152 protein-coding genes, 5 tRNA genes, 1 rRNA gene, 1 riboswitch and 2 other annotated features are annotated in these 165,673 nt (G+C 60.3%); of the genes, 87 read left to right on the top strand and 71 right to left on the bottom strand.

Annotated features, from left to right (window positions below; translation table 11 throughout):
* The first annotated feature begins 179 nt into the window (after window positions 1-179).
* Window positions 180-296, top strand: a 5S ribosomal RNA gene (rrf, locus tag F3G95_RS07540).
* 152 nt (window positions 297-448) lie between these two features.
* Here the strand turns inward: rrf and fba are convergent.
* On the bottom strand, window positions 449-1,312 hold the full coding sequence (fba, locus tag F3G95_RS07535; protein ID WP_149794468.1) for a class II fructose-1,6-bisphosphate aldolase: 864 nt from the start codon (window positions 1,310-1,312) through the stop codon (window positions 449-451).
* Between the two features lie 844 nt (window positions 1,313-2,156).
* On the opposite strand from fba, the gene rlmB reads away from it, so the two are divergent.
* The 4 genes from rlmB (at window position 2,157) to F3G95_RS07515 (ending at window position 7,700) form a co-directional block, all read left to right on the top strand.
* Complete coding sequence (gene rlmB / locus F3G95_RS07530) at window positions 2,157-2,963, top strand: 23S rRNA (guanosine(2251)-2'-O)-methyltransferase RlmB (protein ID WP_149794467.1); 807 nt, start codon at window positions 2,157-2,159, stop codon at window positions 2,961-2,963.
* Window positions 2,964-3,003: 40 nt separating this feature from the next.
* A complete protein-coding gene (locus F3G95_RS07525) occupies window positions 3,004-5,718 on the top strand; it encodes a cell envelope biogenesis protein OmpA (protein WP_149794466.1) in 2,715 nt (904 codons plus the stop codon).
* Window positions 5,719-5,914: 196 nt separating this feature from the next.
* A complete protein-coding gene (gene rbr / locus F3G95_RS07520; RefSeq protein WP_149794465.1) occupies window positions 5,915-6,454 on the top strand; it encodes a rubrerythrin in 540 nt (179 codons plus the stop codon).
* Window positions 6,455-6,740: 286 nt separating this feature from the next.
* A complete protein-coding gene (locus tag F3G95_RS07515) occupies window positions 6,741-7,700 on the top strand; it encodes an Ig-like domain-containing protein (protein WP_149794464.1) in 960 nt (319 codons plus the stop codon).
* 60 nt (window positions 7,701-7,760) lie between these two features.
* Here F3G95_RS07515 and F3G95_RS07510 read toward each other — a convergent pair whose 3' ends face one another.
* From F3G95_RS07510 to F3G95_RS07500, 3 genes are read right to left on the bottom strand one after another with little or no spacing between them, the layout of a single operon-like run.
* Window positions 7,761-8,636 (bottom strand): LysR family transcriptional regulator, encoded by an 876-nt coding sequence (locus F3G95_RS07510; RefSeq protein ID WP_149794463.1) that lies wholly within the window; start codon window positions 8,634-8,636, stop codon window positions 7,761-7,763.
* A 16-nt stretch (window positions 8,637-8,652) separates the two neighbouring features.
* A complete protein-coding gene (gene tsaA / locus F3G95_RS07505) occupies window positions 8,653-9,348 on the bottom strand; it encodes a tRNA (N6-threonylcarbamoyladenosine(37)-N6)-methyltransferase TrmO (RefSeq protein ID WP_149794462.1) in 696 nt (231 codons plus the stop codon).
* Window positions 9,349-9,363: 15 nt separating this feature from the next.
* Window positions 9,364-9,990, bottom strand: coding sequence for an XRE family transcriptional regulator (locus tag F3G95_RS07500; protein ID WP_015565491.1), 627 nt, complete (start codon window positions 9,988-9,990; stop codon window positions 9,364-9,366).
* A gap of 192 nt (window positions 9,991-10,182) precedes the next feature.
* Between F3G95_RS07500 and F3G95_RS07495 the strand changes: the two genes are divergently transcribed.
* Both F3G95_RS07495 and F3G95_RS07490 read left to right on the top strand, forming a co-directional pair.
* Window positions 10,183-10,395: a helix-turn-helix transcriptional regulator gene (locus tag F3G95_RS07495; RefSeq protein WP_015565492.1), complete on the top strand. Its 213-nt coding sequence runs from the start codon at window positions 10,183-10,185 to the stop codon at window positions 10,393-10,395.
* 13 nt (window positions 10,396-10,408) lie between these two features.
* Window positions 10,409-10,714, top strand: a complete 306-nt coding sequence (locus F3G95_RS07490) for a SqdX protein (RefSeq protein ID WP_149794461.1) — start codon at window positions 10,409-10,411, stop codon at window positions 10,712-10,714.
* Between the two features lie 45 nt (window positions 10,715-10,759).
* Here F3G95_RS07490 and F3G95_RS07485 read toward each other — a convergent pair whose 3' ends face one another.
* Window positions 10,760-10,921 (bottom strand): FeoB-associated Cys-rich membrane protein, encoded by a 162-nt coding sequence (locus F3G95_RS07485; RefSeq protein ID WP_149794460.1) that lies wholly within the window; start codon window positions 10,919-10,921, stop codon window positions 10,760-10,762.
* Window positions 10,922-11,080: 159 nt separating this feature from the next.
* On the opposite strand from F3G95_RS07485, the gene F3G95_RS07480 reads away from it, so the two are divergent.
* Together F3G95_RS07480 and F3G95_RS07475 are read left to right on the top strand one after the other, a co-directional pair.
* Window positions 11,081-11,157: transfer RNA gene (locus tag F3G95_RS07480), tRNA-Val, on the top strand.
* A 462-nt stretch (window positions 11,158-11,619) separates the two neighbouring features.
* Entirely contained in the window at window positions 11,620-12,318 is a 699-nt protein-coding gene (locus F3G95_RS07475) for a hypothetical protein (RefSeq protein ID WP_149794459.1), read from the top strand.
* A gap of 14 nt (window positions 12,319-12,332) precedes the next feature.
* On the opposite strand, the gene F3G95_RS07470 is transcribed toward F3G95_RS07475, so the two are convergent.
* Window positions 12,333-13,538: an ATP-binding protein gene (locus tag F3G95_RS07470; protein ID WP_149794458.1), complete on the bottom strand. Its 1,206-nt coding sequence runs from the start codon at window positions 13,536-13,538 to the stop codon at window positions 12,333-12,335.
* 724 nt (window positions 13,539-14,262) lie between these two features.
* On the opposite strand from F3G95_RS07470, the gene ilvB reads away from it, so the two are divergent.
* From ilvB to ilvD, 4 genes are all read left to right on the top strand, one after another.
* Window positions 14,263-15,927 carry a biosynthetic-type acetolactate synthase large subunit gene (gene ilvB / locus F3G95_RS07465; protein ID WP_149794457.1) on the top strand — a complete coding sequence of 555 codons (1,665 nt, stop codon included), beginning with the start codon at window positions 14,263-14,265 and terminating at the stop codon, window positions 15,925-15,927.
* 15 nt (window positions 15,928-15,942) lie between these two features.
* Complete coding sequence (gene ilvN / locus F3G95_RS07460) at window positions 15,943-16,506, top strand: acetolactate synthase small subunit (protein WP_149794456.1); 564 nt, start codon at window positions 15,943-15,945, stop codon at window positions 16,504-16,506.
* A 94-nt stretch (window positions 16,507-16,600) separates the two neighbouring features.
* Window positions 16,601-17,620 carry a ketol-acid reductoisomerase gene (gene ilvC / locus F3G95_RS07455; RefSeq protein WP_149794455.1) on the top strand — a complete coding sequence of 340 codons (1,020 nt, stop codon included), beginning with the start codon at window positions 16,601-16,603 and terminating at the stop codon, window positions 17,618-17,620.
* Window positions 17,621-17,938: 318 nt separating this feature from the next.
* Window positions 17,939-19,597, top strand: coding sequence for a dihydroxy-acid dehydratase (ilvD, locus tag F3G95_RS07450; protein WP_149794454.1), 1,659 nt, complete (start codon window positions 17,939-17,941; stop codon window positions 19,595-19,597).
* 137 nt (window positions 19,598-19,734) lie between these two features.
* Here ilvD and F3G95_RS07445 read toward each other — a convergent pair whose 3' ends face one another.
* The 3 genes from F3G95_RS07445 to F3G95_RS07435 form a co-directional block, all read right to left on the bottom strand.
* A complete protein-coding gene (locus F3G95_RS07445; RefSeq protein WP_149794453.1) occupies window positions 19,735-20,256 on the bottom strand; it encodes a hypothetical protein in 522 nt (173 codons plus the stop codon).
* Between the two features lie 316 nt (window positions 20,257-20,572).
* Window positions 20,573-21,772 (bottom strand): C45 family peptidase, encoded by a 1,200-nt coding sequence (locus F3G95_RS07440; RefSeq protein WP_149794452.1) that lies wholly within the window; start codon window positions 21,770-21,772, stop codon window positions 20,573-20,575.
* Between the two features lie 142 nt (window positions 21,773-21,914).
* The gene (locus F3G95_RS07435; protein WP_243130314.1) at window positions 21,915-23,132 is read right to left on the bottom strand and encodes an FtsW/RodA/SpoVE family cell cycle protein; all 1,218 of its coding nucleotides are present in this window, start codon (window positions 23,130-23,132) and stop codon (window positions 21,915-21,917) included.
* A 277-nt stretch (window positions 23,133-23,409) separates the two neighbouring features.
* Here F3G95_RS07435 and F3G95_RS07430 point away from each other — a divergent pair, with 277 nt between their 5' ends.
* The 5 genes from F3G95_RS07430 (at window position 23,410) to upp (ending at window position 27,121) form a co-directional block, all read left to right on the top strand.
* Complete coding sequence (locus F3G95_RS07430; protein WP_149794451.1) at window positions 23,410-24,732, top strand: C25 family cysteine peptidase; 1,323 nt, start codon at window positions 23,410-23,412, stop codon at window positions 24,730-24,732.
* Window positions 24,733-24,837: 105 nt separating this feature from the next.
* Window positions 24,838-25,263, top strand: coding sequence for a tRNA (adenosine(37)-N6)-threonylcarbamoyltransferase complex ATPase subunit type 1 TsaE (gene tsaE / locus F3G95_RS07425; protein WP_149794450.1), 426 nt, complete (start codon window positions 24,838-24,840; stop codon window positions 25,261-25,263).
* A complete protein-coding gene (gene tsaB / locus F3G95_RS07420) occupies window positions 25,260-26,006 on the top strand; it encodes a tRNA (adenosine(37)-N6)-threonylcarbamoyltransferase complex dimerization subunit type 1 TsaB (protein WP_149794449.1) in 747 nt (248 codons plus the stop codon). Before tsaE ends, tsaB begins: the two co-directional genes overlap by 4 nt.
* The gene (rpiB, locus tag F3G95_RS07415) at window positions 26,003-26,449 is read left to right on the top strand and encodes a ribose 5-phosphate isomerase B (RefSeq protein WP_149794448.1); all 447 of its coding nucleotides are present in this window, start codon (window positions 26,003-26,005) and stop codon (window positions 26,447-26,449) included. Before tsaB ends, rpiB begins: the two co-directional genes overlap by 4 nt.
* Window positions 26,450-26,494: 45 nt before the next feature.
* Window positions 26,495-27,121 carry a uracil phosphoribosyltransferase gene (gene upp / locus F3G95_RS07410; RefSeq protein WP_015565513.1) on the top strand — a complete coding sequence of 209 codons (627 nt, stop codon included), beginning with the start codon at window positions 26,495-26,497 and terminating at the stop codon, window positions 27,119-27,121.
* A 418-nt stretch (window positions 27,122-27,539) separates the two neighbouring features.
* Here the strand turns inward: upp and coaBC are convergent, their stop codons facing one another.
* The gene (gene coaBC / locus F3G95_RS07405; protein WP_149794447.1) at window positions 27,540-28,736 is read right to left on the bottom strand and encodes a bifunctional phosphopantothenoylcysteine decarboxylase/phosphopantothenate--cysteine ligase CoaBC; all 1,197 of its coding nucleotides are present in this window, start codon (window positions 28,734-28,736) and stop codon (window positions 27,540-27,542) included.
* Between the two features lie 381 nt (window positions 28,737-29,117).
* Here coaBC and F3G95_RS07400 point away from each other — a divergent pair, with 381 nt between their 5' ends.
* The 5 genes from F3G95_RS07400 (at window position 29,118) to F3G95_RS07380 (ending at window position 35,057) form a co-directional block, all read left to right on the top strand.
* The gene (locus F3G95_RS07400; protein WP_149794446.1) at window positions 29,118-30,041 is read left to right on the top strand and encodes a type III pantothenate kinase; all 924 of its coding nucleotides are present in this window, start codon (window positions 29,118-29,120) and stop codon (window positions 30,039-30,041) included.
* A 20-nt stretch (window positions 30,042-30,061) separates the two neighbouring features.
* Complete coding sequence (locus F3G95_RS07395) at window positions 30,062-31,048, top strand: Gfo/Idh/MocA family oxidoreductase (protein WP_227623725.1); 987 nt, start codon at window positions 30,062-30,064, stop codon at window positions 31,046-31,048.
* Window positions 31,049-31,189: 141 nt separating this feature from the next.
* Window positions 31,190-31,789: an ECF transporter S component gene (locus F3G95_RS07390; protein ID WP_149794445.1), complete on the top strand. Its 600-nt coding sequence runs from the start codon at window positions 31,190-31,192 to the stop codon at window positions 31,787-31,789.
* A 150-nt stretch (window positions 31,790-31,939) separates the two neighbouring features.
* Complete coding sequence (locus tag F3G95_RS07385; RefSeq protein WP_015565520.1) at window positions 31,940-32,629, top strand: vitamin B12-dependent methionine synthase; 690 nt, start codon at window positions 31,940-31,942, stop codon at window positions 32,627-32,629.
* Window positions 32,616-35,057 carry a homocysteine S-methyltransferase family protein gene (locus F3G95_RS07380; protein WP_279240232.1) on the top strand — a complete coding sequence of 814 codons (2,442 nt, stop codon included), beginning with the start codon at window positions 32,616-32,618 and terminating at the stop codon, window positions 35,055-35,057. The genes F3G95_RS07385 and F3G95_RS07380 overlap by 14 nt, the downstream gene beginning before the upstream one ends.
* 45 nt (window positions 35,058-35,102) lie before the next feature.
* Here F3G95_RS07380 and F3G95_RS07375 read toward each other — a convergent pair whose 3' ends face one another.
* From F3G95_RS07375 to F3G95_RS07305, 15 genes are all read right to left on the bottom strand, one after another.
* Window positions 35,103-36,158, bottom strand: a complete 1,056-nt coding sequence (locus tag F3G95_RS07375) for an ATP-binding cassette domain-containing protein (protein ID WP_149794444.1) — start codon at window positions 36,156-36,158, stop codon at window positions 35,103-35,105.
* Entirely contained in the window at window positions 36,155-36,826 is a 672-nt protein-coding gene (modB, locus tag F3G95_RS07370) for a molybdate ABC transporter permease subunit (RefSeq protein WP_149794443.1), read from the bottom strand. The genes F3G95_RS07375 and modB overlap by 4 nt, the downstream gene beginning before the upstream one ends.
* Window positions 36,827-37,065: 239 nt before the next feature.
* Window positions 37,066-37,956 carry a molybdate ABC transporter substrate-binding protein gene (modA, locus tag F3G95_RS07365; RefSeq protein WP_149794442.1) on the bottom strand — a complete coding sequence of 297 codons (891 nt, stop codon included), beginning with the start codon at window positions 37,954-37,956 and terminating at the stop codon, window positions 37,066-37,068.
* A gap of 205 nt (window positions 37,957-38,161) precedes the next feature.
* Window positions 38,162-39,094, bottom strand: a complete 933-nt coding sequence (locus tag F3G95_RS07360) for an MOSC domain-containing protein (RefSeq protein WP_015565524.1) — start codon at window positions 39,092-39,094, stop codon at window positions 38,162-38,164.
* 6 nt (window positions 39,095-39,100) lie between these two features.
* The gene (moaA, locus tag F3G95_RS07355; RefSeq protein WP_149794441.1) at window positions 39,101-40,078 is read right to left on the bottom strand and encodes a GTP 3',8-cyclase MoaA; all 978 of its coding nucleotides are present in this window, start codon (window positions 40,076-40,078) and stop codon (window positions 39,101-39,103) included.
* Window positions 40,071-40,568, bottom strand: coding sequence for a cyclic pyranopterin monophosphate synthase MoaC (moaC, locus tag F3G95_RS07350; protein WP_149794440.1), 498 nt, complete (start codon window positions 40,566-40,568; stop codon window positions 40,071-40,073). The genes moaA and moaC overlap by 8 nt, the downstream gene beginning before the upstream one ends.
* 442 nt (window positions 40,569-41,010) lie before the next feature.
* Window positions 41,011-42,030, bottom strand: a complete 1,020-nt coding sequence (locus tag F3G95_RS07345) for a molybdopterin-binding protein (protein ID WP_149794439.1) — start codon at window positions 42,028-42,030, stop codon at window positions 41,011-41,013.
* Between the two features lie 13 nt (window positions 42,031-42,043).
* Complete coding sequence (gene mobB / locus F3G95_RS07340; protein ID WP_149794438.1) at window positions 42,044-42,562, bottom strand: molybdopterin-guanine dinucleotide biosynthesis protein B; 519 nt, start codon at window positions 42,560-42,562, stop codon at window positions 42,044-42,046.
* On the bottom strand, window positions 42,552-43,790 hold the full coding sequence (glp, locus tag F3G95_RS07335) for a gephyrin-like molybdotransferase Glp (protein ID WP_149794437.1): 1,239 nt from the start codon (window positions 43,788-43,790) through the stop codon (window positions 42,552-42,554). Before glp ends, mobB begins: the two co-directional genes overlap by 11 nt.
* A 253-nt stretch (window positions 43,791-44,043) precedes the next feature.
* A riboswitch (molybdenum cofactor riboswitch) is annotated at window positions 44,044-44,192 on the bottom strand.
* A 23-nt stretch (window positions 44,193-44,215) separates the two neighbouring features.
* Window positions 44,216-45,133, bottom strand: a complete 918-nt coding sequence (locus F3G95_RS07330; RefSeq protein WP_149794436.1) for a hypothetical protein — start codon at window positions 45,131-45,133, stop codon at window positions 44,216-44,218.
* Between the two features lie 105 nt (window positions 45,134-45,238).
* Window positions 45,239-47,404 (bottom strand): aldehyde ferredoxin oxidoreductase N-terminal domain-containing protein, encoded by a 2,166-nt coding sequence (locus F3G95_RS07325; protein ID WP_149794435.1) that lies wholly within the window; start codon window positions 47,402-47,404, stop codon window positions 45,239-45,241.
* 12 nt (window positions 47,405-47,416) lie between these two features.
* A complete protein-coding gene (locus F3G95_RS07320; RefSeq protein ID WP_015565531.1) occupies window positions 47,417-48,061 on the bottom strand; it encodes a ferredoxin-like protein in 645 nt (214 codons plus the stop codon).
* A gap of 22 nt (window positions 48,062-48,083) precedes the next feature.
* Window positions 48,084-49,001, bottom strand: coding sequence for an FMN-binding protein (locus tag F3G95_RS07315; RefSeq protein WP_149794434.1), 918 nt, complete (start codon window positions 48,999-49,001; stop codon window positions 48,084-48,086).
* A gap of 161 nt (window positions 49,002-49,162) precedes the next feature.
* A complete protein-coding gene (locus F3G95_RS07310; protein ID WP_149794433.1) occupies window positions 49,163-49,927 on the bottom strand; it encodes a formate dehydrogenase accessory sulfurtransferase FdhD in 765 nt (254 codons plus the stop codon).
* 420 nt (window positions 49,928-50,347) lie between these two features.
* Window positions 50,348-50,431 (bottom strand) — tRNA-Leu (locus F3G95_RS07305).
* Between the two features lie 231 nt (window positions 50,432-50,662).
* Between F3G95_RS07305 and F3G95_RS07300 the strand changes: the two genes are divergently transcribed.
* Together F3G95_RS07300 and F3G95_RS07295 are read left to right on the top strand one after the other, a co-directional pair.
* On the top strand, window positions 50,663-51,037 hold the full coding sequence (locus tag F3G95_RS07300) for a DUF3592 domain-containing protein (protein ID WP_149794432.1): 375 nt from the start codon (window positions 50,663-50,665) through the stop codon (window positions 51,035-51,037).
* Window positions 51,038-51,052: 15 nt separating this feature from the next.
* The gene (locus tag F3G95_RS07295; RefSeq protein ID WP_149794431.1) at window positions 51,053-52,006 is read left to right on the top strand and encodes an FKBP-type peptidylprolyl isomerase; all 954 of its coding nucleotides are present in this window, start codon (window positions 51,053-51,055) and stop codon (window positions 52,004-52,006) included.
* 274 nt (window positions 52,007-52,280) lie between these two features.
* Here F3G95_RS07295 and F3G95_RS07290 read toward each other — a convergent pair whose 3' ends face one another.
* From F3G95_RS07290 to F3G95_RS07280, 3 genes are all read right to left on the bottom strand, one after another.
* A complete protein-coding gene (locus F3G95_RS07290; protein ID WP_149794430.1) occupies window positions 52,281-53,624 on the bottom strand; it encodes an MATE family efflux transporter in 1,344 nt (447 codons plus the stop codon).
* Window positions 53,625-53,856: 232 nt separating this feature from the next.
* Window positions 53,857-55,632, bottom strand: coding sequence for an ABC transporter ATP-binding protein (locus F3G95_RS07285; protein ID WP_149794429.1), 1,776 nt, complete (start codon window positions 55,630-55,632; stop codon window positions 53,857-53,859).
* Window positions 55,629-57,368 (bottom strand): ABC transporter ATP-binding protein, encoded by a 1,740-nt coding sequence (locus F3G95_RS07280; RefSeq protein WP_347562905.1) that lies wholly within the window; start codon window positions 57,366-57,368, stop codon window positions 55,629-55,631. The genes F3G95_RS07285 and F3G95_RS07280 overlap by 4 nt, the downstream gene beginning before the upstream one ends.
* Before the next feature lie 190 nt (window positions 57,369-57,558).
* Here F3G95_RS07280 and F3G95_RS07275 point away from each other — a divergent pair, with 190 nt between their 5' ends.
* Together F3G95_RS07275 and dnaK are read left to right on the top strand one after the other, a co-directional pair.
* A complete protein-coding gene (locus tag F3G95_RS07275) occupies window positions 57,559-58,614 on the top strand; it encodes an SseB family protein (protein ID WP_243130312.1) in 1,056 nt (351 codons plus the stop codon).
* Window positions 58,615-58,720: 106 nt separating this feature from the next.
* A complete protein-coding gene (gene dnaK, locus F3G95_RS07270) occupies window positions 58,721-60,535 on the top strand; it encodes a molecular chaperone DnaK (protein ID WP_149794426.1) in 1,815 nt (604 codons plus the stop codon).
* 93 nt (window positions 60,536-60,628) lie between these two features.
* On the opposite strand, the gene F3G95_RS07265 is transcribed toward dnaK, so the two are convergent.
* A complete protein-coding gene (locus tag F3G95_RS07265) occupies window positions 60,629-61,258 on the bottom strand; it encodes a transcriptional regulator, IclR family protein (RefSeq protein ID WP_149794425.1) in 630 nt (209 codons plus the stop codon).
* Window positions 61,259-61,424: 166 nt separating this feature from the next.
* Window positions 61,425-63,260: an ATP-dependent zinc metalloprotease FtsH gene (ftsH, locus tag F3G95_RS07260; protein WP_149794424.1), complete on the bottom strand. Its 1,836-nt coding sequence runs from the start codon at window positions 63,258-63,260 to the stop codon at window positions 61,425-61,427.
* 655 nt (window positions 63,261-63,915) lie between these two features.
* Window positions 63,916-64,179 (top strand) — a binding site (T-box leader).
* 68 nt (window positions 64,180-64,247) lie between these two features.
* Here ftsH and F3G95_RS07255 point away from each other — a divergent pair.
* From F3G95_RS07255 to leuD, 3 genes are all read left to right on the top strand, one after another.
* The gene (locus F3G95_RS07255) at window positions 64,248-65,900 is read left to right on the top strand and encodes a 2-isopropylmalate synthase (protein WP_149794423.1); all 1,653 of its coding nucleotides are present in this window, start codon (window positions 64,248-64,250) and stop codon (window positions 65,898-65,900) included.
* 322 nt (window positions 65,901-66,222) lie between these two features.
* Window positions 66,223-67,482, top strand: coding sequence for a 3-isopropylmalate dehydratase large subunit (gene leuC, locus F3G95_RS07250; protein WP_149794422.1), 1,260 nt, complete (start codon window positions 66,223-66,225; stop codon window positions 67,480-67,482).
* Window positions 67,483-67,499: 17 nt separating this feature from the next.
* The gene (leuD, locus tag F3G95_RS07245; protein ID WP_149794421.1) at window positions 67,500-67,988 is read left to right on the top strand and encodes a 3-isopropylmalate dehydratase small subunit; all 489 of its coding nucleotides are present in this window, start codon (window positions 67,500-67,502) and stop codon (window positions 67,986-67,988) included.
* Window positions 67,989-68,122: 134 nt separating this feature from the next.
* Here leuD and F3G95_RS07240 read toward each other — a convergent pair whose 3' ends face one another.
* A complete protein-coding gene (locus F3G95_RS07240) occupies window positions 68,123-68,437 on the bottom strand; it encodes a hypothetical protein (protein WP_149794420.1) in 315 nt (104 codons plus the stop codon).
* 376 nt (window positions 68,438-68,813) lie between these two features.
* On the opposite strand from F3G95_RS07240, the gene leuB reads away from it, so the two are divergent.
* A complete protein-coding gene (gene leuB / locus F3G95_RS07235; RefSeq protein WP_149794419.1) occupies window positions 68,814-69,887 on the top strand; it encodes a 3-isopropylmalate dehydrogenase in 1,074 nt (357 codons plus the stop codon).
* Window positions 69,888-70,122: 235 nt separating this feature from the next.
* The gene (ilvA, locus tag F3G95_RS07230) at window positions 70,123-71,328 is read left to right on the top strand and encodes a threonine ammonia-lyase (protein WP_149794418.1); all 1,206 of its coding nucleotides are present in this window, start codon (window positions 70,123-70,125) and stop codon (window positions 71,326-71,328) included.
* Window positions 71,329-71,379: 51 nt separating this feature from the next.
* Here the strand turns inward: ilvA and F3G95_RS07225 are convergent, their stop codons facing one another.
* From F3G95_RS07225 to F3G95_RS13890, 5 genes are all read right to left on the bottom strand, one after another.
* Window positions 71,380-71,553: a hypothetical protein gene (locus F3G95_RS07225; protein WP_015565547.1), complete on the bottom strand. Its 174-nt coding sequence runs from the start codon at window positions 71,551-71,553 to the stop codon at window positions 71,380-71,382.
* A gap of 18 nt (window positions 71,554-71,571) precedes the next feature.
* Window positions 71,572-71,877, bottom strand: coding sequence for a hypothetical protein (locus tag F3G95_RS07220; protein ID WP_149794417.1), 306 nt, complete (start codon window positions 71,875-71,877; stop codon window positions 71,572-71,574).
* A gap of 141 nt (window positions 71,878-72,018) precedes the next feature.
* Window positions 72,019-72,630 carry an Ltp family lipoprotein gene (locus F3G95_RS07215; RefSeq protein WP_149794416.1) on the bottom strand — a complete coding sequence of 204 codons (612 nt, stop codon included), beginning with the start codon at window positions 72,628-72,630 and terminating at the stop codon, window positions 72,019-72,021.
* Window positions 72,631-72,646: 16 nt separating this feature from the next.
* Entirely contained in the window at window positions 72,647-73,213 is a 567-nt protein-coding gene (locus tag F3G95_RS07210; protein WP_149794415.1) for a zinc ribbon domain-containing protein, read from the bottom strand.
* Window positions 73,214-73,642 (bottom strand): hypothetical protein, encoded by a 429-nt coding sequence (locus tag F3G95_RS13890; protein WP_207706441.1) that lies wholly within the window; start codon window positions 73,640-73,642, stop codon window positions 73,214-73,216. It abuts the gene before it with no gap.
* 182 nt (window positions 73,643-73,824) lie between these two features.
* Here F3G95_RS13890 and F3G95_RS07200 point away from each other — a divergent pair, with 182 nt between their 5' ends.
* A complete protein-coding gene (locus tag F3G95_RS07200; protein WP_149794414.1) occupies window positions 73,825-74,028 on the top strand; it encodes a ribbon-helix-helix protein, CopG family in 204 nt (67 codons plus the stop codon).
* A gap of 260 nt (window positions 74,029-74,288) precedes the next feature.
* A tRNA-Gln gene (locus F3G95_RS07195) sits at window positions 74,289-74,359 on the top strand.
* Between the two features lie 353 nt (window positions 74,360-74,712).
* Here F3G95_RS07195 and thiC read toward each other — a convergent pair.
* Genes thiC through thiW form a run of 5 tightly spaced genes read right to left on the bottom strand, consistent with a single transcriptional unit; the run spans window position 74,713 to window position 78,869 of the window.
* Window positions 74,713-76,023, bottom strand: coding sequence for a phosphomethylpyrimidine synthase ThiC (gene thiC, locus F3G95_RS07190; RefSeq protein ID WP_015565549.1), 1,311 nt, complete (start codon window positions 76,021-76,023; stop codon window positions 74,713-74,715).
* Between the two features lie 28 nt (window positions 76,024-76,051).
* Window positions 76,052-76,882 (bottom strand): bifunctional hydroxymethylpyrimidine kinase/phosphomethylpyrimidine kinase, encoded by an 831-nt coding sequence (gene thiD / locus F3G95_RS07185; RefSeq protein WP_149794413.1) that lies wholly within the window; start codon window positions 76,880-76,882, stop codon window positions 76,052-76,054.
* A gap of 12 nt (window positions 76,883-76,894) precedes the next feature.
* The gene (thiE, locus tag F3G95_RS07180) at window positions 76,895-77,530 is read right to left on the bottom strand and encodes a thiamine phosphate synthase (RefSeq protein ID WP_149794412.1); all 636 of its coding nucleotides are present in this window, start codon (window positions 77,528-77,530) and stop codon (window positions 76,895-76,897) included.
* The gene (thiM, locus tag F3G95_RS07175; RefSeq protein ID WP_149794411.1) at window positions 77,517-78,338 is read right to left on the bottom strand and encodes a hydroxyethylthiazole kinase; all 822 of its coding nucleotides are present in this window, start codon (window positions 78,336-78,338) and stop codon (window positions 77,517-77,519) included. Before thiM ends, thiE begins: the two co-directional genes overlap by 14 nt.
* A gap of 15 nt (window positions 78,339-78,353) precedes the next feature.
* Window positions 78,354-78,869, bottom strand: a complete 516-nt coding sequence (thiW, locus tag F3G95_RS07170) for an energy coupling factor transporter S component ThiW (RefSeq protein ID WP_015565553.1) — start codon at window positions 78,867-78,869, stop codon at window positions 78,354-78,356.
* 504 nt (window positions 78,870-79,373) lie between these two features.
* On the opposite strand from thiW, the gene F3G95_RS07165 reads away from it, so the two are divergent.
* From F3G95_RS07165 to F3G95_RS07155, 3 genes are read left to right on the top strand one after another with little or no spacing between them, the layout of a single operon-like run.
* Window positions 79,374-80,672 (top strand): SPFH domain-containing protein, encoded by a 1,299-nt coding sequence (locus F3G95_RS07165; RefSeq protein WP_149794410.1) that lies wholly within the window; start codon window positions 79,374-79,376, stop codon window positions 80,670-80,672.
* A gap of 15 nt (window positions 80,673-80,687) precedes the next feature.
* The gene (locus tag F3G95_RS07160; RefSeq protein ID WP_243130310.1) at window positions 80,688-81,773 is read left to right on the top strand and encodes a hypothetical protein; all 1,086 of its coding nucleotides are present in this window, start codon (window positions 80,688-80,690) and stop codon (window positions 81,771-81,773) included.
* 17 nt (window positions 81,774-81,790) lie between these two features.
* A complete protein-coding gene (locus F3G95_RS07155; RefSeq protein WP_149794409.1) occupies window positions 81,791-82,573 on the top strand; it encodes a TPM domain-containing protein in 783 nt (260 codons plus the stop codon).
* Between the two features lie 60 nt (window positions 82,574-82,633).
* On the opposite strand, the gene F3G95_RS07150 is transcribed toward F3G95_RS07155, so the two are convergent.
* Entirely contained in the window at window positions 82,634-83,713 is a 1,080-nt protein-coding gene (locus F3G95_RS07150; RefSeq protein ID WP_015565557.1) for an ATP-dependent 6-phosphofructokinase, read from the bottom strand.
* A gap of 243 nt (window positions 83,714-83,956) precedes the next feature.
* Here F3G95_RS07150 and F3G95_RS07145 point away from each other — a divergent pair.
* From F3G95_RS07145 to F3G95_RS07135, 3 genes are all read left to right on the top strand, one after another.
* Window positions 83,957-84,030 (top strand) — tRNA-Gln (locus F3G95_RS07145).
* A gap of 29 nt (window positions 84,031-84,059) precedes the next feature.
* A tRNA-Pro gene (locus F3G95_RS07140) sits at window positions 84,060-84,132 on the top strand.
* Between the two features lie 261 nt (window positions 84,133-84,393).
* The gene (locus F3G95_RS07135) at window positions 84,394-85,227 is read left to right on the top strand and encodes a CPBP family intramembrane glutamic endopeptidase (protein WP_149794408.1); all 834 of its coding nucleotides are present in this window, start codon (window positions 84,394-84,396) and stop codon (window positions 85,225-85,227) included.
* Between the two features lie 50 nt (window positions 85,228-85,277).
* Here F3G95_RS07135 and tsaD read toward each other — a convergent pair whose 3' ends face one another.
* From tsaD to F3G95_RS07120, 3 genes are all read right to left on the bottom strand, one after another.
* Window positions 85,278-86,285 carry a tRNA (adenosine(37)-N6)-threonylcarbamoyltransferase complex transferase subunit TsaD gene (tsaD, locus tag F3G95_RS07130; RefSeq protein WP_149794407.1) on the bottom strand — a complete coding sequence of 336 codons (1,008 nt, stop codon included), beginning with the start codon at window positions 86,283-86,285 and terminating at the stop codon, window positions 85,278-85,280.
* A 4-nt stretch (window positions 86,286-86,289) separates the two neighbouring features.
* A complete protein-coding gene (gene polA, locus F3G95_RS07125; protein WP_149794406.1) occupies window positions 86,290-88,875 on the bottom strand; it encodes a DNA polymerase I in 2,586 nt (861 codons plus the stop codon).
* A gap of 616 nt (window positions 88,876-89,491) precedes the next feature.
* Window positions 89,492-89,677 (bottom strand): ferredoxin, encoded by a 186-nt coding sequence (locus F3G95_RS07120; RefSeq protein ID WP_149794405.1) that lies wholly within the window; start codon window positions 89,675-89,677, stop codon window positions 89,492-89,494.
* 132 nt (window positions 89,678-89,809) lie between these two features.
* On the opposite strand from F3G95_RS07120, the gene F3G95_RS07115 reads away from it, so the two are divergent.
* Window positions 89,810-90,151, top strand: a complete 342-nt coding sequence (locus tag F3G95_RS07115) for an arsenate reductase family protein (RefSeq protein WP_149794404.1) — start codon at window positions 89,810-89,812, stop codon at window positions 90,149-90,151.
* A gap of 269 nt (window positions 90,152-90,420) precedes the next feature.
* On the top strand, window positions 90,421-91,338 hold the full coding sequence (locus tag F3G95_RS07110) for an Ice-structuring protein (protein WP_149794403.1): 918 nt from the start codon (window positions 90,421-90,423) through the stop codon (window positions 91,336-91,338).
* 61 nt (window positions 91,339-91,399) lie between these two features.
* Here F3G95_RS07110 and F3G95_RS07105 read toward each other — a convergent pair whose 3' ends face one another.
* Window positions 91,400-92,398 (bottom strand): glycosyltransferase family 2 protein, encoded by a 999-nt coding sequence (locus F3G95_RS07105; RefSeq protein ID WP_149794402.1) that lies wholly within the window; start codon window positions 92,396-92,398, stop codon window positions 91,400-91,402.
* A 148-nt stretch (window positions 92,399-92,546) separates the two neighbouring features.
* On the opposite strand from F3G95_RS07105, the gene F3G95_RS07100 reads away from it, so the two are divergent.
* The 6 genes from F3G95_RS07100 to F3G95_RS07075 all read left to right on the top strand — a co-directional run bounded on the left by F3G95_RS07100 (window position 92,547) and on the right by F3G95_RS07075 (window position 97,778).
* A complete protein-coding gene (locus tag F3G95_RS07100) occupies window positions 92,547-92,927 on the top strand; it encodes a GntR family transcriptional regulator (protein ID WP_015565565.1) in 381 nt (126 codons plus the stop codon).
* Entirely contained in the window at window positions 92,920-93,621 is a 702-nt protein-coding gene (locus F3G95_RS07095) for an ABC transporter ATP-binding protein (RefSeq protein ID WP_149794401.1), read from the top strand. The genes F3G95_RS07100 and F3G95_RS07095 overlap by 8 nt, the downstream gene beginning before the upstream one ends.
* Complete coding sequence (locus F3G95_RS07090) at window positions 93,615-94,448, top strand: hypothetical protein (RefSeq protein ID WP_149794400.1); 834 nt, start codon at window positions 93,615-93,617, stop codon at window positions 94,446-94,448. The genes F3G95_RS07095 and F3G95_RS07090 overlap by 7 nt, the downstream gene beginning before the upstream one ends.
* Before the next feature lie 452 nt (window positions 94,449-94,900).
* Window positions 94,901-95,998, top strand: coding sequence for an ABC transporter substrate-binding protein (locus F3G95_RS07085; RefSeq protein WP_149794399.1), 1,098 nt, complete (start codon window positions 94,901-94,903; stop codon window positions 95,996-95,998).
* Window positions 95,999-96,019: 21 nt separating this feature from the next.
* Window positions 96,020-96,952: an ABC transporter permease gene (locus F3G95_RS07080; protein ID WP_149794398.1), complete on the top strand. Its 933-nt coding sequence runs from the start codon at window positions 96,020-96,022 to the stop codon at window positions 96,950-96,952.
* 7 nt (window positions 96,953-96,959) lie between these two features.
* Window positions 96,960-97,778 (top strand): ATP-binding cassette domain-containing protein, encoded by an 819-nt coding sequence (locus F3G95_RS07075; protein ID WP_347562906.1) that lies wholly within the window; start codon window positions 96,960-96,962, stop codon window positions 97,776-97,778.
* Window positions 97,779-97,900: 122 nt separating this feature from the next.
* On the opposite strand, the gene F3G95_RS07070 is transcribed toward F3G95_RS07075, so the two are convergent.
* From F3G95_RS07070 to F3G95_RS07045, 6 genes are all read right to left on the bottom strand, one after another.
* Window positions 97,901-98,665 carry an amino acid ABC transporter ATP-binding protein gene (locus tag F3G95_RS07070; RefSeq protein ID WP_149794396.1) on the bottom strand — a complete coding sequence of 255 codons (765 nt, stop codon included), beginning with the start codon at window positions 98,663-98,665 and terminating at the stop codon, window positions 97,901-97,903.
* Window positions 98,655-99,419: an amino acid ABC transporter permease gene (locus F3G95_RS07065; RefSeq protein ID WP_149794395.1), complete on the bottom strand. Its 765-nt coding sequence runs from the start codon at window positions 99,417-99,419 to the stop codon at window positions 98,655-98,657. The genes F3G95_RS07070 and F3G95_RS07065 overlap by 11 nt, the downstream gene beginning before the upstream one ends.
* Before the next feature lie 110 nt (window positions 99,420-99,529).
* Complete coding sequence (locus tag F3G95_RS07060; RefSeq protein ID WP_149794394.1) at window positions 99,530-100,375, bottom strand: ABC transporter substrate-binding protein; 846 nt, start codon at window positions 100,373-100,375, stop codon at window positions 99,530-99,532.
* Between the two features lie 484 nt (window positions 100,376-100,859).
* Complete coding sequence (locus F3G95_RS07055) at window positions 100,860-101,435, bottom strand: nitroreductase family protein (protein ID WP_149794393.1); 576 nt, start codon at window positions 101,433-101,435, stop codon at window positions 100,860-100,862.
* 75 nt (window positions 101,436-101,510) lie between these two features.
* On the bottom strand, window positions 101,511-101,972 hold the full coding sequence (locus tag F3G95_RS07050; protein ID WP_149794471.1) for a threonine/serine exporter family protein: 462 nt from the start codon (window positions 101,970-101,972) through the stop codon (window positions 101,511-101,513).
* Window positions 101,972-102,763 carry a threonine/serine exporter family protein gene (locus tag F3G95_RS07045; RefSeq protein WP_149794392.1) on the bottom strand — a complete coding sequence of 264 codons (792 nt, stop codon included), beginning with the start codon at window positions 102,761-102,763 and terminating at the stop codon, window positions 101,972-101,974. Before F3G95_RS07045 ends, F3G95_RS07050 begins: the two co-directional genes overlap by 1 nt.
* Before the next feature lie 182 nt (window positions 102,764-102,945).
* Between F3G95_RS07045 and F3G95_RS07040 the strand changes: the two genes are divergently transcribed.
* The 7 genes from F3G95_RS07040 (at window position 102,946) to rfbB (ending at window position 111,175) form a co-directional block, all read left to right on the top strand.
* Window positions 102,946-104,025 carry a SpoIID/LytB domain-containing protein gene (locus tag F3G95_RS07040; RefSeq protein ID WP_149794391.1) on the top strand — a complete coding sequence of 360 codons (1,080 nt, stop codon included), beginning with the start codon at window positions 102,946-102,948 and terminating at the stop codon, window positions 104,023-104,025.
* A gap of 148 nt (window positions 104,026-104,173) precedes the next feature.
* Window positions 104,174-106,600: a glycosyltransferase family 2 protein gene (locus F3G95_RS07035; protein WP_149794390.1), complete on the top strand. Its 2,427-nt coding sequence runs from the start codon at window positions 104,174-104,176 to the stop codon at window positions 106,598-106,600.
* A gap of 214 nt (window positions 106,601-106,814) precedes the next feature.
* Complete coding sequence (locus F3G95_RS07030) at window positions 106,815-107,606, top strand: glycosyltransferase (protein WP_149794389.1); 792 nt, start codon at window positions 106,815-106,817, stop codon at window positions 107,604-107,606.
* Window positions 107,607-107,915: 309 nt separating this feature from the next.
* Entirely contained in the window at window positions 107,916-108,803 is an 888-nt protein-coding gene (gene rfbA, locus F3G95_RS07025; RefSeq protein ID WP_149794388.1) for a glucose-1-phosphate thymidylyltransferase RfbA, read from the top strand.
* 16 nt (window positions 108,804-108,819) lie between these two features.
* Window positions 108,820-109,737 (top strand): dTDP-4-dehydrorhamnose reductase, encoded by a 918-nt coding sequence (rfbD, locus tag F3G95_RS07020; protein ID WP_149794387.1) that lies wholly within the window; start codon window positions 108,820-108,822, stop codon window positions 109,735-109,737.
* Between the two features lie 24 nt (window positions 109,738-109,761).
* A complete protein-coding gene (locus F3G95_RS07015) occupies window positions 109,762-110,085 on the top strand; it encodes a hypothetical protein (protein WP_188117525.1) in 324 nt (107 codons plus the stop codon).
* 25 nt (window positions 110,086-110,110) lie between these two features.
* A complete protein-coding gene (rfbB, locus tag F3G95_RS07010) occupies window positions 110,111-111,175 on the top strand; it encodes a dTDP-glucose 4,6-dehydratase (protein WP_149794385.1) in 1,065 nt (354 codons plus the stop codon).
* A gap of 81 nt (window positions 111,176-111,256) precedes the next feature.
* On the opposite strand, the gene F3G95_RS07005 is transcribed toward rfbB, so the two are convergent.
* A complete protein-coding gene (locus F3G95_RS07005; protein WP_149794384.1) occupies window positions 111,257-112,585 on the bottom strand; it encodes an MATE family efflux transporter in 1,329 nt (442 codons plus the stop codon).
* Between the two features lie 21 nt (window positions 112,586-112,606).
* Window positions 112,607-113,515: a pyridoxal-phosphate dependent enzyme gene (locus F3G95_RS07000; RefSeq protein WP_149794383.1), complete on the bottom strand. Its 909-nt coding sequence runs from the start codon at window positions 113,513-113,515 to the stop codon at window positions 112,607-112,609.
* 218 nt (window positions 113,516-113,733) lie between these two features.
* Here F3G95_RS07000 and F3G95_RS06995 point away from each other — a divergent pair, with 218 nt between their 5' ends.
* From F3G95_RS06995 to F3G95_RS06920, 16 genes are all read left to right on the top strand, one after another.
* Window positions 113,734-114,117 carry a sigma factor-like helix-turn-helix DNA-binding protein gene (locus F3G95_RS06995; protein WP_149794382.1) on the top strand — a complete coding sequence of 128 codons (384 nt, stop codon included), beginning with the start codon at window positions 113,734-113,736 and terminating at the stop codon, window positions 114,115-114,117.
* 27 nt (window positions 114,118-114,144) lie between these two features.
* Window positions 114,145-115,500, top strand: coding sequence for a signal recognition particle protein (gene ffh, locus F3G95_RS06990; protein ID WP_149794381.1), 1,356 nt, complete (start codon window positions 114,145-114,147; stop codon window positions 115,498-115,500).
* An 86-nt stretch (window positions 115,501-115,586) separates the two neighbouring features.
* Window positions 115,587-115,829 (top strand): 30S ribosomal protein S16, encoded by a 243-nt coding sequence (rpsP, locus tag F3G95_RS06985; RefSeq protein ID WP_015565585.1) that lies wholly within the window; start codon window positions 115,587-115,589, stop codon window positions 115,827-115,829.
* A 16-nt stretch (window positions 115,830-115,845) separates the two neighbouring features.
* On the top strand, window positions 115,846-116,079 hold the full coding sequence (locus F3G95_RS06980) for a KH domain-containing protein (RefSeq protein ID WP_015565586.1): 234 nt from the start codon (window positions 115,846-115,848) through the stop codon (window positions 116,077-116,079).
* A 241-nt stretch (window positions 116,080-116,320) separates the two neighbouring features.
* Window positions 116,321-116,857: a ribosome maturation factor RimM gene (rimM, locus tag F3G95_RS06975; protein WP_149794380.1), complete on the top strand. Its 537-nt coding sequence runs from the start codon at window positions 116,321-116,323 to the stop codon at window positions 116,855-116,857.
* Between the two features lie 3 nt (window positions 116,858-116,860).
* On the top strand, window positions 116,861-118,096 hold the full coding sequence (gene trmD / locus F3G95_RS06970) for a tRNA (guanosine(37)-N1)-methyltransferase TrmD (RefSeq protein ID WP_149794379.1): 1,236 nt from the start codon (window positions 116,861-116,863) through the stop codon (window positions 118,094-118,096).
* 293 nt (window positions 118,097-118,389) lie between these two features.
* On the top strand, window positions 118,390-118,653 hold the full coding sequence (locus F3G95_RS06965; protein WP_005920365.1) for an HPr family phosphocarrier protein: 264 nt from the start codon (window positions 118,390-118,392) through the stop codon (window positions 118,651-118,653).
* 85 nt (window positions 118,654-118,738) lie between these two features.
* Window positions 118,739-118,981 carry a hypothetical protein gene (locus tag F3G95_RS06960; protein WP_149794378.1) on the top strand — a complete coding sequence of 81 codons (243 nt, stop codon included), beginning with the start codon at window positions 118,739-118,741 and terminating at the stop codon, window positions 118,979-118,981.
* Window positions 118,978-120,831, top strand: a complete 1,854-nt coding sequence (gene uvrC, locus F3G95_RS06955; protein WP_149794377.1) for an excinuclease ABC subunit UvrC — start codon at window positions 118,978-118,980, stop codon at window positions 120,829-120,831. The genes F3G95_RS06960 and uvrC overlap by 4 nt, the downstream gene beginning before the upstream one ends.
* A gap of 60 nt (window positions 120,832-120,891) precedes the next feature.
* Window positions 120,892-121,122, top strand: coding sequence for a DUF1653 domain-containing protein (locus F3G95_RS06950; protein WP_015565591.1), 231 nt, complete (start codon window positions 120,892-120,894; stop codon window positions 121,120-121,122).
* Between the two features lie 117 nt (window positions 121,123-121,239).
* Window positions 121,240-122,721, top strand: coding sequence for a C69 family dipeptidase (locus F3G95_RS06945; protein ID WP_149794376.1), 1,482 nt, complete (start codon window positions 121,240-121,242; stop codon window positions 122,719-122,721).
* A 286-nt stretch (window positions 122,722-123,007) separates the two neighbouring features.
* Complete coding sequence (locus tag F3G95_RS06940; RefSeq protein ID WP_243130309.1) at window positions 123,008-123,769, top strand: DeoR/GlpR family DNA-binding transcription regulator; 762 nt, start codon at window positions 123,008-123,010, stop codon at window positions 123,767-123,769.
* The gene (gene pfkB / locus F3G95_RS06935) at window positions 123,766-124,671 is read left to right on the top strand and encodes a 1-phosphofructokinase (protein WP_149794375.1); all 906 of its coding nucleotides are present in this window, start codon (window positions 123,766-123,768) and stop codon (window positions 124,669-124,671) included. Before F3G95_RS06940 ends, pfkB begins: the two co-directional genes overlap by 4 nt.
* Before the next feature lie 33 nt (window positions 124,672-124,704).
* Complete coding sequence (locus F3G95_RS06930; RefSeq protein WP_149794374.1) at window positions 124,705-126,627, top strand: fructose-specific PTS transporter subunit EIIC; 1,923 nt, start codon at window positions 124,705-124,707, stop codon at window positions 126,625-126,627.
* A 518-nt stretch (window positions 126,628-127,145) separates the two neighbouring features.
* Complete coding sequence (locus F3G95_RS06925; protein WP_015565596.1) at window positions 127,146-127,586, top strand: Lrp/AsnC family transcriptional regulator; 441 nt, start codon at window positions 127,146-127,148, stop codon at window positions 127,584-127,586.
* Window positions 127,587-127,723: 137 nt separating this feature from the next.
* Window positions 127,724-128,290: a DUF4358 domain-containing protein gene (locus tag F3G95_RS06920; RefSeq protein WP_149794373.1), complete on the top strand. Its 567-nt coding sequence runs from the start codon at window positions 127,724-127,726 to the stop codon at window positions 128,288-128,290.
* Between the two features lie 61 nt (window positions 128,291-128,351).
* Here the strand turns inward: F3G95_RS06920 and F3G95_RS06915 are convergent, their stop codons facing one another.
* The 11 genes from F3G95_RS06915 to glgB form a co-directional block, all read right to left on the bottom strand.
* Window positions 128,352-129,488 (bottom strand): GDSL-type esterase/lipase family protein, encoded by a 1,137-nt coding sequence (locus F3G95_RS06915; protein WP_149794372.1) that lies wholly within the window; start codon window positions 129,486-129,488, stop codon window positions 128,352-128,354.
* Between the two features lie 24 nt (window positions 129,489-129,512).
* Entirely contained in the window at window positions 129,513-131,240 is a 1,728-nt protein-coding gene (locus F3G95_RS06910; RefSeq protein WP_149794371.1) for a class I adenylate-forming enzyme family protein, read from the bottom strand.
* A 149-nt stretch (window positions 131,241-131,389) separates the two neighbouring features.
* Complete coding sequence (locus F3G95_RS06905; RefSeq protein WP_149794370.1) at window positions 131,390-132,322, bottom strand: ATP-binding cassette domain-containing protein; 933 nt, start codon at window positions 132,320-132,322, stop codon at window positions 131,390-131,392.
* A 1-nt stretch (window position 132,323) separates the two neighbouring features.
* Window positions 132,324-133,376 carry an ABC transporter ATP-binding protein gene (locus F3G95_RS06900; RefSeq protein WP_149794369.1) on the bottom strand — a complete coding sequence of 351 codons (1,053 nt, stop codon included), beginning with the start codon at window positions 133,374-133,376 and terminating at the stop codon, window positions 132,324-132,326.
* A 12-nt stretch (window positions 133,377-133,388) separates the two neighbouring features.
* Window positions 133,389-134,420, bottom strand: a complete 1,032-nt coding sequence (locus F3G95_RS06895) for an ABC transporter permease (RefSeq protein WP_015565602.1) — start codon at window positions 134,418-134,420, stop codon at window positions 133,389-133,391.
* Window positions 134,420-135,361, bottom strand: coding sequence for an ABC transporter permease (locus F3G95_RS06890; protein ID WP_149794368.1), 942 nt, complete (start codon window positions 135,359-135,361; stop codon window positions 134,420-134,422). Before F3G95_RS06890 ends, F3G95_RS06895 begins: the two co-directional genes overlap by 1 nt.
* A gap of 189 nt (window positions 135,362-135,550) precedes the next feature.
* Window positions 135,551-137,587, bottom strand: coding sequence for an ABC transporter substrate-binding protein (locus F3G95_RS06885; protein ID WP_242699569.1), 2,037 nt, complete (start codon window positions 137,585-137,587; stop codon window positions 135,551-135,553).
* Between the two features lie 197 nt (window positions 137,588-137,784).
* Window positions 137,785-139,089 (bottom strand): 4Fe-4S dicluster domain-containing protein, encoded by a 1,305-nt coding sequence (locus tag F3G95_RS14050; RefSeq protein ID WP_149794367.1) that lies wholly within the window; start codon window positions 139,087-139,089, stop codon window positions 137,785-137,787.
* A gap of 7 nt (window positions 139,090-139,096) precedes the next feature.
* Complete coding sequence (tig, locus tag F3G95_RS06875) at window positions 139,097-140,074, bottom strand: trigger factor (protein ID WP_149794366.1); 978 nt, start codon at window positions 140,072-140,074, stop codon at window positions 139,097-139,099.
* A 99-nt stretch (window positions 140,075-140,173) separates the two neighbouring features.
* Entirely contained in the window at window positions 140,174-142,096 is a 1,923-nt protein-coding gene (locus F3G95_RS06870; RefSeq protein WP_149794365.1) for a hypothetical protein, read from the bottom strand.
* Window positions 142,097-142,255: 159 nt separating this feature from the next.
* Window positions 142,256-144,220 (bottom strand): 1,4-alpha-glucan branching protein GlgB, encoded by a 1,965-nt coding sequence (glgB, locus tag F3G95_RS06865; RefSeq protein ID WP_149794364.1) that lies wholly within the window; start codon window positions 144,218-144,220, stop codon window positions 142,256-142,258.
* 183 nt (window positions 144,221-144,403) lie between these two features.
* Here glgB and F3G95_RS06860 point away from each other — a divergent pair, with 183 nt between their 5' ends.
* From F3G95_RS06860 to F3G95_RS06850, 3 genes are all read left to right on the top strand, one after another.
* The gene (locus F3G95_RS06860; RefSeq protein ID WP_149794363.1) at window positions 144,404-145,762 is read left to right on the top strand and encodes an alpha-amylase family glycosyl hydrolase; all 1,359 of its coding nucleotides are present in this window, start codon (window positions 144,404-144,406) and stop codon (window positions 145,760-145,762) included.
* A 17-nt stretch (window positions 145,763-145,779) separates the two neighbouring features.
* Window positions 145,780-146,301, top strand: a complete 522-nt coding sequence (locus tag F3G95_RS06855; protein ID WP_149794362.1) for a transcription repressor NadR — start codon at window positions 145,780-145,782, stop codon at window positions 146,299-146,301.
* Window positions 146,302-146,400: 99 nt separating this feature from the next.
* Window positions 146,401-146,943 (top strand): TetR/AcrR family transcriptional regulator, encoded by a 543-nt coding sequence (locus tag F3G95_RS06850; protein ID WP_149794361.1) that lies wholly within the window; start codon window positions 146,401-146,403, stop codon window positions 146,941-146,943.
* A gap of 52 nt (window positions 146,944-146,995) precedes the next feature.
* Here the strand turns inward: F3G95_RS06850 and pepT are convergent, their stop codons facing one another.
* Entirely contained in the window at window positions 146,996-148,213 is a 1,218-nt protein-coding gene (gene pepT, locus F3G95_RS06845) for a peptidase T (RefSeq protein WP_149794360.1), read from the bottom strand.
* Between the two features lie 657 nt (window positions 148,214-148,870).
* The gene (locus F3G95_RS06840) at window positions 148,871-149,446 is read right to left on the bottom strand and encodes an AAA family ATPase (RefSeq protein WP_149794359.1); all 576 of its coding nucleotides are present in this window, start codon (window positions 149,444-149,446) and stop codon (window positions 148,871-148,873) included.
* A gap of 273 nt (window positions 149,447-149,719) precedes the next feature.
* Between F3G95_RS06840 and F3G95_RS06835 the strand changes: the two genes are divergently transcribed.
* The 6 genes from F3G95_RS06835 (at window position 149,720) to F3G95_RS06810 (ending at window position 154,234) form a co-directional block, all read left to right on the top strand.
* The gene (locus F3G95_RS06835) at window positions 149,720-150,298 is read left to right on the top strand and encodes a DUF3793 family protein (protein WP_149794358.1); all 579 of its coding nucleotides are present in this window, start codon (window positions 149,720-149,722) and stop codon (window positions 150,296-150,298) included.
* 483 nt (window positions 150,299-150,781) lie between these two features.
* Window positions 150,782-150,997, top strand: a complete 216-nt coding sequence (locus tag F3G95_RS06830) for a FeoA family protein (protein ID WP_149794357.1) — start codon at window positions 150,782-150,784, stop codon at window positions 150,995-150,997.
* 81 nt (window positions 150,998-151,078) lie between these two features.
* Window positions 151,079-151,300: a FeoA family protein gene (locus F3G95_RS06825; protein WP_015565615.1), complete on the top strand. Its 222-nt coding sequence runs from the start codon at window positions 151,079-151,081 to the stop codon at window positions 151,298-151,300.
* Between the two features lie 25 nt (window positions 151,301-151,325).
* Window positions 151,326-153,518 carry a ferrous iron transport protein B gene (gene feoB, locus F3G95_RS06820; protein WP_149794356.1) on the top strand — a complete coding sequence of 731 codons (2,193 nt, stop codon included), beginning with the start codon at window positions 151,326-151,328 and terminating at the stop codon, window positions 153,516-153,518.
* Between the two features lie 37 nt (window positions 153,519-153,555).
* Complete coding sequence (locus tag F3G95_RS06815) at window positions 153,556-153,738, top strand: FeoB-associated Cys-rich membrane protein (RefSeq protein ID WP_149794355.1); 183 nt, start codon at window positions 153,556-153,558, stop codon at window positions 153,736-153,738.
* Window positions 153,739-153,838: 100 nt separating this feature from the next.
* Window positions 153,839-154,234, top strand: a complete 396-nt coding sequence (locus F3G95_RS06810) for a MarR family transcriptional regulator (protein ID WP_149794354.1) — start codon at window positions 153,839-153,841, stop codon at window positions 154,232-154,234.
* A gap of 60 nt (window positions 154,235-154,294) precedes the next feature.
* On the opposite strand, the gene hflX is transcribed toward F3G95_RS06810, so the two are convergent.
* The 4 genes from hflX to F3G95_RS06790 all read right to left on the bottom strand — a co-directional run bounded on the left by hflX (window position 154,295) and on the right by F3G95_RS06790 (window position 156,952).
* Complete coding sequence (gene hflX, locus F3G95_RS06805) at window positions 154,295-155,560, bottom strand: GTPase HflX (protein ID WP_149794353.1); 1,266 nt, start codon at window positions 155,558-155,560, stop codon at window positions 154,295-154,297.
* 15 nt (window positions 155,561-155,575) lie between these two features.
* Complete coding sequence (locus F3G95_RS06800) at window positions 155,576-156,187, bottom strand: GNAT family N-acetyltransferase (protein ID WP_149794352.1); 612 nt, start codon at window positions 156,185-156,187, stop codon at window positions 155,576-155,578.
* Between the two features lie 169 nt (window positions 156,188-156,356).
* Window positions 156,357-156,689 (bottom strand): type II toxin-antitoxin system RelE/ParE family toxin, encoded by a 333-nt coding sequence (locus tag F3G95_RS06795; protein WP_149794351.1) that lies wholly within the window; start codon window positions 156,687-156,689, stop codon window positions 156,357-156,359.
* Entirely contained in the window at window positions 156,686-156,952 is a 267-nt protein-coding gene (locus F3G95_RS06790; RefSeq protein ID WP_149794350.1) for a type II toxin-antitoxin system Phd/YefM family antitoxin, read from the bottom strand. Before F3G95_RS06790 ends, F3G95_RS06795 begins: the two co-directional genes overlap by 4 nt.
* An 82-nt stretch (window positions 156,953-157,034) precedes the next feature.
* On the opposite strand from F3G95_RS06790, the gene F3G95_RS06785 reads away from it, so the two are divergent.
* From F3G95_RS06785 to F3G95_RS06755, 7 genes are all read left to right on the top strand, one after another.
* Window positions 157,035-158,828 (top strand): bifunctional homocysteine S-methyltransferase/methylenetetrahydrofolate reductase, encoded by a 1,794-nt coding sequence (locus F3G95_RS06785; RefSeq protein ID WP_149794349.1) that lies wholly within the window; start codon window positions 157,035-157,037, stop codon window positions 158,826-158,828.
* 112 nt (window positions 158,829-158,940) lie between these two features.
* Window positions 158,941-159,167: a binding site (T-box leader), on the top strand.
* A 58-nt stretch (window positions 159,168-159,225) separates the two neighbouring features.
* Window positions 159,226-161,931, top strand: a complete 2,706-nt coding sequence (locus F3G95_RS06780; RefSeq protein ID WP_149794348.1) for a valine--tRNA ligase — start codon at window positions 159,226-159,228, stop codon at window positions 161,929-161,931.
* 20 nt (window positions 161,932-161,951) lie between these two features.
* Window positions 161,952-162,449 (top strand): VanZ family protein, encoded by a 498-nt coding sequence (locus F3G95_RS06775; protein ID WP_149794347.1) that lies wholly within the window; start codon window positions 161,952-161,954, stop codon window positions 162,447-162,449.
* Between the two features lie 4 nt (window positions 162,450-162,453).
* Window positions 162,454-163,725, top strand: coding sequence for a folylpolyglutamate synthase (locus F3G95_RS06770; protein ID WP_149794346.1), 1,272 nt, complete (start codon window positions 162,454-162,456; stop codon window positions 163,723-163,725).
* Between the two features lie 77 nt (window positions 163,726-163,802).
* The gene (locus tag F3G95_RS06765) at window positions 163,803-164,129 is read left to right on the top strand and encodes an anti-sigma factor antagonist (protein ID WP_015565628.1); all 327 of its coding nucleotides are present in this window, start codon (window positions 163,803-163,805) and stop codon (window positions 164,127-164,129) included.
* Window positions 164,130-164,567: an anti-sigma F factor gene (spoIIAB, locus tag F3G95_RS06760; protein ID WP_015565629.1), complete on the top strand. Its 438-nt coding sequence runs from the start codon at window positions 164,130-164,132 to the stop codon at window positions 164,565-164,567.
* A gap of 22 nt (window positions 164,568-164,589) precedes the next feature.
* Entirely contained in the window at window positions 164,590-165,264 is a 675-nt protein-coding gene (locus tag F3G95_RS06755; protein ID WP_149794345.1) for a sigma-70 family RNA polymerase sigma factor, read from the top strand.
* The last annotated feature ends 409 nt before the right edge of the window (window positions 165,265-165,673 follow it).

Genomic DNA, 165,673 nt, shown 5'->3' with positions numbered 1-165,673 from the left:
GTGTAAGTGGAGTGATCCATTCAGCAAGCGTGTACTAATAGGTCGAGGGCTTGACCACAATTCGCTTGAGTATCTCAAGTCAACGAGAAGTAGCAGTGATTATTCAGTTTTGAAGGCACGTCCTTCTAAAAAATACTGGACAAACAGTAGACCTTATGGTATACTGAGCCAGTCATATGGTCGGTGACGATGACGGTGAGGTTCCACCTGTTCCCATTCCGAACACAGCAGTTAAGCTCACTCGTGCCCAAGATAGTTAGCTGGAAACGGCTTGTGAAAATAGGTAGTCGCCGACTTGATCAAAACGCTCTAAGAGAAATCTTAGGGCGTTTTCTTTTGTGCGAAAGCATTTATATAACCCCAAAACGGCCCCGCCGCGTTGGAGTTTTCCACGCAGCGGGGCCGATGATTTATTGGGTGGTATATCCTTTAAGAAGGAAGCTTCCGCTTAGCCCTTGCCGGCGCAGCCGAACAGCTCGATCTTTTCCTTGCACTTGGCCTCGATGGCCTTTGCGCCGGGAGCCAGCAGCTTGCGGGGGTCGAAGCCCTTGCCCTGCTGATCCTTGCCCTCTTCGATGTACTTGCGGGTAGCCTCAGCGAAGACCAGCTGGCACTCGGTGTTGATGTTGATCTTGGAGACGCCCAGGCTGATGGCCTTTGCGATCATGTCGTCGGGGATGCCGGTGCCGCCGTGCAGGACCAGAGGAATGTTATTGGTAGCCTTATGGATGCGGTCCAGAGCCTCGAAGTCCAGACCCTTCCAGTTGGCGGGGTAGACGCCGTGGATGTTGCCGATGCCGGCGGCCAGGAAGTCGATGCCCAGATCAGTGATCTTTGCGCACTCTGCGGGGTCAGCGATCTCGCCATTACCCACGACGCCGTCCTCGACGCCGCCGATGGAGCCGACCTCGGCCTCGATGCTCATGCCCTTGGAGTGTGCCAGAGCGACCAGCTCCTTGGTCTTCTCCACATTCTCCTCGATGGAGTAGTGGCTGCCGTCGAACATGATGGAGGAGAAACCGGCCTCAACGCAGGCCTTGCAGCCCTCGTAGGTGCCGTGATCCAGATGCAGAGCGACGGGAACGGTGATGCCCATGGAATCGACCATTGCATCGACCATAGCAGCGACGGTCTTGAAGCCGGTCATGTACTTGCCGGCACCCTCGGAGACACCCAGGATGACAGGACTCTTCATCTCCTCGCAGGCGGTCAGAACAGCCTTGGTCCACTCCAGGTTGTTGATGTTGAACTGAGGCACACCGTAGTGGCCGTCACGAGCTTTGATGAGCATTTCGGTTGCATTTACCAACATTATTATTACCTCCAAAAATTATCGGGGTCTGTTCGTACCCACACACCGCTTTGTGCATGGTTTAACGAAGTTGCACCCTAAGTATACCCCAAACAGCGGGTAAAATCAATCCACCGGAGAGTTTTTGTAACCAAACCGAAGCTTTCTTGGCCAGCAGTGTGCTCGAAAGACAGAGAAATAAGTGTGATGCAACATTTTATACAGGCTTCGACAACATCCGGCCAGACCGGCGGCGGAGGCACCAAAGCAGACGATTTTCAACAGGGATCCACATTCGTCAAAATGATGTTGGATAAAAAGGCAAAACAAGTGCCGCTCTGCTTCAAAATTTTGTCATAATTCTGACTTGAAAATTACAAAATGTATGAAGGGTTCTGAGCTTGTCGAGATGAGATTGTGGAAAACCTTGTGGAAAGTGTGGAATTCCACCCGGAAAACAGGCTTGAACGCTTGAGTTTTGAACTTTCTCCACAGAGTTTTCAACTTGTGGAAAAAACAGGGCGGGTATACGGATGGTAAAGCGGCCTGCCTGTGGAAAACTTTTACCACAGGCAAAAAGACGGATAACCGGCGCACAAAAGGCAACACTTCTCCCATGAGGCGCTGCCCGGGCGGGCGGCACAGAAATTTCACGGGAAGAAAAAGCGCAATTCTATGGCAAACCCCTGCCGCTTATGTTATACTTCAAGATGAGTTATAAGCGCTGTACGTCTGAAATGCGTCAGTGCCTGCCGCAAAATGCAGCTTTGCAGCGCTGCGGCCCTGAAAACTCGTTTGAAGCGATACGATGACGCCGGGCCGGAAGGGCTTTGGCGTCCTGCGATAGAAACGGAAGGAGAACTTCATGGAAGAACGCAATATGCCCCGCCGTCCCCGCCGCGAAAAGGCCGACGACCAGCCCCGGAACGAGAGCCTCGTCTACGGCAAGAACCCGGTCACAGAGCTGCTGAAGAGCGGCTCCGGCGTGGATACGGTGCTGCTGGCCGAGGGCATGGCCCCGGCTGTGGCCGCTTACTATACCGCAATGGCGAAGGAAGCCGGTGCCACCGTCAAGCGGGTACACCCCAACAAGCTGCGCCTCATGACCGGCACCGAGAGCCATCAGGGCGTGGCCGCCTTTGCCAGTGAGATCGAATACGCAACGGTGGAGGACCTGCTGGCCGCTGCCAAAGAGAAGGGCGAACCGCCCTTCCTTGTGCTGAGCGACGGCATCGAAGACCCCCACAATCTGGGCGCTGTCATGCGCTCGGCTCTGCTGTGCGGCGCTCACGGCATCGTCATCCCCAAGCGGGGCGGCGCATCCGTGACCCCCACCGTCATCAAGTCCAGCGCCGGTGCGGCTGAGCGCCTGCCCGTGGCCCGTGTGGCCAACATCGGCGAGACCATCCGCCGCCTCAAGGAGCAGGGTGTTTTCGTCTACTGCGCCGACATGGACGGCGTGTCCCTGCGCAAGAATAACCTCACCGGCCCCATTGCGCTGGTGCTGGGCAGCGAGGGCAGCGGTGTGTCGCAGCTGGTCAAGAAGCTCTGCGACGGCGTTGTGAGCCTCGATATGACCGCACAGGGTACCGGCGTGGACAGCTTCAATGTCTCGGTGGCCGCAGGCATCATCCTGTATGAGATCCAGAGCCAGCGCGCCGCACAGGGCTGAGCTGGCCCGTGCCGAACGAAACAAGGGAGGGAAGATCAGGATGCCAAAGGATGACGAGCGGAAGGAAATGACGCAGGAAGAGCTCGACGCCCGCGAAGAAAAATTCCGCACCTTTTTTACCACCAGTGTAGCCCAGGTCCCGGAGGAGATGACCCGGCGGGACGATGAGAATGAAGAAAAGCCCAAGAGCCTGCTGGGCCGGCTGTTCCGCCGTGAAAAGGGCGAACAGCAGGAAGGCGGCACACCCGAAGAGAGCCGTACCGGCGAGATACAGCTGGGCGGCGAGGAGCCGGAGGAACCCTCCGACCTGGAGCTGGTCCTGGCGCTGGAAGAGGAAGTCGCAGAGCCGAAGCCCGAGCAGCCGAAGCCAGTCGAGCCGGTCAGCGCCCCCCAGCCTGAGCCGGAAAAGCCCCAAAAGCCTGCAGGACCCCTCAAAGCGCCGGAGCCGCCTGCTCCCAAGCCGGAGAAAAAGCCGGCAGAAAAGCAGGCCGCGCCCCGGAAAAAGGCGGTCCAGTACGAGCTGCGCACCCCGCAGGAGCAGTATGAGGACCGGGAGATGCAGGCGCTCAAAGCCATGCTGTTTGGTGCAAAGCTTCCGCCGCAGGAGGAAGAGCCTCCCCAGCCGGTGAAGCACGCAGAACCGGAAAAGAGCACCCCGGAAGTTCCGGTCGTTGCAGCGAAACCGGACGCAGAAAAAGAGCCGGATGCAGTGCCGGAGAAGCCTGCCGTGCCGATGCCCGAGATGGTGTTTGCAGAAGACAAGGTGTCGAAGCCCCATGCGGCCCCGGCGATGCAGTTCTTCGGCAAGGGCGACGACGAGAAAGCGCCCGCAGCCCCGGCCCGCGCGACGCCGCCGGACAATGACGACAGCATGAGCCTGCCGCTCATGTTCCTGAACGACGGCGACGAGGCGGCTCCGGTGGAGCCGCCGCAGGAGGAAGCGCCTGCACAGTCGGCCGAAGAGGCCGGTACTGCCCCGGCTGCTCCGGAGGCTGCACCCGTCGAGGAAGCGCCTGTCGAAGAGGAAAAAACGCCCGAGACGCCGGAACAGGTGGGGGAACGGCTGCACCAGATGGGCGCGGCCCTTACATTGCGCTGTGCGCTGGGCGGCATCCTTGCACTGGTGCTGCTCCACTTCGGCCTCGCCGCAGAGGGCCTTGTCGGTCCGCTGGGCGGCCTTGACCCCGTAACTGCCCCGGCGGCCTTCTATGCCGCTGATCTGCTCTTCCTGGCGCTGGCGCTGGCGGTGGGCTGGCCCGTCGTGAGGGATGGCCTGAAGGGTCTGCGGGGCGAACGCCCCAGCATGGAGACCATGCCCGCGATGGCAGCCTGCGCTGCGCTTTTGCAGGCCGCTGTGGCTTTGCTGAACGCGCAGAACTATCAGGCGTCCAGCTTCACCCTTCTGTCCGGCATTGCGGCGCTGGGGCTGTTCCTTGCACTGCTGGGCGACCGTGTCCTTCTGGCCTCGGTCCAGGGCGGCTTCAAACTGGCGCAGGCCGGTCCGGAGCATCGCGGTGCGTTCCGTGCCAAGGACAAAGACCTTATCCGCATCCTCTCCAGGGACATGGACGAAAAAGACCCCTGGGTGCTGCTCAGCCGACCCGCTGAGTGGGACGACGCGATGGTGGAGCAGGGCTTCGGCCCCCGCGCCTGTGAGCGCCGCGCCCGTAAGACGAATTACATCCTGCTGGGTGCGGCTGTGTTGGCCGGTCTGGTCTTCTGCGTCTTTGGCGGCGGCCTCAACGGCGGTGCTGCGGCGCTGACCGCTGTGCTCTGCATGGGTTCGCCTCTGTCCTCCACCCTTATCGCAGGTTTTGCATCCCTGCGGCTGCAGCAGACTGCCGCTGCCTCGGGTGCGGTGATCCCCGGCTGGGCGGCCATCGAGGAACTGGGCGGTGTGGATACCGTTCAGGCTGACGCCGATGAGCTGTTCACCCCGGACAGTGCCATGCTCGAGGACATCCGCATCTTCAAGGGCGGACGCATCGACCGGGCTATCCTCTATTCGGCCAGCGTTCTGAGCAAGTGCTGCAACACCCTGAGCGGCCTGTTCCGCCAGATCATCGAGGACCGCACCGACATCCTCTACCCGGTCAAGGACCTGGAGGTCCATCGCGGCCTCGGTTTCTCTGCATGGTGCGACAACAACCGCATCCTCATCGGCACCCGTGCGTACATGGAAAAAGAAGAAGTTCCCCTGCCCGACGAGGAATATGAGGCCAAGCACTCCAAGAACGGCGAGCTGCAGATCCTCTATCTGGCCGTGTCCGGCAGTCTGCACGCCATGTTCGTGCTCCACTATGTGGGGGGACGGAACGCCGCCCGCGGTCTGGAACAGCTGCAAAAAGAGAATATCCAGCTGCTGGTGTCCTGTCAGGATCCCACCCTGACCGCACGACACATCACCGACGCCTACCATCTGCCCGAGGGCATGGTCGTCCTGCTGGATCAGGAGCAGTGTGCCGCACTGGGCGCTGCCACCGCCGAAGACACCGGCTCCGAAGGCTGCTGCATCCTTTGCACCAACGGCTTTGCCAGCCTGACCGGCGGTCTGCGGGCCGCAGAGCAGGCCCAGAACGCCGAGACGACCGCTACCACGGTGCAGCTGGTGTCGGTGTGGTTCTCGGTGGCCATCGCCGTCCTGCTGACCTATGCGGGCAGCGTGGGGATGCTGAGCGTGGCTGCGGTGCTGATGTATCAGGCGGCATGGAGCGCTCTCAGCATCGCCGTGTGCGCACTCAAGCAGCATAGTTGAAAAATAAATAGGAAATATTCTCAAAATAAATAGGAATAATTCTTGATTTATGCCCGAAATTCTGGTATAATACCCTCAGAGACAAGGAAGACCGATCGCACACCCGGTACCGAACAAAGCGGGCTGCGCGTAGAATAAACCAAACCGGACACAGCCCATACTGGCAGTGTCAGACTATCTGAGAGGAGAACAGATTATGGAACTCAAGGGAACCAAGACCGAGAAGAACCTGATGGAAGCTTTTGCAGGCGAGAGCATGGCCCGCAACAAGTACACCTACTTTGCAAGCGTCGCAAAGAAGGAAGGCTACGAGCAGCTGGCCGCTATCTTCGAAGAGACCGCCGGCAACGAGAAGGAACACGCCAAGCTGTGGTTCAAGGCCCTCTGCGGCGGCTCCATCCCCGACACCCTGACCTGCCTCGACATGGCAGCCAGCGGCGAGAACGAAGAGTGGACTGATATGTACCCCCGCATGGCAGCGGAGGCCAAGGAGGAGGGCTTCACCCAGCTGGCCGCTCTCTTCACGCTGGTGGGCCAGATCGAAAAGGAGCACGAGGCACGCTACCGCGCCCTTGCCGCCAACCTCAAGGAGGGCAAGGTCTTTGCCCGTGAGGAACAGCAGGTGTGGGTCTGCCGGAACTGCGGCTACACCTATATCGGCAAGTCTGCTCCCCTCAAGTGCCCGGTCTGCGCACATCCCCAGAGCTACTTTGAGCTGAAGGCCAAAAATTACTGAGTTTTTTCAGATATTCCGTCCGATGAGAGCCGCCGCACCTGTATAAAGTGCGGCGGCTCTTTTGCTGTCTGGTGAAATACAGTCTGCACGATTTGTATAAATTTGGCGGGGGTGTTTTAGTGCCTTTCACGAAAAGGTGCGCGAAATTGTGACACTTCTGGCGAAGAACTTGACCCTTCTTTTGGGTGCGTGTACAATAAACTAATAGTGAGAGGCTAATAGTGAGAGGGATTTTGTGCAGAGCACATTGCGATAAACCTTATCCAAAGGAGGGAAGTGCTACCCTATGAATAAGATCACACGGCTGGCAGCGGCGGTTGTGCTGAGCGGGCTGCTTCTGGCAGCTCCTGCTGCACAGGCGGCCCCCGCATTGCTGGGAGCATCGGCGAACTTTGAGCTGGAAGTGAACGAGATGGAGCTGGAGATCACGGCAGACGACCCCCGCCCCAAAGCCTATCTTTACACCGGCGGGCAGAGCGACTACTACTTCATCGTCTGGATGAGCAGCAACCCCACCGTGGCTTCCGTGGACGGCGATGGCCGTGTCACCGGCCGCAGCGCCGGTGAGGCCACGATCACCGCCATCACTGACCGGGGCGAGTGCGCTGCCTGCAAGGTGACTGTCCGCAAGGAGAGTGGCAATGCGGCCAGCAAAAAGCCTGCCCTCGACCACACCACCCTCAACCTCGTTATCCAGTACAACAACGCCCACCCCAGCCAGAAACTGCAGCTCATCAACACGAGCGGCTCCTTTGTCTATGCCTACCAGTGGATGAGCAGCAACCCCGAGGTGGCAACGGTGGATCCGGAGGGCCTTGTCACGGCCCAGAAGCCCGGCACCACCACCATCACGGCGCTGGCCACCAACGGTCAGGCGCTGCGCTGCGCCGTTACCGTCAACAGCGATGTCGGCAAGGTGACTCTGAATAAGCACGACCTGCTGCTCCGCACGGTGGGCAGCAAAGAGGCACTCACAGCGTCTGTCGCTGTGGAGGACGGCACGAATGTACCCATCACATGGGTCAGCAGCAATCCCGGCGTCGCTACTGTGGACGCTTCTGGTGTCGTGACTGCCGTCGCCGACGGCGAGGCAAAGATAACGGCTCTCTCGCCGGATGGACGCTTCGACAGCTGCAGCGTTTTCGTGGGCCTTGCGGCAGACAAGTACGACACGGAAGAGGACCTGGCCGAGGAACTCAAGCTTCCGGACCCCTATGTGGCGGTCCGGATGAACCGGCTGAGCTGAACCGAAAATACAAAGAGGAAGCCCCGCACTGCATCGTTCGATGTGGTGCGGGGCTTTTGCTTATTGATTTACCAGCTCAATAAAGGCTTTCATCTGGGGCGTGAGCCATTTGTCCTTGTGATAGAACAGCTGCCGGTGCATGGTGACAGTGCAGTCGGGGACATTGAGGCGGGCGATACGCCCGGCGGAGAGGGCAGGACGGACGATGTACTCGGGCAGGAAGGAGAACCCCATCCCACGCTCCACCATCTGGCAGAGCAGCGAGGCGCTGCCCAGCTCGATGTAGGGGTGGATAGACAGCCCGCGGGCGGCGAGGCGCTGGTCGAGGGCGTCACGGTAGCTCATGCCCCGCTCTGTGAGAAGAAATTCCTGTTGAGCCAGAACATCCAGCGGTACTTCGGCCTTGTCGGCCAGCGGATGCCCGGCGGGGGCCACGAAGCAGACCGGCTCCGGCACATTGACGGCCAGCGTCAGGCTGGGCAGGAGCAGAGGCTGGTCGAGGGTGTAGGCCAGGTCGATCTGGTTCGCGCTCAGCAGCCGCAGCATCTCGTCGGCGGTGGCGGTGCGGAGCACCAGCTCCACCTGCGGGCAGAGGGCGTGGAACTGCTGCAGCAGGTCGGGCAGGAAGGTGCTGCATACGGAATCGGCCAGTGCCACCCGCAGGGTGCCGCTGACGGCCCGGGCAGGCAGCAGCGCGGCCTTGGCCTGCTGGGCCGTGATGAGAAGGGTGCGGGCATAGCTCTGGAAAGTCTGGCCCGCATCGGTGAGGCGGACGGTCTTGCCCACCCGGTCAAAGAGAGGCGTACCCAGCTCTGCTTCCAGCTGGGAGATCTGGGCCGATACCGCCGACTGAGAGTAGCCCAGCTCCCGCGCAGCGCTGGAAAAGCTGTGCAGCTCGGCGATATGAAGGAAGGTGTTGATGTTTCGGAGTTCCATAACTGTCCCTCCGGCGTCAGCGGCGGTCGATGCCGGTGACGGTCAGGACCTCGCCGTCCACTTTGAAGTGGACTTCCAGCCCGCCAAACTCCATGCCGTAGACCCGCTCCGGGTCGTGCTGGTAGGAGGGACGGGGGTCGTTTTCCAGCACACCCTGCAGCGCGGCCTGCTGGACGGCAGGCACTCTGGCCCAGAGGCCGGCGTCGCAGACCATGGTCAGGTGGTGGAACTGGGTCTGTGCCGTGAAGCCTGCGGCGGCGTCCGGGTGGCAGTCGGCGTAGGGGATGTAGGGCTTGATGTCGTAGATGGGGGTGCCGTCCATCAGGTCGGCGCCCCCCACGATGAGGACGGGGCCGACGTCAGGCCGGTGCTCGATGGCTTCCAGCTGGACGCTGGACAGTCCCAGCGGATTGGGCCGGAAGGGCGAGCGGGTGGCAAATACGCCCATCCGGGTGTTGCCGCCGAGGCGGGGCGGCCGGACGGTGGGGGACCAGCTGTCCCGCACCGCGCCGGAAAACTGCCACACCAGCCAGATGTGGCTGAAATCCTCGAGGCCGCGCACGGCGTCGGCGTTGCGGTATTCGGGGGTAAAAATGACCTCGCCCCGCAGGCTGTCCACCAGCCCGCTCTGGCGCGGGATGCCGAACTTGGTGGGGAAGGCGGTGCGGATATGGGCGATGACCTTGAGGGTCATTTCTTCGGGTGCAGACATGTGGAGTCCTCCTTATTATAAGCCACGGCAGAAGCCCACGGCACGGCCCTCGATCTGAATTTCTTCCAGCTGGGGGCCTGCGAATACCATGGGCGGGCAGACGGCGGTGTTGTCGGCCAGCAGCATGACGGTCTCGCCCTGGCGGTGGAAGTGCTTGAGGGTGGCTTCCTCGCCGATGCGGACAGCGGCGATCTCGCCCTGCTCCACCTCGGGCTGGCGGCGGATGCAGACGATGTCGCCGTCGCAGATGGTGGGGGCCATGCTGCTGCCGTGGCAGGTGAGGGCGAAGTCGGCGTGCCATGCGGCGGGGACGCCGATGTAGCACTCGATGTTCTGCTCAGCGGTGATGGGGGTGCCGCAGGCGATGGAGCCTACGAGAGGCACCCGCGCCATCTCAGGCAGAGGCTCGAAACCCGGCGGAGGGCAGGGCAGGTCTGCGAGACCCATGAGCCACGCGGGTGTGGTGTCCAGAGCGGCGGCCAGCTCCTCGAGCTTGGCCCGGGGCAGGTCGTTGATGCCCTTTTCCAGCTTGGTGATGGAGGATTTGGAGCGGTAGCCCATCCGGGCGGCCAGCTCTTCCTGCGACAGGCTCAGCTGCTCCCGGCGCTGCCGGATGCGGCTGGATAAATCGGTATCGGACATATAGGGCCTCGCTTTCTCTGCGGTTTGCACGATTTTCGGTGTTCTGAGGACAGTATAGCAAAAAATTTACTATAAATCAACTTTTTAGGGACTATTTTGCGAATAATGTTGACAAATAATCAACTGAAAGATATAATACAACCAATGATTGTACTGAACACTTTGAACGCAAAACTGAAAGGAGAAACGCCTATGACCGATACCATGATGATCCGCGACTGCATCCGCAGCCAGGGCATGAAACTGGGCCATGTGGCCCATGTTCTGGGCATCACCAACAACACCCTCCGCTGTAAGCTGGAAAATGAGAGTGAATTCAAGGTGAGTGAGGCCGAAAAACTCTCGAAGATGCTGGGGATGACCGTCGAGCAGCGCGACCGCTGCTTCTTTGGCCCGGCGGGCTGAGGGGAAAAAGGGGATGGAAGCCATGACACAGGAACAGCGCCAGAAGACGAAGGAGGCCCTCAGCCGCTACGGGCAGAAAAACTGGGTCTACGGCCCCTGCAACTGGGGCTGGAAGCGGGCCATCCAGCTGGCCGAGGAGTATTACCGCGAGGCAGACCCGGGCCTGCGGGGCAGCATCCTGCAGCTGCGCTACATGGAAAGGCGGAGGCGGGAAGAGGTGATGGACAAGCTGAACATCAGTTACAGCACCTATCAGAAAGCCCACGACGACCTGCTGAGCACCATCGCGGTCTTTGCCGCCCATTACGGTGAGCTGTGACGCAAAAATGCCCCCTGACCGTCCGGTCAGGGGGCATTCGTGTGCTCAGTGTTTCTTCTCGGGGGTGTCGCAGTGCTGGTGGCAGGAAGAGCAGTTGCCTCCGCAGCCCTCGCCTTTCCAGCCGCCCTGCCGGGAGATCCACACCACCGCCAGTGCAAACAGGACAGCCAGCACCAGCAAGGTGATGATACCGCGTACAGTTATCATAAAAAAGACCTCTCTTTCGAAAGAATTCCAGCCCCAGTATACACCATCTGCCCCCGGAGAGCAACCGAAAAGCGCTGCCGGCTCAAACTTTTTTCGAAAAACGAAAATTTGGGCTTGCATTTGGGCCAACGGAGTGGTATAATAAGCACGTTCCGATTCGGAGGATTAGCTCAGCTGGTTAGAGCACCTGCATCACACGCAGGGGGTCTGGGGTTCGAGTCCCTAATTCTCCACCAAATGCAAGCCACTAACGAAAGTTAGTGGCTTTTCTTTTTATGTAATGCAGCTGATGCTAGAGTATGGAGAATTAGGGACTCGAACAGCAGCGGAGCCGACTGCAACGACGACGAGCGCCGCCAGCGGCGGAAGCAGCGAGGAGTTGTTGGGGCCGCGGCCAGCGATACGCAAGCAAGGCGCAGCGGATGCTGGGTGCCGCAACCCGTCTGCCTGCGGCGGAAACAGGGAGGCGAGGCTGGGGCCGCGTTCTGATTTTTCAAGGCCCCGCCAAGGGGCTGTGGAAAAATCAGTAAACGCAACCCGTCAAGGCGGCACACCTCAGATTCAGCTTCTGGGGGAATGTCTACCGGGGAAGCTGGATCCGGATTCTTTACAAAGAGGACTCGTATATTTTATCTGCATCTTGCCTCCCGGCAGAAAAGACGGTACAATAAAACAAAGCACAGCAGGGGGCGGGCGAGATGGAGAAACTGGAAGCGAAGCTGAAAGCAGTGGACTGGGCCGTGCGGGATGTACTGGTGGGTACCATGCGCAGCCTGCAGCAGCTGGATATTTGCCGGAAGGACTGCTTTTATTACATCCCCGCAGAGCGCCTGCAGGACAGTGATTTTCCTATCCGCTATGTGGCCCTTTACCAGTCACAGTATGTGTTCGGCGCACAGGCAGGTGTCCGGTACTACGGCGAAGTCACGAAATGCAACGCCGTCCGCCGGAGCGCGATCACAGAGGTCAGCCCCCGGAGAGGGACGGAAGGAAACCTTTATTACCGCTTCGACATCCGGGAATGGAAGCAGCTGAACCGGCCCATCGAGGCCAAAGAAACGGGCTTTGTAAGGGATTTTACCAACCTGTTCCTGCTGGAGCACAGTGTCCAGACGCCGGAACTCTGGCTCCGCACGGAAGAGGAATACCGCCTTTGTTCGGCCCTGAAGCGGGCCGTCTGGGGCGACACCATCAATGAACCGGACAACGGCCTTGCATTTGAATTCCGGGGGTTCACCGTGAGCTTTGCGGAGGGGAAAATCTTCGTCTCGGATAAGGGCCGTGCTTTTGCGCAGTATGAGATCTCGCATTTTTTGCAGGATCCCGGCGCTGTGGTCCGGGGCATCCGAAGAGAATGCCTCCGGAGGGATTCCATGAGGGAACTCTCGAAGATTTGAATCGTTCCTTTTATTTACTTCTGCACTCCTGCGGCGCACTGCTCGATGAACTGCTTGGCGACGCGGGGGCTGCGGCCTCCGGCACGGATGGCGAAGGCTTCAGCCTTGGTCAGCAGCTCGTCGTGGGGCATCTCGATGCCGTGCTGTTTGGCCAGCTCGGTGAGGATGACCTCGAACCGGGCTTTCTCGGGCCGCTGGAAGGTGACGGTGAGGCCGAACCGGGCCGAAAGGCTCATCAGCTCCTGACGGGTGTCGGCCTCGTGGATGTCGTCGCCGGTGCGGTCGGAGAGGGTCTCCTTGATGAGGTGGCGGCGGTTGGAGGTAGCGTAAACGGCGATGTTCCGGGCTCTGCCGCCCACGCTGCCCTCGAGGATGGCTTTCAGGGCCGCAAAGTTGTCGTCGTTGGCCGTGAAGCTCAAATCGTCGATGAAGAGGATGAACTTCAGTGGGTTCGCGGCCAGCTTGTCCATCAAATCGGGGATCTGATAGAGCTGGTTCTTCTTGACTTCCACGAGGCGCAGGCCGTCGGCGGCGAACTCGTTGGCGATGGCCTTGACGGTGCTGGACTTGCCCGTACCGGCGTCGCCGTAGAGCAGAACATTGTTGGCGGGCATCCCGGCCAGCAGGGCGCGGGTGTTGGCGATGACCTTCTCCCGCTCCTGCTCGTAGCCCGGCAGCTCGTCGAGGCGCTGGGGGTCGGGGTAGCGCACCGGCACCAGCTGGCCGTTCTCGACCGTGAAGACGTGGTGCTTGGCGAACATTCCGTAGCCCTTTTTGCCCACCTCGCTCATCCGCTGGGCGTAGGCGGCGTGGAGGTCGATGGCCTTCGTCTCCCACCGGGGCAGGAAAGGCAGCTTGTCGGCGGCACCGGCGGCGTCCAGAAGCTCGTCCAGCGTCAGGCTGCATAGCTGCCGCAGGAAGTCCAGCTCATTGTCCAGTGCAGTCTGCAAGACGGGCGGCACTTCGCTGACAGCCGCCTGCCGGACACAGACCGTCTCGGCTTCGAGGACGGCAGCGGAAAGGTATTCGCCAAAGTTGGTGGTGTGCTCGAAGAGAGCTGCTTCGAAGGAAGCGGCAGCGTTGCACACGGCTCCCGTGCTCTGGGGGGCAGCGGCCATCCGGTCGGTGAGGTCAACCAATTTTGCAATGACGTCATCGTCCAGCAGGGCGCGGAAGATGACCAGCCCGTGGAGCCGGGCGTTCCATTCTGTGAGGTTCATAATATCCCTTTCTATTATATAACTGGCTCTCCCTTTGGGAGAGCTGGCGCGGGAGCGCCTGAGAGGGCAAGCACTGTGCGATAAAGCTGACCGCACAGCGATAGGCAGGCTCTTTGTCAGAGTGATACGATCGCTGAGCTTGTGTGGCTTTGCCAGTGGCCTTGCCCTCTCCGTCATCGCAAGCGATGACACCTCTCCCAAAGGGAGAGGCTATGCTTTAAGTAAAGTCGGTTACTCAGAATTATACAGCGATGTAAGGCCCTGCGCAAGATGGTGTTTAATTATCTTCATGTTTGCCATGATTCACGTTACAAATCGTCGATTGACAACGGCCCGATTTATAGTATAATTGACCCAACAAATGCACAGATGGGAAAAAGTAACGCAGGATACCTGCTTTTCAGAGAGCTGCCGGACGATGCAAGGCAGCAGGCGGCCCGGCGCGGAATCCTCCCGGAGCAGCCTGCTGAAGGACGATATATGGGACGTCTGCTAAGCAGCGCCGGTGGCGGCCGTTAGAGCGCAGGGCTTTGTTGGAAGCCCGTGAGAGGGCGCGGAAAGCGTCAACGAGAGTGGTACCGCAGAGAGTTTTGGATTGATTCCAGGTCTTTGTCTCTTGGATAAGGAGACAGAGACCTTTTGTTTATCAGGTGCTGCTCCCTGAAAGCGTTGGGAAAAAAGTGTGTAAAGTGGAAATTGGAAACGGAAACAGGAGAAACTCGCCATGCAGTTGAACGGTTCTCAAATCTTTGTGGAGGTGCTCTGTGAGCAGGGGGTGGATACCCTCTTTGGCTACCCCGGCGGCGCAGTGCTGAACCTCTACGACGAGCTGTACAAAAACGCCGACCGCATCACCCATGTGCTGACCGCCCACGAGCAGGGCGCATCCCACGCGGCGGACGGCTACGCCCGTGCAACGGGCCGTACCGGCGTGGTGCTGGCCACCAGCGGCCCGGGCGCAACGAACCTCGTCACCGGCATCGCCACCGCCTATATGGACTCTGTGCCGATGGTGGCCTTCACCGGCAACGTGACCACGGCAGGTCTGGGCAAGGACGGCTTCCAGGAAGCCTACATCGAGGGCATCACGATGCCCATCACCAAGCACAACTTCACGGTGCGCCGGGTCGAAGACCTGGCCGACACCATGCGTGCGGCTTTCCGTATCGCCCAGAGCGGCCGCAAAGGGCCGGTGCTGGTGGACATCCCGAAGGATGTCACCGCTGCGGTGTGTGAGTTCACCCCGAAAAAGCCGGAGCCCATCCGCACCGTGACCACCTTCAACGAAGAGCAGGTCAAGTGGGCGGCAGACATCATCAACGGCGCACAGCGCCCGCTGGTCTACTTCGGCGGCGGCGTCCGCTCGGCGGCCAGCTGCCAGCCCCTGCGTGACCTTCTGAAAAAGGCTGAGATCCCGGCCACTTATACCCTGATGGCCGCAGGCGTCGTGCCTTACGGCGACCCGATGAACATCGGCATGGTGGGTATGCACGGCTGCTACACCTCGAACCGGGCGGTGGCCGACTGCGATGTCCTTATCGCGGTGGGTGCCCGCTTCTCCGACCGTGTGGCCCTGAACCCCAAGACCTTCGCCAAGAATGCGACCATCATCCAGATCGACATCGACGCCAGCGAGCTGGGCAAAAACGTGGATGTTGACCTTGCCATCGTGGGTGACGCCGCCTATGTGCTGAACGCCATGCTCCCGATGATCGAGGACAAGAAGCATCCCGACTGGATGAAGATGATCCACGAGTGGCAGGCACAGGATTACCACCCGGTGTCCGACGCCTCCCGCCTGATGCCTCATCAGGTCATTGGCGAGGTCTGCAACCAGTGCGGCCCCGAGGCGGTCTACGTTACCGATGTGGGCCAGCACCAGATGTGGGCGGCACAGTACATCCGCCACACCAAGAGCCGCGGCTTCATCACCAGCGGCGGCCTCGGCACCATGGGCTTCGGCTACGGCGCAGCCATCGGCGCACAGATGGCGCTGGGCCGCGACCAGCGGGTGGTCATGTTCACCGGCGACGGCTCCTTCCACATGAACCTCAACGAAGCCTGCACTGCTGTCAGCTACGAGCTGCCCATCATCACCGTCATCTTCAACAATCAGGTGCTTGGCATGGTGCGCCAGTGGCAGACCGCTTTCTATGGCAAGCGCTTCTCCCAGACCGACCCCCACCGCAAGACCAACTTCGTCAAGCTGGCCGAGGGCTTCGGCCTCAAGGGCTACCACTGCGAGAACCTGGCTCAGTTCCAGGAGGCATTCGCCGACGCTCTGAAGCAGAAAGGCCCCACCTGGATCGAATGCATGATCGACAAGGACGAAAAGGTCCTGCCCATGATCCCCGGCGGCGGCGACATCAACGACATCATCATGAAATAAGGAGGACACAGCGACATGGAATCCAATCAGCGCAGGGTCATCAGCCTGCTGGTGGACAACCAGAGCGGCGTTCTGGCCCGGGTGTCCAACCTGTTCTGCCGCAGAGGCTTCAATATCGACAGCCTGACCGTTTCGGCCACCAACGACCCCACAGTCAGCCGCATCACCGTTTCCGTCTCGGGTACCGAAAAGGAGCTCCAGCAGCTCATCCTCCAGACCGAGCGTCTGGAAGTCACCCGTCAGGTCTTCGTACTCAACGAGTCCACCGCTCTCGAGCGGGAACTGCTCCTGCTCAAGGTGGCGGCAAATGTCACCAACCGCGCAGAGCTGCGGGAGATCGCCGGCATCTATAAGGCAAAGATCATTGACCTGTCGCCCGACAGCATGGTCTTTGAGCTGACGGGCCGTCCCGAAAAAATTGACGCCTTCTTGAAGCTCATGTCGGACTATCAGATCCTGGAGCAGTGCCGCACCGGCGTCACCGCCCTCGAGCGCGGCGGGATGCATCAGCATATACAGAAGCCCGCGCAGGAGGTAAGAGAGGCACAGTTCCCGCTGCCCGGCACGAGATGCCACTGATTTACTTTTCCGCTCCCCAGTGAGCGAAAAATATACGATGCTTATCATTCATCTTATACTGAAATAAGTAAAAAACAAAAGGAGAACAACTACCATGGCGATCAAGAAATACTACGATTCCGACTGCAACCTCGGCGTGCTGGACGGCAAGACCGTCGCTGTCATCGGCTTCGGCAGCCAGGGCCACGCACATTCCGAGAACCTCGCTGAGAGCGGCGTCAATGTCGTCGTCGGCCTGCGCAAGGGTTCTGCTCACTGGGAAAAGGCTTCTGAGTTCGCTGCAACTCATCCCAACTTCAAGGTCATGGAGGTCGAGGAGGCTGCCAAGGCCGGCGACGTCGTCATGATGCTGGTCCCCGATGAGCTGTGCGCTGACATCTACAACAAGCAGGTCGCTCCCTACATGACCGAGGGCAAGGCTCTGGCTTTCGCACACGGCTTCAACATCCACTTCAAGACCATCACCGCCCCCAAGAATGTTGACGTTATCATGATCGCTCCCAAGGGTCCCGGCCACATCGTCCGCCGCCTGTACACCGAGGGCGAGGGCTGCCCCTCTCTGATCTGTGTCGAGCAGGACTTCACCGGCAAGGCGAAGGACATCGCTCTGGCATACGCTTCCGGCATCGGTGCCGGCCGTGCCGGCATCCTCGAGACCACCTTCAAGGAGGAGACCGAGACCGACCTGTTCGGCGAGCAGGCTGTTCTGTGCGGCGGCGTCTGCGAGCTCATCCACGCTGGTTTCGACACTCTGGTCGAGGCTGGCTACGAGCCCGAGATGGCCTACTTCGAGACCTGCCACGAGATGAAGCTCATCGTTGACCTCATCAACGAGGGCGGCTTCTCCAAGATGCGTTACTCCATCTCCAACACCGCTGAGTACGGCGACTACCGCACCGGCAAGCGCCTCATCACCGCTGAGACCCGCAAGGAGATGAAGAAGGTCCTGACCGAGATCCAGGACGGCACCTTCGCTTCCGAGTTCCTGACCGAGATGAGCCCCAACGGCGGCCGCAAGGTCCACTTCCTCGCTCAGCGCCGCATGGAGGCCGAGCACCCCATCGAAAAGGTGGGCGCAGAGCTGCGCAGCATGATGAGCTGGCTGAAGAAGTAAGAAAATCAGAAAAACCTCTCCGTCAGCGCTGACGCGCTGCCACCTCCCCTAACGAGGGGAGGCCTTGGCATATCGTAAAGCCTCGTCTCTTCGCCAGAGGCTCCCCTCGGTAGGGGCAACAATGGCGACCGCCGCCAGTGGCGGAAACAGGGAGCCATTGTTGGGGCCGCGGCCAGCAATACGCAAGCAAAGAGCTGCGGATGCTGGGTGCCGCAACCCGGCCTTGTCTGCGAAGCAGACTGAGAGGTTGAATACCAGAGCGTCGGTTTTAGCAGAAAAACTGCTGATTCCGGTGCTTTTTTGTATCAGGAGGATAAAATGAGAAGTGACAACGTGACCAAAGGCTCGGAGCGCGCGCCCAACCGAAGCCTGTTTTACGCCCTGGGCTACACCCCGGAAGAGCTGGACCGCCCCCTCATCGGTGTGGTGAGCGCCTACAGCGAGATCGTCCCCGGCCACATGAATCTGGATAAGATCGCCGACGCCGTCAAGGCAGGCGTCCAGATGGCAGGAGGCACCCCCATCCTCATCCCGGCCATCGGCGTCTGCGACGGCATCGCCATGGGCCATGTGGGCATGAAGTACAGCCTCGCCTCCCGCGAGCTGATCTGCGACAGCGTGGAGACCATGCTGATGGCTCATCAGCTGGACGGTCTGGTGCTGGTGCCGAACTGCGATAAGATCGTTCCCGGCATGGTCATGGCCGCTGTCCGCATGGATGTGCCTGCCGTGGTCTGCTCCGGCGGCCCCATGCTGGCCGGTACCTACGGCGGCGAGGAAGTCAGCCTTTCCAAGATGTTCGAGGCCGTGGGCGCCTATAAGGCCGGTATGATCACCGACGAGCAGCTGGAAGACTGCACCTGCAACTGCTGCCCCAGCTGCGGCAGCTGCTCCGGCATGTACACTGCCAACAGCATGAACTGCCTGTGCGAGGCCATCGGCATCGCGCTGCCCGGCAACGGCACCATCCCCGCCGTCTACTCCAAGCGGCTGCAGCTGGCAAAACACGCCGGTATGGCCGTCATGGATATGGTGAAGAAGGGCATCACCGCCCGCCAGATCATCAACGAGCGCTCCATCCGCAACGCTCTGACCTGCGATATGGCACTGGGCTGCTCCACCAATACCGTTCTGCACCTGCTGGCCATCGCCTACGAGGCCGGTGTGCCCATCGACCTGAAGCTCTTCAATGAGATAAGCGCCAAGACCCCGAACCTCTGCCATCTGGCCCCCGCAGGCCCCACCCATATGCCCGACCTCTACGCCGCCGGCGGCATCCCTGCCGTGCAGGCAGAGCTGGCCAAGAAGGGCCTGCTGGACCTGGATGTCCCCACCGTCACCGGCAAGACCCTCGGCGAGAACATCAAGGGCGCTCACATCCTGAACGACAAGGCCATCCGTCCTATCGATGATCCCTATTCTCAGACCGGCGGCCTGCAGATCTTGTGGGGCAACATCGCCCCCGATGGCTGCGTCGTCAAGCGCAGCGCCGTGGCCCCCGAGATGCAGGAGCACTCCGGCCCGGCCCGCGTCTTCAACAGCGAGGAAACGGCCATCGCCGCCATCTATGCGGGCAAGATCGTCCCGGGCGACGTGGTGGTCATCCGCTACGAAGGCCCCAAAGGCGGCCCCGGTATGCGTGAGATGCTCAACCCCACCTCCGCTCTGGCCGGCATGAAGCTGGACAAGACCGTGGCCCTCATCACCGATGGCCGCTTCTCCGGCGCTTCCCGCGGCGCTGCCATTGGCCACGTCAGCCCGGAGGCCGCTTCCGGCGGCCCCATTGGCCTTGTTGAGGAAGGCGATACCATCCACATCGACATCCCCAACGCCAGCATCACGCTGGAAGTGCCCGATGAGGTGCTGGCCCGGCGCAAGGCAAAGTATGTCGCTCCCGAGCCCAACATCAAGACCGGCTGGCTGAGCCGCTACGCCCGCATGGTCACCAGCGCAAACCTCGGCGCAGTGCTGAAGTAAGGCGCATTTTCTGCAACACCAAAGCATCCCCTGCAGGGCCCGGCCGGGCAATGGCCGGAAAGGCTGCAGGGGATGCTTTTTTGTTCGCTCCGGGGCGCAAAAAAGCCCCGGGCCGCAGGGCTCCGGGGCAGGGGGGATCAAGCCTCAAAAATAACCACAGTGAGGGCGTAGGTGCGGCCATTGACGGTTTTGTGAGTGACTGCGATTTTCATGCTGGTGATGGAGGCGGCGTCAAAAGGGGGATTACTGGCGACGAACCCTATCGTCGAGTCGATCAAATTTACGCCTTCCATGAACGGGGTTTTGACATCCGTGACATCCGCCGCATGGAAGGCGACGTAGGAATCGGACATGTAGGGGCTCAGGATGCCCTTCAGGGTCTCTTTGGCGGCTTCGGTAAGGACATCATCACCACTGTTATCTTTGGTGATCCAGGTTTCATCAAACAGGGGGGCGATATCACGGCGGAGCTCGGGAACCTGGTAGCTGACGGAGATATTATTTTTATTTCCCACTTGAACGCATGACGACTTGAAGTAATCTGCTATACCTTCAGCCATAGTACGGTTCAGAGATGTTGACTTGCCGCATCCGGTGAGCAGGGCCAGAGCCATGACGCCTGCAAGGATGAGCGCAAGGATCTTTTTGACGGGTTTCATATAGAAGTCCTCCTTATCCAGTGTTGAACAAAATGTTCCGCCGCCCGCAGGCAGAGGTTTGAAATATTATACCCCCCCCCCCTACTATTATTTCAAGGGCTTTTTACAAAATCATCGTTTTGCCTAAGATAATTGGATAAAACCGGGGAATTTGACGGGGTTATACGCCGGAAGTCGGGAAAAGCACACCAAAAATCCCCCTCCCGGAGAACACCGGGAGGGGGATTTTTGGTGAGTCCAAATGGAATCTTTGCATTTCCGCTTTCAGTATATGCGAAATTCAAAAAAGTCAAGCTTACCGCAGGAAAATTACATTTTACGCCCCAAGCTGAAACTCAAATGTATACCCATCCTCGCCGTAGTGCTCATTGCCGACCCAGAGAACAGACCGATCGGTCAAATCGTAGACCACGCTGTGGATGGTGTTGGTGTTGGAGTCGTCGTTGTTCCAGGTGCGGCGGCCCACCGAGGCCAGCAGGTCCATGGCAGCGTTCTTGTCAGCCACGACGCCGTTGGTCTGGCGCAGGGCAGCCGCAAGGTGCTCGTAGCGGTCGAGGCCCTTCATCTCGACGGCAGTGCCGTCGTAGTAGCCGGGGGCCTTGATAAAGTTGGTCACCACCTGCCAGTCGGAGGAATCGGAGAGGGCGTCGGTGTCGTTCCAGAGGACCTTCAGCTGACGCTGAGAGCCGTCGGCGTCGTGGTCGGCATCAGCACCCACCCACTCGAGGATGGCGCTGCGGCCGGTGGAGTCGGCCACCATGTAGTGGAAGCAGCTGCTTGCCGAGTCGTGAAGGTCGTACTGCTCAGCCAGCGCCACAGCGTCCTCCACCGAGTCGGCGTAGTCGAGGATGAGCCGGAGCAGGGTGGTGGAGGTGAGGTCGGGTTTGTCGGTCTGGGTGTCGGTGGGGGTGCCTTTGCCCTCGCCCTGATAGGACATGAAGATGCCGCAGGCCACACCGGCGTCGTTGACGCCGTCCAGCGGCACATAGGGGGCCGCGAGGGTCAGGATCTTCTGGCCGAGGCTCTCTACGTCCTTGTCTTTGTCGAGGCCGAGGAAGCTCAGGTCGATGGTGGAGTAGGAGGCGTGACGACCCTTACCGGGGTTCGTGTAGACGATGGCGGTGTTGGTGGCCGAGAAGTCGTAGTTGCGGCCAAAGACCCGGTCGCCGCTCTGGGTGTCTGCGGTAAAGGCCGAGCAGGCGATGGTGCTGGTCTTGATGTTCATGGGGATGATGCCCTTGGTGATGCTCTGGGTGATGAAGGAGATGAGCTCAGAGTCAGTGGATGCGCCGCCCTGAGCCAGGAAATCGTCGAAGTAGTAGCCGCCCGAGACGTTGAGCTGGTAAACTGCACCGTCGCGGTGGGCTTCGTCGCGGTCGGAGAGCTTTTTGAGGGACGAGAGGGTGGCCAGCTCATTGTGCCAGAGGGCGAACACGGCGACAGCCAGTGCGATGACCAGCGCCGCCAGCACGCAGGCGAGGCGCTTGAGGACTTTGGAGAGAGAATGATGCTTCATGGGACCTCCTGAAAAAGTCAAAATAATATAGATAAAATACTTGAATATTCTATCACGACTTCTGTCGTGTTACAAGACTTTTGGAGATTTGGCCGGAAAATAAAAACAGGCGCTGAACGACAGCGCCTGTTCTGAGAAAGACTTAACCAAACAGTTTTTTCGTATTGTGCATATACACCGACAGCACCAGCCCCACGCAGATATACAGCATGAGCACCGAGCTGCCGCCTGCCGAGTAGAAGGGCAGGGTGACGCCGATGACCGGCAGGAGGCGAAGGTTCATGCCGACGTTGACGAATATCTGGGCCATGAACGCGCCGCCGATGCCTGCGCAGATGAAGGAGCCCAGCATATCCTCACTGCACGCTCCGGTGGCGAAGGTCTTGATGATGATGGCCAGCAGCACGCCCAGCACCACGCAGCAGCCCACGAAGCCTGCCGCGTTGCCGATCCAGCTGAAGATGAAGTCATTGTGGGCGTTGGGGACGCTGTAGTAGCGGCCGCCGAAGAAGCCGTTGCCGAAGATGCCGCCCGAGCCGATGGCGATCTCGCCCCGCTGCTGCTGGTAGACAATGTTCTTCCAGATCGTCTCGCTGGGCGCCCAGCCCGTCTCGTTGTTGGGGTCGATGACCGCAAGGATGCGGTACCACTGGTAGCCCTTGCCGATCTTGTCGCTGAAGAAGGCAAAGGCCACTGCTGCCGCCGCTGCGAGGGCAGAGAAGGCCCCGATGATATACTTCCAGCTCAGCCCGGCGGCAAAGAGCATACAGCAGCCGATGATGCCGTAGATGATGGCCGTACCGTCGTCACCCTGGATGTGGATGATGCCGATCGGCACGAAGAGATGGAGCAGCAGCTTGCCCAGCTCTTTCGGCTCGTTGAGGCGGCTGCGGACATTGTTCAGATGCATGGCGAAGGTGAGGATGAAGCTTATCTTTGCCAGCTCGGTAGGCTGGAAGGTGAAGCCGCCCAGCTTGTACCAGGAATAGTTGTCGGTGTCGCCCGCGTTGTAGCCGATGGTCAGCGGGCCGAGGGTCACGTTGCGGATGACCAGCGTGGGCAGCACGAGGCCCCATGTGAGCACCACATGGACGGGCCAGACATTGACGAGGCTGCGGTAGTCGATGTTGGACAGAAGGATGGCCACCAGGATGCCGATGGCCGCTGCGCCCGCCTGCACCACGGCCCGGCGGTAGTCGCCGATGCCGGTGAGCTGGCCGGTGAGCTCATCCACGGCAAAGCCGCTTCCCTGCTTCGCCGCCCACGACGACAGCGCCAGCACCGCCATCGCGCTGCTGAACAGGCAGAGCAGCAGGTACATCTTGTCTGTCCGTTTCCAATATCGCTGAATGCTTTCCAAAAAAGCACCACCTTTCTGTATCCTTGAAAAGCCGTTTTCTGAGCATTGCACTCCGCTTACGAAAACAGCTTCCTCGAAACCCCGCCTCACAGCCGGGCATGATCCCTCAATATACCTTATTATACAGCAGGGGAGAGAGGCGCGCAAGATGGTCGGTTGTGACAGCTTTGCAAAATCGGCGCAGAACGCTTGACAAAGGCCGATATGCCCTCTAAAATGAAACGTACCGGGGCGGTAAATGGCCGGTCCCCGGCGTTCTTGGAGGAACAGTTTTTACATGAAGGAACAACGCCATCGAATTTTGTGCGCGGTCTGCGCACTGGCACTGGTGCTGACGGCTGTGCTGGCTCCCGCCGCATGGGCGGCAGACGGAGCGGGCGTGGTGCAGGATACGGCAAAGCCCACCCTCACCACGGGCGATGCCGCCGAGATGCAGCAGGCAGACGCCGCTGTGACGGCCCTGACCGGCAGCGACGAATACGAGCAGATGTCCCGGGAAGAACGGCTCACCGCGGCCCTTGCGGAGCTGGATGAGCTGACCCGGAAGGGGCTGGTGCGCCGGGACTCCATCCGCACCGACGAGGAGAACGGGATGGTCAGCTTTACCTACCGCTGCGGCGTGCTGGGCGGCATCCTGCTCACTCTGCCCGACGAGCTGGACGAGATGACCTTTGACGCCGGAGACAACGGCCTGCGCGCCCCGAGGGACATTGCTCAACGCACTCCCCGCACCGAGATGCCCCTGACCGACGATGTCCGGCAGGCCGCGGAGGCCCGGCAGTACCGGGAGAACGCTCTGCCTGAGACGATCGGCCGTGCCGCTATTTATTATGCCTTCGATAATACGGTGAACAGCTCCCGCTTTCCGTATTATTCCTATATGCAGGGCTTCTGGGAAGGCATGGGCCTGCGCACGACGATGAACACCCGGGTGACCCTGTCGGACCTGCGCCGGATGAACAAATACGATCTGTGCATCCTGAGCGCCCACGGTGCCTACTATACTTACAGCTACGGTACGTTCTGGAAGCACACCCGGACCGAGCCCATCATCCTGCTGACAGAAGCGTCCACGCTGTATAAAGACATCATCTACGGCTTTGACCTGCTGGCTCACCGCATCATCAAGCTCAACGGCCTTTACTGTGTCACAGCGGATTTCTTCCGCAATGCGTACCGCTCGGGCCAGCTCAGCAATACCATCATCTACTCCGAGACCTGTGAGTTCCTGGGCGTCACGAACAGCGTGGATGAGTCGATGGCCGAAGCGCTGCTGGCGGGCGGCGCACGGACTGTGCTGGGCTATGTGAACAACGTCTACACGGTCTACTCCCGCAGTATGCTTTGGGATACCGTCAACCATCTTGCGATGGGACAGACCATCGGCAGGGCGCTGGCCCATGCGAAGGACACCTACGGCGAGAACGACATCATCTGGTATACGGAGCAGGGCGGACGCCGCCCCCACGCCGCAGCAGCGTATCTGGTGCTCTACGGAGACGAGAACGCCCGGCTGAATGTGCCGGAAAACTTCTCGCTCGAGGAACGCGCGGAGGCTGCGGAAGATATGCTGGCCGATGTGCTCGAAAGCGCGGCCTGAGCGTTGCACTTTTGACAGAAATAGTTTATACTAAGGGACGGCAGAACAGGACGGCAGGACTCTGCCGTCCCTTTTTTATAGAAACGCATATGAGGTAGGATACCCATGTCTGAATTTATCACCCACTCCCGCGAGGAGACGGTGGCACTGGGGACGCAGGTGGCGCAGCATCTTGCGCCCGGGGCGCTCATCGCCTTTACCGGCGGGCTTGGCGCGGGCAAGACGGCCTTCTGCGAGGGCATTGCCAGAGGTCTCGGCTGCACCGACCCGGTCAGCAGCCCGACCTTCGCCATCGTGAACTATTACCGCGGGCCGCGGCCCTTCGCGCACTTTGATTTGTACCGCATCTCCACGGAGAACGATTTGTGCGCGGCAGGGTTCTACGACTATCTGGATGAGGGCGCTGTGGTGGCGGCAGAGTGGAGCGAGAACTTCGCCGACCTGCTGGCGCTGGAAGACCCCATCCACATCAACATCGAGCGGGTGGACGACACCACCCGCCGCATCACCATCGAGGGGGTGGAAGTATGAACATCTTAGCCGTGGATACGGCGGGCAAGACCGTGGGCGTGGCCCTGCTGCAGGACGACCGCCTGCTCTACGAGTGCTATCTCGATGCGGGCATGACCCACAGCGAGACCCTGATGCCCCTCATCGACAACTGTCTCAAGTTCTGCGGCATGGGCTGCAAGGACATCAATCTATACGGCGTCAATGCCGGCCCCGGCAGCTTTACCGGCCTGCGCATCGGGCTGGCGGCGGTGAAGGGTCTGGCCTTCCCCCGGGAGACGCTCTGCGCCCCGGTGTCCACACTGGAAGCGCTGGCGGCGGCCCACACCGGCTGCGGCACCGTGCTCTGTGCGCTGGATGCCCGCCGTGCGCAGGTGTACAGCGCGGCTTTCGACCTTGAGACCCACGAGCGTCTGATGGACGACGATGCCCGTGCCGTGGCCGACCTGGCCGAGTTTGTAGAAAATTGCAAAAAGCCTCTGTTTTTTGTTGGTGATGGCGCAGCTCTGTGCTATAATAAATATGGCAATGTCCCGGGCGTGCTCTGTGTACCGCCGGCTCTCCGCAATGGCCGTGCCGCTGCGGTGGCCTATGTCGCAGAGCAGATGGCCCAGCGGGGCGAAGCCGTCCTGCCCGAGGCTCTGCTGCCGGATTATCACCGGCTGAGCCAGGCCGAGCGGGAGCGGGCCGAGCGTCTGGCCGCAGAAGCTGCCCGTACCGAAATACCGGAAGATACTGCAAAGGGAAAGGATCAACACCAATGACGAAACCCATCGCACTTGCCGCCGACCACGGCGGATTTGAACTGAAAGAGGCCGTCAAGGCCCATCTGGACGAGCTGGGGTTGGAGTACATCGACTTCGGCACCCACAGCACCGCCAGCGTGGACTACCCTGACATGGCTCTGCCTGCCTGCGACGCCGTGGTGAGCGGCCAGTGCAGCAAGGCGCTGCTGTTCTGCGGCACCGGTGTGGGCATCAGCATGGCCGCAAACAAGGTCAAGGGCATCCGTGCCTGCTGCTGCTCTGACAGCTTCAGCTGCGAGTATACCCGCCGCCACAACGACGCCAACGCCCTGTGCATGGGCGGCCGCGTCGTCGGCCCCGGCCTCGCCTGCCAGCTGGTGGACATCTTCCTCAACACCGAGTTCGAGGGCGGCCGCCACGAGAAGCGCATCGCAAAGCTGATGGCGATCGAGAATCGGTAAACCTTAGTATTCCAATATCTATTCACAATATAAGGAGAGTGTATTATGACCCCTATGATCGTTGAGCATCCGCTGCTGCAGCACAAACTGAGCATTCTGCGCAACAAGCAGACCGGCACCAAGGAGTTCCGTGACCTCGTGGGCGAGATCGCCACTCTGCTGTGCTATGAGGCGACCCGTGACCTGCCTCTGGAAGAGGTGGAGATCGAGACTCCCATCACCATGGCAAAGACCAAGGTGCTGGCAGGCCGCAAGCTGGCTCTGGTGCCGATCCTCCGCGCCGGCATGGGTATGCTGGATGGTATGCTGACCCTGCTGCCCGCCGCTAAGGTCGGCTTCATCGGCCTGTACCGCGACGAGACCACCCTGCAGCCCGTGGAGTACTTCTGCAAGCTGCCGCAGGACATCGCCGAGCGCGACGTTCTGGTGCTTGACCCGATGCTGGCTACCGGCGGCAGCGCCATCGACGCCATCACCCAGATCAAGAAGCACGGCGCAAAGCGCATCAAGTTCATCGGCCTCATCGCTGCTCCGGAAGGCATCAAGGCCCTGCACGAGGCACATCCCGATGTGGACATCTACCTCGGCGCACAGGACGACCACCTGAACGAGAACGGCTACATCGTCCCCGGTCTGGGTGACGCCGGCGACCGTATCTACGGCACCAAGTAAATCTCTGTATAACGGAAAAGTGCTCTGCCGGCCGGCAGAGCACTTTTTGCGTGGTACAGTAATATTTACAGCATTGTAAATTTTCTGCGAGGCGCTTGACTTTTTTAGAAAACTGCGTATACTTACAGATGAGAAAACCAAATGCTGTTCATCTGGAATCACAAATAATAAGACCCCTTCCCGGAGCTTGCTCCTCCGAGAAGGGGTCTTATTATTTAGTGCTTACAGTCCTTGTTGAACCATCTGCCAAGCCACTTGTAGATGTAGTTTGCAACCACACCTGCTGCGACAGACAGCATAAATGAGAAAACGCCATTCATCCGGAATCACCTCCCTTCCAAACGGAATGGAGTGGTAAGGACGGCGATTCGATTATATCATAGTTTTCGACAGAAGAACAGAACTTCTTTCAGCACGATCACTTACTCTTTCGTGCTAAAATCTCATCCAGAATGGCGTCCGCCACATCATCCTTGCTCATCAGGGGCAGCTCGCGGGCGCCGTCCGGCGTGATGAAGGTGACAACATTGGTATCCACGCCAAACCCGGCACCGGCGACCTTCAGATTGTTGGCCACCACCATGTCGAGGTTCTTTTTCTCGAGCTTGGCCGAGGAGTTGGCCAGCATGTCCCGCGTCTCCATCGAGAAGCCGCAGAGGAACTGGCCCTTCTTTTTGGGGCCGATGGTGCCGAGGATGTCGGGCGTCCGCTCCACGGCGATGGAGAGGTCGCCGTCCTTCTTCTTGATCTTGTCGTCGGCCACGGCGGCGGGGCGGTAATCGGCCACGGCAGCGGCCATGACCAGAACGTCCATCTCGTCGAAGCGGCTGGTCACGGCCTCGTACATCTGCTGGGCTGTCGTGATGGGGACATCCTCGGTGAACCGCACCGGCTGCAGGGCCGTCGGGCCGTGGATGAGGGTGACTTCGGCACCCCGCATCGCGGCGGCACGGGCCACGGCATAGCCCATCTTGCCGGTGGAGTGGTTGGTCAGGTAGCGCACAGGGTCCAGCGGCTCCTGAGTGGGGCCGGCCGTGACGGCAATGCGCAGACCGGCGAGGTCCTTCGGCTTTGCGATGGCGCGGAAGATGTAGTCCAGCAGGACATCCTCTTTCGGCAGGCGTCCGCTGCCCACGTCCTTGCAGGCCAGTACGCCGCTCTCGGAGGGGATGACCGTGAAGCCGTACTTTTCCAGTGTGGCGATGTTGTCCTGGGTGATGGGGTTCTCCAGCATCCCGGTGTTCATGGCAGGGGAGACGAGCTTGGGACACTTGGCTGCGAGAACGACGGTGGTAAGCATATCGTCGGCGATGCCGTGGGCCATCTTGGCGATGACATTGGCGGTGGCCGGGGCCACGAGGATGACGTCGGCCTTCTTTGCCAGCGAGATATGGGTGACTTCGAACTTGAAATCCCGGTCGAAGGTGTCCACCATGCACTTGTGGCCCGTCAGGGTCTCGAACGTGATAGGGGTGATGAACTGGGTGGCGTTTTTGGTCATGATGACCTCCACGTCGGCCCCCAGCTTGCGCAGTGCGCTGGCCACGTTGGCCATTTTATAGGCGGCAATGCCGCCGCTGACGCCCAGAAGGACGCATTTTCCCTTCAGATCCATCCAAAATACCTCCTATAAATAGGGATAATATAACTACAGTATAATGCAAAACGGCCCAGAGCACAACAAAATCTTTGATGGGGGTTGTATCTTGGCCCAAAATGCGGTAAAATACAGCTTGACTTATACAAAAAAGCTCTCCGTCAGCGCTGACGCACACAAGCCTCTCTCTTTGGGAGAGGTGTCACCGAAGGTGACGGAGAGGGCAAGGACGCTGACAGGAAACCGCAGACACGGCGACAGCATCGCTCTGACAAAAAGTCTGCTTATCGCTGTGTATGAGTTCTGTCGTACTGGCCTTGCCCTCTCAGGCGCTTTGCGCCAGCTCCCCCAGAGGGGGAGCCTTTTGCGGAGAGGTTCGACCCTGCGAGGAACTGAATTATGATTTTAGCCATTGACATAGGCAACACCACCGTCGCCCTCGGGGGCATCCGGGACGGACGTGTATGCTTTGTGGCCCACATGGACACGGTGCGCACCCGCACAGCGGCGGAGTACCGTGCCGAGATGGAAAAGGTGTTCTCTCATCGGAGACACCCGGAAAAGCCCATCCGCTTCGAGGGCGCTGTCCTCACCAGCGTCGTCCCCCAGATCACGGGGGCGCTGGCCGAGTGCGCCCGCCACTACACCGGCAAAAAGCCGGTCATCGTCTCGCCCGACATCCGCACCGGCCTCACGATGGGGGTGCCTGACCCTCACGCTGTCGGCAAAGACCGCCTTGTGGATGCGGCCTACGCGGCGGCGAACTTCCCCCTGCCGGTGGTCACGGTAGACCTCGGCACCGCCACCACGTTCAACGTGATAGATGAGAATAAGGTCTTCCGGGGCGGCGTCATCTGCCCCGGACTTTCCACCGGTCTGCGGGCGCTGGGGGAGCGGTGCGCCCAGCTGCCGCAGGTACATCTTTCTTCGCCCAAAAGCGCGATTGGCGTCGATACCGAGAAGTGTATGCTCTCCGGCTCTGTGCTGGGGACGGCTGTCCTGCTGGACGGCATCACGCAGCGCATCGAGGAAGAACTGGGCCGTCCGGCCACGCTGGTGGTCACGGGCGGTCTGGCAAAGTATGTCATCCCGCTCTGCCGTCACCCGCTCACCTATGACCCCGAGCTGCTGCTGAAGGGGCTGGCTCTCCTTTACCAGCTCAATGCGCCGCAGCATGAGCGTCACCACGAGCCGCGCAGCGACGGTGAGCGCCGCCGTCCCCGCCCGGCAGGCAGACGCCCTTACAACAACGGCAGCAGCCCCCGCCGCCGCAGCCACAATAACCGCCGTCCCCGCCGGGACGATGAGGCCAAAGCGGGCTGAGCCCTGAAAGGAGAGACCTTATGATGAAATTAGGCATTCTCGGCGCAGGCATGATCGTCCGGGAGTTCCTGCCCTGGCTCACCGGGCCGGAAAGCCCCTTCAAGGTCGAGGCTCTTTGCAGCACGGAGCGGAGCGCCGGTGCAGCACAGGCCCTCTGCGACCAGTATGGTGTGCCGCGCCACACCACCAGCTACGACGAACTGCTGAGCTGGGTGGACGTTGTGTATATCGCCGTACCGAATATCCTGCACGTAAAATATACCCGTGCCGCTCTGGAAGCGGGCCGCCACGTCATCGTCGAAAAGCCGATGGCCCCCACGGCGGCGCTGGCCGAAGAGCTGGCCGAGCTGGCCCGGAGCAAAAAGCTCTTTCTCTTTGAGGCTGTCACCACGCAGTATCAGGACAACTACGCCAAGATCCGTGAGGTGCTGCCCAAGGTAGGCGCCGTCACGATGGTGCAGTGTAATTTCAGCCAGTATTCCAGCCGGTATCATGATTTCTGCGCCGGCAAGGTCTGGCCGTCCTTTGACCCGGCCTGCGCCGGCGGCGCGCTGATGGACCTGGGCGTCTACAATGTCAGCTATGTGGTGGGCCTCTTCGGCTCGCCCAACAAGGTCCACTATGCGGCCAACATCACCCGGGGCATCGACACCAGCGGCGTGCTGACGATGGAGTATCGCAGCTTCAAGGCCGTGAGCATCAATGCCAAGGACAGCAGTTCCCCGGCCCGGTACATCATTCAGGGTACCAAGGGGTATCTGCTCCAGAAATCCACCGCCAACTTCTGCGGCGGCGTCACCTTCCACCCCTATAAGGGCAAGGAAGAGCACTTCAACCTCAGCGCAGGCCGTCCCCGGCAGGCGGCAGAGTTCCACGCCTTTGCCCGCGCCATCGAGAGCGAGGATATGGAGCTTTGCAGCCGGATGCTGGACACCTCGGTGGCCGTCAGCCGTGTGCTGGAAACGGCCCGCCGCGATGCGGGCATCCGCTTCACTACGGATCTATAATGCTATCCCCGGGAGTTCCCTGACAAAACATCCCGTATATTTCAGACCGTATTCTACAAAAGACCCCGTGTATTTCACGGGCAGGTTTGCGCCGTATCCGACGATTCAGGGCGGAACGGCAGCAAGGAGGAAAACTGAATTATGAAAAAGAATGACATTCGCACCCTCACCCGGCTGGCACTGCTGGTCGCCATTGAGCTGGTCATGAAGGCCGTCGGCCTGGGCAGTGTCCCTGTAGGCCCGCTTTACATGAGCTTTTTGACCCTGCCGATCGCCGTGGGTGCCATTACCATGGGTCCCGCTGCAGGCGCTATCCTCGGCGGCGTGTTCGGCGCCGTGAGCTTCTATGACGCCGTCACCGGCGCTTCCGCCATGACCGGTGCGCTGTTCCAGGTCAGCCCCGTCAACACCTTCATCCTCTGTGTGGGTATGCGTGTGCTGATGGGCGTGTGCGTCGGCCTTATCTTCAACGCTGTCAAGAATTTCGATAAGCCCGGTACCTGGAGCTACCTTGTCAGCGCCATGTGCGCCCCGGCCCTCAACACCCTGTTCTTCATGGGCTACATCGTGCTGGCCTTCTACGGCTGCGATTACGTCCAGAACCTCGTGTCCGTCAAGGGCGCAGCCAACCCCCTGATGTTCGTCGTCCTGCTGGTCGGCGTGCAGGGCGTGGCCGAGTTCCTTGTCTCCGGCATCCTGGGCGGCATCGTCGCCCGCGCTGTCCACAAGTTTTTGAAGTAACAGGCGGTGTCGGTCAGGGACATCCGCTGATATAAAGTTTACAAGCCCCTCCCACGGCAAAAATGCTGAGGGAGGGGCTTTTGTGTTGATTTTAGCCTACCGGTGCGGTATACTTATCATACTTTATTCAAAAGAAGGAGGCGGCAGAAAATGCCCATCGGCCCCAGCAGACCCCTGAATTTAGCAAAGCCGGAGTCCATCGACATCCGGCAGGCCGCGCGGTATTTCGGTGCGCGGGGAGAGGCTGACAGCGCTACCCTCACCCTTCTGGAAAAGTGCGCTGCGCCCCTTCTCGCCGCCGCCACGCCCCGGGCTGTCTGGCTCGAGGCCGACGTGGAGAGCCTCACGCAGGCCGGTATTTTGAAGGGGGAGGACATCTTCCGGCATCTGGAAGGGTGCAGCGAGGCCCTGCTTCTGGCTGTGACGGTCGGCCCCGGCGTGGACGGACAGATACGCCGGGCCGGTGTGGGCGACATCGCCGCCGGTGTGGCGTCGGACGCCATCGGCTCTGTGCTGGCCGAACAGGCCGCGGACGCCGCCGAGGCCGAGCTGCGGCAGTGGGCCGCAGAGCAGGACAAGTACCTCACAGGCCGTTTCTCGCCGGGCTACGGCGACTGGCCCATCGGGGTGCAGCCGCTGGTGGCGGCGGCACTGGACACCGCCCGCCGGGCCGGGCTCTGCGTGACCGAAAATGACCTGATGACGCCCCGCAAGAGCGTGACCGCTCTGCTGGGCCTGAGCGACCACCCGGTGAAAGGACGCCTTGCCGGGTGCGGACACTGCGTGCTGAACACGCGGTGCGAATATAGAAAGAGGGGCAAGACCTGTGCAAGCGAATGAACTGTTTACCCAGCCGAATACCATCCTTCTCGACGGCGGCATGGGTACCATGCTGCAGGCGGCGGGCCTGAAGCTCGGCGCACGGCCTGAGGAACTGAACATCACCGACCCGCAGCTCATCGAGAGCATCCACAGCCGGTACGCCGCCGCAGGCAGCCGCATCATCAATGCCAACACCTTCGGCGCGTCGGCACATAAGCTGGCGGGCAGCGAATACACGCTGGAAGAGATCATTGCGGCGGGCATCGCCAACTGCAAGCGGGCCTGCGCCCCCTACGGCGCACTGGCCGCGCTGGACGTCGGCCCGCTGGGCGAACTGCTGGAGCCCAACGGCACGCTGGCCTTTGAAGACGCCGTGGCCGAGTATGGCCGCATCGTCCGGGCGGGTGTCGCCGCCGGGGCCGATCTCGTCTTCTTTGAGACTTTCACCGACCTGTACGAGCTGAAAGCTGCCCTGCTGGCCGCGAAAGAGAACTGTGATCTGCCCATCCTCGCCAGCATGAGCTTTGAGGCAGGCGGGCGCACCTTCACCGGCTGCACCGTCGAGAGCTTCGCCGTCACGGCCCGGGGCCTCGGGGCCAACGCCGTGGGCATCAACTGCTCCCTCGGCCCGAAAGAAATTTTCCCCATGGCGAAGCGGCTGGCCAAGGCTCTGCCCGGCGATTTCCCGGTCTTTGTCAAGCCGAATGCGGGCCTGCCCCGCGCCGACGGCAGCGGCTACGACATCACGCCCCAGCTCTTTGCCATGGAGATGAAGCCCTACCGCGATTTGAAGCTCTTTGCGGCGGGCGGCTGCTGCGGCACCACCCCCGATTTCATCAAGCTGCTGAACGGCGTCTTCGCCGACTGCAAGCCGGGCCGCCCCGCCCACGCCATGCCATCGGTGCTCTGCTCGCCGATGGACTTCGTCACCGTGGACGGCATCACCGTGGTGGGCGAGCGCATCAACCCCACCGGCAAAAAGCGGTTCCAGCAGGCCCTGCGCGAGGGCGACATGAACTACATCCTCGAGCAGGCCGTCAGCCAGTCCGAGGCTGGAGCGCAGGTGCTGGACGTCAATGTGGGCGCGCCCGGCGTGGACGAGCCCGCCGTCATGGAGCAGGTGGTGAAGGCTTTACAAAGCGTCGTCAGCCTGCCCTTGCAGCTGGATTCCTCCCACGCAGACGCCCTCGAGCGGGGCCTGCGGGTCTACAACGGCAAGCCCATCGTCAACTCGGTGAACGGCGAGACCGAAGTGCTGGAGCGCATCCTGCCCCTCTGCAAAAAGTACGGCGCGGCCGTCGTCGGCCTTGCCATCGACGAGCGGGGCATCCAGCCCAGCGCCGACGCCAGGTTTGAGATCGCAAAGCGGGTGGTGGACGCGGCGCTGGCCCACGGCATCCCCCGGGAAGATATTTATATCGACTGCCTGACCCTCACCGCCAGCGCCCAGCAGCAGGACGTTCTGGCCACCGTGGAGGCGCTGGCCCGCTGCAAGAGGGAGCTGGGCGTCCGCACCATCCTCGGCGTGTCCAACATCAGCTTCGGCCTGCCCTGCCGCCCCTACCTGAACACTACCTTCCTCACCATGGCCATGTACGCGGGCCTCGACCTCGCCATCATGAATCCTTCCAGCGAAGAGATGATGGCGGCGGTCTACTCTTACAACGTCCTCACCAACCGTGATAAGCAGAGCATGGCCTACATCGCCCGCTATGCCGATAAAGTCCCTGCCAGCGCCGCGTTGAAGCAGGCCCGGACGGCCCAGGCGTCTCAGACGTCAAACACCCCGGCGGAGGCGGATGCAGCTCACAGCGGCCCTTTTGCCGCGCTGATGCAGGCGGTGGAAAAGGGCCTCAAGGGTGAAGCTGCCGCCCGCACCCACACCCTGCTGGACGAAAACGAGCCCCTGACGCTGGTGGACGAGGCCCTCATCCCGGCGCTGGACGTCGTGGGTGAAAAGTACGAGAAGGGCAAGCTCTTCCTGCCCCAGCTGTTACAGGCCGCCAGCGCCGCACAGGCCGCCTTTGAAGAGATCAAGACCGCCATCGCCAAGCGGGGCGGGGCCGGGGCCAGCAAGGGCCGCATCGTCCTCGCCACCGTCAAGGGCGATGTCCACGACATCGGCAAGAACATCGTCCGCGTCATCCTCGAGAACTACGGCTTCGAGGTCATCGACCTTGGCCGCGATGTGCCGGTGGAGACGGTGGTGGACACTGTCCGGGAGAAGGATGTCCACCTCGTGGGGCTCTCGGCCCTGATGACCACCACCCTCAAGAGCATGGAGGAGACCATTGCGGCCCTCCATGCGGCAAAGCTCGACTGCAAGGTGATGGTGGGAGGCGCTGTCCTGACGCCCGAGTACGCCGAGAAGATCGGCGCGGACTGGTACGCCAAGGACGCCAAGCAGAGCGCCGATATTGCCAAGAAATTCTTCGGTGAGTCATAAAAACAGAGCAAGAGCCGGTGCAGGATGCACCGGCTCTTTTGGCGTTTACTTATGATCCGCCAGCGCCATGATGCGCTCCGGCGGGGCGGAGAGGCAGGCCGGGGCGTCGGGTTCGGCCACGGAGAGGGTCGTCTTGCTCACCTTCCACCACAGACGAGTGGTGCCGTCCGGCAGCTGGAAGATGAGGTTCCAGTCGAAGGGGTTCTCGCTGGCCGAGAGCAGCTCCACCGGCAGGGCATTCTCTGCGCCCGGGGCGGAGGGGGCGAAGTCGTGGGCGCGGATGCCCACGGCGGTGCAGCCCTCCGGCACCTCAGCGGCGAGGTGCAGCAGACTCTCACAGCCTGCGAGGCGGACGCTGTGGGCGTCCACCCGGGTGCAGGGCAGGATGTTCTTGCAGCCGGTCAGCCGGGCCGCAGCGGTGCTGCCCGGGTCGGCAAAGACCTCTTTCGTGGTGCCGGTGCGGAGCACCTGCCCGCCGTCCATGACGATCATCTCCCGGCACAGGCGGTAAGCCTCGTCCCGGTTGTGGGTGACGAGGAGAGCCGTGCCGTCAAAACCGGCCAGCAGGCTGCCTACTTCGCCCTCCACCTCCTCGCGGAGGTAGCTGTCCAGTGCGCTGAACGGCTCGTCCAGCATCAAGATCTTCGGCCTGCCCACCAGAATACGGGCCAGCGCGGTGCGCTGCTGCTGTCCGCCGGAAAGCTCTGCCGGGCGGCGGCTGGCCAGTTCTTCCAGTCGCAAGGCCCGCAGCATCCCGGCGCAGCGGGCCTTGCGGGCGGCTTTGTCCCTTTCGGCTTTCAGGCCGCAGAGGATGTTCTGCTCCACGGTCATATTCGGGAAGAGGGCGTAGTTCTGGAAGAGCAGGCCCACGCCCCGCTGCTGGGGCGGCAGGTCGATGTGCTGCCCGCTGTCGAACAGCACCCGCCCGTCCAGCACGATGCGGCCCTTGTCGGGCTTCACGATGCCCGCGATGCAGCGCAGTGTCATGCTTTTGCCGCAGCCCGACGCGCCCAGAATGGCCGTGGCAGTGTTCCCGGCGGTGAAGTCGGAGCGGAGGGTGAAGCCGTTCAGCTTTTTCTCGATATGTACTTCCAGGCTCATGCGCGGCCACCTGCTTTCTGCTTTTTCTCCAAGAGGTTCACAGCCAGCAGCACCACGGCAGAGATGACGATGTCCACCAGCACCCACCGCATGGCACCGGCCTCGTCGTTGGTGCGCCAGAGCTGGTAGACGGTGGTGGCGATGGTGGCCGTCCTGCCCGGGGTGTAGCCCGCGATCATGCTGGTAGCACCGTACTCGCCCAAGGCCCGGGCAAAGGCCAGCACCGTACCGGCCAGAATGCCCTGTCGGCAGCAGGGCATCCGCACCCGCCAGAATATCCATGCGTTGGACTGTCCCAGCGTCTGGGCCGACCAGGCCAGCGTCTCGTCAAAGCTCTCGAAGGCGCCCCGGGCGGTGCGGTACATCAGCGGGAAGGCCACTACGATGGACGCAAAGATGGCGCTGTACCAGTTCATGACCAGCTTGACGCCGAAATGCTCCATGAAGAAGATGCCCAGCGGCCGCTTTGCGCCGAAGAGCAGCAGCAGAAAATAGCCCACCACCGTGGGCGGCAGCACCATGGGCAGGGTGAGCACCACGTCCAGCACGCCCTTGACGGTGCGGGGCAGCTTTGCGATATAATAAGCGGCAAAAATGCCGAGGAAGAACACCGCTGTGCAGCTGATGAGCGCGATGCGCAGGCTGTTCCATAAGGGATACCAATCCATAAATGATACCTCGAATGTTGGGGGCCTTAAGGCTCTCCCTTTGGGAGAGCTGGCGAGCGAAGCGAGACTGAGAGGGCAAGCCCGTTGAGACAGTTCCGGTGCACAGCGATAGGTAGACTCTTTATCAGAGCGATACTATCGCCGTGCCTGAGCTTCTCCGTCAGCGTCCTTGCCCTCTCCGTCACCTGCGGTGACACCTCTCCCAAAGGGAGAGGCTTTTGCTCACGGTCAGGCTGACCTTACATTGCCGTGAAGCCCACGCCCTCGAACACGGTGGCGGCACGGTCAGTCTGCAGATAGGCCAGGAACTCCCTGGCGGCCTCGGCGTTGGGAGCGGCCTTCAGCACAGCGGCGGGGTAGATGACCTGACCGCACATCTCGGCGGTGGCCTCGTCCACGGGGGTCAGACCGGCGCTGTAAGCGTCGGTGCAGTAGACGACACCGGCGTCCACACTGCCCTCGCTGATCTGGGTGGTGACTTCTTTGACGTTGGAGCCGTAGGTGATGACACCGGCAGCGGCCAGAGCCTCTTCGTCGAGGTCATAGTAGGCGAGGATCTTCTGGGTGTACTGGCCCACAGGCACATCGCTGTTGCCCATGCAGAACAGGATGTCCTGAGCCTTCAGGTGCTCGGCCAGAGCATCAAAGCTGTCGATGCCCTTGTCGCTGCCCTCGGGCACACAGAGGACGACCTTGTTTTCCAGCAGGTCCACACGGGTGGAGGGGTCCACGAAGTCCAGACCGTCGGTGTTTACGTCGGCAGAAGCGGTGATGTCCAGCTGGTTCATCTGCTTCTGACCGGCAGAGAGGAAGAGGTCGCAGTCAGCGCCCTCCTGGATCTGGGTCTTCAGGGTGCCGGAGGAATCAAAGTTGAAGCGGAAGGTGACGCCCGGGTTCTCGGCAGAGTAGTCTTGGGCGATGGCGTTCAGGGTCTCGGTCAGGGAGGCAGCGGCGAAGACGATGAGCTCGACGCTCTCGCCGGCAGCCTCAGAAGAAGCGGCCTCAGAGGAAGCAGCTGCGGAAGAGGCAGTGCTGGAAACCGCGCCGCCGCAGGCGGTCAGGGCAGCGGCAATACCGGCGGCACCGGCCGCAGCCAGAAAGTTACGGCGGGAAATGAGATCGGGTTTCATGAATTTTCTCCTTCTATCATTGGTTTATACTTTCGTCCCACAGCAGGGCGCTGCTGTTTCCGAAACATCGTGCTTTTCTTGTCCAGCGTAGGCTTTGCCGACACGCCAGAGCCTCTCCCTTTGGGAGAGGTGGCTGCGAAGCAGACGGAGAGGGCTTAACGGGCCGCCGCTCTACAGGAGGGATGCTGCGGAGCGGGACAGCAATTTACCTGCGGGCGCACTCGCCGTCCAGACCGGCGGCGATGCGGACACCGTGCCCGAGGCTGGGCAGGATGTACTCGAGGTTTTCCTTCACGGCTTTCGGACTGCCCGGCAGGTTGACGATGAGCGTCTTGCCGCGCAATACACTGGCGGCGCGGCTCAGCATCCCGCGGGGGGTGATGGAAAGGCTGTGGTACCGCATGGCCTCGGCGATGCCGGGGGCGTTGCGGTCGGCTACGGCATAGGTGGCCTCGGGGGTAATATCCCGGGGCGAGAAGCCGGTGCCGCCGGTGGTCAGGATAAGGTTCACCTGACGGCCATCGGCCAGACGGATGAGCTGTGCTTTCAGCGCCTTGGCCTCGTCGGGCAGGAGCATCGTCTCTTCCACCACATAGCCTGCGGCGGTGAGCATCTCCACGATGAGGGGGCCGCTCTTGTCCTCCCGCTCGCCCCGGCTGCCCTTGTCGGACAGGGTGATGACCGCAGCGCGCAGCGGCGGATCTTCCGGCGGGGGCAGAAGGGTCACTTCGTCGCCGACATGAATCTCGCCGCCCTTCAGCACCCGGGCAAATACGCCCTCCCGGGGCATGATGCACTCGCCGGTCTGCTGCTTGATGACGCAGTCGTTGTGGCACTCCTTGCCGATCTGGGTCATCTCCAGCACCACGTCGCCGATGGCGAAGCGGCTGGTGACGGGCAGGCTGCGGAAGTCGAAGCCCTCGATGACGAGGTTTTCGCCAAAGGCACCATAGTCCACCCAGATCTTCTTGCGGAACGCCTCGATTTTTTCGGCGCTGAGCAGGCTCACCTGCCGGTGCCAGTTTCCGCCGTGGGCGTCGCTCACGATGCCCCATTCCGGGGTCAGGACAGCACTTGGTACCTCGGTCTTGACGGTGCCGCGCTTGGGGCTGGTGCAAATCGCCAGAATTTTTCCCATAGTAATTTATCCTCCGATACGGTACATCCCGCGGGTGGCGGGCATGGAATTGTCTCCGAAATGATGTTCCCGGGGTTTCGACCAGATGGTCTCCCGGATGGCCTGTAAAAGCTCCTCGTCGGCTGCGCCGCCGCGCAGCAGGGTGCGCAGGTCGCAGCCCGTCTCGCTGGCAAGGCAGGGGCGCAGAAAGCCCTGACTGGTCAGCCGCACCCGGTTGCAGGAAGCACAGAACTTGCCGTGGACCGCCGCGATGAAGCCCACGTCGCCTTTCCAGCCCGGGACGGTGTAGTAGACGGCAGGTCCGTCGCCGAACCCGGCGCTCTGGGCGGCGGGCAGGGGCGAAAACTCCGGCCAGCGGCGGGCAAACCGCTCCCGCAGCTCCGGCCCCGAGATGCAGGGCATGGCCGCGCCGTAGCCGATGGGCATCATCTCGATGAACCGCACCTGTAACGGGCGGCTCTCGGCGAGGGCGGCCAGGTCTTCCAATTCACCCTCGTTCACGCCCACCTGCGGCACACAGTTCAGTTTGACAGGGATGCCGCTGTCGAGGGCGGCGCGGATGCCCTCCATGACGTGCTCGAACTCGTCCCGGGCCGTGATGCTTTGGAACACCTCGGGGCGCAGAGTGTCGAGGCTGATGTTCACGCTGTCAAGACCGGCGTCCAGCAGGGCGGGCAGCTGCTGCGCCAGCAGGATGCCGTTTGTGGTCATGGTGACTTTGCGGATGCCGGGGATGGCTTTCAGCCCCGCCACCAGCTGGTCTACGCCCTTGCGCACCAGCGGCTCTCCGCCGGTGACGCGGACGGTATCGACGCCGCACCGGGCGAACAGGGCCGCCAGACGCAGGAACTCTTCGTAGGTGAGCACGGCTTCCCGCTCCAGCTTTTCCACGCCGTCGGGCATACAGTAGCGGCAGCGCAGGTTGCACAGATCGGTGACGGACAGGCGCAGATAGTGGATATTGCGCTGGGCAGAATCAAACATAGCCGCCCTCCGCCCGGATGTAGTGGCCGCTCTTGCCGCCGGTCTTCTCGACGAGATGGATCTCGCCCAGCTCCATGCCCTTATCGACGGCCTTACACATATCGTAGATGGTGAGCAGGGCGGTGGAAACGCCCGTCAGGGCCTCCATCTCCACGCCGGTGACGCCCGCCGTCTTGACGGTGCAGAGCGCCTCCACAGCCTGCCGCTCGGGCAGAAGCCTGAAGTCCACGCTCACTTTCGTCAGGGGCAGCGGATGGCAGAGCGGGATGAGCTCGCTGGTGCGCTTGGTGGCCATGATGCCGGCAATGCGGGCCACGCCCAGCACATCGCCTTTCTTCACGGTGCCGCTCTCCACGGCGGCGAATGCCTCGGCGTTCATGGTGATGATGCCGTGGGCGGTGGCCTCCCGGAAGGTGACGGCCTTCTCGCTCACATCCACCATCACCGCGTTGCCGGAGGCATCAAAGTGGGTCAGATTAGTTTCAGTCATGATCGTATCTTTCTGCTTAACAAAAATAAATCGTATGGGGAGCCGGGCTTGCCCTCTCAGTCTCGCTTCGCTCGCCAGCTCCCCCAAAGGGGGAGCCGTTGGCAGGCCGGGCAGCTCTGAGCGGGACGCCTGAGGCCCGATATAGCGCAAAAGGGCGGGCCTTGCTACAGAGGCCGGCAGCTTCTGGACAAGCGTTCCTTGTCAAGCTGCTGTAAATCTCTGTCGCAGGGCACTATCGTTCCCGACAGGAAGAGCTTTTCTCGCCCAGCGCGGGCCTTACCGACACGCCAGTGGCTCTCCCTTTGGGAGCAACGGCGACGACCGCCGCCAGCGGCGGAAACAGGGAGGAGCTGTTGGGACAGCGGCCAGCAGGATGCAAGCGGCAGCGAAGCAGACGCTGGGTGCCGCAACCCGGCCTTGGCGCGAAGCGCCTGAGAGGGCATCAGCAATGCCCAAATCCGCAGTTGGGCCAGTGGCACTCGGCGCAGCCAAGGCAGAGACCGCCCTCGCCCAGACGGGCAATATCCTCGGCGGTGATGGCATCGTCGGCCAGCAGACGGGGCAGCAGCAGGTCAAAGATGGTGCGCTTGGCGTACATGACGCAGCCGGGCAGACCGCAGACCGGCACACCGTCCAGATAGCTCACGAGGAACATGGCACCCGGCAGCACCGGTGCGCCGTAGGTGACGATGTCCGCGCCGGTATTTCGGATGGCCAGCGGGGTGCGGTCGTCGGGGTCCACGCTCATGCCGCCGGTGGTGAAGATGAGCTCACAGCCCACCTCTTTCGCTTCCAGAATGGCGGCGGTGATGCCCGCCGGGTCGTCGTCGCAGACCTTGTGGAAGGTCATCTCACAGCCGTATTCGGCCAGCTTGCCCACGAGGATGGGGGTGAACTTATCCTCGATGCGGCCCTTGAACACCTCGCTGCCGGTGGTGATGACGGCAAACTTCTTGGCCTGCATGGGCAGCACGTTCAGGATAGGCTCACTGCCTGCGGCAGCCTGCATGGCGTCCATCTTCTCCTGTTCGATGACCAGCGGGATGATGCGGGTGCCGGCCAGTTTCTGGCCCTTTTTCACGGGCAGGTCGCCGTGGATGGTGGCGATCATCATCTGGGGCGTGCGGTTCACGGCCAGCAGGGCTTCGCGGTTGATCTTCAGCAGGCCGTCGCAGTCGGCGATGAGCTCGATTTTTCCCTCCTTCGGCTCGGTGCCGTGGATGTTCCTGCCCGCAGCGGCCTTGTACAGCAGCGCGGCGGCTTCGTCCTCGTGGAGGATGCCGGGCTTCTTCTCCCAGACGTAGAGGTTTTCTTTGCCGATGGAGAGCAGCACGGGGATGTCCTCGGGCTGGATGATATGGCCCTTGCGGAAACGTGCGCCCTTGAACTCGCCGGGAATGATTTGGGTAATGTCGTGGCAGAGCACCTGGCCTGCCGCGTCTTCGGTACGAATCAGTTTCATATCTGTCTTCTCCTTACAGGCCCGGCATCTGGGCAACGAGCCAGTCGGCCAGAGCCTGCGCATCTTCCAATCCAAAATCTGCCCCCGGAATGTCTCCCACCACCGCCAGCGGCTGGAAAGACACCGGTGTGTCCGAAATTTCTTTGCGGACAACTTCGATTTTCGGCCAGCCGCTGTCCTTGAAGCCTTCCAGCAGCACCAGATCATAGCCGTGGCGCTCGAAGAGCGCCAGCAAGTCCTGCTCCGTCAGGCGGAACATCTCGGTCAGCAGATAGCGCTGGCCGGAGTAGACCGCCACCCCCTCGGCCCCCGCTTCCCGCAGACGGTAGCTGTCGGTGCCGGGGACATCGGGCGTAAAATCGTGGCCGTCGTGCTTGATAATGCCCACTTTCAGCCCCCGGCTGCGCAGGGCAGGCAGAAGCTTTTCCAGCAGCGTCGTCTTGCCGCTGTTGTGCAGGCCGCTGACGGCCAGCACCGCCGGGCGCTTGAGTTCGATCTCCTGGGCCAGAGCCTCTTTCTGTTCACTGTACAAAACTGAGCACCTCCACTTCTTCGCCCGGAGTCACCGGGCCGCTGCCCGCGGGCAGTTCAACGAGACAGTTGCAGCCGATCATGGCAGAAAGGCTGCCGGACGAGTGGGCTTCGGCGTTGCCCTCGCCGGGGATGGTCACGCTGCCGCCCATGGCCTTTGCCCGCAGATAGCGGTTCCCCTTGCTGGACTTCGAGAAGCCCGTGGTCAGGGTGCGGGTGGTGCGGGGAAGGATGCAGCTTTCCTCGCAGCGCCCCGCCGCCCGCAAAAGAGCCGGGATGGCGTATTGTTCCAGCGTGGCGGCGGCGGCAAAGGGGTTGCCGGAGAGACAGAACACCAGCTTGCCGTCAATTTTTCCGGCCAGCATGGGGCTTCCGGGCTTCTGGGCCACGCCTGCAAAGAGGATGTCCGCATTCAGCTGTTCCAGCACAGCGGGCAGATAGTCTTTCTGCCCCACCGAGACGCCGCCGCTGGTGATGACGGCATCGAACTCCGCCAGCAGTTCCCGCATCTCACGGGCGATCTCCTCCGGGTCGTCAGAGCAGTGCCGACGGTTTACCGCAAAGCCCAGCTGCCGCAGGCGGGCGGCGTTCTGGACGCCGTTGGCGTCGTAAATTTTGCCGGGCGTCCAAGCCTCGCCCGGAGCTAAAAGCTCGCTTCCGGTGGCCAGAACGCCCACGGTCAGCGTCTTGTAAACGGGGACTTCAGCGTATCCCTGCCCGGCCAGCACGCCGAGATGGGCGGGGGAGAGTACCGTACCGGCCTCAGCGATGACAGCACCGGCGGCGATGTCTCCGCCCCGGAATACCACGTTCTGCTGGGGCTTCATGGCGGCATAGAGCTGTACCGTCTCCTCGCCGCTGTCGGTCAGCTCCTGCATCAGCACACAGTCTGCGCCCTCGGGCAGGGGTGCGCCGGTCATGATGCGGGCCGCACAGCCCACAGGCAGGGGCGAAGCGGGGGCATCTCCGGCGTAGAGCTTCATGGTCACGGGCAGGGTGACGGGTGTTTCGCGGCTGGCACCGGCGGCGTCGACACTGTGCAGGGCGTAGCCGTCGAAGGGGCTGCGGTCAAAGGGCGGCTGGTCCATCCGGGCCGAAAGCGTCCCGGCGGCAATGCGGCCGCCCGCTTCGTCCAGCGGGACGGTCTCCGTCTCCGGCCTCGGCAGAGCCGCAGCGGCATCCAGCACGCGGCGCAGCGCCTCAGAGGGCGCGCAGAAAGGCTGTTTCATAAAAAATCCTCCAAATGCCCGGCCACACCCGGTCTGCTATGGCTCAGGCAGGGCGCAGCGGGGATCCATATAAAAAGGCAGGTTAAAAAGAAGCGGAGACGTCTTGATGAAAAATCAAAACGCCTCCGCAGAATATCCGCACATTCCGGCAAAGGGCAGCTTGCAGACTGCCCTGCCGATGGCGGCTCTCCGCTCCCTGCCGCTCTTGCAGTGGCGGCAGAGCATGAAAAGCCCCTGTGTGGATGGGAGGAGTTCTTTTTTTCAAATTGCAGCGTTTCTTCTGCGGGAAGGCGGCGGGGTTTCCCCCTCCACCCTTGAATGCCGGCTTATATAGCCCTTAGCATTGCGGCGCGGTGTCATGCCCGACGGTTTAGACACCTTTGCTCAAAGAAGCTCGTATACCCTATTTGATTGTGTGAGATGCTTTAGTCGGTCCACTCGTCCACGTCGCTGATGGCTTTTGCGTAGCGGCGGGTGAGGTGCTGGGTGGAGAAGAGGAACCGCTCGTTCTGGTTGTTGGTCAGCTCCTCGATGTCGGCGTACTCCGGCTTGCCCTGCATGGACTGCCACGTCTGCTCGATGGCTTCCTCTGTCAGATCGTAGGGCGAGCGGCGGAAGTACCGCAGCGGGGTGGCGCTGGGGTAGACGCGGGCGTTGAACCGCACCATCTCGGCCACCATGGCGCAGAGGTCCTTGTCCTCGATGAGCTGCGCGATCATGGCGTAGTTGTCGCTCATGTTGGCGCTGGAGTAGTAGTAGGCATCCTTTGCGCCGGCGCGGGACACGATATCTGCGCACTGGGGGTCTTCCGGCATCTGGGCCAGAAGCTCATCGGCGTTTTCCACCTCGCTCACCAGCAGGGCGTGGGATGTGACCAGCGCCGCCGCCGAGCGGGAGCGGATGTAACCCGCCAGCTCCTGTGCCGGGGTCAACTTGGGCAGCTCCGGCGCGGTGACGGTGGGCTGGTCGGCGTAGGGGTCGCCCTCTGCCTCCGGCGCAGCGGCCAGAAAATCCAGCAGCTGTTTTTTTTCGGCGGCGTCCGGTGCAGCCGTCTCTTCGGGAGCGGGCTGTGCCTCGGCCTGCTTTGCGGCCAGAGCATCCGTCTCCTTCTGCACGGCGGCAATGACGTCCTCGCCGAGCTTTGCGGCGCTGCCGTCGAACATACTGCCCGTTTCCTTCAGGCGGCGGGCAGTCTCGCTGGCCGCGTCGATGTCAAAGACCTCGGCCTTCGGCTTCTTTTTCGCGGCCATCTCTGCCTTCTGCAGGTCGAGGATGACCTGCTCAGGGTCGGAGGCGGCGTCCACCGTGGTGGTATAACCGGGTTTGCGTCTGCCAAACAGCATGATAGTTCCTCTCGTTTCTGTGAAGTTGTTTTTGTAAGCAGAGTGCATCGAACGGCAAAAAGACCGTTCGGGCGGTGTGCAATGCTTATGAAAACGGCTTCTTAATTACTGGGCAGCAGTCTCCTCAGCGGGAGTCTGGGCGTAGATGCCGCGTGCTTCCAGATCGTCGGCCATATCGCCGAGGTCGAACTTCTCCAGCGTCTCGCGGGTCGGCACACCGGTGGTCTTGTCCCAGCCGAAGATGTCATAGAACAGGTCTTTTGCCTTCTCCATGTCGGCGCGGTCCAGCTTGGTGGTGCCTTCCTCGAATGCCTTGAAGTCGGGTTCCTTGTCGAAGACCCAGTCGCAGATGGCGTCGTGCTCCTGACGGAGGTTTGCGCTGCCGCAGTTCTTCTGGAAGCTGATGGCGGTCATGGCGCGCAGCATCTGGGTGATGCGCTCGCCTGCCTCCTGCAGACCGGCCTGGGTGTAGGTCTCGCCGGTGACGGCGGTCATGAAATCTGCCTGCAGGTCCAGATCGCCGTGGTAGGCCCGCTCCTTGGAGGGAGACTGGGTCATGGGCCACATCCAGTTGCAGAGGGTGGCAGAGTCGTGGAAGTTCTTATCGTTGACGCAGTAAGCGGCCAGCTTTGCCTTGTTTTCGTTGATGGGCGTGTAGGCCTTGGCCTTGTCGTAGCAGCCCTCGCCGAAGAAGTCCTCCATGACCTTTTTGGTCACCTCGTAGGGTGCGCCGGAGCCGGTCTCGCAGACGATCTCGTGGATCATGCAGTCTCTATTATACACCAGATTGTACAGCATGCCAACCTGCCATGCCTCTGCGGGGCCGTGGTGGTTGGGGAAGCCGTTGTAGATCAGGTTGGAGTTGGTGGCACCGTCGGTGCGGTCCAGCCAGCTCTTGGGCAGGCCGAACTTTTCCATCATGGCCAGCGTACCCTTTGCGATGACGGACAGGTCGCCCTCGCCGTAAGCCATGCGGCGGATGAGCTCCACCTCCCAGCGGGGGTCACCGGCCTTTTCCCATGCCCAGGGCAGAGAGTCGTACTCTTCCTCGCTGATGTACTTGGTGGCTTCCTCACGGGGCATCCGCAGGATCCACAGCAGGTCACGGTTCAGGTTGCCGTAGTTGTCCCACAGGCCCATGTCATCGACGGCATGAGACCATGCCAGGTTGATGACCATGGTGCCGTCGCCCTCGTACTTGAAGTCGTGGACGCCGTCCGGGTAGACGCGGGTGCCGTACAGCACGGGCATACAGGTGTTGGAGTTGTGGGTGGGCAGGTCGTAATCGGCCAGCGGGTCCACATCATACTCGGTGTAGCAGCGGATGGGGCAGGAGGAGCAGCCGCCGTTCTTCACGGTGTACTCCGCAGCCGGTGCGCCGAAGTCGAAGTAGCCCTTGAAGCAGCGCAGCGCAATCTTGTTGATGTCGTTGTAGGGCTGCTCGCCGGTATCCACGGGGCCGCCGGGAGCCTTTTTCCACATACGGCCCGGTGCGCCGGACCAGCGGTTCTTGCCGGAGGTGGCGCTGTACTCGGCCCAGCTCTGGGGCTGTGCGGGGACGTTGTGGTTGTTGTTGCCGCCGATGAGGTTGCCCATCATGTAGTTGGACAGCTCCAGCACCTTCTTGGGGTCGGCCACCTTGACGCTGCCGGTGCCGCGGATGGCCAGGCCCTTCAGCTTCTTGTTGCCCATGGCAGCGCCCAGACCGGCGCCGCCGGAGTTGCCAAAGCTGGTGTTCAGGGTGGAGTAGTCCACCAGATTCTCACCGGCAGGGCCGATGGAAGCGGTCTCGAACTCACGGCCGTTCTGCTCCACCATCCACTTGTTGGACGCGAACGTACCCTTGCCCCAGATGTCAGAAGCATCCTCGAGGGAGACCTGGTCGTCCTCGATGCGCAGGTAGACGGGCTTTGTGGAGATGCCGGTGATGACGATGCCGTCCCAGCCCGCATACTTCAGCATGGGGCCGATGTGGCCGCCCATGTGGGCGTCGATGATGGAGCTGCCCTTGGACCAGGTGGAGCGGAAGGTGACGTTCATGCGGCCGGAGCAGGGCACGCCGGCACCGGTCAGGGGGCCGACGCCGAAGATGACCTGTGCCTTCTCGTCGTAGGGGTCGAGGTCCATGGGAGCTTCCTCATACATGATGCGGTAGGCCATGCCCATACCGCCGATATACTTATGGTACTTTGCGTCATCCTGCGTGGTGATCTCGCCAGTGGTCAGGTCAACGCGCAGGATCTTGCCTGCCCAGCCATAACTTTCAGCCATTGTTGTTCCTCCTTACAGGTCCATGTAGGCAGCCTGTGCTGCGCTGGTGACGGCATCCCAGTCCACGATGGACAGAGCGCCGGACGGGCAGCCTGCCACGCAGGCACCGCAGGCGATGCACTTGGACGACTTGCCGGTCTCGGGGTTGACGGTGGGCATATGCCAGGGGCAGGCCTCGTGGCAGGCGCCGCAGCCGATGCACTTGTCGGTGTCCACCACACGGATGCCCTGCTCGTTGGTCGTAATGGCCTTCTGGGGGCAGGCGTTGCCGCAGGCGGGGTCCTCGCACTGGCGGCAGGTATCCGGGAAGTAGACAAAGCAGTTGTCATTGCCGGACAGCAGGCCGTTGCCGGCACCGTCCAGATTCAGACGGCGCTGGATCTTCACGCGGCTGATGTAAGAGGAGCACACACCATCGTTGGTGAGGGTGCAGTTGATCTCGCAGCGCTGGCAGCCGGTACACAGGTCGGCGTTGACCACCAGCAGGCCCTGAGGCAGCGCCCAGGTAGCCACTGCGCCGCTGTCCACCTGCTTCTGCGAGCAGCCGAAGAGGGACAGCATGGATGCGGAGAGGGTGAGCCCTGCAAGGCTCTTGCCCGAGATCTTCATAAATTGACGGCGGGTCATGTCAGCCGTCAGAAAATCAGTTTTTGCCATAGGTTCCATTCCTCCGTTGAGGTCACTCTGCGCGGAGCACCTCAGTTACATAGAAATACGAGTTGTTGACGATGTTGGTGACGGCGGTCGAGGTGATGGTCGCGCCGGAAAGGGCGTCCACCTCGGTCAGGTCTGCGCTGACAGCGCCGGCACTGGTCTGCCCGGTGGTCAGTTCGGCCTGTGCCAGCTGATAAGCGGCCTGCTTTTCTGCGGACCAGTCCGCATAGGGCAGAGCCTGCTCCTCACCGTCCTGCGCACTCTTGCTCAGACCGGCAGCGTAGAGCTTGCGGCGTGCCACAGCCTCGGCGCTGGTATCCATCGGAGGGATCAGCTCGTCGGCCAGAGGCTCGCCGTTCAGTGCCGAGAGGGTCAGACCTGCTGCGTACATCCTGCGGGTGGCCTCGGCCTCGGGAGAGGTGTCGGACACGTTCCACTGCGCGGGGTCAAGATCCTCCGCAGCAGCGGGCTGCTCCTCCGCCGCACCGGCAGCGGCATAGGCGGCACCGGTAAGGGGGTCGGTCACAGTATAGCTTTTGCCTGCCAGCGTAAAGGGAGCTGCGCCCTGATACTGGGACGTGAACTCCGGGTTGACACACTGGCCGCCGAGGCTGTCCGTCTCTGCCTGCGAGAGGATCTCGACAGCGGAAACATTGCCCTCGGCGTCAAGGGTCACGGCAGCCTGCACATCGCTCTGGAAGCCCTTCTGAGAGCCCTCCACGCGATAGCTGCCGTTGTCGAGCTGGTACACTGCGCTGATGCCGTAGGCGGCTGCATCCGCCTCCGACACTGGCAGCAGGGTACCTGCAACCGTGGTGCGCGCGTGCTGCATTGCGATAAGACCTACCGCCATTGCGACTGTCGCAGCGCCCATGGCTGCGTAGCCCGGCAGCCGCTTGCGCCACAGCGGAACGGGCGCAAACGGGTTGGTTGCCTGCTTCATGTTATCACCTGCCTGTTTTTGGTCGTCCGGGAAAACTCCCAAACACGAAAATGACCGCTCTGCCTGCTGCAACAAGCGGAGCGGTCTCTTCGTTAATATATTATCACTCGGGCCGAAAGTAAGTCAACGCGAACCGTAAGCTTCCTTTGTTTTGTAACTTTTTATTTTGCACGTTCTTTCAAAGTTAAGGGGTGTTTCCGGCCGCACACGAATTGCAGGCCGTATTCTGCGGCCAGCTCCAGCGACTGGACGGTAGGCATGGTCTTGCTCACCAGTGCCGGAACGCCGGCCCGGATGGCTTTGCGCACCATATCCATCGGTACGCGGCCGCTGGTGTAGAGCACGCATTCGCTGAGGGGGACACCGGCCAGAAGCATGCTGCCCACGGCCTTGTCCAGCGCATTGTGGCGCCCGATGTCCTCGCAGGCGCAGAGGATGCGGCCCTCGTGCAGCACAAAGCAGCTGTGGACCGCATGGGTGGCCTGATAAAGCGGCAGGCCCGCGCTCATGGCGGCGGCGAGGGCGTCCACCCACTCCGGCTGCACGTCCAGATGCGGCACCGCGCGCAGCGGCTGCACTTCCACCGGACTGCCCAGCGCGACATTGTCGGTGCAGCAGCTGGAAACCTCCTGTGCCGCCGCGCGGCGGGCCGTCAGCGGGTGGTTCAGGTAGATGTTGACTTTCAAGCCTTCCGCACAGACGGCAATTTGTTCCACTTCCTCTGCGGAGGTGATCCATCCTTCGGTCAGCAGCCGCCCCAGCGCCAGCTGCGGCAGAAGCTGGGGTGTGCATACCACCCGGAAGGCCGGCTGTTCATTTACATAGATAACTGCGGCGTGTTCTGCTGGAATGGCCGCTTCCGTGCCGTCCGGCATCCGTACGTTTTCAAAGGTGGCTGCTGCGCCGAAGAGGTCGTTTATCTGCATGGGGGTCCTTTCTTTGTAAAAGCCGATGTTCAAGCCCTCTTATCCGCTGAGGATGTTTCCAGAAAGGCTTTATGTGAATATCGCTTCAACCAACGCGGTACAGGAGATTCTCCGGCAGCGGTAGTCCTCTTGTTAGACATTCCTAGGGGTTGGAAACCGCGGGCTAAGCAACAGCCCACTGGGCTGATTGCTTGCGGTGCTGCGCACCGCCTGACGGGTTGCGTTTACTGATTTTTCCGCAGCCCCTTGGCAGGGCTTTGAAAAATCAGAACGCGGCCCCAACAGCTCCTCCCTGTTTCAGCCGCAGGCTGCGGTCGTCGCTGTTGCTGTTCAAGTCCTCTTATCCGCTGATAGAAAGTTTCCAAAAGGACTACGGGTAAAAGAAAAACGACAGCCTTTTTGAAAGCTGTCGTTCAAGAGTGCGGATAAGAGGACTTGAACCTCCACCGAGTTGCCCCGATTAGAACCTGAATCTAACGCGTCTGCCAATTCCGCCATATCCGCATATTCTGTTTTGTTCGCTGCCGTTCGGCTCGGAACGATGTTTATTATACCACAGGTGCAAAGAAAGTCAAGCGTTTTCTGCAAAAATAGTACGACAAATTTTTTTGCGAAAATTGTTGCATTCCGTATAGGCCGAATGGGGCGAAAAATCCGGCGGAGTATGATACAATAAATATTACCCCTGCGGGGCAGCGGCCCGGCGGGACTATTTACGGAAGAGGGAAACTGCGAATGTTCAACATCATTATCTTTCTCATCGGTGCAGGCATCATGTTCTACATGGCATGGCGGAGCTGGTCGAGACGCCGCAAGCTCATGACCAGGGGCGAAAAGGTCGAGGCCGCTGTGGCAGGCACCGTCCAGAGCCGGGACGGCAAAGCCTACCTGTTGGAGTTCACCACTGCTGGCGGCACCCACCGCCTCCATTACCCCAAGTCTGCCAAGGGCAGAGAGCTTGCACAGGGGGCTGTCGTCACCCTTTATTATAACCCCGACGACCCCGCCGAGATGTACGTCGAGGGCGACAAGTCCGTCCTGGGTGCAGAGGTGCTGTATGTGGTGCTGGGCATCGTGCTGCTGGTGCTGATGGCCGGCATCGTCCGCTGAGAGGGGGAGAAGAAAATGAAACTCGAACATTTTGGCATGGCAGAACCCGGTGACTGCCGGGTGGTCTTTTCCGCCGCAGCAGAAGAGCTGGAAGCGGCGGTGCAGGCCGAAAAGGCGGCCCCGGACGCTCCGCAGGACGAGGACGACTTGCTGACGGCGGCGGTCAATCGGGCGATTCTGGAGGGTTTCTCGCCTCTGTTCGCCCAGCTGATGAAAGAAAACGATTTGCAGCCCGTCACCGACCTGGATTTTGAGCTTCTGGCCGTGAATCGGGCCGAGGGCTTCCGGGCGGGGGTGCAGTTCTTCTGCCTGCCGCCGCTGGAACTGGGAGAGTACACCGGCTTTACCCAGCCCATCCAGCCCCGGCCCATCCGGGAGCTGACCATCGAGCTTGAAATAAACCGCCGCCACGGTGACGAAGACCGCGCCGCCGACGCCGAGGGCAAGCGCGCCCTCCGCGCCAAGGTGACGCAGGACATCTACGCCCAGCGCTGCCAGCAGGCCCGCGCCGTGGCCGAACAGGCCCTCATCGCCCAGCTGGGTACACACGTCACCGGCCCGCTGCCCAAGCAGCTGGTGGCCGGCAACTACTTTGCCGAGCAGCGCCAGTTCAACCTGCGGATGCAGGCCAACGGCGTCAATTTCGACCAGTACTTAAAGGTGCAGGGCCAGACGGTGGAAGAATTTCGAGCCTGGCTCCACACCGAGGCCGAGCGCAAGCTGCGCAGCCGGATGGGTCTGCTGCTGGTGGCGCAGAAAGAAGGGCTCTGGCCGACGGAAGCCGAGGTGGATGACGAGCTTGCCCACTGGGACGCAAAGCGGGACGGGGAGCACACCTTCGCCTCCAACGACCGCCGCCGCGCCGCCCAGCGCATCGCATCCAGCCGCGCTGCTGCCTTTATTCTGGCTCACTCCACCCTCACACCGCCGCCTGCTGAGGCAACGGTGCTGAAAGCCGAAAACAGGTAAAAAAGAAACTATTGCCGACCCGCAAAAAATAAAACAGAGCAAACAAAAATGGGGCTGTTGCAAAATAGCCCCAACGAAAAAAATGAGATAGACTTCCCCGAAAGGGGCTGCCTATCTCATTTTTTGTTGTAAACTGAGGTTGTGAAAAAACAGATACAACAAGAACAGGATACAGGAAAGGGCGGCATCTACTCCACCCGAAAGCTGGAGCTTGCGTGCCACATGCTCTGTAAGTGAAACCCGTCAGAACAAAGCACCTCTCCACTGCATGAAATCATTGAGATACCGCTGCTTTATCCTCTGGCCACGATCTTCTGAGCGCCGCATAGGAAATAAGGAAGTTTGCAAGCCAACCTGCAGGGACTGCAAGCCAGACAAAAGCAATGCCAAAACGCGGCGCACAAATCAAAGCAACAGACAAGCGGATCGCAAGGTTTACCATATTTGCAATAAGAAACGGCCGCATGATTCCAAGTCCGCGAAGAACGCCATCAGTTGCCATCTTGATGCCCATGAAGATGAAAAAGTAACCAAGCCATCTCATATAATCACCGGACACCTGATAGGCCAACGCGGTTCCGTCTTTTCCCAGGAACAACGAGGAGATCTGTGTGTGCAGTGTTTCAATGACCACGAAAGCAAGAACTGCAAAGCATAGATCCAACACCAGTGCAGCATGATAACCTTTTTTGATACGCTCAATTTTCTTTGCGCCAAGATTCTGGGATACAAACGGCGAAACTGCATTGCCGATGGATACGAAGATCAGCGAAAAAACATTTTCTACCCGCATCGTTGCCGCATACCCGGCAAGTGCCTGTGTGCCGAAGGGATTTACCACTGCCTGCACGATCATCATACCAATAGACACGGTGGACTGCTGCAAAACCGATGGTACCGCAATGCGAAGCATGGAATACAGCTCCTGCCGGTCGAACCTGCTAAAGGAGCTCTTGTATTGCCGCATCCGAGACAGAAAGATCAAAAACGAAAACACGGCAGAAATTCCTTGTGCGATCAAGGTCGCAAGGGCTGCACCAAACACCCCCAGACCAAGACCAGCCACCATCCAGAGATCCATAAAAATATTCAGGATAGATGAGAAGATCAGCAGTCCCAACGGAATTTTGGATTCACCGATGGAAGTGAACATGGTGGAAAGAATGTTGTACATGAAGAGAAACGGGAAACCCACAAAGTAGACACGCAGATACAATACGGCTTCTTCCAATATATCGGCAGGGGTCTGTAATCCGCTCATCATGAAATGGGAAAAGCAAAAGCCAAAGACACCAAGGACAACGCTTAGGATCAAAAAGCTGATCAGGGACGTTGACACAATGGTTTTCATTCTACCATAATTTTTTGCACCAAAACAGCGGCTTACAAGCACACCTGCGCCCACACCAGCACCAAGCGCCACACAAATAAAAACATTGGTCAGTGCAGCACAAGCACCAACAGCCGCAAGTGCCGAGGAGCCAACAAATTGACCGACTATTATGGAATCGGCCATATTGTATACTTGTTGAAAAAAGCTGCCAAGGATCATCGGCATCGCAAAAACAGTCAGCGCTTTAAGGGGTGGATCTGTAATCAAATATTCATCTTTCGACACGATTATATTCCTTCCAAAAATCGTTTATCGCAAATTTTATCGCAAGCCAAGAAATTATAGCAGTTTGCGTTTTTAATGCACAAGCAACATCCGCAAACTGCATATCGCAAATATGCTATTTTGATAGGCACTATTTTTGAAAATTGCGATAGTGCAGCATTCAAACGGCATCTTTGCGATATGCAATCCACCGCTGCTGCATTAAAAAGTTGAATTGCTATCAGTTGAAGCGTTAAGTCTCCACACCCTCGAACTGGCTGTTGTAGAGCTTGGCGTAGAAGCCGCCCTGCGCCAGCAGGGTATCGTGGTCGCCCTGCTCCACGATGTGGCCGTCCTTCATCACGAGGATGACGTCGGCCTCCCGGATGGTGGAAAGGCGGTGTGCCACGATGAAGCTGGTGCGGCCCTGCATCATCCGGGCAAAGGCTGCCTGGATACGCACCTCGGTGCGGGTGTCGATGGAGGAGGTGGCCTCGTCCAGAATCAGCATCGGGGGCAGACAGAGCATCACGCGGGCGATGCAGAGCAGCTGCTTCTGGCCCTGGCTGATGTTGCCGCCGTCCTCGGCGATGACGGTGTCGTAGCCCTCGGGCAGGCGGCGGATGAAGCTGTCGGCGTGGGCAGCCTTGGCCGCTGCCACCACCTCGTCGAGGGGGGCGTCCGGCTTGCCGTAGGCGATGTTCTCCCGCACGGTGCCGGCCCGAAGCCAGGTATCCTGCAACACCATGCCGTAGCTGCCGCGCAGGGAGGCGCGGGTCACGTCCCGGATGTCGGTGCCGGAGACTTTGATGGAGCCGCCGTTGACATCATAGAACCGCATGAGCAGGTTGATGAGGGTGGTCTTGCCGCAGCCGGTGGGGCCGACGATGGCGATGCGCTGGCCGGGCTTGACGTCCAGAGACAGGCCCTCGATGAGCGGGCGGTCGGGCAGATAGCGGAAGGAGACGTCCTCGATCTGGACGTGGCCGTCCGGCACGAGCTTTGCGGCGTTCTCCGCTTCGGGGGTCTGGTCTTCAGCGTCCAGCAGCTCGAACACGCGGGCCGCGCAGGCCAGAGCGTTCTGCAGCTCGGTCACGACGCCGGAAATTTCGTTGAAGGGCTTGGTGTACTGGTTGGCGTAGTTCAGGAAGATGCTCAGCTGGCCGATGGTGATGCCTCCGGCTACGGCATAGATCGCGCCCACGAGGCCGACGCCTGCGTAGACAATGTTGTTGACGAAGCGGGTGGCGGGGTTGGTCATGCTGGAGAAGAAGATGGCCTTCAGGCTCACGTTCTGCAGTCGGCCATTCACCTCGTCAAAAGCCTCGAGGCTCTGGGCCTCGTGGCCGAAGGCCTGCACGACCTTCTGACCCTCTATCATCTCGTTGACAAGGGCAGTCTGCTCGCCGCGCACGGTGCTCTGGCCCTGGAAATACTTGTAGCTGCGCTTTGCGAGGAAGCTGGCGACAACGAGGCTCAGGGGGGTGATGCAGACCACCACCAGCGTGATGGGGACGTTCTGCTGCAGCATGAAGAGCAGGGTGCCGAGGATGGTCAGCACACCCGAGAACAGCTGGGTGAAGCCCATCAGCAGGCCGTCCGCGAAGGTATCCACATCGGCCACCATCCGGCTCACGATGTCGCCGGATGGATGGCTGTCGAGGTAAGAGAGGGGAAGGGTCTGGATCTTCCGCATGGCGGCGTTGCGCAGGTCACGGCTGACTGCGAAGGTGATGCGGTTGTTGCAGACGCTCAGCAGCCACTGCGCAAAGGCGGCGACAACAGCCACCACGATGATTTCGTAGATGATGCGCAGCACGCCCGCGAAGTCCACGGCACCTTTGCCCAGCATCATGTCGATGGCGCTGCCGCAGAGGATGGGGATATACAGCTGAGCCGCCACGCTCACAGCGGCCACGATGAGGCTGCACACCACGAAGAAGCCGTAGGGCTTGATTTTCTGCAGCACCCGGGTCATGGTGGCCTTCTGCTGTTCAGGGGTCAGCTTGCTTTTTGCTTTTGCACTCATTTCTGCGCATCCCCTTTCTTGAACTGGCTCTCGTAAATTTCCTTGTAGACCGGGCAGCTTTCCAGCAGCTCGGCGTGACGGCCAAGGCCCACCATGCGGCCATCGTCCAGCACGATGATCTGGTCGGCGTGCTGCAGGCTGGCGGCACGCTGGCTGACGATGAAGACGGTCAGATCGCCCGGCAGAGCGGCCAGAGCCTTGCGCAGGGCTGCGTCGGTGGCGTAGTCCAGTGCGCTGGCGCTGTCGTCGAGGATGAGGATGTCCGGCTTGCCTACGAGGGCGCGGGCGATGGTCAGACGCTGTTTCTGACCGCCGGAGAGGTTGCGTCCGCCCTGCTCCACCGGCTCGTCGAGGCCGAGGGGCTTGGCTTTCACGAACTCCGCAGCCTGTGCCGTTTCCAGCGCAGCCCAGAGGTCGGCGTCGGAGGCATTCTGGCTGCCCCAGAGCAGGTTGGAGCGGATGGTGCCGCCGAAGAGCTGGGCCTTCTGCATGACCACAGCCACCTTGCCGCGCAGGTCGGCGCGGGGGTACTGCCGGACCGGTCGGCCCATGATCTCCACACTGCCCTCGGTGGCGTCGTAGAAGCGGGGGATGAGGCTGATGAGGCTGGATTTGCCGCTGCCGGTGCCGCCGATGACGCCGATGGTCTGGCCGCGCTTGGCGGTGAAGCTGATGTCGGAGAGGCTGGGTGCGCCTGCGCCCTTGTAGGTCAGGCTCACATGGTCGAAACGGACGGCGTCGCCGGCCTTTTCCGCCGGAACATTGCCGGTGAGCTGGGCCGGGAACTCCATGCCGGGCTTGGTGTCCAGAACCGCCTGCACACGGCCTGCACAGGCCAGAGCCTTGCTCACCTGAACGATGAGGTTGGCCAGCTTGACCAGCTCGACCAGGATCTGGTTCATGTAGTTGACCAGCGCGATGACGTCGCCGGAGGCCATGCCGCCGATGTTGATCTCGATGCTGCCTACATACAGCAGCGCCACGATGGCAAGGTTGATGATAACGTAGGTCAGCGGGTTCATCAGGGCGGAGATGTGGCCCACGTGGAGCTGCATTTGGGTCAGCAGCTCATTGGCGTCCTCGAAGCGGTCCACCTCGCTCTTTTCCTTGTCGAAGGCGCGGACGACGCGCACGCCGGTCAGGTTCTCGCGGGTGAGGCCCAGAACCCGGTCCAGGCGGGTCTGCACCGACTTATAAAGCGGACGGGTGATGACCATGACGCCGAAGACCACGACGCTCAGCAGCGGGATAGCCACCACGAAGATGAGGGCGGCGCGGAAGTTGACCGTAAAGGCCATGATCATGGCGCCGAACACCACGAAGGGGCTGCGCAGGAACAGACGGAGGAAGAGGTTCAATCCGCTCTGCACCTGATTGACGTCGCTGGTCATCCGGGTGATGAGGGTGCTGGTGCCCATGGTGTCCATCTCGGAAAAGCTCAGCGTCTGGATGTGTTCAAACAGCGCATGACGCAGACCGGTGGAGTAACCCACGGCGGCTTTGGCCGAGAAGTATTGGGCCGTCAGGCTGCACGCGAGGCCGACGATGGCCAGAAGCAGCAGGATGCCGCACCGCACGAGGATGTAGTGGAAATCGTGGGCCGCGATACCCACGTTGACGATGTCGGCCATCACAAGCGGCACGAACAGGTCAAACGTAGCTTCCAGCATCTTGAAAAGCGGTGCAAGCACGCTCTCGCGCTTGTAGTCGCTGAGATAGCGAAGCATTTTGTTCAAGGCTCGATACTCCCTTTCTTTCATACATTTAGTCGAGACGCTCCTTATTATAACGCACTCCCAACAGGAATGCTATGTTTTTTGCCAAAGAAAACCGGCTCTGGAAGCAGATTTCGGCTCCGGAGATTGAGAAAACCGGAAAATCCTGCTATACTGGAAGGGAATCTCAACGGAAAGAATGGTGGATGCAATGGCAAAAGATGGTGCGGCACGGCTGCGGCTGCGCCCGGTGGGCGCGGCAGACCGCAAAAAGCTGCCGGAATACGGGCCGCTGGGGACGGGCTGTCCGGCGATAGAGCGGGCTGTGGCAGCGCTCTATAAGGGCCAGAACGAGGAGAGCTTCTGGGCGCTGATGAACGCCATCAACTATGCCCTCGAGCTGGACACCAGGGTTCTGGTGCCGCTGGAAGCTGCGTCCGACCAGCCGGACGGGGCCGCCCCGTGGGCGGAGCATCCTGTCCCGGCGGAGAAAGCGAAAGACCTGCAGCCCTGGACTCTGCGCACCCAGAAGGGCCGGTGCTACCTGCCGGTGTTCACCTCAGTGAAGATGGCAGAGGCCGATAAAGGCACGGCCAGCCGCCCCATGGCGGAACAGCTTCTGGCTTCCGCCATGCAGATGGCGCTGGACTCGGACAGCATCGACGGCGTGGTCATCGACCCGTGGACCAGCTCTGCCACGCTGGACTGCTCGCTTTTGAACGGTCTGCTCCACGCCAGCCACGACACCGATGAGCCGGGCGAAGCGGAGCTGCGGGCCGGCAACCATGCCATGGCCGAGGAACGCTGGGACGACGCGATGCACTATTATCAGCTCTCTGCCGAAGAGGGCTGCGCCGAGGGCCTTGCCATGATGGGCGAGATGCTCTACGAGGGCCGGGGCTGCCGAAAGAGCCCTGCACAGGCCCGCAAATTCTGGAAAAAAGCTGCCGACGCCGGCGATGTGGCCGCATGGGTGGCGCTGGGCGATGATGCCATGGTGCAGGGAAAAGGGGCCGGTGCGGCTCTGCGGGCCTACCGCAAGGCCCAGAAGCTCTGCGCCTCCACCCCCGACATCGCCTATATGCCGCAGGTCTGCCTGCGGGTGGCCCAGTATGAGACCCAGTATATCTCCCGCAAAAAGGCGCTGGCTCAGCTGGCTGAGGCGAAGCAGGGCTTCCTCGTCCGCAAAGAAGAGGGGGACGAGACGGCCCAGAGCTGGCTGGACGAGACGGAGGCCGTCATCCGCCAGCTGCTCGAGAGAGAATGAGCGGAAACACAAAATCTTTACAAATGCTCTAAGAAATCGTCATACGGAACCGATATGATATTGAAGGAAAAATATGCGCGTCGCAAAAACAGAGAGGACGACCAGAATGAGCAAAGTGATCGGTATTGACCTTGGCACCACGAACAGCTGCGTGGCAGTGGTGGAGGGCGGCAAGCCCGTCGTCATCACCAACGCAGAGGGAGAACGCACCACCCCCAGCGTGGTGGCGTTCACCAAAGACGGCGAGCGTCTGGTGGGCGGCGCGGCAAAGCGCCAGCTTGCCACCAACTCCGGCCGGACGGTGTCCAGCATCAAGCGGCATATGGGCAGCGACTACCGCGTCCACATCGACGGCAAAGACCTGACTCCGCAGGAGATCAGTGCCATGATACTGACCAAGATTCGCCGCGACGCCGAGAGCTACCTGGGTGAGCCGGTGACGGAGGCCGTCATCACCGTCCCCGCTTACTTTGACGACAGCCAGCGCAAGGCCACCCAGGATGCGGGCCGCATCGCAGGCCTGAACGTCCTGCGCATCATCAATGAGCCTACCGCCGCCGCTGTGGCCTACGGCCTTGACAACGAAGCGCCCCAGAAGATCCTGGTCTACGACCTCGGCGGCGGCACCTTTGACGTCTCCATCATCGAGATCGAAGACGGCACCTTTACAGTGCTGGCCACCGGCGGCGATACCCGCCTCGGCGGCGACGACTTCGACCAGCGCATCGTGGAATACGCCGTGGCAGAGTTCAAGAAATCGGACCGCATCGACCTCTCCCGCGACCCCGCCGCCATGGGACGCCTGAAAGAAGAGGCCGAAAAGGCCAAGAAAGAGCTGTCCAGCGCCCTCTCGGCCCAGCTCAATCTGCCCTTCATCGCTGTGGGCAAGGACGGCCCCCACCACCTGGATCTGACCATCTCCCGCCCCCAGTTCGAGATGATGACCGGCGACCTGCTGGCACGGACGGTGGCCCCGGTGCAGAACGCACTGCGGGATGCCGGCATCTCGGCCTCGCAGCTGGGCAAAGTCCTTCTCGTCGGCGGCAGCACCCGGATGCCTGCCGTCGAGCGTCAGGTGAAGGAACTGCTGGGCTGTGAACCGAGCCACAGCCTCAACCCCGACGAATGCGTGGCGATGGGTGCCGCTGTGCAGGGCGGTCTGCTGCAGGGCGGCGGCAAGCTGGCTGGCGCTTCCGGTGCAGCGGCGCAGGGCCTTGTGCTGATGGACGTCACCCCGCTGACCCTCTCCATCGAGACACTGGGCGGCGTGGCGACCCCCCTCATCACCCGCAACAGCATGATACCCACCCGCAAGAGCCAGATCTTCACCACGGCCCGCCCCATGCAGACCAGTGTGGAGATCAACGTCCTGCAGGGTGAGCGGCATTTCGCCCGCGACAATAAGAGCCTCGGCAAGTTCAAGCTGAACGGCATCCGGGCCAGCTTCTCGTCCAAGCCCCAAATCGAAGTCACCTTTGATATTGACGTCAACGGCGTCGTGAAAGTCTCGGCCAAAGACCTCGGCACCGGCCGGGAGCAGAACATCACCATCACCGGCAGCACCAACCTCTCGGAGAATGAGATCCAGCGCGCCATGGCCGACGCGGCTGCCTACGAGGCCGAGGACAGCCGCCGCAAAGAGCGGCTTGATCTCCACAATCAGGCCGAGGTGCTGGCCTACAAGGTAGACGAGGCTCTCTCCAAGTGCAAGAAGGAGCTGGACAAGGAGGAGAAGAACCGCATCAAAGCCGATGTGGCCAACCTCCGCCGCTGCCTGCGGAAGGATAAGCCCGAAAAGATGAACGAGACGGAAGAAGCGAACCTCCGTCAGGCCAAGAGCCAGCTCGAAGCATCCGCAAACCACCTGATGGTGCTCTATGCATCGGAGCAGAGCGAGAACGGCTCGGACGGGACCATTTGATAAACAGTAAGACCCCCGCTGCGTTTGCAGCGGGGGTCTTTTGCGTCTGAGGGAAAAGTATCTATGGAAAACAAAGAGGAGAGTGGGGAAAGCTTATCGGCCAACGATGAGGTCGCGGCGGCCGCGGAAGCCCACGGTGAGGTGAGCGCTGCTGCCGAGGTGGCGCAGAGTGACCCGGGTGCCGGGCTTCTGGCCCTGGCACAGCAGAGTCAGGTTCAGGGTGGTGGAAGTCTTGCCGGTCTTGAGCACCAGCGTGCTTACGCCCTGATTCATCAGGGTCTGCATGTCGAGGATGGTGGTGCGGAAGGTGGCGTTGTCATCGGGGGCGTCCAGCGTCAGCACGCGGCCTTCCTGACGGGCGGTGTAGAGCACCTGCTTGCCCAGCAGGCCCTTGACGGTGTAGCGGGCTTCGCTCTTCTCCACCGGCGTGTCAGAGGGCAGGGGAGTCTCGCCGGAGATCATCATCACGTTGCCCTGAATGGGGTTCTCCACCGGGGAAGCGTAGCCGCCGTAGTTGGGGTCTACCTCCCCCACCGGAACGTCAGAGTGGAGAGCGATGTCGCCCTGAACCATGACCTCGGACGACTGAGGGGGCAGATAACCGGCAACGGTCGCGTCCTCGGCGTCGGCAGCAAAGGCACCCACGCTCATGGCGGCGGTCATGGTCAGCAGAGCGGCAGCAGCGGCAGCGCGGCGGGCAGTGTTCTTGTTCAGCAGTCTCATAGTAGTATCCTCCTGTAGATGTAGGAAGTCAACCTCTCCGTCAGCGCTGGTGCGCTGACGGGGAGGTTTATCCCAAATGCTTTTATCAGCGGTACGGCGTATCAGAAAACCGCCGTATCTGTAATGAATACGGATACGGCGGCTGGATTATTGCAGAGATCCTATTTTAATTTTCGCTGGAATCTTTTTCCTCAAGGATAGCCATGAACTCGTCGCCGGTGATGGTCTCCTTTTCATAAAGGTACTTCGCCAGCTCGTCGAGCTTTGCGCGGTTGTCGGTGAGGATCTTGACGGCCTTTTCGTGCTGGGCCTTTACCAAGTCCACGACCCGCTGGTCGATCTCGCGCTGGGTCTGGGCCGAGCAGGCCAGAGAGGTGTCGCCGCCCAGATACTGGTTGTTCACCGTCTCCAGGGCCACCATGTCGAACTCTTTGCTCATGCCGTAACGGGTGAGCATGGCGCGGGCAAGCTTGGTGGCCTGCTCGATGTCGTTGGACGCGCCGGTGGTGATGGAGCCGAACACCACTTCCTCGGCGGCACGTCCGCCGGTGAGGGTGGCGATCTTATTTTCCAGCTCTTCCTTGGTCATCAGGTAGTGGTTGCCCTCTTCGACCTGCATGGTGTAGCCCAGTGCGCCCGAGGTGCGGGGGATGATGGTGATCTTCTGCACGGGTGCGGAGTGATTCTGAAGCGCCGCCACCAGTGCGTGGCCGATCTCATGGTAGGCTACGATGCACTTTTCCTTGTCGGTGAGGATGGAGTTCTTCTTCTGGTAGCCGGCAATGACCACCTCGATGCTCTCCTCGAGGTCGGCCTCGGTCACGCTCTTGCGGCCAGCGCGCACGGCCCGCAGGGCGGCTTCGTTGACGATGTTGGCCAGCTCTGCGCCGGAGGCACCGGAGGCCATCCGGGCTACGGTGTTGAAGTCGATGCCGGGGGCAAGAGCAACTTTCTTGGCGTGGACCTTCAGGATCTCTTCGCGGCCCTTGAGGTCGGGCAGTTCCACAGGAACACGGCGGTCAAAGCGGCCGGGGCGGGTCAGAGCCGGGTCAAGGGAATCCGGACGGTTGGTGGCCGCGAGGATGATGACGCCGCTGTTGCCCTCGAAGCCGTCCATCTCGGTGAGCAGCTGGTTCAGGGTCTGCTCACGCTCGTCGTTGCCGCCCAGCTGGCCGCTGTTGCGCTTCTGGCCGATGGCGTCTATCTCGTCGATGAACACGATGCAGGGGGCTTTTTCCTTGGCCTGCTTGAACAAATCACGGACTTTGGACGCGCCCATGCCCACGAACATCTCCACAAACTCCGAGCCGGAGATGGAGAAGAACGGCACGTTGGATTCGCCCGCCACGGCCTTTGCCAGCATGGTCTTGCCGGTACCCGGAGGGCCGACGAGCAGGATGCCCTTGGGCATCGAGGCACCGATCTCTTCGTATTTCTTGGGGTCGTGCAGATAATCTACGATCTCCTGTAAGTTCTCTTTGGCCTCGTCCTCGCCGGCCACATCCGCAAAGCGGATGCCGTGGGTGGACTGGACGTAGACCTTGGCGTTGGACTTGCCCACGCCGCCGAACATCATCGAGTTCGCGCCGCCGGCCTTTTCTATGAGCTTTTTGTTCATGAAATTGCCCAGCCAGACGAAGAGGGCGATGGGCAGTACAAAGCTCAGCAGAAAGCTCAGCAGCGGCGAAGCCTGCTCCACGATCTCGCTGGAAAACTCGGCCCCCGCGTCGTAGAGGCGCTGGGTCAGGTCAGGGTCGTTCATCAGGCCGGTCTTGTAAATTTGCTTTTCGTCTTTATCGGTAAAGATGATCTGGTTCGATTCCACATCCACCCGGCCGATGTCTTTGTCCTCGGTCATGGACATGAAGGTGCCGTAGTCCACTTCTTTTACCTGCCGTTCGCTCATCCACGGCACGAGCACGAAGTTGAGCAGCATCAGCACCAGTAATACAATGGCGTAGTAAATAGCCAATGGCTTTTTGGGAGTCTTGACTTCTTTCATGGGGGTCCCTCCTTACGTTGCAAACAGCATACCACGACGCCATTTCAGAAACCAGCGTTTCGAGGCGAACTTTGCAAAAACTTCGCAGATTCTTAACAAAACCGAGGAACAAGGAGGCCGTCCGCTTGACAAATCGAATCACTTTGACTATACTGAACATACAAGAAGGTGCTGTCCGCAATGGTCAGCTTCCCTCGGCTAAGTCAAACAATAAGAATGACCGCTTTGCTTGGTAGGCTGGGGCGGTCATTTCTTATTGTTATGTATCTCTTTGAAGATAGCCCATGAGATCTGAAAGGTAACAAAGACTGCTCCGCCCAGCAGGCCGAGCAATGCGATAGTTTCCGTCAGGGTCATAAGGCATCCCCCCTTTCGCATTGCGTCCGGGGGAAGCAACAATAAGGTTTCACACCCCCGGAAGCTTGCCGGGGAAGCTAGACCACCTTTTTATGCAGACAGCACCTGGATACCGCCGCTTCGGGCGGTATTTTTATTGTACCATAGTTGGTGATATAATACAACAAAAATAGGATCTACCCGCAAATTTTGAAAATTTATGCTGCTATTTATGTGAAATCGTTTCATTTTCATTGTGAGCAAAACTGCTTGACAGGGGCGGCGGGTTTTGCTAAAATGAAACCACTTTGAACAAAGCGCAAATGCGTTGACGGGGAAAAAACGATTTTCTTCTGCGTACAGAGAGCCGCCGGATGGTGCAAGGTGGTGCAGAGGGTCTCGGTTACTGGCCCCTGAGCGGCAGGACTGAAGCAGACAGTAGGTCCTGACGGAAGCCCACCGTTATAGGGGCAGCGATTCGCCCTAAAAAGCCGATCGTGCAGAGCGGCTGTGCTTATGGCACAGCAAAGAGAGTGGTACCACGGGTGCCCTGTAACAGAAATTACAGGCTCTCGTCTCTCAGGGGATTTCGTCCTTTGAGAGACGGGAGCCTTTTCGTTTACAAAAAGTGTAAAATGGAGGACAAGAATTATGATGGACGCTACCAAGTACGCACCGGGATATTACCCGGTCCCCGCCGGTTATGACAGCTGGGTCAAGAAGGATCACATCGAGAAAGCTCCCACCTGGTGCAGCGTGGATCTGCGCGACGGCAATCAGGCCCTGATCGTCCCCATGAGCCTCGAGGAAAAGCTGGAATTCTTCCAGATGCTGGTCAAAATTGGCTTCAAGGAGATCGAAGTCGGCTTCCCGGCCGCCAGCGAGACGGAGTACGAGTTCCTCCGCACCCTCATCGAGAAGAACATGATCCCCGACGATGTCACCGTGCAGGTGCTGACCCAGTGCCGCGACCACATCATCCGCCGCACCTTCGAGGCTGTCAAGGGCGCACCTCGTGCGGTCGTCCACTTCTATAATTCCACCTCCGTCGCCCAGCGCGAGCAGGTGTTCCACAAGTCTAAGGAGGAGATCAAGCAAATCGCCGTGGACGGCGCAAAGCTGGTCAAGCAGCTGAGCGAGGAGTATGAGGGCAACTTCCTCTTCGAGTACAGCCCCGAGAGCTTCACCGGCACCGAGGTGGACTACGCCGTTGAGGTCTGCAACGCGGTCCTGGACATCATGCAGCCCACCCCCGACCGCCCCATGATCATCAACCTGCCGGTCACGGTCGAGATGAGCATGCCCCACGTTTACGCAAACCAGATCGAGTATTGCGACAAGCACCTCAAGTACCGCGACAGCGTCATCATCTCCACCCACCCGCATAATGACCGCGGCACCGGCGTCGCCTGTGCCGAGCTGGCCGTTCTGGCAGGCGCTCAGCGGGTGGAGTGCTGCCTCTTCGGCAACGGCGAGCGCACCGGCAACGTGGACGCTGTGACCCTCGCCATGAATATGTACAGCCACGGCGTAGACCCGAAGCTGGACTTCTCCGATATGCCCGCCATCTGCGCTACCTATGAGCGGGTCACCCGGATGCACATCTACGAGCGCACCCCCTACGCCGGTCAGCTGGTGTTCGCCGCCTTCTCGGGCAGCCATCAGGACGCCATTGCAAAGGGCATGGCCTACCGCAAGGAGAAGGGCGACCACCGCTGGACCTGCCCCTATATCCCGGTGGACCCCCACGACATCGGCCGCACCTACGACGCCGACGTCATCCGCATCAACAGCCAGAGCGGCAAGGGCGGCATCGGCTTCGTGCTGGAGCAGAACTACGGCTACAACCTGCCCGCCAAGATGCGCGAGGCTCTGGGCTACAAGGTCAAGAGCGTGTCCGACCACAGCCACAAGGAGCTGAGCGCAGGCGAAGTGCTCCACATCTTCGAGGATACCTTCCTCAACAAGTCCAAGCCCCTGTCTGTCGTCGAGGCTCACTTCGCACAGGTCAACGGCATCACCGCCACCGTCACGCTGGATCTGAACGGTCAGCGCAAGGTGGTCACATCGGTGGGTAATGGCCGTCTGGATGCTGTGGCAAACGCTATCCAGAGCGCCACCGGCATGGACTTCCACCTGGAAACTTACTCCGAGCACAGTCTGGACGAAGGCTCCACCTCCCGCGCCGCTTCCTACGTCGGCCTCGCGTGGGGCGACGGCGTCGTCACCTGGGGTGCAGGCACCGATACCGATATTATCGTGGCCGGTATCCATGCACTGGTCAGCGCGATCAACAATAAATAAGAGAGTAAATAAGGGGCAGCTCTGCACAACCTCTCCGTCATTGCTTCGCAATGCCACTGCCCGGGTTGCGGCTCCCAGCGTCTGCTTCGCTGCCGCTCGCATCCTGCTGGCCGCGGCCCCAACAGCTCCTCCCTGTTTCCGCCACTGGCGGCGGTCGTCGCCGTTGCTCCTATCGAGGGGAGGCCTTGGCATTCCCCGCAAAGTAAACGGTTTCGCCAGAGGCTCCCCTACTAGGGGAGCTGACGCCGCAGGCGGCTGAGAGGTTGGACAGAGGAGAGACTGACCATAGAGAACAAGCTACGATAAAAAGGAGAGTACCATCATGGGAATGACCCAGACGCAGAAAATTCTGGCCGCACACGCAGGCCTCGCCGAGGTCAAGGCAGGCCAGCTCATCAACGCCAAGCTCGACATCGTGCTGGGCAATGACATCACTACCCCCGTCGCCATCAACGAGTTCGAAAAGGCGGGCTTCAACGGCGTGTTCGACAAAGAGCACATCGCCATCGTCCTCGACCACTTCGTTCCCAACAAGGACATCAAGAGCGCGACCCAGTCCAAGCAGTGCCGCGAGTTCGCCAACAAGTACGACATCCTCAATTTCTACGATGTGGGCCAGATGGGCATCGAGCACGCTCTGCTGCCCGAAAAAGGCATCGTGACAGCCGGTGACTGCGTCATCGGCGCCGACAGCCACACCTGCACCTACGGCGCACTGGGCGCATTCTCCACAGGCGTCGGCTCCACCGATATGGCCGCCGGCATGGCTACCGGCATGGCATGGTTCAAGGTGCCTGCCGCCATCAAGTTCGTGCTGAACGGCAAGCTGCCGCCGAGAGTTTCCGGCAAAGACCTCATCCTCCACATCATCGGTATGATCGGCGTGGATGGTGCGCTGTATAAGTCGATGGAGTTCACCGGCCCGGGCGTCGCTTCCCTCTCCATGGACGACCGCCTGAGCATCTGCAACATGGCCATCGAGGCCGGTGCCAAGAACGGCATCTTCCCCGTGGACGACGTGACTAAGGCTTATCTCAAGGGCCGCAGCCAGCGGGAGCCGGTGTTCTATGAGGCCGACCCGGACGCCGAGTACGAGAAGACCATTGAGATCGACCTCTCTGCCCTTGAGCCGACCGTCAGCTACCCCCACCTGCCCGAGAACACTCACCCCGCCAGCGAGGGCAAGGACATCAAGATCGACCAGGTGGTCATCGGCAGCTGCACCAATGGCCGCCTCGAGGATATGGAAGCCGCTTACAACATCCTGAAGGGCAAACACATCGCCAAGGGCGTGCGCGGCATCATCATCCCCGCCACCATGGCCGTGTACAAGGAGTGCATCCTCCGCGGCTGGACGACGGCCTTCATCGACGCGGGCTGCATCGTCTCCACCCCCACCTGCGGCCCCTGCCTCGGCGGCTACATGGGCATCCTCGCCGAGGGTGAGCGCTGCGTCTCCACCACCAACCGCAACTTCGTGGGCCGCATGGGCCACGTCAAGAGCGAGGTGTATCTGGCTTCGCCCGCTACCGCTGCCGCCAGCGCGTTGACCGGTTACATCACCGACCCCCGCACGGTCTGAGAAAAGGAGAGTCACCCATGAACAACGCAAACGGTTCTGTTTTCAAATACCCGGATAACGTGGATACCGACGTCATCATCCCGGCCCGCCACCTGAACACGCAGGATGCCAGAGAGCTGGCCAGCCACTGCATGGAGGACATTGACAAGGACTTCATCAACAACGTCAAGGACGGCGACATCATGGTGGGCGGCTGGAACTTCGGCTGCGGCTCCTCCCGTGAGCACGCACCGCTGGCCATCAAGACCGCCGGTATTTCCGTCGTCATCGCCAAGAGCTTCGCGCGCATCTTCTACCGCAACAGCATCAACATCGGTCTGCCCATCATGGAATGCCCCGAGGCCGTGGACGCCATCAGCGCAGGCGATACGGTCAGTGTGAACTTTGATCCCGGCGTCATCCCCGATGAGCCCACCGGCAAGCCCTTCCAGGCCGACCCCTTCCCGCCGTTCATCCAGAAGATCATCGCCGATGGCGGTCTGATGAAGTCGCTGACGAAAAAGTAAAGTTTTTGCTGTGAGTTCGCGCGCCTGTGGCGCGGGATAGAGCGCGGTTACGCGAGGTTAAGTTCTCTTTTGCGTGCCAAAAGAGAACCAGAAATGGTTCTCGCGCCGGTGGCGCGGGGCAGAGCGCTTTTACGTTAAGTGGAATTGTTCTCTTTTGATGTCAAAAGAGAACCAGAAAACCACCAGCGATTTCGACGCGCTGGACCCACGAGAAAGGGGCTGCTCGCCCCTTTCAGACCCCGAAGGGGTTGTCGAAACGGAAAAAAGCTAGTCGCTGCGCTAAACGCTTTTTTCTCGTTTCTCCGATTTACGGCTTCGCCGAGGGTGTTACGTTTCAGCAGGACTTTACGTTCAGCAAAGGCGTAAAGTCTGCTGCGAAGCAGCAAATCGGCGGAGAGCGAAAATGCGGTTAAGAGATCTTCACGCCGAATGGCGTGAATCTCCAGCATTTTTGCTTGGAGCCTACTTCTTCGGAATCGTTAAGGGCGAGAAGCCCTTAACTCGTTGTGGGGAGAGTGGAGTCCAGAGGTAGGGAGGGGGGATTCGAAACACCCCTCCCTGCCTCTGGCCCGCGCGGAGCGCAAAGCCATTTGACCAAAAGAAAAAACTGCCCCGCGCCACCAGCGCGAGAACCAGCTTAAAGAAAAAACCAGCTCTGCCTCTGGCCCGCGCGGAGCGCAAGCCACTTGACCGTAAGATAAAACATCCCCCGCGCCACCAGCGCGCGATCCCACTTAAAGAAAACTCTAACCCCGCACACGCCCACCCAAAAGCAAGGACCCTGTCATAAATCGCTGCCCAATCGAAGAAAGGATGCCCATAAGAATGGAAAAAAACATTGCTGTCATCTGGGGCGACTGCTCCAGCCCCGAGATCGTGAAGCAGACCCTCCGCGTTCTCGATAAGGTGGCCGAAAAGTACGGCCACACCTTCCACTACACCGACGCCGCGATGGGCGGCGAGGCCATCGACAAGTACGGCGACCCGCTGCCCCAGCATGAGCTGGACAAGTGCCTCGCGGCCGACAGCGTCCTTCTGGGCGCAGTGGGCGGCCCCAAGTGGGAGGGTCTGCCCGGCGAGCAGCGCCCCGAAAAGGGTCTGCTCCGCCTCCGCGCCGGGATGGGTCTCTACTCCAACAACCGCCCGGCCAAGATCTGGCCCCAGCTGGCCCCGGCCAGCCCCCTCAAGCCCGAGATCGTGGCAAAGGGCATCGACTTCATCATCGTGCGAGAGCTCATCGGCGGCGTCTATTTCGGCAAGCACGAGACTTACACGCTGGAAAACGGCGAGAAGCAGGCGGTGGATTCCATGCCCTACTCGGAGCATGAGATCGAGCGCATCGGCCGCATCGGCTTCGAGACGGCCATGAAGCGCCGCAGGAAGCTCTGCTGCGTGGATAAGGCCAACGTGCTGGATACCAGCCGCCTCTGGCGTGCGGTCATGCACCGCCTGCAGGCTGAGTACCCCGAGGTGGAGTACAGCGAGATGTTCGTGGACAACTGCGCCATGCAGGTCGTCAAGGACCCCAGCCAGTTCGACGTCATCGTTACCGAGAACATGTTCGGCGACATCATCTCCGACGAGGCCTCCATGATCACCGGCTCCATCGGCATGATCCCCTCGTCCAGTCTGGGCGACGGCACCCGGGGCCTGTACGAGCCCATCCATGGCTCTGCCCCCGACATCGCGGGCAAGGACATCGTCAACCCCACCGCCTGCATCCTCTCCGCCGCCATGATGCTGCGGTACTCCTTTGGCATGGCGGAGGAGGCTGACGCCATTGAGAACGCGGTGAATAAGGTTCTGGACAAGGGCCTGCGCACCGCCGACAACATGAGTGAGGGCTGCACCTGCCTCGGCTGCACCGCCATGGGTGACGCTATTCTCGCGGAGATTTGAGTTTACCGGAACGTAATAGGATAAAGTGGTAATACCCCGCCGCTGTTCACTGTTTGGTGAATGGCGGCGGTTTTTCTATAAGACAATCTCAGCAAATTCCGCTTTCTGCCTTAAAGTGTGAAATAGATTCATTTGACAAATCAATTTATGTAAACTATACTAAATCCTGTCTTTAACGATGAAAAGTAGCCCGTGTGCCGGGATGGATAAACAGAGATAGGATGGGAAAAACGATATGCTGACACTGGATAAGATCTACCACGCCGCCTTTGTCCTCAAGGACGTAGCCCGCAAGACCGACCTCATCGAGGCACCCCGGCTCTCCAAGGACTGCCAGCTCTACCTCAAGACCGAGAACCTGCAGGTGACCGGCAGCTTCAAGGTGCGCGGCGCTTATTATAAGATCAGCCAGCTCTCCAAGGAGGAGAGCGACAAGGGCGTCATCGCCTGCTCGGCGGGCAACCACGCACAGGGCGTGGCGCTGGCCGCTACCCGCCGCGGCATCAAGAGCATCGTCTGCATGCCGGACGGCGCGCCCATCATGAAGGTTGAGAACACCAAGAACCTCGGTGCGGAGGTCTGCCTCGTACCCGGTACCTACGACGACGCCCACGACAAGGCCGTGGAGCTGCAGGAAGAGACGGGCATGACCTTCATCCACCCATACGACGACGAGCAGGTCATTGCCGGTCAGGGTACCATCGGCCTCGAAATTCTCGACCAGCTGCCCGATGTGGACGCTGTCATCGTGCCTGTGGGCGGCGGCGGACTCATCTCCGGCGTGGCCTTCGCCATCAAGAGCCTGAAGCCCGACGTCAAGGTCTACGGCGTGCAGGCCGAGGGCGCACCCAGCATGTACCGCTCCCTCCATGAGCACAAATACCAGACCCTTTCTGCCGTCTCCACCTTCGCAGACGGCATTCAGGTCAAGACTCCCGGTGAGCTGACTTACAAGCTCTGCGAGGAGTATGTGGACGACATCGTCACTGTCACTGAGGACGAGACCGCAGCGGCCATCCTCTCCCTGATGGAGAACCAGAAGCTGGTGGCCGAGGGTGCAGGCGCAGTGCCTGTGGCGGCGGCGCTCTTCCACAAGCTGCCCATCGAGGGCAAGAAGGTCGTCTGCCTCGTCTCCGGCGGCAACATCGACGTGAACATCCTCAACCGCGTCATCACCCGCGGCCTCGTCATGAGCGGCCGCAAGGCCAACCTGACCATTGCGCTGGAAGACAAGCCCGGCCAGCTGCAGCAGGTGGCCGACATCGTCTCCCGCTGCGGCAGCAATGTGGTGTCCGTCCTCCACGACGGCTCCGACCCCAATATGCCCATCTCCAGCTGCTTCCTCAAGCTGACTCTCGAGACCCGCGACAACGCCCAGATCGAGCAGATCCGGCAGGAGCTCACCAAGGCAGGCTTCCAGCTGGTGGCCGAGCGCGTATAACTTTATCAGAAGATGCAGAAACGCCGCCCAAACGGGCGGCGTTTCGTTTTGTCAGCCGATGATCTCGTACTGGAAATATTCGCACTTGAGCTTGCTGCCTACGTCGATCTCCGGCGGCAGGAGCGCCAGTGCCACCGGGTTCAGCTCGTCGCTCTCGATGTCGGTGCGGCGCAGGTTGACGTAATCGCCGTCAAAGCTCACGACTTCATAATACCAAGGCCCCATACTGTTTCCTCCCGTGATTCATTCCTGTGTGTTCTCTTTTTCCTGCTTCCGCCAGTGGTAGTACGGCCCGAGGATGCAGACGGCGGCGAGTATCATCACCGCGAGGATGATGCTGGTGACGGTCTGATTGTCGGAGAAAAAGTAGAACAGCAGCTGCCCGCCGCCCACGATGAGCTCCAGCACGCCCAGAAGCCTCTGCCAGAGGCGGCGGGCCTCTTCGCTGGACGCTTCCAGCCGCTTGCCCAGTATGCCGGGCAGCTCGATGCGGAGGACGTCCGCAACGCCCCATGCCAGAAAAAGGATGCCGAGAATGATATGGTCCATAAGCCGCGCTCCTTTCTGCGTCACGCGCTGAACAGAAAAACTTTTACAGTGAAAGTATATCATATCGGTGAGACCCCGGCAAGGACGGGATTTGGAGTGGGATGAAGGGCGATTGAGTTTGGTGCCATAACGATTTTCTGTTTAGCTTAGATGGTCAATGGCATACTGTGCTTCGGAGGCTGTGAATTGCTCTCCATATTCAGAAGTTAACTGGTCATAAACGGCGCTCTTAGACATGGACATATTGTAGTAATACTGTTTTGCCTTTTCCAGTGCATTTGCATTCCAGTCTACGCCCGTCATATGGTCAATGGTATACTGTGCAGTATCGGCAGAGAAACCTTCGCCATAAGAGGAAGTTAGTTGGTCATAAACGCCTTTTTTCGACATATGGAGATTTTTAGCATATGACAAGCCCTTTGTTAAAGCATTTTGGTATTCTGTTGAGACGTCTGCACTTGGAGTTGTTACCGACCCAGAATAGGTGGAATAGTTTGATTTTGACGAGGAGTAAGAAGATTTAACACTTGCACTGTTGTACCCTGATGTTTTCGAGGTGCTCTCTCCCAAACTTCCTAATACAACTATCGCCAGTACAGCACAAAGGACTATTCCAATCCACCGGGGCGTCTTTTTATTTGTCTGTCCCACGTTCTTTGCAATAGTCTGCGTACTTTCCTGCACCTTCTGCCCACAACTTGAGCAAAATAGAGCATCATCATCTAGTGGAGCTCCACATTTTTTGCAATACATTTATTATTCACACCCTTTACGATTCGCTTGCACTAGCTCTTACAAAATATATTGTAACTTCCGAACTTCCTGTTTTGGGAAGACTCATCATAAATGTTTCATCCTTATAGACGGCGTAAACAGGTTTGCTCTCCACTCCTTCAAATGTGACTTCATATACAAGAGAACCATCGCCTAATTTTTCTGTCTCTTCTGCGCAGTAGCGCCAAGTATAATTGAGATTTATCCCATCGCTAAGAGTGTCCATTGTTCCGGTTCCGTCAGTACTAAACGTAACCGTCGCTTTTTTGTAGTCCATTAAATCATTAGAAGTATTGATATCAACTCCCGCTTTTTTTGATTGCCACTCTCCACAAATCTTAATAGCTGGGTCGTCTTTTTTCGCTGGTGTTGACCCGAACATACGAATTCCAAACGCCGCTGCTAAGATAACGAGTACAGCAATAATAGCAATGATAACTTTTTTAGGGGAAGGTTTGGTTGTAGCTTTAGAGGTTTGAATACCGGCATCTTCACTCCAACCGCAGTTTTCACAGGTCGATACACCATCGGGCAGTTTGTTTCCACACTTCGGGCAGTACATTCACTTTTCCTCCTTTTGGGACACGTAATGAACCACGACAAGGCCGATTGCCGCAAGCACAAACATCGCAGTCAGCACAAAGAATGCCGTTGCATACGTTCCGTTAATGATATAGTTATAAGCATCTCCGCCAACATAGGCATTCACATATTTATGAGGGTAGGAATCACCGGAATCATACCGGAACATCTTATCAAGACCTTTATAGAATGTAAAAGCTCCACAGCACAGGGACACAACTGCCAGATAGCACCAAACGCTCCATTTGGTCTTTTCTGCCTTTTGGGTGTTCTGTTCCGGTACAGTCAGTGCTTGCTCCTCAATAGGAGAGGAGGCAGCTTCCTGATTGTTTTGCGGCACTTCCCAACCACATTTTTCGCATTTTGATTGTCTGCTCGAAATCATTGCTCCACATTTTTTACAGTACATTGTAATTCCTCCTGATTTCAAAAATTGCACTTTCTAACAGCTTGTTTCTTCGTCCTCCTTTCCATTTTCTTCATTATACATCACTGAACTACAAATGTATACACTTATAGTTCAATTCTTATAATTGTAGTCTACAAATCGTTCTCTTTTTTGGCTACACTTGTAGTGGAAAGAGGTGCATCATGGAGAACTATTCAAATAAAAAGCTAATAATCCGTCCCCGCCGGGCCGCATTGGGTAAGACTGCTGTTGTCTCTGTGCGCCTTTCAGAGGATACGATCAAGCGGCTTGATACCATTACCACCCGCACCGGACACAGCCGTAATGAGTTGATTCAGCTGTGTGTGGAGTTTGGCTTGGAGAATATGGAAATTAAAGAGGACTAATAATCATATGCTGTTAAATGTAAAGGGGGCGACTGTATATCGTACAAACTGCGCCGTTCTCCGTTGTTCCTTTATTTTGACTCAAGCATTGCGTCAAAAGTTTTTCAACTGATATTTTTTAACTTGACAGGCTCTCAAAGTTCAGTTAAAATAACATGGTAAGCTTTATAAAGTAAGCCTTATAAAAAGTAGTATATGGGTAGTAATAGAGTGACCAATAAGGCTACCTGACGATTCAAAGACAAGAAAAACAACGATAATGCGCCATCGCCAAGCGGTAAGGCAGGGGACTTTGACTCCCCCATCGTAGGTTCGACTCCTGCTGGCGCAACTGTGTAAAAAGACCTGCACCGAGGCTGAGCTTCAGCCCCCGGTGCAGGTCTTTTTGTGTGCAAAAACAGGAATGGGGGACGGCATCGGAACCGTCCCCCCTCGAAAGGCATTTGGCAGGCGTGGCGTTCTCCTGCATCTCTCAGGGCGAAAGCCCTTGTCGTTACCATCGGCGTGTGGCTGCCACGAAATTGACCACCTCAAATGTCTCGCTCGTCCAGTATATCATGCCGGATTCATTTTGTACATAAAGACCATCTCGCTGAGACGCAAAAAAGCCGCCCGGTTTTTGTACCGGGCGGCAATGGAGAAGAAAAATCGCAAAAGCGATGAAAATATCGGTTTTACAGCAGCTTACAGGATGTCGATGTACTCACCGGCCAGAGCCTTGTTCATGCTGCGGACGGCGCAGAACTTGCCGCACATGGAGCAGGTGTCGCTGTGGTCGTCCTCGGGCAGGCGGGCGTCACGGATGGCCTTTGCCGTCTCGGGGTCGAGGGCGCAGGCGAACTGCGCATCCCAGTCGAGGACGCGGCGGGCGTCGCCCATCTTGTCGTCGATGTCCCGGGCGTGGGGGATGCCCTTTGCGATGTCGGCGGCGTGGGCGGCGATCTTGGAAGCCACGATGCCCTGCTTGACGTCGTCCACATTGGGCAGAGCCAGATGCTCGGCAGGGGTGACATAGCACAGGAAGGCTGCGCCGCTCATGGCCGCGACAGCGCCGCCGATGGCAGCAGTGATGTGGTCATAGCCGGGGGCGATGTCGGTGACGAGGGGGCCGAGGACGTAGAAAGGTGCGCCCATGCAGATGGTCTTCTGGATCTCCATGTTGGCGGCGACCTGGTTCAGAGGCACATGGCCCGGGCCTTCCACCATGACCTGGACGTTGTGCGCCCAGGCCCGCTTGGTCAGCTCGCCCAGACGCACCAGCTCTTCGATCTGGCAGACGTCGGTGGCGTCGGCGAGGCAGCCGGGGCGGCAGGCATCGCCCAGAGAGATGGTGACGTCGTGCTCTTCGCAGATGTCCAGAATCTCGTCGAAGTGCTCATAGAAGGGGTTCTCGTTGCCGGTCATGCACATCCATGCAAACACCAGCGAGCCGCCGCGGCTGACGATGTTCATCTTCCGCTTATGCTTGCGGATCTGCTCGATGGTCTTACGGGTGATGCCGCAGTGGAGGGTGACGAAGTCCACGCCGTCCTCTGCGTGCAGACGCACCACATCGATGAAGTCCTGTGCCGTCAGGGTGGCGAGGTCGCGCTGGTAGTGGATGACCGAGTCGTACACCGGCACAGTGCCGATCATGACGGGGCATTCGTGGGTCAGCTTCTGACGGAAGGGCTGGGTATTGCCGTGGCTCGAGAGGTCCATGATGGCCTCTGCGCCCATGTTGACGGCGCTCATGACCTTCTGCATCTCGATGCTGTAGTCCTTGCAGTCGCGGGAGACGCCGAGGTTGACGTTGATCTTGGTGCGGAGCATGGAGCCGATGCCCTCGGGGTTCAGGCACTCGTGGTGCTTGTTGGCCGGGATGGCGACCTTGCCCTCAGCGACCAGCTGACGGATCTCTTCGACGGTGCGGTACTCCTTCTTGGCCACCGTTTCCATCTGGGGCGTGACGATGCCCTTGCGGGCGGCATCCATCTGTGTGGTGTAAGTCTGCATTTGAAAATCCTCCGAAAATACGCTCTCTTTATTTATGAACAGCGTCCGGGACGCCGTGCATCCAGTTTTCGACCCCGGCGCCGCCCAGAGTGTGGTCCAGCGGGCCGGAGCCGCGGCCCAGATCGAGCTGCGCGTTCAGCGCGTCGGTCAGGTAAGCCTTGGCCCGGGCGATCGCTTCTTCCAGCGCAAACCCTTTGGCAAGGTTGGCCGCAATGGCACTGGACAGAGTGCAGCCGGTGCCGTGGGTGTTGGGGTTGGCGATACGCTTACCCGGAAACCAGATCTCCGCGCCATCCGGGAAGGTGAGCAGATCGTCGGCGTCGGTGTCACTGTGGCCGCCCTTGAGCAGGACGGCACAGCCGCAGTCGGCGGCGATGACCCGGGCGGCGGCGCTCATGTCGGCACGGCCCGAGATGTGCAGGCCGGACAGCACTTCGGCCTCGTGCCGGTTGGGCGTGATGACCTCGGCCAGAGGGAACAGCTCCCGGCGCAGGGTATGCACGGCATCCGATGCGATCAAATCAGAGCCGGAGGTGGCTACCATCATGGGGTCCACGACGATGTGCTCCGCCTTGTAAAAGCGGAGACGCTCGGCGATCGTCTCAATGAGCGGGGCAGAGGACACCATGCCGATCTTGACGGCGCAGGGGCGGATGTCGGTGAAGACGGCGTCTATCTGCTGGGCCAGAAATTCGGGGCTGACCTCGGAGATGCCGGATACACCGGTGGTGTTCTGGGCCGTCAGGGCGGTGATGGCGCTCATGGCGAAGACGCCGTTCATGGTCATGGCTTTGAGGTCGGCCTGAATGCCGGCGCCGCCGCTGGAATCGCTGCCCGCGATGGTAAGTGCAGTTTTCATGGGTTTGCTCCTTTAGATGATTTGTTCTGTCAGTGCCTTCAGCTCTTTGCACTCAGCCTCAATGTCCTCGGCGCTGAAGATCGCGCTCACGAGAGCCACGCCGTCCGCGCCGGAGCCTTTGAGGTTGAGGATATTGTCTTTATGGATGCCGCCGATGGCCACGACCGGCACATCCACGGAGTCGCAGATCTCTTTCAGTCTGCCCTCCGGCAGGACATCCACATCGGTTTTGGTGTGGGTGGAAAATGCCGCGCCGACGCCCAGATAGTCCGCGCCGTGGGCTACGGCCAGCTGTGCTTCCTCGACGGAATGGGCCGACACACCGATGATCATGTCAGGGCCGACCTTGGCGCGGACGTCTGCGGCGGCCATATCTTCCTGCCCGACGTGGATGCCGTCGGCATGGCATTTTATAGCGATCTCGACGTTATCGTTGATGATGAAGGGTACGCCATAGCTGCGGCAGAGGGCGGAAAGCTCCATGGCTTCCTGCAAAAATGCCGCATCGTCCAGCTCCTTTTCCCGCAGCTGGACGCAGGTGACGCCGCCTTTCAGTGCGTCTTCCACCTGCTGGCGGAGGGTCTCGCGGCCCGTCCACGCCCGGTCGGTGACGGCGTAGAGAAGCATGGTATGTTTATCGCATTTCATAGCGTGCTCCTTCCTCGAGCTGTTCGGGGGTCATGTTGTAGATCGCGTCGATGATGTAATTGCGGTAGGTGGCGTTGCCGTCCAGCCTGGAAAGGCGGCTGTGAGCTACTTCGCCCGCAAGGCCCATGGCGCAGACAGCAGCAGCGGCGGCTTCCAGAGGCTTGTCCGGGTTGGCCGCACAGAATGCCGCCGTCAGGGCCGAGAGCTGACAGCCGGTGCCGGTGACGGCGCTCATCATGGGGTGGCCGTTGCGGATGCAGAAGGCCCGCTCTCCGTCGGCCACGATGTCGATGGCACCGGTGACGGCGACGACCGCCCCTGTGCGGGCCGCAAACGCTTTGGCGAATGCCACGGTCTTGTCCAGCGTCTCGTCCGTCACCTTGTCGGCGGTGTCGGCGTCCACGCCTTTCGTGGTGCCGCTGCCTGCCGCCAGCGTCCGAATCTCGGAGATGTTGCCCCGGATGACTGTGAACTTCACTTCCCGCAGGAGGCGCAGTGCCGTTTCGGTGCGCAGATGGGAAGCGCCTGCGCCCACGGGGTCCAGCACGACAGGATGGCCCAGCCGGTTGGCGGTGTGTCCCGCCAGCAGCATGGAGGGGATGGTGCGGCTGTTCAGCGTGCCGATGTTGAGGTTCAGCCCGGCACACAGCGAGGTGATGTCCTCGACCTCGGCGGCATCATCCGCCATGATGGGGGACGCCCCGCAGGCGAGGACGATGTTGGCACAGTCGTTGACGGTGACGTAGTTGGTGATGTTATGGACAAGCGGACTTTTGGCCCGGACGTTGGCAAAGAGGTTCCGAAACATGGCTTCTCCTTCGAATCAGCTCAGGCTGGCCTGCATGGCGCGGAGTGCGCCTGCGCGGGAAAGTGCGGCCAGCAGTGCGCCTGCAATGATGGCACCGCCGGCGGTGGAGACGAGGAAGGGAACGATGTAGGCGTAGAACGCGATGTCGCCGGCGCTCTTGCCCATCAGCAGGATGGCGACGGGGTAGGCGCACAGACCGCCGAGGATGGAGGTGCCGAACACCTCGCCCACGAGGGTGGGCAGCAGCTTATGGGTCTTGTGGAAGACGATGCCGCAGAGCAGTGCGCCGAACATGCTGCCGGGGAAAGCCATCAGACTGCCCAGACCCAGCAGGTTGCGCAGCAGGGAGGCAACGAAAGCCACGCCCACGCCGTAGTAAGGCCCCAGCAGGACAGCGCAGAGGATGTTGACCATGTGCTGCACAGGGGCGCATTTGCTGCCGAAGACCGGGAAGGAGAAGACGCTGCCCACGACAGCGACAGCGCAGAACATACCGGCGAGGGCCAGCTTTTTGGCAGAATAGTGTTTCATAGTGAGTGCTCCTTTTCAATAAAAAATAAGTGCAGGGGCAGACCGCCGCTCCCGCACACGAACAGACCCGGCACCCGCGCAGAGATGCCGGAAACGGAAGAAGCGGTCGAGGCTCACTGGCCTCCTCTCACGCCGGAACACGGCTTCCCATCGCATACAAGACCCCGGACTCAGGGCGCTCCCCCTCAGTTGGCAACAAAAAAAAAAAACAGGAGACGCCTTCTGCGGCGTCTCCTGTAAAAATCCATAAACGGTGTTATGACTTCCTACAGCGGCATTATCCGCATCAGGTGCAGAAACTGTCCGAAAACAATTTCTAAGGGTCGAAGTTCGAGAACTTCCTCTCAGCCTGCTTCTACAAGCTCCCCTGTATTTGTTTGTCGGGAGTATTCTACACCCATCGGGGATAAAATGCAAGGGTTTTCTTTTTTCGCGGCGCGTTTTGTGGTATACTGAAAAAAAGCCCGCATTTGCAAAAATGGGCAGATAAAGGAGATATGGCTTATGGGTCTTGTCAAAGCGGCATTGGGCGCAGCATCCGGCGTGATGGGCGACCAGTGGAAAGAATACTTTTACTGCAGTGCTCTCCCAGCGGAGGTGCTGGCTGTCAAGGGACAGAAGAAAGTCTCCGGGCGCTCTTCCAACCGCCGCGGCACCGAGAACATCATCACCGACGGCTCCATCGTGGCGGTGGCCGAGGGCCAGTGCGCCCTCATCGTGGAGCAGGGCAAGGTGGTGGACCTCTGCGCCGAGGCCGGCGAGTACACCTATAACACCGGCACCCAGCCCTCTCTGCTGAGCGAGGGTCTGGCCAAGAACATCGACGAGGTCTTTGCTGAGATCGGCAAGCGGTTCAGCTTCGGCGGTCAGGCTGCCACCGACCAGCGCATCTATTACATCAACACCAAGGAGCTGATGGGCAACAAGTACGGCACCCCCAGCCCCGTGCCGTTCCGCGTCGTGGACCAGCGTGCCGGCATTGACATCGACGTCAGCATCCGCTGCTTCGGCGAGTACAGCTACCGCATCGTCAACCCCATCCTGTTTTACACCAATGTCTGCGGAAATGTGGAAAACGAGTACACCCGTGACGCGCTGGAAGGCCAGATGCGCACCGAGATGATGACCGCATTGCAGCCCGCCTTTGCCCGCATCAGCGAGATGGGCATCCGCTACTCGGCTCTGCCCGGCCATACCACTGAGCTGGCCGAGGCCCTGAATCAGGAGCTGTCCGGCAAGTGGAGCAAGCTGCGCGGCATCGAGATCGTCTCCCTCGGCGTGTCCGGCGTCAAAGCCAGCGAAGAAGACGAGCAGATGATCAAGGAGCTGCAGCGCAGCGCCGCCTTTATGGACCCGACCCGCGCCGCCGCCCACATGGTGGGCGCACAGGCTTCGGCGATGCAGGCAGCGGCTTCCAATACCTCCGCCGGCCCGGCCATGGCCTTTATGGGCATGAATCAGGCCGCTGCTGCCGGCGGCATCAACGCCCAGGCCCTCTACCAGATGGGCGCACAGCAGCAGCCTGCCGCTGCTCCTGCCCCCGCAGCCGCCCCGGCGGCTGGCAGCTGGAGCTGCTCCTGCGGCCAGACCGGCAACACCGGCAAGTTCTGCACCGCCTGCGGCAAGCCCCGCCCCGAAGCAGGCTGGGTGTGCAGCTGCGGCGCACACAATACCGGCAAATTCTGCGCGGAATGCGGTAAGCCCCGCCCGGCGGCCAAGTGCCCGAACTGCGGCTGGACCCCTGCCGACCCGGCTAACCCGCCCAAGTTCTGCCCCGAATGCGGCAAGCCTTTCGGAGCCTGAAAGGGGAACTGAGATATGGCAGAAAACACCACGAATTACCAATGCCCGGCCTGTACCGGCCCACTGCGGTTCGACAGCGCCAGCGGAAAGCTCTGCTGTGATTACTGCGGCTCTACTTATGATGTAGCACAGGTCGAGGCTCTTTACGGCGAGAAGCAGGCTCAGGCCGATAAGGCCGCCGAAGCCGCCGAAAAGGCCGCTTCCAGCGGCCCTGTCTGGGGGGAGATGGAGACGGGAGATCTCAGCAGCCGCACCTGCACTTCCTGCGGTGCAGAGCTGGTCTGCGGCCCCGAAACAGCCGCCACCACCTGTCCCTACTGCGGCAACCCCACCGTGCTGGGCGGACAGCTTTCCGGCAAGCTCAAGCCGGAGTACATCATCCCCTTCCGGATGGACAAAAAGACCGCCATCGAGAACCTGAAAAAATATTATAAGGGCAAAGCCTTCCTCCCCAAAGCCTTCAAAGAGTCCAACCACATCGAGGAGATCCAGGGCGTGTATGTGCCGTTCTGGCTCTACGATGGCCGGATGGAGGCCCGGGGCGCTTACAAGGCCGAGATCAGCGAGAGCCACCGTGAGGGCGACTACATTGTCACCACCACCAGGCACTTCGATGTGGCCCGCGTGGGCGACGCCGACTTTGTCCGGGTGCCGGTGGACGGCTCCAGCAAGATGCCGGATGCCCATATGGATGCCATCGAGCCCTTCGACTACAGCGACCTCAAGCCCTTCTCCACGGCTTACCTGCCCGGCTTTCTGGCGGACCGGTACGACGAGGACGACAAGAAGTGTGCTGCCCGCGTCCTGAACCGGATGAAGAACAGCACCGCTGCGGCCCTCCACGATACGCTGGGCGGCTACACCGGCGTCCAGACCCTCTCGGAGCAGCTCGACCCGCGGACGCTGGAACCCCACTACGCCCTGCTGCCGGTCTGGATGCTCCACACCCGCTGGAAGGAGCAGGACTTCCTCTTTGCGATGAACGGCCAGACCGGCAAGCTCATCGGTGACCTGCCCGTGGATAAGGGCAGAGTAGCTGCATGGTTTGCCGGCATCAGCATCCCGCTGATGATACTGACGGCTCTCATCATGCTGCTGTGAGAGGGGGAGACGGGAATATGAAACATTGTAAAAAACTGTTTGCCCTTCTGGCTGCGGCCCTGCTCTGCATGGCCCTGACCCTGCCGGCCGGGGCAGCGGCCCCGCTGGTGCGGGATGAGTGCGGCGTCTTTGACGCCGACACGCTGGCCGACCTCGAGGAGCAGGCCGAAAGCGCCTCCGACGGCCACAACGTGGATGTCTACTTCCTCGTGGTGGACGACATCGGCGATGCCGACCAGCGCGACTACGCGAAAAATTATTACATCTCCAACGGCCTCGGCTACGGCGACGAACAGAGCGGCATCCTCTTCCTGCTGGCAGTCGGCTCCCGCAAGTATGTCACCATCACCTACGGCGAGGGCGTCACGGCTTTCACCGACTACCGCATCGAGCAGCAGGAGGACGAGATCGTCCCGGAGCTCTCCGATGAGGAATGGGCGGATGCCGCCTATACCTATATCGATATGTGCGACGATGCACTGGACTACTATGCCGACTATGGCGAGCCCATCGATGTGGATAACGACATCGGCCTGGAAGACCTGCTCATTGCCATGATCTTCCCTCTCGGCATTTCGGCGTTCATCTGCCTCATCCTCTACCACCAGATGAAGACGGCCCGGAAGAAGACGGAGGCCGATGAGTATATGCCCGGCTTCACCCTGCGGGTCAAGCGTGACCGCTACACCCACACCACCCGGGAGCGCACCTATGACCCGCCCCAGAAGGAGTCCAACTCCTCCGGCGGTTCGTCCGTCGATTCCGACGGCTTCGGAGGTTCGTCGGGCGGCTCGTTCTGAAGCATAAAAATAAAAACACCTCGCTGCATGACACAGCGAGGTGTTTTTATTTTCACAGTCTCAGCCGAGGCTCACGCCCATCCGGCGGGCGACGGTGAGCAGCTCACAGCCCTCGGGGATGTTGCGGGTCTTACCGGCGATGTCCTCGAGGCGGTTGGCGACGACGCGGTTGTTGACCATGGCGACGGTGACGCCGTAGCGCTCCACTTCCACCAGCTTGGCGGCGTAGCTGCCGAACTCGGTGGCCAGTACGCGGTCGTAAGCGCTGGGGCTGCCGCCGCGCTGCATGTGGCCCGGGATGCAGACGCGAGTCTCCATGCCGGTCTTTTTCTGGACGGCGGCGGCGATGCGGTTGGTGGCGGTGACGCCGTAACCGGCTTCGGCGCGCTTTGCCATCCACTCTTTCCGCTTCATCTTGGCCTCTTCGGTGTTGATGGCACCCTCGGCCACGGCGATGATGGAGAAATTGGAGCCTTTGCGGGCGCGGCGCTCCACAGCGGCGCAGACGCGGTCAATGTCGTAGGGCTGCTCGGGCAGCAGAATGATGTCAGCTCCGCCGGCGATGCCGGAGTAGAGGGTCAGCCAGCCGGCCTTGTTGCCCATGATCTCGATGCACATGACGCGGCTGTGGCTGCCGGCGGTGGTGTGGATGCGGTCGATGACCTCAGTGGCGATGTCCACCGCGGTGTGGAAACCGAAGGTGACGTCGGTGCCGTAGATGTCGTTGTCGATGGTCTTGGGCAGGCCGATGATGTTCAGACCCTCCTGGGAGAGGAGGTTGGCCGTCTTGTGGGTGCCGTTGCCGCCGAGGCAGAGCAGGCAGTCGAGCTTGGCGTCCTTGTAGGTCTTTTTCATGGCCGCGACCTTGTCGATCTTGTCCTCTTCCACCACGCGCATCAGCTTGAAGGGGGTGCGCTTGGTGCCGAGGATGGTGCCGCCCAGCGTCAGGATGCCGCGGAAATCGTCCTCGCACATCTCCTTGTATTCGCCGGTGATGAGGCCGTGGTAGCCATTCAGGATGCCCACGATCTCGACGTTCTCGCCGAACCGTGCATACAGGGCTTTGGCCACGCCGCGGATGGTGGCGTTCAGGCCGGGACAGTCGCCGCCGGAGGTCAGGATACCAACACGTTTTTTCATATCGAACAACCCTCGTTTCTTCCGTTCTCCCTCAGAAGGGGCAGGTGAATGATACTATAAGAGTATTCCCAAAGGGGGCGGGTGTCAAGAGCCGGAGACGAAAAAAGACGTGAAAACGCGGTGGTGGGAAAAACAGAAAAAACATGGACGGAAAAATCAAAAAAAGTGGTTGACAAATGGAGGCGGAGGCTGTATAATATTCCTCGTCAGCAGCGCTTCGGTGCTGAGGGCGAAACCGAATAGTGGGGATTTGCATAGTGGTAGTGCGGTAGACTCTGACTCTACTTGTGGGAGTTCGATTCTCTCATCCCCAACCAGACCGCAGCCCATTGGGTTGCGGTATTTTCGGGGCATAGCGCAGTTGGTAGCGCGCCTCGTTCGGGACGAGGAGGCCGTGGGTTCAAATCCCGCTGCTCCGACTGAAAAAGACCGGTACACATTCGTGTGCCGGTCTTTTTCTATCTCCTCAGCGGGATTTGAACAGCACGGCGGCACAAAGTGCCGCAAAGAAAGCCCCAGTGGGGCTTTCTTTAGTGCGCGGGTCCCAATCTTCAGGAATGTCAATAGTTGGTGACTGCCGTTTCGATTCGGGCGCGGGATTTGAACTATTCACACAAATCCCTATCTCTTTCTTCTGAAATATGCTAAAATAGTACCACTACGACACAGGAGGTCTTTCTATGCTCAAACGTCTGCGCAGCGCCCACCCGATGCTCTACTGCCTTGTGGCCGAGGTGCTGTTTCTGGGGATGCTGTTCGTGGCATCGCTGCTGTCGCTTCTGCTCATCTTGTTCGTCGTGCGGGACATTGATGCCGTCGATGATTATATGCTGACCTTCATGCAGGAGGCAGCAGGCGTGCTGGTGGCGTGGCTCTTTCTGGCGCGCACCGGGAAGAGCGGCCTGCTCCGCCGCCGGGGCAGCGGCTTTTTCAACGGTCTGCTGGTGGGCCTGTACCCCATCGCGCTCATCAGCTACAACGCCTACGATACTCTGCTGTTTGGCAGGCCGGAGGGCGATATGCTGCCCGCGTGGCATGTCGTGTGGTTCCTTATCGGCATGACCAGCGTCGGTGTGGCAGAAGAGTTTCTGTTTCGGGGTGTCATCGCCCAGACGCTTCTGGAGCATTTCGGCACCAGCCGGGCCGGCGTCTGGAAAGCCTGCCTGCTGTCGGGCCTCTACTTCGGTGCGGCCCACCTGACCAACCTCACCGGCAGTGCGCCGCTGGGCGTTCTGATGCAGTGCGTCTTTGCGGCCTCGCTGGGTACGCTGCTGGCGGCGGTCTATTTCCGCACCGGAAACATCTGGGTGACGGTGTTCATCCACGCCGCGATGGACATCACGTCCATGCTCATCGGCGGCCTGTACGGCACCGAGACGGTGGCCGACAGCATCAGCACCTATGACATCACCATGCTGACGTCTATCGCGGTCTACCTCATCCCGACGGCATTCCTGCTGCGGAAAAAGAAGCTCAGTGAAGTGGAGCTTTACTTCGGACGTGATATGAAATAAACGGAATGGCCGCGCACAGCTGTGCGCGGCCATTCCGTTTTCTATGTCCGTTATTCGTAATCAATGGGCAGAGTCGGCAGGCCGTTCAGTTCCAGCCCGGCGGTATGGCCCGCGATGTACTGATAGTAGCCCTGAGCCGCGATCATCGCGCCGTTGTCGCCGCAGAATTTCAGCTCTGGCAGGTAGACCTTGGCCCCCAGCTTCTGGGCACCGTCGTTGACCAGCTGGCGCAGACGGCCATTGGCCGCGACGCCGCCCGCCAGACAGACCTGCTTTGCGCCGGTGTCGGCGGCGGCGAGAAGGAGCTTTTCTGCGAGGATGCCCGCGATGCGCTCCTGAAAGCTGGCCGCGAGGTCGGGGACGTTGATGTCAGTACCCTTCATCTGGGCCTGATTCACCTCGTTCAGCACGGCGGTCTTGAGGCCGGAGAAGCTGACGTTGTACTTGCCCTCCACATGAGGCACCGGCAGGCGGTAGGCTTTCGGGTCGCCGGTCTTGGCGGCGTTGGCGACGCTGGGACCGCCGGGATAGGGCAGGCCCAGGGTCCGGGCCACCTTGTCGAAGGCCTCGCCGGCGGCGTCGTCCACCGTGTGGCCGAGGATGTGGTAATGGGTATAGTCCTGTACCTCCACGATGTGGCTGTGTCCGCCGGACGCCACAAGGCAGAGGAAGGGCGGCTTCAGCTCCGGGTGGGTCAGGTAGAGGGCCGCAATGTGGCCCCGCAGATGGTGGACCGGCACCAGCGGCTTGCCCGCCGAGTAGGCGAGGCCCTTGGCAAAGTTGACGCCCACCAGCACTGCGCCGATGAGGCCGGGCGCGAAGGTGACAGCCACGGCGTCCACGTCGTCGATGGTCTTGCCGGCGTCCAGCAGAGCCTTTTTGACGGTGGTGCTGATGAACTCGCAGTGGCGGCGGCTGGCGATCTCCGGCACGACGCCGCCGTAAAGTGCCTGCTCCTTGACACTGGTGGAGATGACGTTGCTCAGCAGGTGCCGGCCATCTTCCACCAGAGATGCGGCGGTCTCGTCGCAGGTAGATTCGATTCCTAAGATGATCATGGTTTTAGTGGGCCTCCAGCCAGTTTTTGCCCTGATGCACTTCGGTGCTCAGGGGGACAGCATAATTGACACAGCCTTCCATCTCTTCCTGCAGGATGGCGGCGGCTTTCGCGGCTTCTGCCTCCGGGGCCTCGACGATGAGTTCGTCGTGGACGGTCAAGATAAGGCGGCTCTCCATCTTCTCGTCCCGCAGACGCCGCCAGACCCGCACCATCGCCAGCTTGATGACGTCGGCGGCGGTGCCCTGGATCGGCGTGTTGCGGGCCATCCGCTCGCCGCTGGCCCGGATGTTGTGATTGTTGCTGGCCAGCTCCGGCAGGGAGCGGCGGCGCCCGAAGAGGGTGGACACATAGCCGCAGTTCCGGGCGTCGGAGATGGTCTTGTCCATGTAGCCGCTGACTTTCGGGAAGGTGGCCAGATAGTTTTTCAGGAAGGCGTCTGCTTCTTTGACGCTCACGCCGATGTCCTTCGAGAGGCTGTAAGCGCCCTTGCCGTACATGATGCCGAAGTTGATGGCTTTTGCCGAAGAGCGCAGGCGGGGCGTGACCTGCTCGAGGGGCAGACCGTAGATCTTGGCGGCAGTGCTGCGGTGGATGTCCTCGCCGGTGAGGAAGGCCTGCTGCATATGCTCGTCGCCGGTGACGTGGGCGAGGATGCGCAGTTCGATCTGGCTGTAGTCGGCGTCCACCAGCACGCAGCCGGGCCGCGCCACAAAGTAAGCGCGGAGCTGGCTGCCCAGCTCGGTGCGGATGGGGATGTTCTGCAGGTTGGGGTTGTCGGAGGAAAGCCGTCCGGTGCGGGCTTCGGTCTGGTTGAAGCGGGTATGGATGCGGCCATCCTCCGCGATGACCTTCAGCAGGCCCTCGACGTAGGTGGAGTTCAGCTTCTGGTAGGCGCGGTACTGCAGAATATCCTCTACCAGCGGGTAGTCCCGCAGGGCTTCCAGCGTCTCGGCGTCGGTAGACCAGCCGCGCTGGGTCTTTTTGCCGTGGGGCAGGCCCATGGTGTCGAAGAGCATCTCGCCCAGCTGTTTGGGGCTGTTGGGGTTGAAGCTGGCGCTGCCCGTCTCCATGTGGATGCGGGTGAGGACGTCTTCCAGCTCCGAGCGCATCTTCACGCCGAACTTCTCGATGCCCTCTCTGTCCACGAGGATGCCGATGCGGGTCATGTCGGCCAGCACCTGCGCCAGCGGGAACTCGATGTCGTTGTAGAGGGAGTCTTCCTCCAGCGCGGTGATCTCTGCCTTCATCTTGGCGAACAGGTCGGCCAGCGCACCGGCGTCCGGCCACTTCTCACAGGTGAAAGCGGCGTCGGCGCGGTAGCTGATGATGAGCTCCGAGAGGTTGTACTTGGAAGCCGAGGCGTCCAGCAGATAGGCCGCCAGCTTGCCGTCCCAGACGATGCTGCTGCCCCAGCCGCCCGCAGCCATGGCGCGGGCGTAGAGCGGCGCGCTGTCGAAGACGTCAAGGGTGACGTCTTTGTTGTCCAGCAGACGGAGCAGGTCTTCGGATTCCAGCGGAAAGACGGTCTTGTCCTGCACGGCATACCACGCGGCGGGCTGCAGCTCCACGATGCGGACGCCCTGCTTGCCCATGACAGCGGGCCGCGCGGCCACGAGGTAATGGCCCTTCGGCTCAGCGGGCAGAGCGGCAATTTCGGCTTCCGGCAGAGGCTCTGCCGGCGCTCTTTCCGGGTCGGCGGCGGGGGTGATGTCGCTCAGGCCGAAGCGGGCGATGAGGGAGTGGAGCTCCAGCTCCTGCATCAGCCGGACGGCTTCAGCCTTGTTGCCCTCGCCCACGACATAGGCGCCCTCGGCGGTGTCGATGGGGGCGTCGGTGCGGATGGTACCCAGCGTGTAGCTCAGCTCTGCCATGGCGCGGTCTTCGGCCAGATGCTCCCGCTGCTTGGGCTTGATGGTCTTGTCAGTGGTGTCGTCGAGGTGGGCGTAGACCCCCTCGAGACTGCCGTATTTCTGGATGAGGGTAAAGGCACTCTTCTCGCCGATGCCCTTCACGCCCGGGATGTTGTCGGAGGTGTCGCCCATCAGGCTCTTCACGTCGATGAGCTGGCGGGGCGTGACGCCGTATTTCTCCTTCACGGCGTCCACATCCATGGTGACGGTCTTGCTGCGGCCCAACGCCGTGGTAGCCAGAAGAACGGTGGTGGTGTCGCTGACCAGCTGTAAGCTGTCCCGGTCTCCGGTGGCAAGGAAGCAGTCGTCGCTGCGGGCGGCGCAGGCGGCGGCCAGCGTGCCGAGGATGTCGTCGGCTTCCCAGCCCTCGGCGGTCACTTCACGATAGCCCAGCAGGGCCAGAAGCTGCCGGATGACGGGCATCTGGGCAGCCAGTTCGTCGGGCATCTTATGGCGGGGGGCCTTGTAGCCGTCGTACATCTTGTGGCGGAAGGTGGGGGCTTTGAGGTCGAAAGCCACAGCCACCTCGTCGGGCTCAGATTCTTTGAGCAGGGAGAGCAGGATATTCAGAAAGCCGAAAATGGCGTTGGTATAGCGGCCGTCTTTGGTGGTCAGCAGCTTGATGCCGTAAAAGGCACGGTTGGCGATGCTGTTGCCGTCAATGACCAGTAAACGCATAGCTTGTGGTCCTCCATTCCATAATTTCACATTCTATAGTATACCACAAAATAGAGCGGATGGGGGAGGGTTTGCACAAAAAAAGCCTCTCCCTTTGGGAGAGGTGTCACCGAAGGTGACGGAGAGGGCAAGCCCGTTGCCAAACAGCTACTGCACAGCGATGAGCAGGGCCTTTGACAGAGCGGTATTATCGCTGTGTTTGGGTGTCTCCGTCAGCAGCCTTGCCCTCTCAGGCGCTTGCGCGCCAAGGCCGGGTTGCGGCACCCAGCGTCTGCTTCGCTGCCGCTTGCATCCTGCTGGCCGCTGTCCCAACAGCTCCTCCCTGTTTCCGCCGCTGGCGGCGGTCGTCGCTGTTGCTCCCAAAGGGAGAGCCACTGGCGTGTCGGTCAGGCTTTGTCTGGACGAGCAAAGTCTGTATGTTCCTAAAACAGGAGTGCCCTGCTACCAAGGTCAACAGCTGCTTGACAATGAATGTCTGTTCTGAAGCAGCTGTCCTCTATAGCAGGGCACTATCTTTTGCGGAATATGATACTTCAGCAGTCAGGCGAAAGTGGCCCGGCCTGCCAAGGGCTCCCCCTCTGGGGGAGCTGTCACGCCGCAGGCGTGACTGAGAGGGTTACTCCACCCTTATCGCGCTCACCGGGCAGGCATTGGCGGCGTCCACGGCCAGCGGCACCTGGTCGGGCGGAATGTCGCCGGGGATGGCGACGGCCAGAGTCCCCTCCATCTGGTATACCTCGGGGCAGAGCCCGGCACACTGGGTGCAGCCGATGCAGAGTTCAGGGTCTACGAATGCTTTCATGTTGGTACTACCTCCATTCAAAATGAGAAAAAGGCGCTGAGAGCAGTGTGGCCCGGCGGAGCAGAAAATATGCTATAGGCTTTCGGGCGCAGATATGTTACAATAGAGCAGAATGAACAGGAGGGCAAGACCATGAACATCCAGATATTCGGCACCACCAAGTGCTTCGATACCAAAAAGGCTCAGCGCTATTTCAAGGAGCGCGGCATCAAGTTCCAGATGATCGATTTGAAAGAAAAAGAGATGAGCCGGGGCGAATTCGAGAACGTGTCCCGCGCTCTGGGCGGCTGGCAGGCGCTGGTAAATCCCAACGCCAAGGACAAGCAGACCCTCGCTCTGCTGGACGCGCTGGTGGACTGGCAGAAGGAAGACAAGCTCTTCGAGAACCAGCAGCTGTTCCGCACCCCCATCGTCCGCAATGGCCGTCAGGCCACCGTCGGCTACCAGCCCGACATCTGGAAGAACTGGGAATAAGAAGCTGTTTTCATAACCATTGCACACCGTCTAGGCGGTCTTTTCGCTGGCATACTGCGTTGCTTTCCCTTGCAATCCGCCCAGGATTGCTGCGGAAAATCGCCTTGTCTGCCGGCGAAAAGCCTCACCCACCCGGCATACTCTGGCTATGAAAACAGCTTTTGGGCCAGTTTCACCAAAATAACACGGGCAGGGTTTTGCACCCTGCCCATGATTGTGGTATACTGTTTTTATCTGAAAAGTGAAACAACGCAGGAGACGATAACGATATGAAGATAGAAATGACCCCGGAAGAACACGCCCGGCTCCACCGCCGCCGCGGTCGGCAGGCCCTCGGGCTGGTCATCGCGGTGCTGGTGCTCATCGGCGTGCTGACCGTGCTGCACGCAGGCGTGGACGCCGTGGCAAAGCTGTTTGACGATACGGCCCAGAAGCAGGAATACGAGGACAAGCTGGAAGGTCTGGTGCTGTTCGACCCCGTGCCGTTTGAGGGCATCGAGAACATCGACGACCTGACCCTCCGCGAGGCCGCTGTCTGGGGCTGTGTGTACAGCATCCAGGAGACCCAGGGCGGCTTCGACGGCTACAACACCGACCCCGATACCGAGCAGCTGCTCATCCCCTCGGTGGACGTGGACGCCTACCTCGCAAAGCTTGTCGGCCCCAGCTTCCGCATGACCCACAAGACCTTCGAGATGGAGGATATGACCATCGAGTTCGACGACACCACCCAGTGCTATAAGATCCCCGTCACCGGCAGCGTGGGCAGTTACCGCGCCACCGTCACCAAGCTGTTTAAGAAGGACGGCCTCCTCCACGTCACCGTGGGCTACATCCCCAACCAGAACGCAACGGACAGCATCCTCACCACCACCTCGGATACGCCGGTCAAGTACATGGACTATCTGTTCAGCCGCCAGAGCGGCAGCTGGTATCTCACCGGCCTGACCGAGAGCGAGACGAAGCCCGAGTCAACGGCGGCGTCCACTGCCTCCGAGCCTGCCATGATGGCAGACAGCGAGGTGCAGGACGCCATCCTCGCCACCGGCGGCGAAACGCCCGCTGGCTCCGACGCCGCGTCCTCGGAGGCCGCAGCCGCCAGCGGGGAAGCTGACAGCACCGCCGAAAGCGAAGCCGCCTCGGACGCAGAGCCGCAGGCCGAAAGTGCGGCCAGCGCGGCGGCGTAAAACGAATCACAAACAAAAACCGGGAAGCTCCCAGAGCTTCCCGGTTTTTGCATATCCAGAATTACTTCAAATCAAACCGCACGACCACCAGCCGATACCAGAGATACGGCACCATGTTCCATATCATCCACAATTCCATCAGAACATAATTCGGCAAATCACGGAGACGGAAGGAGCGCTTGCCCAGCTGGCCGTTCTTGAGCAGGGCGAAGGCTTCGTGCATTCCCTTGTCCCACGCCTCGCCGAAGCCCTGCTTGTGGAACTTGTAGCACTTGAGCAGATAGCCCAGCGCCAGCGGAAGGATGTTGAGGATGAGCATCAGCAGAGGCTCGTTCTTGAGGGGGAGAAGGATGCTGTTGCGGCCGCTCTGCTGGCTCTTGAAGGCGTTGTACCGCACCGCGCCGGTGCTGGCGCCGCAGATGTGGTAGCACTTTGCCGTGGGGCAGAGGACGTTTTTGTAGCCCGCGTTGTTGGCGCGCCAGCTGAGGTCTACGTCCTCGAAGTAGGCAAAAAAGTTTTCATCGAAGACGCCGATCTCGTCGAGGATGCTTTTGCGGTAGAGGGCCGCGCCGCCGCAGGCCGAGAAGATGCGCTTCTGTTTGGTGTAGCGGCTGGCCCGGCGGCCGTCGCCGGTCTTGCAGGCAAAGCCCATCCATGTGACGTAATCGCCGGCGTCGTCGGCAAGCTCCCGGTCGAAGTGGCGGATCATAAGGCTCTGGACGGCAAAAATTTTCTCGTCGCTCTCGGCCACGCGGATGAGCTCGGCCAGCCACTGGGGCTCTGCAAAGGCGTCGTTGTTGAACAGCACCACGAACTCGCTTTTCGCCCGGGCGATGCCCTGATTGACGGCGTGGGAAAAGCCGGTGTTGGAGCCGTTCTCGATGAGCTGGAAGTTCGGGCGGCTGCAATAGCTGCGGGCCTGCTCAAGGCTCTCGTCGGTGGAGCCGTTATCCACCACGATAAGCTCGAAGTCCTGCTCCGTCTGGGCGTAGACCGATTCGATGGAGTCCTTGAGCCAGCCTTTGCCGTTGATGTTGGGGATGATGATGGTCGCTTTCATAGATTCTGTGCTCCTGCGCATTTTCTTCTAGCATACAAAAGACAGTATAGCATATTTTGAAGAAATTGAAAATTCCCTCTTGACAAAAAAGATGATTTGAGTATTATTGTATTAGGCACTTAGTACAGCGACACAAGGAGATGAGACGATGGGCGAACGATTCGATATGAGCCGCCCCATCTACGCACAGATCGTGGAACGGCTCAAGGCAAAAATCTTGGCGGGCGTCTACCCGCCCGGCGGACATCTGGACTCGGTGCGCGACATGGCCGCAGCGGCAGGCGTCAATCCCAACACCATGCAGCGGGCGCTGGCCCAGCTGGAAGCGGAAGGGCTCGTCTACACCGAGCGAACCACGGGCCGCTTCGTCACCGAAGATACAGCCCTTTTGGAACAGCTGCGGGACGAGACAGCCCGCGCCATGACCGCCGAATATCTCGAAAAAATGCGCGGCATCGGCTACGGCCCGGCAGAGGCCGCAAAGCTTATGACGGGCTGGGAAACAAAGGAGAGTGATTCAAATGAATGAGCTTTTAACTTGTGAGGGCCTGACGAAATCCTACCAGAAGGGGACAAACGCCCTCGATGACATCGAGCTGCACATCGGCTTTGGCCGCATCGTGGGCCTGCTTGGCCCCAACGGCAGCGGCAAGACCACCCTCATCAAACTGGCGAACGGCCTCTTGCAGCCCACGGCGGGCAGCATCCGAATCGCGGGCATGGACCCCGGCCCGGACACGAAGGCCATCGTCTCCTACCTGCCGGACGCCGCATGGCTGCCCGACTGGATGCGGGTGGAGCAGCTGGTGGAGATGTTCCGGGATTTCTACGCCGACTTCGACCCCGCCAAGGCGAATGAGATGCTGGAAAAGCTGGAGCTTTCGCCCAAAGCACCCCTCAAGAGCCTTTCCAAGGGCAACAAGGAGAAAGTCCAGCTCATCCTTGCCATGAGCCGGAACGCCCGGCTCTACCTGCTGGATGAACCCATCGGCGGCGTGGACCCGGCGGCGCGGGACTACATCCTGAACACCATCCTCACCAACTACAGCCGGGACGCCTCGGTCATCATCTCCACCCACCTCATCGAGGACGTGGAGCCGGTGCTGGATGAGGCTGTGTTCCTGAAGAACGGCAGGATTTTCGCCCACCGCTCGGTGGATGAGCTCCGCGAGACCGAGGGCATGAGTGTGGATGCATATTTCCGGGAGGTATTCAAATGCTGAAAAAGTTACTGAAATATGAGTTCAAGGCCACCGCCCGCACCTACGGCGGAATGTATCTGGCCCTGCTGGCGGCGTCGGTGCTCTTTGGCGGGTCCGTCTGGAGATGGAACAGCACCAATAGTGAAGCCTATTCGACTCTCGTGGGCCTGCTGAGCCTTGTCTACACCGGCGTCATCATCGGCACCGTGGTCGTCACCATCATGACCATCGTGCAGCGGTTCTACCGCAACCTGCTGGGCCGGGAGGGCTATCTGATGCACACCCTGCCGGTGACGGAAACACAGCTTGTGACCTCGAAGCTCATCTCCAGCACCGTGTGGAGCCTGTGCAGCATCCTCGCAGCCTGCCTTTCCTTCGGCATTCTGGCTGTCCTGATGATGGCGGATATGGACCTGCTTGAGCAGCTGCCGCTGATGTGGTCGGGCATCCGGGAGGCATTTGCCCGCTATAACATGGAGTTCTGGGGAGCGCTGGCTTTCAGCGGCGTCGTCGGCTTCGTGCGGATGGTCAGCGTCATCGCCTGCATCTATGCTGCCTGCATGGTGGGACATCAGTTCAAGAACCACCCCGCGCTGGCGGGCATCCTGAGCTTCTTTGTCATGCAGTATGTGCAGGGCTGGCTCGAAAAGCTGCTCCAGATCGGCACCGGCGTCTACGAGACGATCATCTATAGCGCCGTAGGCGATGTGGGCAGCATCGAGACTGCTGTCTCGGCTCTTGGCTACATGGGGAGCGCGATGGTCACGCTGGGCATCGCGGCGGCATTCGGCGTCTTCTGGTTCGGACTGACGGTCTGGCTGATGCGAAACAAACTCAACCTCGAGTGATGAAACGTGAAAAAATCTGACGGAAAATTTTGAAATTCCCTCTTGACTTTACACAGATAAAGTGTATAATGCAATCAAACCGATGAGGCGGAAGAGAACCTGCAAAGCGCATCTTCAGTGAGCCCGGACAGTGAAAACGGGCGAGAGCGGGGCAGAGATTCGTGGGCCGCCGAGGGCCGGGCAAACGAGGCAGAGCCTCCAGTAGCTTGGGACGGAAGCCTCCGTTACAGGGCAGGGGAGTGTTGGCTCTCCGTGAGGGGCTTTGCGGCTTTCGAGAGGAAAGCGGGCAAGGCAAGCAAGGTGGCACCGCAGATTCGAATTTTTCGACTCTGTCCTTGTGGATGAACACACAGGGACAGGGTCGTTTTGTTATATGAGAACAAAAGCCCGTCCCGCAAGTGGAGCGGGTTTTTATTTTACATGCCGCCCGCTCCAGGGAAGGAGCAACCGCTATGAAAACCATGAAGATGATCTCCCGCCGCAGCTTTCTGAAAGCCGCTATGGCCGCCGCCACTGTTTCCGCGCTGGGTCTGACCGGCTGCGGTTCGTCCGCTTCGAGCACTGCATCCAGCACCGCTTCCAGTGCAGCCGCATCTTCTGCCGCCGCCAGCGAGGCAGGCCAGACCTTCAAGGTGGGCATTGTCAACTACGTTGACCACGCTTCTCTGAACCAGATCGTTGCGTCGGTGGAAGAGCGTCTGGACGAGGTGGGCAAGGAGAAGGGCGTCACCTTCGACTATGCCGACTACTACGCCAATGCGCAGGCCGACCAGACCAACCTGAACCAGATCGGCGCCGACCTCGTGGCCGACGGCGTAGACGTCATCGTGGCTGTGGCTACCCCCACCGCCGCTACCATGCTGGCCGCTGTGGAGGACACCGACATCCCCGTCGTCTACTCCGCCGTCACCGACCCCGCTGCCGCAGGCTTTGACACCGAGCCGAACATCACCGGCACTTCCGACGCCCTGAACACCGACGCCATCATGAACCTCATCCTGGCCGTCAACCCTGACATCGACACCATCGGCCTGCTGTATGATCTGAGCCAGGATGCTTCTACACAGGCCATTGCAGACGCCAAGGCTTTCTGCGACAGCAAGGGCATCAAGTACATCGAGAAGAACGGCACCACCACCGCCGAAGTTCAGATGGCCGCTGAGGCCCTTATCGCCGCCGGTGTCAAGGCTGTCTTCACCCCCACTGACAACACCATCATGACCGCCGAGCTTTCCATCTACGAGACCTTCACCGAGGCAGGCGTCCAGCACTACACCGGCGCTGACAGCTTCGCCCTGAACGGTGCCTTCGTGGGCTACGGCGTCGATTACGTCCAGCTGGGCGAGGCTACCGCCGATATGGTGGTGGAACTGCTCTGCGACGGTAAGACCCCTGCAGACCTGCCTTTCCAGACCTTCGACAACGGCATTGCCACCATCAACACCGAGACCTGCGAGGCTCTGGGCCTCGACCTTGACGCCGTGAAGAAGGCCTTTGCACCCTACTGCACCGAGGTCGTGGAAGTGGCCACGGCGGAAAACTTCAACTAATATTTATTTAAGGAGCACACCATGCTGGCGAGTATCTTTTCGCTCAACGTCATCCAGACCGCGCTCGAGCTGGGCTGCATCTACGCCCTCGTTGCGCTGGCTCTGTTTCTGAGCTATTCCATCCTGAATATCGCGGACCTGTCCACCGACGGCTGCTTCACCCTTGGCTGCGCTGTCGCCTGTCAGGTGGCGCTGACCGGCCACCCCTTCCTCGCCCTGCTGGCGGCGATGGCGGCCGGTGTGTGCTCCGGTTTTGTAACAGCCTTTTTGCAGACCAGCCTCGGCGTCGAGAGCATCATGGCCGGCATCATCGTCAACACCGGCCTCTACACCATCAACCTGGCCGTGATGGGCTTCTCGTCCACCATGTCGCTGGTCAAGACCGATACCGTCTTCTCCATCGCCAAGAGCGCCCTGAGCTTCACGGGCGGCGGGTATAAGCTGGTGCTGGCGGCGGGAGTCATCGCGCTGGCCGGTGCCGCCATGGTGGGCTTCCTCGGAACCCGCCTCGGCCTCTCGATTCGTGCCACCGGCGATAACGCTGCCATGGTGCGTGCTTCCAGCATCAACCCCGCCTTCACCATCACGGTGGGCCTCTGCATCTCGGGCGCGTTGACCGCCCTTTCCGGCGGCCTGCTGGCTCAGTACCAGAAGAGCTGCGACATCAACGTAGGCACCGGCATGGTGACCATCGCGCTGGCTTCCCTCATCATCGGCGAAACGCTGGTGGGCAAGCGGACGATGGTGCGCCGTGTGCTGGGCGTCGTGTTCGGCAGCTGCCTTTACCGTTTTATCGTGGCGGTGGCCCTCCGCTTCAACGTCCCGGCTGCTGCCATGAAGCTGGTCAGCGCCATCATCGTGGCGGTGGCCATCTCGATGCCCGCCATCCGGGAGAAGATCGCCTTTGAGAAGCGCCGCAGTGCGGCCCGTCAGGCACGGAAGGAGCGTGTGTAAAATGGAAATGCTCGAACTTCGTGACCTGCACAAGACCTTCAACCCCGGCACTGTCAACGAGAAAGTGGCCCTGAACGGCGTCAGCCTGACCATGGAAGCGGGAGACTTCGCCACCATCGTCGGCTCCAACGGCGCGGGCAAATCCACCCTCTTCAACGCCATCACCGGCGGCTTCATCGCCGACGAGGGCAGCATCACGCTGGGCGGCGAGGACATCACCTTCGCGCCGGAATATCAGCGCAGCCGGGTCATCGGCCACCTGTTCCAGGACCCGCTCAAGGGTACGGCCCCCAACATGACCATCGAGGAGAATCTGGCGCTGGCCTACCTTCGCGCCGGGACCGCCCCCAACGCCATCTTCTCCCGCATCTCCCGCAGGGATAAGGAGATCTTCCGTGAGAAGCTGGCCCTGCTGGATATGGGCCTCGAAGACCGGATGAAGCAGCCGGTGGGCCTGCTGTCGGGCGGTCAGCGTCAGGCGCTGACCCTGCTGATGGCCACCCTCGTCACCCCGAAGCTCCTGCTTCTGGACGAGCACACCGCCGCTCTCGACCCTGCCACCGCCGAAAAGGTGCTGGACCTCACCAAGAGCATCGTGGCCGAAAAGAAGATCACCTGCCTGATGGTCACCCACAATATGCATCAGGCATTGGAGCTGGGCAACCGCACCCTCATGATGGACGCGGGCCGCATCGTCTTTGACGTCAAGGGCGAGGCCCGCAGTAAGATGACAGTGGACGACCTGCTCGAGAAGTTCCGCGAGAACGCCGGCAAGGCTCTCGACAATGACCGCATCCTCCTGAGCAAGGTGGAAGCCAACAACTGAGCATAAGAAGAAAGACTGCTGCAAAACAGCTCTCTGAAAAAAACAATGAACAAAACCCGGAACCCTTTCAGAGCCAGGACGGCTTGAAAAGAGTTCCGGGTTTTGTGTTGTTTCTTTCTATCTTACAGCATCTTGGAGAGGAATGCCTTCAGGCGCGGGTGCTTGGGGTTGGTGAACAGCTCCTGCGGCGGCTCATCCTCCTGAATGCGGCCCTCGTCGATGAAGATGACGCGGTTGGAGACTTCGCGGGCAAAGCCCATCTCATGGGTGACCACCAGCATGGTGATGCCAGTGTGAGCCAGCTCTTTCATCAGCTCAAGCACTTCGCCCACCATCTCGGGGTCGAGGGCGCTGGTAGGTTCATCGAAGAGGATGACGTCCGGGTCCATTGCCAGTGCGCGTGCGATGGCGATGCGCTGCTGCTGGCCGCCCGAAAGGCTCTTGGGGTAGACGTTGGCCTTGTCGGCCAGACCTACGCGGGCCAGAAGCTCGTCGGCGCGCTTGGAGATGGCCTCTTTGTCCTTGAGCTTGAGCAGGCTGGGGGCCAGCTCAAGGTTCTTCTTGACGGTCAGGTGGGGGAAGAGGTTGAAGTGCTGGAACACCATGCCCATCTTCTGGCGGACAGAATCGATGTGGTCGTCGTCCACCTCCACGCCCTCAAATTTGATGCTGCCGCCGGTGGGGATCTCCAGCCGGTTCAGGCAGCGCAGGAAGGTGGATTTGCCGCAGCCCGAGGGGCCGATGAGGCAGACCACGTCGCCGCGGTAGATGTCGATGTCGATGCCCCGCAGCACGTCCAGAGTGGGGGCAGCCTGCTTTGCGCCCTTCCGCTTTTCGCCGCCGTAGGTCTTGGTCAGGCCCCGGACTTCCAGGATCTTATCGGTCACTTTGTGCCAGCCTCCTCTCAAATTTTGCAAGCAGCCAGGTAAAGATCATCACCAGCACCAGATAGATCAGTGCCACGCCAAACAGGGGGAACATGGCCTCGTAGGTGCGGTTCATGATGCCCTGGGCCGCATACAGCAGCTCCTTGCCGCCGATGACGGTGATGAGGGAGGTATCCTTCAGCAGCATGATGAACTCGTTGCCCAGGGCAGGCAGCACCGCCCGGATGGCCTGGGGGATGATGATGACCACCATGGTGGTGATGTAGTTCAGGCCCAGGCTGCGGCCGGCCTCCATCTGGCCCGGGTCAACGGCCATCAGGCCGCCCCGGATGATCTCGGAGACGTAAGCGCCGGAGTTGATGCCCAGCGCCAGAGCGCCTACCATGGTAAAGTTGCGGCTGTTGTTGAAGATGACCATGCTCATGATCAGCAGCTGCACCATCATGGGGGTGCCCCGGATCACGGTGGTGTACACCTGGCACACGGCGTTAAAGACCCCCAGCACCGGGTTGCGGCGGCCGGGGCGCTGCTGGTCGTGGGCCACACGCACCAGCGCCACCACGCTGCCCAGCAGGACGCCCATGGCCAGAGCAATGGCAGTGACCAGCAGGGTGGTGCCTACGCCCCCGATGTACTGGAGCCAGCGGTCCTTCAGGACAAAGGCCTGATAAAGTTTGTAGAACAGCTCCTGCCCCATGTCCAGCCGGCCGCCGCTTTTCAGCAGCTGGCTCAACAGTTCGTATTGTGCGGCCATTCGCATCCTCACTTTCTTTTCGTCTGTTGTGATCTTGTCAGAATTTTGTAACCTATATCCCTTAAAAAAGGGGAGGTGCCCGGTGGGCCGCCTCCCCTTGAGGGGTCTGTTTACTCAGCCTTGATGTACTTGTCCACGATGGACTGCAGGGTGCCGTCGGCCTTCAGCTCCTCCAGAGCGGCGTTCACAGCCTCCAGCAGAGCGGTGTTGCCCTTTGCCATGCCAATGGCGTAGTCCTCCTCGGCGTAGCTGGTGTCCAGGATCTTCAGGCCGGGGTTGGACTCCACATAGGCCTTGGCGGGCTCGTTGTCGATGACCACAGCGTCCACCTGGCCGTTGTTCAGGGCCTGTACAGCGGTCAGGCCGTTGTCGTAGGCCACCACGGCGTCCTCGCCAAAGTCGTCGGAGCAGTACAGGTAGCCGGTGGTGCCGCGCTGGGTGCCGATCTTCTTGCCGGCCAGATCGTCCACAGAGGCAATGTCAGAGCCCTCGGGCACGATGACGGACTGGATGCCGGTGGCGTAGCTGTCGGAGAAGGACATCACAGCCATCCGCTCGTCGGTGACAGTGATGCCTGCCATGGCGATGTCGGCCTTGCCCTGCTGCACGCTGAGCAGAGCGGCGTCAAAATCCATGTCGTCGATCTGCAGCTCCAGGCCCAGCTTCTCGGCAATGGCCTGTGCGGTGTCCACATCGATGCCCTCAATGGTGCCGGCGTCGGTGGTCATCTCGTAGGGAGGGAAGGTGGCGTTGGTGGCCATGGTCAGCTTGCCAGCCTCAACGGTGGTCAGCTCAGCAGCGGCAGCGCTGGTGGAAGCAGCCTCAGAAGAAGCAGCAACAGAGCTTGCAGCAGCGGAAGAAGCAGTGGAGGCAGAGCCGCCGCAGGCGGTCAGGGCCAGAGCAGCAGCGGAAACAGCGGCGGCAGCCAGGAAGCTGCGGCGAGAGATCTTTTTCATATTCAAACACTCCTCTTTATGTGCATATCGTTTGCATCTCTCTGCTGCGATGCGATTCATCGAAAAATCAGAGAGCGTGTTTAGTATAGGTTGTACAATTTGAAAAGTCAAGTGTTGTGCAAAAATTCCATCAAATTGAAACCGAATTGCAAACAATTATGCAGAATAAAGGTTGAGAGCAATGTATATATGCAGAACCTCTCAGTCTGCTTCGCAGACAGCTCCCCTAATAGGGGAGCCCTTGGCATGTCGGTCAGGCTTACGCTGGACGAGCAAGGCTTGATTTATCGGGAGCTGTAGTGCCCTGCTGCCTGGATCCACGGCAGCTTGACAAAATCCGCTCATCCAGAAGCTGCAGCCCGCTGCAGCGAGGCCCGGCATTTTACGCCACCGAAAGCTTTCAGCAGTCAGCGCAGAGTGGCCCGGCTCGCCAGAGCCTCCCCTCGATAGGGGAGGTGGCAGCGCGCCAGCGCTGACGGAGAGGTTAAACCGTCCGCGTCAGCTCTTCCACGCTCCGCTTCGGCACGCAGTAGTCACCGTTCTCATCGAGGTAATACTTGATGCCGGTCTTCTCCGTCATCGGTACGACCCTGGCGGCGTGAGTGGGGTAGCCAAGAGCTACCATGAACGCCAGCTTGTCCGGCACGGCGATGCCCAGCAGCTCGCTCAGGGCGGGCTTGTTGATGGCGCCCATGATGCAGCTGCCCACGCCCTTGGCCCATGCGGCGAGGGTGATGTTCGCCAGCGCGATGCCGGTGTCGGTGTTCAGGTCGCCGGGGATGGAGCTGTCCTGCACGACGGCCAGATACATCACAGGCTGCTCGTCGGCTTTGGGAGCACCCTGCTCCGGCGGCAGATAGGCGGCCCACTTGACCAGCGGATGGACCTTTTTCACCATCTCGGGGCTCTGCACCACCACCAGCTTCACGGCCTGACGGTTCGCGCCGCAGGACGACAGGCGCAGGGCCTCCACCATATCGTCCACCACATCCTGCGGCACCGGCTTCTGGGCGAAGCGGCGGTAGGTGCGGCGGGTGTTGAGCGTTTCCATAACAGACATCGGCAGACACTCCTTTATATTAAATATGATTTGATGATAGCACCGGCGAAAGAGCCGCACAAGGAAGGCAGAGAGCTATTTCCGCTTCCAGGCGTGGCCGCTGGGCATGGGCAGACCCAGCACCAGCGCGATGCCTACAGCCAGCGCGACGGCCACCTTGAAGGTGGAGATGCCGTTGGCCAGCGAAAGGGCATTCTCGCCCTGGATGAAGTAGTAGGCGGTGTAGTAGATGCCCGCGCCGGGCACCAGCGGGAAGATGCCGGTCAGCAAAAAGACCGTCACCGGCGTTTTGAGCAGCACGGCGCAGATACGCGCCGCCAGCGACAGTGGGATGACCGCGATGAGGGAGGCTGCCGCCGCGTCGGCCCCGTATAAGACAGCCAGCTCGTAGACGAACCAGCCCACCGCGCCCACCAGCGCACAGCAGGGGAGGGTGCGCCGGGGGCAGGCGAAGAGGACGGCGAAGCTCAGCGTCCCCGCCCCGGCCAGAAAGAACTGTGCCGCCAGCTGGCCGATCTGTGTGCTTGTCAAGGTCATCATACCACCGTCACCCCCGTCAGCAGAGAAATAAGGCTCAGAACAAAGCCGGTGCCGATGGCGATGCTGGCCGCGATGAGCAGGGCGTCTATCATCCGGATGGTGCCGGAGAGGTAGTCGCCCTGCACGAAATCCCGGATGCCCATGGTGAAGGCGATGCCGGGGGTCAATATCATCAGGGTGCCGATGATGGCGTGGCTGGCCTCAGTGTCCAGCAGATGGCACCCCAGAATGCAGACCAATGTAATGAGCGCTGCCGCCGAGATCTTGCGGAAGCCGTTGGAAAGCCTCCGATTTTCACAGAGCAGCAGATAGCCGCTGACGATGAGACCCGCCGCCGCTGCCGCCAGCGCCGAGCGTATCGTGCCGCCGAAGATGAGCGCAAAACAGGCTGTGCCGCTCATCCCGGCGAGGAGCTGGGTCTTGCCCTTGGGGAAGGGGATGCGCCGGGCCTCGGCCAGGCGGTGTTCAGCCTCGTCCAGTGTGACGCCCCCGGCAGCGATCTCGCGGGAAAGGGCGTTCACCGCGGCCACCCGGCCTAAGTGAGTCGTCCGCACCGGCACGTTCCGCACTTCGGCGATCTCTGCCGTGCCGGCGCTGGCGAAAATGCCGTTGGTCAGCACGTAGACGTGGAACTCCCGCAGATGGAAGCTGCGGGCCATGATCTCCATCGTCTGCTCCACCCGGAAGACCTCTGCTCCGTTTTCCAGCAGCGTCTCGCCCGCCGCCATGATAAAGTCCATGATGCGGCGCCGCTGCTCGTCGCTGGGATATAACTCTCTGCTGTCCATTCCGGCCCTCCCTGTCATGCCCGCCAAAGGGGGCATATCATCTCATGCTATACTGTATCATAATTCCGGCGGCTTGCAAAGGCGTCTTTTCACATTTTTGCACAACTTCCGTCCTTGCCGTCGGGGGCGCAGTGTGTTACACTGATAACAACTATGAAAAGATCCAGAAACCACAGGAGGAAATGACCGTGAAGCAGAGTCTGAGTTTCGCGCGCCGTCTGACGGCGCTGGTGCTGGCAGCTGTGATGCTGTGCGTGGCTGTCCCGGCGGCGTTCGCCGAGGATGCCGCACCCGGTGCCACCACCATTGGCGGTGCAAACACCACCCTTATCCCTGAGGAAGAGGAAAATTGTCTGAGCTGGCTCTTCGGCTCCAAAGATAAAATTACACTGCCCTATCTGAACATCAAGGGCAAGGGCCTGCGCCGGAACGTGTCGCTGGACCTCGTGGACTGCCTGGTGGGCATCACCTACACCGAGCTTGGCTCCATCGGCAGCTATGTCAGCGCCAGTGCCGCGCAGGAGGCGTGGAAGGCCCAGGCCGTGGCCATCCACTCCTACCTCGAGTACCATAAGCAGTACGGCTCCTCGGCCAACGCCCTCATCTACACCCCCGTGGAGGACATCCCGTCCTCGGCCCGGTCGGCCATCCGCAAGGCGGTGGAGTCGGTGAAGGATGAGGTGCTGACCTACAACGGCAGCGTCATCGACGCCGTCTGGTCGGCCAGCGCGGGCTACAACACCCAGACCGGCGTCTACGGCACCTGTTCCAGCCTCGACGCCTGGGGCTCGGATGTGCCGTATCTCAAGAGCGTGGAAAGCCCCTATGAGCGCCAGTACCACGAGAAGATGCGCCGCATCATCGGCAAGGATTATGACTATGTCGAGTACAACGACAGCCGCACCGGTGAGCCCTACCAGAGCGCCGACACCACCCACAAAGACCTCGGCGGCTTCGTCCAGTACAATACGCTGGTGTCCAATGGCCGCAGCTACCGCTATATCGGCCAGTTCGTGTCCTCCCGCTACTGCTTCGATTTCGGCACGGATGCAGCGGGTGTACCCTGTATGTACTACTACGGCTTCGGCCACGGCGTGGGCATGAGCCAGTGCGGCGCCGTGGGCTACGCCGCCGAGGAGGGGATGGGCTACCGCGACATCCTGAAGCACTACTACTCCGGCGTTTCCATCCGGACGGTGGGCAGCGGCACGAGCTCTGGCGGCGGTCTGTTCAGCTGGCTGCGCCGCCTGCTGGGCATGTAAAAAATCAAAAGGAATTGCGCAAAATACTTCTCAAATGAGACGTGATTTGGTATACTGTACACGCTTGTACACAAGAGACAGACGATTTCGCGTTTCACGCTCCAAAGCGGGAGCGATACGATAAAGAATAACAGGTGGAGAGAACGGAATGCAGTTGGAGAAGGAAAAGAAAGAAAAGCGGGAGCGGGAGCGCTGCCGCGCACTGGCGCAGCGCATCGCGGAGGAGGCAAACCCCGCCTCGGCGGCCCTGCTGGGAGAGCAGATGTCCCTGCTGACGAAAGCCCTGCACCGTGCAGGTGTGGAGGCAGAAGAGTGGACAGAGGGTTCTGCGGCAGAGCTTCTGGTGGTGGCAGACCCCGCGTGGGAAACGCTGCCCGAGACCCTGCCCGCCCGGGTGCTGCTGGTGAGCAATGAGAGCACCGTTATGGCGGGCTGGGCCGAGCAGCTGGCTCAGCGGGGATACTTCCGCGATTTTGGCTGGCGCAGCAAGGGCCGCGCCCCGCAGTCGGCGCTGTTCTGTACCAGCCAGCCCACCCAGCTGAAGATGGTGCGGGGCTACGAGATGGAAATGGACATCCTGCGTGACCGGATGGTGCGCGCCGAGCGCACCTGCGGCGAGGAAGCCGAGCTCATCGCCCGGCTGCGCAGCGACCTTTCGCTCAGCCGCAGCCATGAGCAGCAGCTGGAGAAGACACTGGGCGAGGTGACCGGCTCGAAGTTCTGGAAGATGACCTGGCCCATGCGCTATGTCGTCAGCAAGAGCCGCCAGCTTTGGCACACTCTGCCCTTCTTTGTGCTCCTGCGGGAGCTGCGCAGCGGCGGCATCGAGGGTGTGCGGGAACTGGCCCGCGCCCGCCGCGAGTACGCCGCCCTCTTCCCGGGCAAAGTCATGCGCGCCGACCGGTTCGCACCGGTGGAACTGCTGGTGCGGCAGGCAGGCAACCAGCCTGCAGGCCCCAAGATCAGCATCGTGGTGCCACTCTACAACACCCCGCTGAACTTCCTCGAAGAGCTGCTGGATTCCGTCGTGAACCAGACCTACCGCAACTGGGAGCTCTGCTGTGTGGACGCCGGCACCGCCCCGGGCGTGGGCGAGATGGTGCAGCAGCGCGCCGCTGTGGACCCTCGTATCCGCTACAGGAAGCTGGAGAAGAATGAGCTCATCCCCGGCAACACCAACAAAGGCATCGAGATGGCCACCGGCGACTTCATCGCCCTGCTGGACCACGACGACATCCTCCATCCCTGCGCCCTCTGGTACGCCGCCAAGGCCATCGCAGAGCAGGGAGCCGACTTCGTCTATACCGATGAGGCGACCTTCGAGGGCAAGGTAGAGAACGTGGTGCTCTACCACTTCAAGCCGGACTTCATGCTGGACAACCTCCGCTCCAACAACTATATCTGCCACCTGACCCTCTTCAGCCGCCGGCTGATGGACGCCGCAGGCGGCCCGGAGCGGATGGAGTACAACGGCAGTCAGGATTATGAGCTCTTCCTCCGCCTGACCGAGACGGCCCGGAAGATCGTCCACATCCCCCACGCCCTCTATTACTGGCGTTCCAGCCCCGGCAGCACGGCCAGCGACATCTCCGCCAAGACCTACTGCATCGACGCGGGCATTGCCGCCCTCAAGGCTCATTACGCCCGCTGCGGCGTGGCCGTGGACGATGTGTCCCTCATCCCGGGTACGCCGGGCTACTACAAGACCGATTATACGATCGACCATCCGGGCCGGGTGAGCATCCTCATCCCCACCTGCGACCACATCCGCGACCTGGAGACCTGCGTGGAGTCCATCTACGCCCGCACCACCTACCCGGATTTTGAGATCATCCTCATCGAGAACAACAGCAAGGCCCCTGAGACCTTCCGCACCTACGAGCGGATGCAGAAGGAGCACCCCGATAACCTCAAGGTCGTCATCTGGGAGGGCAAGGGCTTCAACTACAGCGCCCTGAACAACTTCGGCGAGAAGTTCGCCACCGGTGAGTATCTGCTTCTGCTCAACAACGACACCGAGGTCATCACCGCCGCCTGGCTGGAAGAGATGGTCATGTATGCCCAGCAGAAGCGGGTGGGCTGCGTGGGCGCAAAGCTGCTCTACCCGGACGATACCATCCAGCACGCCGGTGTCGGCTTCGGCATCGGCGGCGTGGCGGGCCATCTGCACAAGTACTATCCCGCCAGCTCCGACGGCTATATGGGCCGCCTGAACTATGTGCAGGACGTCTACGCTGACACCGCCGCCTGCCTGCTCATCCGCAAGGAGATCTACGACGAAGTGGGCGGTCTGGACGAGAGCTATGCCGTGGCCTTCAACGATGTGGACTTCTGCGTCCGCGTCCGTCAGGCAGGCTACACCAACGTCTTCACCCCGTTTGCCCAGCTCTACCACTACGAGAGCAAGAGCCGCGGCATGGAGGACAACCCCGAAAAGCAGAAGCGTTTTCAGGGCGAGGTGCTGCGTTTTCAGGCCCGCTGGGGCGACCTGCTGGCTGCAGGCGACCCCTGCACCAACCCCAACTTCGACATCCAGCGCGAAGATTTCAGCCTGAAGATATTACCGCTGGAATAAATAAAAGAGGAACAACCTCTCAGTCTCGCTTCGCTCGCCAAGACCGGGTTGCGGCACCCAGCATCCGCTTCACTTTGCTTGCGTATTGCTGGCCGCTGCCCCAACAATGACTCCCTGCTTCCGCCACTGGCGGCGGTCGTCATTGTTGCCCCTAAAAAGGGGAGCCCTTGGCATGGCGGAAAGGTCTGAGCTATAAAAATGAGGAGCATAAAACTTGGAACTCTCTGCCTGTATCGTTGTCTATAACGGCTGCGACGAAGCCCTCAGGGCGGCGCAGACGGTGCTGCAATACACCCGCCGCCACCCGTTGACCCTCTATCTGGTGGACAACGCCAGCCCCGACGGCAGCGGCGCACGTCTGGAAGCCGCCGTGAAGGGCGGCGCTTTGAGCACTCAGCCCGGCCAGAAAGTCGAGGTGCGCTGCCGCAAGGAGAACGGCGGTTTCGGCACCGGACACAACACCGTCCTGCCGGAGCTGACGAGCGACTATCACTTCATCCTGAACCCGGACATCCAGCTCACCGCCGATACCCTCAGCGATTTGGCCGACTGGATGGCAGAACATCCGGATGCTGTGATGGCCCGGCCGGGGCTGCGCTTCCCGGATGGCCGTTCCCAGAGCCTGCCGCTGCGGCGCTGTGCGCTGCGGCCTATGGTCTACCGCCAGCTGCCGTTTTTGAAATTCTGGGAGAAATATAACCGTGCGTATTTGATGGAGGGGGAGGATCTGTCCGCTCCCGTTGAGATCGAGTTCTGCACCGGCAGCTTTTCCGCCGTGCGGACGGCGGAGTTCAAGGCCGTGGGCGGCTTCGATGAGCACTACTTCATGTATGTGGAGGATGCCGACCTGACCCAGAAGATGCGCACCACCGGCAAAGCCTACCTCGTGCCGCAGTACACCGCCATCCATGCATGGCATCGCGCAGCCCACCGCAGCCTCAAGCCTTTTTTGTGGCAGACCGGGAGCCTGCTGCGGTATTTCCACAAGTGGGGGTTCAAGTTCTGAGGGCTTGCTGATGAAACAAAAGAGCGCCCTCCGCAAAAATTTTTGCGGAGGGCGCTCTTTCCTTGCTTTTTTTTCGATTTGATAGTAGAATAAGGTGTAATACTATCGCAAGCCTGCCAGTAGTGCATAGCGAGATCCTGCCAGCGCGCGTGGCGCGGGAAGCCCGGCGGCTGGCGGCGTATTACCACCAACATTGTTTACAGCGGACGCAGCTCCGCTTTGAATCCATACAGGACCCGGCGGATACGCTGCCGGGCCTTGTACAAGCTGCACAACTTTTTTATTTCATAATATAAGGAGTGCACAAAAATGAAAGGTATCATTCTGGCCGGCGGTGCCGGCACCCGGCTCTATCCGCTGACGATGGTCACCAGCAAACAGCTGCTGCCCGTCTACGACAAGCCGATGATCTATTATCCTCTGTCCACCCTCATGCTGGCGGGCATCCAGGACATCCTCATCATCTCGACCCCCACCGACACGCCCCGCTTCGAGGCGCTGCTGGGCGATGGCAGCCAGTACGGCATCCATCTGCAATATAAGGTCCAGCCGTCTCCGGACGGTCTGGCTCAGGCTTTCATCCTCGGTGAAGAGTTCATCGGCGACGACTGCTGCGCAATGATCCTGGGCGACAACATCTTCTACGGCAACGGCTTCTCCAAGATTCTGAAGAATGCTGTCTCCAACGCCGAGAACAAGGGCCGCTGCACCGTCTTCGGCTACTATGTGCCGGACCCCGAGCGCTTCGGCATCGTGGAGTTCGACGCAAACGGCAAGGTGCTGAGCGTCGAGGAGAAGCCCCAGCATCCCAAGAGCAACTACGCCATCACCGGCCTGTACTTCTACAACAAGGAAGTCGTCAGGATGGCAAAGCAGGTCAAGCCCTCCGCCCGCGGCGAGCTGGAGATCACGACCCTGAACGATATGTACCTCAAGCAGGATGAGCTGGACGTCCAGCTGCTGGGCCGCGGCTTTGCATGGCTGGACACCGGCACGATGGACAGCCTCGTGGAGGCAGCCGATTTTGTGCGGATGATCGAGAAGCGTCAGGGCATCAAGATCAGCGCCCCCGAGGAAATTGCATTCAAGTACGGCTGGATCGACCGCGATACCCTGCTGGAAAGCGCAGAGCGCTACGGCAAGAGCCCCTACGGCCAGCACCTCAAGAATGTGGCCGACGGCAAACTGAAGTATTAAGAGAGGCGGTATCCGCATGAAAATCATTGTTACCGGCTGCAGAGGCCAGCTTGGCACCGAGATCATCAAGCAGCTCCGGGAAGGCCGCAGTGAGCTTGGCCCCATCCCCGAGAAGCTGGTGAGCGCCACGGTCATTCCGGTGGACCTGCCGGAGCTGGACATCACCAACTACAAGATGGTGGATGACTTCATCCGCCGTCAGCGCCCGGACGTCATCATCAACTGCGCCGCTTTCACCAACGTGGATGGCTGCGAGGTGAACCATGACACTGCTTTCAAGGCCAACGCCATCGGCCCCCGCAATCTGGCACAGGCCGCCACCAAGACCGGCGCACGTCTGGTACACGTCTCTACAGATTACGTTTTCTCTGGCCGCGAGAACGGCGGCATCCCGCAGGATGAGGCCACCATTCCCGGCCCCATCAGCGCCTACGGCTCCACCAAGCTCATGGGTGAGAAGTATGTGGAGCAGTTCTGCCACCGCCACTTCATCGTCCGCACGGCATGGCTCTACAGCTACTACGGCAAAAACTTCGTCAAGACCATCGTGAACGCCGGCAAGAAATTCGGCAAGCTGGAAGTCGTCAACGACCAGTGCGGCAACCCGACCAACGCCGTCGATCTGGCCCACGAGATCCTGCAGCTCTGCGTGACCCACGAGTACGGCCTGTACCACTGCACCGGCGAGGGCATCTGCTCCTGGTATGATTTCGCATCGGAGATCATCCGCCTGTCCGGCGTGGACGCCACCGTGGCTCCCTGCACCAGCGAAGAGTACAAGGCAAAGCACCCGGACAGCGCCGACCGCCCCAAGTGGAGCGCTCTGGACAACCGGATGCTCCGCTGCACCGTCGGCAACGACGTCCGCGACTGGAAGGACGCGCTGGCCTGCTTCTTCGAGCACTGGGACGGCGACAACGGGATGAAAGCTTAATTGGCTTTTATGAGGGAAAAGATTATGTTTAACCAGTCAGAAAAGAAACTGAAAACATGGGCGACGATTCAAGGCGTGTTTTTCAGTGTTGTTGCGATTGTTTTAGGCGCGGTTATTTATTCTGCCGCAGCTGCTACAGATAATAATGCGGTAGGATTACTGCTCGGGGCAATCGTTGCAGTTGTTGTTTGGTTTTTGTCGATGCTTTCTGTATGGATGTTGTATTCATTTGCGGATTTAGTGGAATATACAAAAGCGAACAATGAAATTCTGGCTTCAATGGACTCGACACTGGGTCAGATTGCAGATTGTCTGTCCACTGGTGAAAATAATGAAAATGCAGAGTAATTGCAGAAAATAAAAGAGGAAATTTATGAAAAAATATCTTATCACCGGCTGCGCCGGTTTTATTGGTTCCAACTTTGTGCATTATATGCTCAAGAAGTACCCCGAGATCCTGCTGGTCAACCTCGACAAGCTGACCTACGCCGGCAACCTCGAGAACCTGAAGGACGTTGAGGGCGACCCCCGCCATGTCTTTGTGCAGGGCGACATCTGCGACAAGGAGCTGGTCGAGAGCCTGTTTGCAAAGTACGATTTCGATTACGTCATCAACTTTGCCGCTGAGAGCCATGTTGACCGCTCCATCAAGAACCCTGAAATTTTCGTCCAGAGCAACGTGATGGGTACCGTCAACCTGCTGCAGCGCGCCAAGGAAGCCTGGTACGACGCCGACGCCAAGACCTGGAAAGAGGGCAAGAAGTACCTGCAGGTGTCCACCGATGAGGTCTACGGCGCTCTGGGCGCTGAGGGCTTCTTCATGGAGACCACTCCGCTCTGCCCCCACAGCCCCTACTCTTCCTCCAAGGCCAGCGCTGATATGTTCGTCATGGCATTCCACGATACCTACGGTATGCCCATCAACATCACCCGCTGCTCCAACAACTACGGCCCCTACCAGTTCCCCGAGAAGCTCATCCCGCTGATGATCAACAACGTCAAGCACCACAAGCAGCTGCCCGTCTACGGTGACGGTATGCAGATCCGCGACTGGCTGTACGTTGAGGACCACTGCAAGGCCATTGATATGGTCTGCAACGGCGGCAAGGTGGGCGAGGTCTACAATGCCGGCGGCCACAACGAGCGCCCCAACATCTTCATCGTCAAGACCATCATCGAGCAGCTGCACGACCGCCTGAAGGACGACGGCATCAGCGAAGACCTCATCAAGCACGTCGCTGACCGTCTGGGCCATGACCGCCGCTATGGCATCGACCCCACCAAGATCAAGAACGACCTTGGCTGGTATCCCGAGACTCCCTTCGAGAAGGGCATCGTCCTGACCATCGACTGGTACCTCGACCACGAGGAGTGGATGGAGCACATCACCAGCGGCAACTATCAGAAATACTACGAGGAAATGTACAAGAATAAGTAACTTCTTGTAAATAGCCTGAAAGCGAAAAAGAGCAGGGCGTGCGGTCCTATGGCTGCACGCCCTGCTCTTTTTTTGTCGGAGTTAAAGTTTGTCCTCTTTCATGTAGCGGATGAGCAGGGGCAGCTCATAGACCAGCATGGACAGCCAGCCGATACCGTAGCTCACAGGCATGATTTGAAGGTCTACCTTGAGCACCAGCACCAGCACAGCGGCGGCGGCCACGCGGAAGCCCATGTTGAGCATACTGCTGTTCAGGGTGATCTTCAAATCGCCGAGGCCGCGGAAGCCGCCCTGGATGCCGTTGGTCACGCCGGGCATCAGATAGAAGAGGGAGGCGCACCGCAGGAACTTGACGCCCAGGTCGATGACGGCGGGATCATCCACGAAGAGGGAGATGATGGGGCGGGCGAAGAGCAGGCAGACGGCCATCAGGCAGAAGCCGTAGATGAGCTCGATGCGCAGGCCGCAGAAAAAGCCCTGACGCACCCGCTCCTTTTTGTCGGCACCGTGGTTCTGGGCCATCAGGGTGGTCATGGCGTGGGCGATGTTCTGCTGGGGCATATAGGTGAAGTCGTCCACCCGGCTGGCGGCGGTGAAAGCGGCCATTGCATTGATGCCCAGAGTGTTGACGATGGCCTGCACGGCAATCTTGCCCAGCTGGACGGTGGCCTGCTGCATGGCGCTGGTCCAGCCGTACTGGACGGTGCTGCGCAGCAGAGAGCCGTCAAAGACGAACCAGCGCCGCCCCAGCTGAAGGACGGGAACTTTGAACTGGATATAGACGACGCAGAGCACACAGCAGAGCGCCTCGCTGAGGACGGTGGAGAGGGCGCAGCCTTCGCTGCCCCAGCCCAGCACCTCGACAAAGAAGAGATCGCCGCCGATGTTCAGCACCGAGCTTATCATCAGAAAGTATAGGGCGCTCTTGCTGTCGCCCAGCGCCCGCATGGTGGCGGCGAGGAAGTTGTAAAAGAAGGTGAAGATGAGGCCCGCAAAGACGATGCGGAGGTACTGCACCGCGATGGGCAGGATCTCTTCCGGAACCTGCATCAGCCGGAGCAGCGGCGTCGCCAGCAGGACGCAGAGGGCCGAAAAGACCAGCGAGAACACCGTGCCTGCGATGGCGGTAGTGGAGACCTGACGCTCCACGCGCTGGGTGTCTCCGGCACCATAGGCCGTGCTGACGAGGATGCCGGCACCGAGGCAGAGACCGTTGATGAAGAGGATGGCCAGCGTCATCAGCGGGTTGGAGGTGCCGACGGCGGCAAGGGCGTCTTCGCCGACAAATTTGCCCACGATGATGCTGTCGGCGGCGTTATAAGTGAGCTGGAACAGGTTGCCCAGCACCAGCGGGATGGTGAATTTGACCAGAAGGGGCGTGATGGCTCCGGTCGTCATGTCTTTTGTCATGGATCTCTTCTCTTTTTCTTTTTATAATATGTTCTGGCGTGCGCTGAACACGGCCAGTGCCGAACGGCTTTTGCCGTTTGCGATAAGCTGGGCCGCTGCGTGAAGGGCGGCACCTGCGCTGGGGGAGGCCGGGATGGCATCGGTGCGCAGGACCCGCTGCGCCGCCCGGACGGCGTCGGCGGTGGTGACGGCAGCGATGTTGTCCACTACATAGGAATTGTAGTTGCCGGGAACGAGGCCGAAGCCGATGTCCGGGATGCCATGGGAGCCGGTGAGGCCGCTGCTCAGGGCCTGACTCTCGTAAGGCTCCACGGCTACGATACGGACGTCATTCGTCCACGCCTTGACCGTTTCGCCCACGCCGGTGATGGTGCCGCCGCTGCCCACGCCGATGACGATGCTGTCCACGATGCTGGAACCCTCCCGCGCGATGGAGCGCACCAGTGCAGGCCCCGTAACCCGGCGGTGATAGGTGGGGTTGTCGTCGTTGTTGAGCCAGTCCATATAGTACCAGCCCTTTTCGGCGGCGGTGGCTTTTGCCAGCGCCCGTGCGCCTGCAAGGCCCGCCTGGGCCGGGGTATGGATGATCTGCGCTCCGAGGCGGAGCAGGCTCTCCTGCCGCATGGCGGGGGCGTCCTCCGGCATGACCAGCGTCACCGGGTGGCCCGCCGTCAGCCCCGCCAGCGTCAGCGCTGTGGCAAAAGGCCCTGACACGGCCTCCACGATGGTCTGGCCGGGGGTCAGTGCCCCGCGCTCAAGGGCCAGCGCCAGCATCCCCTCAGCCAGCTCGTCCCGCGCCGTGCCGGTGGGGCCGTTGTAGTTCAGATAGGCGTACAGCCGCCCCCGCAGCCCGCAGGCCGCAAGATAGCCCCGCAGCTCGACGATGGGGCCGGGCAGCAGGGTCTGGTAGATGTTGGGGTAGATAGGCACGGGCGGTCTCCTTTCGCGTCCGGGGGAAAGCTTACGCCTATAACTTTAACGCAAAGGAAAGGAAGCGTCAAGCGGGGCTTGGGCAGAAAAGAGAAAAATCGGGAGAAAATTTGGCAAAATGACGCAAAAAGTCCTTGACAAGGGACACCCCGTCTGCTATACTCCGTATGTAAAGCAAAAAACCTTTACAAACAGCGGAGGTCAGAGCAGGACAGAACATGGCAAAAGACTTTGAAATGGGCTATCTGCTCGATTTTTACGGCGAAGTGCTCACGCCCAAACAGCGCGAGATGCTGCGCCAGTATTACAACGATGACCTCTCCCTCAGCGAGATCGGAGAAAACTTCGGCATCACCCGGCAGGGGGCGCGGGACGCCATCAAGCATGGCGAAACGGCCCTCAAGGAGCTGGAAGAAAAGGTCGGCTTCGCGGCCCGGTACCGCCGGGTGCAGCAGACACTGGAAGAGCTGGAGCAGCTGGTCATCGACGCCCGGTTTGAATGCACCGGCCCGAACGCCCGGCTGACCACCACCGAGTATGCCGCCACTCTGAACAAGATGCTGGGGCTCATCCGCTCCATCGACGAAGTGAATGAGAGCTGAAAACTGATTTGAGAGGAGCACCGAACAATGGCATTTGAATCTTTGACCGACCGCCTTGCCGGTGTGTTCAAAAAGCTGCGTGGCCACGGCAAACTGAGCGAGGCGGACATCAAAGCCGCCATGCGCGAGGTCCGGATGGCCCTGCTGGAAGCCGACGTCAACTACAAGGTGGCGAAGGATTTCTGCGCAAAGGTCTCCGAGCGCGCCATGGGCCAGGAGGTCATGGAGAGCCTGACCCCTGCCCAGCAGGTCGTCAAGATCGTCAACGAGGAGCTGGTCGCCCTGATGGGCGGCGAGGAAGCGCCTCGTCTGGTCATCAAGAACAAGGGCCAGACCATCATCATGCTCTGCGGCCTGCAGGGCAACGGTAAGACGACCCACGCAGCAAAGCTTGCAAAATACTACATCAAGCAGGGCCGCCGCCCGATGCTGGTGGCCTGCGACATCTACCGTCCGGCCGCTATCGACCAGCTGCAGGTGGTGGGCAGGCAGGCCGGTGCGCCGGTCTTCACCCTGCCCGGCGAAAAGCCGCCTGTCATCGCTAAAAAGGCGCTGGCCCACGCCAAGGACTACGGCAACGACATCATCATCCTCGATACCGCAGGCCGCCTGCAGATCGACGAAGTGCTGATGCAGGAGCTGGTCCAGATCAAAGAGGCTGTCCCCGTGGACGAGACTCTGCTGGTCGTGGACGCCATGGCCGGTCAGGACGCCGTGAACGTCGCCAAGACCTTCAACGAAACGGTCGGCATCGACGGCATCATCCTCACCAAGACCGACGGCGATACCCGCGGCGGCGCAGCCCTCTCGGTGCTGTCTGTCACCGGCAAGCCCATCAAGTTCCAGGGTACCGGCGAAAAGCTGGATGACCTCGAAGTCTTCCATCCCACCCGCATGGCAGGCCGGATCCTCGGCATGGGCGATGTGCTGAGCCTCATCGAGCGCGCACAGGATGCCGCCGACGAGAAGCTGGCCGAAGAGACCGCCAAGCGGATGATGGAAAACAAGTTCGATATGAACGATATGCTGGCCCAGTTCGCCCAGATCCGCAAGATGGGCGGCGCGGGTGCCATGCTGAGCATGATGCCCGGCATGTCCGGCATCGACGCCAGCCAGATCGACGAGAAAGCCTTCGACCGCATCGAGGCCATGATCTACTCGATGACCAGGGCCGAGCGCGAGGACCCCTCCATCATCAACCCCAAGCGCAAGCGCCGCATCGCAGCGGGCAGCGGCACTCAGGTGTCCGACGTCAACAAGCTGCTCAAGCAGTTTGAGATGATGCAGAAGATGATGAAGCAGCTCAAGAAGAGCCCCAAGGGCTTTGCCCGTAAGCTGGGCGGCCTGATGGGAAACCCGGGCGCCTTTAGAGGCATGAAATAATTCCGGTATACACCCCGCTGTGGGGTTGTACAGATAGATTTAATCCCCGCAAACCGGGGAACAAGAAATTTTTGGAGGATATTACCATGGCAGTTAAGATTCGTCTGCGCCGCGTCGGCGCCAAGAAGGCTCCCTTCTATCGTGTTGTTGTTGCTGACAGCCGCTTCCCCCGCGATGGCCGTTTCATCGAGGAGATCGGCACTTACGATCCCAACCAGGAGCCCTCTGTCGTGAGCATCGACGGCGAGAAGGCTAAGGCCTGGATCGCCAACGGCGCTCAGCCCACCGACACCGTTCGCGTGCTGCTGAAGAAGTCCAACATTCTGTAAGGTGGAGGGCTGACTCATGCAGGAGCTGTTGCTGGCAGTTGCCCGCGGCCTCGTGGAGGATAAGGACGCCGTCAAGGTCACGGTGGACGCCCCCCGTGAGGACGGCACCATCGTCTACCACCTGAGCGTGGCAGAGGGAGATATGGGCCGTGTCATCGGCAAGCAGGGCCGGATCGCAAAAGCCATTCGTGTGGTGATGCGCGCGGCTGCTGTGCGGGTCGATGAAAAGGTCCTTGTTGAGATCGACTAAGCACCCTACAGGCCCTTTGCTGTAATGGCAAAGGGCCTTTTTGATTTATGAACGGGCTTGCCCTCTCCGTCACCTTCGGTGACACCTCTCCCATAGGGAGAGGCACTGGCGTGCCGGTCAGGCCTACGCTGGACGAGGGAAGCTCTTGCTGCCGTAAACGGTAGTGCGCTGCTATCGCCGATAGCAGGCAGCTGCCGGAGGGCGCACCTACACACGAACCTTATAATACAGGAGCAAATTTATGCAGCAATATCTGGAAGCAGGCAAGGTCGTCACCACCCACGGTGTGCGCGGCGAAATGAAGCTGGAGCTGTGGTGCGACGGCGTGGATTTCCTCAAAAAGACGGGCCGTCTCTATGCTTCGGCAAAGGGCGGCAGGTGCTATAACATCATCTCCATCCGCCCGCAGGGGCAGATGGCGCTGCTCCAGCTGGAGGGCGTGAACGATATGGACGCCGCCCGCGCCCTGCGGGGTCAGGTGTTCTACTTCGACCGCAGCGACGCCACCCTGCCCGAGGGCCGGTGGTATGTGGCCGACCTCATCGGCTGCGAGGTGCGGGACGCCGACACCGGCAAGGTGTACGGCGTCGTCACCAGCGTGGACCACCCCGGCGCACAGGACATCTATACGGTCAAGTCCCCCAGCGGCAGGGAATATATGTTCCCCGGCGTGGACGCCTTTCTCAAAGAGCGCAACCCGCCGGAAGGCTATCTCCTCGTCACCCCCATCCCGGGCCTGCTGGACGACGATTTCGACAGTGAGCGGGAGGAGGAGTGAGCGATGGGAATGCGTGTGGACATCGTGACCCTTTTCCCTGAGATGTGCCAGCAGGTGCTGGACGCCAGCATCATCGGCCGCGCAGCCAGGCGCGGCTGCATCGAGACCCACTGCCATCAGATCCGGGATTACACCCTCAACAAGCAGAAGCAGACCGACGACTACCCCTATGGCGGCGGCTGCGGCATGGTGCTCTACGCCCAGCCCATCGCCGACTGCCTGCGCGCCGTCCAGAAAGAGGCAGCGGAACAGGGACGCCCGGCCCCGCATATCGTGTTCTTGACGGCGGGCGGTCAGCGCTACACCGAGGAGCACGCCCGCAGGCTGGCCCAGTACGATAACCTGACGCTGGTCTGCGGCCACTATGAGGGCATCGACGAGCGCGTCATTGAAGCGTTTGCGGACGAAGAGATCTCGATCGGCGACTATATCCTCACCGGCGGCGAGCTGGCCAGCCTTGTGGTGGCCGACAGCGTCCTCCGCCTCAAGCCCGGCGTTCTGGCGGAGCAGAAGGGCTACGAGGAAGAGAGCTACTGGGACGGCCTGCTGGAATACCCCCAGTACACCCGCCCCGAGGTCTGGGAGGGCCGTGCCGTACCCGACGTTCTGCTGGGCGGCGACCACCAGAAGATCGACGCATGGCGGGGCGAAAAGAGCCGGGAGCGCACCCGTCTGCGCCGCCCGGAGCTGTATGAGCAGTGGTGCGAGAGCCACCCCATCACCGAGCTGCCCAAGTGGAAGCGGGGCGAGAATGTCCGCCTCGTCAAGACGGAAGAACAGTTTGCCGCTGCGGCAAAGCTGTTTGCGGAGGGACGCCGCGCCGTCTGCGCCGGAAACTGGACGGAAGAGTATTGTGCAGGCCTGACAGAAGAGGGGTTTCTCGCTCAGCTCAAGGCGGAGAAAAAAGGCGGCTGGGCCTGCTACCTGCACACGACGAAAGATGTGCCGGACGGCATGGTGAGCGTAGACCACAAGACCGGCCGCATTGAGCATCTCTTTGTGTCTGGGCATGCCCGGGGAAAGGGCATCGGCCGGAAAATGCTGGACTTCGCCCGGAAAAAGCTGGAAGAGTATGAGCATCCCCGCCTGAGCGTGCTGGACACCAACGCCCGCGCCATTGCTCTCTATCGTCGGATGGGATGGAAATTCACAGGCGAAAAAGACATGGAATTTGACCCTGCGGAATATCCTTCTGTTGTAAAGAAATGCGCGCTGCTGTGGATGCAGTACGAGGGTTGAGCGGAGTCTGCGGCAAAGGTCATACTCTGCCGGATAAGCACAGAAGCAGTCGGAGTGCTGACCCTCTGTCGAAAAAATGTTGAAAACTTTTGTATTACCCCGCCAACACTGGGGGAATAATTTTGTTGTATTTGTATAAAAGGTGGAAAATGCCCCCCTCATCCTTGGGAAAACCGCCAAAAATTCGTCTGGGGACTGTACAACGGTTTCGGTTTGCGCTAAAATAATCACAACGCAACAGGCGCGAAACATAATTGCATTTCCCGAACGATAATAGATAGGAGCGTTTTACTATGTACGTCAAAGAAGTTACCGTTGAAAATCAGGTTGGTCTGCACGCCCGTCCGGCAACCTTCTTTATTCAGAAGGCCAATGAGTTCAAGTCTTCCATCTGGGTCGAGAAGGAAGAGCGCCGCGTGAACGCTAAGAGCCTGCTGGGCGTCCTGTCTCTGGGCATCGTGGGCGGCACCACCATCCGCATCATCGCGGATGGCGCAGACGAGCAGGCTGCTGTCGATGGCCTCATCAAGCTGGTGGAGTCCGGCTTCGCAGAGTAATTCAGTTCCATTTCGTGTATGAGCGGCGGGGGTCATCCTTGCCGCTTTTTTTGGTATGATGCATCAGAATAAAGGAGGCAGCCTCATGAAAGATTCGACGAAAGAAGCACTGTTCAAGTTTGGCGAGTTCTGTGATTCCGGCAAGCCGTGGTACTGCTTTTTTGGCGTCTATCTGGTGACGCTCATCGTCAATATCACCCTTCTGCTCACCTCGGAGCGGAAGCCCAGGTGGTGGAGCGTGGCCCTCGACGTGTGCGGTCTGGCGCTGGCGGCGTCGAATATTGCCAAGACCGAGAGGATGCAGAAAGGCCGGCATAACATCGGATGACCAAGGCGGAACTTTACCAAAAGGCCTGTATGCTGCCGCTTCTGCCGGGCGTCTATATCATCCGGGACAAAAGCGGCACCATCATCTATATCGGCAAGGCCAAGCGTCTGCGCATCCGGGTGAGCCAGTATTTCCGGGAGGGTGTGCCTCACGACAACAAGGTCAGCCAGATGATCGCCCACGCCTACGCGTTCGACGTCATCGTCTGCCAGAGCGAGTTCGAGGCGCTGGTGCTGGAGGCGAGCCAGATCAAAGCCCACACCCCGAAGTACAACATCCTGCTCAAGGACGATAAAGGCTACAGCTATATCAAGGTGACAAAGGACGAGTGGCCGCGGCTGTCGTTCACGCTGCAAAAAGAGGATGACGGCGCGGAGTATATCGGCCCTTATACCTCGAGCTTTGCGGCCCGTCAGATGGCCGAGACGGCGATGGATGCTTTTCTGCTGCCCCGGTGCAGCCGGCGGTTCCCGCAGGAAATTGGCCGGGGCCGTCCCTGCCTGAACGCCCACATCGGCAAGTGCATGGCGGTGTGCAGCGGCAAGATAAGCCGTGAAAACTACGAGCAGGCCGTCAAAAGCGCTGTCCATCTCATCCGCTACGGCAAAAAGGATATTCTGAAAACCCTCAACGAGCGGATGCTGGAAGCCTCTGACCGGCTGGAATTTGAGACAGCGGCCCTCATCCGCGACCAGATCGCCGCCATCACCAAGGTGACGGCAGGGCAGAAGGTCGTGGTTGACCCCGACGTGGAGATGGACGTGGTAGCGCTGGCGGGTACGCCCGGCAGCGTCTGCGCGGCTGTTCTCCGCTTCCGGGAGGGGCGGCTGACCGACAAGCGGGAGTTTCTCTTCCACGATACCGCCGACATCGCGGCGGTGCGGGAGGAATTTCTGCCCCGGTACTACCTCGACGATGAACAGATCCCGAAAATCATCGCCGTGGACGAGCTGCCGCCGGATGTGGACGCCTTGCAGCAGGCCCTCAACGAGAAGCGGGGCAGTGAGGTGCAGCTCTATGTCCCTCAGCGGGGCGATAAGGCGCACCTCGTCGAGATGGCCCACACCAACGCCGTCGAGCGGCTGGCCCGCGAGAGCGGCCGCTATGCCCGGGAGGAAAAGCTTCTGGATGAGCTGGCGCAGGTGCTGGGCCTGCCCAAGCCCCCCCGCACCATCGAGAGCTATGATATTTCCAACTGGGGCGACGGCACCAGCGTCTGCGGCATGGTGACGTTCCGGGACGGCAAGCCCTACAAGGCGGGCTACCGGAAGTTCAAGATGAAGACCGTCGCCGGGACCGACGACTACGCCTCGCTGGCGGAGACCGTCTCCCGCCGTGCGGCTGAATACGAAAAGTATTCCGAAATGGCCGCAAACGGCGAGCCGAGCAGCAACTACTTCGGCCAGAAGCCTGACCTGCTGCTGATGGACGGCGGCAGGGGACAGGTGAGCGCCGCGAAGGCCGCACTGGCCGGGACGGCACTGGCCGATGTACCCCTCTACGGCATGGTGAAGGACGACCACCACCGCACCCGCGCCATCGTGGACAGCGAAGGCCGGGAGATCGCCATCAACATGAACCGCGGGACGTTCACCTTTGTCACGGCCATTCAGGACGAGACGCACCGCTTTGCCAACGCCTACCGCAAGCAGCAGATGAAGCAGAAGAGCTATTCGTCCACCCTCACCGAGGTGCCGGGCGTCGGCCCCAAGACGGCCAAGGCCCTGATGGCACAGTTCAAGAGCGTGGGTGCCGTCAAAGAGGCCACCCCTGACCAGCTGGAGAACACCCCCGGCGTCGGACGGCAGATGGCCCAGACCATTTACGAATATTTCCACCCGCAGGGGTGAAGCAAGTGGAAAAGTCCGGCGCAGACCAATCTGCGGCCGGGCTTTTTGTAAGGAGTTTTTATGTACCAGTTCCAATACGACATCAAGCCGGGCCGCTACCGGCACTTCAAGGGCAACGAATATCAGGTCATCGGGATGGCCCGCCACAGCGAGACCGAAGAGGAGATGGTGGTCTACCGTCCCCTGTACGGCGAGGGCGGGCTCTGGGTGCGCCCGGCGGCTATGTGGGCCGAAGAGGTGGAGCGGGACGGCAAGCGTCAGCCGCGCTTTGCCTACATTGGCGAAATGTAAGGGCTTGCGCCCGGAGGCCAAACGCGATACAATGGGTTTTGCAGAACAAACGCGCCTGCGAAACTGTATAAATAAGCACTATACATACAAGATGTAAAATTTTGGAGGATAACAGCTATGGCTTGTACTACCATCCTTGTCGGCAAAAAAGCCTCGTATGACGGCTCTACCATGATCGCCCGGAACGACGATTCCGGCTCCGGCCACTTCACCGCGAAAAAGTTCGTTGTCGTTCAGCCGGAGGAGCACCCGGCTGTTTACAAGTCGGTCATCTCTCATGTAGAAGTTCCCCTGCCGGGCAATGCCCTGCGGATGACCGCCATGCCCAACGCCGTGGAGGGGAAGGGCGTCTGGGCTGCTTCGGGCGTCAACGCCGCCAACGTCGGCATGACCGCCACCGAGACGATCACCTCCAACCCCCGCGTTCTGGGCGCAGACCCGCTGGTGGTCTATCAGCCCGCCGGGGACGGCCAGCCGGAAGTTCCCGGCGGCATCGGCGAGGAAGATATTGTTTACCTCGTCCTGCCCTACATCCACTCTGCCCGCGAGGGCGTGCTCCGTCTGGGCAAGCTGCTGGAAGAGTACGGCACCTATGAGATGAACGGCATCGCTTTCCAGGATGTGGACGAGATCTGGTGGCTGGAGACCATCGGCGGCCACCACTGGATGGCCCGCCGTGTGCCGGATGACTCCTATGTGGTCATGCCGAACCAGCTGGGCATCGACGCCTTCGACCTCGACGACGCTTTCGGCGCACAGGAGAATTATCTCTGCTCTGCCGACCTGAGGGAGTTCATCCGGGACAATCACCTCGACCTCTCGCTGGATGGCCGTCTGAACCCGCGCGACGCCTTCGGCAGCCACGACGACGCCGACCACGTTTACAACACTCCCCGCGCATGGTTCATGCTCCGCCACCTCAACCCCAACACCTGGGTCTGGGACGGCCCTGCCGCCGACTACGGCCCCCGCTCGGACGACCTGCCCTGGTGCATGGTGCCGGAGCGGAAGCTGACCCCGGAGGATGTGAAGTATCTGCTGTCCTCCCACTATCAGGGGACTCCCTTCGACCCCTACGCCAGCTACGGCGACAAGAGCATGAAGGGAGCTTACCGCTCCATCGGCATCAACCGCAACGACTTCATGGCCCTCATTCAGATGCGGCCTGACGTGCCGGAAGACATCCGTGCTGTGGAGTGGATCGCCTACGCCTCCAATGCCTTCAATACCATGGTGCCGTTCTACGCCAACGTCGAGCGCACCCCGGCCTATCTGGCCTGCACCACCGGTGAAGTCTCCACCGACAGCTTCTACTGGGTGAGCCGGATGATCGCCGCCATGGCCGACGCCTCCTACGCCAAGAGCCTCATCCATGTGGAGCGGTACGAGGAGGGTGTCCTCTCCGCCAGCCGCGCTCTGCTGAACCAGTATGATAAGAACATCGCTTCGGCCGAGGAAAGCCAGCGCGCCGCCCTGCGGGAGGAGGCCAATACCGCCATCGCTGCCGAGTTGAAGAAGCGGGCTTCCGATACGCTGGATAAGGTTCTCTTCGAGCTGAGCAGCGGCATGAAGAACGCTTACGCCCGTTCGGACGCCTAAATCGCATCCGACCCGGAAGGGAAAATCATTTCCGACAAAACCGTCAAAAACGGTCAAATCAACCCACAAAACCGTCATCCGCCCCGAAGCTGACCGCTCCGGGGCGGATTTTTTGTGCTCTTTTATGGGTTGTATCCCACTTCTTGTGCAGAATGCATGATTTTGACGGAAATATTTTGGCAGGTAGACTGACGGAAAGTGATTGATTTTGACGGGATATTTGCTATAATACAGACGGAAATAGTCAAAACGATTCAAACACAAGCAAAAACGTGCAACGGGAGGGATGAAGATGTTGGCAGAGGAGCGGCTTTCCCGCATCATGAAGCTGCTGAGCCAGCAGCGCACCGCGACGGTGCAGGAGCTCTGCGAGGCGCTGGACGCCAGCGAGTCCACCATCCGCCGCGATTTGAACGAGCTGGACAGGATGGGCAAGGTGAACAAGGTACACGGAGGCGCGACCCTGCCGGACAGCCAGTTCCTCGCCGACGAGCCGACGATGGCCACGAAGGAAACGCTGGCCGTCGTCCAGAAAAAGTGCATCGCAAAGGCGGCGGCGGCTCTTATCACCGCAGAGGATTTCGTCTTTCTGGACGCCGGAAGCACCACGCTGGCGCTGACCCGGGAGCTGAGCGGCCCGGCGCTGGACGCCCGGTACGTCACCAACGGCGTCGCTCACGCCCGTCTGCTGGCCCAGAAGGGCTGCAAGGTCTTTCTGGTGGGCGGTCTGCTGCGGCCCGAGACGGAGGCCATCATCGGCGCTGCGGCTCTCCACAGCCTGCAGCAGTACAACTTCACGAAAGCGTTCCTGGGGGCAAACGGCGTGGCGCTGGACGCAGGATTCACGACCCCCGACCCTGAGGAAGCGGCTGTCAAGGCCGCGGTCGTGCGCCGGGCGAGAGAAGCCTGGTTCCTCGTGGATGACTCGAAGTTCGCCCGCATCTACCCGGCGGTCATCGCCGAGCTGTCCGGCGGCGCAATCCTGACGAATCATTGTCCGAATCCGAAATACAGACAATTCACTCTGGTAAAGGAGGCAGCAGAATGATCTATACCGTGACATTCAACCCGGCCATCGACTACGTCGTGCGGCTGGACACACCGCTGGAAGTGGGCGAGGTGAACCGCGCCAAAGGCGAGGACTGCGTGCTGGGCGGCAAGGGCATCAACGTGTCCGGTGTGCTGGCCGAGCTGGGCTGCCGGAACACGGCGCTGGGCTTTGTGGCTGGTGAGACGGGTGCGTGGCTCGAGCGGGGTCTGGCCGCGCAGGGCATCACCACCGATTTTATCCACCTCGAGCAGGGCATGACCCGCATCAACGTCAAGATAAAGGCGGGGCAGGAGACGGAGCTGAACGGCGCAGGCCCGGACATCCCCGAGAGCGCCATGGAGCAGCTGGAAGCACAGCTTGATAAGCTGGCCGAGGGCGACATCCTCATTCTGGCGGGGAGCATCCCGTCCAGCCTGCCCCAGACCACCTACGAGCGTCTGTTGGCCCGTCTGGAAGGCCACGGCGTGCATACGGTGGTGGATGCCACCCGCGACCTGCTGGTGAATGTGCTGCAGTATCACCCCTTCCTCATCAAGCCCAACAATCATGAGCTGGGTGAGATCGTGGGCCGCACCCTCACCACCGACGCCGACATCACCGCTGCCGCCCGCACCCTGCAGGAAAAGGGCGCCCGGAACGTACTGGTGAGCATGGCCGGTGACGGTGCACTCCTGTTGGACGAGAAGGGCGAGGTCCACCGCATCGGTACGCCCAAGGGCAAGGTGGTCAACAGCGTGGGCGCAGGCGACAGCATGGTGGCCGGTTTCGTGGCAGGCTACCTGCGCAGCGGCAGCTATCTGGAAGCCCTGCGTCTGGGGACTGCCTGCGGCAGTGCCACCGCGTTCAGCCTCGGGCTGGCAAAGAAGGAAAAGATCGACGCCCTGCTGGCGACGATTTGAGCGATAGAAGGAAACAAGGAGAGGAGACACACTATGCGAATCACGGAATTGTTTACGGCACAGTCCATCGCGCTGGACGAAGCCCAGCAGGACCGCAGCCAGATCATCGACCGTCTGGTGGAGCTGCAGGCGACCCACGGCAGCATCAGAGACAAGGAAGCCTACAAAAAGGGCCTGTATGAGCGCGAGGACGAGGGCTCGACCTATGTGGATAACGGCATCACCGTCCCCCATGCCAAGTGCGACTGCGTGACCCGGCCCAGTCTGGCGGCCCTCCGCCTCAAGACCCCGGTGCAGTACAATGCCGAGGACGACGGCAAGACCGACCTGCTGTTTGCCATCGCAGCCCCCAAGAACGGCAGCCTCCACGTGGATATGCTGGCCCGTATGATGCAGATGCTCATGAACGAGGACTTCGTGGAGAAGCTGCGCACCGCCAAAACCCCGGAAGACTTCCTCGCCGCCATCGACGCGCAGGAAGAAGCCCAGTTCGGCGACGAGAGCTTCACCGACCAGGAGATCGAGCAGGCGGGCTACCGTGTGCTGGCCGTCACCGCCTGTGTCAACGGCATCGCCCACACCTACATGGCCGCTGAAGCCCTGAACAAGGCCGGTGCCAAGATGGGCGTGACCATCAAAGTCGAGACCAACGGCTCCGACGGCGCAAAGAACATCCTGACGAAAGATGAAATTGCCAACTGCGACGGCATCATCGTGGCAGCGGAGAAGAAGATCGAGACGGCCCGCTTCGACGGCAAGCCGGTCCTCTTCACCCGCGTGGACGACGGCATCCATAAGCCCGAAGAGCTCATCCATAAGATAACCTCCGGCGAGGTGCCGGAGTTCCACGCTAAGGGCGGCGCACAGGCCGCGGAGGACGCTTCTGCCTCCGACAGCTTTGGCCGCAGCCTCTACAAGAACCTGATGAACGGCGTCTCTCACATGCTGCCCTTCGTGGTGGGCGGCGGCATCATGATAGCGCTGGCCTTCCTGCTGGACGATTACAGCATCGATCCCTCCAACTTCGGCATGAACACCCCGCTGGCCGCCTTCTTCAAGACGGTGGGCTCTGCGGCCTTCAGCTATATGCTCCCCATCCTGGCGGGCTTCATCGCCATGTCCATCGCGGACCGTCCGGGTCTGGCCGTCGGCTTTGCAGGCGGCGTGCTGGCCATGAACGGCACCAACTTCGCCGGTATCGCCGCTGGTGAGACCACCGGCATCTCCGGCGGCTTCCTGGCCGCTCTGCTGGCCGGTTTCGTGGCCGGTTATGTGGTGGAGTTCCTCAAGAAAATCACCGAAAAGCTCCCCGCCAGCCTGAACGGCATCCGTCCCATGCTCATCTACCCGCTGGGCGGCATCCTCATCGTGGGCGCGGTCATGTGCGGTATCAACCCCATCATGGGCATGATCAACACCGCCATGACCAACTGGCTGAACGCCATGGGCGGTACCTCCAAGGTCCTGCTGGGCGCTATCGTGGCCGGCATGATGAGCATCGATATGGGCGGCCCCTTCAACAAGGCGGCTTACGTCTTCGGCACCGCAGCCCTCGCCTCCGGCAACTATGAGGTCATGGCCGCTGTCATGGTGGGCGGCATGGTTCCCCCGATCGCGATTGCCCTCTCCACCACTTTCTGCCCCAAGAAGTGGACTCCCGACGAGCGCCGCAACGGCATCGTCAACTACATCATGGGCCTCTGCTTCGTCACCGAGGGCGCTATCCCTTACGCTGCGGCTGACCCGCTGCGCGTCCTGCCCAGCTGCGTCATCGGCGCAGCCCTCTCCGGTGCGCTGTCCATGACCTTCGGCTGCGCTCTCCGCGCCCCTCACGGCGGCATCTTCGTCTTCCCGGTGGTTGACCATGCAGTGATGTACTGTGTGGCTCTGGCGGTCGGCAGCGTCGTGGGTGCGGTCATCCTGAGCCTGCTCAAGAAGACCCGTACCGAAGAATGATCAGGCGATCCGCTTCCTTTTTAGTATAAACAGCCAAAGGCCCCCATCCGGCAGATACCGGATGGGGGCCTTTGGCGTGTAAGATACAGTTAGAAAGGCTCTCCCTTTGGGAGAGCTGGCGCGTGAGCGCCTGAGGGGTTCAATTACCAATAAAACACAAAAACCCGCCTGGCAGCGGGTTTTTGTGTATAGAGGGGTGGGAAAGTATATAAAGTGGTGAATCGCGTGATCAGTCGGCAGCATAACGTACCCGAACACCGGGATCCCCGGCGGCACATCAGAACTTCAGTGACGCTGCCTTGCAGTATGTATTATACCCGAATTTGTTTTCTTGTCAAATGCAAAAATTTGGTTTCGCTTTAATTTAGCACTTTACTTTTTGACCAAAACTTTATATAATTAAAGACGGCAAAACGAAAACTGATTTTTGCACAGGTTGTGCTATTGCCACAACAATAAAACTTTACTTTCAAAAAATTTTATGTAATGTAACATATTTCAAAAGGAGTACTTTTCCTATGGACGATTTGGACCGCAAGATTCTCGCCCTCCTCGCAAAGAACGCCCGTATGCCGGTGAAGGAGATCGCCGAAAAGGTGGCGCTGACCAGTCCCGCTGTCTCCAGCCGCATCCACAAGCTGGAAACGGACGGCATCATCAGCGGCTATACCGTGATGCTCAACCGCCCGTCTGACCGGGTCTATGTGGATGCTCTCATCAGCCTCTCGGTGGCCCCGTCCCAGCGGGACGAGCTGGTGGAGCTGATGAAGAACAGCAAAGAGGTGCTGCAGTGCTACCACGTCACGGGCGCTTACACCTTCCTCATCAAGGTGAGCTGCGGCAGTATGCCCCAGCTGGAACACCTTATCTTACAGTTCCAGAAGCTGGGTACCACCAGCACCCAGATCATCCTCTCGACTCCCGTCAATCACGGTGACCTTGAGGCCATGATGCTGTAAGCGTTCATAGAACTGTTACACTTGTGGGTGCAATTTTCGCCCGCCGTGGGTCGTTTACCGAATAGCAGGGATAAAACATCAAATACTATCACTGCACACCGAAAACCTCACCCTGCGAATGAAAGGATAAATTGAATATGAAACGTATCATTGCTTGTCTGATGGCCGGCGTCATGCTGCTGGCTCTGGTGGGCTGCGGCGCGTCGGGCAGCTCCGGCAGCGCGTCTTCTGCCGCGAAGAAAGATTACACCCAGATCCTCCACGACGCCCGCAGCGACGAGGACAACGAGTATGAGATGATATTCACCAAAGGCGAGGACGGCAAGTTCACCGCCCAGTACGGCTACAGCGCCGAGTATGAGGCCGACCAGCTCTCCGATGAGGTGGCCAACATGATGATGCCTCTGCTGGGCCTCGAGGACGATATGTACGACGACTTCGCCGCCTCAGTGTCCGGCATGATGGTCAGAGTCTACGGCGTGGCCATCGTCAAGCCCGCCGAGGGCAAGACGCAGGACGTGGTGGATGCGCTGGATGCCTATGTCCAGAGCCAGCAGAAGTCCATGGAGCATTACCTCGAAGATCAGTACCAGATCGCTTCTGCCGCCCGCGTGGCGACTGTCCCCACCGGCGAGGTGGTCATGGTCTGCTGTGAGGACAGCGACACCGTCTTTGAAAACATCAAAAAGGCTCTGGCCGCATAACGTATCGTAGGAAAAAGCCCCCGCTTCCAGCTGGAAACGGGGGCTTTGCTGTATTTGTTGATCACGGGTTCTCGATGGCGTTCACGAGCTTGTTGGCGATGTACTGGTGGCCCTTGATGGTGGGATGCACGTCGATGGTGGTCTCCGTGTTGGGGATGGCCACATAAGTCAAGTTATAAGTCTTGGCAATCTGCTTCTCAAACTTGTTCAGCTTGTTGAAGTAGCTGCGCCAGCAGGGGATGAGCGGCACAGGGTTGGTGTAGCCCACGAGGATGATCTGGGCATCCGGATTCAGATTGCGGATCTCCTGCACGATGGAGATGAGGGCTGCGGTGGTCTTGGGGTAAGTCTCGTCGCAGATCTTGCTCATGCCGGAGAAGAGCAGATTCCAGGTGGCGTCCCTCTCGGCCTTGGTCAGGTCCATCGCCTTGATGCTGCGGTAGATGGTGGACATGGTGGAGCCGGAACCTTCATTGCGCAGGTCGCCGGCCAGAATGGTAGCGGCCAGCTTCTCGCTCTTCCAGTTGGTGGCGTTGCCCAGAGCCACGATGCAGGGGACGAAGGCGTCGTTGGAGCCGATCTGGACGGAGACGACGTCGGCCTTGCGGATGTAGTCCTGGAACTCAGGGTAGTTGTACTCGCAGCCGGACGCCATGTTCATCTGGGGCATCTTGCCGTACCGGATCATGTCCGCGAGGTCGGGAGCCGTCAGGGCCGGCAGGCCGAGGTTGATGGCGTGGTCACGGTCGAGGCCGAGAGCTGCAGCCACCTTGCCGACATAGCAGTCGGGAGAGTAGCCATGGAAGTTGGGAGCCATATCGACGCTGTAGCCGGAGCGCGCACTGTACTGGACATCGGCCAGGCCGACGCCGGACACGATGCTGTCGCCCAGTGCGACGTAGGTGAGCTGCTCGTCCTTGGTGCCATCAGCCTTGACCTCGGCTTTAGCAGCGGTCGCTGCTGAGGCTGCGTCGTACGCAGAAGGGACCGGGTCGGCCTGAGCCGTCTCGGTGGCAGAAGCCGCGGCCTCCGCCGGAGTCTCGGGCTGCAGGGCAGCCTCCGGGTTCAGGGTGACGATGACATGATCATCGCCGGCGGCGTCCGCAGCGGCCTCGGTCCCCTCGGCCAGCGCGGGGACGCTGAGCAGGGAGACGAGCAGCAGGGCAGAGACCGCCAGACTTGCAAAACGCTTGTTCATGGCAGAAGAGTCCTTTCATGAAAATCAATAGTCGCGGGGGGAGATGTCAGCTTCGAGCTGACGGTAATCGACCTTGCCCACAGGGGTCATGGGCATACTGGAAATAAACTTGTAGGCCACGGGCTGGACGTATTCGGGCAGCTCCTCGGCGCACATCCGCTCCAGCTCCCGGATCACCTGCTTTTTCTTGGCGGTGGTGTCGGCCTTGAGCACGATGTAGACGAAGGGCAGACGGCCCTGGGTGTGGTCTTTGTCTGCGCAGCCCACCACAGAGCACTGATGCACAGCGGGGTGGCGGCTGACGACGTTCTCGATCATGGAGGGGAACACCTTGAAGCCGTCGTGGCGGATGATCATCCGCTTGATCCGGGAATCCAGGAACACAAAGCCGTCCTCGTCCAGATAGCCCATGTCGCCGGTGTGGACCCAGATGCGGCCATCCGGGTGGCGGCGAAGGATCATGGCCGTCTCGTCAGCCTTATTGTAGTAGCCCTTCATCAGGCAGGGGCCGGAGATGCACAGCTCGCCCCGCTGGCCGATGGGCAGCTCCTGATCGGTGCCCGGCTCAAAGGCCGCCACCACGGTGTTCACCATGGGGATGCCCACACTGCCGGGCTTGTTGTCCAGCCCGGCGGCCACCGTGGCTGCCGAGGACACTTCAGTCATGCCGTAGCCCTTGGCAATGGGGTACCGGGCCCCGTGGGCAGCCAGAAAATCGTTGACGGTCTGCTCGGCCCCCCGGGAGAGGGAGTCGCCGCCGGCGGCGTAGTTGATGATGAAAGAAAGGTCCTTGTCCCGCAGCTTGGGGTCTGCGGCCAGCTGCTGGTAGTGGGTGGGCACGCCGAACATATGCTCGGGCTTGTGCTTCAGCACCAGACTGCCCAGCTTGGCCGGGTCCAGATTGGGGATGATCACCACCGTAAAGCCCAGCACCAGGGGCAGATGGATGCCGCAGGCAAAGCCGTAGGCGATAAAGGGGGGCATCACGTTCATCAGCTTCTGCCCCCGGTGGAACAGCTTGGGGTAAGCCTGGAACTGCAGGGCGATGCCGTTGAAGCAGTCGTCCGTCAGCATGACCCCCTTGGGGGAGCCGGTGGTGCCGCCGGTGTGTACCACCACGCAGGCATGGTCTGGGTCATAGGGCTCCGCAGCGGTGCTCTGGCCCTCGCCGCCCTTGATGAACTGCTTCCAGCGGATGACGTTGGAAGCATATTTGTTCTTGTCGGGGGTGGTCAGCTTGTAACCTACGGCCATCACCGGGGGCAGAGAGTCGGCCGGAGAGAGGACGATGACCTTTTCCACGTTGGTGCGCTTTGCGGCCTGACGGCAGCGCTCGTACACCACGTTCAGGCAGACCAGCAGGTGGGAATCCACCTCTTCGATATACTCACGGATGCCCTCGACGCTGTAGCGGGGGTCCACAAGGTTCAGGGTGGCTCCCATCATGTCGGCGGCGTAGAACAGGGCGATGATCTCCGGGGTCATGATGCTGACCACCGTGATGATGTCGCCCTTTTTCACCCCGGCGCCCCGCAGGGCGGCGGCAGTCTTTTTTACGTTGACGATGAGGTCGGCGTAGGTGAACTTGCGGCCGTAGTATTCCAGAGCCGTGTCGTTCAGGTGGTTCTTGCTCCGCTGGCAGACATACTCAAAGGCCGAGAGGGCAGGCAGGGTCTGATCGATGAATTTCTGGTCGTAATACTTGAGCCAGGGCTTGGCCTGGGATGCGTAAACAGGATTCTGCGTCGTCATCAATTTCTCATTCCTTTATGTTTGTAGACCCGCGCGGGGGCCAATGTTTTGTTTCGTTTTGTTACAAAGCCACTCCTGTTATTGTAGTAGAGCAGAGAACAAAAGTCAATAAACAGAGAGGCAACAATGAGAAAAACGCAAGAAAAAGTTTACGATTCCCGGCACCAGTCTTCGGCCTCGGAGGCGCTGCAGAGCACCCAGTGACGGGGCCGAAGCTCCCGCCACTGGGGAGCCTCCGTAGAGTAGTCGTGCATGGAGGGGTCATAGACCAGCAGCTTTTTCTGCCGCTCGCGGCGGGGGCTGGGCATGGGGATGGCCGACAGCAGGCTGCGGGTATAGGGGTGGATGGCGTGGGTCACCAGTTCTTCGGCGTCAGCCAGCTCCACGATGTCGCCCTTGTGGATGACGGCGATGCGGTCGGAGATGTAGCGCATGACGGAGAGGTCATGGGCGATGAAGAGGTAGGTGATGCCGCGCTCTTTCTGCATATGGCGCAGAAGGTTCAGGACCTGGGCGCGGATGGACATATCCAGTGCCGAGATGGGCTCGTCGGCGATGATGAATTCCGGCTCCACGATGAGAGCCCGGGCGATGCCGATGCGCTGGCGCTGGCCGCCCGAGAACTCGTGGGGGAAGCGGGACGCAAACTCGGGCAGCAGGCCCACATCCAGCAGCGCCTGACGGACTTTTTCGTCCCGCTCGGCGGCGGAGAGGTCGGGCCGGACGTTCATCAGGCCCTCGCCTACGATGTAGCCCACCTTGGCGCGCTCGTTCAGGGAGGACTGGGGGTCCTGGAATATCATCTGAATTTCCTTGATGACCTGCTTGTCCAGCGCGTGGGAGATCTTGCCGTTTATCTTCTGGCCCTTATAGAACACCTCGCCGCCCGAGGTGGGCAGGATGCGCATGATGGCCCGGCCGATGGTGGTCTTGCCCGAGCCGGACTCGCCCACCAGACCGAAGGTCTCGCCCTTATAGATGGTGAAGTTTGCGTTCTTGACGGCCTTGTAAGCCTTGCGGCCGGAGCCGTAGGTCACTTCGAGGTTTTTTACCTCGACCAGAACTTCGCGTTCGTCTGCCATGTTATTTGCCCTCCTCTTGCAGCATCCGCACAGCGGCGGGCGGTTCTATCTTGGGTGCGCGGGGGTCGAGAAGCCAGGTCTTGGCCCGGTGGGTCGTGCTGACATCAAAATAAGGGGGACGCTTGACGAAGTCGATCTTCAGTGCCAGCGGGTTGCGGGGCGCGAAAGCGTCACCGTGAATTTCCGTGAAGAGGTTCGGGGGCGTACCCTGAATGTTGAACAGGTCTTCGCCCTTCACGCCCATCTGGGGCATACTGGACAGCAGCGCCCAGGTGTAGGGGTGGCGGGGGTCGTAGTAGATCTCATCCGAAGTGCCGATCTCCACGATGTCGCCGGCATACATGACGGCCACACGGTCGGCGATGTTGGCCACGACGCCGAGGTCATGGGTGATGAGGATGATGGTGAGGTTATATTTGACCCGCATCTCCTTCAGCAGCTCGAGGATCTGGGCCTGGATGGTCACGTCCAGAGCCGTCGTGGGCTCATCGCAGATCAGGATCTGCGGGTTGCAGGCCACAGCGATGGCGATGACGACGCGCTGGCGCATACCGCCTGAGAACTCGTGGGGATACTGCTTGAAGCGCACTTCCGGGTCGGCGATGCCGACATCCCGCAGGTACTCGAGGGTCTTCTCCCTGGCGGCAGCGCCCTTGAGGCCCTGATGGAGCTCCACAGCCTCCATGATCTGGTCGCCGATGGTCTTCAGAGGGTTCAGGCTGGTCATGGGGTCCTGCATGATCATGGCAATCTCGTGGCCGCGGACTTTCAGCCAGTCCTTCTCCTTTTTCAACTCGGAGAGCCGGATGGGCTGGTGGTCGTCGGCACCGAAGTAGTCGATGGTGCCGGAAGTGATGGAGCCGTTGGAGTCCAGCAGGCCCATGAAGGACTTGGTGAACACGCTTTTGCCCGAGCCGGATTCGCCCACGATGGCGAGGACTTCGCCGTGGTAGACGTCGAGGTCGATGCCCCGGATGGCGTGGAGGATCTTTCCACGCAGATTGAATTTGATGTTGAGATCCCGCACAGAGAGGATCAGTTCATTCTTTTTCATGCCTGTTCCTCCTTACTGCAGATGATTCTTCGGGTCGGCTGCGTCAGAGAAAGCGTTGCCGATGAGGTAGAACGCGATGGTGACGAAGCTGAGGATGATGGTGGGGTAGAGCAGCTGATAGCGCAGGCCGGCCTGCATCATGACCTTGCGGCCATCGTTGATGAGGTTGCCCAGAGAAGGCACCTCGACAGAGAGGCCGAGGCCGATGTAGGTGATGAAGACCTCGCTGCCGATGGCGGCGGGGATGGTCAGGGCCATGCGGAGCATGATGACCGACACGAGGTAGGGCAGCAGGTTGCGCACCACGATGCGGGAGGTGGGGGTGCCGATGCAGCGGGATGCCACGTTGTAGTCACGGTCACGGATGATGAGGATCTGGTTGCGGATAAAACGCGCCATGGCGATCCAGCCCGTGATGGACATGCCCAGGATCAGCGTCTGGACGCTGGGGCTGGCAACGTAGGAAATAAGGATCAGGATGATGGTGGAAGGCACGTTGTCGCAGATGTTGTACAGCTCGGTGAAGAAGAAGTCCAGCTGACGGACATAGCCCCAGAGCACACCCACCGTGATGCCCACCACGGCCTCGATGAGGGCCACGAAGAAGGCGATGGTCAGGCTGGTGCGGGCGCCGGCCCAGATGCGGGCCCAGAGGTCCTGGCCGATGGCGTTGGAACCCCAGATGAAGCCCTTTTCACCGGGGGCGATGTTGCGGTACTGGATGCCGGTGGCGGGGTCCACGGCGCAGAGGTTGGGGTCTGCCTGACCGGGCAGGCAGGGCTGCAAAAATGCAAAGGCCACCACGGCGATGAGGGCGACGAGCAGCAGCACGGCCACGCGGTTCTTGAAGAAGGCGCGGAAGGTGCTGCCCCAGTAGCTGTAGTTGGAGTAGGACGTGGCCTCGGCCCGCTCTTCGCTGAACCCGGCGGGGGTGAACAGCTCTTCTTCGGGCAGCTTTGCCCATGCGGCGGGGCCGTCCGCCTGTAACTTATCCAGTTCTGCCTCGAGCTGGTGTGCTTTTTCATCTTTCATACGGAAAAGCATTATCGGCCACCTTCTTTCTTGCCAAAGCTGATGCGGGGGTCAATGAGCACCATGAGCAGGTCGCCCAGGATCAGGCCGATGATGCCCACGCAGGCGTAGAGCAGAACGATGCCCTGCACCATCGTGTTGTCGTGGCGCTGGACACAGGTGACCAGCAGGCCGCCCATGCCCGGGATGCTGTAGAGGCTCTCGATGTAGATGGAGCCGACCACAGTGTTCAGGAAGGCGGAGGGAATATACTGCACCAGCGGCACCATTGCGTTGCGGAAGATGTGGCGCAGGGCGATGTTGTTCTCACTCACGCCCTTGGCACGGGCAAGGCGGACATAGTCCTTGTTGCTCTCGTCCACCATGTACCGGCGCAGCCACATGGCGTAGAACGCCACGTTGCCCAGACTCATGGAGCAGACGGGCAGCACCCAGTATTTCCAGTTGGAGGCGTCGAAGAGCAGGCCCACGTTCAGCGCGGTGGTGCCGTACATCTGGATGTACAGATAATACACTGCCGCAGGCACAGCCTGGATGAGGACGATGATGGCCGTGCCGATCTTATCGGGCCAGCGGCTCTTGAAGCGGCCCATGAACAGGCCCATCGGGATGCCGATGACAAGGCTCAGCAGCATGGCGTACACGCCCATCTGGATGGAGATGGGCAGCTTCTTGGCGAGGATGCCGGTGACGGAGGCGTTGACCTTATAGATGTGGCTCACGCCGAGGTCGCCGTGGAGCATATTGACCCAGAAGCGGCCGATCTGCACCGGCAGCGGGTCCAACAGGCCCATGGACTGTAAGCCGGCCTGTATCTGGGCCTCGGTCATTTTTTCGTAGTTAGCAAAATAGCCTTCCACCGGCATCAGCCGCAAAAGGCAGAAAACGAGCGTGACGATAATAAACAGGGTCAGTATCGAGCGCCCGATGCGTTTCGCCAGATATTTGAGCATATCTGTGCGCACCCCTCTCTTTTATAAAATGAATGTCGGATAGGAATAGAATACAACAAAAAACCACTTTTGGAAAGTGATTTAGCAAAGTTCGTTACAAAAATTCATGTAAGAGGCTTCAGAAACGAAAAGCTCTCCGCTTTCCCGTGGGAAAACGGAGAGCTTTGGAGCGGGCAGACTCAAAAAGTCTTAGCGGGCGTCGCGGTTGGCCTCGTACTCGCTCATGGAGATGTAGTGGTCGAGGACGTGGATGCCCTTCAGACGCTTGTTGGAGAAGCCGGTGGAAGCGTACTGGCCCTCCCAGTAGTTCAGACGGGTGGCGATGTAGGCCGGGATGCTCATGCCCATGGGGACGACGAGGGCATTGTTGATGAGGGAAGCCTCGGCGTTGGCGAAGGCATCGTAGCGGGCGTTGATGTCGTCGGTGATCTTGACAGCCTCTTCGATGGCCTTCATGTAGTTCATGACGGCGTCCGCGGTGTCGCCGGTGATGAAGCCGTCCTCGACGCCGGTGCGCAGGAAGGCGTAGCGGCTGCCGCGTGCGCCCTCGGCCTGATAGAAGGGGTCGGTCTCGGTCTGGGGGTCGGAGTAGTCAGCGCCCCAGTTGCACTGCAGGAAAGCGAACTTGCCGTTGCGTCGGACGCTGGACAGGAAGCTGTCGGAGGGGCCGGCAGTGATGATGATGTCGATGAAATCGAAACCGTCGTTCAGCACACCCTCGAGCTGCTGCTTGAACACCTGGCACTGCTTGTCCCAGTCGGTGGAAGAGGGATTATAGGGCATCTGCACCTTGATGGGGAAGGTCACACCAGCAGCGGTCAGCTCCGGGATGGCAGCGTCGCGGTACTCCTTGGCCTTCGCCTCGTCGAAGAACTCGGTGATGTTGGCCAGGTCGCCGCACTTGAGGTAGTCCACGCCGTCAGCGTTGGCACAGAAGCTGGGGGGAGTGATGGTGTTCAGCTTGTAGTTGTCGTAGCCCTCGGGTGCCTTGACGGCCAGCGTGACCGAGTTGTTGATGCCGTAGAGGAAGGACTTGCGGAAGTTGGTGTTGTTGATGGCCTTGGCCCAGTTCTCCGGCTCGTACTCGGCGTCCATGCCCTCCACGCTCCAGTTGGAGAACTCGTGGGAGAAGGGCATGAAGTTGAACATATAGAAGTAGGTGTAGTTGGTGTTGGGGCGGTCCATGGACACCATGTCCTTGGTGGTGTCGTCGGACAGCCAGCTGTCGAGGATGTCGGAGCCGATGGTGGCCTCGTCGATCTCGCCGCGCTTGATCATCTCGGGGCCGTTGACGCTGGCCTCGGCGTTGTAGATGCGGCTGATGGTGTCGATGAAGACGTTGTCAGCGTCGTAGTTCTCGGGGTTCTTCTTCATGACCCAGGTCTCCAGAGACTCGTAGGCGGCCAGATAGAAGGCACCGCAGCTGTAGGTGGTCTCTGCGCTGGTGGCGAACTGGTCGCCGGTCTCTTCCAGCAGCGGGCCGTAAGCGGGCTCGTAGGGCAGATAGCACAGCAGGCTCAGGAAGCCCGGGAAGTCGTAGGTCAGGGTGTAGGTCAGGGTGTGGTCATCCACAGCGGTGACACCCACGGCGTCGAAGTCCACCGGTGCGTAGGTGGCGGGGTCAGAGTCGGGGGCAGTCACGGTGACGACGCCGCTGCCGTCCACGGTGTAGGTGGTGCCGTCATCGTCCACGACGCCGGTGTTGGCGTTGTTTAGATAGAGGTGGTAGTTGTAGTAGTCGTCAGCGCCTGCGATGTAAGCGGTGACGAGGCCCACGTTGGAGGCGGCGTAGTCCGGGGTCAGGACGTACTTCAGAGCGTCCACGAAGTCCTGTGCGGTGACGGGGGCCACGACCTCGCCGTTGCAGTCCACCCAGTTCTCCTCACGCAGATGGAACGTCCAGGTCAGGGTGTCGGCATCCCAGTCCCAGCTGGTGGCCAGGCCTTCGCGCATGACGCCCTTGTTGTCGTACTCGACCAGCGTATCCACGCAGTTTGCGCCCACGACCATCTCAAGGTCAGTGCCGGTGGTCAGGTAGTTCAGGGTAGCGGGCTGGCTGTCGTACAGGATGGTGTAGCTGGAGCCGGAACCGGAAGAGGCTGCGCCGGAAGCGCTGCCGGAGGAAGAGCCGCCGCAGCCAGTCAGCAGGCCGGCTGCGCAGGCACCGGCGGCTGCCAGGCCGCTGGCCTTCAGGAACTGACGGCGGGAGATGGAAGTGTTCATCATAAATTCCCTCTTTTCTTGTTTTTGCTGTACAAAGGACAGCATCGCGTTGTGCGGTGTCCGCTGTTTCCCGGCAACGGACAGATGGACCGTTTTTTATGAAAAAAGAGCAACGGAAATCCATCCGTTACTCCTTTGTAACAGTCCTGGCCACCAAACAGTGTGGTCATAACTGAGTATAGCATTGATTTGCGGCCGCGTCAATCCTTTTCGGGTGCAGATGCTGTTTTTGCAACAGAAACAGCTGTTGCTGCCGCGGCGGCAGGTGCGGCAGAGACGGGAGCCGCTGCCGTTTCGGCTGCGGCGGCACCGGAAGCATTTGCGGCATTTTCAGCGGCCAGCTCTGCGGCAGCGGCCTTTGCGGCCTCCTCCGCTGCCTTGCGGGCCTCGCGCTCGGCGATCCGCTCCCTGGCGCGGGCTGCGGCCTCCTCCTGACGCTGCTTGGTGCGGCGCTTGATGCGGCAGACCGAGCAGATGCCCTCGGAGCTGTTCGGCGCGATGGGCTTGCCGCAGTCGGCGCAGAGGGTCTTGCTGCATTTGTAGACGCTCACCGGGCCGAGGGTGGTGAGCTGGCGGAGCTTCATGCCGTCGATGCCGCTGTTGGAGCAGGCCGCGACGCAGACGCCGCACTCGCTGCACTTCCAGGGCGTGACGACGACGCGGGTCTGGCCGTCGGGCAGGTCCTCCAGTTTGAGCGCACCGGAGCGGCAGGCTTTCTCGCACTTGCCGCAGCCGAAGCACTTCTGGGTGAAGTTCGGCAGATACCAGCCGTAGCGCAGCGGCGTCTCGGAAGCAGCCTTGAGCTGCTTTGTCCGCTGGTGGAGCATGAGGCGGAAGTCGGCGGCGCTGTCCTCCTCGCTGCGCAGGCCGGGCAGCATCTGCAGCAGCTTCTTGGTGCCGGCGCGGGAGCCCTCCGTCATGTGGGAGAACATCTCCCGGCGGCTCAGCTCCTGTACATGGTAGGGCGCTTCGTCCTGCTCATAGGCCAGCGTGACCCGGCTCTCGAAGAGCTGGGGACCGAGGAACTCCACCAGACGGGTCAGCTCCTTTCGGAGCTGGGCGGCGCAGACGTCGTTCTCGCACTCACCGCAGGGGGTCAGGTCGAGGACCAGCTTCTTGTTCAGAGCCAGATAGGCCAGTGTTTCCCACGAGAAGGAGGCCACGCAGGCGCGGACGGCAGTGTTCTTGCGGGTGCTCTTCTCGCAGCCCAGCCAGAGGGTGTCGTTGTCGGTATCAGCCAGCGAGGTGTCCCGCTGTACCTGCTCCGGCGAAGGGACGATGCAGCCCGAGCGGCAGGCGGACACGCAGAGGCCGCAGTCGGTGCAGGGGTCCCAGTCTTTAACGAGGTTGGGGCGGGTGAAGATGGCATCGCCGTAGGGGCAGATGTCTTTGCAGGCCGTGCAGGGGGTGCGGTGGGGGTGGAGATTCCAGCACTGACGGCGGATGACCTCGGGGTGGGAGGTCTTCATCAGGGCGTCCATTGCATAACGGGTAAACAGACCCATAGCGGTATCACTCCTTTTCGGGGGCATCGGTCACGGTGGTGACCTGAGCGTTGTCCAGCAGGAAGCGCTGCACCTTCTTTGCGGCCAGCGCGGCGGCGATGGTATCTTCGGGCAGGGCTTTCCGGATCTCAGCCTCGGGGGTGTCCTGCAGCTGGGACAGGCGGCGGTACTCGGCGTTGACTTCCTCGGGGTGGACGACGATGTTCTCCGCCTCGGCGATGGCCTTGGCGGCCAGCACGAAGCGGATGCGGCTCTCGGCCTGTGCGCGGTAGTCCTTCTCGAGGGCTTCCGGGGTGGTGCGGCTGTTCTTGCAGTGCTGCTCGAGGGTGATGCCGCTGCGGGAGAGGCGCTCTTTCAGCAGCTTCATCTCATTCTGGGCGGTACGGTCGAGAATTTCGGCGGGCAGGTCCACGGTCATGTTGGCACCGGCCATGTCCAGAAGCTGCTTTCCGGCGGCGCGGTCAGCCCCTTCCTCGTGGATCTTCTGCTTTTTGGCGCGAAGGTCAGCCTTCAGCGCATCGAGGGAGTCGAAGCCCAGACTCTTAGCGAAAGCCTCATCCGGTGCGGGCGTGACCTTCTCGGCCAGAGAGCGGAGCTCGATCTCGAACTGTGCGGTCTTGCCGGACAGTTCGGGCAGGCGGAAGTCCTGCGGGTAAGTAAAGTCGAAGCGGAACACCTCGCCGGCACGGTGGCCGTAGATGGCCTGCTCAGCGGCGGGCATCAGCTTACCGTCGCCCAGCACGACCATGACCTTCTCCATCCGGCTGTCGGGGATCTCCTTGCCGTCCATGTAGCCGGCAAAGTCCAGCAGGGCGCGGAAGCCGCGCTTGGCAGGTTCGGTGGTGGGGTGGTAGACGGCGTGCATCCGGGTCTGGTGGACAAGCTCGATGTCCACGGTCTTGTCGGTGACAGGGCGGACGTGACGGGTGACAGCCAGGCCCTTGTACTGGCCCAGCTTCACTTCAGGCGTATTCTTCTTATCCATAGTGGCGTACTCCTTATGACGTAAGCAGGCCGACGGGCGGCGCTGCGGGTTTTATAGCAACAAATCGAATTATACACGTTTTCAGCAGAAAGGGCAAGCTCACAGCCCGTGAGCGGTGAGCCAGGCTTCGGCCACCTGAGAGAACATTTCAGGGTACTGGGCGTTTTCCTCAGGAAAGGCGCTCAGATAATACTCCACTTCCTCCCGGGTGGGGACGGCGGTGCGTTTCCAGATGGTAAAGGTGGTGCCGTTGCCCATGTCAAAGCTTTTTTCAAAGGTGAAATACTGGTCCCGCACCGCCAGAAAACGGTCGTTCAGTTTGATGGACATCTCGCCGCTGCCCATGTAAGTCTGGGGGAATGGCTCGCAGGTGATGACATATTTTGCCTCAAAGAACTGGGTGGGGAAGTTGTGGGTGCCGGGGACCGAGAAGCCGAAGGCCAGCTTGTCGTTGATGGGGGCGTCCGGCAGGCGGCAGTTTTTAAAGTGGTCGGGGTTGTAGAGCATATCGTGGGGGATCATGTAGCTCACTTCGCCCTCGGCGCAGTGGGAGCCGATCCAGTCGGCGATGGCCCGGATCTGGCCGATGTCCTTCCTGTCGTAGATGAGCTTGTCCAGCGAGATGAAATACTCGGTGGCCGGGATCTGGATCGGGAAATGCTCGATGACGAAACCCGGCATGGCCAGCGTAGTCAGCGGCGAACACCGCACTGACATGGACAGCACCAGCACAAAGGCCCAGCACCCCAGCTTGAGGTTCCGGCGGCGCGTGATGCCCTCGGCCAGCGCGGCGGCACCCAGCAGAAAGAGGATGAAGTACCCCGGCAGGAAGAGCAGAAACTGATGCGAGCCGGTGTTCTGCACCCGGGTGAAGAGCAGGATGCTCACCACCAGCTCACACCCGGCGAGACAGGGCAGGGAGGGCGCTCTGTGCTTCGCCGCAAAGGCGAGACCCAGCACCATGAGGAGAATGTTGAACAGGCCCATCCGGCCGATGTGATAGAACGCCTCGAGGGCCAGACCGCCGCCGTTATAATAGGAGTAGCGGCCTGCGTAGTTGTAGGCGAGGATGTGGGACACCATCGGCCAGAGCAGGATGACCATCGCCACGACGGACGCAAGGCCGAAGAGGACGAGGTTTTTGATTCGAACAAGGGCGGCGCTTTTTTCGCCGCCCTTCGCCAACCGCACACAGCCCGCGATGAGCAGCAGCGCGTAAGCGAAGTAGTAGCCCACCACAAAGTAGAGGAACCACCGGCGGGCGAGGATGATGGCGGCAGTGGCCAGGAAGATGAGGCCGAACCGCACCGGCTCCAGCTTGTCGAATCGGAGATCCAGCGTCAGCAGAAGGATCGCAAACGCGAAGATGAGTCCGAACCAGTCCGGCTGGGCCAGCACCGCGCTCATCCGCAGGAAGGGATAAGCCGCCGTGAGCGTCATCCCGAAGAGGAAATAGTACCTCCGGTTCTTCACATTCAGGATCTGCCCGACCTTGACGACGAGGCCCGCCAGCAACACCAGAAGGGTCGGCAGGATGCAGAACACCTGACTGAAGGAATAGGCGTCGCCGGTGTGGTCGGTGAGACAGAAGGGAAACTCGGTAAAGAGGGTGATAAAATTGGTGTAGTCGTCGGCCATGGAGCCGAAGATGTACGCAAGGCCCGCGCCTGCACTCTGGGCAAAGGCGGCTTCGGCGTCGTACTGCTTGAGCAGGTAGTTGGCGTAATCCCAGACGTATACAAAGCTCCGGCTCGATAATGTCCAGTAAAAATAGACGACAGCCACAGCCCAGATGCCGAAGACGACGGCTTTGTGGAAGAAGTCCAGCTCTGTACCTGCCACACGGAGAACGCAGAGGGCCAGAACAAAGAGCCCCACGCTGGCCCAGAGACTGAGCAGCGGGAAAAAGAAGGCGCTGGCCGGTGCAAGCAGCCCCAGAAGAGCCAGCAGCACCGCACAGCTGCCCAGACCGCCCCCCGCCCATTGCAGAGGCGAGATCCGGCGAACAGCAGCAGATAGCATAGAAGGATGATCCCTTTCATTTAACTTCCGGAAAATGCAAAACACAACTTTCCATCTAACAGTATAATGAATCCGTTAAGGCTTGTCCAGCCGCAGACCGCGCCAGAACGCAGAATATCCCGCTGCATTTTCAGCAGACGGGATATTCCAAAACAAATATTACTTTTTGGAGTTGTATGCAGCGGCATCCGCCTTGGCGTTCTGGGTGCGGGCTGCCTTGCGGCGTGCGGCAGCGGCCCGGCGGGCGCTGGCCTGTGCAGCCTCGGGGCGGGGGGCTTCGGGGGTGAGCCGGAACATCCGGCTGCCCATGGCGGGCAGGTCCACGGTGAGGGTGTAGTCCCGGCCATAGACGCCGCCGTCCGAGGTGTGGAGGGCTTTGGGCTTCGACTTGTCCGCGCCGCCCCAGCAGGGGGCCTCGGTGTTCAGAAGTTCTTCGGCCCCGGCGGGGAAGCTCAGGTAGAGCGGGAACTTTTTGTGGGCAGTGTTCTGGGTGTTCATGACGCAGAGGATGGTCTGTCCCGCACCCTTGCGCAGCCATGCGTACACGCCCTCGTCCCGGCTCTCGCTGGCCACCCACTCGAAGCAGCGGGGGTCATACTCGCCCGCGTAGAGGGCGGGCTGGGTGGCGTAAAGGCGGCTCAGTGCGCCAAAATATTTCTGGAATGCATCGTGGAAGGGGTACTTGAGCAGATCCCAGTCCAGCTCCCGCTTTTCGTCCCACTCCCGGAAATGCCCCAGCTCGTTGCCCATAAAATTGAGCTTTTTGCCCGGGTGCGCATACATATAAAAATAGAGGGTGCGCAGCTGGGCGCATTTTTCCTCGTAGGTGCCCCAGAGCTTGTCGATGACTGTCTTTTTGCCGTGGACGACCTCGTCATGGCTCAGCGCCAGCAGGTAGAGCTCGTTGTAGAAATAGTGCATACTGAAAATGATCTTCCCGTATGCGTCGGGACGCTGGCCGAAGGGGGTGGCGAAGTAGTCCAGCGTATCGTGCATCCAGCCCATGTCCCACTTGTAGTCGAAGCCGATGCCATCGTAGCGGGTGGGGGCCGTGACTTTGAGGAAGTTGGTGGAATCTTCGGCCATGTAAACGCCGGTGGGCCAGCGCTCGTTCAGGCCGTGGTTGAGGTTCCGCAGGAAGGTGACGGCGCCCTCGTTGACGCCCCGGGCGGGGTCGCCCTGCCAGTAGAGGGCGCGGGAGATGGCGTCCATCCGGATGCCGTCACAGTGGTAGACCTCCATCCAGAGGGCGGCGGCGCTGTTCAGGAAGCTGCACACCTCCCGGCGGTAGTAGTTGAAGTTGCAGGTACCCCACTCGCTGTGGCCCACGTCGCTGTCGTATTCGTAGAGGTGGGTGCCGTCAAAGTTGGCCAGTGCGTCGGCATTGGCCGCAAAGTGGACGGGGACAAAGTCCATGATGACGCCGATGCCCATCCGGTGGCAGGCGTTGACGAAGGAGGCAAACTGGGCCGGGGTGCCGTACCGGCTGGTGACGGCGAAGTAGCCGGTGGTCTGGTAGCCCCAGCTGCCGTCGAAGGGGTGTTCTGCCAGCGGCAGAAGCTCTACATGGGTGAAGTGGTGTTCCAGCAGCCAGGGGATGAGCTCCCGGGCCAGCTCTTCGTAATCGTACCAGCCGTCCGAGCCGTCGGGCTGGGTGGAGTTGGGCTTATGCTTCCAGCTGCCGGCATGGAATTCGTAGATGTTCATGGGCAGATTACGGCATTTATCCCGCCGCTCCATCCATGCGCTGTCGTCGAAGGAAAAGTCCAGTCTGGTCAGGCGGCTGGCGTTGGCGGGGCGGACTTCGGACGCGAAAGCGTAGGGGTCGGCCCGCATGACCGCGCTGCCGTCGGCCCCGTGGATGCGGTATTTATAGAGCTCCCCCTCGCACAGCCCGGAGACAAAGCCGCTCCACACGCCGGTGTCGGCTTTCTGGAGCGGGATGCCTGCGCCCCAGCCGTCAAAGCCGCCGCAGACCTCCACAGCCGTGGCACCGGGAGCCCAGACTGCGAAGCGCCAGCCCTCTTCGCCGTGGTCACCCTGCCAGGGGTGCGCGCCGAGGATGCGGTAGGCGTCGAAGCAGTCGCCGTTGAAGAAGGATTTGGGGATGGAGGGAAGATTCATACGAAAGACTCCTTTTATCGCAATTTTTACAGAACACGGACGATGGAATATGTAAAATGAGAAATATACAACACTTTTACCACACTTTTGTCGGAAAATGTGCTATACTGAATAGGACAAAGATGCACTTTTGTCGGAAAAGTGCTCTGCTGTAACTTTTTGAAAACAGGAGCGGTACAGACAATGGCTTGGTATGACAATGCGGTATTCTATCACATCTATCCTCTGGGATTGTGCGGCTGCGCGCATGAAAACGACGGACAGCCTGTCCCCGGGGCTTTCAAAAAGCTGGATGCATGGGCTCAGCACGCGGCAAAGCTTGGCTGTACGGCGATCTATATCGGCCCGCTGTTCGAGAGCGGTTCCCACGGCTATGACACCATCGACTACCGTCTGGTAGACCGGCGTCTCGGCACCAACGAGGAGTTCAGGGAATTTGTCGCCGCCTGCCATCAGCGGGGCCAGAAGGTCATCGTGGACGGCGTGTTCAACCATGTGGGCCGCGATTTCTTCGCGTTCCAGGAGCTGAAGGAGCACCGCGAGAACGCCCGCTACCGCGACTGGTTCTGCGACGTGAATTTCTGGGGCAACAACGAGTACAACGACGGCTTCTCTTACGGCAACTGGGGCGGCTTCAACCTGCTGGTCAAGCTGAACCAGCGCAACCCCGAGGTGCAGAACTACCACTTCGATACCATCCGCTTCTGGGTGGATGAGTTCGATATTGACGGCATCCGTCTGGACGCTGCCGACGTGCTGGACTTCGATTTCATGAAAGGCCTGCGCCGCGTTGCCAACGAGGTGAAGCCCGAGTTCTGGCTGATGGGCGAGGTCATCCACGGCGACTACAGCCGCTGGGCAAACCCCGAGATGCTCCACTCCGTCACCAACTACGAACTGCATAAGGGTTTGTGGAGCGGCCACAACGACCACAACTATTTCGAGATCGCCCATACCATGCGGCGTCTGCAGGGCCTCTGCCACGATACCCGGCTCTATAACTTCTCGGATAACCACGATGTGGAGCGGCTGCCCAACAAACTGCGCAACCGCGAGCACATCCGGCATATTGCTCTTCTAGTATATACGCTTTGGGGCATTCCGTCCATCTATTATGGCTCGGAATTTGGCATCGAGGGCAAAAAAGAGTGGGGCAGCGACTGGCCGCTCCGCCCCTGCCTCGAGCTGGCCGACTACACCCACGCCGAGAAGACGAACCCTGTCACCAGCATCTATGCTGCACTGGGCAGGCTGAAAGCGGAGTGTCCCGAGCTGAGCTGGGGCGAGTTCAAGGAGCTGACGCTGACCACCCAGAGCTACGCCTACGCCCGGGTGCTGGACGGCAAGGCTGTCGTGGCGGTGTACAATAACGGTGACAGCCCGGTTTCGATGGAATTCCAGCTGCCGGTGGAGGCTTCGGGTGTCGAAGACCTGCTGGCCGACTGTGTGGGCAGTCAGCCCATCCTGACGCAGGTGGAGTGGGGGAAACTGAAAGTCCAGCTTCCCTCCAACTACGCCACCCTGCTGCGGCTGGTAGGATAAAAGGGGGAGTGTGGAAGATGAATGCTGCGCAGCGCAGAAAAGTGATCTTAGAGCGGCTGACGGAGGCCGATGCACCGCTGAGTGCCAGTGTACTGGCCGGGGAACTGGGGGTCTCGCGGCAGATCGTGGTGGGTGACGTGGCCCTGCTGCGGGCGTCGGGGACTCAAATCGACGCAACGCCCCGAGGCTATCAGCTCCACCCGGCGGCGCGGGGCTATACGGGCATCCTCGCCTGTGTCCACAGCACCGCAGACCAGATGCGGGAGGAGCTGTATACCGTGGTGGACCAGGGCGGCATCGTGGTGGATGTGGCCGTGGAGAACCCGCTTTACGGTGAGCTGCGCGGCAACCTCAACCTCGCCAGCCGGTACGACGTGGACCATTTTATCCAGCAGGCGGCGGACACGCCCGAGTGCCTGCTGAGCCGGATGACCGGCGGTGTGCATCTGCACACCCTGAGCTGCCCCACGCCGGAGGCGTTCCGCCGCATCGAAGCGGCACTGGACGCCAAGGGCCTGCTCTATAAAAAAGAAGAATAAGGGACCTGCTTTCATTGTAAAAAATCCACGGGGTCTTGTCCATCGACGAAAGACGAAAACCGTTGGATAATCAACTAAAACACGGAAGAGGTGGATTTTGTGGACATCCGTATCGCCCGCACCGACCGCGCCATCGAACAGGCTTTCATGGAACTGCGGGAGAAGAACCCTCTGGAAAAAATCAAGATAAAAGATTTGTGTGCGATGGCCTGCATCAACAAATCGACGTTCTATGCCCACTATGAGGACATCTACGCACTGGCCAATGCGCTGGAAAACAAGCTCATCGAGTCTATCCTGGCCAGCGTACCCCGCACCAACGACAGCGTGGCACTGCATCAGGCAGAGACGCTGACGCGGGAGCTGTTCCATGCCTTCATGCAGAACCAGCGGGCCGTGAACATCCTTTTTTCGGGCAGTCGGCAGGGCATCTTCGCCAACAGCATCGAGAAGGGGCTGCGCCAGCGCTTTGAGGAAGCCGACCCGACCTTCGCGGCTGATTTGAACCGGGGCATCCTGCTCTCGTTCTGCGTGCAGGGCTGCTTCTACGCCTTTGCCAACAACAGCAGCCGGATGGACGAGAGCAAGCTGGTGGAGCTGCTGGGAGCCATCGCCAAGGCGGCGCAGAGCATCGAGTTTTAAGAAGAAAAAAATGGCTCCGGCAGATGCCGGAGCCATTTTTTACGATGCGAAGTTATTTAGAGTAAAGCTCAATGATATTCAGCAGGATCTCGGTGGCCTTGTCCATCCGCTCGACGGTGGTGCATTCGCAGACGCCGTGGAAGTTGAAACCGCCGGTGCCGAGGTTGGGGCAGGGCAGACCCTTCCAGCTCAGGACAGCGCCGTCGGTGCCGCCGCGGACGGGGATCTCTTCCGGGGTCAGACCGGCCTTCTCGATGGCCTTGCGGGCCGTCTCCACGAGGTGGAAGTGGGGCTTGATCTTCTCCAGCATATTGCGGTAGCTGTCCTTGATCTCGACTTCCACCGTGCCGGGGCCGTACTTGCCGTTGAGGTAGCAGGCGATGTGGAGAAGGTTGTCCTTCTTGAACTGCAGCTTGCCGGCGTCGTGGTCGCGGAGGATGTAGCCCAGCTTTGCCTCGGTGACGTCGCCGTACATCTGGCACAGATGGTAGAAGCCCTGATAGCCCTCGGTGGTCTCGGGGCGGGCCATGACGGGCAGGGCCATGTGGAATTCCATTGCCACGTTGGAGGCGTTGATCATAGCGTCCTTGGCGCTGCCGGGGTGGACGGAGAAGCCGTGGATGGTGACAGTGGCAGATGCGGCGTTGAAGTTCTCGTACTCGATGCCGCCCACGTCGCCGCCATCGACGGTGTAGGCGAAGTCTGCGCCGAAGCCCGGGATGTCGAAGAGAGAAGCGCCCTCGCCGATCTCCTCATCGGGGGTAAAAGCGATGCAGAGCTTGCCGTGGGGCAGCTTCTTTTTGATAAGGGTCTCGGCAGCGGTCAGGATCTCAGCGACGCCGGATTTATCGTCAGCGCCCAGCAGGGTGGTGCCGTCGGTGGTGATGAGGGTCTCACCCTTCAGCTCCTTCAGGAAGGGGAAGGTGGAGGTCTTCATGACCATGCCGGTGCCGGGCAGGGTGACGTCGCCGCCGTCGTAGTTCTCGTGGAGGATGGGCTTGACGTTCTCGCCGGGAGCGTCGGGGGCAGTGTCCATGTGGGCGATGAGGCCCAGCGCAGGCTTCTTCTCGCAGCCCTTGGTGGCGGGGATGCTGCCGTAGACGTAGCAGTGCTCGTCCACAAAGGCGTCCTCAATGCCGATGGACTTCATCTCTTCCACCAGCAGGTGGGCAAGGTCGAATTCCCGTGCGGCAGAAGGGTGGGTGCCGGACTCGGGGTCCGAGGTGGTGTATACTTTGGCATATTTCAGCAGTCGCTCGTAAGCACGCATAAGTAAGGCTCCTTTGCTTTTTTCTTTATGATACCCTTTTTAAGGGCTTTTTACAAGGGCAGAGCGCTCTTTCGTGGAGCTAAGTTCTCTTTTGCGCACCAAAAGAGAACCAGAAATGGTTCTCGCGCCGGTGGCGCGGGGTCAGAGCGCTTTTTCATTAAGGCTGATTGTTCTCTTTTGATGTCAAAAGAGAACCAGAAAACCACCAGCGATTTCGACGCGCTGGATCCACGAGAAAGGGGCTGCTCGCCCCTTTCAGACCCCGAAGGGGTTGTCGAAACGGAAAAAAGCTAGTCGCTGCGCTTAACGCTTTTTTCTCGTTTCTCCGATTTGCTGCTCCGCAGCTGGTGTTACCTCTCTGCTGACGGTAAAGTTCAGCGAAAGCCTGAAATCTTCGGCGAAGCCGTAAAACGGCGGAGAGCGAAAATGCGGTTAAGAGATCTTCGTGCGAATGCACGAATCTCCAGCATTTTTGCTTGGAGCCCACTTCTTTGGAATTGTTAAGGGCGAGCAGCCCTTAACTCGTTGCGGGGAGAGTGGAGTCCAGAGGTAGGGAGGGGGGATTCGAAACACCCCTCCCTACCTCTGGCCCGCGCGGAGCGCAAGCCGCTTGACCAAAAGAAAAAACCTGCCCCGCGCCACCAGCGCGCGATGCCGTCAATCAGTAACGACCATCATCTCCGCGTTCTCCTCAATGGAGTAATTTGCAAAATACCCCTCTTCCAGCGGGATCCACCGCTCCACAAAATTCGAATACAGCTCCCCCTCCCGTTTGCGGAGCCGCCGGGCCTGCTCATCGGGAGAGCAGGTGACGAATATTCTTATATCATAATAGGGTGCAAGGCTGGGGTGATGGCTGTAGCTTCCCTCCACGATGACCAGCGGCGCAGGGCCGAGGGAACGCGGCGGCAGATAGGCACCTTCGCGGCAGGAGTAGGCCTGGTAGGAGAATGCCTGCCCTGCCCGGGCGGGAGCGACGACCTCATCCCGCAGGCGCTGGATGTCCATGTTGGCGCAGGGGATCTTCTCCCAGCCTGTGACTCGTCGGGATGGCGGGAGATAGAAGTCATCGGTGTGGACGGTGATGCTTTGAGGAAAACGCTCTGCCAGCTGTGCGGCCAGCGTCGTTTTGCCGCTGCCGCAGCGGCCATCCAGTGCGACGAGGACGGCAGGCTGTCGGGCCAGACGGTCGGAGATGGTCGAGGCCAGCTCTTCGGGTGAGATAAGATGCATGGGGATACCATTCCTTTATATCAGCTTTGGCTCAGTATAGCACGGCGGAGAAAATGGAGCAAATATTTTTGCAAAAAGGTGTTGACACAGAGCCGGACCTATGGTAAGATAATGCCACGTTAGAAATGACTAACCAAGAAGCGGAAGAAGCTCGAGAGGGGCAGGCTGCCGCATTCTTTTTGAAGTTCTGGTTAGCTCTTTCTAACTACATCTCCTGCATAAGCACCACACGGCAGGAGACAATAGTGGAAAACGGGCAGGGAGGCCGAAGACATGGAACGCAACTTTGAGACAGTCATGATCGAACAGTGCGCCCCGGTGCTGGCCAGCTTAAAGCCTGCGGGACTTTTCCGCTACGAGACGAGCGACTGCGCCGACCTTGCCCGCCGCGTCCGCAGCTGGAACGAACAGCTGGGCGAAAAGGGCCTCTGCGTCCGCGTCCTCAAGGGCTGTGTGCGGACCCACCGGTATCTGGTGTACGTCTACCGCGAGAGCAAGCTCCGCGCTGTGCTGGCCCAGCCGCAGGTGCGGGATTTCCTGTGCAAGGAAGGCTACACTCTGCCTCAGCAGTCGGACGATTACGCGCCGCTTTTGCGGCAGTTGTCCCGCCGGCTCTGCTGCGAGGCCGATTTCCCCCATGAGATCGGCGTATTTCTGGGCTATCCGCTTTACGATGTGGTGGGCTTTATCGAAAATGCGGGCCGCAACTTCACCTGCTGCGGCTGCTGGAAAGCCTATGGTGACCCCAATGCCGCCCAGCAGCATTTTGCTCAGCTGAACAAGTGTACGGCGGTGTATCTCCGTCTGTTCCGCAGCGGAACGCCCATCCAGCGTCTGGCTGTCGCAGCCTGACGCCCCTGAATTTTGACATTCTCTTCCAAATACTCTCTTTTTATCCTGGCGCCCGCCAGAGCGAAACCACGCACTGGCGGGAAGAATCCTCCTTTTGACACGCGGCCGCTCGTTGCAGAATACCCCCTGCACCGGGCGGCTGTGTCATTTGCGGGGAGTGTAAAAGAGAAAAATCGTAAATATATGCAAACAAAGTTAGCATATAGAAACTGTAAAAATCTTCTTGAAATAAGGGAAGAAAATTTGTTTGTTCATACAAACTAACTTTTTTGAGCCGGAAAATGGTTGACAATGCGGGTTAGTAAGTATAAACTATCTATGCTGATAGTTGCGACTGACTAACTGCCGTAGCTTTTCGGAGGGGGACGCGGGCATGAGCGAGCGCGTTGCGGCGTCTGGCTGGTGCGACCATCCCCGAGGACGAAAAAAGCGAACCGAAAAGCTCCCCGCAGAAGGGGGAGCACGAATGGGAGTGGAACAATTATGATGCCTTTGACTATGGCAAAAGCAGGCGATACCGTCACCATCCAGAAGATCACCGGCAAGGATGAAGTGCGTCTGCATCTGGCGGAGCTTGGTTTCGTGGTGGGCAGTCAGGTGACTGTCGTCAATGAGATCGCAGGCAACCTCATCGTTCAGGTCAAGGAGAGCCGTCTGGCCCTCGACAAGACGATGGCAAACCGCATTATGGTTGGCTGAGCAGCGGCAAAACGCTGTTTGGGAGACGCTCCGAAACTGGGATAGTCTCTGAATAGAAAGACAAGTAGAGGAGGATTTTTTATGAAGACTCTGAAAGACGTTAAGGTCGGCGAGACTGCCACCGTGGCGCGCCTGCACGGCGAAGGCCCGGTCAAACGCCGCATCATGGACATGGGCATCACCAAGGGTGTGGAGATCTATGTCCGCAAGGTGGCCCCTCTGGGCGACCCGATGGAGCTGACCGTGCGCAACTACGAGCTGAGCGTGCGCAAGGCCGACGCCGAAATGATCGAAGTCGTTTGATCGTAACGAGAGGAAAGGAGTTGCAATGAGCATTAAAATTGCACTGGCCGGCAACCCGAACTGTGGTAAGACTACCCTGTTCAACAATCTGACCGGCTCTAATCAGTACGTCGGCAACTGGCCCGGCGTTACCGTCGAGAAGAAGGAAGGCAAGCTGAAGGGCGAGAAGGATGTCATCATCCAGGACCTGCCCGGTATCTACTCCCTGTCTCCGTACACTCTGGAAGAGGTCGTCTCCCGTACTTACCTGGTCAAGGAGAAGCCCGATGCCATCCTGAACATCATTGATGGCACCAACATCGAGCGCAACCTGTACCTGACCACTCAACTCATCGAGCTGGGCATCCCCGTGGTCATGGCTGTCAACATGATCGACCTCGTCCGCAAGAACGGCGACAAGATCGACCTGAAGAAGCTGAGCGCCGAGCTGGGCTGTCAGGCTGTTGAGATCAGCGCCCTGAAGGGCGAAGGCACCGAGGCTGCTGCAAAGGCTGCTATGGCTGCTGCAAAGGCTGGAAAGGGCGGCGAGCTGCCCCACGTCTTCACCGGCAGCGTCGAGCACGCCATCGCGCACATCGAGGAGTCCATTCAGGGCAAGGTCGATGACCGCTTCCTGCGCTGGTACGCTGTCAAGCTGTTCGAGCGCGACGACAAGGTCATGGATGAGCTGAAGCTCTCCTCCGACCTGATCGCTCACATCGACCAGCACATCAAGGACTGCGAGGCTGAGATGGACGATGACGCCGAGAGCATCATCACCAACCAGCGTTACGCATACATCAATGGCGTCGTCGATAAGGCTGTCAAGAAGAAGGCCCGCGTCGAGCACCTGACCGTTTCCGATAAGGTCGACCAGATCGTCACCAACCGTGTGCTGGCTCTGCCCATCTTCGCAGTCATCATGTACCTGATGTACTCCCTGTCCATGGGTACTTCCATCGCCGACGGCGGCTGGGCCATCGGCACGTTTGCGACCGACTGGACCAACGACGTCCTGTTCGGTGAGATCGTCCCCAACGCGCTGGGCGGTTTCCTCGAGAGCATCGGCGTGGCGGGCTGGCTGTACGGCCTGATCATGGACGGCATCGTCGCCGGTGTCGGCGCGGTCCTGGGCTTCGTTCCCCAGATGCTGGTCCTGTTCTTCCTGCTGTCCATCCTGGAGGACATCGGCTATATGTCCCGTGTCGCCTTCATCATGGACCGTATCTTCCGTAAGTTCGGCCTGTCCGGCAAGAGCTTCATTCCCGTGCTGGTCGGCACTGGCTGCGGCGTCCCGGGCGTCATGGCTTCTCGTACCATCGAGAACGAGCGCGACCGCCGTATGACCATCATGACCACCTGCTTCATCCCCTGCGGCGCTAAGATGCCCATCATCGGCCTGATCGCAGGTGCTCTGTTCGGCGGTTCTTCTCTGGTGGCTGTCTCCGCTTACTTCATCGGCATGGCTGCCATCATCTGCTCCGGCATCATCCTGAAGAAGACCAAGGCCTTTGCAGGCGACCCTGCTCCCTTTGTTATGGAGCTGCCCGCATACCACATCCCCGCCTGGGGCAATGTCTTCCGTGCTACCTGGGAGCGCGGCTGGTCCTTCATCAAGCGTGCCGGCTCCGTCATTCTGGCTGCTACCGTCGTCCTGTGGTTCCTGCAGGGCTTCGGCTTCGAGAACGGCGCCTTCGGCATGGTCGAGGATCAGGACAACTCCGTCCTGGCTGCTATCGCAACCAAAGTCGCTTGGATCTTCGCGCCTCTGGGCTTCGGCAACTGGAAGGCTACCGTCGCTTCTGTCTCCGGCCTGATCGCAAAGGAGAACGTCGTCGGCACCTTCGGCGTCCTGTATCACTTCGGCGGCGAGGAGCTGTCTGAGAACGGCGACGAGATCTGGAGCCTCGTTGCTGCTGATTACACCGCTCTGAGCGCTTACGCATTCATGATCTTCAACCTGCTGTGCGCTCCCTGCTTCGCTGCTATGGGTGCGATCAAGCGTGAGATGAACAACGGCAAGTGGACGGCATTCGCTATCGGCTATATGTGCGCACTGGCCTACTGCTCCGCTCTGGTCGTGTACCAGCTGGGCGGCCTCATCACCGGTGAGGTCGGCTTCAACTTCTTTACCATCGTGGCTGCTGTCATCCTGGTGGCCTTCATCTACCTGATGGTACGTCCCAACAAGTATGTGAACGACAACGAAGTCAAGATCGACGTTTCCAAGATCAAGTAAAAAACTTCTCAAAACGCGCTGAAAGGAGTGCATTGTTATGATGGAGTTCCTGGCTGCTAATTTCAATCTGCCGACGATCATCGTCGGAGCCATCGTGTTTGGCGGTGTAGGCTGGATCACCTGGCACTCTCATAAGCATGGCGGCTGCAGTGGATGCAGCGGCGGCTGTGACGGCGGCTGCAGTGGAAACTGCAGCAGCTGCGGCGGTGGCTGCCACTGAGCGATCGCGTAGGAGAAGGGGGCGCGGGTCAAGGCTTTGGCCCGCGCCCCTTTTGTAAACCAAGAGTTTGTGTGATATAACGAAAAGAGAGTGATACGAGATGGAACTGACGCCAGCACACCTGCGGTACCTGCTCGCGATCTATGAGGTCTCGCAGACCCATCTTGACATCAGCTCCCGCAGCATCGCCGAGAAGCTGGGCGTGACCAAACCCTCGGTGGTGCGGGTGCTGAACCTGCTGATGGAGCGGGGGATGATCGTCAAGGAGTATTACGGCAAGATCTACCTCACCGACCGGGGCATCTTCGTGGCCCGGAAGGTCAAAAAGCAGCTGGACGAAGTGCTCGCGCACTTCCCTCCGGTGGAGGAAGCGCTGACCGATGAGGAGCGGTTCACCGCCGCCCTCGCCCTGACGGCGGCCCTGCCGGAACGGGTGTTCACCGGCCGGTACGACCAGCTGATGGGCGAAGAGGAAGCGCCCTCTGCCGCAGGCTGATGCCTTGAAATGCAAAAGAACCGGACTCCGCGGAGTCCGGTTCTTTTCGTATGCGGGTCCTCAGACCAGATAGCCCTCGAAGCAGTGGAGGTCTTCGGTCTTGACGATGCCTTCGAGGTAGAGGCCGTCTTCACGGTACTCCTCGAGCTGGACGCTGCCGCGCTCCCGCATGGGGGCGGCGAGGCCCAGCTTATCGTAGGGCAGGAGAACGCGGATGGTGTGGACGCGGTCGCTGAGGGTCTCATCCAGCTTGGCCAGCAGCTTGTCGAGGCCGTAGCCGGTCTTGGCGCTGGTGAGCAGGATGTCGGGGTCGAAGCTCAGCGCGCCGGGCTTGTCGCACTTGTTGTAGACGGTCAGGCGGGGGATGTCGGCGCAGTCGAGGCCGTCCAACACTTCGTCGGTGACGGCCAGCTGCTCCTCCCGCTGCTCATCGCCGGCGTCAGCCACCCGGACGATGACGTCCGACCATGCGGCCTCTTCCAGCGTGGACTTGAATGCTTCCACCAGATTGTGGGGCAGACGGGAGACGAAGCCGACGGTGTCCACCAGCAGCACGGCCATGCCGCTGGGCAGGACGAGCTTCCGGCTGGTGGGGTCGAGGGTGGCAAAGAGCATATCGGCCTCGGCGACGCTGGGGCCGCAGAGGGCGTTCATCAGGCTGGATTTGCCCACGTTGGTGTAGCCCACGAGGCTGACCACCGGCATTCCGGTCTTGGCGCGGGCTTTCCGGCTCTCGCCCCGGCGCTTTTCCATCTCGGCCAGCTTCTCAGCCAGTGCGTCGATGCGGGCGTGGACGTGGCGGCGGTCAAGCTCGAGCTTCGTTTCACCGGCACCACGGCGGGCGCCGCCGCCGCCGCCACCGCCGCCGCCCTGACGGCTCAGGCTTTCGCCCATGCCCTGCAGGCGGGGCAGACGGTAGCGCAGGAGGGCCAGCTCGGTCTGCAGCTTGCCTTCGTTGGTCACGGCACGGCTGCGGAAGATCTCGAGGATGAGCATGGTGCGGTCGATGACTTCGAGGCCGCCGAGGGCCGTGGAGATGTTGCGGATCTGGCTGCCGGTCAGCTCACCGTCGAAGACGGCGCACTCGGCCCCCAGCTCTGCTGCGGCCGCAGCGGCTTCTTCCAGCTTGCCGCTGCCCAGCACGATGCCGGTCTCAGGGGTCTGGCGCTTCTGGGTGACTTCGGCCACGGCCTCCATGTGGTTGGCCTCACACAGCGCAGCCAGCTCGGCAAGGCTGCGCTCGCAGTCCCACAGGCCCTGGTCGAGGGCGAGAAGGATGACCTTCGTCGGGGGAGTTTCAACTAAAATATCGTAAAGTTCGCTCAAAATGATTCCTTTCTGTTATTCGTTTGGAGAATATAGCGATTCGTAGTGTTCTCGCGTCAGGGCATAGCACTTGCAGGGGATCGCTGTACCGTCGAATTTGTGGTAGACGGCCTCGTGGTCGTAAACAAAGCCTGCTTTCATCATGACCTTGCCGCTGGCGGGGTTCTCCACGGCGTGGGAGCAGGCAAGCCAATTACTGTCTGTATTCTTGAACCAGTATTCTACCAGAGCGTTCAGGGCCTCGGTGGTGCAGCCTTTGCCCCACCATGCTCTGCCGATGCAGTAGCCCGGTTCCCAGATGCCCTCGGAGAGGTCAAATCCCGGCCATTCATTTCGCTGTGCCGGTTCTCCCAGCAGGCTGTTGTAGAGGCTGATGGAGCCAAACACCTGTCCGGTGGCCTTTTCCACGATGGCCCACTGATAGTAGTCCTCGTTGGGATAGAGCAGCGCCCATGCACTCAGAAGCTCCTGCGTCTCGGCCACATCCTTGTGCGGCGTCCAGCGCAGCCAGCGGGTGACCTCCGGGTCGTTGGCCCAGTTCGAGTACATCATCGGGGCATCCGACGGCATAAGGCGGCGCAGAAGCAGCCGCGGCGTTTCGATCTCCTGTGTGCCGGCGTGGCGCATGATACATTCCTCCCAACCATTGTAAATATGCATAGAATAGCACAAAACCGGCTTCGACGCAAGCAAAATGGGCTGCTTCGGGGCAAAAATGCTTGACAAGTGCGCAAACTTCATTAAACTGAAGATGACTGCACAAAAATTCTCCCCGGCAAAGGGCCGGGGAGAATGCTCATGTTGGAAGAACATCCGCCCGCAGGATAGCCTGCCAGTCGCTGTGACCATACAGGAAGCGGAGGATGTGGACGGTCTGGGTGGAAGAGTCGACTTTATAAAATGCAAGATAGTTTTGAACTGGAATGAGCCGGATTCCCAAAGAGGAAAGAAATGGGTCATTCACAAGTGAAAAACGCTGTGGGAAGGTGTCAAGAGAACGGAATTTCTTCCATGCGATGGCAACCAGCTTGTCGGCAGCAGAGGGATTTTTCAAGGTCAGGTCGATATAGTCGAAGGCATCTGCAAGGTCATGCTGAGCAGAAGCGGCAACATCGATAACGTAGTTCATCGAAGACTCCTTCTGTTTTGCAGTTCCTGCATGAACTCATCCAGCGGGCGCGTTCTTCCCGCCGCCACGTCATCCAGACCTTCCTGCAATTTTGCGTACAAATCGAACCGGGCTGTCAGGGCCTCGTAGGTCTCGATGCTCATCACGGCAAGGTCGCCTTTGCCGTTTTTGGTGATGAACACCGGCTCGGCGTAGTCGTGGCAGAAGGTGGAGATCTCATTGTAGTTGTTGCGCAGGTCTGCGCTGGAACGAATCTTGGGCATCCAAAAGCACCTCACTTTCATACAAAAATTATACCTGAATTTCTTTATAAAATCAAGGAAAATAAAAAAGGAGAACCTTTCTATGACGGACATCCGAGAGTATCTTGCCCACAAGCCGCTTTTGTTCGACGGCGGAATGGGTACCTATTATAAAGCGGCACCGGGCGCGGACTGCGAAATGGCCAACCTCACCGACCCCGAGGGCGTGAAGAAGGTCCATGCGGAATATCTGGCCGCAGGTGCGCAGGCCATCAAGACCAACACCTTCGGTCTGCCCCGGATGGCGGCGGCACAGATGCCGGGCTGGGAAGAGCTGGCCGAGGCGGGCTTGAAACTGGCCTGTGATGCTGCCGCCGAGAAGGACGCCGCCGTCTTTGCTGACCTCGGCCCGGCCCCGGACACCGAAGCTGCCCCGGCCAGCAGCGCCTACGGCCTTGTGGCGCAGCAGTTCGCCGCACTGGGTGCAAAGAACTTTCTGTTCGAGACGCTCAGCTCCGATGTAGGCATTGTGGAGGCGGTAAAGGCACTGCGTGTGGCCGTGCCGGACGCCTTTGTCATGGTGTCCTTCGCGGTGCTGCCGGACGGCTACACCCGCGAGGGCCTGCTGTTCCGCGACCTGCTGCGCCGGATGGAGCAGAGCGGCGTGGTGGACGCCGTGGGCCTGAACTGCGTCTCGGCCCCCGGCGCGATGAAGAAACTGGTGCAGGGCCTTGGCGAGACGCTGCTGCCCCTGTCGGTGATGCCCAACGCGGGCTATCCGGTGGTCACCCGGGCGCGGGTGCTGTATCAGGGCAAGCCTGAGTATTTTGCCCGGGAGATGGGGCAGATCGCCGCTGCGGGCGTCCGTATTTTGGGCGGCTGCTGCGGTACGACGCCCGCCCACATCGCGGCCCTGCGTGCAGAGCTGGATGCCCTGCCCCAGCAGACCGAAGCCGCTCCGGCAACGAAACTTTCCACCGGGACTGCACCGGCAGTGGAAAAAGATGATGCCTTCCTGCGGAAACTGAACGCAGGCGAGAAGGTCATCGCCATTGAACTGGATTCGCCCCGGGTGGCCGACCTGAGCGGCTATCTGGACGGCGCACGGCGGCTGCAGGCCGCAGGCGCTGACCTGCTGACCATCGCCGACTGCCCCATCGCACAGGCCCGGATGGATTCCTCCCTCGTGGCCTGCCGGGTACACCGGGAACTGGGAATGTGTGCTCTGCCCCACATGACCTGCCGCGACCGCAACCTCAACGCCACCAAGGCCCTTCTGCTGGGCCTTTACGCCGAGGGCGTGCGGGAGGTGCTGGCTATCACCGGCGACCCCATCCCCACCGCAGAGCGGGACGAGGTGAAGAATGTCTACCAGTTCAACTCCCGCAAGCTGGCCCAGTACATCGTCTCGCTGGCCGGGGAGGGTCGGGAGATGCCCTCGGCCATGACCGTCTTTGGTGCGCTGAACCTCAACGCCCGGAACTTTGACGTGGAGCTGCGCCGGGCCGTGGAAAAGCTGGAAAATGGGATGTCGGGCTTCCTGACCCAGCCGGTGCTGTCGGCACAGGCGGTGGAGAATCTCCGCAAGGCCCGTCAGACACTGGGTGAACGGGCTAAAATTCTGGCCGGCATCATGCCCGTGGTCAGCCAGCGGAACGCAATCTTTATGGAAAACGAGATCAACGGCATCCATGTGGAGGAGGACATCATCCAGCGCTTCGCGGGCCTCGACCGGGAGCAGGGCGAGGCGCTGGGCCTTGAGGTGTCGATGCAGATGGCCCGGGAGGCTCTGCCCTACGCCGACGGCTTCTATCTCATGACCCCCTTCAACCGTGTGGCCCTGATGGAGCGGCTCATTGCCCGGCTGAAAACGGAGCTTCTGGACGCGGAAGGGTGAGAAGAAAAAATCTGCCTGACGCAGGGAGCGAAGGCCCCGCACAAGGATGTGAAAATTTTGTTCCGGACAAAAAGAGATTGACAAAACGCACAAAAAACGCTATATTCTTTTTATAAATGCAAGGAAAAAGAGTGTGTGTCGTTTTCGCCATCCAGAGAGCCGGGGGCTGCTGAAAACCCGGTATGGCGGTGCGGCGTGCTGTCGCTTTTGAGCAGAGGCGGGGAAACAAGAGTAGTCGCCTCCGGGTCTGCCCCACGTTATCGGGGCATCAAGGGGCATGCGGCAGAAAGCCGTGTGCAATTTGGGTGGTACCGCGGTTATATTACAGCCGTCCCATGGAACGCTCCGTGGGGCGGCTTTTTTCGTCCCACTCCAATTATTCATCTGGGAGGATACTATGAAAGAACTTGCAAAACAGTATGATCCGAGCCAGGTGGAAGACCGCATCTACCAGTTCTGGCTGGATGGCGGCTGCTTCCACACCAAGGCCGACCCCGACAAGAAGCCCTACACCATCGTGATGCCCCCTCCGAATGTCACCGGCCAGCTCCACATGGGCCACGCCGTGGACAACACCATGCAGGACATCCTCATCCGCACCAAGCGGATGCAGGGCTATGCCGCCCTGTGGGTGCCTGGCACGGACCACGCTTCCATCGCTACGGAGGCCAAGGTCGTGGAGGCCATGCGTGCTGAGGGCCTGACCAAGGAAATGGTGGGCCGCGACGGCTTCCTGGAGCGCGCCTGGGCCTGGAAGACCAAGTACGGCAACCGCATCGTCAGCCAGCTCAAGAAGCTGGGCAGCAGCTGCGACTGGGAGCGTGAGCGCTTCACCATGGACGAGGGCTGCTCTGAGGCTGTCAAGGAAGTCTTTGTCCGCCTGTACGACAAGGGCCTCATCTACCGCGGCAACCGCATGGTCAACTGGTGCCCCCACTGCAACACCTCCATTTCCGACGCCGAGGTGGAGTATGAGGAAAAGGACGGCAGCTTCTGGCACCTGCTCTACCCGGTCAAGGAGACCGGCGAGATGCTGGAACTGGCTACCACCCGTCCCGAGACCATGCTGGGCGATACCGCTGTTGCCATCAACGGCGATGACCCCCGCTATGCTCATCTGCACGGCTGCCATGTCATCCTGCCCCTGCTGAACAAGGAGATCCCCATCGTCTGCGACGAGCACGCCGACATGACCAAGGGTACCGGTGTCGTGAAGATCACCCCGGCCCACGACCCCAACGACTTTGAGGTCGGCCTGCGCCATGACCTGCCCATCGTCCGCGTCTTCACCTACGACGGTCGCATGACCGGCGCTGCCGATAAGGCTGCTGCCGATGCTCTGTTTGCTGCAGGCAAGAACACCGTCAACGAGCCTCATGTGCTGGACTGCGGCAAGTATGCCGGCATGACCACCCTCGAGGCCCGCAAGGCCATCCTCGCGGACCTGAAGGAGGGCGGCTTCCTGAAGGAGATCGAGCCGCTGAAGCACGAGGTCGGCACCTGCTACCGCTGCCACTCCACCATCGAGCCCATGGTGTCCAAGCAGTGGTTCGTCAAGATGGAGCCTCTGGCCAAGCCCGCCATCGAGAGCGTGGAGAAGGGCGACATCAAGTTCGTGCCGGAGCGCTTCACCAAGAACTATATGAACTGGATGAAGAACACCCGCGACTGGTGCATCAGCCGCCAGCTGTGGTGGGGCCACCAGATCCCGGCCTGGTACTGCGACGACTGCGGCGAGACTGTGGTCGCCAAGAGCGCACCCTGCACCTGCCCCAAGTGCGGCGGCACCAGGCTCACCCAGGACCCCGATACCCTCGACACCTGGTTCTCTTCCGCTCTGTGGCCCTTCAGCACTCTGGGCTGGCCCAATGAGGAGAGCGAAGACCTCAAGTATTTCTATCCCACCAACACCCTCGTCACCGGCTACGACATCATCGGCTTCTGGGTCAGCCGCATGATCTTCTCCGGTCTGGCTTACACCGGCAAGGCTCCCTTCGACACCGTCTGCATCCACGGCATCGTCCGCGACAGCCAGGGCCGCAAGATGTCCAAGAGCCTTGGCAACGGCATTGACCCGCTGGAAGTCATCGCCCAGTACGGCGCTGACGCCCTGCGCTTTATGCTGGTGGACGGCTCTACCCCGGGCAATGACATGCGCTACAGCGAGAAGAAGGTGGAGGCTGCCCGCAACTTTGCAAACAAGCTGTGGAACGCTACCCGCTTCGTGCTGATGAACCTGCCCGAGGACTTCCAGCCCGGCCTGCCCGGCGAGGAGAAGCTGGACATGAGCGATAAGTGGGTGCTGACCAAGCTGAATCAGGTGGCCGGCGCCATGAGCGACAACCTCGACCACTACGAGATGGGTCTGGCCGCTGCCAAGATCAACAGCTTCATCTGGGACGTCTACTGCGACTGGTTTATCGAGATCGCAAAGCCCCGCCTGAACTCCGGCGACGCCGAGCAGGCCGACACTGCCCGCCGCGTGCTGGTGTATGTGCTGGACAAGGCCCTCAAGCTGCTGCACCCCTTCATGCCCTTCATCACCGAGGAGCTGTATCAGGCTCTGCCCGGCTCTGCCGAGACCATCATGACCCAGAGCTGGCCCACCTTCGATGAAGCTCACAACTGGGCCGACGAAGAGGAAGCTTTCGAGAAGGTGATGGACTACATCAAAGCCGTGCGTACCATGCGCACCGAGATGAACGTCCACCCCGCCAAGAAGACCAGCATGATCATCGAGACGGCTGACCCGGCTCCCTTCCAGAGCGCCGAGGTCTATCTGGCAAAGTTCGCCTTCGCCACCGATGTGACCTTCACCGAAAAGTATGAGGGCAGCACCGACGGCATGGTGCAGGTGTCCACCCACGCCGCCCGCGGCTTCATCCCCATGATGGAGCTCATCGACCGCGACAAGGAGCTGGCCCGTCTGAACAAGGAAAAGGCCAAGGCCGAGAAGGAACTGGCCATGTTCGAGAACCAGCTCAACAACCCCAAGTTCGTCGAGCGCGCTCCCGCCGCTCTGGTGGAGGACATCCGCAATAAGCACGCCAAGAGCCAGGACAAGCTTGCCAACATTGAGCAGAGCATCAAGGCTCTGGGCTGATGCGGGAAACGGGTCCTGATATGCAAAAAACTTCTCCCTGGCTCATTGCGGTACGAGTCATCTTTACCTTTGCGCTTATCGCCTGCATCGTATTCATCTTCTCCAACTCCATGCAGATCGGTGACGTCTCGGAAACGGCAAGCGGACGAGTATTGCTTCTGATGAAAAAGGTGTTCACCCGTCTGGGAATGCCCGGCGCGGCGAACCACCTGACAGACCACATCGTGCGCAAGCTGGCGCATTTCTGCGAGTATGCGCTGGAAGGCTTCCTGCTCACCCTCTGCCTGCGGGTCTACACCCGGCACTTTTTCGTTCACATCTCGTGGCCGATCCTGGGCGGTCTGCTCACGGCCCTGACGGACGAGACCATCCAGATGTTCAGCGATGGCCGGAGCAGCCAGCTCACCGACGTCTGGCTGGATTTTTCGGGCGGGATGGCCGGTATTCTGGTGGGCCTGTTCTGTCTGGCCCTGTGCAGGATGTGCTGGCTGCTCTACAAACATCGAAACGAGGATTGACGCAATGACCATCGAACAGGCAAACGAATATTTTTCTTCTCTGCCCGAGGGCTTTGCCCCGGCGGAGGAGCTGCGCGCTGCCCTGACGGCGGATGTCCAGAAGGTGCAGTTCGTCGGTGTGGCCGGCACGGCAGGCAAGACCGCTGCTGCCGGTCTGCTGGCGGCTATCCTGCGGGAGGCGGCGTTCCACGTCGGCTTCTACCGCGCCGGCTGTGAGCCGCTGTCGGCCCGCATCGCCATCGGCGGCGTGTCGGTGGACCCGGTGCTGCTCTGTCAGGCTGCTGAGGCTCTCAATGCCGCAAAGCCTCTGCCCCGTGAGGCGGCAGAGCTGGCGGCGGCTGCCCGCTGCTTTGGTGCGGCAGGCTGCAAGCTGGCAGTGGTGGAGCTGCCGGATGCCGGTCTGGCATCGGCCCTGCCCAATATGCCGGTCTGCGCCGTCACGGCCATCGGCCCGGACGGTGTGAGCCGCTCGGTGGAGCGTCTGGCCGCGCTGGCCGCAGGCGTCATGCGGAAGGACGCCGTCTGCGTCACCGCGCCGGAGCAGCCGAAGGCTGTTCTGAGTGAGCTGGTGGTGGCGGCGGCTAAGGCCGAGTGCGAGCTCGTCGTCCCCGACGCCGAGGACATCACCTTCCTTGAGGCGGAAAAGTTCACCAGTAAGGTGGACTACGGCGGATACACCGCCCCTCTGGCCTTCCTGGGCCGTCACGCGGCGGGCAATGCCGCCGTCGCGGTTGAGCTGGCGCTGGCCCTCTGGCGCAAGGGCTTTGAGATCCCCGATGAGGCCATTCTGGCGGGCCTTGCCGCTGTGGAGAACCGCAGCAGCATCCGCGTCCTGTCCCAGAAGCCCCTCATCATCCTTGACGCCTGCCGTACTCCGCAGCAGGCTGCAGCCCTTCTGCGCGTCCTCAATATGGCCAAGGTGCGCCACATGAGCGCCGTGATCGGCCTGACGGAGGAGGAAGGCGCGGAGTCGTTCCTTGCCGCACTGGAGACCGGACTGACTTCGGAAGAGCAGAAGAAGGACAAGAGCACCATGCCCGGCATGGGCGAGAACCCCTTCGACAAAGTCTTCCTCGTCGCCCCGGCGGGAACGGAAGCGGCGCTGGCAGAGCGCCTGACCGAAAAGGCACGGTATCACTTCGACGCGGTGTTCTGCCCGACGCTGGCCGAGGCCGTGGAGCAGGCGAAAGCCAACAGCCGCCGCGGCCTGCTGGTCTGCGGCAGTGAGGCCATCGCCCTCGAGGCGGAAAAGCTGCTGAGCGACACCGTTCTCTAAAAAATAACCCGAAAGACCTGTACACTGAAAAGGTGTACAGGTCTTTTCTTTATGCCAGAAAAAAAGGAGATGAGGATATGGCGACAGTGACCTTCAGCGCGGCGGACGATGTGCTCTACGCCTATCTGGCCGGCGAGATCGACCACGACGCGGCGCAGGGGCTTCGCATCCAGCTGGACGACGCCCTGCTCACCCGCAGCCCGCGCATTCTGGTGATGGACCTCGGCGGAGTGGGGTTCATGGATTCGTCGGGCATCGGGCTGATACTGGGGCGGCAGCGCTGCGCCCGGACGCTGGGCGGCAGTCTGCGCATCCAGCACGCGCCGGAACAGCTCCGGCGGGTCTTACAGCTTGCAAGCATCCCCTGCACCGAGCCGGGCGGGGAAGTATCAGGAGGGATATAAATGAAAGCGGAAAACAGTGCAAAGATCCAATTTGATTCGCTCAGTGCAAACGAGGCTTTTGCCCGGGGCGCAGCGGCGGCCTTTCTGGCTCGGTATGACCCCACCGTGCCGCAGCTGGCCGACATCAAGACGGCGGTGTCCGAGGCGGTGACCAACTGCATCGTCCACGCCTACCCGGATGCCATTGGCCCGGTGACCCTGAGCATCGCCGTCTACCCGGAGCGGCTGGTGAAGATAACAGTAACGGATAAGGGCATCGGCATCCCGGACGTCGAAAAGGCTATGGAGCCTCTTTTCACCACCGGCAACCCGGAAGAGCGCTCCGGTCTGGGCTTTGCGGTGATGCAGAGCTTTATGGATAAGGTCAAAGTGTCCTCTCAGCCCGGAAAGGGGACGCGGGTGGTGTTGACCAAGCGTCTGGATGAGCGCTCTACATAATAAAGAGAAAGAGGGCGTCGCAATGGTAACGGACAAGACCCGGCGGAGCGCATTCATCGAGCAGAATCTGGGGCTGGTGCATTCCTGCGCCGGACGGTTCCGGGGGAGAGGCATTGAATACGACGACCTCTACAGCGCCGGCTGTATGGGGCTGGTAAAAGCGTACGACGGCTTTGATGAGTCGCGTGGCGTCTGTTTTTCCACCTACGCCGTGCCGGTCATTCTGGGCGAGATCAAAAAGCTGTTCCGGGACGGCGGCACTGTAAAGGTGAGCCGGTCACTCAAAGAGCTGAACCTGCGCATCAATGCAGCCCGGGAGCATCACAGCAAGCTTTGCGGAGCAGAGCCTACTCTGTCGCAGCTGGCAGAGGAGCTGGGGGAAAGCGTGGAGAATATCACGCTGGCCATCCAGGCGGCGCAGCCTGCGATGAGTCTGACGCCGGAGAACCGGGAAGAGGGCGACCGTCAGATGGATATTCCGGTAGAGTCGCCGGAGGAAGAGCTTGCAGATAAGATAGGGCTGGCGGAGGTATTGAAGAGCCTGCCCGAAGAGGACAGGCTTATTATCCAGCTGCGTTTCTATGGGGGCAAGACCCAGAGCGATACGGCAAAACTGCTCCATACCACGCAGGTACAGATCTCACGGCGGGAGCGCAAGATATTAAAGGTGATGCGGGACAGGCTGTTGGACGAATGATGGACAGAGCGGCCAAATCTGAGAGAAAAAACTGGGCAAAAGGACGAACCGCAAAATAATTCAAAAAAAGTGAAAAAAGGACTTGCTTTTTGAGGGGGTCTGTGCTAAAATACATTACTGTCAGGCGGACGTCTGACACAAAAACCTCCGAAAAAGCGACAGGAAAAGTACGAAGGCCTATTGGTTCTCCTAAGAACTTCAAAAAATCTTCAAAAAAGTGCTTGACAATCTGGTGCTTCGGTGGTAAAATAAGTAAGCTGTCAGCCACTTGGCTGAGGCGCTACAGGACCTTGAAAATTGAACAATATCGAAAAACTTGTAACGGAACCTATTTTCGTGTTGGAAAAACACGTTAAACAATTCCAAACAAAGTAATTCACACAGGACGCAAGCGATTGCGTGCTGAGCG

Source organism: Faecalibacterium sp. Marseille-P9312, from assembly GCF_902497445.1.
Classification (GTDB): Bacteria; Bacillota; Clostridia; order Oscillospirales; family Ruminococcaceae; genus Faecalibacterium; species Faecalibacterium longum.
This window is presented reverse-complemented; position numbering and strand designations above follow the sequence as displayed.

Excerpts from the sequence above, each read along its gene's own strand:
- F3G95_RS06905 (WP_149794370.1), bottom strand. The coding sequence starts at position 132,322 with ATGGCAGACGAACGCGAAGTTCTGGTCGAGGTAAAAAACCTCGAAGTG.
- rfbB (WP_149794385.1), top strand. The coding sequence starts at position 110,111 with ATGAAAAAATATCTTATCACCGGCTGCGCCGGTTTTATTGGTTCCAAC.
- tsaE (WP_149794450.1), top strand. The coding sequence starts at position 24,838 with ATGTCTGAATTTATCACCCACTCCCGCGAGGAGACGGTGGCACTGGGG.
- F3G95_RS07120 (WP_149794405.1), bottom strand. The coding sequence starts at position 89,677 with ATGAAAGCATTCGTAGACCCTGAACTCTGCATCGGCTGCACCCAGTGT.
- F3G95_RS07095 (WP_149794401.1), top strand. The coding sequence starts at position 92,920 with ATGAATGAGCTTTTAACTTGTGAGGGCCTGACGAAATCCTACCAGAAG.
- dnaK (WP_149794426.1), top strand. The coding sequence starts at position 58,721 with ATGAGCAAAGTGATCGGTATTGACCTTGGCACCACGAACAGCTGCGTG.
- thiE (WP_149794412.1), bottom strand. The coding sequence starts at position 77,530 with ATGAAATGCGATAAACATACCATGCTTCTCTACGCCGTCACCGACCGG.
- F3G95_RS06860 (WP_149794363.1), top strand. The coding sequence starts at position 144,404 with ATGGCTTGGTATGACAATGCGGTATTCTATCACATCTATCCTCTGGGA.
- F3G95_RS06770 (WP_149794346.1), top strand. The coding sequence starts at position 162,454 with ATGACCATCGAACAGGCAAACGAATATTTTTCTTCTCTGCCCGAGGGC.
- F3G95_RS07075 (WP_347562906.1), top strand. The coding sequence starts at position 96,960 with ATGCTCGAACTTCGTGACCTGCACAAGACCTTCAACCCCGGCACTGTC.
- F3G95_RS07320 (WP_015565531.1), bottom strand. The coding sequence starts at position 48,061 with ATGGCAAAAACTGATTTTCTGACGGCTGACATGACCCGCCGTCAATTT.
- F3G95_RS07155 (WP_149794409.1), top strand. The coding sequence starts at position 81,791 with ATGAAACATTGTAAAAAACTGTTTGCCCTTCTGGCTGCGGCCCTGCTC.
- F3G95_RS06765 (WP_015565628.1), top strand. The coding sequence starts at position 163,803 with ATGGCGACAGTGACCTTCAGCGCGGCGGACGATGTGCTCTACGCCTAT.
- fba (WP_149794468.1), bottom strand. The coding sequence starts at position 1,312 with ATGTTGGTAAATGCAACCGAAATGCTCATCAAAGCTCGTGACGGCCAC.
- F3G95_RS13890 (WP_207706441.1), bottom strand. The coding sequence starts at position 73,642 with ATGTACTGTAAAAAATGTGGAGCAATGATTTCGAGCAGACAATCAAAA.
- F3G95_RS06775 (WP_149794347.1), top strand. The coding sequence starts at position 161,952 with ATGCAAAAAACTTCTCCCTGGCTCATTGCGGTACGAGTCATCTTTACC.
- ilvD (WP_149794454.1), top strand. The coding sequence starts at position 17,939 with ATGAGAAGTGACAACGTGACCAAAGGCTCGGAGCGCGCGCCCAACCGA.
- rpsP (WP_015565585.1), top strand. The coding sequence starts at position 115,587 with ATGGCAGTTAAGATTCGTCTGCGCCGCGTCGGCGCCAAGAAGGCTCCC.
- rbr (WP_149794465.1), top strand. The coding sequence starts at position 5,915 with ATGGAACTCAAGGGAACCAAGACCGAGAAGAACCTGATGGAAGCTTTT.
- F3G95_RS06980 (WP_015565586.1), top strand. The coding sequence starts at position 115,846 with ATGCAGGAGCTGTTGCTGGCAGTTGCCCGCGGCCTCGTGGAGGATAAG.
- F3G95_RS07035 (WP_149794390.1), top strand. The coding sequence starts at position 104,174 with ATGCAGTTGGAGAAGGAAAAGAAAGAAAAGCGGGAGCGGGAGCGCTGC.
- glp (WP_149794437.1), bottom strand. The coding sequence starts at position 43,790 with ATGAAACAGCCTTTCTGCGCGCCCTCTGAGGCGCTGCGCCGCGTGCTG.
- F3G95_RS07040 (WP_149794391.1), top strand. The coding sequence starts at position 102,946 with ATGACCGTGAAGCAGAGTCTGAGTTTCGCGCGCCGTCTGACGGCGCTG.
- moaC (WP_149794440.1), bottom strand. The coding sequence starts at position 40,568 with ATGACTGAAACTAATCTGACCCACTTTGATGCCTCCGGCAACGCGGTG.
- F3G95_RS07060 (WP_149794394.1), bottom strand. The coding sequence starts at position 100,375 with ATGAAAAAGATCTCTCGCCGCAGCTTCCTGGCTGCCGCCGCTGTTTCC.
- F3G95_RS06855 (WP_149794362.1), top strand. The coding sequence starts at position 145,780 with ATGAATGCTGCGCAGCGCAGAAAAGTGATCTTAGAGCGGCTGACGGAG.
- F3G95_RS07115 (WP_149794404.1), top strand. The coding sequence starts at position 89,810 with ATGAACATCCAGATATTCGGCACCACCAAGTGCTTCGATACCAAAAAG.
- F3G95_RS06755 (WP_149794345.1), top strand. The coding sequence starts at position 164,590 with ATGGTAACGGACAAGACCCGGCGGAGCGCATTCATCGAGCAGAATCTG.
- F3G95_RS06900 (WP_149794369.1), bottom strand. The coding sequence starts at position 133,376 with ATGAAAAAGAATGAACTGATCCTCTCTGTGCGGGATCTCAACATCAAA.
- F3G95_RS07210 (WP_149794415.1), bottom strand. The coding sequence starts at position 73,213 with ATGTACTGCCCGAAGTGTGGAAACAAACTGCCCGATGGTGTATCGACC.
- F3G95_RS07310 (WP_149794433.1), bottom strand. The coding sequence starts at position 49,927 with ATGCAGATAAACGACCTCTTCGGCGCAGCAGCCACCTTTGAAAACGTA.
- F3G95_RS07055 (WP_149794393.1), bottom strand. The coding sequence starts at position 101,435 with ATGTCTGTTATGGAAACGCTCAACACCCGCCGCACCTACCGCCGCTTC.
- F3G95_RS06920 (WP_149794373.1), top strand. The coding sequence starts at position 127,724 with ATGAAACGTATCATTGCTTGTCTGATGGCCGGCGTCATGCTGCTGGCT.
- leuD (WP_149794421.1), top strand. The coding sequence starts at position 67,500 with ATGAACAACGCAAACGGTTCTGTTTTCAAATACCCGGATAACGTGGAT.
- rpiB (WP_149794448.1), top strand. The coding sequence starts at position 26,003 with ATGACGAAACCCATCGCACTTGCCGCCGACCACGGCGGATTTGAACTG.
- ilvC (WP_149794455.1), top strand. The coding sequence starts at position 16,601 with ATGGCGATCAAGAAATACTACGATTCCGACTGCAACCTCGGCGTGCTG.
- F3G95_RS06960 (WP_149794378.1), top strand. The coding sequence starts at position 118,739 with ATGAAAGATTCGACGAAAGAAGCACTGTTCAAGTTTGGCGAGTTCTGT.
- F3G95_RS07440 (WP_149794452.1), bottom strand. The coding sequence starts at position 21,772 with ATGAAGCATCATTCTCTCTCCAAAGTCCTCAAGCGCCTCGCCTGCGTG.
- feoB (WP_149794356.1), top strand. The coding sequence starts at position 151,326 with ATGAGCATTAAAATTGCACTGGCCGGCAACCCGAACTGTGGTAAGACT.
- ilvN (WP_149794456.1), top strand. The coding sequence starts at position 15,943 with ATGGAATCCAATCAGCGCAGGGTCATCAGCCTGCTGGTGGACAACCAG.
- F3G95_RS06830 (WP_149794357.1), top strand. The coding sequence starts at position 150,782 with ATGATGCCTTTGACTATGGCAAAAGCAGGCGATACCGTCACCATCCAG.
- F3G95_RS07005 (WP_149794384.1), bottom strand. The coding sequence starts at position 112,585 with ATGACAAAAGACATGACGACCGGAGCCATCACGCCCCTTCTGGTCAAA.
- F3G95_RS07100 (WP_015565565.1), top strand. The coding sequence starts at position 92,547 with ATGGGCGAACGATTCGATATGAGCCGCCCCATCTACGCACAGATCGTG.
- F3G95_RS07500 (WP_015565491.1), bottom strand. The coding sequence starts at position 9,990 with ATGTCCGATACCGATTTATCCAGCCGCATCCGGCAGCGCCGGGAGCAG.
- modA (WP_149794442.1), bottom strand. The coding sequence starts at position 37,956 with ATGAAACCCGATCTCATTTCCCGCCGTAACTTTCTGGCTGCGGCCGGT.
- F3G95_RS07165 (WP_149794410.1), top strand. The coding sequence starts at position 79,374 with ATGGGTCTTGTCAAAGCGGCATTGGGCGCAGCATCCGGCGTGATGGGC.
- ftsH (WP_149794424.1), bottom strand. The coding sequence starts at position 63,260 with ATGAAAGAAGTCAAGACTCCCAAAAAGCCATTGGCTATTTACTACGCC.
- thiD (WP_149794413.1), bottom strand. The coding sequence starts at position 76,882 with ATGAAAACTGCACTTACCATCGCGGGCAGCGATTCCAGCGGCGGCGCC.
- F3G95_RS07015 (WP_188117525.1), top strand. The coding sequence starts at position 109,762 with ATGTTTAACCAGTCAGAAAAGAAACTGAAAACATGGGCGACGATTCAA.
- F3G95_RS14050 (WP_149794367.1), bottom strand. The coding sequence starts at position 139,089 with ATGGGTCTGTTTACCCGTTATGCAATGGACGCCCTGATGAAGACCTCC.
- F3G95_RS06885 (WP_242699569.1), bottom strand. The coding sequence starts at position 137,587 with ATGATGAACACTTCCATCTCCCGCCGTCAGTTCCTGAAGGCCAGCGGC.
- F3G95_RS07430 (WP_149794451.1), top strand. The coding sequence starts at position 23,410 with ATGAAGGAACAACGCCATCGAATTTTGTGCGCGGTCTGCGCACTGGCA.
- moaA (WP_149794441.1), bottom strand. The coding sequence starts at position 40,078 with ATGTTTGATTCTGCCCAGCGCAATATCCACTATCTGCGCCTGTCCGTC.
- F3G95_RS07395 (WP_227623725.1), top strand. The coding sequence starts at position 30,062 with ATGATGAAATTAGGCATTCTCGGCGCAGGCATGATCGTCCGGGAGTTC.
- F3G95_RS07345 (WP_149794439.1), bottom strand. The coding sequence starts at position 42,030 with ATGAAACTGATTCGTACCGAAGACGCGGCAGGCCAGGTGCTCTGCCAC.
- F3G95_RS07160 (WP_243130310.1), top strand. The coding sequence starts at position 80,688 with ATGGCAGAAAACACCACGAATTACCAATGCCCGGCCTGTACCGGCCCA.
- trmD (WP_149794379.1), top strand. The coding sequence starts at position 116,861 with ATGGGAATGCGTGTGGACATCGTGACCCTTTTCCCTGAGATGTGCCAG.
- F3G95_RS06965 (WP_005920365.1), top strand. The coding sequence starts at position 118,390 with ATGTACGTCAAAGAAGTTACCGTTGAAAATCAGGTTGGTCTGCACGCC.
- F3G95_RS06835 (WP_149794358.1), top strand. The coding sequence starts at position 149,720 with ATGGAACGCAACTTTGAGACAGTCATGATCGAACAGTGCGCCCCGGTG.
- F3G95_RS06930 (WP_149794374.1), top strand. The coding sequence starts at position 124,705 with ATGCGAATCACGGAATTGTTTACGGCACAGTCCATCGCGCTGGACGAA.
- F3G95_RS07085 (WP_149794399.1), top strand. The coding sequence starts at position 94,901 with ATGAAAACCATGAAGATGATCTCCCGCCGCAGCTTTCTGAAAGCCGCT.
- F3G95_RS06870 (WP_149794365.1), bottom strand. The coding sequence starts at position 142,096 with ATGCTATCTGCTGCTGTTCGCCGGATCTCGCCTCTGCAATGGGCGGGG.
- F3G95_RS07330 (WP_149794436.1), bottom strand. The coding sequence starts at position 45,133 with ATGCTGTTTGGCAGACGCAAACCCGGTTATACCACCACGGTGGACGCC.
- F3G95_RS07240 (WP_149794420.1), bottom strand. The coding sequence starts at position 68,437 with ATGCTGGAGATTCACGCCATTCGGCGTGAAGATCTCTTAACCGCATTT.
- polA (WP_149794406.1), bottom strand. The coding sequence starts at position 88,875 with ATGCGTTTACTGGTCATTGACGGCAACAGCATCGCCAACCGTGCCTTT.
- leuB (WP_149794419.1), top strand. The coding sequence starts at position 68,814 with ATGGAAAAAAACATTGCTGTCATCTGGGGCGACTGCTCCAGCCCCGAG.
- rfbA (WP_149794388.1), top strand. The coding sequence starts at position 107,916 with ATGAAAGGTATCATTCTGGCCGGCGGTGCCGGCACCCGGCTCTATCCG.
- F3G95_RS06840 (WP_149794359.1), bottom strand. The coding sequence starts at position 149,446 with ATGCATCTTATCTCACCCGAAGAGCTGGCCTCGACCATCTCCGACCGT.
- F3G95_RS07400 (WP_149794446.1), top strand. The coding sequence starts at position 29,118 with ATGATTTTAGCCATTGACATAGGCAACACCACCGTCGCCCTCGGGGGC.
- modB (WP_149794443.1), bottom strand. The coding sequence starts at position 36,826 with ATGGATTGGTATCCCTTATGGAACAGCCTGCGCATCGCGCTCATCAGC.
- F3G95_RS07375 (WP_149794444.1), bottom strand. The coding sequence starts at position 36,158 with ATGAGCCTGGAAGTACATATCGAGAAAAAGCTGAACGGCTTCACCCTC.
- thiM (WP_149794411.1), bottom strand. The coding sequence starts at position 78,338 with ATGTTTCGGAACCTCTTTGCCAACGTCCGGGCCAAAAGTCCGCTTGTC.
- F3G95_RS07200 (WP_149794414.1), top strand. The coding sequence starts at position 73,825 with ATGGAGAACTATTCAAATAAAAAGCTAATAATCCGTCCCCGCCGGGCC.
- F3G95_RS06890 (WP_149794368.1), bottom strand. The coding sequence starts at position 135,361 with ATGCTCAAATATCTGGCGAAACGCATCGGGCGCTCGATACTGACCCTG.
- glgB (WP_149794364.1), bottom strand. The coding sequence starts at position 144,220 with ATGAATCTTCCCTCCATCCCCAAATCCTTCTTCAACGGCGACTGCTTC.
- uvrC (WP_149794377.1), top strand. The coding sequence starts at position 118,978 with ATGACCAAGGCGGAACTTTACCAAAAGGCCTGTATGCTGCCGCTTCTG.
- F3G95_RS06800 (WP_149794352.1), bottom strand. The coding sequence starts at position 156,187 with ATGCGCCACGCCGGCACACAGGAGATCGAAACGCCGCGGCTGCTTCTG.
- ilvB (WP_149794457.1), top strand. The coding sequence starts at position 14,263 with ATGCAGTTGAACGGTTCTCAAATCTTTGTGGAGGTGCTCTGTGAGCAG.
- F3G95_RS07325 (WP_149794435.1), bottom strand. The coding sequence starts at position 47,404 with ATGGCTGAAAGTTATGGCTGGGCAGGCAAGATCCTGCGCGTTGACCTG.
- F3G95_RS07220 (WP_149794417.1), bottom strand. The coding sequence starts at position 71,877 with ATGGACCATATCATTCTCGGCATCCTTTTTCTGGCATGGGGCGTTGCG.
- F3G95_RS07135 (WP_149794408.1), top strand. The coding sequence starts at position 84,394 with ATGCTCAAACGTCTGCGCAGCGCCCACCCGATGCTCTACTGCCTTGTG.
- F3G95_RS06790 (WP_149794350.1), bottom strand. The coding sequence starts at position 156,952 with ATGCCCAAGATTCGTTCCAGCGCAGACCTGCGCAACAACTACAATGAG.
- F3G95_RS06825 (WP_015565615.1), top strand. The coding sequence starts at position 151,079 with ATGAAGACTCTGAAAGACGTTAAGGTCGGCGAGACTGCCACCGTGGCG.
- F3G95_RS06815 (WP_149794355.1), top strand. The coding sequence starts at position 153,556 with ATGATGGAGTTCCTGGCTGCTAATTTCAATCTGCCGACGATCATCGTC.
- F3G95_RS07150 (WP_015565557.1), bottom strand. The coding sequence starts at position 83,713 with ATGAAAAAACGTGTTGGTATCCTGACCTCCGGCGGCGACTGTCCCGGC.
- F3G95_RS07315 (WP_149794434.1), bottom strand. The coding sequence starts at position 49,001 with ATGAAGCAGGCAACCAACCCGTTTGCGCCCGTTCCGCTGTGGCGCAAG.
- tsaB (WP_149794449.1), top strand. The coding sequence starts at position 25,260 with ATGAACATCTTAGCCGTGGATACGGCGGGCAAGACCGTGGGCGTGGCC.
- F3G95_RS06925 (WP_015565596.1), top strand. The coding sequence starts at position 127,146 with ATGGACGATTTGGACCGCAAGATTCTCGCCCTCCTCGCAAAGAACGCC.
- F3G95_RS07525 (WP_149794466.1), top strand. The coding sequence starts at position 3,004 with ATGCCAAAGGATGACGAGCGGAAGGAAATGACGCAGGAAGAGCTCGAC.
- ilvA (WP_149794418.1), top strand. The coding sequence starts at position 70,123 with ATGCTGACACTGGATAAGATCTACCACGCCGCCTTTGTCCTCAAGGAC.
- F3G95_RS07045 (WP_149794392.1), bottom strand. The coding sequence starts at position 102,763 with ATGGACAGCAGAGAGTTATATCCCAGCGACGAGCAGCGGCGCCGCATC.
- F3G95_RS07110 (WP_149794403.1), top strand. The coding sequence starts at position 90,421 with ATGAAGATAGAAATGACCCCGGAAGAACACGCCCGGCTCCACCGCCGC.
- pepT (WP_149794360.1), bottom strand. The coding sequence starts at position 148,213 with ATGCGTGCTTACGAGCGACTGCTGAAATATGCCAAAGTATACACCACC.
- thiW (WP_015565553.1), bottom strand. The coding sequence starts at position 78,869 with ATGAAACACTATTCTGCCAAAAAGCTGGCCCTCGCCGGTATGTTCTGC.
- F3G95_RS06995 (WP_149794382.1), top strand. The coding sequence starts at position 113,734 with ATGGCAAAAGACTTTGAAATGGGCTATCTGCTCGATTTTTACGGCGAA.
- F3G95_RS07495 (WP_015565492.1), top strand. The coding sequence starts at position 10,183 with ATGACCGATACCATGATGATCCGCGACTGCATCCGCAGCCAGGGCATG.
- F3G95_RS06810 (WP_149794354.1), top strand. The coding sequence starts at position 153,839 with ATGGAACTGACGCCAGCACACCTGCGGTACCTGCTCGCGATCTATGAG.
- F3G95_RS07265 (WP_149794425.1), bottom strand. The coding sequence starts at position 61,258 with ATGAGACTGCTGAACAAGAACACTGCCCGCCGCGCTGCCGCTGCTGCC.
- tsaD (WP_149794407.1), bottom strand. The coding sequence starts at position 86,285 with ATGATCATCTTAGGAATCGAATCTACCTGCGACGAGACCGCCGCATCT.
- F3G95_RS07470 (WP_149794458.1), bottom strand. The coding sequence starts at position 13,538 with ATGAACCTCACAGAATGGAACGCCCGGCTCCACGGGCTGGTCATCTTC.
- F3G95_RS06895 (WP_015565602.1), bottom strand. The coding sequence starts at position 134,420 with ATGCTTTTCCGTATGAAAGATGAAAAAGCACACCAGCTCGAGGCAGAA.
- F3G95_RS07385 (WP_015565520.1), top strand. The coding sequence starts at position 31,940 with ATGCCCATCGGCCCCAGCAGACCCCTGAATTTAGCAAAGCCGGAGTCC.
- F3G95_RS07490 (WP_149794461.1), top strand. The coding sequence starts at position 10,409 with ATGGAAGCCATGACACAGGAACAGCGCCAGAAGACGAAGGAGGCCCTC.
- spoIIAB (WP_015565629.1), top strand. The coding sequence starts at position 164,130 with ATGAAAGCGGAAAACAGTGCAAAGATCCAATTTGATTCGCTCAGTGCA.
- F3G95_RS07090 (WP_149794400.1), top strand. The coding sequence starts at position 93,615 with ATGCTGAAAAAGTTACTGAAATATGAGTTCAAGGCCACCGCCCGCACC.
- pfkB (WP_149794375.1), top strand. The coding sequence starts at position 123,766 with ATGATCTATACCGTGACATTCAACCCGGCCATCGACTACGTCGTGCGG.
- rfbD (WP_149794387.1), top strand. The coding sequence starts at position 108,820 with ATGAAAATCATTGTTACCGGCTGCAGAGGCCAGCTTGGCACCGAGATC.
- F3G95_RS07445 (WP_149794453.1), bottom strand. The coding sequence starts at position 20,256 with ATGAAACCCGTCAAAAAGATCCTTGCGCTCATCCTTGCAGGCGTCATG.
- upp (WP_015565513.1), top strand. The coding sequence starts at position 26,495 with ATGACCCCTATGATCGTTGAGCATCCGCTGCTGCAGCACAAACTGAGC.
- F3G95_RS06795 (WP_149794351.1), bottom strand. The coding sequence starts at position 156,689 with ATGAACTACGTTATCGATGTTGCCGCTTCTGCTCAGCATGACCTTGCA.
- F3G95_RS06785 (WP_149794349.1), top strand. The coding sequence starts at position 157,035 with ATGACGGACATCCGAGAGTATCTTGCCCACAAGCCGCTTTTGTTCGAC.
- leuC (WP_149794422.1), top strand. The coding sequence starts at position 66,223 with ATGGGAATGACCCAGACGCAGAAAATTCTGGCCGCACACGCAGGCCTC.
- F3G95_RS07275 (WP_243130312.1), top strand. The coding sequence starts at position 57,559 with ATGGCAAAAGATGGTGCGGCACGGCTGCGGCTGCGCCCGGTGGGCGCG.
- F3G95_RS07510 (WP_149794463.1), bottom strand. The coding sequence starts at position 8,636 with ATGGAACTCCGAAACATCAACACCTTCCTTCATATCGCCGAGCTGCAC.
- F3G95_RS06780 (WP_149794348.1), top strand. The coding sequence starts at position 159,226 with ATGAAAGAACTTGCAAAACAGTATGATCCGAGCCAGGTGGAAGACCGC.
- F3G95_RS07050 (WP_149794471.1), bottom strand. The coding sequence starts at position 101,972 with ATGACCTTGACAAGCACACAGATCGGCCAGCTGGCGGCACAGTTCTTT.
- F3G95_RS07215 (WP_149794416.1), bottom strand. The coding sequence starts at position 72,630 with ATGTATTGCAAAAAATGTGGAGCTCCACTAGATGATGATGCTCTATTT.
- F3G95_RS07105 (WP_149794402.1), bottom strand. The coding sequence starts at position 92,398 with ATGAAAGCGACCATCATCATCCCCAACATCAACGGCAAAGGCTGGCTC.
- F3G95_RS07485 (WP_149794460.1), bottom strand. The coding sequence starts at position 10,921 with ATGATAACTGTACGCGGTATCATCACCTTGCTGGTGCTGGCTGTCCTG.
- F3G95_RS07300 (WP_149794432.1), top strand. The coding sequence starts at position 50,663 with ATGTTCAACATCATTATCTTTCTCATCGGTGCAGGCATCATGTTCTAC.
- F3G95_RS07360 (WP_015565524.1), bottom strand. The coding sequence starts at position 39,094 with ATGGGAAAAATTCTGGCGATTTGCACCAGCCCCAAGCGCGGCACCGTC.
- F3G95_RS07285 (WP_149794429.1), bottom strand. The coding sequence starts at position 55,632 with ATGAGTGCAAAAGCAAAAAGCAAGCTGACCCCTGAACAGCAGAAGGCC.
- coaBC (WP_149794447.1), bottom strand. The coding sequence starts at position 28,736 with ATGGATCTGAAGGGAAAATGCGTCCTTCTGGGCGTCAGCGGCGGCATT.
- F3G95_RS07475 (WP_149794459.1), top strand. The coding sequence starts at position 11,620 with ATGGAGAAACTGGAAGCGAAGCTGAAAGCAGTGGACTGGGCCGTGCGG.
- thiC (WP_015565549.1), bottom strand. The coding sequence starts at position 76,023 with ATGCAGACTTACACCACACAGATGGATGCCGCCCGCAAGGGCATCGTC.
- F3G95_RS07080 (WP_149794398.1), top strand. The coding sequence starts at position 96,020 with ATGCTGGCGAGTATCTTTTCGCTCAACGTCATCCAGACCGCGCTCGAG.
- F3G95_RS06940 (WP_243130309.1), top strand. The coding sequence starts at position 123,008 with ATGAAGATGTTGGCAGAGGAGCGGCTTTCCCGCATCATGAAGCTGCTG.
- F3G95_RS07295 (WP_149794431.1), top strand. The coding sequence starts at position 51,053 with ATGAAACTCGAACATTTTGGCATGGCAGAACCCGGTGACTGCCGGGTG.
- tig (WP_149794366.1), bottom strand. The coding sequence starts at position 140,074 with ATGGATAAGAAGAATACGCCTGAAGTGAAGCTGGGCCAGTACAAGGGC.
- F3G95_RS06945 (WP_149794376.1), top strand. The coding sequence starts at position 121,240 with ATGGCTTGTACTACCATCCTTGTCGGCAAAAAAGCCTCGTATGACGGC.
- F3G95_RS07515 (WP_149794464.1), top strand. The coding sequence starts at position 6,741 with ATGAATAAGATCACACGGCTGGCAGCGGCGGTTGTGCTGAGCGGGCTG.
- rlmB (WP_149794467.1), top strand. The coding sequence starts at position 2,157 with ATGGAAGAACGCAATATGCCCCGCCGTCCCCGCCGCGAAAAGGCCGAC.
- F3G95_RS07255 (WP_149794423.1), top strand. The coding sequence starts at position 64,248 with ATGATGGACGCTACCAAGTACGCACCGGGATATTACCCGGTCCCCGCC.
- F3G95_RS06915 (WP_149794372.1), bottom strand. The coding sequence starts at position 129,488 with ATGAACAAGCGTTTTGCAAGTCTGGCGGTCTCTGCCCTGCTGCTCGTC.
- tsaA (WP_149794462.1), bottom strand. The coding sequence starts at position 9,348 with ATGTCTGCACCCGAAGAAATGACCCTCAAGGTCATCGCCCATATCCGC.
- F3G95_RS07065 (WP_149794395.1), bottom strand. The coding sequence starts at position 99,419 with ATGGCCGCACAATACGAACTGTTGAGCCAGCTGCTGAAAAGCGGCGGC.
- F3G95_RS06910 (WP_149794371.1), bottom strand. The coding sequence starts at position 131,240 with ATGACGACGCAGAATCCTGTTTACGCATCCCAGGCCAAGCCCTGGCTC.
- F3G95_RS06950 (WP_015565591.1), top strand. The coding sequence starts at position 120,892 with ATGTACCAGTTCCAATACGACATCAAGCCGGGCCGCTACCGGCACTTC.
- F3G95_RS07225 (WP_015565547.1), bottom strand. The coding sequence starts at position 71,553 with ATGGGGCCTTGGTATTATGAAGTCGTGAGCTTTGACGGCGATTACGTC.
- rimM (WP_149794380.1), top strand. The coding sequence starts at position 116,321 with ATGCAGCAATATCTGGAAGCAGGCAAGGTCGTCACCACCCACGGTGTG.
- F3G95_RS07390 (WP_149794445.1), top strand. The coding sequence starts at position 31,190 with ATGAAAAAGAATGACATTCGCACCCTCACCCGGCTGGCACTGCTGGTC.
- ffh (WP_149794381.1), top strand. The coding sequence starts at position 114,145 with ATGGCATTTGAATCTTTGACCGACCGCCTTGCCGGTGTGTTCAAAAAG.